Origin of the sequence: Paenibacillus cookii (genome assembly GCF_018333375.1) — a bacterium.
Lineage (GTDB): Bacteria > Bacillota > Bacilli > Paenibacillales > Paenibacillaceae > Paenibacillus_AQ > Paenibacillus_AQ cookii.
The window spans coordinates 115,344-346,029 of the sequence record NZ_BORW01000002.1 but is presented as its reverse complement, the minus strand read 5'-3'; the positions used below and the strand labels follow the sequence as shown (position 1 = coordinate 346,029).

General features: G+C 54.2%; 189 protein-coding genes, 4 pseudogenes and 1 riboswitch (1 of these 194 running past the window's edge). Of the genes and pseudogenes, 144 read left to right on the top strand and 49 right to left on the bottom strand.

The features are described 5' to 3' along the window. Positions 1-653, bottom strand: the 5' portion of a protein-coding gene (locus KI367_RS04355; protein ID WP_246536594.1) for a protein-glutamine gamma-glutamyltransferase. The gene continues 178 nt to the left of window position 1, outside the view; 653 of the gene's 831 nt are visible here — the first part of the coding sequence; it begins with the start codon at positions 651-653; its stop codon lies beyond the left edge, outside the window. A 214-nt stretch (positions 654-867) separates the two neighbouring features. On the opposite strand from KI367_RS04355, the gene KI367_RS04350 reads away from it, so the two are divergent. After that, entirely contained in the window at positions 868-1,782 is a 915-nt protein-coding gene (locus KI367_RS04350; RefSeq protein ID WP_212947834.1) for a radical SAM/SPASM domain-containing protein, read from the top strand. 247 nt (positions 1,783-2,029) lie between these two features. After that, positions 2,030-3,472: an MFS transporter gene (locus KI367_RS04345; protein ID WP_081992382.1), complete on the top strand. Its 1,443-nt coding sequence runs from the start codon at positions 2,030-2,032 to the stop codon at positions 3,470-3,472. 186 nt (positions 3,473-3,658) lie between these two features. Here KI367_RS04345 and KI367_RS04340 read toward each other — a convergent pair whose 3' ends face one another. Continuing rightward, the gene (locus KI367_RS04340; protein WP_036710372.1) at positions 3,659-4,498 is read right to left on the bottom strand and encodes an AraC family transcriptional regulator; all 840 of its coding nucleotides are present in this window, start codon (positions 4,496-4,498) and stop codon (positions 3,659-3,661) included. Between the two features lie 291 nt (positions 4,499-4,789). Between KI367_RS04340 and KI367_RS04335 the strand changes: the two genes are divergently transcribed. From KI367_RS04335 to KI367_RS04310, 6 genes and pseudogenes are all read left to right on the top strand, one after another. After that, positions 4,790-6,973 (top strand): alpha-galactosidase, encoded by a 2,184-nt coding sequence (locus KI367_RS04335; RefSeq protein WP_212947832.1) that lies wholly within the window; start codon positions 4,790-4,792, stop codon positions 6,971-6,973. Positions 6,974-7,090: 117 nt separating this feature from the next. Continuing rightward, complete coding sequence (locus tag KI367_RS04330) at positions 7,091-8,875, top strand: sensor histidine kinase (protein WP_212947824.1); 1,785 nt, start codon at positions 7,091-7,093, stop codon at positions 8,873-8,875. Then, positions 8,869-10,419 carry a response regulator transcription factor gene (locus KI367_RS04325; protein ID WP_212947822.1) on the top strand — a complete coding sequence of 517 codons (1,551 nt, stop codon included), beginning with the start codon at positions 8,869-8,871 and terminating at the stop codon, positions 10,417-10,419. The genes KI367_RS04330 and KI367_RS04325 overlap by 7 nt, the downstream gene beginning before the upstream one ends. 89 nt (positions 10,420-10,508) lie before the next feature. Further along, complete coding sequence (locus KI367_RS04320) at positions 10,509-11,474, top strand: ABC transporter permease (protein WP_212947820.1); 966 nt, start codon at positions 10,509-10,511, stop codon at positions 11,472-11,474. A gap of 10 nt (positions 11,475-11,484) precedes the next feature. Continuing rightward, positions 11,485-12,422: pseudogene (locus tag KI367_RS04315) on the top strand (carbohydrate ABC transporter permease). A gap of 86 nt (positions 12,423-12,508) precedes the next feature. After that, on the top strand, positions 12,509-14,215 hold the full coding sequence (locus KI367_RS04310) for an ABC transporter substrate-binding protein (protein WP_212947818.1): 1,707 nt from the start codon (positions 12,509-12,511) through the stop codon (positions 14,213-14,215). 89 nt (positions 14,216-14,304) lie between these two features. Here the strand turns inward: KI367_RS04310 and KI367_RS04305 are convergent, their stop codons facing one another. Both KI367_RS04305 and KI367_RS04300 read right to left on the bottom strand, forming a co-directional pair. Next, on the bottom strand, positions 14,305-15,537 hold the full coding sequence (locus tag KI367_RS04305) for an MFS transporter (protein WP_212947816.1): 1,233 nt from the start codon (positions 15,535-15,537) through the stop codon (positions 14,305-14,307). 16 nt (positions 15,538-15,553) lie between these two features. Continuing rightward, positions 15,554-16,360 (bottom strand): MerR family transcriptional regulator, encoded by an 807-nt coding sequence (locus KI367_RS04300; protein ID WP_036711506.1) that lies wholly within the window; start codon positions 16,358-16,360, stop codon positions 15,554-15,556. 173 nt (positions 16,361-16,533) lie between these two features. Here KI367_RS04300 and KI367_RS04295 point away from each other — a divergent pair, with 173 nt between their 5' ends. Next, positions 16,534-17,298 carry a MerR family transcriptional regulator gene (locus KI367_RS04295; protein ID WP_212947814.1) on the top strand — a complete coding sequence of 255 codons (765 nt, stop codon included), beginning with the start codon at positions 16,534-16,536 and terminating at the stop codon, positions 17,296-17,298. Positions 17,299-17,467: 169 nt separating this feature from the next. On the opposite strand, the gene KI367_RS04290 is transcribed toward KI367_RS04295, so the two are convergent. Further along, a complete protein-coding gene (locus KI367_RS04290; RefSeq protein ID WP_212947812.1) occupies positions 17,468-19,003 on the bottom strand; it encodes a sulfatase family protein in 1,536 nt (511 codons plus the stop codon). Between the two features lie 120 nt (positions 19,004-19,123). Between KI367_RS04290 and KI367_RS04285 the strand changes: the two genes are divergently transcribed. Then, complete coding sequence (locus tag KI367_RS04285) at positions 19,124-19,993, top strand: AraC family transcriptional regulator (protein WP_212947810.1); 870 nt, start codon at positions 19,124-19,126, stop codon at positions 19,991-19,993. A 97-nt stretch (positions 19,994-20,090) separates the two neighbouring features. Here the strand turns inward: KI367_RS04285 and KI367_RS04280 are convergent, their stop codons facing one another. Next, entirely contained in the window at positions 20,091-20,957 is an 867-nt protein-coding gene (locus tag KI367_RS04280) for an AraC family transcriptional regulator (RefSeq protein WP_212947809.1), read from the bottom strand. A 131-nt stretch (positions 20,958-21,088) separates the two neighbouring features. Here KI367_RS04280 and KI367_RS04275 point away from each other — a divergent pair, with 131 nt between their 5' ends. The 5 genes from KI367_RS04275 to KI367_RS04255 all read left to right on the top strand — a co-directional run bounded on the left by KI367_RS04275 (position 21,089) and on the right by KI367_RS04255 (position 28,372). After that, positions 21,089-21,928, top strand: a complete 840-nt coding sequence (locus KI367_RS04275; RefSeq protein ID WP_036711507.1) for an amidohydrolase family protein — start codon at positions 21,089-21,091, stop codon at positions 21,926-21,928. 18 nt (positions 21,929-21,946) lie between these two features. Beyond that, positions 21,947-22,912 carry an aldo/keto reductase gene (locus KI367_RS04270; RefSeq protein ID WP_036711510.1) on the top strand — a complete coding sequence of 322 codons (966 nt, stop codon included), beginning with the start codon at positions 21,947-21,949 and terminating at the stop codon, positions 22,910-22,912. Then, positions 22,909-23,928 (top strand): zinc-binding alcohol dehydrogenase family protein, encoded by a 1,020-nt coding sequence (locus KI367_RS04265; protein ID WP_212947807.1) that lies wholly within the window; start codon positions 22,909-22,911, stop codon positions 23,926-23,928. Before KI367_RS04270 ends, KI367_RS04265 begins: the two co-directional genes overlap by 4 nt. A 207-nt stretch (positions 23,929-24,135) precedes the next feature. After that, positions 24,136-26,469 (top strand): glycoside hydrolase family 95 protein, encoded by a 2,334-nt coding sequence (locus KI367_RS04260; protein ID WP_212947805.1) that lies wholly within the window; start codon positions 24,136-24,138, stop codon positions 26,467-26,469. Between the two features lie 358 nt (positions 26,470-26,827). Beyond that, entirely contained in the window at positions 26,828-28,372 is a 1,545-nt protein-coding gene (locus KI367_RS04255; RefSeq protein WP_212947804.1) for a carboxylesterase/lipase family protein, read from the top strand. Between the two features lie 18 nt (positions 28,373-28,390). Here KI367_RS04255 and KI367_RS04250 read toward each other — a convergent pair whose 3' ends face one another. Then, on the bottom strand, positions 28,391-29,155 hold the full coding sequence (locus tag KI367_RS04250) for a helix-turn-helix transcriptional regulator (protein ID WP_036711512.1): 765 nt from the start codon (positions 29,153-29,155) through the stop codon (positions 28,391-28,393). A 213-nt stretch (positions 29,156-29,368) separates the two neighbouring features. Here KI367_RS04250 and KI367_RS04245 point away from each other — a divergent pair, with 213 nt between their 5' ends. Next, positions 29,369-30,670, top strand: a complete 1,302-nt coding sequence (locus KI367_RS04245) for an SGNH/GDSL hydrolase family protein (RefSeq protein WP_306433214.1) — start codon at positions 29,369-29,371, stop codon at positions 30,668-30,670. A 287-nt stretch (positions 30,671-30,957) separates the two neighbouring features. Beyond that, the gene (locus KI367_RS04240) at positions 30,958-32,331 is read left to right on the top strand and encodes an ABC transporter substrate-binding protein (protein WP_036711516.1); all 1,374 of its coding nucleotides are present in this window, start codon (positions 30,958-30,960) and stop codon (positions 32,329-32,331) included. A gap of 50 nt (positions 32,332-32,381) precedes the next feature. Here the strand turns inward: KI367_RS04240 and KI367_RS04235 are convergent, their stop codons facing one another. After that, entirely contained in the window at positions 32,382-33,188 is an 807-nt protein-coding gene (locus KI367_RS04235; RefSeq protein WP_212947801.1) for an AraC family transcriptional regulator, read from the bottom strand. 96 nt (positions 33,189-33,284) lie between these two features. Here KI367_RS04235 and KI367_RS04230 point away from each other — a divergent pair, with 96 nt between their 5' ends. The 11 genes from KI367_RS04230 (at position 33,285) to KI367_RS04180 (ending at position 51,638) form a co-directional block, all read left to right on the top strand. Then, entirely contained in the window at positions 33,285-34,109 is an 825-nt protein-coding gene (locus KI367_RS04230; protein WP_036711519.1) for a sugar phosphate isomerase/epimerase family protein, read from the top strand. Positions 34,110-34,250: 141 nt separating this feature from the next. Then, positions 34,251-35,918, top strand: coding sequence for a glucuronoarabinoxylan endo-1,4-beta-xylanase XynC (gene xynC / locus KI367_RS04225; protein WP_212947799.1), 1,668 nt, complete (start codon positions 34,251-34,253; stop codon positions 35,916-35,918). Between the two features lie 233 nt (positions 35,919-36,151). Beyond that, complete coding sequence (locus KI367_RS04220; protein ID WP_373316201.1) at positions 36,152-37,810, top strand: extracellular solute-binding protein; 1,659 nt, start codon at positions 36,152-36,154, stop codon at positions 37,808-37,810. Between the two features lie 75 nt (positions 37,811-37,885). Further along, complete coding sequence (locus KI367_RS04215) at positions 37,886-39,577, top strand: sensor histidine kinase (protein WP_212947967.1); 1,692 nt, start codon at positions 37,886-37,888, stop codon at positions 39,575-39,577. Next, complete coding sequence (locus KI367_RS04210; RefSeq protein WP_212947798.1) at positions 39,570-41,201, top strand: response regulator transcription factor; 1,632 nt, start codon at positions 39,570-39,572, stop codon at positions 41,199-41,201. The genes KI367_RS04215 and KI367_RS04210 overlap by 8 nt, the downstream gene beginning before the upstream one ends. Before the next feature lie 130 nt (positions 41,202-41,331). Continuing rightward, positions 41,332-42,765 (top strand): glycoside hydrolase family 43 protein, encoded by a 1,434-nt coding sequence (locus tag KI367_RS04205; RefSeq protein ID WP_212947797.1) that lies wholly within the window; start codon positions 41,332-41,334, stop codon positions 42,763-42,765. Positions 42,766-43,122: 357 nt separating this feature from the next. Further along, positions 43,123-43,845 (top strand): ABC transporter ATP-binding protein, encoded by a 723-nt coding sequence (locus tag KI367_RS04200; protein ID WP_246536615.1) that lies wholly within the window; start codon positions 43,123-43,125, stop codon positions 43,843-43,845. After that, on the top strand, positions 43,808-44,866 hold the full coding sequence (locus KI367_RS04195) for an efflux RND transporter periplasmic adaptor subunit (protein WP_246536586.1): 1,059 nt from the start codon (positions 43,808-43,810) through the stop codon (positions 44,864-44,866). The genes KI367_RS04200 and KI367_RS04195 overlap by 38 nt, the downstream gene beginning before the upstream one ends. 52 nt (positions 44,867-44,918) lie before the next feature. Beyond that, positions 44,919-47,792, top strand: coding sequence for an ABC transporter permease (locus KI367_RS04190; RefSeq protein WP_212947794.1), 2,874 nt, complete (start codon positions 44,919-44,921; stop codon positions 47,790-47,792). Positions 47,793-47,795: 3 nt separating this feature from the next. Next, positions 47,796-48,689 (top strand): ABC transporter ATP-binding protein, encoded by an 894-nt coding sequence (locus KI367_RS04185; RefSeq protein WP_212947793.1) that lies wholly within the window; start codon positions 47,796-47,798, stop codon positions 48,687-48,689. A gap of 222 nt (positions 48,690-48,911) precedes the next feature. Next, entirely contained in the window at positions 48,912-51,638 is a 2,727-nt protein-coding gene (locus tag KI367_RS04180; protein WP_212947785.1) for an endo-1,4-beta-xylanase, read from the top strand. A 109-nt stretch (positions 51,639-51,747) separates the two neighbouring features. On the opposite strand, the gene KI367_RS04175 is transcribed toward KI367_RS04180, so the two are convergent. Beyond that, a complete protein-coding gene (locus tag KI367_RS04175) occupies positions 51,748-52,515 on the bottom strand; it encodes a helix-turn-helix domain-containing protein (RefSeq protein ID WP_212947783.1) in 768 nt (255 codons plus the stop codon). A gap of 274 nt (positions 52,516-52,789) precedes the next feature. On the opposite strand from KI367_RS04175, the gene KI367_RS04170 reads away from it, so the two are divergent. From KI367_RS04170 to KI367_RS04130, 9 genes are all read left to right on the top strand, one after another. After that, on the top strand, positions 52,790-54,172 hold the full coding sequence (locus tag KI367_RS04170) for an ABC transporter substrate-binding protein (RefSeq protein ID WP_212947780.1): 1,383 nt from the start codon (positions 52,790-52,792) through the stop codon (positions 54,170-54,172). Positions 54,173-54,384: 212 nt separating this feature from the next. Beyond that, entirely contained in the window at positions 54,385-57,261 is a 2,877-nt protein-coding gene (locus tag KI367_RS04165; protein ID WP_212947778.1) for an extracellular solute-binding protein, read from the top strand. A 21-nt stretch (positions 57,262-57,282) separates the two neighbouring features. Next, positions 57,283-58,242 (top strand): carbohydrate ABC transporter permease, encoded by a 960-nt coding sequence (locus KI367_RS04160; RefSeq protein ID WP_036711537.1) that lies wholly within the window; start codon positions 57,283-57,285, stop codon positions 58,240-58,242. A 13-nt stretch (positions 58,243-58,255) separates the two neighbouring features. Beyond that, positions 58,256-59,119, top strand: a complete 864-nt coding sequence (locus tag KI367_RS04155; protein ID WP_036711630.1) for a carbohydrate ABC transporter permease — start codon at positions 58,256-58,258, stop codon at positions 59,117-59,119. A 16-nt stretch (positions 59,120-59,135) separates the two neighbouring features. Further along, positions 59,136-60,599, top strand: coding sequence for a hypothetical protein (locus KI367_RS04150; protein ID WP_036711540.1), 1,464 nt, complete (start codon positions 59,136-59,138; stop codon positions 60,597-60,599). Between the two features lie 25 nt (positions 60,600-60,624). Beyond that, positions 60,625-61,215: a Yip1 family protein gene (locus KI367_RS04145; RefSeq protein WP_373316200.1), complete on the top strand. Its 591-nt coding sequence runs from the start codon at positions 60,625-60,627 to the stop codon at positions 61,213-61,215. Positions 61,216-61,232: 17 nt separating this feature from the next. Next, positions 61,233-63,785 (top strand): DUF5696 domain-containing protein, encoded by a 2,553-nt coding sequence (locus KI367_RS04140; protein WP_212947769.1) that lies wholly within the window; start codon positions 61,233-61,235, stop codon positions 63,783-63,785. Next, a complete protein-coding gene (locus tag KI367_RS04135; RefSeq protein ID WP_036711547.1) occupies positions 63,782-64,690 on the top strand; it encodes a carbohydrate ABC transporter permease in 909 nt (302 codons plus the stop codon). The genes KI367_RS04140 and KI367_RS04135 overlap by 4 nt, the downstream gene beginning before the upstream one ends. 17 nt (positions 64,691-64,707) lie before the next feature. After that, the gene (locus tag KI367_RS04130; RefSeq protein WP_212947768.1) at positions 64,708-65,655 is read left to right on the top strand and encodes a carbohydrate ABC transporter permease; all 948 of its coding nucleotides are present in this window, start codon (positions 64,708-64,710) and stop codon (positions 65,653-65,655) included. Between the two features lie 92 nt (positions 65,656-65,747). Here KI367_RS04130 and KI367_RS04125 read toward each other — a convergent pair whose 3' ends face one another. Then, positions 65,748-66,524: a helix-turn-helix domain-containing protein gene (locus KI367_RS04125; RefSeq protein WP_036711550.1), complete on the bottom strand. Its 777-nt coding sequence runs from the start codon at positions 66,522-66,524 to the stop codon at positions 65,748-65,750. 182 nt (positions 66,525-66,706) lie between these two features. Between KI367_RS04125 and KI367_RS04120 the strand changes: the two genes are divergently transcribed. The 4 genes from KI367_RS04120 to KI367_RS04105 all read left to right on the top strand — a co-directional run bounded on the left by KI367_RS04120 (position 66,707) and on the right by KI367_RS04105 (position 72,250). Further along, positions 66,707-68,527 (top strand): family 43 glycosylhydrolase, encoded by a 1,821-nt coding sequence (locus KI367_RS04120; protein ID WP_212947766.1) that lies wholly within the window; start codon positions 66,707-66,709, stop codon positions 68,525-68,527. Between the two features lie 17 nt (positions 68,528-68,544). After that, the gene (locus tag KI367_RS04115; RefSeq protein WP_036711557.1) at positions 68,545-70,080 is read left to right on the top strand and encodes a glycoside hydrolase family 43 protein; all 1,536 of its coding nucleotides are present in this window, start codon (positions 68,545-68,547) and stop codon (positions 70,078-70,080) included. Positions 70,081-70,342: 262 nt separating this feature from the next. Then, positions 70,343-71,326, top strand: a complete 984-nt coding sequence (locus tag KI367_RS04110; protein WP_212947764.1) for an endo-1,4-beta-xylanase — start codon at positions 70,343-70,345, stop codon at positions 71,324-71,326. A gap of 129 nt (positions 71,327-71,455) precedes the next feature. Continuing rightward, positions 71,456-72,250: an alpha/beta hydrolase gene (locus KI367_RS04105; protein ID WP_246536584.1), complete on the top strand. Its 795-nt coding sequence runs from the start codon at positions 71,456-71,458 to the stop codon at positions 72,248-72,250. A gap of 130 nt (positions 72,251-72,380) precedes the next feature. Here KI367_RS04105 and KI367_RS04100 read toward each other — a convergent pair whose 3' ends face one another. Together KI367_RS04100 and KI367_RS04095 are read right to left on the bottom strand one after the other, a co-directional pair. Beyond that, positions 72,381-74,306: a PAS domain S-box protein gene (locus tag KI367_RS04100; protein ID WP_212947762.1), complete on the bottom strand. Its 1,926-nt coding sequence runs from the start codon at positions 74,304-74,306 to the stop codon at positions 72,381-72,383. Between the two features lie 296 nt (positions 74,307-74,602). Continuing rightward, positions 74,603-75,091, bottom strand: coding sequence for a glutathione peroxidase (locus KI367_RS04095; RefSeq protein ID WP_036711561.1), 489 nt, complete (start codon positions 75,089-75,091; stop codon positions 74,603-74,605). 162 nt (positions 75,092-75,253) lie between these two features. On the opposite strand from KI367_RS04095, the gene KI367_RS04090 reads away from it, so the two are divergent. The 9 genes from KI367_RS04090 to KI367_RS04050 all read left to right on the top strand — a co-directional run bounded on the left by KI367_RS04090 (position 75,254) and on the right by KI367_RS04050 (position 83,432). Then, the gene (locus KI367_RS04090) at positions 75,254-75,715 is read left to right on the top strand and encodes a MarR family winged helix-turn-helix transcriptional regulator (protein ID WP_212947760.1); all 462 of its coding nucleotides are present in this window, start codon (positions 75,254-75,256) and stop codon (positions 75,713-75,715) included. Positions 75,716-75,876: 161 nt separating this feature from the next. After that, the gene (locus KI367_RS04085) at positions 75,877-76,059 is read left to right on the top strand and encodes a hypothetical protein (RefSeq protein WP_036711568.1); all 183 of its coding nucleotides are present in this window, start codon (positions 75,877-75,879) and stop codon (positions 76,057-76,059) included. 162 nt (positions 76,060-76,221) lie between these two features. Next, positions 76,222-76,527, top strand: coding sequence for a DUF3889 domain-containing protein (locus KI367_RS04080; RefSeq protein WP_212947758.1), 306 nt, complete (start codon positions 76,222-76,224; stop codon positions 76,525-76,527). A 242-nt stretch (positions 76,528-76,769) separates the two neighbouring features. After that, entirely contained in the window at positions 76,770-77,654 is an 885-nt protein-coding gene (locus KI367_RS04075; RefSeq protein WP_212947757.1) for an AraC family transcriptional regulator, read from the top strand. 116 nt (positions 77,655-77,770) lie between these two features. Further along, positions 77,771-79,051, top strand: coding sequence for a glycoside hydrolase family 27 protein (locus KI367_RS04070; protein WP_212947755.1), 1,281 nt, complete (start codon positions 77,771-77,773; stop codon positions 79,049-79,051). Positions 79,052-79,280: 229 nt separating this feature from the next. Continuing rightward, positions 79,281-80,228 (top strand): VanW family protein, encoded by a 948-nt coding sequence (locus KI367_RS04065; RefSeq protein ID WP_212947753.1) that lies wholly within the window; start codon positions 79,281-79,283, stop codon positions 80,226-80,228. Positions 80,229-80,372: 144 nt separating this feature from the next. Then, entirely contained in the window at positions 80,373-80,873 is a 501-nt protein-coding gene (locus KI367_RS04060) for an OsmC family protein (RefSeq protein WP_212947752.1), read from the top strand. A gap of 157 nt (positions 80,874-81,030) precedes the next feature. Next, positions 81,031-82,485 (top strand): aminotransferase-like domain-containing protein, encoded by a 1,455-nt coding sequence (locus KI367_RS04055; protein WP_212947751.1) that lies wholly within the window; start codon positions 81,031-81,033, stop codon positions 82,483-82,485. Beyond that, the gene (locus KI367_RS04050; protein WP_036711579.1) at positions 82,482-83,432 is read left to right on the top strand and encodes a D-alanine--D-alanine ligase; all 951 of its coding nucleotides are present in this window, start codon (positions 82,482-82,484) and stop codon (positions 83,430-83,432) included. Before KI367_RS04055 ends, KI367_RS04050 begins: the two co-directional genes overlap by 4 nt. A gap of 108 nt (positions 83,433-83,540) precedes the next feature. Here the strand turns inward: KI367_RS04050 and KI367_RS04045 are convergent, their stop codons facing one another. Continuing rightward, a complete protein-coding gene (locus KI367_RS04045; protein WP_212947750.1) occupies positions 83,541-85,688 on the bottom strand; it encodes an acyltransferase family protein in 2,148 nt (715 codons plus the stop codon). Positions 85,689-86,058: 370 nt separating this feature from the next. On the opposite strand from KI367_RS04045, the gene KI367_RS04040 reads away from it, so the two are divergent. From KI367_RS04040 to KI367_RS04025, 4 genes are all read left to right on the top strand, one after another. Continuing rightward, positions 86,059-86,862, top strand: a complete 804-nt coding sequence (locus KI367_RS04040; RefSeq protein WP_212947749.1) for an AAC(3) family N-acetyltransferase — start codon at positions 86,059-86,061, stop codon at positions 86,860-86,862. A gap of 151 nt (positions 86,863-87,013) precedes the next feature. Next, on the top strand, positions 87,014-87,904 hold the full coding sequence (locus KI367_RS04035) for a GNAT family N-acetyltransferase (RefSeq protein ID WP_212947748.1): 891 nt from the start codon (positions 87,014-87,016) through the stop codon (positions 87,902-87,904). 189 nt (positions 87,905-88,093) lie between these two features. Then, on the top strand, positions 88,094-88,597 hold the full coding sequence (locus KI367_RS04030) for a hypothetical protein (RefSeq protein ID WP_212947747.1): 504 nt from the start codon (positions 88,094-88,096) through the stop codon (positions 88,595-88,597). 142 nt (positions 88,598-88,739) lie between these two features. Further along, positions 88,740-90,143 carry an NAD-dependent malic enzyme gene (locus KI367_RS04025; protein WP_212947739.1) on the top strand — a complete coding sequence of 468 codons (1,404 nt, stop codon included), beginning with the start codon at positions 88,740-88,742 and terminating at the stop codon, positions 90,141-90,143. Between the two features lie 61 nt (positions 90,144-90,204). Here KI367_RS04025 and KI367_RS04020 read toward each other — a convergent pair whose 3' ends face one another. Together KI367_RS04020 and KI367_RS04015 are read right to left on the bottom strand one after the other, a co-directional pair. Further along, complete coding sequence (locus KI367_RS04020; protein ID WP_212947737.1) at positions 90,205-91,053, bottom strand: 1,4-dihydroxy-6-naphtoate synthase; 849 nt, start codon at positions 91,051-91,053, stop codon at positions 90,205-90,207. Beyond that, a complete protein-coding gene (locus KI367_RS04015; RefSeq protein WP_246536582.1) occupies positions 91,050-91,757 on the bottom strand; it encodes a futalosine hydrolase in 708 nt (235 codons plus the stop codon). The genes KI367_RS04020 and KI367_RS04015 overlap by 4 nt, the downstream gene beginning before the upstream one ends. Positions 91,758-91,931: 174 nt before the next feature. On the opposite strand from KI367_RS04015, the gene KI367_RS04010 reads away from it, so the two are divergent. The 3 genes from KI367_RS04010 (at position 91,932) to KI367_RS04000 (ending at position 94,634) form a co-directional block, all read left to right on the top strand. Further along, on the top strand, positions 91,932-92,309 hold the full coding sequence (locus tag KI367_RS04010) for a nuclear transport factor 2 family protein (RefSeq protein WP_212947735.1): 378 nt from the start codon (positions 91,932-91,934) through the stop codon (positions 92,307-92,309). A gap of 544 nt (positions 92,310-92,853) precedes the next feature. Further along, positions 92,854-93,873 (top strand): UDP-N-acetylmuramate dehydrogenase, encoded by a 1,020-nt coding sequence (gene murB, locus KI367_RS04005; RefSeq protein ID WP_036711602.1) that lies wholly within the window; start codon positions 92,854-92,856, stop codon positions 93,871-93,873. A 164-nt stretch (positions 93,874-94,037) separates the two neighbouring features. Then, positions 94,038-94,634, top strand: a complete 597-nt coding sequence (locus KI367_RS04000) for a nitroreductase family protein (protein ID WP_036711604.1) — start codon at positions 94,038-94,040, stop codon at positions 94,632-94,634. Between the two features lie 181 nt (positions 94,635-94,815). On the opposite strand, the gene KI367_RS03995 is transcribed toward KI367_RS04000, so the two are convergent. Continuing rightward, entirely contained in the window at positions 94,816-95,256 is a 441-nt protein-coding gene (locus KI367_RS03995) for a MarR family winged helix-turn-helix transcriptional regulator (protein WP_052147081.1), read from the bottom strand. 175 nt (positions 95,257-95,431) lie between these two features. On the opposite strand from KI367_RS03995, the gene KI367_RS03990 reads away from it, so the two are divergent. The 5 genes from KI367_RS03990 to map all read left to right on the top strand — a co-directional run bounded on the left by KI367_RS03990 (position 95,432) and on the right by map (position 101,665). Beyond that, entirely contained in the window at positions 95,432-96,955 is a 1,524-nt protein-coding gene (locus tag KI367_RS03990) for an MDR family MFS transporter (RefSeq protein ID WP_212947733.1), read from the top strand. Between the two features lie 172 nt (positions 96,956-97,127). After that, a complete protein-coding gene (ymzB, locus tag KI367_RS03985) occupies positions 97,128-97,466 on the top strand; it encodes a protein YmzB (protein ID WP_036711608.1) in 339 nt (112 codons plus the stop codon). A 190-nt stretch (positions 97,467-97,656) separates the two neighbouring features. Continuing rightward, positions 97,657-98,238, top strand: a complete 582-nt coding sequence (locus KI367_RS03980) for a TetR/AcrR family transcriptional regulator (RefSeq protein ID WP_036711610.1) — start codon at positions 97,657-97,659, stop codon at positions 98,236-98,238. 192 nt (positions 98,239-98,430) lie between these two features. Continuing rightward, complete coding sequence (locus KI367_RS03975; protein WP_212947732.1) at positions 98,431-100,689, top strand: YhgE/Pip family protein; 2,259 nt, start codon at positions 98,431-98,433, stop codon at positions 100,687-100,689. 229 nt (positions 100,690-100,918) lie between these two features. After that, positions 100,919-101,665, top strand: a complete 747-nt coding sequence (gene map, locus KI367_RS03970; RefSeq protein WP_212947730.1) for a type I methionyl aminopeptidase — start codon at positions 100,919-100,921, stop codon at positions 101,663-101,665. A gap of 51 nt (positions 101,666-101,716) precedes the next feature. Here the strand turns inward: map and KI367_RS03965 are convergent, their stop codons facing one another. The 5 genes from KI367_RS03965 to fabV all read right to left on the bottom strand — a co-directional run bounded on the left by KI367_RS03965 (position 101,717) and on the right by fabV (position 108,592). Then, positions 101,717-102,862 carry a Ger(x)C family spore germination protein gene (locus tag KI367_RS03965; protein WP_212947727.1) on the bottom strand — a complete coding sequence of 382 codons (1,146 nt, stop codon included), beginning with the start codon at positions 102,860-102,862 and terminating at the stop codon, positions 101,717-101,719. After that, positions 102,859-104,346, bottom strand: a complete 1,488-nt coding sequence (locus KI367_RS03960; protein ID WP_212947725.1) for a spore germination protein — start codon at positions 104,344-104,346, stop codon at positions 102,859-102,861. The genes KI367_RS03965 and KI367_RS03960 overlap by 4 nt, the downstream gene beginning before the upstream one ends. After that, on the bottom strand, positions 104,343-105,434 hold the full coding sequence (locus tag KI367_RS03955; RefSeq protein ID WP_212947723.1) for an endospore germination permease: 1,092 nt from the start codon (positions 105,432-105,434) through the stop codon (positions 104,343-104,345). The genes KI367_RS03960 and KI367_RS03955 overlap by 4 nt, the downstream gene beginning before the upstream one ends. Before the next feature lie 303 nt (positions 105,435-105,737). Continuing rightward, positions 105,738-107,147, bottom strand: coding sequence for an aspartate ammonia-lyase (gene aspA, locus KI367_RS03950; protein ID WP_212947722.1), 1,410 nt, complete (start codon positions 107,145-107,147; stop codon positions 105,738-105,740). A 254-nt stretch (positions 107,148-107,401) separates the two neighbouring features. Continuing rightward, the gene (gene fabV / locus KI367_RS03945; RefSeq protein WP_212947720.1) at positions 107,402-108,592 is read right to left on the bottom strand and encodes an enoyl-ACP reductase FabV; all 1,191 of its coding nucleotides are present in this window, start codon (positions 108,590-108,592) and stop codon (positions 107,402-107,404) included. A gap of 262 nt (positions 108,593-108,854) precedes the next feature. Here fabV and KI367_RS03940 point away from each other — a divergent pair, with 262 nt between their 5' ends. Beyond that, positions 108,855-109,187: an antibiotic biosynthesis monooxygenase gene (locus KI367_RS03940; protein ID WP_036714704.1), complete on the top strand. Its 333-nt coding sequence runs from the start codon at positions 108,855-108,857 to the stop codon at positions 109,185-109,187. A 207-nt stretch (positions 109,188-109,394) separates the two neighbouring features. Here the strand turns inward: KI367_RS03940 and KI367_RS03935 are convergent, their stop codons facing one another. Then, a complete protein-coding gene (locus tag KI367_RS03935) occupies positions 109,395-110,561 on the bottom strand; it encodes an MFS transporter (protein ID WP_036714706.1) in 1,167 nt (388 codons plus the stop codon). A gap of 218 nt (positions 110,562-110,779) precedes the next feature. Between KI367_RS03935 and KI367_RS03930 the strand changes: the two genes are divergently transcribed. The 3 genes from KI367_RS03930 to KI367_RS03920 all read left to right on the top strand — a co-directional run bounded on the left by KI367_RS03930 (position 110,780) and on the right by KI367_RS03920 (position 113,656). Further along, positions 110,780-111,574: an exodeoxyribonuclease III gene (locus KI367_RS03930; RefSeq protein ID WP_212947718.1), complete on the top strand. Its 795-nt coding sequence runs from the start codon at positions 110,780-110,782 to the stop codon at positions 111,572-111,574. Between the two features lie 198 nt (positions 111,575-111,772). Continuing rightward, the gene (locus KI367_RS03925; RefSeq protein WP_052147345.1) at positions 111,773-112,237 is read left to right on the top strand and encodes a MarR family winged helix-turn-helix transcriptional regulator; all 465 of its coding nucleotides are present in this window, start codon (positions 111,773-111,775) and stop codon (positions 112,235-112,237) included. A gap of 126 nt (positions 112,238-112,363) precedes the next feature. Then, positions 112,364-113,656 (top strand): MFS transporter, encoded by a 1,293-nt coding sequence (locus tag KI367_RS03920; RefSeq protein WP_246536580.1) that lies wholly within the window; start codon positions 112,364-112,366, stop codon positions 113,654-113,656. Positions 113,657-113,743: 87 nt separating this feature from the next. Here KI367_RS03920 and KI367_RS03915 read toward each other — a convergent pair whose 3' ends face one another. Then, on the bottom strand, positions 113,744-114,976 hold the full coding sequence (locus tag KI367_RS03915; protein ID WP_036714710.1) for an aminopeptidase: 1,233 nt from the start codon (positions 114,974-114,976) through the stop codon (positions 113,744-113,746). A gap of 187 nt (positions 114,977-115,163) precedes the next feature. Here KI367_RS03915 and KI367_RS03910 point away from each other — a divergent pair, with 187 nt between their 5' ends. From KI367_RS03910 to KI367_RS27435, 6 genes are all read left to right on the top strand, one after another. Continuing rightward, a complete protein-coding gene (locus KI367_RS03910) occupies positions 115,164-116,603 on the top strand; it encodes a serine hydrolase domain-containing protein (RefSeq protein WP_212947715.1) in 1,440 nt (479 codons plus the stop codon). A 152-nt stretch (positions 116,604-116,755) separates the two neighbouring features. Further along, positions 116,756-117,226 (top strand): LytA/YqiH family protein, encoded by a 471-nt coding sequence (locus KI367_RS03905; protein ID WP_212947713.1) that lies wholly within the window; start codon positions 116,756-116,758, stop codon positions 117,224-117,226. Between the two features lie 239 nt (positions 117,227-117,465). Beyond that, positions 117,466-118,716, top strand: coding sequence for an ABC transporter substrate-binding protein (locus KI367_RS03900; protein ID WP_212947952.1), 1,251 nt, complete (start codon positions 117,466-117,468; stop codon positions 118,714-118,716). A gap of 38 nt (positions 118,717-118,754) precedes the next feature. After that, positions 118,755-119,717 (top strand): carbohydrate ABC transporter permease, encoded by a 963-nt coding sequence (locus tag KI367_RS03895; RefSeq protein WP_373316196.1) that lies wholly within the window; start codon positions 118,755-118,757, stop codon positions 119,715-119,717. Positions 119,718-119,732: 15 nt separating this feature from the next. Further along, positions 119,733-120,554: a carbohydrate ABC transporter permease gene (locus KI367_RS03890; protein WP_036714714.1), complete on the top strand. Its 822-nt coding sequence runs from the start codon at positions 119,733-119,735 to the stop codon at positions 120,552-120,554. 14 nt (positions 120,555-120,568) lie between these two features. Next, the gene (locus KI367_RS27435; RefSeq protein WP_281422484.1) at positions 120,569-120,694 is read left to right on the top strand and encodes a hypothetical protein; all 126 of its coding nucleotides are present in this window, start codon (positions 120,569-120,571) and stop codon (positions 120,692-120,694) included. Between the two features lie 408 nt (positions 120,695-121,102). Here KI367_RS27435 and KI367_RS03885 read toward each other — a convergent pair whose 3' ends face one another. Continuing rightward, a complete protein-coding gene (locus KI367_RS03885) occupies positions 121,103-121,330 on the bottom strand; it encodes a sulfurtransferase TusA family protein (protein ID WP_036714716.1) in 228 nt (75 codons plus the stop codon). Positions 121,331-121,344: 14 nt separating this feature from the next. Further along, the gene (locus tag KI367_RS03880; RefSeq protein ID WP_036714719.1) at positions 121,345-122,319 is read right to left on the bottom strand and encodes a YeeE/YedE family protein; all 975 of its coding nucleotides are present in this window, start codon (positions 122,317-122,319) and stop codon (positions 121,345-121,347) included. 15 nt (positions 122,320-122,334) lie between these two features. On the opposite strand from KI367_RS03880, the gene KI367_RS03875 reads away from it, so the two are divergent. The 5 genes from KI367_RS03875 (at position 122,335) to KI367_RS03855 (ending at position 126,810) form a co-directional block, all read left to right on the top strand. Next, positions 122,335-122,772: an amidohydrolase family protein gene (locus tag KI367_RS03875; protein ID WP_212947711.1), complete on the top strand. Its 438-nt coding sequence runs from the start codon at positions 122,335-122,337 to the stop codon at positions 122,770-122,772. Further along, positions 122,769-123,137, top strand: coding sequence for a Rieske (2Fe-2S) protein (locus KI367_RS03870; protein WP_212947710.1), 369 nt, complete (start codon positions 122,769-122,771; stop codon positions 123,135-123,137). The genes KI367_RS03875 and KI367_RS03870 overlap by 4 nt, the downstream gene beginning before the upstream one ends. Positions 123,138-123,356: 219 nt before the next feature. Further along, positions 123,357-124,907 (top strand): efflux RND transporter periplasmic adaptor subunit, encoded by a 1,551-nt coding sequence (locus KI367_RS03865; protein ID WP_081992747.1) that lies wholly within the window; start codon positions 123,357-123,359, stop codon positions 124,905-124,907. Beyond that, positions 124,904-125,596 (top strand): ABC transporter ATP-binding protein, encoded by a 693-nt coding sequence (locus tag KI367_RS03860; protein WP_212947707.1) that lies wholly within the window; start codon positions 124,904-124,906, stop codon positions 125,594-125,596. Before KI367_RS03865 ends, KI367_RS03860 begins: the two co-directional genes overlap by 4 nt. After that, a complete protein-coding gene (locus KI367_RS03855; RefSeq protein ID WP_036714726.1) occupies positions 125,593-126,810 on the top strand; it encodes an ABC transporter permease in 1,218 nt (405 codons plus the stop codon). The genes KI367_RS03860 and KI367_RS03855 overlap by 4 nt, the downstream gene beginning before the upstream one ends. Positions 126,811-126,828: 18 nt before the next feature. Here KI367_RS03855 and KI367_RS03850 read toward each other — a convergent pair whose 3' ends face one another. Continuing rightward, a complete protein-coding gene (locus tag KI367_RS03850; RefSeq protein WP_036714727.1) occupies positions 126,829-127,950 on the bottom strand; it encodes a VanZ family protein in 1,122 nt (373 codons plus the stop codon). A 212-nt stretch (positions 127,951-128,162) separates the two neighbouring features. Here KI367_RS03850 and KI367_RS03845 point away from each other — a divergent pair, with 212 nt between their 5' ends. Together KI367_RS03845 and KI367_RS03840 are read left to right on the top strand one after the other, a co-directional pair. Next, on the top strand, positions 128,163-129,521 hold the full coding sequence (locus KI367_RS03845) for an amino acid permease (RefSeq protein WP_156124703.1): 1,359 nt from the start codon (positions 128,163-128,165) through the stop codon (positions 129,519-129,521). 183 nt (positions 129,522-129,704) lie between these two features. Then, positions 129,705-130,142: pseudogene (locus KI367_RS03840) on the top strand (right-handed parallel beta-helix repeat-containing protein); the annotation flags it as partial. Between the two features lie 156 nt (positions 130,143-130,298). Here the strand turns inward: KI367_RS03840 and KI367_RS03835 are convergent. After that, the gene (locus KI367_RS03835; RefSeq protein ID WP_212947704.1) at positions 130,299-130,694 is read right to left on the bottom strand and encodes a VOC family protein; all 396 of its coding nucleotides are present in this window, start codon (positions 130,692-130,694) and stop codon (positions 130,299-130,301) included. A gap of 236 nt (positions 130,695-130,930) precedes the next feature. On the opposite strand from KI367_RS03835, the gene KI367_RS03830 reads away from it, so the two are divergent. Continuing rightward, entirely contained in the window at positions 130,931-131,146 is a 216-nt protein-coding gene (locus KI367_RS03830; protein WP_036714101.1) for a hypothetical protein, read from the top strand. Between the two features lie 158 nt (positions 131,147-131,304). Here the strand turns inward: KI367_RS03830 and KI367_RS03825 are convergent, their stop codons facing one another. Continuing rightward, positions 131,305-131,967: a TetR/AcrR family transcriptional regulator gene (locus tag KI367_RS03825; protein WP_246536610.1), complete on the bottom strand. Its 663-nt coding sequence runs from the start codon at positions 131,965-131,967 to the stop codon at positions 131,305-131,307. Between the two features lie 225 nt (positions 131,968-132,192). On the opposite strand from KI367_RS03825, the gene KI367_RS03820 reads away from it, so the two are divergent. The 3 genes from KI367_RS03820 to KI367_RS03810 all read left to right on the top strand — a co-directional run bounded on the left by KI367_RS03820 (position 132,193) and on the right by KI367_RS03810 (position 135,112). Continuing rightward, entirely contained in the window at positions 132,193-132,951 is a 759-nt protein-coding gene (locus KI367_RS03820; RefSeq protein WP_212947701.1) for an SDR family NAD(P)-dependent oxidoreductase, read from the top strand. A gap of 160 nt (positions 132,952-133,111) precedes the next feature. Then, on the top strand, positions 133,112-133,699 hold the full coding sequence (locus KI367_RS03815) for a TetR/AcrR family transcriptional regulator (protein WP_036714095.1): 588 nt from the start codon (positions 133,112-133,114) through the stop codon (positions 133,697-133,699). Positions 133,700-133,933: 234 nt separating this feature from the next. Further along, positions 133,934-135,112, top strand: a complete 1,179-nt coding sequence (locus KI367_RS03810; RefSeq protein WP_212947699.1) for an MFS transporter — start codon at positions 133,934-133,936, stop codon at positions 135,110-135,112. A 53-nt stretch (positions 135,113-135,165) separates the two neighbouring features. Here the strand turns inward: KI367_RS03810 and KI367_RS03805 are convergent, their stop codons facing one another. Then, entirely contained in the window at positions 135,166-136,044 is an 879-nt protein-coding gene (locus tag KI367_RS03805; protein WP_212947697.1) for a LysR family transcriptional regulator, read from the bottom strand. Between the two features lie 111 nt (positions 136,045-136,155). Here KI367_RS03805 and dapA point away from each other — a divergent pair, with 111 nt between their 5' ends. The 5 genes from dapA (at position 136,156) to KI367_RS03780 (ending at position 141,264) form a co-directional block, all read left to right on the top strand. Continuing rightward, positions 136,156-137,040, top strand: a complete 885-nt coding sequence (gene dapA / locus KI367_RS03800; RefSeq protein WP_212947695.1) for a 4-hydroxy-tetrahydrodipicolinate synthase — start codon at positions 136,156-136,158, stop codon at positions 137,038-137,040. Positions 137,041-137,125: 85 nt separating this feature from the next. Then, positions 137,126-138,316 (top strand): phosphoenolpyruvate hydrolase family protein, encoded by a 1,191-nt coding sequence (locus KI367_RS03795; RefSeq protein ID WP_212947693.1) that lies wholly within the window; start codon positions 137,126-137,128, stop codon positions 138,314-138,316. A 134-nt stretch (positions 138,317-138,450) separates the two neighbouring features. Continuing rightward, a complete protein-coding gene (locus KI367_RS03790; protein ID WP_212947691.1) occupies positions 138,451-139,653 on the top strand; it encodes a Tm-1-like ATP-binding domain-containing protein in 1,203 nt (400 codons plus the stop codon). Positions 139,654-139,699: 46 nt separating this feature from the next. Beyond that, on the top strand, positions 139,700-140,521 hold the full coding sequence (locus KI367_RS03785; RefSeq protein ID WP_212947689.1) for a phosphoenolpyruvate hydrolase family protein: 822 nt from the start codon (positions 139,700-139,702) through the stop codon (positions 140,519-140,521). Positions 140,522-140,793: 272 nt separating this feature from the next. Further along, positions 140,794-141,264 (top strand): DinB family protein, encoded by a 471-nt coding sequence (locus tag KI367_RS03780; protein ID WP_212947687.1) that lies wholly within the window; start codon positions 140,794-140,796, stop codon positions 141,262-141,264. A gap of 94 nt (positions 141,265-141,358) precedes the next feature. On the opposite strand, the gene KI367_RS27430 is transcribed toward KI367_RS03780, so the two are convergent. From KI367_RS27430 to KI367_RS03760, 4 genes are all read right to left on the bottom strand, one after another. After that, positions 141,359-146,368, bottom strand: a complete 5,010-nt coding sequence (locus tag KI367_RS27430; protein WP_281422483.1) for a rhamnogalacturonan lyase family protein — start codon at positions 146,366-146,368, stop codon at positions 141,359-141,361. A 537-nt stretch (positions 146,369-146,905) separates the two neighbouring features. After that, positions 146,906-147,136 (bottom strand): VOC family protein, encoded by a 231-nt coding sequence (locus KI367_RS03770; RefSeq protein ID WP_212947685.1) that lies wholly within the window; start codon positions 147,134-147,136, stop codon positions 146,906-146,908. A gap of 1 nt (position 147,137) precedes the next feature. Then, positions 147,138-147,626 carry a VOC family protein gene (locus KI367_RS03765; RefSeq protein ID WP_052147298.1) on the bottom strand — a complete coding sequence of 163 codons (489 nt, stop codon included), beginning with the start codon at positions 147,624-147,626 and terminating at the stop codon, positions 147,138-147,140. 64 nt (positions 147,627-147,690) lie between these two features. Next, on the bottom strand, positions 147,691-148,140 hold the full coding sequence (locus KI367_RS03760; protein ID WP_373316195.1) for a MarR family winged helix-turn-helix transcriptional regulator: 450 nt from the start codon (positions 148,138-148,140) through the stop codon (positions 147,691-147,693). 301 nt (positions 148,141-148,441) lie between these two features. Between KI367_RS03760 and KI367_RS03755 the strand changes: the two genes are divergently transcribed. The 4 genes from KI367_RS03755 (at position 148,442) to KI367_RS03740 (ending at position 152,927) form a co-directional block, all read left to right on the top strand. Next, entirely contained in the window at positions 148,442-150,010 is a 1,569-nt protein-coding gene (locus tag KI367_RS03755; RefSeq protein WP_373316199.1) for a catalase, read from the top strand. Between the two features lie 271 nt (positions 150,011-150,281). After that, positions 150,282-151,667 (top strand): carotenoid oxygenase family protein, encoded by a 1,386-nt coding sequence (locus KI367_RS03750; protein WP_036714080.1) that lies wholly within the window; start codon positions 150,282-150,284, stop codon positions 151,665-151,667. A 2-nt stretch (positions 151,668-151,669) separates the two neighbouring features. Further along, entirely contained in the window at positions 151,670-152,287 is a 618-nt protein-coding gene (locus KI367_RS03745) for a VC0807 family protein (protein WP_036714078.1), read from the top strand. 19 nt (positions 152,288-152,306) lie between these two features. Next, the gene (locus KI367_RS03740; protein ID WP_052147297.1) at positions 152,307-152,927 is read left to right on the top strand and encodes a TetR/AcrR family transcriptional regulator; all 621 of its coding nucleotides are present in this window, start codon (positions 152,307-152,309) and stop codon (positions 152,925-152,927) included. A gap of 58 nt (positions 152,928-152,985) precedes the next feature. On the opposite strand, the gene KI367_RS03735 is transcribed toward KI367_RS03740, so the two are convergent. Further along, complete coding sequence (locus KI367_RS03735) at positions 152,986-153,531, bottom strand: DUF2812 domain-containing protein (protein ID WP_212947683.1); 546 nt, start codon at positions 153,529-153,531, stop codon at positions 152,986-152,988. A 7-nt stretch (positions 153,532-153,538) separates the two neighbouring features. Then, on the bottom strand, positions 153,539-153,877 hold the full coding sequence (locus tag KI367_RS03730; protein ID WP_306433213.1) for a PadR family transcriptional regulator: 339 nt from the start codon (positions 153,875-153,877) through the stop codon (positions 153,539-153,541). Between the two features lie 484 nt (positions 153,878-154,361). Between KI367_RS03730 and KI367_RS03725 the strand changes: the two genes are divergently transcribed. The 11 genes from KI367_RS03725 to KI367_RS03675 all read left to right on the top strand — a co-directional run bounded on the left by KI367_RS03725 (position 154,362) and on the right by KI367_RS03675 (position 167,208). Beyond that, on the top strand, positions 154,362-156,905 hold the full coding sequence (locus KI367_RS03725; protein WP_212947682.1) for a LamG-like jellyroll fold domain-containing protein: 2,544 nt from the start codon (positions 154,362-154,364) through the stop codon (positions 156,903-156,905). Between the two features lie 235 nt (positions 156,906-157,140). Continuing rightward, complete coding sequence (locus KI367_RS03720) at positions 157,141-158,100, top strand: AAA family ATPase (RefSeq protein ID WP_036714068.1); 960 nt, start codon at positions 157,141-157,143, stop codon at positions 158,098-158,100. A gap of 62 nt (positions 158,101-158,162) precedes the next feature. Continuing rightward, a complete protein-coding gene (locus tag KI367_RS03715; protein ID WP_212947681.1) occupies positions 158,163-158,801 on the top strand; it encodes an RNA ligase family protein in 639 nt (212 codons plus the stop codon). A 529-nt stretch (positions 158,802-159,330) separates the two neighbouring features. Then, positions 159,331-160,128 carry a hypothetical protein gene (locus tag KI367_RS03710; RefSeq protein ID WP_212947680.1) on the top strand — a complete coding sequence of 266 codons (798 nt, stop codon included), beginning with the start codon at positions 159,331-159,333 and terminating at the stop codon, positions 160,126-160,128. Between the two features lie 47 nt (positions 160,129-160,175). Beyond that, positions 160,176-161,423, top strand: coding sequence for an MFS transporter (locus KI367_RS03705; RefSeq protein WP_212947679.1), 1,248 nt, complete (start codon positions 160,176-160,178; stop codon positions 161,421-161,423). 57 nt (positions 161,424-161,480) lie between these two features. Further along, a complete protein-coding gene (locus tag KI367_RS03700) occupies positions 161,481-162,542 on the top strand; it encodes a suppressor of fused domain protein (RefSeq protein ID WP_212947678.1) in 1,062 nt (353 codons plus the stop codon). Positions 162,543-162,592: 50 nt separating this feature from the next. Then, on the top strand, positions 162,593-162,730 hold the full coding sequence (locus tag KI367_RS03695; protein ID WP_212947676.1) for a hypothetical protein: 138 nt from the start codon (positions 162,593-162,595) through the stop codon (positions 162,728-162,730). Positions 162,731-162,732: 2 nt separating this feature from the next. Beyond that, positions 162,733-164,397, top strand: coding sequence for a DUF6138 family protein (locus KI367_RS03690; protein WP_212947675.1), 1,665 nt, complete (start codon positions 162,733-162,735; stop codon positions 164,395-164,397). Between the two features lie 83 nt (positions 164,398-164,480). Beyond that, positions 164,481-165,212 (top strand): DUF4274 domain-containing protein, encoded by a 732-nt coding sequence (locus KI367_RS03685; RefSeq protein WP_246536578.1) that lies wholly within the window; start codon positions 164,481-164,483, stop codon positions 165,210-165,212. 320 nt (positions 165,213-165,532) lie between these two features. Then, positions 165,533-165,754, top strand: coding sequence for a hypothetical protein (locus KI367_RS03680; protein WP_212947673.1), 222 nt, complete (start codon positions 165,533-165,535; stop codon positions 165,752-165,754). A gap of 65 nt (positions 165,755-165,819) precedes the next feature. Continuing rightward, positions 165,820-167,208, top strand: coding sequence for an SMI1/KNR4 family protein (locus KI367_RS03675; RefSeq protein WP_212947671.1), 1,389 nt, complete (start codon positions 165,820-165,822; stop codon positions 167,206-167,208). 211 nt (positions 167,209-167,419) lie between these two features. Here KI367_RS03675 and KI367_RS03670 read toward each other — a convergent pair whose 3' ends face one another. From KI367_RS03670 to KI367_RS03660, 3 genes are all read right to left on the bottom strand, one after another. Further along, positions 167,420-168,274: a manganese catalase family protein gene (locus KI367_RS03670; RefSeq protein WP_212947669.1), complete on the bottom strand. Its 855-nt coding sequence runs from the start codon at positions 168,272-168,274 to the stop codon at positions 167,420-167,422. Between the two features lie 265 nt (positions 168,275-168,539). Further along, complete coding sequence (locus KI367_RS03665) at positions 168,540-168,890, bottom strand: DUF2512 family protein (protein ID WP_036714106.1); 351 nt, start codon at positions 168,888-168,890, stop codon at positions 168,540-168,542. Between the two features lie 227 nt (positions 168,891-169,117). Continuing rightward, a complete protein-coding gene (locus KI367_RS03660; RefSeq protein WP_212947667.1) occupies positions 169,118-169,852 on the bottom strand; it encodes an MORN repeat-containing protein in 735 nt (244 codons plus the stop codon). A gap of 308 nt (positions 169,853-170,160) precedes the next feature. Here KI367_RS03660 and KI367_RS03655 point away from each other — a divergent pair, with 308 nt between their 5' ends. The 13 genes from KI367_RS03655 (at position 170,161) to KI367_RS03595 (ending at position 187,852) form a co-directional block, all read left to right on the top strand. Beyond that, complete coding sequence (locus KI367_RS03655) at positions 170,161-170,487, top strand: hypothetical protein (RefSeq protein ID WP_212947665.1); 327 nt, start codon at positions 170,161-170,163, stop codon at positions 170,485-170,487. A gap of 112 nt (positions 170,488-170,599) precedes the next feature. Then, complete coding sequence (locus KI367_RS03650) at positions 170,600-171,451, top strand: Hsp33 family molecular chaperone HslO (protein ID WP_212947663.1); 852 nt, start codon at positions 170,600-170,602, stop codon at positions 171,449-171,451. Between the two features lie 9 nt (positions 171,452-171,460). Next, entirely contained in the window at positions 171,461-172,285 is an 825-nt protein-coding gene (locus KI367_RS03645; RefSeq protein ID WP_212947662.1) for a MerR family transcriptional regulator, read from the top strand. A gap of 123 nt (positions 172,286-172,408) precedes the next feature. Beyond that, positions 172,409-173,527, top strand: coding sequence for an ABC transporter ATP-binding protein (locus KI367_RS03640; RefSeq protein WP_036715643.1), 1,119 nt, complete (start codon positions 172,409-172,411; stop codon positions 173,525-173,527). 13 nt (positions 173,528-173,540) lie between these two features. Then, positions 173,541-176,525, top strand: coding sequence for an extracellular solute-binding protein (locus tag KI367_RS03635; protein WP_246536576.1), 2,985 nt, complete (start codon positions 173,541-173,543; stop codon positions 176,523-176,525). Between the two features lie 67 nt (positions 176,526-176,592). Continuing rightward, positions 176,593-177,504 carry a carbohydrate ABC transporter permease gene (locus KI367_RS03630; protein WP_373316198.1) on the top strand — a complete coding sequence of 304 codons (912 nt, stop codon included), beginning with the start codon at positions 176,593-176,595 and terminating at the stop codon, positions 177,502-177,504. Position 177,505: 1 nt separating this feature from the next. Then, positions 177,506-178,414 carry a carbohydrate ABC transporter permease gene (locus tag KI367_RS03625; protein ID WP_212947658.1) on the top strand — a complete coding sequence of 303 codons (909 nt, stop codon included), beginning with the start codon at positions 177,506-177,508 and terminating at the stop codon, positions 178,412-178,414. Positions 178,415-178,537: 123 nt separating this feature from the next. Continuing rightward, positions 178,538-180,586, top strand: a complete 2,049-nt coding sequence (locus KI367_RS03620; protein WP_246536569.1) for a YIP1 family protein — start codon at positions 178,538-178,540, stop codon at positions 180,584-180,586. Beyond that, positions 180,586-183,042 carry a DUF5696 domain-containing protein gene (locus KI367_RS03615; RefSeq protein WP_212947936.1) on the top strand — a complete coding sequence of 819 codons (2,457 nt, stop codon included), beginning with the start codon at positions 180,586-180,588 and terminating at the stop codon, positions 183,040-183,042. The genes KI367_RS03620 and KI367_RS03615 overlap by 1 nt, the downstream gene beginning before the upstream one ends. Continuing rightward, complete coding sequence (locus tag KI367_RS03610) at positions 183,039-183,902, top strand: carbohydrate ABC transporter permease (RefSeq protein ID WP_212947656.1); 864 nt, start codon at positions 183,039-183,041, stop codon at positions 183,900-183,902. Before KI367_RS03615 ends, KI367_RS03610 begins: the two co-directional genes overlap by 4 nt. A 30-nt stretch (positions 183,903-183,932) precedes the next feature. Then, the gene (locus KI367_RS03605) at positions 183,933-184,910 is read left to right on the top strand and encodes a carbohydrate ABC transporter permease (RefSeq protein WP_212947653.1); all 978 of its coding nucleotides are present in this window, start codon (positions 183,933-183,935) and stop codon (positions 184,908-184,910) included. Between the two features lie 177 nt (positions 184,911-185,087). Further along, positions 185,088-186,446 carry an ABC transporter substrate-binding protein gene (locus KI367_RS03600; protein ID WP_212947651.1) on the top strand — a complete coding sequence of 453 codons (1,359 nt, stop codon included), beginning with the start codon at positions 185,088-185,090 and terminating at the stop codon, positions 186,444-186,446. A gap of 50 nt (positions 186,447-186,496) precedes the next feature. Next, the gene (locus tag KI367_RS03595; protein WP_212947649.1) at positions 186,497-187,852 is read left to right on the top strand and encodes an ABC transporter substrate-binding protein; all 1,356 of its coding nucleotides are present in this window, start codon (positions 186,497-186,499) and stop codon (positions 187,850-187,852) included. 121 nt (positions 187,853-187,973) lie between these two features. Here the strand turns inward: KI367_RS03595 and KI367_RS03590 are convergent, their stop codons facing one another. The 3 genes from KI367_RS03590 to KI367_RS03580 are packed head-to-tail and all read right to left on the bottom strand — an operon-like array spanning position 187,974 to position 190,838. Further along, positions 187,974-188,699 (bottom strand): hypothetical protein, encoded by a 726-nt coding sequence (locus KI367_RS03590; RefSeq protein WP_212947647.1) that lies wholly within the window; start codon positions 188,697-188,699, stop codon positions 187,974-187,976. 55 nt (positions 188,700-188,754) lie between these two features. Then, positions 188,755-190,143, bottom strand: a complete 1,389-nt coding sequence (locus tag KI367_RS03585; RefSeq protein WP_212947645.1) for a sensor histidine kinase — start codon at positions 190,141-190,143, stop codon at positions 188,755-188,757. Then, on the bottom strand, positions 190,140-190,838 hold the full coding sequence (locus tag KI367_RS03580) for a response regulator transcription factor (RefSeq protein WP_036715464.1): 699 nt from the start codon (positions 190,836-190,838) through the stop codon (positions 190,140-190,142). The genes KI367_RS03585 and KI367_RS03580 overlap by 4 nt, the downstream gene beginning before the upstream one ends. A gap of 354 nt (positions 190,839-191,192) precedes the next feature. Between KI367_RS03580 and KI367_RS03575 the strand changes: the two are divergent. Beyond that, positions 191,193-191,452, top strand: a pseudogene (locus tag KI367_RS03575) (YdeI/OmpD-associated family protein); the annotation flags it as partial. Positions 191,453-191,508: 56 nt separating this feature from the next. Here the strand turns inward: KI367_RS03575 and KI367_RS03570 are convergent. From KI367_RS03570 to KI367_RS03545, 6 genes are all read right to left on the bottom strand, one after another. Continuing rightward, a complete protein-coding gene (locus KI367_RS03570; protein ID WP_212947643.1) occupies positions 191,509-192,222 on the bottom strand; it encodes a hypothetical protein in 714 nt (237 codons plus the stop codon). Positions 192,223-192,392: 170 nt separating this feature from the next. Beyond that, complete coding sequence (locus KI367_RS03565; RefSeq protein WP_212947641.1) at positions 192,393-193,271, bottom strand: alpha/beta fold hydrolase; 879 nt, start codon at positions 193,269-193,271, stop codon at positions 192,393-192,395. Between the two features lie 68 nt (positions 193,272-193,339). Beyond that, positions 193,340-193,927, bottom strand: a complete 588-nt coding sequence (locus KI367_RS03560; protein ID WP_212947640.1) for a TetR/AcrR family transcriptional regulator — start codon at positions 193,925-193,927, stop codon at positions 193,340-193,342. Positions 193,928-194,019: 92 nt separating this feature from the next. Continuing rightward, positions 194,020-194,454 (bottom strand): DoxX family protein, encoded by a 435-nt coding sequence (locus KI367_RS03555; RefSeq protein ID WP_036709227.1) that lies wholly within the window; start codon positions 194,452-194,454, stop codon positions 194,020-194,022. 36 nt (positions 194,455-194,490) lie between these two features. After that, the gene (locus KI367_RS03550) at positions 194,491-194,952 is read right to left on the bottom strand and encodes a DUF2269 family protein (protein WP_036709230.1); all 462 of its coding nucleotides are present in this window, start codon (positions 194,950-194,952) and stop codon (positions 194,491-194,493) included. 21 nt (positions 194,953-194,973) lie between these two features. After that, positions 194,974-195,570 (bottom strand): TetR/AcrR family transcriptional regulator, encoded by a 597-nt coding sequence (locus tag KI367_RS03545; RefSeq protein WP_036709232.1) that lies wholly within the window; start codon positions 195,568-195,570, stop codon positions 194,974-194,976. 281 nt (positions 195,571-195,851) lie between these two features. On the opposite strand from KI367_RS03545, the gene KI367_RS03540 reads away from it, so the two are divergent. After that, positions 195,852-196,253, top strand: a complete 402-nt coding sequence (locus KI367_RS03540) for a MerR family transcriptional regulator (RefSeq protein ID WP_212947639.1) — start codon at positions 195,852-195,854, stop codon at positions 196,251-196,253. Next, positions 196,250-197,011: an SDR family oxidoreductase gene (locus KI367_RS03535; protein WP_036709383.1), complete on the top strand. Its 762-nt coding sequence runs from the start codon at positions 196,250-196,252 to the stop codon at positions 197,009-197,011. Before KI367_RS03540 ends, KI367_RS03535 begins: the two co-directional genes overlap by 4 nt. Before the next feature lie 176 nt (positions 197,012-197,187). Here KI367_RS03535 and KI367_RS03530 read toward each other — a convergent pair whose 3' ends face one another. Next, positions 197,188-198,024 carry a sulfurtransferase gene (locus KI367_RS03530; RefSeq protein WP_212947638.1) on the bottom strand — a complete coding sequence of 279 codons (837 nt, stop codon included), beginning with the start codon at positions 198,022-198,024 and terminating at the stop codon, positions 197,188-197,190. A 285-nt stretch (positions 198,025-198,309) separates the two neighbouring features. Between KI367_RS03530 and KI367_RS03525 the strand changes: the two genes are divergently transcribed. The 12 genes and pseudogenes from KI367_RS03525 to nagZ all read left to right on the top strand — a co-directional run bounded on the left by KI367_RS03525 (position 198,310) and on the right by nagZ (position 213,078). Continuing rightward, complete coding sequence (locus tag KI367_RS03525) at positions 198,310-198,633, top strand: rhodanese-like domain-containing protein (protein ID WP_036709235.1); 324 nt, start codon at positions 198,310-198,312, stop codon at positions 198,631-198,633. 46 nt (positions 198,634-198,679) lie between these two features. Then, a complete protein-coding gene (locus KI367_RS03520; RefSeq protein WP_212947637.1) occupies positions 198,680-199,075 on the top strand; it encodes a DsrE/DsrF/DrsH-like family protein in 396 nt (131 codons plus the stop codon). A 51-nt stretch (positions 199,076-199,126) separates the two neighbouring features. Beyond that, positions 199,127-200,239, top strand: a pseudogene (locus KI367_RS03515) (MBL fold metallo-hydrolase). A 66-nt stretch (positions 200,240-200,305) separates the two neighbouring features. Further along, the gene (locus tag KI367_RS03510; RefSeq protein WP_212947636.1) at positions 200,306-200,533 is read left to right on the top strand and encodes a sulfurtransferase TusA family protein; all 228 of its coding nucleotides are present in this window, start codon (positions 200,306-200,308) and stop codon (positions 200,531-200,533) included. Positions 200,534-200,755: 222 nt separating this feature from the next. Continuing rightward, positions 200,756-201,943, top strand: a complete 1,188-nt coding sequence (locus tag KI367_RS03505; protein WP_212947635.1) for a glycoside hydrolase family 88 protein — start codon at positions 200,756-200,758, stop codon at positions 201,941-201,943. 18 nt (positions 201,944-201,961) lie between these two features. Continuing rightward, the gene (locus KI367_RS03500; RefSeq protein WP_212947634.1) at positions 201,962-203,725 is read left to right on the top strand and encodes an alpha-L-fucosidase; all 1,764 of its coding nucleotides are present in this window, start codon (positions 201,962-201,964) and stop codon (positions 203,723-203,725) included. Between the two features lie 244 nt (positions 203,726-203,969). Further along, the gene (locus KI367_RS03495) at positions 203,970-205,592 is read left to right on the top strand and encodes an ABC transporter substrate-binding protein (RefSeq protein ID WP_212947632.1); all 1,623 of its coding nucleotides are present in this window, start codon (positions 203,970-203,972) and stop codon (positions 205,590-205,592) included. A 165-nt stretch (positions 205,593-205,757) separates the two neighbouring features. Further along, positions 205,758-206,702 carry an ABC transporter permease gene (locus KI367_RS03490; protein WP_246536603.1) on the top strand — a complete coding sequence of 315 codons (945 nt, stop codon included), beginning with the start codon at positions 205,758-205,760 and terminating at the stop codon, positions 206,700-206,702. Between the two features lie 12 nt (positions 206,703-206,714). After that, complete coding sequence (locus tag KI367_RS03485; protein ID WP_036709253.1) at positions 206,715-207,593, top strand: carbohydrate ABC transporter permease; 879 nt, start codon at positions 206,715-206,717, stop codon at positions 207,591-207,593. Positions 207,594-207,690: 97 nt separating this feature from the next. Next, positions 207,691-210,078, top strand: a complete 2,388-nt coding sequence (locus KI367_RS03480; RefSeq protein ID WP_246536568.1) for a helix-turn-helix domain-containing protein — start codon at positions 207,691-207,693, stop codon at positions 210,076-210,078. A gap of 93 nt (positions 210,079-210,171) precedes the next feature. Continuing rightward, a riboswitch (Fluoride riboswitch) is annotated at positions 210,172-210,233 on the top strand. A 102-nt stretch (positions 210,234-210,335) separates the two neighbouring features. Beyond that, entirely contained in the window at positions 210,336-211,721 is a 1,386-nt protein-coding gene (locus KI367_RS03475; protein ID WP_373316197.1) for a voltage-gated chloride channel family protein, read from the top strand. Between the two features lie 25 nt (positions 211,722-211,746). Continuing rightward, a complete protein-coding gene (gene nagZ / locus KI367_RS03470; protein WP_212947628.1) occupies positions 211,747-213,078 on the top strand; it encodes a beta-N-acetylhexosaminidase in 1,332 nt (443 codons plus the stop codon). Positions 213,079-213,280: 202 nt separating this feature from the next. Here nagZ and KI367_RS03465 read toward each other — a convergent pair whose 3' ends face one another. Next, positions 213,281-214,183, bottom strand: a complete 903-nt coding sequence (locus KI367_RS03465) for a DMT family transporter (RefSeq protein ID WP_212947627.1) — start codon at positions 214,181-214,183, stop codon at positions 213,281-213,283. Positions 214,184-214,379: 196 nt separating this feature from the next. Here KI367_RS03465 and KI367_RS03460 point away from each other — a divergent pair, with 196 nt between their 5' ends. The 13 genes from KI367_RS03460 (at position 214,380) to KI367_RS03400 (ending at position 230,579) form a co-directional block, all read left to right on the top strand. Beyond that, a complete protein-coding gene (locus KI367_RS03460; protein WP_212947625.1) occupies positions 214,380-215,291 on the top strand; it encodes a LysR family transcriptional regulator in 912 nt (303 codons plus the stop codon). A 167-nt stretch (positions 215,292-215,458) separates the two neighbouring features. After that, positions 215,459-216,160, top strand: a complete 702-nt coding sequence (locus tag KI367_RS03455) for a response regulator transcription factor (RefSeq protein ID WP_212947623.1) — start codon at positions 215,459-215,461, stop codon at positions 216,158-216,160. Positions 216,161-216,162: 2 nt separating this feature from the next. Further along, the gene (locus KI367_RS03450; protein ID WP_212947621.1) at positions 216,163-217,152 is read left to right on the top strand and encodes a sensor histidine kinase; all 990 of its coding nucleotides are present in this window, start codon (positions 216,163-216,165) and stop codon (positions 217,150-217,152) included. A gap of 172 nt (positions 217,153-217,324) precedes the next feature. After that, positions 217,325-218,098 carry an ABC transporter ATP-binding protein gene (locus KI367_RS03445; RefSeq protein ID WP_246536567.1) on the top strand — a complete coding sequence of 258 codons (774 nt, stop codon included), beginning with the start codon at positions 217,325-217,327 and terminating at the stop codon, positions 218,096-218,098. Continuing rightward, complete coding sequence (locus KI367_RS03440) at positions 218,073-220,001, top strand: FtsX-like permease family protein (protein WP_212947617.1); 1,929 nt, start codon at positions 218,073-218,075, stop codon at positions 219,999-220,001. The genes KI367_RS03445 and KI367_RS03440 overlap by 26 nt, the downstream gene beginning before the upstream one ends. Before the next feature lie 275 nt (positions 220,002-220,276). Continuing rightward, entirely contained in the window at positions 220,277-220,996 is a 720-nt protein-coding gene (locus KI367_RS03435) for a DUF418 domain-containing protein (RefSeq protein WP_246536566.1), read from the top strand. Positions 220,997-221,128: 132 nt separating this feature from the next. Next, on the top strand, positions 221,129-222,595 hold the full coding sequence (locus KI367_RS03430) for a sensor histidine kinase (RefSeq protein ID WP_212947615.1): 1,467 nt from the start codon (positions 221,129-221,131) through the stop codon (positions 222,593-222,595). Between the two features lie 158 nt (positions 222,596-222,753). Further along, on the top strand, positions 222,754-223,866 hold the full coding sequence (locus tag KI367_RS03425; RefSeq protein WP_212947613.1) for a TolB family protein: 1,113 nt from the start codon (positions 222,754-222,756) through the stop codon (positions 223,864-223,866). A 28-nt stretch (positions 223,867-223,894) separates the two neighbouring features. After that, positions 223,895-224,884, top strand: coding sequence for a hypothetical protein (locus tag KI367_RS03420; protein ID WP_212947611.1), 990 nt, complete (start codon positions 223,895-223,897; stop codon positions 224,882-224,884). Positions 224,885-225,036: 152 nt separating this feature from the next. Next, positions 225,037-226,800 (top strand): ABC transporter ATP-binding protein, encoded by a 1,764-nt coding sequence (locus KI367_RS03415; RefSeq protein WP_212947609.1) that lies wholly within the window; start codon positions 225,037-225,039, stop codon positions 226,798-226,800. 180 nt (positions 226,801-226,980) lie between these two features. Beyond that, positions 226,981-227,370 (top strand): rhodanese-like domain-containing protein, encoded by a 390-nt coding sequence (locus KI367_RS03410; RefSeq protein WP_052146935.1) that lies wholly within the window; start codon positions 226,981-226,983, stop codon positions 227,368-227,370. A 111-nt stretch (positions 227,371-227,481) separates the two neighbouring features. Beyond that, positions 227,482-228,168: a hypothetical protein gene (locus KI367_RS03405; RefSeq protein WP_212947605.1), complete on the top strand. Its 687-nt coding sequence runs from the start codon at positions 227,482-227,484 to the stop codon at positions 228,166-228,168. Between the two features lie 185 nt (positions 228,169-228,353). Continuing rightward, entirely contained in the window at positions 228,354-230,579 is a 2,226-nt protein-coding gene (locus tag KI367_RS03400) for a heavy metal translocating P-type ATPase (protein WP_212947603.1), read from the top strand. The last annotated feature ends 107 nt before the right edge of the window (positions 230,580-230,686 follow it).

The window sequence follows — 230,686 nt, the reverse complement described above, 5'->3', positions numbered from 1 at the left end:
TTTCGGTGCCTGTTTAGCTTGGCGATGATCGCGCGGGACGATTCGATCCCGATGCCGTGCCCGTAATAAAGGTCTTCTTCCAGCTTGACGGTATTTTCTCCCTGCCATTCGATTTGCCTCGGGTTGACGTCCGGATTTTTGAAATAGAGGACATCGCCAGGGAACGCTTCGGAAGCGCCTTGCTTTTCGATGAGACGCAGGTCGGCGTCGTAATGCCAGTCGTATAACAGCAGGTCCGCGAACATCCGGTTGAAATCCTTTTCCCGTATGCAATCCAGCAGGCCTTTATACAGGACGATCACAATGGCGGTCGCACATTCGAAGCCGTAAAGCGGTCCGTTGGCGAAAATATCCCGAATCCCTTCGGCCGGGGTCACATCGGACCGGAGCTCGAACCCTCCCCGGTTGTTCAAATGCCAGAACCGCTCGTTGCAATGGGAATGTTCGAAATCTTCGAATTGCACGCCGCTTCGCCTCAGCGCCTTGGCTGCTTCGACGATGCCCGTTCTTAGTTTCAGCTCAAACTGCAAATGAGCAAGCGATGCATAACGGTATACGGAGGCGCTATTTTTTTTGGCGCGAACAATTTTTTGCCATAACGGCGGCCAATTTTCGGTTTCCAGCACGGGCTCTTCATTGCCGATTCGAATCACTGTTTATCCCGCTCCTTTCCTTAACCTAAGTAGAGCATATGTCGCGGCCAAGCCAAGAAATGTCAAAAGTACGGATGAAAAGACGGCATGCGGGCCGTTTTAGTGAGTTATGGTTGCGATTGCGGGGGTTCTCATATAAACTTTTGTGAGAGCTGCACTATATTTTGACGAAAATTCATCGATTCTGATAGAGGAACGGACTGGAGTAACGAGAATGAAGAAATTCAAAAAGTTTTACGTCGAGCTGACGAGCCGCTGCAATTTGGCCTGCACGTTTTGCCCGCCTACGCACAGAGCAACCCAATATATTACGCTGGATCAATTCCGGCATACGCTGGACGAAGTCAAGCCGTACACGGATTACATTTATTTTCACGTCAAAGGCGAACCGCTGCTCCACCCGCACATCGACCAATTGCTGGATATCGCCCATGAGAAAGGTTTTAAAGTGAACATCACGTCCAACGGGACGCTGCTGCATAAAGCGGGGCCTAAGCTGATGAACAAGCCGGCGCTTCGCCAGATGAACTTCTCGCTGCATAGCTTCGACGGGCATGTCGGCTCCAAAGACAAAGACGCCTACATCGCCAAGGTGCTGAATTTCGTCAAGGAAGCGACCGCGAATTCGAACCTGATCGTGTCGCTTCGATTGTGGAACCTGGACATGGATAACGCCACGAACCTGGAGAAGCAGCGGAACCGCGAAATGCTGGCCTACATCGAAAAGGAATTCGGACTGGATTATAACATCGAAGAAAAGGTCCAGCCCGGCAAAGGCGTCAAAATCGCCGACCGGATCTACATCAACATGGATCATGAATTCGAGTGGCCGGATTTGAACGCGGAAGAGGATTTCGGACCGGGCTTTTGCCACGGTTTGCGCAACCAGGCCGGCGTCTTGGCCGACGGCACCGTCATCCCGTGCTGTTTGGACGGGGAAGGCGTCATCAATCTCGGCAATATCTACAAAACGCCTTTCAAAGACATCATCGAAGGGGAACGCGCGACCAACATCGTCGACGGCTTCTCCCGCCGCGAAGTGGTGGAGGAGCTGTGCCGGAAATGCGGGTACCGCAAGCGGTTTAACTACAAGGCGAACGGGTTTGCGGAGGAAGCTGCCGCGAAGTGATCATCAAAAATTTATAAGGCGGGATATAAACGTGATGGAATGTTGAGGCCATCGTTTGGAGGCGTTTCTTGAACGTCATGCGCAAAGCCTGAATCCTTGGTGGATCAGGCTTTTTTTAGTGCTTTAAATGGGCATGCAGCGCGAGGAGGCGCATAATTTTGTAAAGTTGGTTGACATTTCAAATATTTTTGAAATATAATGATCCCGAACATTTCAAATAAAATTGAAATATAGGGGTGATACGTTCATGTCTACCGATCAACAAACGCGCCTAAGCGGCTCTGCCACTCAACCGGCTGCCGTCAAGCAGGGGGCCATGGGATGGAGTTTGGCGCTACTTGCTTTGGCGCAGCTTATCTACGGGCTCGATATCAATATCGTTTTCGTAGCTTTGCCCGAGATCGGCCATGGTCTTGGCTTCTCGGAACAGTCGCTGCAATGGGTCGTCAGCGCCTACACGGTTTTCTGCGGGGGCTTTCTGCTTCTTGGAGGCCGTGCCGCCGATTTGCTCGGACAAAAACGAATGTTTGTTTTCGCATTGGTCCTCTACGCGCTTTCGTCGCTATTGGGAGGTTTGGCCTGGGATCCGCTTGTGATCATTATCGCCCGGGCCATCCAAGGGATAGGAGCGGCGTTTCTGTTTCCGTCCACGTTATCGCTGCTCAACCGGTTGTTCGAGGAAGGCCCGCGCCGCAACCGCGCCCTTGCCGTATGGGGCGGCGCCGGCGCCAGCGGACTGACGATCGGCTCGATCTTGGGGGGAATATTGACGAATGCATTCGGGTGGGAAGCGGTCTTTTTGGTTAATGTTCCTTTGGCGGGAATCGTTGCCCTGGCTGCGCTGTTTGTCATTCCCCGCGACGAGAAACGGAGGCAAAAGCGCCATTTCGACGTACCCGGCGCCGCCACCGTAACCGCAGGCGCTACCCTTCTCGTCTATGTACTTGTACAGGGGCCCGAATTGGGCTGGGCCTCCGGTGAAACGATCGTCAGCGCAGTACTTTCCCTGGTCTTCCTGTCGATCTTTGCCCTGATCGAAAGACGAAGCGCCGCTCCGCTCATGTCGATGCATCTTCTGCGTAACCGCAGCTTGGTAGCCAGCCTGGTCATCACATTCATCTACATGGGAACGTTCGGTGCTTTGCCATACTTCCTGACAACCTTTTTTCAGAACGTGCACGGATACAGCGCGCTGCAAACCGGGTTTGCCTTCATCATTCCTTCGTTGGCGATTGCGGCAGGCACGCAGCTCGGCGAACGCCTGGCGACCCGCTTGGAAGCGCGAAGCACGCTGCTGGTCGGCATGGCGATCGGAATCGTCGGGACGTTGCTGATTCCGCTTGGCGCTTACACCGGCAGCAGCTATCTGATGATCGTTCCGGGGCTCGTCATTTCCGGCATCGGCCAGGGCATCACATGGACCGGCATGTGGATCGCCGCTTCCAGCGGCGTAGCCCCGGAGGACCAAGGCGTAGCGTCCGGGATCGCATCGACCACGTTAAACATCGGGAACGCCATCGGGATGGCCATCTTGATTGCGGTCGCCAACGCGGGCATACAGGAACAGTCGGGGGGAGCTCTCCGCGATGCCTTAGCCCAGGGGAACCGGACGGCGATTTATCTCGCGGCGCTCGGCATCCTTCTCGGCGCGGTTGTCGCCTTGTTTTTGCCCCGAAAACGAAAAGTGTGACGGAAGGCTGTCGCCATCCAGGCAAAACCGGCCAAAACCGCGCAATAGGTTGGAACGTGGTCTTGGCCGGCATGTACCGCAGGGATAAATAAATTAAAATCGTATGAGCAGCCTGTACCCGGAGGGGACGGGCTTTTTTCATGATTGAACCCGCTGAAGACATGGGAACCAGCCGCCGGGATTCAATCATGAGGTCGAATGCGAAGTTATTTTTCCTTCCGTCCGGTACCGTTTTGGGGAGACCCCCTTTACCTTTTTAAAAACTTTGGAGAAGAGCAAAGGGTCGTTATAGCCGACAGACCGGGAGATATCGCCGATCGAAAGCTCCGCGTTTTCCATCATTTCGCAAGCTTTGCGGATCCTGTATTGAATCAAATAATGCTGGATGCTCGTCTTCGTCCGTTGTTTGAATAACGAGCACAAATAGCTTCGGTTGAGTCCGATATATTGCGCGATGTCCTCAACGGTGATTTTCTGGGCATAATTGAGCTCGATAAAATCCTTCACTTTTTCCGCATAAATTTCCGCCTGGCTTTCTTGGGGGTTGGGGAGCGTTAGCGGACCGGACTCTGCAAGGGACGATAACATCAAATACAGCAGCCCGGTCAGCCGCGTTTCCCGGGATTTAGGGAATTCCCTCGACTCGATCATCAACTGCAGATACTGATCGATCATATCGTCCCGATCGTAATGAAGGATCGGAGATGCCATGGTTAAGCCGGCCTGCTTAAGGAGGAATTCCGCCAGCGTCCCGTTAAAGCCAAACCAGCAATAAGACCAAGGGTTTACCGCATCGGCTTGATAATGCGTCACGACATCGGGGATGATGAGAAATCCTTGTCCTTTCCCCAGCCTGTACCTTTTGCCTCCCACCTCGAAAATTCCTTCTCCGCCCAATATGTAGTGAAGCAGATAGTGGTTTCTTACGGCGGGCCCAAAATAATGGCCGGGAGTGCAATCCTCCCTGCCAAATTGAGTAAGATGCAGCTCTGCGTGATGTTTGCTTCGTGGCAAATATTCGATCACCGTCAATCTCCTTGTGCAAAATTTCTAGCATTATAACATATTTTATGAGGGTCATGCCATGTACTCGATATTTGAATTTAATATATTATTTCTGTAGCCGAAGGGCGTTTTAAAGCAAATGGATCAAGCTTTAAACCATGTCGGCTTCATATTACTCATCGATCAATATACTCTGTTGGGCAAGGCGAAACGAATGTTCCAATGTGTGTGGCAAAGGGGGTTTTTCCATAGCGCCTCTTTTTTTGGCATGGGTTTCCGAGGAGTATGATCTGGAAGGGAGTTATTTTTTTCATGGGCGTAATGGTTCAAGAGCAAACGGGGCTGTTTCATTTGCAGTCGACCGACATGAGCTATCTTATCCAAATCGTGGATGGATATCCTGTGCATGTATATTGGGGGAGCAGACTGAAGCACCGGGAATCGATGCCCGATCTGCTGATTCACACCCCGGCGGGGGCGGGATTGGACCGGCTGCCCCAAGAATATCCGCAGTATGGCAGCGGAGACTTTCGTAACCCGGCCTACCAGGTCGAACTTGAAGACGGAACGCGGATTACGGAACTGAAGTACGACGGTTACCGGATCAGCAAGGGCAAGCCGCCACTGCCCGGACTGCCGGCGGTTTACGCGGAGGATGAATCCGAGGCGGATACGCTCGAGCTGATATTGAAAGATGCCTATTCGGGACTACAGGTAGTTCTCCTCTACACGATTTTCGCGGATCGAAACGTGATCGTGCGCTCGGCCCGTTTGTCGAACGAGGGGAAAGGAGGGCTTCGCATTCGTCGCGCTCTGAGCGCAAGCGTCGATATTACCGGCAAACAAGAGATGGAGATGGTCTACCTTTCCGGAGCCTGGGCTCGGGAAGGCAACATCACCCGCAGGCCGCTTCTTCAGGGCGAAACCCGCATCGACAGCAAAAGGGGCATCAGCAGCCATCAGTTCAACCCTTTCGCTGCGCTGGTCGCGAAGGAAACGACGGAATACCATGGCGAGGCCTTCGGCTTCAGCCTTGTGTACAGCGGCAGCTTTGAGGCGGGGGCCGAAGTGGATTCGTTCGGTTCCACGCGGTTTGGAATCGGCATCAATTCCTTTGACTTTGCATGGCTGCTAAGTCCCGGGGAGAGCTTCCAAACGCCGGAGGCCGTCATGGTTTACTCCGGACAAGGGCTGGGCGACATGTCGCGGACCTATCACCGTTTATATCGAACCCGGCTGTGCCGAGGGAAGTATCGGGACGAAGAACGGCCGATACTGGTCAATAACTGGGAAGCGACCTATTTTAACTTCAATGCGGATAAGCTGGTCGCGATCGCCGAGGAAGGGGCTAAATTAGGCATCGAATTGTTCGTCCTGGATGACGGTTGGTTCGGGAAACGGGATGCCGACAATTCATCCTTGGGCGATTGGTACGAGGATCGCCGGAAGCTGCCGGGCGGACTTGCGGACGTCGCGGAACGCATCAATCGGCTGGGGTTGAAATTCGGACTATGGTTCGAGCCCGAAATGATCTCGCCGGACAGCGAACTGTACCGGAAGCATCCGGATTGGTGCCTGCATGTTCCAGAGCGGCGGCGGACCGAAGCCCGGTGGCAGTTAGTGCTGGACTATACCCGCAAGGAAGTGCGCGATTATATCTATGATTCGTTGTCCGCGATATTCTCCAGCGTGCCGGTCGCTTACGTCAAATGGGACATGAACCGCGGCTTGACGGAAATCGGCTCCGCCGATCTGCCGCCGGAGCGCCAGGCGGAAACGGCACACCGTTATGTGCTTGGGTTGTACGAGTTGCTCGAGCGAATTACCGCCGATTTCCCGCATATTTTGTTCGAAAGCTGCTCCAGCGGCGGCGGACGTTTCGATCCCGGCATGCTGCATTACATGCCCCAAACCTGGACAAGCGACAACACCGACGCGGTGGAACGTCTCAAGATTCAATACGGCACCAGCCTCGTTTATCCCGTAAGCGCCATCGGAGCGCATGTATCGGCCGTTCCGAACCATCAGGTCGGACGGATGACGCCCCTCGATTTTCGTGGCGATGTCGCGATGTCCGGCAATTTCGGATACGAGCTGGATCTTACGAAATTCACCGAGGAGGAAAAAGAGACCGTCAAGCACCAGGTCGCATTCTACAAGCAGATTCGCGGTTTGGTGCAAAAAGGCGACTTGTACCGGCTGAAGAGTCCGTTTGAAGGAAACGAGTCGGCTTGGATGTTCGTTTCGGAAGACAAAGGTGAGGCTCTCGTCTTCTGCTTCCAAGTGATGGCCGTGCCGAACCCGCCTCGGCGCACCTTGCGGCTCGACGGACTGGACCCGGAACTGGAATACGAGGTGCAGTCGGGACATCGCGGAGAAAAGTCGATCATCGGAGGAGACAGACTCATGAAATTGGGGCTGCCCCTCGCTTACGAACAAAAAGACTACGAAAGCAGATGGTTCAGGCTTCAAGCCTTAAAGCCCGGGAAGAGCTGACGTAAAGCATTCAGCCAACGCCCGAAGGAAATACAATCCATGGATAGCGGTGCCCCTTTTTGAGAGAAAAGGGGCATTTTGCGCGCAGCGGCCAAATTGGCCCGGGAGGTTAAAACCATGTTTTTTATCCGATTCATGAACGACATGAACATGAAGAAGAAGCTGGCGATTACGTTCATCTCGGCAGCCGTTCTTCCCTTGCTGCTGTGCGGCCTGTTTCTGACCGGGAAGCTTCGGGAAATCGCCGTCAATAACGCCTTTGCCCAAGCGTCCAACAACGTTGAACGGGTCCGAAAGCGCACGGAAGAACTGATTAAGGTGCCGCTGGACATTTCGAACCGGCTAATGAATGACAACCGGATGAAGAAGGCGGCCGGCCAAAAATACGACAGTTACGTTGATGTCATTCGGACTTACCGGGAGTACACGGATATTCGCGACTACCTCCAGCTGTATAAAGAGATATCGGGCATCCGCGTCTATGCGGTCAATCCCGGAGCGCTCAACAATTGGGAGTTTATCCAGCCGGACGCCAGCGTCATGGCCCAGGATTGGTACAGGGAGGCCCTGGACCAGAAAGGCATGGCGGGCTGGAACTTCATTAGAGACGAACGGAAAGATGCCGATGACCTGAGTCTGATTCGTTCCTTTCCGTTGGACTCTTCGGGGCGAAAAGGGGTCCTGGTCATCAATGTGGACAGGCAGCGATTAAGCTCCATCCTGGATCAAGAGTCGTTTCCTACGTTGATCGTGGACGACCGGAATCGGATCGTCGCGTCCAACGAAGCGGGAGTCACAGGAAAGGACCTCTCGGCAATCCATGCCGATGAAGATATACGATCCCTTCAAGCGGGAAGTTATGACCTGTCCGTGAACGGCAAATCGTCCAAAGTGGTTATCGCCGGCATACATCCGCAGGACAGTTGGAACGGGCTGCGGGTCATTTCCATTTTTTCCGTAGCCGAGATTACCCATGACGCCAACCAAGTGATCCGCCTCGGCGTGGTCGTGATGACGGCCAGCCTGATTTTTGCCGCTTTGCTTATCTATGCTTCGGCTTCGTTGTTATCCGGAAGGCTCCTCCGCTTAAGCAAGCATATGTCCAGGGTCCGGTCAGGATCTTGGGATACCTTTCTGGATATCGACGGCAAAGACGAAATTGGTTTGCTGTCCAGGCAATTTAATGCGTTAGTGAGGGAAGTGAACGAATTGGTCCATGAAGTCCAGGAAACGAATCGCCAAAAATACCTGGTAGAGCAAAGGCAAAACGAGATGAAGTTCAAGATGCTGGCCAGCCAGATTCATCCCCATTTTCTGTTCAACTCGCTGGAGTCGATCCGGATGGAGGCCCATATCCGGAAGCAGGACGATATCGCGGAGGTGGTATGGTTGCTCAGCACGCTGCTGCGGAGCAGCCTCGAGACCGGGAACGGCAAGATATCGCTCGGCCAAGAGCTGGAGCGGGTACGCTGCTATCTTGACATTCAAAAGTTCAGGTATGAAGACCGCTTGAGGTACCAATTGACGGTGAATGCGGGCTTGGAGGGGATGCAGGTACCGCCGTTGATCATCCAACCTTTGGTCGAAAATGCCGTCGTTCATGGCTTGGATAGCCGGGCGGAAGCCGTATGCATCGAGGTGGAAGCCAAAGCCGTTCCAGGGGGAGTTCGGGTCAAGGTGAGCGACGACGGCGCGGGCTTTGCGCCTGATCGTCTCGCCCTGGTACGGGAAAAGCTTGCTTCGGACATGATGGACGAGGAGGAGCAGCGGATCGGTTTGCGCAACGTCAACGATCGGCTTGTTTTGCTGTACGGGGCGTCAAGCGCCTTGCAGATCGAAAGCGAACCGGAATTCGGAACATGCATCACGTTTTTTATACCGGGAGGTGATTCCCGGTGTTGAAGGTAATGATCGTGGATGACGAACCGAAGCTCCGCCAAGGCCTTCAAACGTTGATTCCGTGGGAAAGCCTGGATCTCACCGTGACGGCCGCGGCGGCCAATGGAAAAGAAGCGTTGGAAATGATGGAAAAAGAACCTCCGGACATCGCGCTCGTCGATATCCGCATGCCGCTTATGGATGGGTTGCAATTGATCCGGCGGCTGGCAACGAGCGGCCATCAAGTGCAATGCATCATCCTTAGCGGGTATGCCGATTTCGAATATGCCAAGCAAGCCATCAAATACGGGGTTGCCGGGTATCTTCTCAAACCGGTGGATATCAAAGAAATGACGAATACATTAAAGCGGGTGCGCGAGCGAATCGAAGCGGAGCGGATGAAACGGGGGCAACGGCAGCTCGGGGTCGAGAACCGGGAGCGGGTCCTGCACCGCCTTCTCATACCGCAGGATCAGCACGAAACCCCCGCCGGATTGAGAAACTTCGCAACCGAAGCCGGCTTGTTGTGGAGCAGCTATGAAGTCGTTTGCGTGCTTCCGCGCGACGTTGAAGCGGGCCGTCCCGACGTGCTGCAGCAGTGCGCGGATGCAATACAACCCTTGATTGAAGGCAGGGGCCTGGGAGTGGTGACCGTGAATCCCCCATACGTGGTTTTGCTCCTCCGCAAGCCGCTGCGCGGCATCCGGCAGCGGGAGCATTTGCATCAGGAACTCCGGAACGGTTTGGGCGATTTACGTTTCGTCGCTGCAACCGGGGGAGCCGTCTGCGAGCCCGAAGAGATTTGCCGCTCCTATGCGAAAGCCCGGCATTGGATCAAGCAGGCTTTTTTTAGCGAAAAAGGACAGCTGCTGGGGCCGGGCGCTCCATCTTGCCCTTTTTCAGAATCCCCCGGACAATTCAACGAAAACGCCGAAGAGATGATGGAGGAGTTCATCCTCCGCCTATATTACAGTTTGGATGCCGGAAATGAACCGATGATCCTCCCGTTGTTGCAAGAAGCGGCAGCGTATTTTCTCATGCAGGAGCAGGATGAACATTCCGTCAAAGAATCGTTCTTTTTCCTATCCAACGCCGTCATTCATAAGCTGGCCGCGGGTTCCCGCAAGGAATGGAAACGAACGGAGGAGGTATCGAGATTTTTGAAGGGGATTTTCGAATATGAGTATCTGAGCGATCTGCTGGAAGAGACCCGCCGTTTTTTTCTCGCTTTGGCGGAGGAATCCGAACCGGAGGGGAAGGAAAAGGAATTGAAGATCATGATCAACATCATCCACAGGCATTACGCCGACCATTTGAAACTGGAAACATTGGCCGGCATGCTGAACTACAGCACCGCCTATTTGGGACAGCTTTTCAAAAGCAAGACGGGAGAGTATTTTAACACATACCTCGACAAGGTCCGGATCCGAAAGGCAAAGGAGCTGCTGGAACAAGGAATGAAGGTGTACGAAGCGGCGGAGCGCGTCGGCTACACAAACGTCAATTACTTCTACAGCAAGTTCAAAAAATACGAAGGACGTTCGCCGTCGGATTTTAAAAATCCATAATTCGTGGATGATTTTTACCGAAATCCGTTGTATGGGCCGTTTCTCTCCCCTGATTTATGATGGAAAGCAAGGAGAGGGGGGGAGGAAAAATGAAAACGATATCATCCAATGTGGAAAACGTTTACGAACCGGCGGAGCAGACAAAAAAAAGCGCCTGGAAGGTGCTGAAAAACCAGAAGTATCTCTACTACATGTCCATCCCGTTCGTTCTTTGGGTCTTCGTCTTCCAGTACCTGCCTCTGTGGGGCTGGACGATGGCCTTCCAAAAATACAGGCCCGGCGTCGGTTTTTTTGAACAGAAGTGGGTGGGCTTGGAGCATTTCCGGACATTGTTCCAGGATGACCATTTTTACCAAGTGCTTCGGAATACGCTGGCCATGAGCTTGATGGGCCTGATCGCGGGTTTCATCGTACCCGTCGTTTTTGCCCTGATGCTTAACGAGGTTCGATTGCAGGTGATGAAACGTTTTGTGCAAACCGTATCTTACCTGCCGCATTTTGTTTCGTGGGTGGTTGCCGCAGGCATCGTCACCAAAATGCTCTCGACGGACGGCGGCGTGGTGAACAGCCTGCTCATAAGCCTCCATATCATCGATCAGCCGATCCAGTTCATGGCCCAGGGGCACTGGTTTTGGGGGATTGTAACGGGCGCGGACATTTGGAAGGAAACGGGCTGGAACGCCATTATCTACCTGGCGGCCATCTCCGGCATCGGGCCCGAGTTGTACGAAGCGGCGCGGGTAGACGGCGCAAGCCGGCTGCGGCAAATGTGGCATATCACGCTGCCCGGGATCAGGCCGACGATCATCGTGCTCCTGATCATGTCCATCGGCCATTTGCTCGGTACCGGCTTCGAGAAGCAGTTTTTGCTGGGCAATCACCTCGTCATCGATTACTCTGAAGTGCTTGACTTGTATGCGCTTAATTACGGTCTGGCCATGGGACGTTATTCCTTCGGGACGGCAATCAATATTTTCAATTCGGTCATCAGCCTGATCCTGTTGTTTGCGGCTAACGGAATTTTTAAGCGCTTTACCAACGAAAGCATTATGTAAGGAGGAAGACATGGGGACTGTCAATCGTACGGCACCGGTCGGCCGGGGATCAAGCAAACTGAAGTCGAAATCGCCGCAGGACCGGATTTTGGAAGCGGTCGTTTATCTGTCCATGATCGGGGTCACCGTTTTGACGATTTATCCGTTCTTAAACGTGCTGGCGATCTCCCTTAACGATTCGGTGGATACCGTCAGAGGGGGATTACGATCTGGCCAAGGCAATTCACGTTAAAAAATTACGATTTGATCTTTACTTACAGCGGCTTGATCACCGGATTCAAAATCTCGGTTCTGAGGACGGTCATTGGTACCGCGGCGGGTTTGATCAGCGGTTCCATGCTGGCTTACACGCTTGCGCGCAGCGATTTCCAGGCCAGAAAATTCATTTCCGCCTTTCTCGCCGTAACCATGTACGTATCAGGGGGGCTGATTCCGGGATTTATCCTGATGAAGGATCTGCATTTGATCAATACGTTTGCCGTTTACATTTTGCCGGGTCTCGTAAGCGCTTTTAACGTCTTCGTGATTCGTTCCTTCATCGACGGGCTGCCCTATGCGCTGCAAGAGTCGGCCAAACTGGACGGGGCCAACGATTTTACGATCTACTGGCGCGTGATCCTGCCCCTGTGCAAACCGGCATTGGCGACCGTGGCCCTTTTCTTGGCGGTAGGGCAATGGAACTCCTGGTTCGATACGTATCTGTTTAACGGGTCCAACGAATCGTTGACAACCCTGCAATACGAGTTGATGAAAATTTTGCAGAGCACGACGACAAGCGCAACCAATGCCCAGGACGCCGCCAACATGGCCCAGCGTATGGCGCAGGTGTCGCCGGAATCGGTCAAAATGGCGATCACCATCATCGTAACGGTGCCGATTCTGATCGTCTATCCTTTCCTGCAAAAATATTTCGTGAAAGGCATGACGCTCGGGGCGGTCAAAAGTTAAAAACAGATCCAGGTGTGTCCAGGCTTACGCCTGTTTCTTACAGCACTGTCGTTGTTCATTACATTTTTTTGGGGGGGTTGAGCTTCATGAAGTCAGGTAAAAAAAGATGGGCGGCGTCTTTGCTGGCGCTGACTTTGACGGCAACGCTCGTTGCGTGCGGCGGAAACGGCGGCTCGCCGGCTGCCGGGACAGAGGGGGATGCTGCATCCGGAACGAAGGGCGACGACTTAAAGCCCATCACGTTCACGTATTTTTCGGAAGACTCCAGCACGAACTGGAATAACATGAAAGACGAGGTCGGCAAGGTCATCACGGAAAAAACCGGGGTTACGCTGGATGCGGAGTTCGCCGTCGGCGATCCGGTACAAAAAATTTCACTGATTGCGGCCACCGGCAACTATCCCGACTTGATCGCGGCCAAAGCGGACGTCGGCAAACTCGTCGACGCAGGCGCCGTCATCGATTTGACGGAGTTGATCGACAAGCACGCGCCGAACATCAAAAAAATGCTTGGAGACAAACTTGTCCGAACGAAGTACAGTTTGGACGACCAGGCGATCTACGCGATCCCGACCTGGTCGGCCGTCGAGGAGAAGAAGATCAAAGCCGACGGAGGTTTTGAACTTCAGCATCGCGTCGTCAAGGAAGCGGGATATCCGGAAATTCGCACGGTGAAGGATTTTGAGAAGGTCATTCAGGACTATATTACGAAGCATCCGACCGACGAAAACGGCAACAAAAATATCGGCTTGTCCCTGAATGCGGACGACTGGCATATGTACCAGGTGACCAACCTGGGATTCCAGACGACCGGCGGGCCGGACGACGGCGAATATTACATCGATCAAGAAACGCATCAAGCCACCTACCATTTCCGCCGTCCCGAAGAAAAGGAATTTTTCCGCTGGCTGAATCACATGAATGCCATTGGCCTGCTTGATCCGGAAAGTTTCGTACAGAAGACCGACCAGTTTAAAGCAAAGGTGGCTTCGGGGCGGGTTCTTGGCCTTGCCGATCCGGAATGGGACTACGGCGACGGACAAAATGCGCTCAAAGCGGCGGGCAAATTCGACCAGACGTACGGTCATTATCCGGTCACGATGAGCAAGGAATACAAGGATACGAGCTTCTGGCCCGCCGGTTTTGACGGAGGGTACGGCATCTCGATCTCCAGCAAATGCAAGGATCCGGTGCGTGCGATCAAGTTCCTCGACTTTTTGGCATCGGAAGAAGGGCAGATTCTGAACAACTGGGGCATCGAAGGCAAACATTACACGGTTGAAAACGGCAAGCGGACGCTTATTCCGGAGGTGCAGGAACGGGCGAACAATGACGGCGCGGCGTTCCAAAAAGAATCCGGCCTGGGGCTGTACTGGAACCTGATGGTCCACTACGGCGACGGCATCAAGGATTCGACCGGCAACTACTTCACCCGTAACTACCCGGAACTGCTGACGGCCAATTACAGCGAGGCGGAAAAAGAGACCCTGAAAGCGTATAACGCGGAGCATTGGAAAGACCTTTTCCCGAAGGAAGAAGAATTCAAACCGAGAGCCTATGGAGCGGCGTATACGATGTCGCTGCCTAACGACGATCCTGCGGTGATCCTGGGCGCCAAAATGAAGGATATCACCTGGAAACGCATCCCGGAAGCGGTCATGTCCAAGCCGGAAGACTTCGACAACATCTGGGACGCCTACATGGCGGAACTGGAGAAGGCCGGAGTCAAGGAAATGGAAGAAGCCTACACCAAGCATATCAAAGACCGGATTGAGCTTTGGTCCACCCAATAATTAGAACGAGGCATATCGATTGACGGGCATGTAAACTCTTCAGCCCTTTCGCTTCCTACAGGAAGCCGGAAGGGCTGAAGAGTGCTTTTTTATGCGGTCCGGTTTTCGACCGGACATTCAGGGACTCGATCGCATTTCTTGTTTCTCTCCGAAATTACGCTCCATGCAGCCAATGCTATGCCAAGCAATGTGACGATGGAGGCAACCCATGGCACGGCTGCTAGTCCCATCGTACTATCGATCACCAGTCCGCCTATGAATGCGCCGATGGCGTTGCCCAGATTAAAAGCCGATATATTGAGCGTCGAGGCCAACTCTTGCGCGTCTCCGGCTTTTTGCAGCACGAACATGTTGAGGGAGGGAATGATGCTGTATGCTGCCACTCCCCAGATGAAAACAGTCATGACGGCAGCGGCTTTGCCATGGCTCGACCAAGTAAATATCGCCATGGATGCGGCTAAGAGGATTAATCCGCCAAACAAGGTCGGCACGAGCCGTTTATCGGCAAGGCTGCCCCCCGCGATGTTGCCAAGTAACGAACCTGCTCCGAAAACAAGCAAAATGATAGTCACCGAATCGCTAGAAAAGCCCGTTATTCGTTCTAGGATTGGAGTAATGTACGTAAACCCGGCAAACGTCCCGCCGGTTCCGAATATGGTGATCAGCAGAACCAGGAGGAAGCCGGGACGGCTGACGATACGCAGCTGCCCTTTGATAGAGCCCCCTTTCGATCGCGGCAATGGGGGAATCTGTTTCATGATGCCCAGCAGGGCCGCAGCAGAAAGAAGGGATATGACCAGAAAAGGAAACCGCCAGCCCAAATGTTGGCCAAGAAGGGTTCCGAGGGGAGCGCCAAGGATGACGGATACGGTCAGTCCGGATCCGACCAGTGCGATATTTCTTCCTTCCTTGCCTGGTTGGGCCAAATTTTTGGCAGTGACAACGATCATGCCGAACAGGGTTCCGTGTGCCAGGGAGCTTATGACCCGCCCTGCCAGCAGCACACCGTACGAGGGAGCGGCGGTGCAAACGATACTGCCTAGAATAAATACGAACAGGAATGAACTTAATAAGGTTTTTCGCGGTAATCTTCCGGTCAACGCCGACAATACGGGTCCCCCAATGACGACGCCAAGAGCGTATCCTGTCACAAGCATGCCTGCGGCAGAAATCGAAACCTGGGTCTCGGTTGCAATAGGCAATAAGAGTCCCATGGGGAGAAGCTCGGCAGTGCCAACGGCAAATATCGTGAGGGTTAAAAGAATGAGCGCGGTCATTCTTTTTCGGTTGGAAAGATTACTGAAGTCTCGCGAGTTCGTCATGGTATATGCTCTCCTTTCAACATGCTGCGATCGGCATCTGGCTTTCGGTGATATAACATAACTCACTGCCCTCTTGCCTGGATAAATAACATTCTCTACTCGGCATTTCAGAGCTTATCCGGTAATGATTTCTTTCAATCCAGGAGCCTAGGTCGATACTCACCGGTGTATCTCTGTCGGGACGGCTGACGTGCTTGACCGACGCGACGGTCATTTCGGGGAGCACTTTCGTCTTGAATCGATCTGAGTCCGGGAGCGGAAGTTGAATTGGGCAGGCAATCTCCAGGCTGATGTTATCTTCGCACTCCGCGCAGCTGTGCCACAGAACCATATGCGAAGTGGGGAGCGACACGCCGTTCCACTTTAAATATTCGTCAATTTCTTCAAATAAATAAGGGATGTTCACCCTGCTCGTGGTTTCTCTGACCGAAATGACCCTTAGCGGATCCACCTTCTTCACCAAAACCTCGAAACGCGGAGTTCCACCGCGTTCGATCTGCTCCAGCCTCGCTTCAATTCGCCTCAAACGCTCGATTTCCGACTGAATCAACGACTGGACTTCTGCCTTCTTCAGCCGGAACATCCCTCGCATTTCATCTGGTGATACGTCATCATGAAGGAGCTGCCTAATCTGTTCCAGCGTAAATCCCAGATCTTTAAAAACGAGAATCCGATGCAGGACAAGCAATTGATCGCTAGTATAGTATCGGTAACCGCTTTGCGGGTCCGTATATGCTGGTTTGAGCAGTTCAAGTTGATCATAGAAGCGCAGCGTTTTGGCAGGAACTTGACTCAGTTTGGAAAACTCGCTGATCTTAAACATCATCCCTCTCCCTTTCTTGGATATGTTGGAGTTACCGTGGCCTTATTATAAACTTTCCATACAAGGGGAAAGTCAAGGTCTAAAAATGATTTCAAAATGAAGAATTTTTCATTCATTGTGTTGACCTTCACGTTACGTTAAGGTGTACAGTTTAGACGTCAGGAGGTGAAATCATGGAATACACCATACAGAAGCTCGGACGGCTGGCTGGAATCAGCACCCGGACGCTTCGATATTACGATGAGATTGGCATTCTGAAGCCGGCCAGAATCAACTCGTCGGGTTACCGGATTTACGGTGGGGATGAGGTGAACCGGCTGCAGCAGATTTTGTTCTACCGCGAGCTGGGGTTCCAGCTGGAAGATATTAAGGCCATCATGGACTCGCCATCCTTTGACCGGACCCGGGCGCTGAGGGCGCACCATGCGCAGCTTCTTGACAGGAGACGGCAGCTCGACCTGCTGATTACGAATGTGGAGAAAACGATTGCCTCCGCTGAAGGGAGAATCACAATGAGCGATCAGGAGAAATTTGAAGGGTTTAAACAAAAATGCATCGAGGACAACGAGAAACAATACGGCAAGGAAGCCCGCGAAAAATACGGTGATGAGGCCGTGGATAAGTCCAATGCGAAATGGATGAGCATGACGAAGGAGCAGCATGAGGAGGTGACCCGTCTCGCTGACGAGTTGTATGAGACGTTGGCTGAAGCGTTCAAGCAGGGGGATCCGGCCGGAGAGCTTGCCCAGCGCGCAGCGGATTTGCATAAACGGTGGCTGACGTATTTTTGGAACGATTACAGCAAGGAGGCCCATGCGGGACTTGCCCGAATGTACGTGGATGATGAGCGGTTTACGGCACATTATGATGCGAAGCAGCCGGGAACCGCGGCATTTCTCCGGGATGCGATTTTGATTTATACGGGCATGAAATCCTAAGCAGGCTTAGCCTGACCCAATAAAGTCATATGGATTTGGAGTTTTTGGAGTCACCCCTCTGCTTGCGTATCCCACGCGGCAGAGGGGGTTTATTGTGCGAACGTGCCCAAGGAGCCGTGAGCACAGCCTTCCTGCCCCGGATGAGGAACGGCTGTCGTTGGCTTCGCTTTTAAGCTCCGGAAATTCTCGGCATCGGCATCGGTTCCTTCCCCAGCTCGGCCCATACATATTTCAGCAACAGTTCGGTTTTGAGCGAGGCGTACGCCGGGTCGTCCCAGACATTGTTCAACTCGCCGGGATCCTCCTGAAGATCGAAGATTTCGCCGTAGGTTTGATTGTAATACACCGTGATTTTGTAACGCTCGTCGACATAGGTCTTTTGATGGATCGTCGTCGGTTCGTGCCTGAACTCGCAGATGGCGTGCGTGCGCGCCTGCGCCGCTTCGCCGAGCCATACTTTTGTCTGGTCGACGCCCGTCATGGCGTTAGGAACCGGGAGTCCGCACAGGGACAAAAAGGTCGGAGCCAAATCCACCAAGGATTGGATCGCGCTGCTCCGCTTGCCTGCCGGCACCCGTCCGGGATAACGCACGATAAACGGCAGCTTGATCAAGTCTTCGTAATGAAACCCGCCTTTGGCCTGCAGGCCGTGCTGCCCGAAGAAATGGCCGTGGTCCGTCGTAAAGACGACGATCGTGTTGTCGGCCATCCCCAGTTCGTCCAGCTTATCGAGGATCCGCCCGATGTATTTGTCCATCATGCTGATCATGCCGTAATAGACGGCGACCAGCTTTTTCTTGTCGTCGTCCGTCAGCCGCGGCCTGCTGCCATATTCGTAATAATGATGCGACCGGTAACCGTGGATGCCGTACCCCGTTTCCTGCAGATCGGAGAAGTCGGGGTGCTCTTCCTGGGTTTTGGCAAAATGCGGCGGATTGCGGTCATGCTCGCCCGGCACCATCCGCGGAACGGTGAGCTGCTGGGGATCGTACATCGTATCCCATGGCTCGGGCACGAGATATTCCGGGTGCGGGTCGAAGAAGCTGGACCACAGGAAAAAGCTCTCGCCATTTTCGTGATATTGTTCCAGTAAAGCATTCGTTCGTTCGGCAATCCAGGTATTGTAGTGGTACTCTTCGGGGATCGGCCAGGTATACGTCCGGTTCGGGTCCATGGTGCCGGTCGGCGGCAGAAAATAGTCCCTCCAGTTCCGGCAGCCTTTTTCCTCCATCCACAGCGCATAATGCTGCCCGACGTGGGCTTCGTTCGTGTGATTCCGGGCCAGCTCCACATGGTCGAAGCCGTAAAACTCGCCGTTATAATGTTTCCAAAATTCCAGATCCTGCAAAATGGGGTATGCTTCAAGCGACGGAAACGCTTCGGTCGACCGGAGCGGCTGAAAATGGGCTTTGCCGATGAGCCCGGTCCGGTAACCGGCCTGCCTGAAATCTTCGCCTACCGTGTGCCTGTCTTCCAGCAATTTGGTGCCAAGCGTCCACGCGCCGTGCTGGCTCGGGTACATGCCGGTAATGATCGAAGCGCGGCTGGGCGTGCAGGTCGGATTGGGGCAATACGCCCGGTTAAACGCCGTTCCTTCCCGGACAAGCCGGTCCAGGTTCGGGGTCTGTATTTCGGGATTCCACGCGCCAATCGTGTTCCAATGCTGCTGATCGCTGGTGATCAACAAAATGTTCGGTTTTTTCATCCGTCACCCTCCTTGCCCTGATTATAGGAAAAAAGGATATGCGAACGGAATGGCGTATTGTATGCTAAATTTATCATTTTGTCTGTTTGTGTCTTAAAAGAAGTTCAGGAGGCGAAAAACGTGCTGCAGGAATATGACCATGAATTTGCCGAGTTTTTGTACTACACCCCGGCCGAAATCGATAAGGGCAGCCCCTTTTGGTTGGTCAGGGCGGGCCGGAACATCGCGAAGCCGGGATACCGGATCGGTCCGCGCAGAATCGAATGCAGCAGCATTCATTTTGTCACGGAAGGCAGCCTGATGGTTGAATATAAGGGACAGTCCTGCAGGCTGCAGGCGGGGGACGCGTTCTGCATGTATCCGAATGAAACGTATTTGTATTATAAGCCGGACGACGAACCGTCCCTGCAGTTGACGTGGCTGGCCATGGACGGGCCCGGGATGGAAAAGATGCTGAGGCTGGCCGGATTCGATTTAGAGAAGCCCTGGTCCAGAGGACGGTGGACCCCGGAGCTGGAGGACCGGATCGGGCGGCTGTTTGCGGAGTGGAGAAAAGGGAAAGCCGATGAGCTAGCCGTCTCCCTGGGTTTGAAAGGGCTGCTGTACCAAACGTTATCCCTTTTAGCCTCGACCGCCGGCATGGGGGAAGGGCTTCGGAGCCCCGCAAAGAAAAGCAAAGCTTCGCAATGGACAGAATATATCGAATGGCATGCGGCTGAAGGGATCACGGTTCAGCAGGTCGCCGAATATGCCGGGTTGAACCGGACCTATTTTTCTGCGCAGTTCACCAAGGCCGTGGGTTTGACGCCCGCCCGGTATATTGCCAAGGTCAAAATGGACAAAGCCCAACAAATGCTGCGCGGGACGTCGGCCGCCGTTACGGAAATCGCCTATTCGCTGGGGTATCCGACGCTTTATGCCTTTACCCGGGCTTTCACCCATTATTGTTCGATGTCCCCGTCGCAGTACCGGAAGCAATATCAAACTTAGAGGGGCCCTTTTGGCATGGGTCCGTACGGCCTGCGCCGCTTCCATTCATTCGGATTTGGCAATTTGTCGGGTTGATGCATTTCCGTCATAAACGGCGCTACCTGTTGCGTTTCCGGTACGAGGCCGGAGTCATACCGGCATACCTTTTGAAGGTACGGTAAAAATGAGGCATGCTCTTGAAGCCGCAGGCGATGGCGATGTGCTCGATATTGTCGCTGGATTGCAGCAAGAGATCTTTGGCCGCGAAAATGCGCTTCGTCGCTATGTAATCGGTAACGTTCATGCCGACCCGCTGCTTGAAGACGCGGCTGAGATGGGCCGGAGAAACGGCCGTCCGTCTGGCAAGCCCGCCCAGCTCGAGGGGCTGATCGAGATGTTCGTTGATATAAGCAAGAACGTCCCTGAACCAGTCGGGACCCATGGGATCATGGGGAACGGCCGTCCCGGAGGATTGCTGCAGGCAATGCCGGTTTAAATGCAGCAGCGTCAGATGGAGCAATAACGCCATGGCATGAGTGCTGTCGGGACTTTGCTGCTCCCCTTCGCGCCGGATGGCGTCGATGTCGTCCTCCAGCTTTTTTCGATGCGAGGGAGAGAGGCTGTATTTGTACTGCTTGCTTTTTTTGGCCGAGTCAAACAATTTCAAATAAGGGTAAGCATCGCCGAAAGCCAAGTTTTGGATCAGCTGCGGGCTGAAAAAAACGGCGGAGGACGTCACCGGATCCTCTTTGTCGGGAAATGCGCGGTGCACCGTGTTGCCGGGAATGACGATGACGTCGCCCGGGTTCATCTCGTAAAAGGTCCGGTCGATAAAAAACGTGCCTTTCCCGCGGTAAACGTACACGAACTCGTACCATTCATGCAAATGGTCGGGAAGCTCGCGCTGCGGGCTTTTCGTTTCTTTGTAATGGAGAAGAAGAGGGAACGAACACTCGTTTTCCAGATGTTTGCGCATGGGTTTCATTGCGCCGCCGCCTTTCATGAACGGATGGAATGTACGATTATCTTATCAAAAAAAGGTATATATTTGTCTGTTCAGGCAATTTTTATTCTTTGATCGGATGTTTACAATAAGGTGGAATGGAGGCGGCTTACATGCGTATTGACGCTCATCAGCATTTCTGGAAGATCGATCGAAACGATTACGGCTGGATCACGCCGGAGTATCCGGTGCTTTTTCGCGACTATTTGCCTTCCGACCTTGAGCCGCATTTGCAAAAACACGGCATAAGCAAGACGGTTCTGGTGCAGGCGGCGCCAACCATAGAGGAAACCGAATTTATTCTCGGATTAAGCGAAAATGCTGATTTCGTCGCCGGTGTGGTCGGCTGGCTGGATCTGGATGATCCGTTTTTTATGGAACAGTACCTTCGTTTTTGGAAGCATCCGAAATTCATCGGGTTTCGCGTCATGATCCAGGATATGGAGGACCCCAACAAAATGTTGTCGCCTGCTTATTTAGAAGCGCTTTCCTATTTTGCGGAAGAGGCCGTGCCGGTTGATCTGCTGGTATTGTCGCATCAGCTGCCGCAGCTTGTCCGATTGCTGGAACGGATTCCGCATCTACGGGGCGTCGTCGACCATTTGGCGAAACCGCCGATCGCTTCGGGAGGGATGGAGCCGTGGAGAAGCCACATGGCCGAAATGGCCCGATATCCGAACATATACTGCAAGCTGTCGGGGATGGTGACGGAGGCGAACCGCCGGGAATGGAAAATGGAAGATTTCACGGCTTACGTCCATGAAACGCTTGATTTGTTCGGGCCGGAAAGGGTGATGTTCGGCAGCGATTGGCCCGTGTGCCTTCTGGCTGCAACCTATGATGAAGTCGTGGACGTGTTGCGGCAAGCGCTGCAGGACCGGCTGCCCGCGGAAGCGATCGAAGCGGTCTTCGGCGCCAACGCCGCGAGGTTTTATAAGCTGAATCAGCCTTAAAAACGGGGGAGCGAAACGATGAAATACAGAAAGTTGGGGAACACCGGTCTGAATGTATCGGCATTAAGTTTCGGAGCGTCTTCGCTCGGAGGGGTGTTCCGGGACGTTCAAAGGGAGGAAGGGATCCGCACGGTTCATACCGCCATCGACATGGGCATCAACCTGATCGACGTATCGCCCTACTACGGCCTGACGAAAGCGGAAGCCGTGCTGGGCGAAGCGCTGCGGACGATTCCGCGGGACCGCTGCGTTTTGTCCACGAAAGCGGGACGTTACGGGCAGGACGAATTCGATTTTTCGGCGGAACGCGTCATTCGCAGCGCGGAGGAAAGCATGCGGCGCCTGGGGACGGATTATCTCGACATTTTGCTGTTGCACGACATTGAATTCGGCACACCGGAGCAGGTTTTGGAGGAAGGGATCCCCGCTCTCGAACAGTTGAAAACATCCGGGAAAATCCGGTTTTTCGGCGTATCGGGCCTGCCGTTAAACATGATGGAAGCGGTATTGTCCCGTACCTCCCCGGATGTCATCTTATCGTATTGCCACTATTCCCTGAACGACACGACGCTGCTTGGTCTTCTTCCGTCGCTGGAACGGCAAGGGACCGGCCTGATCAACGCGTCGCCGCTGTCCATGGGATTGCTGGGCAACCGGGACGTGCCGGAGTGGCATCCCGCGGACGAGGACATCCGGGCCGTTTGCCGGCGGGCCGCCGAACATTGCCGGCGCCAAGGAGCGGACATTGCGAAGCTGGCGATCCAGTTCTCCACGTCAAATGAACGCATTCCGACGACGCTGGTCAGCACGGCAACCCCGGAACATATTCGCAACAATATTTTGTGGACGGAAGAACCCCTCGATGAACCATTGCTGCGGGAAGTGCTGGAGATCCTGAAGCCGATCGATGGCGCAACATGGCCGAGCGGACGGCCGGAATGGGGCGAACAGCCGAACCGGCAGAGCGGGGAGCGCAGATCATGAAGGGGATCATCTGCGAGGAGGTCGGACGATTCGAGTTTCGGAAGGATTTGCCGGAGCCGCAAATGCGAGAGGGCGAAGCGATCGTAAGGATTCGGAGGATCGGCATCTGCGGAACCGACCTGCACGCGTACCGGGGCCATCAGCCTTATTTTGCATACCCGCGCGTGCTCGGCCACGAACTTGCCGGGACGATCGAGCAAATCGGCCGTAACCGGGAAGGGCTCCGGGCAGGCGATCAGGTCAGCCTGATCCCGTACGTTCATTGCGGCCGTTGCCGGGCCTGCCGCAGCGGGAAAACGAATTGCTGCCAACATATGGAGGTGCTCGGCGTCCATGTGGACGGCGGGATGCGTGAGAGAATTGCGGTGCCCGTGCATTGTCTCATCAAGACGGAAGGACTGACGCTGGATCAGGCGGCGATGCTGGAGCCGCTGGCGATCGGCGCGCATGCCGTCCGCCGTTCGGGGGTGGGCGCCGGCGACCAGGTGCTCGTCATCGGCGCCGGACCGATCGGACTTGGCGTGATGGCGATGGCACGTTTCGCCGGCGCGGGGATCATCGCGATGGACGTGAACGACGATCGTCTTGCTTTTTGCAAGGTCTGGGCCAAGGCCGAGCATACGGTAAACGCGCTCCGGGAGCCGAAGGAGCGGCTGGCCGAGCTAACGGACGGCAGCTTCCCGGCATACGTTATCGACGCCACCGGAAATGCCTCTTCGATGGAAAGCGCCTTTGGGCTCGTCGGCCACGGCGGCTCCCTGACCTACGTCGGGTTGGTGAAAGGCGCCATCACCTTTAGCGACCCCGAATTCCATGCACGCGAAATGACGCTGCAGGGCAGCAGAAACGCTACGCGGGAGGATTTTGAACGGGTGCTTGCGGCGATATCGGCGGGAGATATCGATGTCGGCCGTTACATTACCCACCGCTGCGGATTCGAAGACATGATCGGTCAGTTCGATGCCTGGCTCAAACCGGAGTCGAAGGTAATCAAGGCTTTGGTGGAACTGGACTGATCGCTCAGCATACCGCCATGTTGGCGGACTGGAGAAGCGGCGTGGCTAATATCGAACCGATAAAAAGTAAAAATCGGGCGGGCATGTAAAATGATGCGAATGGTGCCCATCCGTCCGTCGCAGGGATAATGAATTTGTTACGCTGGATGATCAAGAGTCAAGCTGGCAACGGCGACTCTAAATTAAAGAGATGGAGAGTGAAGCTTCGTGAAGGAACGACCCACGCGCCCGAAATGCTCGCTGCTGTTCGAGGAACCTGCCAACGCATGGGAGGAGGCGCTGCCGATCGGCAACGGACGGCTGGGGGCCATGGTATACGGCCAGCCTCGGCAGGAGCGGCTCCAGCTCAACGAGGATTCCGTGTGGTACGGCGGACCGCGAGACCGCAACAACCCGGACGCCAAAGAGAATCTGCCGGAAATCCGGAGGCTTATCTTCGAGGGAAAACCGAAGGAAGCGGAGCGCCTGGCAGGGCTTGCGCTGTCCGGCCTGCCGGAAACGCAGCGGCACTACCTTCCGCTAGGGCATCTGCTGCTGGATTTTGCGCTTCCGGCCGGCAAGCCGGAAGGCTACTCCCGGATGCTGGATTTGGACCATGCTGCCGTAACCGTCAGCTTCAAGCAAGGGGGCGTTACGTTCCAGCGTGAATGGTTCGCCAGCTATCCCGATCAGGTCATCGTCATCCGACTGACCGCAGACCAGCCGGGATCCATCGGCTTTTCTGCGCGACTGGAGCGGGGACGATGGCGGTATGCGGACAGAACCGGAAGAACCGGAGACGATGCCATCTGGATGAGCGGCAGCTGCGGCGGCGAAGGCGGCAGCCTGTTCGGCACGGTATTGAAGGCGGCGGCGGAAGGCGGAACGCTGAAGGCTGTAGGCGAGCATCTCCTGGTGGAGAAGGCGGATCACGTTACATTAGTGCTGGCTGCGGCAACAACGTTCAGGACCCGGGATCCGCTTCGGGATGCCATGAAAAGGGCGGAACGCGCCCTGTCGCTAAGCTACGGGGACCTGTATCAGCGCCACGCCGACGATTACCGCGCATTGTTTGGCCGGGTTTCGCTCTCCCTCGGTCCGACTGACGCTGAACTTGAACGCATGAGCCTCCCGGACCGCATGGAGCGCATGCGCCGCGGCGGAGCGGATCCGGGACTGCTTGCGCTGTATTTTCAATATGGACGCTACCTGTTGATTGCAAGCAGCCGTCCCGGCTCGCTTCCCGCCAATCTGCAAGGCATTTGGAATGAGCACTTCCTCCCGCCGTGGGACAGCAAGTATACGATCAACATCAACGCCCAAATGAACTATTGGCCGGCGGAATCATGCCATCTTGCGGAGTGCCATGGGCCGCTGTTCGATCTGCTGGAACGGATGCGTGAGACGGGCAGGCGTACGGCGGGCGTCATGTATGGCTGCAGGGGATTTGCGGCTCATCATAATACGGACATTTGGGCCGATACGGCTCCTCAGGATTCATACCTCCCCGCTTCCTACTGGCCGATGGGCGCGGCGTGGCTTTCGCTGCATTTGTGGGAGCATTACCGTTTTTCGATGAACGCGGAGTTTCTGAGGCAGGCGTATCCCACGCTTCGGGAAGCGGCGGAGTTTCTGGTCGATTACGTGGTCGAAACGCCGGGGGGCGAAATGGTGACCTGCCCGTCGGTATCCCCGGAGAACACCTATATTCTTCCGAACGGAGAATCGGGCGTTCTGTGCGCAGGGCCATCGATGGACACCCAAATCATCCGCGAGTTGTTTGCGGCGGTCCTTGAAGCGGAGGCGATCCTTGGCGTTGCCGGGAACGAAGCCGTTGGAGGGGAGCTGAAACGCGTGATGGACAAACTGCCGCAGCCAAAGATCGGCAGGTACGGCCAACTGCAGGAATGGTACGAGGATTATGAGGAAGCCGAACCCGGCCATCGCCATATTTCGCATTTGTTTGCCCTGTATCCCGGCAGCCAAATCACGCCGGAGGGAACGCCGGAGCTGGCCAAGGCGGCGAGAAGCACGCTGGAACGGCGCCTTGCGAACGGCGGCGGCCATACGGGCTGGAGCCGGGCGTGGATCATCAATTTCTGGGCGAGGCTCAGGGACGCGGAAGCGGCGGCAGATCATCTCGCTGCGCTTTTGATGCATTCCACGCTGCCAAACTTCCTGGATAACCACCCGCCGTTCCAGATTGACGGAAATTTCGGCGGGACGGCCGCGGTAGCCGAGATGCTGCTGCAGAGCCATGCCGGTCGGCTTGAGCTGCTGCCGGCTCTGCCCGCTTCCTGGTCGGAGGGGGCCGTCAAGGGGCTTCGCGCCAGGGGCGGCTTTACCGTCGACATGGCGTGGAAAGCAGGGAAGTTGACGCACGCGACGATTGTATCCACCGTTGGGGGCCCGTGCACGGTTCGTTACCGGCAGCCCGTCGTGGTGAAGAGGGATGGAAACAAGATATCCCAAGGAAACAACCGGGAAGGTTTCATCCGTTTTTATACGGAACCGGGAGCAGCCTACCGGATCGAAACGGAGAATTTGCTCCCATCCATATAACAAAGAGAAAGGGAAATTTCATAAGAAGGAAACCGGTCCGCTTGCGGATCGGCTTCCTTTTGTTACGGCGGCCGCACTGAAAAATTCCCGTCTCACGATATATCAATTGGATATTCGTATATATCATTGTTTAAATCCAAGTCGTCATTTACAATTTTTTTTGATTTATATGAATGAGGAAGTTATGTATACCAGGCGTTGAATGCCAAAGGTTGACAAGGCCAGGGTTCCTTTGCGCGCTCATGAAAGCGCTTGTTTGGAACGGTCCGGGCCGAAGCGCCGCGGAATCCAAACGAATCCGAATGGGATTCACGGAGCGACATGCCGGGAATCCGCAAAACGAAGGGAGACGATAAACATGCTTCGAATCGTGCAAGTGGAAAACGGGTTGGTTCAGGGACTGCCGGCAGCCGACCCCAGAATCACAAGTTTCAAGGGCATCCCATTCGCCGCCCCTCCCGTAGGCGACAACCGGTGGCGTGCCCCACAGCCCGCCCAGGACTGGGATGGCGTGCTTAAGGCGTACGAATTCGCGCCGATCTCGATGCAGGTAAGGCAGGAGATCGACGAAAACAATATCTATACCCGGGAATGGGCCGTGGAACCGGACATCGCCATGGACGAGGACTGTCTCTACCTGAACGTATGGACACCGGCCAAACGTACCGATGAGAAGCTGCCGGTCTATGTATGGTATTTTGGCGGAGGTCTTCAGGTCGGCCATACGGCTGAAATGGAGTTCGACGGTGAACGCATTGCCAGAAGAGGGATCGTGGTCGTCACGATCAATTATCGCCTCAATGTGTTCGGTTTTTTATGCCATCCGGAAATTACGGCGGAAGCGCCCGAAGCACCGGCTAACTTCGGCCATCTCGACCAACAGGCGGCCACAAGATGGGTCAAGCGTAATATCGCGGCTTTCGGCGGCGACCCGGACAACATCACGATCGGCGGTCAGTCCGCCGGCGGCGGCAGCGTGATGACCCAGCTGACTTCGCCTCAGAATGAGGGGCTTTTTCAGAAAGCGATCATTCAAAGCGGAATCTATACGAAGCTGTATCCGGGGACTCGCGTGCCCCCGCTTCGAAATCAATTGGCTGAGGCCGAACAGGATGGCGTAAAATTTTTTGAATACCTTGGCGTATCTTCGCTTGCGGAAGCCCGGCAGCTGGATGCCGTCACTCTCCGCGACAAGGCTGTGCAGTACAAGGGATTCTGGGGCACCGTCGCTGACCAGGTGTTTAGCGTAGGCAGCCCGTTTGAATTGTTCCTTGAGAACAAGCGCTGGAACGTGCCGGTCATGTTTGGCCACACGTCCTCCGAATTTTTCAGCGTTCCGGATGTCCATACACCTGAAGAATTCAAGCAGCTGGCCGAAGACATGTTCGGAGACGACGCAGAGGCGTTCCTGAAGCTGTGTGGCGCACCATCGGCCAACGTGGAGGAGAGCCGGCAGAAGGCCTCGGTGAGCAGCATCGAATATGCGATCCGGATCGCCGCGCAGGCCAATGCCGAGAACGGTTCCGGCACTCCGTTGTATTATTACAATTTTGATGCCGAAATCCCGGGCTGGGATCATCCGGGCACCTTCCACTCGGTGGATCTCTGGTTTTTCTTCGAAACGCTGGCGAAATGCTGGCGGCCGTTTGTCGGCAAACATTACGATTTGGCCCGCCAGATGTGCAATTACTGGGCCAACTTCATCCGTACCGGAGACCCGAACGGGCTGGATTCGACGGGAGAGGAGCTGCCGAGATGGGAGCCTTATACCCCCGAAGCCCCGTATGGCATGCTTTTTGCCGATCGGGCCGAATTTTGCAAAGAACCCCCAAGCGAGATCATGAAATTTCTGGTGCACCAATATTTCAAGAAAAACGGGTCCGCTCTGCAACCGGAGGTATAGCAAGGGGAAAGCCGAATGTTAACCCTTTGCCTGCTGTTGGAATTTTCTTGGCGTATAGCCTGTCATCTGTTTGAACTGCCTGCAGAAGTGCTCGACATTTTGATAACCGCATCGGGAAGCGATATCGGCAATGCTTTGGGTGCTGTGAATTAAATATTCTTTGGCCAACCGGATTCGGCTGTTGATGACGTCTTCCATGCAGGTGACTTTAAATGTTTTTTTGTAGATGCTTTGCAGATAGCCCGGGCTGATTCCGAGATCATCCGCCATTTTCGCAATCGTCCAGTAATCGCCCGGATCGTTCTGGATCGCGGTACGAAGTTTCAACAAGTTATAGTACTGAGGCGTGACGGGTTCATGGAAATAAGATTCGAGCAGCTTGTTGAACAGCGTTCGCAGCAAACAGTCGATGGAGGATGCCTTGTAATCCCGGTGAAAGTTGTGTTCGATGGTCAACAGTTCAAGCAGCTTGTGGCAATAGTCCGGATCATCCAGGGCAAAAGGGACTCCGAGCGGCAGCGGCGATTCGGTAATATAGGGTTCGTTGGATTCGAAGCGGATCCAGTCGTTGATGAATTGATCGGCGCATGCCCGATAATAAACCTTCTGCTGCGGGCGGTAGAGAATAGCGCTATGCGAAGGATATTCCTTCAGATCTCCATTGACCCAGAACAGCGCGGGAGTTTTGGTGATGACAAGGAGCCAGTGATAACCCATAGGAACATCGATCACAAAGTTGCCCGGGTGCGTCGTGTTGCACTCGACAAAATGAATATGGGCCAATCCTTATCCCCCCTGTGGAATGATGTCTCTACTATACCATATCGAGGAAAATAGGAACGATAGAGGTGCGCATGGCCCCAAAACCGGCAAAGAGTAAACATCGGGCGAGGATGTAAAGAGATGCGAATTGCGTTTGGGCTTCACGGCCCGTCATAATATCATATCGAAATGCAGAATCTGCTCCCATTGAATAACAAAGAAGGGAGAATTCCTATGACCGACCATTCAGCCATATCCATGAACGACTCGGGAGGTCCGGCGGCACCGCGGGACCCTGAATACTTGCATGAGGGTGATCCAACTCCTGAAGCCGTGATCGATCCCCCGGTTGACTTTGCATCGCAGTCCTACCGTGACATGATCGCCAAATCTCTGCTGAATCGGGGCAACAATAAGCGATTGAAAGCGGCCATCGAAAAAGCGAAGAGAGGCGAGCCGGTGACCATCGCCTATATCGGCGGTTCCATAACCCATGGCGCCGGGGCCGTCCCGCTTCCCGTAAATTGTTATGCTTACAGGTCGTACGAGCTCTTTAGGAAGCGGTTCGCCTCCTCCTCCGAGGGACGTTCGGTCCGTTTCATCAAAGCGGGGGTAGGCGGCACGCCGTCGGAGCTGGGGATCGTCCGTTACGATCGGGATGTGCTCCGGGACGGCAAGGAGAATCCGGATATCGTGGTCGTGGAGTTTGCCGTCAATGACGCCGGCGACGAAACGCGGGGGAATTGCTACGAAAGCTTGGTGCTCAAGGCGCTTGACGGCCCCGGCCAGCCTGCCGTAATTTTGCTGTTCAGCGTGTTTCTGAACGACTGGAATCTTCAGGATCGGCTGGCTCCGGTCGGGTGGCATTACGACCTTCCCATGGTCAGCATCAAGGATGCCGTCGTGGAGCAGTTCCGTTTGACCAGGGACCAAGGAGGCGTCATCTCCAAAAGGCAGTTTTTTTATGATATCTATCATCCGACGAATAGCGGGCATCAAATCATGGCGGATTGCCTGGACTGGCTGTTCGAAGTCACGGACCGGTCTGTTCCGGACGCGGAGGATATCGCGACCGATAAGCCGCCGTTGATCGGCCGTGATTACGTTCACACCCGGCTGCTCGATCGCCTGAACGGTAATAGCGTCGCCCGGATCGATCCCGGCGGTTTCCGGGAGACCGATACGGATCTGCAGCTCGCCGAAATGGACGACCATGATGACGGCACGCCCCAGTTTCCCTATAACTGGATGCATACGGCCGAATCGGGAGACGGCCATTTCAGCATGACCCTCCGGAGCAAGCGCCTCATTCTCGTATTCAAAGACTCGGGAAGCAGCGAATTCGGAACCGCCGAGATTCGGGTGGACGGGCAGCATAAGATGTTCGCCGATCCGCATGAAATAAACTGGACCCACTGTAACGCGGTGATTTTGGTTGATGAGCAGGAATCAAAGGAGCATACGGTGGAGATTGGCATGGCCGAGGGCAGCGAACATCAACGTTTTACCATTTTGGGGTTTGGTTACGTGCCGTAAGATCAGTCACGGAGAAGGAAGCCTCTCCTTTGATGGATAGGCTTCTTTTTTATTTGGGGCACCGTCGCTGCAGCCCGAAATCATGTTTAAAACTTACAAATGCCATTTAGATTCTCTATGGTTGTTTTCCGGAAATCCATTTAACATGATCCATGGGCTTGCAGTTTCATCAGGAACCGCCGGCTTCGGAACCGATTGTTGCATTCATCGTTTTGGCATGCGCGTGCAAGCTCATTTTTTGAAAGCGCTGTACTTTGAAGTGCAGCGAGATCCAAAGGGGGGTATTTATGAGGAAGCGTAAGTCGATGGTGCTGGTATGGTGTTTGATTCTAGTCCTGATGGCCTCTTGCAGCAGCGGTTCGGGAGGAGGCGCGGCCAACCCGGATGCAAGCGGCGGGAATTCCGCCGGGGGAAGCACGGATGCGCCCGCGAAGCCGGATGATAAAGAAGAAAGCAACACGTCGGAAATGGATTTCGACATGGGCGGCCGGACGATCAAATGGGTATCCTGGTACGACGAATCGATCAAGGAAGATAATCCGGACAACATCAAGAAGAAGCAAAACCTGGACGAACTCATGAAAAAGCACAACTTTAAAATGGAATACGTCATGATCGACTACAGCGAGTACGTGAATAAAGTGACGTCATCCCTGCTGGCGGGAGAGCCGATCGGCGACATCATCCGGATGGCCAGACCTTGGATGATTCCGACGCTCGTGAAGCAGGATTTATTTTCGCCGGTGGATGAATATACAAAAAATCAGAACGTGTTTATTCAGCAGTACACGAACGATTATTCACAGTTTGAGGGCAGGGGCTACGGCTTCAGGGCAGGCATCAACGGCGCTTCATCGGGCATTTTTTATAACCGGACCTTGATGGGGAAACTCGGCCTCAAGCCGCTGCAGGAATACGTGAACGAAAATAACTGGAATTGGGAGACGTTCATCCAAGCCGCAAAAGAGGCGAACAAAGACACAAACAATGACGGCAAGCTGGACATATGGGGGCTCGCTTCCGCTTCGATCTTAGTGCAGGCTTTGGCGGCCAACGACGCGAATCTCGTTTCAGAGGGCAAACAAAATCTTGAAGATCCCAAAACGAAAGAAACCTTAGACTTCATCTCCCGCCTCGCAACGGAACATATCGCCAGGCCTACGGAAGGGGGAGATTGGACCGAACCCGGCCAATTTTTCCGCCAAGGAAACACGCTGATGTATGCCGGAAGCGATTACGAAATGGATGGGTTTAAAAAGGATATGCCCGATTTGGATATCGGATTTCTGCCTTTTCCTAAGGGACCGAGCGCCACGGAATACCGCTCCCATCTTACGATTCCCAATTACTTGACGATTCCGAAGGCGGTCGAACATCCCGAGCAACTGGTTTATATCTATGAAAAAATCAACGATATCGAGTCCATCTACGATTACCCGAAACAGTCAACGCTCGAAACGTTGTTCAAAAACGAAGACGATATCCACAATGCCAAAATAGCAGGGGAAGTCATCAACGTCGTCGACGGCAAAGACGGGTATCCTTCCATGCCTTATTACGAACTTGTCGGAGAAATCCTGGAAGGAAATTCCGTTTCCACGGTCATCGGGAAATATAAAGAGCCGTTCCAGGCTTCGATCGATGAAGTTTGGAAAAAGTAGCGATTATGCATACCGTCTCCACATAAGAAAATAACTGAGGCGGGGGCTCCTCATTCAAGGAGGTGCTTCTGCCCCGCCTGTTTCCTGGCCGCGGATGGAGGATAGCCCTTCATTTCCTTGAACAACTTGCTGAAATAATAAATATCGTCAATTCCGCACATCTCCGCCGCGTTTTTTACCGTAAAATCGCCGGATGACAGCATCATTTCGGCATTGTTGATGCGAATGCGTTTGACATACTCCTTGATCGTCGTACCGGTACTCTGCTTAAAGAGCCTGCCCAAATATACGGGGTGCAGCTGCAGCCATTCCGCCAATTCGGCGATCGAGAGATTTTCCGAGTAGTGCTCTGAAATGTATTCGGTTAATTTTTTGATCCGCGGATCCATCGGCATGGGCGCTTGGCGGTAATGGTTGCTGAGCAGACGGTGGAGGATGAGTTCGAACAAGGCGCGCGCTTGGATATGGTAAAACGGCTGCTTGCTCATCCATACATGGTTGAATTCACGTATATACCCCAGAATCTCCTTGGTGATCACTTTTTTTGTGACGCCTTTGAACGGGAGATGAACATGATTATACGGTTCGGCCCAAAAAAAGTTGAACGGATACGAATGCATGGGGAACTCCTTGAACGTATGGGCTTCCCTGATGCTTCCTTCCGGGACGTACACAAGGTCGCCTGCTTCCGCAGTGAATTTTTCTCCATTAATATAGTAATTCGCCATGCCGTCTACCACGAACGTCAGATCATGAAAATCGATTTTCGCTTTTTGGATCGTCCACTCGGGAAAGCATCTGCGGTCAATGAACAGAAAAATATTCGGAACAAGATGGGGATGATGCTCGATTTCCAAGGACACCGCCTCCTATAAGCTAATCATAGATTCCGCTCCAAAAATTTCAAGAGAAAAAAGCAATTCATTGCGCTCTCAATAAAGGGGGTTTTTTGCATGGTTACCTTAACCGGATTCGCGGACGAGATTTCTTCCGATTTGGAAGAGCAGCTGGACGTGCTCGAATCGGAACATATCCGTTACCTGGAGCTGCGAGGGGTCTGGGGAAAAAACGTAATGAACTTAACCGAAGAGGAAGCGGCAAAGATCAAAGAACGTCTGAACCGGCGGGGATTCGGCGTTTCCTCGATCGGCTCTCCCTTAGGAAAAATCAAAATTACCGACGATTTTGATTCTCATTTTGCGGATGCCGCGCATGCCATACGGTTGGCAAAGTTTTTTCAAGCCAAGTTTGTCCGCATATTTTCCTTCTATATTCCGGACGGAGAACATGAAACATTCCGCGAGGAAGTATTCGGCCGCATGAAACGGCTCGTTCGGCTGGCGAATGACGCCGGAATCGTTTTGCTCCATGAGAATGAAAGCCATATTTACGGCGATACGGGGGAACGCTGCCGGGACATCTTGGAGGCGGTTTCATCGCCCGGCTTGAGGGCGGCTTTCGATCCCGCGAATTTCGTGCAGTGCAAGGTAAAACCCGTGTCCGAGGCCTACCCGCTGCTGGCCGATTATATTTCGTATATTCATGTCAAGGATGCACTCATGGACAAGGGCACGGTTGTCCCTGCCGGCGAGGGAGACGGTCAAATGCATTTGCTTCTCCAAGAACTGAAGCGGACGGGATATTCCGGATTCATGTCTTTGGAACCGCACCTGCAGGCAACCGGAAGATATGCGGGACTTGGCAAACCCGAATTGTTCGTGGTAGCCGCCAAAGCCATCAAACGGCTGCTGGCTGAACAAGAAATGAAGTGGAACTAGAACGTCGCATAAAACGTTGCATGACTAGGAGAGACGAACGGATCCGTCAAGGACCGGGGTGGTCGCAGGGCTTCCCATGAAATCATGTTCGCGCAGTGATCGTATTAGCGAGACGACGATGTATAAGGAGATGATAACAAGATGTCACGGTTTAAGAAACCCGTCTGCGCATGGTTGGCATGCTGCACGATGTTGTCACTTATATTTAGCGTTTCGGTGTCGGTACCTAACAAAGCTTTGGCGGCAAGCGATGCAACGATCAATTTGGCCGCCGAGAAGCAAGTGATCCGCGGGTTCGGAGGAATCAACCATCCGGTATGGGCGGGAGACTTGACGGCAGCGCAACGGGAAACCGCATTTGGCAACGGGGACAACCAATTGGGCTTCTCCGTTTTACGAATTCATGTGGATGAAGATCGGAATCAGTGGAGCAAGGAAGTCGAAACGGCCAAAAGCGCGATCGCGCGCGGAGCCATCGTTTTTGCTTCACCTTGGAATCCCCCAAGCGATATGACCGAGACCTTCAATCGTAACGGAGATACATCGGCCAAACGGCTCAGATACGATAAATACGCTGCCTATGCGCAGTATCTCAACGATTTTGTTACGTATATGAAAAATAACGGCGTCGATTTGTATGCGATTTCGGTCCAAAACGAACCTGACTATGCGCATACCTGGACGTGGTGGACGCCGGCAGAAATGCTTCGCTTTATGAAAGAAAATGCCGGGTCCATCCAATGCCGGGTAATCGCTCCCGAGTCATTTTCTTATCTGAAAAACATGTCGGACCCGATTCTGAATGATCCCCAGGCCCTTGCCAACATGGATATTCTGGGCGCCCATCTGTACGGCACTCCGTTCGACAACTTTTCTTATCCTCTATTCAAAGAAAAAGGAGCGGGGAAGGATCTCTGGATGACGGAGGTCTATTACCCCAATAGCGATAATAATTCGGCGGATCGTTGGCCGGAAGCGCTGGATGTTTCCTATCATATTCACAAAGCGATGGCCAAGGGGGATTTTCAGGCTTACGTATGGTGGTATATCCGCAGGCAGTACGGTCCGATCAAGGAGGATGGTTCGATAAGCAAGCGGGGTTACAACATGGCTCATTTCTCCAAGTTCGTTCGCCCTGGTTACGTGAGGATCGATGCAACGGAGAATCCGGATACCGACGTATATACATCCGCCTATAAAGGCGACAACAAGGTTGTGGTCGTGGCGATCAACAGGGGCACTTCGGCCAAAAGCCAACATTTCGTCCTGCAAAACGGAACGGCATCCAAGGTATCTTCATGGGTGACGGACGCCGGCCGCAATCTGGCCCCCGGGTCTGTTCATACGTCCGGAGATTCATTTACGGCGCAGCTTCCAGCCCAGAGCGTGACCACGTTTGTGGTTGACTTGGGCAGCAACGGCAGCACTTACGAAGCAGAAAGCGGCACGACATTGACAGAGGCGGTCGTTGAAACCGTCAATCCCGGATATCACGGCACCGGATACGTTAACTTTAATGCCTCATCCGGCGCAGCCGTTCAGTGGAACGGTATTTATTGCGCAGTGGCCGGAACCAAAAACGTGAATTTTCGTTACGCGCTGGAATCCGGTTCAAGAAAAGTGGATGTTTACGTCAACGGGACAAAAGCGATCAGCAATGCTGAGTTTACAGCGACCGGCAGCTGGTCCACCTGGAGAAATCAAACGATTCAAGTATCCATGAACAGCGGAATCAACACGTTAAAAGTCGTTACAACCGGGACGGAAGGGCCGAATATGGACAGCGTTACCGTTTCGCCAGGTTCGTAACGCGGCAGGCAGCGGATTCAATGTTTTATAAGCTTATAAGGGAAGGCCCATCCGCAGAAGCGGGGAGCCTTCCCTTATAAAATGCCGTAAAACCCAAAAAAAGTAAAAATACGGCATGCAAGTAAAGAGATGCGGATTGTTTTGTCAATGAAATCCATGAATAATAGAAATGATACGCTTCTAACACTATGAAACGAAATGGGGTTGCACGCTTGCGTATTTCCAGAATAAGCATGGTCACGCTTCTTCTTACGATCACGTTCCCGTTGTCTATGCTGGCGTCTTGCGACGGGAAAGGCTTAACGAATCAGAGCGGTTTGCCGTTGAAGAGTGATGGAGAATATACCTATACAGAGCCTGGATTAAGGAAGTACAACCCGCCGATCGAGCTGACCTTCGTGCGGGAGACGAGCGATGATTTGGACAATCTCATCAAAACGCTACCGGGGGAAACGCTGGAGGATAACCGATGGACCCGCTTGTACGAACAAGTGCTGGGCATCCGAATCAAATATGATTGGACGGCGAAAGGCACCCTCTACAATCAGAAGCTGGGCGTCGCGCTGGCCGCGGGCGATTTGCCGGATGTCGTGAGAGTCAATGCGGAGCAGCTCCGCCAACTGAGCAATGCAGGCCTGATTCAGGATTTGTCCCAAGCCTATGAGAAATATGCGGCGCCGTTTACGAAAGAAATTTTGGGCCAAGAAGGGACCGGGCCGTTCGAAGCCGCTACGGTGGACGGAAAATTGATGGGCATTCCCGAGACCAGCTCATCGATTGAGGGCGCCCAATATATTTGGATTCGGACCGATTGGCTGGAGCGCCTCGGTTTGCAGCCGCCGCAAACGATGAATGACGTGTTGGAGATTTCGAAAGCGTTTACAGAAAGGGACCCGGACCGTAACGGGAAAAACGATACATTGGGGCTTCCGGTGACCCAATATTTGTGGGATCCCGTGATGGGCTTGTCGGCATTCATGGCCGGTTACGACGCCTTTCCGAATATGTGGATTCGGAATTCATCCGGCAAACTCGTCTTCGGCGCCGTTCAGCCGGAGGTCAAGACCGCACTGAAGGTCCTGCAGGACATGTATCGGAACGGCCAAATCGATGAGGAATTTATGTTTAAGGACGGCATCAAAGTAAAAGAACAAATTACCGCAGGAAAATATGGCATGATGTACGGCGAACAGTGGGGGTCGTTTGTCGTGCAAGGAAATCATGAGCGGGACCCGGAAGCAAGGTGGCAGGCATTTCCCATCGTATCGGCGACGGGGAATGCGGCGAAAGTGCCGCTCCGCTTCGCAACCCATCAATTTCTTGCCGTCCGCAAGGGGGTGGCTCATCCCGAAGCGGTTGTCAAGCTGTTCAATTTGCATCTGGAAAAGAACTGGGGAGCGACGGCCGAATACGAAACCTATTACAGCACCCCTTATCCGGCGTGGCAGCTTTCTCCCGTCACCCCTTATCCGGCGCTGAAAAATCTGAATGCCTATTACCAAATCGAAGAAGCTCGGCGAACCGGGGACTCTTCCGTGCTTAAGGATGAGGCAAGGGCGATTCAAAAAAACATCGAGGCCTACCTTACCCGGAACGATCCGTCCGGTTGGGGCTGGGAACGAACCTACGGCCCGTCGGGGGCTTTTTCCATCCTTGACCGTTACAAAAGGAACAACCAGTTATTGTATGAAAGCTTTGTGGGTGCTCCAACCGACACGATGATCGAGAAACAATCCATTCTCGACTCCCTGGCGATGGATACGTTCACCAATATTATCCTTGGTCGTCCCATCGAAGAATTCGATCATTTCGTCGAGGAGTGGCATCGATTGGGCGGTGACCAAATGACGGCCGAGGTCAACGAGTGGTATTCGGACAGACAGAAAGACTAGTGCATCGGAGGCGTTAAATTGATAAGGATTCCCGTGAATTCATTGCGTCATACCATTCTGGCCAGGCTTGTCCTGATGTATGTGGTGGTGATCCTCCCGATCATTCTGCTCGGCGTTTATTTGTACAATTGGAGCTATAAAAACGCAAGCGAAGAAATATCCAGAAATGCGCTGGCGCAGCTGTCGTCCTATCTCGAGGGGCTGAACCGGGAAATCGAATGGCTGGAAATTCAGCAGTTCGATATTTTGCAGGAAAGCGAGCTTCATAAAATCGCCGTCACGTGGGAGAAGATGGACAGCGCGGAGAAAAGGTCCAGCGTTAATTATTTGCTCCATCGTCTGACCTCCATAAAAAACAGCAGCCCGTATATTAAAGATATTTATGTCCATATTCATTCGATCGATAAAACGATTTCGGCAAGCAACGCCGTTCGCGCCCTGGACAGGCAAAGATATGAAGAAATACGATCCATCGGCGAACGAAGCGGCAGCCGGCTGGTCCGGCAGGGCGATTCGCTTCAGCTGACGGCGTCGAAGTACGGCGGAAAAAATGACGAGGATCCGCTGTATCTCGTTCAAATCGAATTGGATAACGACAAGCTGAAGGATTCCATGGGACCGCTCGGCGCGTATCCCGAAAGCGGATCAATTCTGATCGCGGAGGCGGCGGGATTCACTTTATCCAGCACGGGCACGCCGCAGGGATTGCCGGAGGAATGGATCAAGGCGGCCAAGGACTTGGATGACAGCACGATGCTGCTCGATATCGGCGGAAGGGAATACCATTTCAACATCGCCCATTCCGACAAGCTGGGCCTCTCCCTCGTATCGTACTTACCGGAAGGAACGGTGAGGAGGCCGCTGATCAAATTCAATTTATGGGCATGGGTATTCGCGGTAACTTCGGTTTTTGCAATCGTCGTGTATGCCTTTTCCACTTACCGTTACGTTCATCGCCCGCTCCTTTCGCTCGTCCAAAGCTTTCGCAGAATGGAGGGCGGGACTCTTGATATTCCGATCCGCCATGAGCAAAAGGATGAATTCGGCTATTTATATGACCGGTTTAATCAGATGCTCGTCAAACTTCAGACCTTGATCGACCAAGATTTCAAACAGAAATTGATGATGCAGAAGGCGGAACTGAAGCAGCTGCAGTCGCAAATCAAACCGCATTTTCTGTATAACAGCTTTTTTATCCTGAACTCGCTGGCCAAGACGGGCGACACCGACCGGATCGAGCAGTTCACGATCATGCTCGGCGAATATTACCGGTTCATCGCCCGCAACGGCGAGGACCACGTCACGCTGTCGGAAGAAATCAAGCATGCGAGAATGTATACGGAAATCCAGCAGCTCCGGTTCTCCCGGCGCATCCGCGTCCAATTCGACGAATTGCCGGAGGCCATGCGGCGCATCAAGGTGCCGAGATTGATCGTCCAACCGATGATCGAAAACGCCTATGAACACAGTCTGGAGAACATGCCGAACGAAGGGTTCCTTCGCGTCACGTTTGAACATACCGACGCGGAATGTCTCATCAAGGTGGAGGATAACGGGGACAGCATCGACGATGCCGGGCTCGAAGCCCTTCAGCATCGGGTATCAGGTCCTGCCGAATCCCATGAAATGACGGGGATCATGAACATCCACCGGCGAATCCTGCTCACTTACGGAGAAGGCAGCGGACTGTTTTTGTCGAGAAGCAAGCTTGGCGGGCTTGAGGCCGCCATACGAATCAAATTCAGGGAGGAGAGCGGGGATGTATAGACTGCTGATCGTTGACGATGAAGACATCATTACGGACGGACTGTATGAAGTGTTCAATCGATATCATCCGGAGCGGCTCGACGTGTGCAAAGCTTATTCCGCCAAAGAAGCGCTGGGCTGGATGTCGCGTACGAGAATCGATATCGTCTTGACGGATATTGCCATGCCCGGCATGAACGGCCTGGAATTATCCGAAGAAATTCAGAAGTACTGGCCGAGATGCAGGGTGGTGTTCTTGACCGGGCACAGCGAATTCGAATATGCGTACCGTGCCATCCAAATGACGAATGTCCGTTATGTGTTGAAGACGGAAGGGTACGGCAAGGTGATCGACACCGTGCAGGCGGTCCTGGACGAAATGGACCGTGCTCGTCATGACAGCCTGCTGCTGGAACAATCCCGCGAGCAGCTGCTTGCGTACCGGTTCATGGCGCAGGGCGACTATATGAGGCATCTTCTTCAGAACAGCCGTGTTTTGTGCAGGGATGCGGGGGTGATGGTCCGCGAATTCGGCAAGCTGGACATCGGACTCGACCCTGCCCAGCCGGTCGTGCTGGTCCTTGGCCGCATTTCGTACCCGGAGGGCAGGACGTATACCGAAAGATCCGAAATCCTGTCCTCCGTCAGAATGGCCTGGGACACCTATTTTTCGGATAGGGCCCGAAGCATGGGGATCATCGATAAGCACGGCGACCTTTTTTGGTTCCTTCAACCGTCTGGGCGGGCCGAAGGCAGGCTTGACAGCCATTTTATCCGTTTCGTGGAGGGGACGCTGGAGATGATTCAGGAATCATGTCTCGGTTCTCTTGGGTTGACCATCGGATGGACGCTGAGCTGCGAAGCATGCAGATGGGAATGCTTGACGAGGCAGTACGAAAGGCTGCGGGAGCTGCAGCAGCTAAGGATCGGCAGCGGGGGCGCCATCATTGTGCGCGACGGCTTCGAGCCGCTCGATGGATTGGCCGGCAAAGAAAGCTTTGCGGACAGTCAAAAGGCGGAAGTGCTGAGGGCTTATCTGGAATCGGGCAGAAACGAGGAGTTTCTTCAGGAGCTTGAAGAGGTGGCGGGCAACGCGCTGAAAATGAGCGGAAATGTACAGTTAACGATTGAAACGTATTATACGGTCGCGTTGATGCTTCATTCCTGCATAGGCCGTATGGGAATGCACGGCCGAATCGACGATGCCGGGCAATTGATGCGGCTAAACGATCATCCCACGATGGAAGCGGCGTTCGGTTACCTCAAGCGCGTCGCGGAATCCATTTTTCAAAGCAAACAAACGCAGGAGAGGGACAGGGCCTCGCTGATCGTCGACCGGATTTGCGAGTACGTCGAGGAACACTTGAGCGAAGATTTGTCTCTGGTGCGCCTCGCGGAAATCCATTATTTCAACCCGTCGTATTTGTCACGGTTTTTCAAGCAGGAAAAAGGAATCAATTTATCCGATTTTATCGACAAATGCCGCGTGAAGAAAGCCAAGGAGATGCTGCGGGACAACGATTTGAAAGTGCGGGAGGTGGCATTATCCGTCGGTTACGAGGCGGCCCATTCGTTCACCCGCTTTTTCAAAAAGGCGACGGGGCTTACGCCGCAGGAATACCGGGATACGCTGTCTTTGAATTGACGGTCTGACTAGAGTTTGGGGGGTAATCCGGACGGATTAGACGGGTTGTTCCCGCGGAGCGCAAGCTTTACGCTTTTAAGAGAGTTGGGTTAAAGACTAAAAATGCTGAATAACGGGAGTTGACGCAAAAATGAATGAAGTCGTTCATGCACCGATCGGCAAACTGCCGCAAAACGGAAATCCGCTTGTCGCCCATAAGTTCGGGGCCGACCCCTATGTGCTTGTGTTCAACGGGCGCGTATACCTCTATAATACGGACGACGTATTGGAGTACGACGAGCAAGGAGAGGTCAAGGAGAACAGCTACAGCACCATAAACCGCATATCGGTGATTTCCTCGGATGATCTCGCGAACTGGACGGACCATGGCGTCATTCAAGTCGCAGGTCCGGAAGGAGCGGCCAAATGGGCGACGCAATCCTGGGCGCCGGCTGCGGCCCACAAAAGAATAGACGGCAAAGACCGTTTCTTCCTGTACTTTGCCAACAACGCCAGCGGCATCGGCGTGCTGACGAGCGACAGTCCGACCGGGCCGTGGGTCGATCCGATCGGGAGGCCGCTGATCGCAAGGGATACGCCGGGCGTTCAAGGCGTCGTATGGCTCTTCGACCCGGCCGTCCTGGTGGACGAAGACGGCAAGGGATATATATACTTCGGCGGCGGCGTGCCGGAAGGAGAGCATGAGAGCCCGGGGACCGCCCGCGTGATGCGGCTGGGTGACGACATGATCAGCGTGGTCGGCGAAGCCGAGCCGATCCCGGCTCCGTTTATGTTCGAGGATGCCGGCATACATAAGAAGGACGGCACGTATTACTTTTCGTATTGCTCCAACTTCTACGATGGGATACGGCCGGAAGGGAGCCCCCCGGCGGGAGAGATTGCCTATATGACCAGCACCGGCCCGATGGGACCCTGGACGTACCAGGGATCGATCCTTAAAAATCCCGGCCATTTTTTCGGTGTCAGCGGGAATAACCATCATGCCATTTTCCAATTTCATGAAAATTGGTATATTGCTTATCACGCGCAGACCTTATCGAAGGCCATGGGCGTGCAGAAGGGATATCGGTCCACTCATCTGAACCAAGTGTTCATGGACGAAGAGGGAGCGATTCTCCCCATCGAAGCGGACATGGTCGGCGCTAAGCAGATCAAGCCGCTGAATCCGTATGCCCGCGTCGGGGCGGAGACGATTGCTTGGTGCGCGGGTGTGAACGTGCGGCCATTCCAGCCTGATGGAGGGGGACAGGACGGGCCGCTTATGGTCTTGGCGGATATCCATCATGGCGATTGGACGGCCGTGTCCGGCGTTGATTTCGGCGCCGGGGCCTCCGCGTTTGCCGCATCCGTGTCGTGCATGAATGACGGGGGAGTCATTGAGCTTCGCTTGGACAGTCCTGAAGGCCCACGGATTGGTACGCTTCAGGTGCCTTCGACCGGCGGACAGTGGAGCGAGGTGACGACGCCCGTCAGCGGTGCGGAGGGCGTTCATGATTTGTTCCTGATCTTCAAAGGAAAGCCGGACACCGAGTTGTTCCGGTTAGGGGATTGGCAATTTAGGTAAGCAAGCCGGGATGAACGTTTGTCATGTTGTGCCATGGAAAGAATGCCGTCCGATTTAACGGGCTGCATTCTTTTTTTATTGGACCTTCGCTGCCTCGCGGTCGGAAAGATCATTCCAGGAGCCGGTATCCGATCCTTGCAATAGAAGCCGCTAAGCCTGCAACCAGCATAATTCTAGGTTTTCTCAGGTAAACGAACGGGAATCAACGGGTATTTCGTTCGAAATGAAAGCGCTAAAATGGGGTTGTGAAGGCGCCTGCGCTTTGTATTGGTTCGCATACAATCCATCCGGCTGCGGCTTTGACGCTGAAATATATCGAATCGGGCCATATCGAAGGAGGCGAGTGCAATGAACACGATGGAGACGGTAATGAATGATTCGGGCACCGGACCGATTCTGCGGGCATGCGGGATCAAACGGATCTTTGGCAGGGGGAATACGGCCGTGACCGCTTTGGAGAATATCGATCTGAATATTCCGCCTGGAACGATCGTGGCTTTGAGGGGGCGCTCGGGTTCCGGAAAGACGACGTTATTGAACATCCTGAGCGCATTGGACGATCCGACGGAGGGGCAGGTGTATTTCAAAGGAAGGGAAATCACCGGATTATCCGGCTCCGAACGCAGCCAGATCCGGCGCAGGGAGATCGGCCTTGTGTTCCAGTCCTATGGTTTGATGCCGCTGATGTCGGCTTACGAGAACGTCGAATTCGGGCTGCGTATCGCGGGACTGAAGGGGAAACGGGATGCGGTGGAGGATGCGCTTGACCGCGTCGGCATGCGGGAGCGGATGAAGCACCGGCCGTCCGAGCTGTCAGGCGGCGAACAGCAGCGCGTAGCCATTGCCCGCGCGATCGTCCACCAGCCCGTCCTGCTGATTGCGGATGAGCCGACCGCCGAGCTGGACAGCAAGATGGGGCTGCAGGTCGTCCGCATTTTTCGCGAGCTGGTGAAAGAGTCGGGGATGACGGTCGTTCTCACGACGCATGACCCCGGCATGATGGAGCTTGTCGATCACGTTATCGCATTGGAGGATGGAACTATTGTATCGCAGACAACGAACGAATCTCCCCTTATCTAACAAAGACCGTCGCTTGCGCCGAATCGCCGCGCTGCTGACGGCGCTGATGCTGCTTTCGGGCTGTTCGCTCCTGCCGGTCGAACCGGAAACGCTGCAGCCGCCTTTGGTCGAGCCGGCCAAAGAACAGTTTAACGTCGTGCAGGCCAGCCGCGGAAAAATTCAGACCTTCCTGAAGGGGACGGCTTATTTCGTGTCGGCCCAATCCGAAGCGCTGTCCTTCAAGGATCTGGGCGGGAGACTGAAATCGATTCAGGTGACGTTGGGCCAGTCCGTGAAGGCGGGCGATCTGCTGGCCGAGCTGGAGACGGGCGACCTGGATTTTCAGGTTCGCCTGCAGCAGCTGAATGTAGAGCGCGCCCAGCTGCTGTACGACCAGGCGCGCGAGGCTGGCGCCGGCGCCGTCGACCTGCGGCTCAAGGAAATCGACCTGGAGCGCGAGCGGATGTCGCTGCAGGAGATGAAGGCCAGGCTGGGGCAATCGCGCTTGTACGCTCCCGTTTCGGGAACGGTGACGTTCGTCGAGAAGCTGAATGCGGGAGACAACGTGAACGCTTATCAAGCGATCATCACCGTCTCCGACCCGAACAAAGTGCAGCTGACGTACGTTGCGGCGGACAGCAAGGATCTGAACCCGGTCAAGGCCGGGATGCCCGTCAGCCTTAAGTATAAAGGCAAGGACTATAAAGGGAAGGTCCTCCAGTCCCCTTCGAATTTGCCGGCTGCCGCAGACAGTACGAAGGCCGAAAAGAACGGGGTAACGATCTTCATGAGTATGGACAACGCCCCGGGCGACGTCAAGGTCGGCGACAGCGCCGAGCTGACGATTGAGCTACAAAAGCGGGATAACGCGATCATTGTGCCCCGCTCTGCCATCCGCTCCTATATGGGGCGTTCCTATGTTCAGATCGCCGAAGGAGACCGCCGCAAGGAGGTTGACATCGAGATCGGATTGACGACGCCGACGGAAGTCGAGATCGTCAAAGGACTGGAGGAAGGCCAGAAGGTCATCCTGAACAATTAACGTAAAGAGCTACAGCCCGGTCCGGCCGGGCATGAGGGATGAGGTGTATGATTTGGCTTTATGGACGATGATCCTGCGCAAGATGGCCAACAACAAGTGGCTGCAGCTGAATTTGTGGATCGGCCTTACCGTATGCGTGGCCCTGTTCAGCTCCATGCCGCTCTACTCGCAGGCCATCCTGGAGCGGACGTTACTGAAGGAGCTGCAGTCCGTGCAGACCGCAAACGGGGTGTATCCGGGCTATCTCCGAATAAGCACCACGGTCTCGGCACCCTCCATGGACGCAAAGACGACGGAAGCCGTCGAAAGCGCCGACCGGTTCGTGAAGACGATTCCGGAGCGCACGGGGCTGGAGGCGATGTCGTTCTATCAGCAGCGGTTCACGCAGAAGATGAAGGTGTACGGCGCAGATGCTTCCGCCCAAGAGAAGCAATCGCAAAGGACGTTAGGAAGCTTTATGTCGCTGTCCGACCTGGAGAAGCGGGTCCGGCTGATCGAGGGGCGGATGCCTGCGGATCGTTCGGACGGGATCATCGAGGCGCTGGTCACGCAGAAGTTTCAGTTGGCGACCAAGCGGAAGCTTGGTGAAGAACTGACCGTAGAGCCCCAGGATGGCGGAAGTACCCGCTTTCGGGTCATCCCGGTCGGCATTGCAGAGACGGATCCGGAGGCGGACCGGTATTTGCCGTTTCTGACCACGGAGAACGAGGACGGATTCCTGATCCCTTTCCAGCAGTTCGAGCGCGAATTTACGCAGGGCGGCAAAGCCAGGGTCTCCAGCATGGAATGGCGGCTCGCGCTCAATTACGAACAGCTGTCGCTGGGCAAGGTCGATGCGTTCACCCAGGCGGACCGGGAGGTCCGGCGTTATTTCAAAGGCAAGCTTGGGGTAGCCGAAATCAAAATTCCGGCGAGCCCGACCATCGCATCGTACCAGGGCAAACAGGATAAGCTCGATACGATGACGCTTTCGCTGTATACCCCTGTCATGCTGATGCTGGCGTTCTATTTATACATGACCGCCAATCTGATCATCGACCGGCAAAAAACGGAGATTTCCGTGCTCCGCAGCCGGGGAGCAAGCCGTCTGCAGATTATGGCGGCCTATCTGCTGGAGAGCCTGCTGCTGGGTCTGAGCGCGCTGGCCGCCGGACCGTTTCTCGGCGTATGGTTTACGAAACTGCTTGGCGCTTCCAATGGTTTTCTGGAGTTCGTGCAGCGCTCCGCGCTGAAGGTGAGCATGACGAGCGGCGCCTACCAGGTGGCTGCGGCCGCCGTGGCGGGGGCGATCATCCTGATCCTGATCCCGGCCTTCCTCGCAACGCGGGTGAGCATCGTAAGCCATAAGCAGCAGACGGCGCGCCTGACCCGGCTGTCGATCTGGCATAGGACCGGTCTCGATGTGGTGCTCGTCAGCCTGGCAGTTTATCTGCTGTACAATTTCAACCAGCGTCAGGAGGATTTGCGGAGGCTTGCGCTGGGATCTGCCGACCTGCAGGTCGATCCCCTGCTGTTCCTGACGCCGGCCCTCTTTGCGCTTGGAGGCGGCCTGCTGGTGCTTCGGGTATACCCTTGGTTCGTCCGGCTCGTTTATTGGCTGGGCCGAAACGGATGGCCGCCGGCGCTATACCATACGCTCGTTCAGATCAGCCGCTCGTCCGGGCAGTATTTGACCATCCAGGTGTTTCTGATCATGACGGTGGCGACGGGCCTATTCAGCGCGAACGCGGCCAGGACCATCAACGACAACATGGACAGCAAGGTTCGGTATGCGGTCGGCACGGACATCGCGTTGACGACAAAGTGGGAAAGCGATGCCCCTCCACCGGTATCCCCGGGGGCGGGAGGGCAGCCTCCGTCTGAGCCGGCAATGACAACCGTGCAGAAACGGGTTCAATATACGGAGCCGCCCTTCGAGCCCTTTGAGGAGCTGGACGGTGTGCAAGCGACAGCAAAGGTGTTCAAGAAGCAGGAGGCCAGGTTCAGTGCCGGCACCAATGAAAAAAACGGCAAAACGGCTCTTTTTGGCATCGACACGAAGGATTTCGGAAGTACCGCTTGGATGAAGGAGGGGCTGCTGCAGCATCCGATCAACAGCTACTTGAATCTGATCGCCCCGAATCCGGAGGCCGTGCTCATTTCGCGTTCGCTTGCGGAGGATGCCAAGCTGAAGCCCGGCGATCCGATCCGGGTGTATTGGGACGGTCTGGACGGGGCGACGTTTACCGTGTACGGCATTATCGATTATTGGCCGAGCTGGAGTCCGCTGCCGTCCGATCAAGGAAGCGGCAAACCGGAGCAGCCGCATCTCGTTGTCGGACATCTGGGCACGATTCAGAACCGCCTGGCAGTCGAGCCGTACGAAGTATGGCTGAAGCTGGCGGACGGCACAAGCAGCGAAGATATCTACGGGCAGCTGCAGGAGAAGAAGCTGCAGGTGACGAGCCTCCGGGACGCGACCCAGAAGGTGGTCCAATCCAGGAACGATCCGTTCCGTTTGGCAATGAACGGCGTAATGACGCTCGGATTTGCCATCTCCATGCTGGTCAGCTTCATCGGTTTCCTGCTGTTCTGGGTCTTGACCTTATCCGGCAGAACGCTTCAATACGGGGTTTTGCGGGCGATGGGCATCTCTTTCCCGCAAATGATCGGCATGCTCGTCAGCGAACAGCTGCTCACGTCGGGGGCCGCGGTCCTCATCGGCGTGTTCATCGGCAACGTCACCAGCATGAAATTCGTGCCGCTCTTCGAAATGTCGTTTGCGTCCAAAGAACAAGTCCCTCCATTCACGATTACATATCAGCTCAGCGACTATTTGCAGCTGTACGGCATCATTGGGTTCACGCTGGCGACCGGGCTGCTCATTCTGGGGTACCGGCTGAGACGAATCCGCATCGCGCAGGCGCTGAAGCTCGGGGAGGAATAGTTCATGATTCAATGCGAAGGGCTCGTCAAAATTTATAAATCGGCGGACCTGGAAGTCGTCGCCCTTCAAGGGCTGGATCTTCAGGTAGAGAACGGCGAATTCATGGCGATCATCGGCAATTCCGGCAGCGGCAAATCGACGCTGCTCAACATGCTGGGCGGCCTCGACAAACCATCGGCCGGCAAGCTGTACGTGGACGGCAAGGACCTGCTCGCGTTCAGCGAACGCGACCTCGTGAAATATAAGCGGGAGTCGGTCGGGTTCGTCTGGCAAAATAACGCGCGCAACCTGATTCCCTATTTGACCGCGCTCGAAAACGTGGAACTCCCGATTCTCCTGCGGGGCCGAAGACGCCGGGCCCGCGCGCTCGAGCTCCTGGAAGCGGTCGGCCTGAGCCACAGGGTGAAAAACAAGCTCAGCGAATTGTCCGGCGGAGAGCAGCAGCGGGTGGCCATCGCCATCGCGCTGGCGAACGAACCGCGGCTGCTGCTCGCCGATGAGCCGACGGGCTCGCTGGATACGGCTACATCCAATCAGGTTCTCGATTTGTTCCGGACATTGAACCGGACGATCGGCATTACGATTGTGATCGTGACCCATGATCCGGAGCTGGCCCGGAAGGTGGACCGGGTTGTTCAGATCCGCGACGGCAAGACGTCCGCCGAGATGCTCCGCAGAATCTCTTATTCCGACGTGTTGACGCAAATGGATGCCGACAGCGCCCGGCGGGAAGCCGAGAGCCATATAGAGTATGCGGTGCTCGACAAGGCCGGCCGGCTGCAAATCCCTGCCGGTTATCTGGGCACGGGGAGCTTCAAGGACAGCAACAAAGTGCGCGTCGAACTCGAGGACGGACGAATCGTCCTGTACCCGGCGAACGAAAGGCAGACGGTCTAATTCGGGTGTTCTTCGGGCCTAACCCTTGGTATATATAAGGCAAAGCCTTAACAAGCCGGAATGAACCAAAGTCTTTTTTGTCATTTGTTGATCCGGAGCGGACATCCGTGTCATTAAAGTACTTTCGTTCATTCGATATCGTTTTAGCGATCCGATACATGGCCATGGAATGCCGTAAAGAGGCGTTTTAATGGAATAGATAACTTAAGGAGAGGTGGATTCATGAAGAAGCATCGAATGAAACGTTCCATCCTGTTGATGATTGCGCTTGTTCTCGTGCTGGCCCCTTTATCGCTCGGTACACGCCCGAGCCCGGCCAGTGCCCAGCAGGAATCGCAAGCGCTTTCTGAAGGCCGCGCGGGAACATCCGAGACGGGCGATGGGGCAGCAAGCGTGCGGATCTCCAAGGATTTCGAGGATGGGACGCTCCAAGGCTGGTTCGGGCGGGGAGGCAACGAAGTCCTGACGGTTTCCCCTTTAGCGGCCCATACGGGATCTTACGGCATGCAGGTCACCGGCAGAACCCAGGGCTGGAACGGTCCGCAGCTCGACGTGACGCCGATCATGGAAACGGGAAAGACGTACCGTTTATCGGCTTGGGTCAAGCTGCCTGCCGGAACGCCGGGCTCGCCGGTATCGATGGTGATCCAGCGCACGACGGGCGGAACCAATGCGTATGAAGTCGTCAAATCGGTTCAGGCGGGCGACAGCGGATGGGTCAAGCTCAGCGGAGAATATACCCTGCAGCAGCCGATTGAAAGCTTGGCCGTTTATTTCGAATCCTTCGATCATCCGACGCTGGACTTTTACGTGGACGATGTCGTGATCGAGCGCGCTCCGGATCCGGTTCCGATCGAGATTCAGAAGGACATTCCGAGCCTGAAGGACGTGTTTGCCGGCCAATTCAAGCTGGGGACGGCTGTGCTGGTCAATGAAATCCAGAATCCGAACAGCCCTGATGCGGAGCTGGTCCGGAAGCATTTCAACAGCCTGACGGCCGGCAACGAGCTGAAATGGGACGCCACCGAGCCGGCGGAGGGTCAGTTCAATTTTACGGCAGCCGATAAAATCGTAAACTTCGCCATGGATAACGGGATCGCGATGCGGGGCCACACGCTGGTCTGGCATTCCCAGACGCCGAAATGGGTGTTTTACGACAGAGGCGGCAACCTCGCCAGCAAGGAGCTTCTATATGCCCGGATGAAAAAGCATATCGATACCGTCGTTGGCCGGTACAAGGGAAAAATTTACGCTTGGGACGTTGTAAACGAGGTCATTGAGCCCGGCGACCAGAAGCCGGGGGGCCTCCGCAACAGCTTATGGTATCAAATTGCAGGCGAAGAATTTATTGAAAAGGCGTTCCTTTTTGCGCATGAGGCCGATCCGGACGCCAAGCTGTTCATCAACGATTACAACACGAATGATCCCGTGAAACGGCAGTTTCTGCATGATCTGATCAAGCGTTTGAAGGCCAAAGGGATTCCGGTCGACGGAGTCGGCCACCAGACGCATATCGGGATCGAATATCCCCGGGTGCAGGAGTTAGATGATATGATTCAGGCGTTCCGGGATCTTGACATCGATCAGCAAGTCACCGAGCTGGACATGAGCATCTATACGAATGACACGGACGCCTATGAGACGTTCCCAACGGAGCTGCAAATCAAGCAGGCCAACCGGTACAGGGAGATTTTCGACGTATTCAGGAAGCATTCGGATCAGCTCAGCGCCGTCATATTCTGGGGCAAGGACGACCTGAACACCTGGCTGCGCACGTTCCCGGTCGTTCGCAACAATTGGCCGCTGCTGTTCGATGAACGGCTGCAAGCCAAATACGCATACTGGGCGCTCGTCGATCCGGCGAAGGTTCCGGTTGAAACGAAGCGCACGAAAGCCCTTGAGGCCAGCGTAAAGATTGACGGCCAGGCGGAAGCGGTATGGAATGTGGCGCAGGCCGTGCCGATCCAGGCAGGCGGCAAAGCGGCAGCGACTTATAAAACGTTATGGGATGCAGGCCATCTGTACGTATGGGTCGATGTCGATGATGCCACGGTGAACGGCAATGATGCCGTCGAGGTGTATATTGACGAAAACAACGGCAAAACGAATGCTTACGAAGCGGACGACAAAAAGTACACGTTCCGGCGCAGCGGCGCCAATCCGCATAAGCCGGCCGAGTATAAGGCGGTGAAGACGGAGAAGGGATACCGGATCGAAGCTTCGATCCCGGTCGACGGCGCGCAAACCGGAAAGGAAATCGGCTTTGACGTCCGCATTCGCGACCGGTCCGGTTCGGCGGAAGAACTGGCGTCCTGGAACGATATTCATCACAGACAGGATACCGATACGTCCGGGTATGGCGTATTGACGATGGCGGAAGGTCCGCGAACCGCCAAGGCTGCAAAAGGAACGGCGGTCATCGACGGGGACATCGACGACATTTGGAACAAGGCGGAGCAGATCGTAACCGACCGCTGGGTCAGCGGATCTTCGGGCTCAACGGCGAAGGTACGAACGCTCTGGGACGACAACCGTTTGTACGTGCTGGCCGAGGTGACCGACTCGCTGGTGACCAAGCGGAGCGCCAATGTATGGGAGCAGGATTCCGTCGAAATCTTCATCGATCAGAACAATGCCCGAACCGGTTCTTATGACGGCGACGACGGGCAGTATCGCGTGAACTTCGATAACGAAACGTCGGTCAACCCCGGATCGCTCAGCGCCAATTTGACGTCGGCCGCGAAGCGGACACCGACAGGCTATATCATCGAGGCCGCTGTCGATTGGGTCGGAACGCCGCCTAAGGCGGGCAGTATCATCGGGTTTGACGTACAGGTCAACAATGACGAGAATGACGACGGGACACGCGACAGCGTGGCGATCTGGAACGATACGTCGGACAGAACGTGGCAGAACCTGACGAACATCGGACTGTTAACATTGGAATAACCCCAGCGAGTGGGGGAATGAATAAAGGCCGCTCCCGGATGGTCAACCGGGAAGCGGCCTTTGATATGTGATGGTTGGTTACATAGTGTGTACGTTGATAGACGTTTTGTTACGCCGTAATGTTCAGGGTTTTTCTATACTTGTTAGCGCTTACACCTGTATACGTTTTGAACTTTTTGTAGAACCAGTCCATCTCGGTATATCCGACTTCGTTCGCGATTTCATACACCTTCATGTCGGTATTCTCGAGCAGAAATTTCGCCTTCTCCATGCGCTGCTGAAGCAGATATTCCTTGAAGGTCATCTTCTCTTGAACCTTGAATTTCTGGCCCAGGTAAGAATAGTTGAAATGGAAAATATGGGAGATTTCCTTCAGCGTGATGTTCTGATGCAGGGCCTCGTCCACATAAGCCTTCACCTTATCGATAATGTCGGCCGAAGAGACGGCCGCGGCTTGCCGAACGGCTTCTGACCATGGGTCCGCTTGGTTTCCGGAAAACAGCGCTACGTCCAGCTCCCGTTTCACGTTCTCCAGGCTCGCGGAGAATTCCTCCGGCGTGACAGGGTCGGGCAGATAGTCGTTCACCTGATAATACAAAGCCTTCCTGGCAAGCTGGAACTCATTGCGCCCGCCGATCAGCACGATCGGGACGCGGCTTTTCTCGCGAATGCGGCCGCACAGCCGAAGCCCTTCTTCCTCCGATGCCCTCATGCTGATCAGCACCAGCTGATGATTCTGGGCGGAAAGCATCGACAACGCCTCGGCAGCCGCAGCGGCATGGCACTCCAATTCAAATTCCGCTTGATGTCTGTCCAGCATACGCTTCATCCGTTCCTTCGCATGATGATCGGAATCAACAAGCAGCACCTTATACACGATATTCCCCCCTATTTCTTTCTCGTTAAAACGTTGTCTCGGTGAAGTTGCTTATTTCTCATTATGAAAAAAAACCGTCACGCAAACAATGTGCTTTTCTTTATATTGCTAACCGTTGTTTACTTATTGGCCATTTGCAATGTAAGGGGTTGCAAGCAATCTATATTTTGACGGGTAGAATACCTAATTTACCACGGGTTGTTGCTCTTTCAATGTAAGCGCTACACTTTGAATGTGATTCGAATGCAACTCATTTCATGGGGGGATTGGAAAAATGCGTAATCGAAAAATGATGATGCTGCTTTGCACGCTGTTGCTTGTGCTTTCGGCATGCAGCAACGGCGGTTCCAAGGGCGGGCCAAGCACTACCGGCGCGACGGAGACGAAGACCGAGACTGCGGCAAACGACACGGAAAACAAGGGCGCGGAGAAAGAAACGGAGCAAACGTACAAAACGCCGGACATGGATTTCGACTTGGGGGGCCGAACGATCAAAGTCGTATCGTGGTGGGATATGACGATTCCGGAGGATAACCCGGATAACATCCAGCGCAAAAAAAACCTGGAGGAGCTGCAAAAGAAGCATAATTTCAAAATGGAATACGTCGCGATCGACTACGGCGAATACCAGCAAAAAGTGACGGCATCCCTGCTGGCCGGCGAGCCGCTCGGCGACATCGTCAGACTGGGCAAAAACTATACGATTCCAACGCTTGTGAAACAGGATCTGCTGGCACCCGTCGATGAGTATACGAAGAATCCGGCAGCTTTTAACCAGAACGTGACCAATCAATACATGCAATATAACGGAAGAGGGTACGGCTTCACGGAAAACCAAGCCAACCTGGTTCAGGGCATTTTTTACAACCGGACCCTCATGAGCAAGCTCGGCTTGAAGCCGCTTCAAGACTACGTCAATGAGGACAGCTGGAATTGGGATACGTTCCTGCAAGTGGCCAAAGAAGCCAACAAGGATACGAATAACGACGGCAAGCTGGATTCCTGGGGACTCGCCAATCCGTCGCCGCTTGAATTTGCGCTTGCTTCCAACGAAACAAGTTTGACGAAAGAAAACAAGCAGAACCTGGAAGATCCTAAAACGACCGAAGCGCTTAATTTCATTTCCCGAATCGCGACTGAAAAAATAGCCAGACCGACGGAAGGCGGAGACTGGACCGAACCGGGCCAATTTTTCCGTCAGGGCAATACGCTGATGTATGCAGGGGCCCTTCATGAGCTTAGCGGCATCAAAAAGGATATGCCTGATGTGGATATCGGATTCGTTCCGTTCCCTAAAGGCCCGAGCGCAAGCGCGTACCATTCCTACGAAGGCCTGTATCAATCTTTGTTCATCCCTAAGGCCGCTAAGGACCCGGATAAGCTGCTTTATATTTGGGAGAAAATCAACGACATCGATTCAATGTATGACTATCCGGACCAGGCCACTTATGAAACCCTGTTTACGAACGAAGAGGATATCAACAATGCGAAGGAAGTCGCCGCCAATTTGGCCGTCCTCGACCACGGCACGTTCCCGAACCTGAAGTTTTACGATTTTCTCGGCGAGATCGTCGGCGGAACCTCGGTATCTACCGTCGTAGAGAAATACAAGGCGCCGTTCCAAGCAGCGATTGATGAAGTATACGGATCGAAATAAATGAGGATTTTGCAAAAATCCAAAAAGCGACTTTCAGTCAGCAATATACAGGGCGAAACGGTCTAGTTCGTCTATATATTGTACCCGGGAGCGGCAGGAATCGAATTTTGCAAAATCCTGAAATCCAAACGTTGAACCGACAGTCCCCATTAGAACATGTCTAATCGGGACTGTTATTAAAATGATAAGTCTCTTGCTTCAGGAGGGAGAAGATGATCAACCGAAAGAAGAGCTACGTCGCTGTTTTGCTCGTCCTTGTCATAGTAACGTCCGTCTGGGCCTTCTACCCTTCCGGTTCATCCGAAGTCCGAAACGTTCGGGCCATGGCCGATTTCGCGGCTGTTACGGGATCGGGCGGAGATGACGGCGGCTACGACGCGTATTTAAAAGCCCATTCAGCTGCGAAACGTCCGGATCAGGTCATTCGGGTTGAGGGCGAGAGCTTTACCAAAACCGATGGGCCGGGATTCGAGGTCATTCATCCGTCGGGGGAAACCGCCGTCCTCACGCCGGAGTCGGGTTCCATCAGCTGGAACATCCCCATCGAACAGCCGGGTCTCTACAACGTGAGAGTCCGATATTTGCCCGTCGAGGGGAAAAGTTCCGCGATCGAACGCGAGTTGACGATCAATCGACAGATACCCTTTAAGGGAGCCGATCTGGTTACCTTTGACCGGGTATGGGGCAACCGGGACGACAAGATCAGGCGGGACGACAGGGGCAACGATCTGCGTCCGAGCCAGGTCGAGAAGCCCGTCTGGCAAATCGAATCCATTACCGACCGCAGCGGTTATTATGACGAACCCTACTTGTTTTATTTTGACAAAGGCCTTCAAAGCATGACCTTAACGGCATTGCGCGAGCCAATGGCCATCGATTATATCGAGTTGTATCAGGAAGAAACGTTAAAGACGTACGAAGAAATCAAGGGCGATTATTCAGCCAAAGGATTGCAGCCCGCCAAAGGCCAATACATCGTGATTCAAGCAGAGGACGCGGTGTATAAATCCTCTCCGACCTTATATCCCGTTTCCGACAGGTCCAGCCCGACGGTGATTCCGTACGACGTGTCCAAAATCCGGATCAACACGATCGGAGGGTTGAACTGGAAACTGCCGGGACAGTGGATCGAGTGGGAGTTCGAAGCGCCGGAGGACGGCTTGTACCAAATCGCTTTAAAAGAGAAGCAGGATCAGCTGCGAGGCGTCTTCGCCACGCGTAGCCTGACGATTGACGGCAAGGTTCCGTTCAAGGAGATGAAACGGATTCCTTTCGAATTCGGCAGGGACTGGGACATGTACGTGCTGGGAGGGGATGAGCCGTATCTGTTCCACTTGACCCAAGGCAAGCACCGCATTCGCATGGCCGTTTCCCTTGGCGAGCTGGCTCCGCTGATTCAGACGATCGAGTCCAGCGTGCTGCAGCTGAACGAAATGTACCGCAAAATATTGATGATCACGTCCAATTCCCCCGATCCGTACCGGGACTACCAGTTGGAGAAGCGGATCCCGGAAATGGCGGAGGTATTCCGCAAACAAGCCGAAACGATCCAAAGCGTGGCCGATTACCTGGAACAAACGACAGGAGAACAGAGCGACAAGGTCGCCATTTTGCACACGATGGCCAAGCAACTGGAGGAAATGGCCAAGCGGCCGGATACGGTTGCGAACCGTTTGGAGGCCTTCAAGACCAACGTCGGCGGCCTGGGTACGTGGATTCTGACCGTCCGGGAACAGCCGCTTACGCTGGATTATTTGATCGTCTCCTCGCCGGATCATAAACTGCCGAAAGCGGACGCGACGTTTCCGCAAGTGGTGAAGCATGAAGCCGGGGCGCTGGCAGCGTCTTATACCGAGGATTACGACAGCATCGGCAATACCGGCAAGCAGAAGCGATCGACGACGGTTTGGATTACGACGGGGCGGGATCAGGCCCAGGTGTTGAAAAACCTGATCGATGATTCGTTTACCCCGAACTCGAACGTTTCGGTCAATCTGAAGCTCGTGCCGGCCAACATCCTTCTGCCCGCGACGCTCGCCGGCGAAGGACCGGACGTGGCCATGCAGATCGGCGAAGACGTGCCCGTGAACTATGCCATGCGGGGGGCGGCCGTCGACCTGTCGAAGTTTGCCGATTATGACGAAGTGGCATCCCGCTTTCGAGACAGCGGATTGGTGCCTTACCAATATGACGGGGGCGTTTACGCGCTGCCGGAGCAGCAGTCGTTCCCGATGCTCTTTTACCGCAAGGATATCTTGAAGGAACTGAACCTGGAGCCTCCCCAAACGTGGCAGGATATCTATAACATGATTTCGGTTCTGCAGAAGCACAACATGCAATTTTACTTGCCGATCGAGGCCGCCAACGCGAGCCTGGTGCCTAACCCGACGTTCTCCATGCTGCTGTATCAAGGCGGCGGCGAGTTTTATAGGGACGGCGGCAGAAAAAGCGCGCTGGACTCCGAGATCGCCATGGATGCCTTCAAGAAATGGACGCAGTTTTATACAAGCTACAAGTTCCCGCTGCTGGCCGATTTCCCGAACCGGTTCCGGACCGGCGAAATGCCGATCGGCATCGCGGATTATACGACGTACAACATGCTGACCGTATTGGCGCCGGAAATCAAAGGACTCTGGGAATTCACCATGGTTCCCGGCACGGAGAAAAACGGCACGGTCCATCACGAGGTGGCCAGCCACACGACCGGCGTCATGATGCTGGCCGGGGCAAAGGATCAAGAGGCCGCTTGGGAATTTATGAAATGGTGGACGGATAAGGACACCCAAATCGCTTACGGCCGCGAGATGGAAGGGCTGATGGGCGAGGCGGCCCGTTATCCGACAGCCAACGTCGAGGCGCTGGAGGAGCTGCCTTGGCCGGTCAAAGATTATCGCAATTTGGAGAATCAGTGGAAATGGGTCAGGGGAATCCCGCAGGTTCCGGGCGGCTACTTTACCGGACGGCACTTGGACAACGCATTCCGCAAAGTCGTCAACGCCAGCGAAAATCCCCGCGAGGCTTTGTCGGATTACCTCTTGTACATCGATGACGAAATTGCGGTCAAGCGGAAGGAATTCAATTTACCTTAACAGTCAGGGGGTGGAAATCGGATGCAAGCCGAAACAACCAGTCCGTCCGCCGTTTCAAGCCTCGTGCAGCCGAAAAAGCAGTCGCGGCTGGCCAACTTATGGAGAGAACTGAAGAAAAACAAGCATTATTACATTTTGATGAGTCCGTATATGCTGATCTTTTTTGCCTTTACGGTCGTCCCGGTCGTGTTTTCGATCGTCCTCAGCTTCTTTTATTTCAACATGTTGGAGTTCCCCCGGTTTGTCGGGTGGCAGAACTACTCCAGATTGTTTTTGAACGACGACGTCTTTATGATCGCATTGAAAAATACGCTGCTGTTCGCGGTCATTTGCGGACCGATCAGCTACCTGGCCTGCTTCCTGTTTGCATGGATTATCAATGAGCTGTCCCCGAAAGTCCGCGCGTTGATGACGCTTGTGTTCTACGCGCCGTCGATTTCCGGCAACGTTTTCTTTATTTGGCTCATCATTTTTTCAGGCGACAGATACGGCTACTTGAACGGCTTTTTAATTAAATTCGGCTTTATATTGGAACCGATTCAATGGCTGACGAACGAGAAGTACATTTTGCCGATCATCATGATCGTCCAGCTGTGGCTCAGTTTGGGCACGAGCTTCCTGGCCTTTATCGCGGGATTGCAGACGATCGACAAGTCCCTGATTGAAGCCGGGGCGATCGACGGCATCCGCAACCGCTGGCAGGAGCTGTGGTTCATTACGCTGCCTTCCATGCGGCCGCAGCTGATGTTCGGGGCGGTCATGCAGATTACGAGCTCGTTTGCCGTGGCCGATATTTCGGTGGCGCTCGCGGGTTTTCCAAGCGTCAACTATGCGGGGCATACGATCGTCACCCATTTGATGGATTACGGAACGATTCGCTTTGAAATGGGGTATGCGTCCGCGATCGCAACGGTGCTGTTCGCCATGATGCTTGGCGCCAACAAGCTGACGCAGCGAATGCTCAGAAAGGTAGGGGAGTGATTTGGTGACGAGAATGATGGGCGCCATTCGCATGCCGCGGAGGCTAAACCGCTCTTTTGCCGTCAGCTTTGTGCTGTTCGCGTTCCTGGCCGTCTTCGGCGCATTTATGGCGCTGCCGCTGATCTATGCCGTAAACAACGCCTTTAAACCGCTGAACGAACTGTTCCTGTTTCCGCCGCGTTTCTTCGTCAACAATCCGACGATGGACAATTTTTACGATCTGGTGGCGTTAATGGGGAATTCCTGGGTGCCGCTTTCCCGATACATCGTGAATACGCTTTTCATTACGATCGTCGGGACCGTCGGCCATATCCTGCTGTCGTCCGCCGCGGCTTACCCGCTGGCGAAATACCGCTTTCCCGGGTCCAGGGTCCTGTTCTCCATCGTCGTCATGGCCTTGATGTTTTCCGGGCACGTGACGGCGATTCCCAACTATATGGTGATGTCGTGGCTGGGCTGGATCAATACGCACGCATCCATTATCGTCCCGTCGCTCGCTTTCCCGCTCGGGTTGTTTCTAATGAAACAGTTCATGGAACAAATTCCGGACGCCCTGCTGGAAGCGGCCAAAATCGACGGGGCGAACGAATACCGGATTTATTGGACGATCGTCATGCCCAACGTAAAACCTGCTTGGTTGACGCTGATGATTTTGCAATTTCCGATGCTGTGGGGCTCGGACGGGGGCAATTTCATTTACAGCGAGAACCTCAAAACGCTTCACTACGCCTTGGGCCAAATTACCGCGGGGGGGATCGCCCGTGCCGGCGTGGGGGCCGCCGTCGCGCTGATCCTGATGATCGTGCCGATTACACTCTTTATCATTTCGCAGAGCAACGTCCTTCAGACGATGGCGACCTCCGGAATGAAAGAATAGGGGGAGACTTAGCACGATGCAAAAGAGCATAACGAAAGTGAAATGGTTCCTCCTGGCTGCCCTCTGCTGCCTGCTGGGGACGAGTACCGGCGTAAACGCGGTCCATGCCGAAGGCAGCGCCTCTTACAACTATTCCTTCTGGAACGACACCGTGGCAGCGCCTGCCGCGTATGAGGCCGCGTCTTTGCTCAGCGGCGCTCAGCTTGGCGTCGGTCCCTTCAAAAACCCGAGCGACATCCACGTCACGGCTGACAAGCGGATCTATGTGCTCGATTCCGGCAACAATCGCATCGTCGTCCTTGATGAGCAATTCAAGCCGGTAAAGGTGGTGAGTTCCTTTGACCACGGGGGAAAGAAGGATACGTTCAACAACCCGCAAGGGATCTTCGTGACCGAACGGAAAGAGCTGTTTGTCGCCGATACGGGCAATAAACGGGTGGTTCACCTGGATGCCGACCTAAGGCTCTTGGGAGTGCTCGAAGCGCCGAAGTCCGACCTGCTGCAGGCCAATTTCGATTTCCAGCCGGTTCGGGTGGTCGTGGACAAGGCGCAGCGGATCTACGTCATGTCGACCGGCGTATTCGACGGCTTTATGGAGTTCAATTCCGACGGAGCGTTCACCTCGTTCATCGGTGCCAACCGGGTGACGGTCGATCCGGTGGAACTGTTTTGGAAAAGGATGTCCACGCAGGCGCAGCGGAGCCAGATGGTCATGTTCACGCCTACCGAATTCACCAATCTGGACATCGATGATGAAGGCTTCATTTACGCAACGAGCGGAGACTACTCGAACAACCCGATCAAGAAATTGAACGCTCAGGGCAATGATATTCTCCGGCGGACGGGATATCTCAGCCTGGTGGGAGATACCCGGTATTCAACCGATGTCGGTCCTTCGCGGCTCATCGATATCGATGTCGCCGACAGCGAAATGTATTCGGTCCTCGATTCCAAGCGGGGCAGAATCTTCACTTACAGCGGGGATGGCCATCTGATGTATATCTTCGGCGGCCTGGGCAACCAGTTGGGCCAATTCAACACCCCTGCGGCGATTGAACGGGTCGGGGACGACTTTCTTGTCCTCGATAAGGCATTCGGCGAGATTACGGTGTTTCGGACGACGGCGTACGGCCGGCTGTTGAACGAAGCGGTCCGGAGCTACTACAGAGGCGACGAGGAAAAAGCGTTTGATCTCTATCAACAGGCGATCAACATGAATGCGAACCTGGAATTTGCCTATTCCGGCGTGGGCAAGGCCCTCCTTCGGAAAGGGGACTACAAAGGGGCGATGCATTATTTCAAGGAAAGCTACGACCAAGCCAATTATTCCAAGGCTTACTTGCTTTACCGCAAGCAGGTGCTGCGAGAATATTTCCCGGCCGTCATGACGGGGTTGATCGTGCTCGCCGCAGTTCTCCTGCTCTTCAAAAAGCTCCGTAAGCGGATGAGGAGACAAGGAGGTGTTACGATTGAATCGTGAGCTCGTGAAATACCCCCTTTATCTTATGGTTCATCCTTTTAACGCGTATTGGGATCTGAAATATGAACGGAACAAGCGGCATACCTTGATCACCGCTTTTATCATTTTGTTTTTGATGATCATCACGAATGTATTGGGCAACCAGTACAGCGGATTTCTGGTCCGCCTGTCCAACCCGGACGATATAAACAGCCTGATGGAAGTGGTGTACGTCGTTGTCCCGGTCTTGTTCTGGTGCGTAGCCAACTGGTCGCTGACGACGCTCATGGACGGCGAAGGGAAGTTCGTTGAAATCTTTACGTCGACGTGTTTTGCCCTCGTTCCGATGATGATCATCAACTTTCCGTGGATTTGGCTCAGCAATGTCATATCGCTGCAGGAAACCGCGTTTTATTACTTCTGCAACAGCGCGGCCGTCCTCTGGTCGGCGTATCTCTTGTTCGTCGGCAACATGACGGTGCATCAATATTCGCCGTCGAAGACCGTCGGGACGATCCTGCTGACGGTCGTGGCGATGGGATTCATGGCTTTTATCTGCCTGCTGTTTTTCGGACTGATTCAGCAGATGATTTCGTTCGTTCATGTCATCTACCAGGAAATCATGCTGAGAAACTAAAGAAAGGAGGAGAAACCATGCGTAAAGCCAGAAACGCCTTGTGGCTCCCGGTACTGCTCGCGGGGGTCGCGCTGGCCGGCTGCAGCGGTTCGAACGCGGTCCATTCCGGTGCAGGCGATGCGCCGGCTGCCATTGAATTCACCAAGGGCCAGCCCGTGAAGGCCGCCTTCACCGATGCCCGGGCAGCAGGCATGAAAGGCGTGGCCGAAAATGAACGGCTGCGGTTGTTCGTGGATGAGCAAACGGGCGTCATCGCCGTTATGAATAAACAATCCGGCGAGATGTGGTATAGCAACCCGCCGGAACGCGATAAGGATGCCCTTGCGTCCGGGGTGAATAAAGGCATCCTTTCGTCCCAGCTGAAAATCGATTATTACAACAATTTCGGGCAGGTGAATTCCATCAACACGTTCACCGACAGCGTCTCGCATAAGCAGATCAAATTCGAGCCGATCCCAAGCGGGGTAAGGGTCACGTACCAGTTCGGAACGGCCGTGAAATCGGCGGCCGATTTGCCGATGATGCTCAGCAGCGAACGAATCGAGGCGATGCTGGGCAAGCTGGACAAAACGGGCCAGCGGGCGCTGAAAATCGCCTACAAAGAGGATCCGGACAAAAAAGTGTATGTCCGCAACGACAGCGCCTTAAACGGGCTGCAGCTCGATCGTGCCTTTAAGGCATTCGAAGATGCAGGATATACCGAAGAGGACCTGATGAAAGACATGGAGGAGCTGCAATTCACGCAGGAAAAGCCTGAACCGCGGATTTTCCTGGCATCGATCGAATACGCCCTGGACGGCGGCAGCCTAATCGCCAAAATTCCGGCATCCGGCATTCAATACCCGAGCGCCTATCCGATCGGGAACATTTCCTTCCTCAGCTTTTTTGGAGCCGGCAGTTCCAAGGAGCAGGGGGCGATCTTCGTGCCGGACGGCTCCGGCGCGCTCATCCATTTCAACAACGGGAAGAAGCAGTATCCCGCTTACCAGCAACCGGTGTACGGGGAAGATCTGACGATGAAGACGATCGAGGATGCCAAGAACGAGCAAGCGGTTCGTCTGCCGGTGTTCGGGATCATTCGCGAAAGCGGCGCGATGCTCGGCATCATCGAGGAAGGCGCCTCGGCTGCGACGATCCATGCCGATATCAGCGGAAAGCTGAACAGCTATAACTATGTGTATCCAAGTTTCAATGTCGTCAACAAGGGCGATGTGTCGCTGCAGGCAAACGGTCAGGAACGCACGCTGCCCAGGTTCCAGGAACGTCCGACGAAATCGGATTTTACGGTCCGGTACGCTTTTTTGAACAAAGAAGAGGCGTCCTATCAAGGATTGGCGCGGTACTATCGGCAGTATCTCGAAGATCGCGGCGGATTGCCCAAGCCGAAGCCGGCTGCGGAAGCGGAAAATATGCCGTTTTACCTGCAATTGGTCGGCGGCATTGCCAAACAGAAGCATGTCGCCGGCATCCCTTACCGGACGATTGAACCGCTCACGACGTTCGAACAGTCGCAGGACATCATCAACCAGATGAAAAACCGGGGCATATCCAACATTAAGCTGAAATTTTCCGGCTGGTTCAACGGCGGGATGGATCATGAGGTTCCGGATCATGTTTCGGTCGACAAGGCTGTCGGCGGCAGCAAAGGTTTGCGAAACTTCATCTCCTTCACCCGGGAACAAGGGGTTTCTTTCTATCCTGACGTTGCGGTCCTGACCGCAAATACGGGGAAGGGATTCAACGAGAACGCGAATGCCGCCAGAACGTTGAGAGGCGTTCCTGCCGCTCTTTACCCGCTGGATCAGGCGCTCAACCGGAGGGACCGGGATAAGCCTCCGTCATACGTTGTTTCCCCGCGGCTGACCTTATCCTATGCCGAGTCGGTGCTGAAGGGCTTGAAAGAGTACCAGCCGGGCGGCATTTCGCTGCGGGATCTCGCCGACCGGCTCAACAGCGATTACCGGAAGCACGCTCAGCTGGATCGAACCGAATCCGAGAGCATATCGATTCAGGCGCTGGGCAGCTTCTCGCAGGCGAATCCGAAGGTCATGGCGGACGGCGGCAACGTTTATGCGCTTCCATTTTTGTCGGATATTACGAACGCGCCGATGTCAGGCAGCCATTTCAAGATCGAGGACGAGGAGATCCCGTTCTACCAAATGGTCATTCGCGGGTACGTCGACTACACGGGCAGTCCGTTTAACCTGTCGACCTATACGGATGAGCGGCAGTATATCCTGAAATGCCTCGAATACGGAGCGGGCGTATATTTCGAATGGATCCATGAACCGAACGACAAAGTGAAGGATACGGAGTACAACGACCTGTATGCCGTCCATTACAAGCAGTGGATCGATCAGGCCGCCGCAATGTACCGCGAGGTAAACGACGTGCTGAAGAAGGTCCGGAATGAACCGATTACGGGCCATGAGAAGCTTGGCGAAGGCGTATTCAAAACCGTGTACGGAAACGGCACGTACGTCATTGTCAACTATAACCGCACGGATGTGACGGTGGACGGCCGAACGGTGAAAGCCGAGAGCTATTTGACGGGTGGTGTGCAATCATGAAGTCCATACTGAAATTCGGCATGAAGCGGCGGACGTACGCCGAACAGAAGGCACTCTGGGGCTTTATCTACGTGCTGCCGTGGCTGCTGGGATTTCTCCTTTTTTTCCTGATCCCGCTGGTCTCTTCGTTAAGGTACAGCTTCAGCTCCATCGAAGCCAATGCAAACGGCATGAAAATCAGCTTCATCGGCATTTCCAATTACGTGGAAGCCCTTACGGTCAATACGAGCTTTAACCGGACGCTGACGACCTCGATCGTCAACATGGTCATCAACGTGCCGCTCATCGTGATTTTCAGCTTGTTTTTGGCTGTGTTGCTGAACCAGAAGTTTGTCGGCAGAGCCATTGCCAGATCGATCTTTTTCCTTCCGGTCATTTTGGCTTCCGGGGTGATCGCGAATTTGGAGACGACCAGCCTGGTTCAAGCCATCAACGAGCAGAACGCCGGCGGCGCAGTGAGCGGCCTGGGGACCAGCGAGCTGACGCGGATCATGCTCAATTCCGGCGTCAGCGAAAACGTCGTCGCGTACCTGACCAGCGCCGTGGATCGCATCTACCAGATCGTCAGCCAGTCGGGCGTGCAAATTTTGATCTTCCTGGCGGGGATCCAATCGGTATCCCCCCAGCTTTACGAGGCATCCAAGATCGAAGGAGCGACCGGTTACGAAGCGTTCTGGAAAATCACGCTGCCCATGGTCAGCCCGCTCATCCTGGTCAACGTGATTTATACGATCATCGACTCGTTTTCCCGGAGCGAAATGACGACGCTGATCCGGGAAACGGGGTTCACGAATTTCAACTTCGGCCTCAGCTCGGCGATGGCCTGGATCTATTTCCTGGCGATCATGGTCATTTTGTCCATCATTACGTTTTTCATTTCCAAAAGAATTTTCTATCAAGAATAGAAGGAGCGTGAGCAGCGTTGATCATAGCCCGTTTGTTGTCGCTCGAAAGCTGGAAGCGCTGGCTGTGGACCGTCGTGCGGCTGGTCCTGATGGCAGGACTGTCGTTTGTCATTCTGTACCCCATTCTTCAAAAGATTTCGACGGCCATCAAGGACAAAAGCGACCTGTATTCGCCGATCGTCATCTTTATCCCGGAGCATTATTCGCTGGACAATTTCAAAAAAGCCATCTCGATCATGGACTACTGGCATACGCTGTTCAATACGTTTACCTTATCGGCCATGACGACGATCCTGACGGCCGTGTCCTGCGCGTTTGCAGGTTACGCCTTTGCGCGGCTTAAATTCAAAGGCAGCAACTTGCTTTTTGGAGGCGTCATTTTGACCATTCTGGTGCCGCCGACGACCATTTTGATCCCGATCTACATGAATTTGAAGGATTTCAGCCTCATGGGACTGATTCCGCTGCTGACCGGGAAGTCCGTGAACCTGTTGGATTCGTACTGGCCGTTCATTTTGACCTCGGTCACCGCAAACTCGCTGAAGGCGGGGCTCTACATTTTTATTTTCAGGCAGTTCTTCCGGGGCATTCCGAAAGAAGTGGAGGAAGCGGCTTACATCGATGGGGCGGGCGTAGGCAAAACCTTTCTGCGCATCATGCTGCCGAATGCCGTTCCGGCCATCGTTACCGTGCTGTTGTTTTCGTTCGTATGGCAGTGGAATGACAGCTTCTTTACGACCACGTATTTAACGTCGGGCAAAGTGATGTCCACCCAGCTGGCATCGCTGCCGCACAACCTCTCCATCATGCTCGAGGGCGGGGTCGCGACCAACAAGGATCCTTTCTATATGAGCATGGTTCAGGATACCGGCATCCTGCTGGCCATCCTGCCGCTGATCATTATTTATTTGTTCGTGCAGCGTTACTTTGTGGAAAGCATCGAGCGGACCGGCATCGTCGGGTAACGTTGATACATTCAGGGCGTCTTTCGGAACCAAGCTGTAAATGCTTGGTACCTGAAAGACGCTTCTTTATGCCATGCCATGCCGGCAGCGTCTCATGGCCGCAAATGAGCCGATTGCCGGTATTCACGGGGCGTGCAGCCCACGATGCGCCGAAATTGTCTGGAGAAATGCTCGACGTTTTTGTATCCGCACAGCTCGCTGATATCGGCGATTCGGAGCGACCCGTGGCTCAGCCTTTCCTTGGCGAGACGGATTCTGCACTGGATCACGTCCTCCATGCAGGAAATCCCGAAGGTCGCCTTATACAGCGCTTGCAGGTACCCGGGGCTCAAGTGAACGTCATCGGCCATGGAAGGGACGCTCCATTCGCCGCCGGGACGGTTATGGATCGCTTTGCGCAAATCCAATAGTTTCTGGTAATGCGGCGAATGCTCCTTGGATTGAAAAGCTTCGAGCAGCTTGTTGAACAAGAGCCGAAACAGGTAGTCGATGGAGAGTTCCCGGTAATCGCAGCTGAAAAAATTTTCGGTGGCGAGAAGCTGGAACAGTTGGCGGCAGTATCCGGGATCCGGAACCGGAATCGGAATGCCCCGCGGAAACGGCGTCTCCAGAACGTAGGCTTCGTCCGTTTCGAACCGCACCCAGTCATTCACAAAGGGGCCTGAACAGGCGCGGTACATGATCTTTTGGCGAGGGGGAAAGAGAACGGCGCAGTTGGCCGGGTATTCCCTGATTTCTCCTTGGACCCAGAACTCGGCCGGCGTTTGCGTCAGGATCAGCAGCCAAAAGTCATGCCCTTCCGGAATGTCGTAAATAAAGTCCCCAGGATGGGCGGCATCATATCCGACATAGTAAATGGATGTGGTCATCGCAATCTCCAATCGTAGAATAGATCAAGTTTCTGTCAGCATAGATCATTCATTTGATGAGGTATCCTATTTTATAATTTCATAGTAAACGCAATATAAAGTCAATAGAATCACAAGAAATGGAGAAAGTCTCTCTTTTCGTAGTTGTATTGAAATGATCAATTAAAGGTGAGGTCCATGCCATGATACCAAAAAAGAAAAGCGAATTTATCGAGGTGCTATGCTACACGCGCATCCCGCAGGAGGATCGGATTTATGCGCCCAGGCTGGCATTCAGCATGCATCTTGCCTATCGCGAGGACGGCAAGCCTTTCCAGGCTTTGAACCATAATTCAGGCGTCTTGTTCGCCAAGGCCACCCAAAATGAGAACGGAACGCTCCGAGCCAAAAGCTTGAAAAATCCGTATCTCTTCCGCATGGCCGACGGAACATTCGGCGTCGTTGCCGTACGGACGGAGGCGGATGGCCAGCAGGATGAGGAGAGCCGAGGGGCAGTGCTGTTTTTTACTTCCGAAGATTTGCTGCAGTACCAAGAAATCGGGCTGATCGATCTGCAAAGCGATGCTCACGTAAGCGATGTCGCTTGCGAATACGATGAATCGAGCCAAGCCTACATCATCCGCTGGAGCAATGAAAACGGGGGACATTACCGAAACAGGGTCCAGGATCTTTTTGACCTTACCTGTGCAGGTGTCCCGGAAACGGCGGAGGCGTTTACGCTGGAAGCCGTATCGGCTGACATCGAAGGCATGCAGCACCGAAACGTGATCCGCGTTCCGCGGGAAACGGCGGACCGTCTCATAGGCCGGCTTACGGTTCCCGAGAATGTCGCCATTAAAGTTCCGGATCGGATCGCGGCTAACTCGGCCGAGGATTTGAAGACGCTCAAAGCGACCGCGGTATATAGCGACGGCACCACGGCTCCCAAGTCCGTGGACTGGGACACGGCGGCGGTTCGCTGGGATCAGGCCGGGACTTATCGGGTGAACGGAACCGTTCGTCAGGAGCATTATGCCTTTCCGATCGCGGCGAACCGGGCGGACCCATGCATCGCGAAGTGGAACGGCAAGTATTATTTCATCGCGACCAACGACGCCGACGGCAATCAAACCTTATCTATCAGGGAAGCGGATACGATATCGGGTTTGATTCAGGCCAGCGAGTCCTTAATTCTGGATACTAAGACCTATGATCACATTAAAGGGCTGTTGTGGGCTCCCGAGCTCCATATCATCGGGGGCGAGCTGTACATTTTTCATGCGGCAACGACGGGGGAGTTTTTCTATGAAGAGTGTCACGTGATGAAGCTCCGCGAGGGAGGGGACCCTGCCTGCGCGGCAGACTGGTCGATGCCCCGGCGCGTCGTCAAGAGAGACGGAACCGATTTATGCGAGGCAGGCAAGGTGATCTCCCTGGACATGACGGTCATCCAGGTGAACGGGGAATGTTACGCGGCTTGGTCGGAGCGGCAGTTCGTGCCCGTCGATCTTGGAGCCTGGATTTATATCGCGAAATTGGATCCGAAAGAGCCGTGGAGGCTGGCGAGCGACCCGGTGCTGCTGACCAGGCCGGACTTTGGCTGGGCCAATAACCATACCTTCGTCGATGAGGGGCCGTTTGCCCTGATCCGGGACGGCAGGATCTTTTTAACCTTTTCAAGCGCGGCGATCGACGCGACGTATTGCGTAGGCCTGTTGACCGCCGATGCGAATGCGGATCTGCTGAATCCCGGCAGCTGGACGAAGGGCAACTATCCGCTGCTGACGTCGAGAAGCGTTCCCGGCGAATACGGCCCCGGCCATAATTCCTACGTGACCGATGATGAAGGCGTCACTTGGAACGTCTACCACGCCAGACCGGGAGTAGAGGAACCCAGAGGTTCCGGAATCCGCCGCGTGCATTTCGGCATGGACGGATATCCGGTGCTTGATTTAACGGAAGAGCGGGATTTGAACCCGGCTTTGGCCGAGGTGTCGATCGAAGTCATTGTAAAACGCGACTAGGAAGGGGCAGAAAGAACATGTATCCAAATCCGATGATATGGGCCGATTTTCCGGATCTTGACGTGATCCGGGTAGAGGACACGTACTATATGGTCAGCACGACGATGCACATGATGCCGGGCTGCGTCATCCTGCGCTCGTACGACCTCATTCACTGGGAAGTGGCTTCTTATGTGTACGACGTATTGGACAATACGCCGGCACAGCGGCTCGAAGACGGCCAGCATATTTACGGGCAAGGCATGTGGGCGCCGACTCTGCGTTACCACAAGGGGAAATTTTATGTGATCTTCGTGGCGAACGATACCCGCCGAACCTATCTGTACACGGCAGATTCCGTATCCGGTCCATGGGCGAAACAATACATCGAAGGATTTTATCATGACTGCTCCCTCTTGTTTGACGATGACGGCCGGACGTATTTGATTTACGGCAATGCCGAAATTCACCTGACCGAATTGAAGGAGGATCTATCCGGGCCCAAGCCCGGCGGGCTGAACCGCATCATCGTCAAAGAAAGCGAGCCGTATCATCTCGGATATGAGGGAGCCCACTTTTATAAGATCGACGGCAGGTATTACGCCTTCTTTATCCATATTTCGAAGGCGGCGGGACGCCGAACGCAGGCCTGCTTTGCGGCGGATTCCCTGGAAGGGGAGTTTACGGGCGGAGAGGTCTTTAACGACGACATGGGGTATTTTAATTCGGGCGTTGCGCAGGGAGGCATCGTGGATACGCCGGACGGGAAATGGGTGGCCGTGCTGTTTCAGGATCATGGCGCCGTCGGCCGGATTCCGGTGCTCGTTCCGCTGCGTTTTGAGAACGGTTTTCCGGTATTCCCCAAGGAAGCGCCTAAAATGATCGAATTGCCGAGCACAAGACCCGGTTATTCCTACCGGCCATTGGTTGGAAGCGATGACTTTCATTACACGCCGGACGAGCGCGGCAAGGTGCGCCTGAAGGATGTTTGGCAGTGGAATCATACGCCAGACGATGCATTATGGTCCGTAACGGACAAGCCGGGAGTCTACCGGATCCGATCCGGAAAGCTCAGCCCCAATTTGACGTTTGCGGTCAACACGTTGACGCAGCGCGCCATGGGGCCGGCATGCGAAGCGACGGTCACGCTGGACGGCAGCGGACTGAAGGATGGCGATTACGCAGGACTGTGTTTCCTGATCGGTACGTACGGCCTGATTGCCCTGACCAAGGAAGCCGGCCGGTCGTATCTGGTCATGTTGGCGAGAGAGCCGCAGGATCGTTCCATATTCGGCAATTTGGTAGACGAGAAGCCCGGCACCGAATTCGCCCGAATTCCCGTCTTCGGAGACGTCGTCACGCTCAAGGCGGCCGGCAATTTCGTGAATAACGCGGACGAGTGCATGTTTTATTACCGGGATGGGGCGGATTGGAAGCAGCTTGGGATTACGCACAAGATGATATACAAGCTGGACCATTTTATGGGTTGCCGCATCGGTCTGTTTTTGTTTTCAACCCGCGAGATCGGGGGAACGGCCGACTTTTCCGATTTTCAATACCAAGTGCTCTCTTAACGAGCCCTAGTGGCTTATATTATTCGAATCGTGCAAGAAATCGTTAGGGACGTTCCCGCGGGAATGTCCTTGTTTGCACATGATGTTCTTTCGGAAGCCGCCGTCTGCGGCCGCAGGGAACCATATTTTCCCGGGTAAGGACACGGTCGACGGCAGGTTGTTTCGCGGCGAGGCGACGGCTAGACTTTGGGATGAAGGTGTGTGCCGCAAGTCGCTTGCCTACTAGTTGGGAATTTCCGCTAAGGAGGGGGATTGGTTTTATATGAGGTTGCGTGAAGCGTTTAAAGAGCATTTCTTGGTGGGGGCCGCCGTAAATCCGGTCACATTGGACACGCAGCGGGATTTGCTGATCGAGCATTTCAACAGCGTGACTGCCGAAAATGAAATGAAGTTCGAAAGGCTGCATCCGTCGCAAGATCAATATACGTTTGAAGCGGCGGATCGCCTGGTGTCTCTGGCCAAAGCCAATGGCATGGGGGTCAGGGGCCACACGTTGGTCTGGCACAATCAGACGCCGAAATGGGTGTTTGAACATCAGGACGGCAGCCCGGTTGACCGGGAGACGCTGCTGGCCCGCATGAAATCTCACATCGACACGGTTTTGTCCCGCTACAGGGGAGATATCTATGCCTGGGACGTGGTGAACGAAGCGGTGTCCGACAGCGGCAGCGAACTGCTGCGGCCTTCAAAGTGGCTGGACATCATCGGCGACGATTTCATCGCCAAAGCGTTTGAGTATGCCCATGAAGCGGACCCGGGGGCGCTGCTCTTCTATAACGATTACAACGAAGCCGTACCGGAGAAAAGGGAGAAAATTTACGCGCTCGTCAAATCGTTGCTCGAGCAGGGAGTCCCCATTCACGGCATCGGGCTTCAAGCGCATTGGAGCCTGCATCATCCGTCCGTGGACGATATCCGCCAAGCGATCGAACGGTATGCCAGCCTCGGCTTGAAGCTGCACATTACGGAGCTGGATGTCTCCATGTTTGCGTTCGATGACCGGCGGACCGATCTCGCGGCTCCGACCGAAGAGATGCTTGCCCTTCAAGCGGAACGTTACGGGCAATTTTTCCGGTTGTTTCAGGAATACAGCGAATATATCACGTCCGTCACTTTTTGGGGGGCTGCCGACGATTATACCTGGCTGGACCATTTCCCTGTGCGCGGCCGGAAAAACTGGCCCTTCCTGTTCGATATCAAGCATCAGCCCAAGCCGTCTTATTGGAAGGTGCTTGAAACCATATGAAAAGTCGCCTAAAGGCAAAACCAACGTCGCTTTCACGGTTTTCGATCCCGGGGTTCGAATAGGTGCGGAATCTCATGCTCCTTTGTAAGGCATTTCAATGAAAACGCTTTTCGGAAAGGGTTGATCGGGATGATGATAGAAAAGGCTCCGGTCGGATTCGACCGGCCTAGGGAAAACGTAACGCGCGGGAACATGAATACGGTGGAATATTTCTCCTCGACGGTCGGGAATTCCCGTAAAACGATGGTTTACACCCCGCCAGGGTTTTCCGATGCGAAGAGATATAACGTGCTTTATCTTCTGCACGGCATAGGAGGGGATGAAGCGGAGTGGTTTAACCACGGGCATCCGGAGGTCATTTTTGACAACCTTTATGCCGACGGCAAGCTGGCGCCCATGATCGTCGTATTACCCAACGGCCGCGCCATGCCCGACGACCGGGCGACGGGGGATATTTTCAGCGCCGAAAAGGTTAGGGCATTCGAGACGTTCGAATCGGATTTGCTTCACGATCTGATCCCTTTTATCGAATCGAATTACCCGGTGTTCACGGACCGCGGGAACCGGGCGCTTGCAGGGTTATCGATGGGCGGGGGTCAGTCCTTGAATATCGGGCTGCATCATCTGGACCGTTTCGCATGGATTGGAGCTTTTTCTCCTGCCCCCAATACGAAGGCACCCGAACTGCTCGTCCCAAGCCCGAAGGAAACGTCGGCGAGTCTCAAGCTGTTATGGCTTTCATGCGGCGACCGGGACGAACTCCTATCGATCAGCACCCGGACGCACGACTATTTGGCGCGGCACGAAGTTCCCCACGCGTGGTACATTACCAAGGACGGCGGTCACGATTGGCCGGTTTGGAAAAACGATCTGTATTATTTTAGCCGGCTCCTTTTCCATGACGTTTCGAGCGGGGACGAATGAAACCATCAAACCATCATCCATATAGGAAGCCGACAAAAAAAGGCCGGCCATGGGTTTTCACCCATGACCGGCCTTTCCGGCTTTACGCTCAGTTGATGATCCGCTCGCGCCAGTTTCGAGCCCGGGACATTTATCGGTTCGAAACTTTCCGCTCGCGGAGGACGTGCTCCAGCACGGCAAGCACCGGTTTGCTTTTGATCGGCTTGCTGATATAGTCGTCCATTCCCGCCGCAAGGCAGATTTCCCGGTCATCCTTCAGGGCGTTGGCGGTAACCGCCACGATCATCGGGCATTGATCCTTCGGCACGGTGGCCCTAAGCTTCCGGGTGGCCTCCAGTCCGTTCAGTCCCGGCATTTGCACGTCCATGAACACGATGTCGTAGGATGCCTGTTCCACGGCCCGCAGGACGTCATGTCCGTTGGTCACGACGGTGACCGCATGCCCCTGCTTCTCTAAAATTTTCCTCAATACGATTTGGTTGATTTCATTATCTTCGGCAATCAGGATCTGAAGCGGGTCCGGCAGCGATTCCAGCTGATCGTCGCATGCGTTTGGTTTGGGGGGCTGATGATATTTCTTCAGCAGCACCGTAAATACGAACGTCGTGCCGGGGCCTTCTTTTTTCTCAACCCATATGTTGCCGCCCATCACGTTGACCAGCTTTTTGCTGATGGCCAGTCCCAGGCCCGTGCCTTCGTAGTTGCGGGTCATGAAGTTGTCTACCTGGGAAAACGGCTCGAAGATCGCTTCCAGCTTGTTGTCCGGTATGCCGATCCCCGTGTCGGAAACCTTGAACTCCAGGTCGATCAGGTCTCCTTCCTGATAGAGCTTTCTCGCGCTGACCGAAATCCCTCCATGCAGGGTAAACTTGACGGCGTTGCCGACCAGATTCATCAACACCTGCTTCAGCCGTTTGGAGTCGCCATACAGCAGGTCCGGGATGTCGTCGTCCACGGCGAAGGTCATTTCCAGCTGCTTCGCGCTGGCTTTGGCGGACAACACATCCAAAGTTTCTTGAATGCACTGCTTCACGTCTAGCGCATCTTCTTGAAGCTCGGTCATCCCGGCTTCGATTTTGGAGAAATCGAGAATGTCGTTGATGATCGACAGCAAGGTTTCGCCGCTTTTGCGGATAATCTCGATATATTCCTTTTGCTCGTCATCCAGCTCCGTCGTCGTCTCCAACAGATCCGTCATTCCGATGACCCCGTTCATCGGCGTGCGGATTTCATGGCTCATCATCGCCAAAAATTCGCTTTTGGCTTTGTTCGTGTTTTCGGCAAGTTCTTTGGCAATGATCAGCTGTCTTTGCTCGGTGAAATCCTTGGCGATGATATAGAAGCCTACGTTTTTGTTGTTGATGATGATCGGAGCGATCGTCGTAATGACTTCGACCAAATGGCCGTCCTTATGCCGGATCGTCTTGATCTCCTGCTCGACGGTAGGATTGTTCAGCGCCTCCCGCAAAACCCGCCGCAGGTTATACTCCCCGATGAAACGGGCGATGCTTTTGCCGGCCATTTCGCTGACAGGGCAGCCCGTCATTTGCTCCGCCCGGGTGTTGGCGTTCAAAATGTTGCCGCTTAGGTCGAGTGAAATGATCGCATCGTGGTTATATCTTTTTAAGGAGGTATACCGTTCAACCGTTTCCTGCAGTTTTTGCTCGGCCGCTTTATTTTTGGATATATCATTCAGCGTCACGATGTAATAGAGAGGAGTCCCCTCCGTATCAGGCATGATGGATATATGTACGGATGCCCAGACAATCTGCCCGTTCTTCTGCACATACCTGCCTTCGACGTCGATTTCGTTCTGCTCGGGATAATTCTCGAACAGCGTCCTGATTTGGCGGATGTTTCGCTCCAGGTCGTCAGGGTAAATCAGCTTGTCAAAACGTTGTTTGTTCAATTCCTCCAAGGAATACCCCAGGATACGGGTGAGTGCCGGATTTGCTTTGACGAGCACCCCCCGGAGCGTAAACATGGCTATGCCAAAAGGAGCATTGTGGTATACATGCTGCAAATAGGAGTACTCCTCCATCGGTATTTTTTCCATTTTGCGCCTCCATCCCCCGATATGTAACTCCGCTTAGGGTTTCCGCCTAAGGGATAGCGATTTGGTGTTTGATTTGCCATTAAGACCATAGACCTAGCGTATATGGCCCAAAGATCATAATTCCGCTTATAAAGTAGATATAAACAAAAACATAAAATTTGAACCTCTCCATTTCCGATTATACAGGATTGCGACAAAAATTATAGACTTGCTCCATCATATCGGGGGCGAAGAAAAAAAGAAACCCCGAAAGGCCGGCAGGCAATCAGGATTTCTTCAGTCTTCTTCCTATATAATTATGCTCTGGTCCCCAGCAGCTGGAGAATATGCGGTTCGATTTTTTCCGGCTCTTCCGTCGGTCCAAACCGTTTCACGACCTTTCCGCTGCCGTCGACCAGAAACTTCGTAAAGTTCCATTTGATCGCTTTGGAGCCAAGGAGGCCCGGGGCTTCCGAGGTCAGGTGCCGGAACAGCGGATGGGCGTTATGGCCGTTGACGTCGATTTTGGCGAACAGCGGGAAGGACACCCCGAAATTCAGCTCGCAAGCCTGGGCGACCTCCGCGTCCGTTCCCGGCTCCTGGTTGGCGAATTGGCCGCAAGGAAAACCGAGAACGGCAAACCCCCTCTCCTTGTAAGCATCGTGCAGCTTCTGCAGCCCTTTGAACTGCGGAGCGAACCCGCATTTGGTCGCCGTATTGACGATGAGCAGCACTTGGCCGCGGTACGGTTCCAACGTTTGTACTTCTCCTTTAATCGTTTTAACCTCGATATCGTAGATTGACATGATACCCTCTCCTCCTGAGTCCGTTATAATTTTGTGCAATTAGATTGTATACAATTTAAATGACGAATTCAAGCTGTTTTTCGATCTTTGACGTGTCCAAGTTCCAAATGCTATAATATTTCGAATAATAAATTGCATACAATTTAATGGCAGGTGAGATAGATGCAGCCTAACGAATATATGAAACTGGAACATCAGCTTTGCTTTGCTTTTTATACATGCTCCCGCGAGATGATGAAGCTGTACCGCCCGCTGCTGTCGCCGCTTGGACTGACGTATACGCAATACATTACGCTGCTTTCCTTGTGGGAACAGGACGGGGTGACCGTCAAAGAGCTCGGGGCAAAGCTGTTTTTGGATTCCGGAACGCTGACGCCGCTTTTGAAGAAGCTGGAAGCGATGGGTCTGATTACGCGAACCCGCGATAAGGCGGACGAGCGCAGCGTGATCATCGAATTGACCGCCAAAGGACAGGACTTGCGTGAACAAGCCGCGGAAGTTCCGACCAAGCTGTACGCCGGTACGAATGTTCGGATCGAAGACATTCAAGCGATGCATGAACATATTCAATCCTTCCTGCGGAAGATAGGCGAAGTTACCGGGGGAAGGGAAGCGGAACGATGAAAGGGTTAGCCCGCCGGATACCGCACGATCTCCCTACTTCGAAAAATCATGCTTAAGTGGCAGTTGAGGCGGGGTGACCCGCCATGCCTTTCGACTGAATAAACTCGTCCGAATCCTCCATAATAGGGAAGTACACCCAAGAAAAAATGGAGGAATGAGGCATGCTGGACAACCTTGAAAGCAGCTACGACTGTTCCCGTGCAGGGGATGACCTGCATCAACTCAAGCAGGAACTCGCTTCGCTCCGCGGTCTGGGCAGGGAAGACCAAGAGACTCAGGAGCAAATCAATCGGCTTGAAAACCAAATTGCGTTTATTATGAATAAATGCGACATCAACCATTAAATATGCACAAGTACCCGTTTTCAGGCGTTTTTAACCCGAGCTTGAAAGCGGGTGTTTGTTTTTTTCGTGCCCCGCTCCATCTCCGATCATGGAAAAAGCCTTGAATGAATGCGCGATAAGCGAAAAGCCGGAAGTAAAACGTTTCAGGCAGGTGGTCTTTGAATGAAAACATGGTTGATTTCCCTGATGACGGTGTTCGTTATGTTGGCTGCCCCAGTCCAAGCAAACCCTGAATACGAAAAATGGGGCGCAATAGCGGTAAAGGAAGCACAAAAAAGGTACCGGGCAGACATCATCGACTATCGGCATTTGGGGAGGATTGAACGGACGCCAAACGAATCGGAGGAGCGATTCAAACTTTGGGTCAGAAACAAGGAAGGCCGCGAGTTCGGAGTGTACGTGTTTATCCGTTTCGATCCGTCCACCGACGCCATCCATTCGATTCGGTTTTCCGAATCCGAACGGTGAGCGGGCAAGTCCTGCATATCCAATGAACAAAACTGGATTGCCATGACCAAAGGCTGCCGCGGAAACGGCAGCTTTTTTAAATGAGCTCCCCCGCATTGACGCTTGGCCATGATCGTCGTAACCTTGACTTGAGCGATTGCCGAAAGTTCGTTCATAGCCATGTTTTCGAATGGCGGCGAATCTCGCCATGGGGAACGCGGCAGCGATTCTGCGGGCAAAAACGATGTAAAAGGAGAGGGCATATGGGAACCGGCAACAGGATAGGCACATACGGCTTTCGATTTTCGGCTCCGGACCATTTGGCGCTGTGCAGCTTGTTTGCGGTTGGGAGGGACGCGGTGCAGAGTCCGGCTTACCGGTGGGACGGGTACACGCGGAAGGACGGACCGCTGTTGTTATTCCAGTATACGATCGAAGGCGAAGGCGTTTTCGAATCGGGCGCCGAAGCGTACCGGATTGATGCGGAACGGGCGTTTATGTCCGAAATTCCGGGGGATCACCGGTATTATTTCCCGGAGGGCGGACCCGAGTGGAGCTTCATGTTCATCCTGATGCGGCCGTCGCTGATTTTGCCGAATTGGCAGGAAGCGAAAAGCAGGATGGGGCAAGCGCCGCATCTGCCTGCGACCAGCCGGCCAATCCGCCTGCTGCAGGACATATGGGAGCAAGCGAACGACGGCCGGATCACGGATCCTTTTACAGCTTCCTCTTATGTGTACCAGTTCGTGTCCGAACTGTGCCGTTTTGCGATCGCGCCGCAAGGCGAACGCCGGCATTGGCCGGAAAAGGTGCGTCAGGCTGCCCGCTATATCGACACGCATTACGGCAGCATGATCAGCCTGGATCAGCTGTCGGAGAGGCTCGGAGTGTCGAAGTACCATCTGCTCCGCACGTTTGCGGCCGCGACCGGCGAAACGCCAAGCGAATATTTGAACCGGGTTCGCATCGAGCAGGCGATGAGGCTGCTCCGGCAAACGGACCTCGGCATCGAACGGATTGCCGAAGAGGTGGGGTATTCCGGAGGGAGTTATTTTATCAAAGTGTTTCGGAAAATGACCGGCCGGACGCCCGGAAGCTTCCGGTCGGAACAGGGGCAGCTGACGCTCAGCCGGTTGTATTTTGATTAGTCTCCGGAACCGCAATATTTTGCTATTTTCCACGAAAGATTACTATAGAAACGTGATTCCTCCGAACCTTATGATAGGGACATACAGCAAATGAATGCTATTTAAGGAGGAACGACATGCAGCATCATTCCTATGCACCGACGCCCCCGATGGGGTGGAACAGTTGGGATTGTTACGGCGCCGCCGTTACGGAGGAGGAAGTTCGCGGCAACGCCGAATATATGGCGAAGCACTTGAAGGATTATGGATGGGAGTACGTCGTCGTCGACATTCAATGGTATGAGCCGGGGGCGAACTCGGATCTCTACAGACCCTTTGTCCGGCTGGAAACCGACGGTTATTCGCGGCTTGTTCCCGCGGTCAACCGTTTTCCTTCCGCGGCAGGCGGCAAAGGGTTCAAACCGCTGGCGGACTATGTGCATGGCCTCGGGCTGAAGTTCGGGATCCATATCATGCGCGGCATTCCGCGGCAGGCGGTCCATGACAATACGCCGATCAAGGGAACGGAGGCGACCGCCCGGGACATAGCCCATCCCTGTTCCTTCTGCGGCTGGAACACCGACATGTACGGCGTCGATGCTTCCAAGCAAGGCGCGCAGGAATATTACAATTCGCTGTTCGAGCTTTATGCCGAATGGGGCGTCGATTACGTCAAGGTTGACGACATCGCGGCTTCATGGCTGCACGGAGGACCGCATTTGGCGGAGATCGAGCTGATCCGCAAGGCGATCGACCACGCCGGACGTCCGATGGTGCTGAGCCTTTCGCCCGGGCCAGCGCCCGTAGAGCACGCCGATTTTTTTGAAGCGAATGCCAATATGTGGCGGATGACCGACGACTTCTGGGATCGGTGGCCGCTTCTTTTGGACATGTTCGACCGTTGCGAGGCATGGCAGGGACGGCCGAAACCCGGCTGCTGGCCGGATTGCGACATGCTCCCGCTGGGGCGCATCGGCGTCCGCGCCAGCCACCCCGACCGGATGACGAACTTTACGCGGGACGAACAGCTCACGATGATGACGCTGTGGACGATTTTCCGCTCGCCGCTGATGTTCGGGGGAGAGATGCGCGACAATGACGAGTGGACCTTATCCCTCCTGACAAACCGCGACGTGTTATACATGCATAAGCATAGCTTCGGTGCCCGGCAAGTGAGCCGCGCGGACGGCAAAGCGGTGTGGACGGCCGAAGGTCCTGACGGGGAACGTTACGCGGCACTGTTCAACACCGGCGAAACCGCCGCGGAAGTCTCCGTTTCGCTTTCCGAGTTGGGGATCGACGGAGGCGCGGATGCCAAAAACCTGTGGACCGGAGAAGGATGCGGCCATTTGGAAGACGTGCTGCAATGGTCGATTCCGCCGCATGGAGCGGCTTTGTTTCAATTGACGGCCGGATGATAACGAAGTCCGGAGCCTATATGGCGCCCTCGGCAATTACGAATGCCGAGGGCGTTTTTGTATGGAGGGATATCTGTTGGAATTGTTATTTCTTGCATGAATACCAAGCGATGTAATCATAATAGCAGGAAGAGAGATCGCTGAATAACGCCGGGTTCATCGCAAAAATACATCGTTTTTCAAGGCGAAACCAACGATGGAACCACAATGTCGAAACGAGTGATGAGGTTTGAAGTGGACAATAGCGGCATATCTCCTGTATCTCCTGCTGCAGGATCACGCTCCAGATCAGCATAACGGCGGGTTAACCGTCACCCATGAAGGGAAACCCGTATCGAGCCTGAGCTTGAATGCGCACAGGTTACCCGTGTTTCCTTTGCTGGATATGGAAAAATATAACCGATGGGTAAATGAATTGGACCGGAAAACGTATACGGAACCCGTCAACGCCCGCATCGGTGGAAACGGGCAAATCGTGCCCGGTCAAAACGGGCATAAGCTCGACCGCAGAGAATTCATGAAACGTTATTATGATGTACTCTACGGCGGCGGCCCGGCTTCGATAGAGGTTCCGGTGTACCCGGTCTATCCCAAGGTAGACACGGAGCTGCTTGCTTCGCTGCGGGCCCAGCAGATCGGATATTATGTAACGTACTACAATGCGGGCAACATCGACCGCTCCCACAATATCGCGTTGGCCGCCAAAGCGATCGACGGCACCGTCGTGTTCCCCGGAGAAACGTTTTCTTTTAATCGCGTGGTCGGCATTCGAACGACAGGCAAAGGGTATAGGCAAGCGACCGTCATCGTCAGGGGCGAATTGTCCGAAGGCATTGGCGGAGGGATTTGCCAGGTATCCTCGACGCTGTTCAACGCGGCCGACCGGGCAGGGCTGAGCATCGTCCAGCGTTACTCCCACAGCCGCCACGTGCCCTATGTTCCGCCGGGCAGGGATGCGACGGTCAGTTGGGGCGGCCCGGACTTCGTCTTTAAAAACGCCTACAACCAGCCCGTTTTGATCCGGGCGTTTGCGGGCGGAGGCCGCGTCGGCGTGTCCGTTCATTCATCGGACGTCATCGAATACATGCCGAGAAAGGTGCCGAGCATGTCCCATCGGCTGCCCGAAGAAATAAGGGAAGCGCCTACGTTGCCGATCCCGGCGAACGGGAAAAAGTGACGTGTGTCCGCTCCTGGCTCAAGTGAAATCTTTTAGGGATCCTAAGCGAACCAGCGGCATGCTGCGGCATGGAAAAAAAACGATGCCGGTTATGTTATGATATGAATAAAACAACCGAACATCATGCATGGGGGGGATGGCGTCATGAATCATTCGTTTATTTTGAAAGCCGTATGGGACGGAGGCCGCAACAGCCAGGGAACGATCGAAGCGGGCCAGCTGAAAACGGCCATTTCGATTCCGAAGGAAATGGGCGGGCCGGGAGTCGGCACCAATCCCGACGAAATGCTGCTCGGGGCCGCGGCGACGTGTTATTTGATCACGCTGGCGGCGATGATGGAGCGGGGCGGGTTGCCGGTCGAAAAGCTGACGCTGGAGTCGGAAGGCATCGTGGACGTCACGAACAACGTCTTCACGTACGTCAGCATCACGCATAAGCCGCATATCGTGCTGAAGGCCGAAGCTGCGGATCACGATTTGGAGCATGCCCGCAGGCTTGCCGAAAAAGCGGAAAGCTCCTGCATGATTTCCCGCGCGGTAGCCGGTAATGTGGCATTGTCCACGGTTCCGCGCATCGAAAGAAATTGCCGTAAAAACCTTGGGGGAAAGGAACCCCCCTCCTTGCGGCATATGCAGCAGGTTTGAAATCAAGGGCGCCAGAGAGGTCCATCCCTTATGGACTTGTCGGCCGCCCTTTTTTCGTATCTTCCATGCCATACCACGACCGGCGGCAAAACGCATCCCGGTGGTTCTTTCATCCGCTCCTGCTTTATGCCAAGATAGTATACGGAGGGATTGCCATATGTTTACCGACTTTAAAATTGTGGAAGGCCGGCCGTTAACGGTGCAGGTTAAAGAATATTTGAAACAGTGGATTACGAAAGGAAAAGGAAGGGTCGATCAGAAGCTGCCGTCGACAAGGGAGCTGAGTACGATGCTCGGCATCAGCCGAAATACGCTGGTCACCGTGTATTCCGAGCTGGAAGAAGAAGGATTCATCTATACGGTGCATTCCAAAGGAAGCTTCGTTTCCCGCGTCGGGATCGCCTCCGTCCCGTCCTGGTCGCTCGATTGGCAGCAGCGGCTGAACGATACGGCAAAACAGGCCGTCGACCTTGACCTGATGAAACGCGATCTGCGGGGCGAAAAAGGCATGATCAACTTCGCCAGCATCGCGCCGGACGAAAAGCTGTTCGATCTTACCAACGTGAAGCGCGCCTTTTTGGACCGAATGGCTCTGGAAGGGGAAATTTTGCTGAATTACGGCTATGCCAAAGGGTATAAACCGCTGATCCAATATTTGACGGGATACATGGAAACGAAAGGCGTCGACATGGAAGGAAAGGACATTTTGATCACGAACGGCTTTACCGAAGCGTACGATATCATTTTATCCTCGCTTAAGGTGCCTTGCAGGCACATTCTGTGCGAGAACCCGACCCACCACACGGCGATCAAAATATCGAAATTGCACGGCTACGACATCACCGGGATTCCGATGGATCAGGACGGCGTCAGGCTGGATTTGTTCGAGCAGGCGTTAAAAGAGAACGACTTCGGGCTGGCGTATTTGACGCCTTCGTACCATAATCCGACCGGAATCGTCATGTCCGCGGAAAAAAGGGTCGAGGTGCTGCGTTTGCTCGCGGAACACCGGATACCGCTGATCGAGGACGGTTTTAACGAGGAGCTGCGTTATTCGGGCTCCCACATGGCACCGCTTGCCGCTTTCGGCGGGGAGGGGAACAGCATCATCTACCTCGGCAGCTTTTCCAAAATCCTGTTTCCGGGCATCCGGATCGGCTGGATTGCGGCGGACCGGGAATTGATCGATGCGCTGGTCAGCGTGAAGCGTTCGCGGAACATCCATACTTCGACGCTCGACCAGGCGGTGCTGTTCCAATATTTCCATAACGGCAACTTTGAAAAATACTTGAAAAGGGCCAAATCGGAGTATAAAAGAAAACACGAGCTTGCCGTCCGCTGCTGCACCGAACACATCCCCTGCGAGCGGATAACCGGTTCAGGCGGATTGCACCTGTTTATCGAGCTGTCCCAGGGGCTGAACGCGAGGGAAATTCTCGCCGATTGCTACAGGCAAGGCGTGGTGTATACCGCAGGGGACGTGTTTTTTACGGATGGAGGCGGCGCAAATACGCTCCGGCTCGGCTTTTCGCGGGTGAGCGACGACGAGCTTCGCCGCGGAATCGAAATCATCGGAAAAGAAGTGACCAAAAGATTGGAGGCGCAACGATGAAGGTAGGCATCATTATGGGCGGGGTTTCTTCCGAGAGGGAAGTGTCGCTGGCGACCGGGAAAGAAATGATGGCTCATCTGGACCGGACGAAATACGAGGCGGTCCCGATCGAGATTCGGTATAAACAGGATTTGCTTGCGCAGGCGCAAGGGATCGATCTGGCGTTGCTCGCCCTCCATGGAAGCTTCGGCGAGGACGGCACGATTCAAGGCACGCTTGAAACGATGGGGATCCCCTATACGGGATGTTCGCTGCTGTCCAGCGCATTGTGCATGGATAAAGATGTAAGCAAAAAACTGCTGCGTTGCGAAGGCCTGCGTACGCCGGATTGGGTGCTTCTCCGCCGGTTGGACGATATCCGGAGTCCGCAGGTCGCCGCGCTCGGGTATCCGCTCGTAGTCAAACCGAATGCCGGGGGTTCCAGCATCGGGGTTACCTTGGTCAGGGACGAACCAAGTCTGCGGCAGGCGGCGGAGACCGCCTTTTCCTATGGCGAAGAGGTGCTCGTGGAAGCTTATATCGACGGCGAGGAGATCACGTGCGGGATGCTGAACGGGGAGCTGTTGCCGATCTTGTCGATTAAACCAAGCGCCGAATTTTTCGATTATACGTCCAAATACGAGCCGGGGCAAAGCGACGAGCGTGTCGCGGCGTTCGAACCGGAGCTTGAACAACGCATCCGCGATGCGGCCGTCAAAAGCTTCCGGGCGATGAAGTGTTCGGTGTATGCCCGAGTCGATATGATGCTGAAGGACGGCATTCCGTATATTCTCGAAGTCAACACGCTGCCCGGCATGACCCGGACCAGCCTGCTGCCGCAAAGCGCGCTTGCGGCGGGAATCTCTTTCGCGAAGCTGCTGGATGCCATCATCGAAGGATCCTTGGCGGCAAGGCCGAATACGGAAAATGGCGTCATTGGCAGCAGTCGCCGGCAGCAGGCAGGGTGACTGCATCCATGGGAAAAGGACCTCTTCGAATGAAGAGGTCCTTTTTTGGGCATCGGAAAGTTTAAGATAGCCATCGATCCGCGGGATCAGGGATCATGGCAACAACGTTTACGATTTGCCGTATCCGACCGCTTGGGCGATCAGCTCCGCCAGCGTTTCTCCGCCTTCCGGCTTCAAATGGACGCCGTCGGGTTCGAAATACGATTGGCCTTCGCTGGCCCCGTGCCAATCGAGCAGCACCGCATTCGGATAAGCGGAAGCCGTTTTTTTGATCGAGGCGTTGACGACGCTCTCCCAGCTGCGCGGAACCCTCGCATTCACCAGCACGACCTTGCGCACGTCCTGCATGGAATCCAGAAGCGACATCAGCTGTTTGCTGCTGAACGGGCCGTTCGTGCCCAGCTCGATCACGACCTGATCGCCCAGCTTGCCTTCTTCCCGGAGACGGGCGACCAGTTCCGGCGCCTCGGCCATTTGCCTTCCGATTTTGCCGTCGATCACCGCACCGGGGATCAGCTGCTGCAAATAAGGCTCCGCATCCAGCATGATCGAGTCGCCGATGGCCGTCACCGGAACGCTTTTGCCGCTTTTCGGAGCGCCAGGAACCTGCGTTTTGCCGCCGGCCGATGCACGCGGAGGTTTCGTTTTGCCAGGTTGGCTTGCGGAATCCTTAGGTTCGTCGGTTGCAGCTGAACCACCATTGGCTGTACCCGCTTTGGCTGAACCTTCTTTGGATGAGCCCTCTTCGGGTGCGCCCTCCTTGCCCGCCGGCTGCCGGCCGCTGCCCGAATTCGCCGGTGCCTCCGCGTCCGCTGCCGGTTTTTTCGCCGGATCATCCGCGGGTTCGTCGGTGCCTCCGATCGGCTGATCCGGCCGGCCGGCTTCCCCGCCATCGTATTTGGCCGCCGTGCTTTCCGGCGCCCCTTTCACCGGCGGCACGTCCCCGCCTACTTCTCCCGCCGGACCCGCAGCCGGTTCTGCCGGGGTTTCGGACGGGGCCCATACTTGCGCGGCCGCCGCCTCCTGGTGCAGCTTTGACGCGCTCACCGGCGCCCGCATGGCGAATCCGGCAAAGGACACGACGACCATCAGCAGCACGGAGGCTAACGTGACCCAGCCTTTCATCGGCACGAGGGACAAGTTTACGCTGCCTTTGCGGAGTTTGCGCCACGACCTGTCGACGAGGCCTCCCCGGACCGGCTCTTCGATGTATTTATAGGACAGGCAGGCCAGCGCGACGCTTAAAGCCGTTTGCAGCAGGGCGCGCCATACGTTCGGTTCGGCATTCGCGCCGCCCGAAAGCAGAATGACCGGATAATGCCATAAATATATCCCATAGGTTCGCACCCCGATCCAACGCAGCGGCTTCATGCCGAGCAGCCTGCCTACGAAGCTTGCCGGATGCGCGGCGGAGGCAATCACGATGGCGGTGAGCAGCGACAGGAGCAGGAATCCGTACGGATATAAAAAGGGGTCGTATTCGTTGGTTTTCCATACCATCCTAAAAATCGAACCCAACCCAACCGCCCCGATCAGGTTAAGCGTAACGCGTGTTCCGGGCCCGGCTGCGGCGGACATGTTCCGGCTGGGCCAAACGATGCTGAGAGCAGCCCCGATCAGCAGCGAAAACGCGCGCGTGTCGGTGCCGTAATAGACCCGGCTTGGATCCGTGTCGGGATTGTATAGCAAAAGCATGGCAAGGGCCGACAAAACCGCCAAAGCCAGGGCAAGCAAAAAGACCGGCCCGCGTTTTTTCATCTGTTTCATGCCAATGAGCAGCAATATGGGCCACAAGAGGTAAAACTGTTCCTCGACCGCCAGCGACCACATATGCCCGAACGGGGATTGGGGTCCGAATTTTTCGAAATAGGATACCTCATGGAAAATCGAATACCAATTGTTTATGTATAAAAGCGAAGAAACAACGTCGCCGCGCAAGACGGATATCAAGGAACGGTCAAAAAGGGTGACCCACGCCACGACGGCCGCCATCATGACGAGCATGGCAGGGAGCAGCCTGCGGCATCGCCTGATCCAAAACGATTTCAGGTCGATCGACCGGCTGCGGCTCCATTCCGCGGTGAGCAAATCCGTGATCAAATATCCGGATAAAACAAAAAAGATGCTGACGCCGAGCAGTCCTCCCGGGGCCCATTCGACGTTCAGATGGTACAAAACGACAAAAAACAACGCCAGCGTCCGCAGACCGTCAAGACCCGGCATGTAACGTTTGCTGTTGGATAACTGATTAGACATATGGACTAACCCTGCTTTCCAAACCGGATCGGTCCCTTAAAAAGCGGGATATGTATGCGGAAAAGATCGATTCGCTTATGTTCATGATCTGGATGCCTCCGTACGGATGATGATGTCAATGAAGGGGTTCACAGGTACTTACTTTATCATAAGCGTTTCCGTTTAAAGTTACAAAAAGATTGCTTTCCATTCACATTTTGTTCATGAGGTAGGCTGCAGCTACGAATACGACCGCGCACCCGGTCCGGATAAACATCATTCCTCACGGGCTTGGCAGCGAAATAAAGCCTAAAGGGCGGGTTGTTATTGCGGCTGACTGCGGTATACTGGGGACAAATGGTCCATAGGATGAATTTTTAGGAGGCATACCATGCATACGCGTCGTAGTTTAATCGATCAGCTGGAAGCGGCCGGAATCGACCGGAAGGGGACGCTGCTCGTTCATTCTTCCATGAAAAGCGTCGGGGAAGTGGAAGGAGGAGCGGATACGGTTTTGGATGCGCTGAGCGAATACATGCGGGAGGGCCTGCTCGTTCTGCCAACCCATACATGGTCATACATTCAGGCCGATAATCCCAAATTTTATGTCGAATCGTCGCCTTCGTGCGTCGGCATTTTGCCGGAATTGTTCCGCAAACGCAAGGGAGTGGTTCGTTCGTATCATCCGACGCACTCCGTCGCCGCTTTAGGCAGGGATGCCGGGGATTTTGTTGCCGGGGCGGAGCGGTATGACACGCCGTGCCACAGGGAATCCCCGTGGGGGAAACTGCTGGACCGCAAAGCGACCATCCTGCTTGTCGGGGTGGATTTAAGGCGCAACACGTTTATTCACGGAATCGAGGAATGGGCGGATGTTCCCGGCAGACTGACCGACGGCCATGAAAACCTGATCGTCGTGCTTGGCGATGGCACGGAAATTCCGGTTCCGTCCCGGCGCCATTGCGGACTTCCGTGGTCGGAACATTTCTGGAAGGTGGAGGGAATTCTTGAGCGGACAGGGGCGATCCGCCGGACGAAATTGGGGGAGGCGGATTGCTGGGCATGCGATGCCGTCCGAATGACGGAGGTCATAAGCGGAATGTTGCAGGACCACCCCGATTTATTTTCGGATCAAGATCCTCTTTCCGAAAGCGCGGTTCAAGAAGCCGAAGCGAAATTCTTAAGGCAAGCGTGATGTTGTTGCCGAAGAGGATACGAATGGATTGTCCGGGGCGTGCTTGCTCCGGGGCGCGAATCAAGAGATAATCATGGCAGGCGTCTGAACGCTGGCCGCTTTTCGGGCCCGCCTATCGATGAAAATGTTGAGCAGGGGAGAACGATGGGACATGGAAATTGTGAAGTTTAGCGAATTTTCGGCGAGTGAGCTTACCCGGTTGTGGAACGAAGGCTTCAAAGGATACGCATTCGACATGACGATGAGCGTCGACGCGTTCATCAAACGGATTCCGGAGAACCAGCTCTCCATGGAGGCGTCGATCGCGATCTGCGATCAAGGCAAGCCGGTAGGTTTCGTCATGAACGGTTTTCGCACCGTCGACGGACGGTTGACGGCCTGGAACGGGGGCACGGGGATCATTCCGGAATACAGGGGCCGGGGGCTCGGCAAACAGCTGATCGGGGCGGCGCTTGACGTCTGCAGGGAAAAAGGCGCCGAGGTGGCCCTGCTGGAGGCGCTGAGCGAAAATGAACCGGCGATCAAGCTGTATGCGAAGATGGGATACCGATGGATCGGGGATTTAAGATTTTACGAGCAAAAGGAAGGATTGAAACCCGATGCTTTGGCGTCGGAGGGGGAGGATGCCTACCAATTCCGGTTCGGCCTGCCCCGGGATGTTCAGCGGTTCAACCTTCCGGTCGGAGACCTGCCGTGGCAAACCCATTGGGAAAACATCGCCGGCGGCGAATCGGTCATCGCAACGGACGCAAATGGGGAACTTGCGGGTTATGCGCTGTTTAGAAAAACGATGGACGCGGGCGGAGAACATCAGGCGACGATTCTGTACCAGTGCCGGACCGTAGAAGATACGGGAGAGCGAGCCCCGGAGCTCCTCAAAGCGCTGTTGTCCCGGGCATATGCCCCGCTGGATGCCAATATAACGCGCCGCGCCGTCAATCTGCGGGTATCCAAGGAGCGCCTCATACGAGTTCTGGAGGAAGCCGGCTTCAAAGCCACGGTTCATCAGGTACATATGAAATGCGAGCTGAACCAGGCCTAGCGTATAGAAAAAATGCCTAAAATAGTATAAAATTGTCTTGTCGTTTGCCGTGATGTTAACGGAGGCTTGAAAACCGAAAATATGCAGCGTTTGCATGAACATAAGCCATGGATCGTGTCATTTTGTCCATGGCTTTCTTACTCCGTGAACGGTGAACGAAGAATTCGTCTTTGAAAGAAGGTGCCGATCTTGGAGCTGTACTTTAGAGATAATTTCTTTAATGCGGGCCGTACGGATATCGTCAACGCCAGGCGGGAGCCTGCAGGGACATTGGATTTGAAAAGCGCGTTCGGCTCGTCGCTCGACGTGCTGGATGCCGGCGGGAACCTGGTTTGCAGCGGAAAGTTCCGGTTCATGTCAAACAAATGGGAGGTGACGGGGGCGGACGGAAGCCTGCTGGGCGTGCTGAAACACCGTCTCAGTTTCATGTCGAAAAAATTCATTTACGAATCAGAGGGGAGAGGAATTTACGAAATTTTTTCGCCCGCGTTCTTCAAGGAATATTCGATCACCGACGAGCGCGGGATCGCGGTTGCCCAATTCGAAAAGGTGAACGGCTGGTTCGAATCCGGAGCTTTTTGCCTGCGGAACGAATCCGAACGTTTGGGGAGCCACGAATTGATCGCCGTCGTTATGGGAGTGCATGAAACGAACAAAAGGACGTCGAATGCGCACCACGCCAACATTCCTTGAGTTTTGTCCTCCGTCCGGAGACGAAAATGGAAGCAGAATGATTCGAAGGAGGCTTGTATTGGAGCCCTTCGGCTGTTATGATATGTGCGTGCTGAAATCGATTACATGAGGATGACTACATATATTTTTGGGAGGAAGCATCATGGCAAACACGAGTATCATTCTGCGCGTTGAACTTGATCATGCGAAGGTCACCTTTGGGGATGTTGCTGCCGCAATCAGCAAATCCGGGGGAGATATCACGTCCATCGACGTGATCAGGCCGGGAAAAGATTCTTCGGTCAGGGACATTACCGTCGAAGTCGTGGACACCGAAGAGGACAACGTCGTCGAATCGCTTAGGAAACAGGATGGCATCAACCTGATCAACGTTTCGGACCGGACCTTCCTCGTTCATTTGGGCGGCAAAATCAAAATTCAGCCGACGCTGCCGATCAAAAACCGGGACGACCTGTCCCGGGTGTATACGCCAGGCGTGGCGAAGGTTTGCACGGCAATCCACGAAAATCCGGAAAAGGCTTACTCGTTGACGATCAAACGCAATACGGTGGCCGTCGTCAGCGACGGCACGGCGGTGCTCGGACTCGGGGACGTTGGCCCTTACGCGGCGGCTCCCGTGATGGAAGGGAAAGCGATGCTGTTCAAGCAGCTGGCCGGGGTCGATGCGTTCCCGATCTGTTTGGATACCCGCGACACGGAGGAGATCATCCGCACCATTAAGGCGATGAGCCCGATTTTCGGCGGCATCAACCTGGAGGACATCAGCTCCCCGCGCTGCTTCGAAATCGAAAGAAGATTGTCCGAGGAGCTGGAAATTCCGGTCTTCCACGATGATCAGCACGGTACGGCCGTCGTGGTCATCGCGGGGCTGCTCAACGCCTTAAAGGTCGTCAACAAACGGATCGAAAACATCCGGGTCGTCGTCAACGGCATCGGCGCCGCAGGGGTTTCCATCTGCAAAATGCTGCTCAGCGCCGGCGTGACCAAATTGGTGCCCGTGGACCGCGAAGGCGCGATCGTCAGAGGCGGAACGTACGAACACGAGATGTGGCAGTGGCTGGCGGACCAGCCTCAGGTCGAGGCGACGGGAGGAACGCTGAAGGAAGTCATTAAAGGCGCCGACGTCTTTATCGGCGTATCCCGCGGGAACTTGCTGAACGGCGAGGATATCCGGGGAATGGGACCCGATCCGATCGTTTTCGCCATGGCCAATCCGGTGCCCGAAGTGTCGCCCGAAGAGGCGCTTCCCCATGCACGGGTATACGCTACCGGCCGGAGCGATTTCCCGAACCAGATCAACAACGTGCTCGTATTCCCCGGATTGTTCCGCGGGGCGCTCGACTGCAGGGCGCGCTGCATCAACGAACCGATGAAGCTGGCCGCCGCGCGCGCCATCGCATCGGTCGTGACCGGCGGCGAGCTGAACGAGCTGTACATCATCCCGAGCATTTTTAACGACCAGGTCGTCATCGAAGTCCGCAAAGCGGTCGTGCAGACAGCGATTTTGACCGGCGTGGCCCGCAGAATTCCGAAAGATTTCCGCTAAGATCACCTGCGATATAGAAAAACCCGCGTTTCTAAGCCAATAGAAACGCGGGTTTTTCCGTTTAAGGCAGCAGGAGCGCCTTGGGATCGATCGGCGGGACAAGACCTTCATCGGCCGCGCGCGTGAGCAGGGAAGAGATCGCGGCGTAACCGTCTTCGCCCAAATTCGCGGTAAAGGAATTGACGTACAAATCGATGTGAGCGTCGGCCACCTTCGGATCCATTTCCTGGGCATGGCTGAGGACGTACTCGCGGGAAGCTTCCGGATGCGCCCATGCATATTCCACCGATGCGCGCGCCCAATCGGAAATGGCCTTGAGATCCAAATTCCGTTTGGCGATGATGGCGCCGAGCGGGATCGGCAGCCCGGTATCCTGTTCCCACCAGTTGCCCAGGTCCGCCATCAACGTCAGGCCGTAATTGGGATACGTAAATCTGGCTTCGTGGATGACAAGCCCGGCGTCGATGTTTCCGTCGCGAACGGCTGGCATGATTTGATCGAACGGCATGACGACGATCTCCCCGATGCCTCTCGGGACGTTTTGGGCAGCCCATAAGCGGAACAGCAGGTACGCGGTGGAACGTTCGCTTGGAACGGCTACGCGCCGCCCGGACAAGCCTTCGGCGTTTGTAGGCGCATCCGGTCCGCCCGACGCGAGCACCAGCGGCCCGCAGCCTCTGCCGAGAGCGCCGCCGCATGGCAGAAGCGCGTAGCGGTCCAGCACCCAAGGCAATGCCGCATAGGAAATTTTGAGCACGTCGTAATCGCTTTGTTCCTGGGCGGCCAGATGGTTCGTAATGTCGATATCCGCATAGGTAACTTCCAGCTGCGGTGCGCCCGGAATAAGGCCATGCGCCCATGCATGGAAGACAAAGGTATCGTTTGGACATGGTGAAAAAGCAATCTTCATTCGGTAAATACCCTCCTTAAAATGTCGCCTGCCGCTTCGAGCGCGGCAAAGGCTTCGCCGAGGCGCCAGGCCGCACGGTCCCTTGGGCCGACGACGTTCGAAATCGTGCGGATTTCGAGCACGGGCAGATTCCACAGCTTGGCGGCGGTCGCCACGCCGAAGCCCTCCATCCCTTCGGCAGCCGCATCGCCGTACCGCGCGGTTAACTTGGCGGTCGTTTCGGCGGAACCCGTTCCCGTCGTGACCGTCAGGATGGTGCCGCGGGTAACGGGAATCCCCTCGGATGCCATGGCATCGGAGAGGGTTTGCACAAGCTTTGAATCAGGCAGGATGACGGAGCTGCCGAAACCAAGCTCGTCCACGCTGAGAAAGCCGTCAGGGGTTTCGGCTCCCAAATCGGCGGCCGCGATCCGGTCGGCGATGACGGTGGAGCCGATCTCCGCCCGTCCCTTGAAGCCTCCGGCGATCCCTGCGCTGATGACCAGGCTGTAGCTGCCCTTCGCAAGCTCTGCGGCCGTCCGTGCCGCCGCCGAGGCCGGCCCGAAACCGGCGAGTTGAACATTAAACCGCTTTGAATCGCGGGTTCCGCGCGTGACGGCCTGCCGCTCTGCTTCGACCGCCGTCATGATCAGGATTCGTCCGTCCGAATCCGCATTTCGGAAGATATCCCCGTCATGCATCACGGTCTCCAAGTCTGATTTCATGCAGAATCCTCCAGTACAATTCATTTGACCTCAACATAATAACCTTATAACTAACGGAACGCCGTGTAAAGCGCGGCTCGGCCGGGGAGATTGCCAACCTTGTTTTTACAAACGCTTTCCCGGAAGGTATAATAGATTTATTGGACATGATGTCAATTAAAGGAGGAATCAGCCATGCTTGCCGAACAGCATATCAAAACGGCCATGCAAAACTACATCGATTGTTTTAACCGGGACGATTTGGAAGGAATCCTTTCATTATATGCGGAGGATGCGGTCGTAGAGGATCCCGCGGGGTCCGAGCCGGTGCGGGGCAAGGCCGCGATCGCGGAATTTTACCGTAAGGTCGTGAACGGAAGCACCCGGATCCGCCGCGAGGAACCGATTCGGGGGTCGCACGAACATTCGGGAGCCATGGCCGTTCATATCGAAACGACAGTCGAAGGCGCAACGATCGTCATTCATGTGATCGAGTTGATGACGTTTAACGAGGAAGGGCTCATTACCGGCATGAAGGCATATTGGGGACAGTCGGATATAGAGACGAAATGATTTTGCGGCCGTTCGCATGTTGCATGTTGTATGTGTTGAAAGAAGTTTTTTAACGTCAACGCGTAGCATTACGGACGGCAGCGGCATGGAGCAGCGAACCTTCGCTGCTTCTTTTTTATTCGGGGGAAATGAGACCGTTAGCCCGATTCCTCGATGCCGTACTGTTCGCTGTAATATAACGCGGTGAAGGACGCCGACGAGACGGCAGAAATGCTATTTCCGCCCGGTTTGCCGCATTAAATAACGTATAGAAACATATGGAAAACAAGAAAATACGGATAAGCGCCTGAAAAACGGAGGCCGCAGCCGTTCCGCAGACCGCCGGCATTGCGCCGAACATGCTGCCGGATACTTTGCCGCGCGGGCCTTCGCCGTTTCCTTTCCCCAAAAAATCGGATATAATTCCTGGATGCGGGTATGAATTGACACATGGCGTAATGACTGGCGATATATTAGAATAGATAGGTCTACGTTTACGTGGCGAAAAGGAATCATTCATTGATTTTGAACATTAATAATGAAGTTGAAAGCGAGAAGGAACCTAATGCTGAATAACCGGATGACTTTTGAAAGCCTGTGCCTGCGGAACGAACCGCTGGCCAACCATTCATCGTACCAAATCGGGGGCGAAGCGAACTTTTTTGCCATGCCCGAAACGGTGGAGGAGCTTCTGACACTGCTGCGGGGCTGCAAAACGCACGGATTGGATTATTTTATTTGCGGGATGGGTTCGAACCTGCTGTTTCCGGACCGTCCGCAGGAGGATACGCTGTACATCTCATTGAAAAAATTCGTCTATTGGGACATCCAGCCGACCAAATGGTTCATATCCTCCGGAACGCCGATGTCCATGCTGGCGATCAGCGGCAGGATGTTCGGCATTCCCGGCTACGAATTCACCTACTTGCTGCCCGGGGGACTTGGCGCGGGAATTTATATGAACGCCAAATACAATCACCATCAGATCAGCGACATCATTAAAACCGTTTATTACGTCGACTTGTCCGACCCGTCCTTGGCCGTTCGGTCGATCGACGTGTCGCAGTGCCAATACGGCTACAAACAATCCATCTTCCAGATGAACCCATGGCTGGTGCTCGGGGCGGATATGCTTGCCGTGCCGGACGAGAAGCAGATCGCTGCCGGCAATGAGCTGCTTGCGCGGTGGAAGGCGAAGGAAGGCATGTCGACGCTGGCTTCTTTTTATTCGTACATGGATGGGGAAGCCGAAGCGCTTAAGAAACAGGGCATCGTCATCCCGGCCGAAATGACCGACATCGCCAATTACCGTAACGGAAAACGACATTTCGAGTTCCCTTCCTGCGGTTCGGTGTTCAAAAACAATTACGACTACGGCGTTCCGGTGGGCGCCCTTGTGGACCGGTTGAACATGAAGGGCAAGGAGCATGGCGGCGCAATGATCTCGCCGTATCACGGGAACATGATCATCAATCACCGGCATGCCACCGCCGAAGACGTGAAATATTTGATGAACGTGATCATCGAAGGGGTCAATAATGCATTCGGCTTTGAACCGGAACCCGAAGTGGTCGTCGTGAAATAAATAAAATAACATACAAGGCTGCGGCCGCGTATAAACCTTTCCGTTTTAGGAAAGGTTTTTTGTATACGTGCAGGCGAGTTTAGAAAAACAAAGTATTGCAAGTAAGTTAATGGGGTTATATAATAAAAAAGTAAGTAAATAAAATATTGGAGGCTACTATACTTATGTCGAATTTCATCGATGCGCTCAAAAACAGACGTTCCATTTATGCCATTAGCAAGGATGTATCCGTTTCGGACGAAAAGATCGTCGAAATCGTCAACGAAGCGGTCAAACATACGCCATCGTCCTTTAACTCCCAAAGCGCCCGCGTCGTCGTTCTGTTGGGCGAACAGCATGACAAGCTGTGGAACCTGACGGAAGAAACGCTCAGAGGCGTCGTTCCAGCCGAAAATTTTGCTCCGACGGCCGAGAAAATGGCCGGATTCCGCAATGGATACGGCACGGTCCTGTTCTTTGAAGACAATGCCGTCATCGAAGGTCTTCAAGCCCAATTCGAAGCTTACAAGGATAATTTCCCTGTATGGTCCAATCAATCCAACGGCATGCTTCAGCTCGTCGTATGGACGGCTTTGGAAGAGGAAGGGCTGGGCGCAAGCTTGCAGCACTACAACCCGCTGATCGACCAAAAGGTCGCTCACGAATGGAACCTGCCTGCAAGCTGGAAGCTGATTGCCCAAATGCCGTTCGGCAAAGTGGTGGCTCCTGCCGGCGAGAAACAATTCCAGCCGCTTGAAGAGCGCGTCAAAGTATTCAACTAATCCAGATCCAACCTGGCATACAGCTACGAATAAAAAGAAAAGGGACGGTTATTCCGAGTTTGTCGGAAAAACCGTCCCTTCTTTTTTAAAACTTGCACGATTAAACGCTTCACGCTGATCACCAGGCTAATGATGCCGTGTGCAAGGCGTAAGCACCGCCTGCCAAGGACGGCGGAGCCGTTTAAGGCTCAGGAGAGGTTTTCCCGCGGGAGGTGCTGAGATGATGGATTTGCTCCTCCAAAATGTTGCTCGTTTTGCCGATGAACTGCATGATGAGCCGGAGCTCGTCCGCCGAATACTGGGAGGCAAGCTCCAGCATCGCCGAATGAAGAGGCGAATACGTGTTTTTGATTGCTTCGTTGTGCTCGTATACCGGAACGATAATGACTCTGCGCCGGTCGGCCGGATCGTTTTCCCTGCGCACGTAACCGCATTTTTCAAGCCGGTCGATCAACGCGGTGATCGTTCCGGTCGCCAGCCCCGTAATTTTGGATAGCTCGCCTGCCGTAATCGGCCCGGTTTCGCGCAAAATGTCAACCGATTTCAGATCGTTATTGTACAAACCGTGGGAGGCGGCGACAAACTGCTGGTACAATACGGTTCGGGTGCCCAACCCCCGCATCAGCAGCGCAAGCTGTTCCCGGAGATCTGCAGGCTGTTCCTGCCGTTCGCTTGACAAACGAGACACCTCCTCTTAATATTTACATATCTCGATGAACGAGATATTCGATAAATGAGATATTAATATGATTTTATCGAACTTGTTCATACTTTGCAAAGGGGAAAGGGGTTTGCGAATGGAAGCTGCCAAAAACAACATAAAGCTGGTTGTGGCAGGCTTGTTGCTTGCCATTTTTATGTCGGCTATCGATAATACCATCGTTGCCACGGCCATGGGGACGATCGTGTCCGATCTTGGCGGGATGGACAAGTTTGTCTGGGTCACGTCCGCGTATATGGTGACCACCATGGCGGGCATGCCGATTTTCGGCAAATTGTCGGACATGTACGGCAGAAAGAGATTTTTTATTTTCGGTTTGGCCGTGTTTTTGATCGGTTCCGCGTTATGCGGGCTGGCTCAAACGATCGAGCAGCTCAGCATCTACCGCGCGATCCAGGGGATCGGCGGGGGAGCGCTTATGCCGATCGCGTTTACGATTATTTTTGACATTTTTCCGCCGGAAAAACGGGGCAAAATGACAGGCCTTCTCGGAGCGGTATTCGGAGCCGCAAGCGTGGTCGGTCCGCTGCTCGGGGCCTATATTACCGATTACATGGGATGGGAATGGGTGTTTTATATCAACGTTCCGATCGGGATCGTTTCGTTTGCGCTGATCATGAAAAACTATAAGGAATCGCCTTCCCATTCGAAGCAAAAGATCGACTGGTGGGGCGCCGCGACGCTCGTTATTGCGGTCATCAGCCTGATGTTCGCGCTGGAGCTCGGAGGCAAGGAGTATGCCTGGAGTTCGGCGCCGATCATTTCGCTGTTTGCGCTCTTCGCCGTTTTTTTCGTCGCGTTCTTTTTCGTGGAGCTCCGGGCGAAGGAGCCGATTTTGCCGTTTTTCCTCTTTAAACGCCGTTTGTTTGCTTCATCGCAAATATTAGCGTTTTTATATGGCGGCACGTTTATTATATTGACGGTGTACATTCCGATCTTCGTCCAGGCGGTCTATGGCGGCTCGGCGACCAATGCAGGACTGATCCTGACGCCGATGATGCTTGGTTCGGTGGCGGGCAGCTCGATCGGCGGCATATTTTCGACGAAGACAAGCTATCGCAATCTGATGGGGATTTCGGTTGTGTTTTATCTTGCAGGCATGTACCTTCTCAGCACGCTCCAGCCGGATTCCGCGCGTTACTTGCTGACATTGTTCATGATCGTCGTCGGCTTTGGCATGGGCTTTTCGTTTTCGTTGCTGCCTACGGCCTCCCAGCATAATTTGGAGCCGCGCTACCGCGGAACCGCGAACTCGACCAACCAGTTTCTTCGTTCGCTGGGGATGACGATGGGGATTACGATTTTCGGCACGATCCAAAATAACCTGTTTACGAGCAAGCTGACGGAGAACTTCAAAGGCATGGGCGGGAATGCCGATTCCGCCATGTCCAGCCTGGGAGATCCCAAGCAAATCTTCGAGCCTAGCGTACGGACGAAGATTCCGGAGGCTGTCCTTTCCAAAATCATCGACGCCATGTCCGGTTCGATCACCCATGTGTTCCTGATTGCTCTCGTCCCGATTGCCATCGCCGTCATTTTCGTCATTGCGATGGGGAAGGCAAGGGTCGAACTCCCTCAGAAGCGGCAGGAGAAAGCCTAAAGGCATTGAAATGCTATAAAACGATAAAACGTCCGAGGTGTCGGGCGTTTTTTCTTTGGGGCAGGAAAGGGAGCTTTTCTGACCGCACGATGTTTTGCGCCCCGCCGGAATGGTTAGACTCATATTAGGAAAAAAGGGTTTCATAACATTCCAAGGAAGAAGGGGTAAACCAATGAGTGACCAACTGAACGCCGCAAAGGCATGGCTGGAGCAAAAAACCGGAGAAACGCTGCTGATCCGCAAAGAGGAGCGGGACGATATCGACGAAACCCGGGTACGCCTGGTGAGCGTGGAATATGACGAAACGGTGCCGACCTTCGACGAATACGCGGAAGGAAGCTCCCTCATTTTGCACGGGGCGGGAAACGTCGTCAGCGGGGACGGCGAATTGCCGCTGCCTAGGGACGAATACCAGATCTACGTGGACGGACAGTTCGACTGCAGCCCCGACGGCAACGGCTTAAGCTTGACGACGGGACGGGCCAAATACCGCATTTCCGTCATTTCTTGACGGTCTTGCCGGCTCGTGCCGACCATGCATCCTTGAAAAGCGGTCGGTGGTTTTTTGGTTTTTTTACAGAAAATCTGTATTAAACATTTGTCATATCCTTCAAAACGTGATAAAGTTAACATTGACCTTATGACTGGAATTGTTTTTCGGTCAATCATAGGATGTAGAGCGAATTCGGGAGGGGAAAATCATAGGAACGGTGGATCGTAAAAAGCAGGTGCTTGAAGCGGCTTCTCGGTCCTTCGCATTGTTCGGCTACAAAGCGACCACGATGGACCAGGTGGCCAAAATCGCCAATGTGGGGAAAGGGACCATCTATACGTTTTTTGATACCAAGGAGCAGCTTTTCGACGAAATCGTCAATGGCGTCATTTCCGAAATGAAATCGATCATTTTGCGGGAAGTGGACCATGACAGGAAGTTTTTTGACAATTTGTTCCGCGTTTTGGATTCTTTTCTGGAATTCCGCAGCGAGCACGAACTCCTCATCAAGCTGTCCCAGGAGCTTCGGGACGTCGGCACGCCTCAATCGCAAGAAGCGATGGCCCAGGTGGAAAACGTCATTCTGGGGTATATCGAAAAAGAAATCGAGCGGGCGATTGCCCGGGGCGAGCTGAGGGATTGCGACCCCAAAATCGTATCTTTCCTGATGGTAAAGATGTACATCGCCTTGACTTCGGAGTGGAACAAAAACCACGAGCCGTTATCCAAGGAGCAGATCAAGGAGCATATCCGGCTTTTTTTGGAGAACGGGCTCGCTGCGAACGCGTAACGCATTCCGGAACCATGGAAGTAGCACCGCCAAACCAAGCTCATACATCGGGAGCAGCTCAGCTCGGGCATGCGAACCGGCGACGGATACCCGGAGCCTGCTTTCGCATGCGCATGATTGACCGGATGATGAAAACAGTCAGAATGTTTTTGGCATCATCGATATTTGGATAAGGAGGGGCTACCGCCAGACATGAATGCATTATCCGTGTTTTTTAAAGACTTAGCTGCGGCCGTCAAAAACCCGAAAGTGCTGATCCCGATCATTGCCGTCATGTTTATCCCGATCATGTACAGCGGCGTGTATCTGGCAGCCTTCTGGGACCCGTACGGCCATTTGGACAATTTGCCGGTCGCCGTGGTGAACCAGGATAAAGGCGCCGAGTTCAAAGGCAAAGAGCTGCATATCGGCTCGGACCTGGTGGATGAACTCAAAAAAGGCAAAGATTTCGACTGGAAGTTTGTCAGCGCAGAGGAAGCGGAGAAGGGGATCAAGGAAAACCGCTATTATATGAAAATTACCATCCCCGAAAACTTCTCCGAACAAGCCACGACGCTGCTGGACGATCATCCGCAGCCGGCAAAAATTTTGTATGAACCGAACGGGGATTACAACTTTATCGCCTCCCAGATCGGAAATACGGCGATCAAGGACATTAAAGCGAAAGTGTCCGCCAAAGTCACCGAATCGTATACCGAAAGCCTGCTCGACAACTTCACGGAAGTTTCGGACGGACTTGCGGAAGCGGGCGACGGGGCGGACAAAATCCATGACGGCAGCGTCGATCTTGACGAAGGAGCCGTCAAGCTGAAGGAAAACCTGAAAAAGCTGGCGGACGGCACGCTGGAAGCCAAAGACGGCATGGGGCCGCTGGCCAAAGGCGTAAGCGATCTTCATCAGGGCGCGGGTCAGCTGAACCAGGGCGCGGGCAAACTCGCCAGCGGGCTGGGTCAGCTGAACGCCGCGGGAGGCCAGCTGCTGAGCGGAGCGAAGCAGGCGCAGCAGGGCGGTTCGCAGCTGCATGCCGGGCTGCAAAGCTCCTTGGAAGGCGCGAAAAAGCTGAACGCAGGCCTTCAAGGTTCGGAGCAGGGCGCAGGCAAGCTTGAAGCGGGGCTTCAAGCCGCCGAAAAGGGCAGCGCGGATCTATCTTCCGGACTCAAGTCTTCCCTTGACGGGGCATCCAAGGTTTCCGAAGGCGCGAAGGGCGTTGCCGACGGACTGCAGCAGCTTGCCTCCTCCAGCCCGGAACTGGCCAAAAACCCGCAATTCCAGAAGCTGCTTGCCGCCAGCCAATCCGTGGCGGAAGGAAGCGCCAAGGTGGCGGCTGGCCAGGAACAGCTGTCCAAAGGCGCCGATTCCCTGCATGACGCGCAGCAGCAGCTGCTGACCGGCGCAACGGCGCTTCATAGCGGGCAGAAACAGCTGCTTGAAGGCAGCGGCCAGCTTGTGAAAGGCCAGGAACAACTCGTGCAGGGCGCCGCGAAGCTGAATGAAGGGCAGTCCGCGTTGACCGCCGGACTTTCAACGTTTAACCAGAAGCTCGGAGAAGCGGCAAACGGCAGCCAAGCGCTTGTCGCCGGCTCGAAGCAGCTCGTGGACGGCACGTCCCAGCTGAAAGGCGGCGTGAACAAATTGTCGGGCGGCCTGGTGACGCTTGCCGACGGGTCGCAGCAGCTGCATAAAGGCGCGGGCGAGCTCGCCAATGGCATCACGAAGCTTGACGACGGTTCGAAGGAGCTGGCAACCAAGCTGAACGATGCGGCCGAAAAAACTTCCGAGCTGAAAAAGACCGACGATCTCGTGAAAATGTTCGCCCAGCCGATCGACTCCGAGGAAAACGACAGCCGCAAAGTGCCGAATTACGGCACGGGCTTGACGCCGTATTTCATGTCCCTCGGTTTGTTCGTCGGGGCGCTCATCTCGACGCTCGTGATTTCGCTCAAAGGCACGACCGTGGAAGGAGCGACAGGCTTCGGCCGTTTCGTCAGCCGCACGCTTTCTTTTGCGGGCATGGGCTTGTTCCAGTCCGTCGTGGCGGCGACCATCATTTTGTACGGACTTGGACTCAAGGTGCAGAGCGTGCCGTATTTCTTCCTCTTCACCTTTATCACGAGTTTGACGTTTATGTTTATCGTGCAGGCGGTCGTCACGTGGTTTGATATGCCGGGACGTTTCCTCATTATCATTCTGCTCATTTTGCAGCTGACGACCAGCGCAGGCACGTTCCCGCTCGAACTGATTCCGGATTGGCTCAAACCGATCAATCCTTGGCTTCCGATGTCGCACAGCGTGCTTGGATATAAAGCCATCATATCCAGCGGGGATTACGACCTGATGTGGAAACAGGCCGGCGTGCTCGGCATCGTCGCCGTCATCTTCCTGGTTTTCAGCCTGATTTATTTCCTGTGGAAAGGAAGCAAAAAGCAGCAGCCTGCCGAGGCGGCGGCTTAAGCAGCAGGAACTTCAGGGCATTCCACAAAAAAACGAAGTCCTGATCCGCAAGGGTCAGGACTTTTTTTCGAATGCAAAAGAGAGTATCATGTTTATGCGCAAGCGATCCTTTTCTCTGCTAGAAACATTTCCGCACTGACATGGCCGGCCATCGGTGAAAGCACGCCGGATGGACGTTTTTCTGAGGTTCAGGGTATAATAAAGAGATCAGACAGGAATGAGGGATTACATGATTACGATTAAAACCAGATCACAAATCGAACAGATGAAGGAAGCCGGAGCCATCCTCGCGGCTTGCCACCGGGAGATCCGAAAGCTGATCGAACCGGGAATCACGACGATCGAAATCGACCGTTTCGCGGAAAAATTCATCCGGGCAGCAGGAGCGACGGCCGAACAGAAAGGGTATAACGGATTTCCTTACGCGACTTGCACATCCGTCAACGACGTTATCTGCCACGGGTTCCCGGGCAGCTACGCCCTCAAGGACGGCGACATCGTGACCGTGGACATGGTCGTGAACTTGAACGGATGGCTGGCGGATTCGGCCTGGTCCTATGCGGTCGGCAACGTGTCCGAAGAAGCGCAGCGCCTGCTGGACGTGACGAAAGAATCGCTCTACAAAGGCATCGAAAAGGCGGTGATCGGTAACCGGATCGGCGATATTTCGAATGCGATCCAGGTGTACGCGGAATCCGAAGGTTTCTCCGTCGTCCGCGAGTTCATCGGCCATGGCATCGGCCGGGAAATGCATGAAGAACCGCAGGTGCCGCATTACGGACCGCCAAAACTCGGCCCCCGTTTGAAGGAAGGCATGGTCATTACCATCGAACCGATGCTGAACACGGGAACGTACCGCAGCAAAATCGACAGCGACGGCTGGACGGCACGAACGCTTGACGGCGGATTGTCGGCCCAATACGAGCACACGATCGCGATTACCGCGGACGGACCGGAAATTCTCACGCTGCAATAACATACAAAAAGGAGCCTAAACGGGCTCCTTTTGCGTTTTGATCGGCGAACTCTAATTCACCCTTTGCTTATATTTCCCCGAGCTTTCGATGCTGACCCGAATATCGATGGTCTTGATGGAGTCCGCGTCCAAGAGATACGGGCTGGCGCGATGAAACTCATGCCACTTTTTCGGATTTTTGCGATAAAGCTTTTCATCAAGCATGAAGACGTCGGCTTTTTTCTCCAATCCCTTTTTGAAGCTCATTTTGATTTCGTCCCGGATGGCATCGCCTGCCATTTCCTCCATCTTTTTATGCGGCGTGTCTTTGATCAGCTCATCGATATACGCATCGACGGAGACCCGGATGTTGAATCGGGCTTTGCCGTTTTCGATGACGGGTTTCACATACAGATGGGGTTTTTGGAGAACGATCGCTGCGACGGGAGGACCTTTATCCGGGATGTTCATGGGGGAGCGGACCAATTGCCGTTGAATCCATCTTGTTCCCTTGAGATCATCCTCGCTGAGATGGCCCCGGAATTCCTTGTTTTGAAAAAAATACGCCCCGTTGATCCGGAACATCGAACGCTTATCCTGATCCTCGTACCAGCCGGTCCGGTCAAGCGTGAGGCACGGGATCATGGCAAGTCCGCTCGGCTCGTTCATTTGCGCGATGATTTTGTAGCCGTATTCGGGGAGGATAAACGACCTTTGCGAATAGATCTGGTACGGTAAATCCATAAGGGTGTCCAGAGGCGAAAAATTCAGGATGGACTTTTGGATCAGGATCTCGTGCAGCGGTTCGTTCGTGCCGTACATCAAAATGTTGTATCGCACCTCGCGATAGCGGTTCAGCATGTCGTAGATTTCCTTCATTCCATGTTTCATGGCATTTTCGGACAGGACCAGCGCCTTCAAATGCCCCCAAAAAACCCTGATCTGCGAAGTGGCGTACATGGTCGTGAGCGATTCGGTCAACGTTTTTCCTTCGCCGACTCCAACCCAGATCGGGACCGGTTTTCCCACTTCCCCGGTATCGGATTTGGCGATATTGGTAAAATTCAGCATCTGCGCGTAACTTTTGAAGCGGCCGTTTTCATAATCGACGCCAAGAGCCGTAACGTAAGCCATATTCTGGATGTCCTTGGAATTCCAGCAGCCGGAAACGAGCATCAGGATGAGAAGCGATAAGGCGATTTTTTTTGCGTTCCTCATTGCGGGTTCTCCCCAAAATGATCCGAATCCATGGTGCCGAGCGACGTCGGCTTTTTACGCATCAGCTTCCAAGGCCCCCGCAAAATGGCGAGGAAAAAATCCTTCGCGTGAAAAGGCGATACGGGCGTCAAGTAAGGAACGCCGAAGGACCGGAGTCTTGACGCATAGGCCAGCAAAAGAATCAAGCCGAGGATCATCCCGTACATGCCCAGAATGGACGAAGCAAAAAACAGCCCGAATCGGATCACGCTCACGGCGGTGCTTAGCGTCTGATTGACGAGCGTGGCGCTTGCAACCGCAGTGATGGCTCCGACGACGACCGAGGAAGGAGAGACGAGCCCCGCGCGGATGGCAGCATCGCCGATAATCAAGCCGCCGATGACCGTTAAGGTCTGCCCGATGGTGCTTGGAAGCCTGATTCCCGCCTCGCGGAAGATTTCAAGAAGGATCAGCATCAGGAAAAGCTCCATTTGGGCGGATAAAGGAAGCCCCAATCTTGCGGTCGAAATGGTAGCCATGAGCCGGAAAGGGATCTGGTCCTGATGGAAAGCGGCCAAAGCTACCCAGAAGGAGGGCAGGCCGATGGAGATGAGCAGGCTGAGGATCCGGATGAGCCGCGCAAAAGAAACATAAATATAGTTGAAATGAACGTCCTCCGGAGACTTCATCTGCAGCGACAAGGTGCCTGGCCCAATCAACGCCATGGGAATGCCGTCAATAATGATGACGAAACGGCCGTTGATCAGGCTGGCAACCGCGTAATCCGGCCGGCCGGTAAAATCAAGCAGGGGGAAGAGGGCATATCTGGAGTCGGACAACAGCTCCTCCAGCTGATTGATCGAATAGATCGCATCGATATCGATCCGGTCCAGGCGTTGCCTGACTTCCGTCAGGATACTCTTTGAGATGATGTCGTCGAAGTACATTAAAGCAATCCTTGTTCTGGACCTGCGTCCCAAAATCAGATTTTCGCAGCAAAGGGACTTGCTGCGGATGCGCTTGCGGATCAAGGCGATATTGGTGACAAAATCCTCGGTAAAACCGTCTTTCGGCCCTTTGATCGAGATTTCGACGTTGGACTCTTCGGGTGTTCGTTTGGGAGCGTTGCAAATATCCAAAGAATACATTTGATTGGTGAGCGGGATCAAAATGACAAGACCCCCTTGGAATACGATATCCTCGATTTGCTGTTCGGTGATGGGCTCCTTCATTTCGTCCAGCGCCAATTTGGAATACAGGTCGCCGTTTTGCTGCAGGAAAAAGCCGGATTCCCGGTACATGTCCTGGAGCTCGGGAAGTACGACCAGGCTGATTTGCGCGGAGTCCGCGAGTCCGCTTGCGTATATGAGCACGACGTCGGACGAAGCGGAGTTTTTTTCCAAACGGTACGTTCGGATGACGACATCGAAGCTCTTGGAAAAGACGGATCGGATTTTTGGCAGCGTCCATACCGCGTTTTCGTTTGGTGATTCGGACGGGGTCACGATGCTTCCTCCTTTCTTTTCGCCGGCAAAAACGTTATAGCGGTCCAGATGACGGATAGTAACAGGTTTACGCAAAGCGAGATCGGAAAGTAATATCGATACAAACCTTGATAGAACGCGTCTTGGCTGACAGGAAACATGGCAAACAGGACATAACTGAAGGAGACGGCGAGCAGAAAGCGGTTCGCCATCACCCTGCTTTTAAATGGGAGTATTTCGACAAGGAGATATTGGGCAAGCGCAATCCGCATGAATGCGCCGGCCAGCCATTGATAAACCGATAAAAAGTCGACATGCTCCACATATTTCCCGATTTTTACGAGCCTCCACTGTTCATAGGGGGATTCCATTTGCTTTGCGGCCTCCTGCGGCCCAAACTCCGATATGGCGCCGAGGATAGGGCCGAGGGTGATGTAGGAGATGATCAGGCCGTAGACGGCCATGTGCCATGGTTTGACCCGGTTTGTGATCCGGTGCTGCATGGACAAAATAACGAAGATTTCCACAAAACCCCCGCCAACATATATCATTCCATTCACCGGCGGCATTATTCCGTGCTCCAGAATCGGGGCGAGCAAATTGAAATTTTTTTCCATTACATTGGAAATCGACACGAAAAAGCCGAGTATGACGACGATGGGTAGCAATATACCCGCGCTGACGGCGATCGAACGGATGCCCAGCTTGGCCATATAGAAACATACGAACATCAAGGTGCCGACCAAAACGATTTTGGGCGTCGCCGGCAAATAGTTGCTGATCGTCCAGCCGGAAGTATGATAAAGGGTAACGCCGCCGATCAGGTACAAATGAATAATCAATGGAGCAACCAAAATCCAGGACAGGACGGGAGTTGTTTTTTCCGCCAGCCACGGCTGAATTTTCTGCTGGCCGGTCCGTTTCATGAAAACGGCAAGCATCAGGGTCCAAGGCACCAGCAGCACGGTCGCGAAAATAACGGAAAGCCACGCGTCCCTGCCAGCCGCATCGAGCACGAGCGGATTGATGATGACATGGCTCGTCAGGCCGTTCATTAGCATAAGGGACATCAAAATTGGCACGATATGCACGGATGCTGATTTTTTCATTTGAGGCTTGTTCCCTCTTCCTGAATGGAATCGTTGATTATCGTATTTTGGCTAAAATCACTCCTGAATATTCCATATTTTGAAACAAGCGGATGACATGAGGCTTCCACACCCAAAAAAGCGGGCTTATCCTCCAAAAATTCCAACTATTTAAAGTGATAATTTCATTATATGAAAAATTCACAATAACAAAACAAGCTTGCGCCTAGTTACTATACCGAACGTCTGCCACGCCCCACGGACTTTGACCGAGAAAAAGAGGACAAAAAAAGCAGCGCGTGAAGCGCTGCTTGGCCGTTTGGATTACTCCTTGTTCAGCAGTTCCGCGCCGGCGATGCCCGGATTCGTCATCTGATAAGGATCCAGAATGATATTCAGTTCTTCCTCGGTCAACACATTATAAAGGAGGCACAATTCGCGGACCGGTTTGCCGGTCAGGATCGCTTCGCGGGCAATGCGCGAAACGACCTCGTATCCGAGATGCGGGTTCAGCGCAGTGATGATGCCGACGCTGTTTTCGACGTATTCGCGGCAGCGTTCCACGTTGGCCTGGATGCCTTCGATGCAATGCTCGCGGAATACGCGGAAGCCGTTGTTCATGATCTCAAGGGATTGGAGCAGGTTATATACCAGCACCGGTTCCATCACGTTCAGTTCCAGTTGTCCGGCTTCGGAGGCGAGGCAGATCGTATGGTCGTTGCCGATGACCTGGAAGGCGATTTGGTTGATGACTTCGCACATGACCGGATTGACCTTGCCCGGCATGATGGAAGAACCCGGCTGCCTTGCCGGGAGCGACAGTTCGCCAAGTCCGGCTCTCGGTCCGGAGGCCATCAAGCGGATATCGTTCGCGACCTTGGACATGTTCATCATGCAAATTTTCAGCGCGGCCGAAACTTCGGTGTACGCGTCGGTGTTTTGGGTGGCGTCAACCAGATGGTCCGCCGGCTCGATCGGGAAACCGCTCAGCTCGGCGAGCACTTTGGCGACATATTCGATGTAGCGGACGTCGGCATTCAGGCCCGTACCGACGGCGGTTGCGCCCATATTGATGTGGAGCAGGTTTTTCTTGGTCGCCGCCAGGCGGTCGATGTCCCGCCCAAGCACGCGCGCGTATGCCTGGAATTCTTGCCCCAGACGGATCGGAACGGCATCCTGCAGATGGGTTCGTCCCATTTTGATGACGGAGTCGAATTCTTCGGCTTTGCGTTCGAAGGCCTGCTTCAATTCCTGCATCGTTTTCAGCAGCTTCTCGATCATCGTCAGGGTAGCCAAATGCACCGCCGTCGGGAAGGAATCGTTGGTCGACTGGGCCATGTTGACGTGGTTGTTCGGGCTGATGTCGGCGTAGCTGCCTTTTTCTTTGCCGATCAGCTCAAGCGCGCGGTTGGCGATGACTTCGTTCGTGTTCATATTAATAGACGTGCCTGCTCCGCCTTGGATCGGATCGACGATAAAATGATCGAACCATTTCCCGCCGATGATCTCGTCTGCCGCTTTGACGATGGCTTCGCCTTTGGACGGGAGCAGCCGTTTAATCTCCATGTTTGCGATCGCGGCCCCTTTTTTGACCATGGCCATCGCCCGGATCAGCTCCGGATGAATCCGCTGGCCTGTGATCGGGAAGTTTTCTGCCGCACGCATCGTTTGAATGCCGTAGTATGCGTCTTCGGGAACTTCTTTGGTGCCGAGAAAGTCTTTTTCTAGTCTCATGAATACATTCCTCCGAGTTTGGTAACTGGATATTAGAGTCAGATGAGAACGCTTTATTTTATCGGACCCGCTATCATTATACGGTTTAAATGCAGGAACTGCCAGTCCTATGTCATTAAGGAATGAAAAAAAGGCGGAAATGTCCGCCATGAACGCACAACTGTATATTCGGACGCGTTGGAGACCAGGGGAACGGGGAAAGCGGACATGAAAAAAGCCCGCCGTGCAGCGGGCTTTCGGTGCAACTTTTGACCTTAAATCGAATTCGGAACTTTGACGTCGGGATTCACGTCGGCATCATAATCCACGCCTTCGGTTTCAAACCCGAACAGCTGGAAAAATTCCTTGCGGTATCCTTCCAGGTCCGTCAGATCATAAATATTGTCGCTTGTGACTTGATCCCAAATGTTCACCACTTCGGCCTGCACGTCCTCGCGCAGCTCCCAATCGTCGATGCGGATGCGTCCGGCTTCGTCGACCTGCGGCTCTCCTCCGGCATACAGGCGATCCTTGAACAGGCGATAGGTTTGCTCGATGCAGCCTTCATGGATGCCCTTTTCCTTCATGATTTTGTACAGGGAGGAAATGTACAGCGGAACGATCGGAATCGCGGAGCTGGATTGCGTCACGAGGCCTTTGCTCACTACGACGTAAGCCCGTCCGCCGTTCGTTTTGAGCTGATCGTTTAGCTTCAGGGCCGTCGCCTCCAGATGGTCCTTGGCCCGACCGATCGAACCGTCGCGATAGACGGCTTTCGTGATCTCGGAGCCGATGTAGGAGAACGAAATGGTCGTTACGTCTTCGCTCAACACTTCCGCGGCGCGAAGCGCCTCGATCCATGCTTCCCAGTCGTCGCCGCCCATGACGGCTACCGTTTCTTGGATTTCCTTTTCGGTTGCCGGTTCAATCGTGATGTCCGTCACTTCGCCCGTATGGAAATTGACGGTTTTATTCGAGAATGGCTTGCCGATCGGCTTGAGCACGGAGTTGAACGTTTCTCCCGTTTCCGGGTCCGTCTTGCGGGCGGAAGCCACGCTATAAATGACGAGGTCGACCTTGCCGATTTTTTCCTTGATGAGCTCAATCGTTTTATCCTTCGTTTCTTTGGCGAAAGCGTCGCCGGTTACGCTGTATGACTTCAAGCCTGCGTCCTGGGCTGCTTGCTCGAAGGCGGCGGAATTATACCAGCCTGCAGAAGCGGTGCGTTTTTCGGAGCCGCTGCTCGGACGATAGACGCCGACCGTGTTCGCTTGCGCGCCGAAAGCCGCCGTAATCCGGGCCGCCAGGCCGTAGCCCGTGGACGCGCCGATGACCAGCACGTTTTTCGGCCCTTCGATCGCAGGTTTCGACTGGACGTAATCGATTTGTTTTTGAACCTGTGCCGCGCAGCCTGCCGGATGTGAAGTGGTGCAGATGAATCCGCGTGTTCTCGGTTTAATGATCATGTTAGGCTTTTCCTCTCTTCCAAATGAAAATACAACGAATGTTGAGACGTTTTGGACATACTCCATCCTATTGTATCAATTTTTGAGGAAACGACCAACCAGGATCGCAAGCAAAAGGGAATTAATTAACGTTTAGCAAAATATATTTGACGATGATAATCATTATCAACTAAAATAGGAAAGAAGGTTCAACCGGTTATTGCAGCATACATATGCAGGTTTTGCGGAAATCACCGATATCTAATCTTAGGAGGCGGCTTATATGTTCATTCAGGTTCGGAGAATCACGGTCAAGGCGGGAAACGCCGATCAGGTCGTGGCCCGGTTCAGCAAGGAAAGCCCGATCGACGCCATGGAAGGGTTGATCGATAAAACGGTTATGACGACCAAAATCAGCAGGGAAGAGGAGGAAGTCGCCGTCATGATCCGTTGGCGTTCCCGCGACGATTGGAAAAACTGGGAGAAAAGCGACGCGCATCTTCAGGGGCACCGCGAGAAAAAAGGGCAGGAACCCCCGGAATACGTCATCAGCACGAAGGTCAACATGTACGAGGTCCAAAGCATAACCCAAGGAAAAGCCTCCCAGAGCGTATAGATCATGGCATAAAAAACATTTCGAACAACGCCGTTTTTATGTTGCGGAAAGACTTAATGAAAAAACAGCCGACCGGGATTCGATTCCAGGGCGGCTGTTTTCGCTTTAACGTTGCCTTGTTATGAACGGATTGGACCATTTTCATAGTGTTTAGATATGGGAAGACGCTTCAGGCACGATCGTTATCGTTTCAGGATGACGCCGTTGTCATGAGGCTGCATCGCCCTCGCCCGACTTTTTCCGCCCGTACATGCGGTACAGCACAATTCCGAACAGCATGCCGATGAAGGACATGCAAGATATCGTCAAATACATCGTGCGGCCGCCGAAAGCCTGGTATAACGCGCCGCCCGCAAAGGACGACAAAATGCCGGAGACCCCAAAGAACAACAGCGCCAGCACGGTTTGTCCGGTGGCTCTCCATTCCACGGGCACGATGTTGTACAAATACTGGATCGCAGCCGTGTAGAATACCGGAAACGTCAGCAGCTGCAAAAGCTGGATGTAGGCGAGCCAGTTCGGGTCCTCGATCCAGGCCGAAATAAAAAACCGCAAAAAGTAAAACGCTCCGGCAAAAGAGATGATGGCAAGCTCCTTGTTTTTGCGAAGCCACCAAAAGCTCAGGGAAAACACGAGAATTTCGCTGCCGGCGGCCAGAAACCATGCAAGGCCGAGCAAATCCGGCTTCCCGCCCAGATCCTTGATATACAGGCCCAAAAAGGTATCGTTCATTCGGGCCGGAATCGAGCTGATAAACACGAGGATCAGGAACAGCAGCGTTTCCTTGTTGCTCAAAAAGTTTTTCAGGCTTTTCATGGTCACGGGTTTCCCGGAGACGGGCGCATCCGGCATGAGATAGGTCACGACCAGACTGATTGCGCCAAGTCCGGCGAACGTATACCCCAGGCTGCGGGAGCCGAACTGGGTCATCAAGTACCCGGCCGCCAACGACATGACCGCATACCCGAGCGCGCCGTATGTCCGCAAGGACCCGTAGCTGATCCCCGCCGATTCCGCCACGCGGAAATTGAGGCTTTCCGTTAACGGATCGACTGGCATCAGGAAAAAGTAGGTCAGCATGACGAACAGCAAAATCAAGGCATAGCGGTCGGTGCTATATAACAGGAATCCCGTCGCCGTCGAACAAAGCACCAAAATCAGGAGAACCTTGCGGATGGTCCGCGTCCGGTCGCTGATCATGCCCCAAAGCGGCTGCGCAATGAGCGTAATGAACCCGCCGATGCCGATGATCGAGCCGATTTGCGTCTCGTTTAACCCCTGCTCGCTGAAATAGAGGGGCAAAAACGGAATAAACATCGATAACAGCGCAAAGAAAAGAAAATTGAACGATTTAACCGTAAACGAAGATCTCATGTTTTTCTGTCCTTTTCCACAAAATGAAGTTTTTTCTGCAACCGATCGTCGAACGAATCGGCAGTTCTGCTATTTTAACACAAGTGGCGGACATGGGGCAGACCAAATTGCGCATGTTTTTTATACGGCAGGTGTCGCGGGAAAGTCCCACGTCATTTTCCTTTTATGGTACACTATCAAATGATGTCGATAGATTGATAGCCATAAGGAGAACGACGATGAAACTGGTATCTTGGAATGTGAACGGCCTGCGGGCCTGCGTCAATAAAGGATTCAACGATTATTTTGCGGCAAGCGACGCCGATTTGTTTTGCGTGCAGGAAACGAAGCTCCAGGAAGGGCAGATCTGCCTGGATTACGGCGAGGAATATGGGCAGTACTGGAACTATGCCGAGAAAAAGGGGTATTCCGGAACCGCGGTGTTTTCGAAATTAAAACCATTGTCCGTCTATTACGGCATGGAAGAAAACGCGGAAGCGGAAGGGCGTCTCGTCACGCTCGAGTTCGATCATTTTTATCTGGTCAACGTATATACGCCAAATGCCAGAAGGGACCTGTCGCGGCTGCCGCTGCGCCTGGAATGGGAGGAGCGTTTCCGCAGCTACGTGTCGGCGTTGGATGCCAAGAAGCCGGTCATCATCTGCGGCGACCTGAACGTTGCCCATCAGGAGATCGATCTGAAAAATTGGAAGTCGAACATGGGCAATTCGGGATTTACGGACGAAGAACGCGGCAAAATGACCGAACTGCTGGCGGCCGGCTTTGTGGACAGCTTCCGGCATTTTTATCCTGACCGGGATGACGCCTTTACGTGGTGGTCTTTTATGCCGAAGGTCAGGGAGCGGAATATCGGCTGGCGGATCGATTATTTCCTCGTATCGGACAGGCTTGTCCCGGCGTTGACGGATGCGCGGATCGACGCGGAAGTAACGGGCAGCGATCACTGCCCGATCATTCTGGAGCTTGACGAGGCAAAACTGGCCAAAATCGGTTCCGAAAGCCAAACGGACTAGACCCGGAACAGGCGAAAATAGGATGGAAAAACAGGCAGTCTGCCGCGTATGCGGCGGGACTGCTTTTTGGTTTAGGGGGAGACGTGAGCCGGGCAATGGTAAAAAAACGCTTGACATAATCATCCTGACCCCTTACTTTTGTTGTACATACAAAATTGATTTGATGATGCCGATCCGATCAAGGAAGGATGAACGATCATGCCGAATGAACCCAACAATAAAACAGAGCCATCCTCTGAACAAGACGGAACGTTTTTGCATACCTGCATGTACTTCACCACCAACCGGTTAAGCCGGGCGATTACGCGCCTTGCCGACGAGGCGTTTGCGATGACGGGGCTGGCCCCGGCCTACGGTTATCTGGTTCGGCTGGTTATCGCCAATCCGGGCATTACCCAAAAGGAGCTTTCCGAGAAGCTGTACATCACGCCCTCCACACTGACGCGTTTCATCGATAAGCTCGAGGGGAAACAGCTCGTGGAGCGTCAGGTTCAGGGGAAAACCGTGCTGGTGTATCCGACCGTAAAAGGGACGGCCATGAAGGAAACGCTCCACGAAGCTTCCAAAAAGCTGAAAGCCGCCTACGAGGCGAAACTCGGCAAGGAGCTGGCCGATGCGCTGACCCGGATGCAGGAGTCCGCAAGCGAGCTGTTGGAGCAATAACGCAAGAGCTTGATCCTGTTGAACCGAAGCGCAAATTTCGTCCTTCTGGCGGAAAACTTCGCTGCGCTTGGTCGTTATTGTTTTGTATGTACAAACAAAATACAAATATAGAGGGTGAACCATACGATGAGCATGAGGGACGAACAAGTTCAAATCAGGCCTAAATCGCGTTTTTATTATGGTTGGATTATCGTTTTGCTTACCTTTGCCACGCTGCTCGTGTCGGCGGGCATTCGTTCGCTGCCCAGCGTTCTGATCGTTCCGTTCCAGGAAGATTTCGGCTGGAGCCGCGCCAGCATTTCGAGCGTCATTTCGGTCGGCATCTTTCTTTACGGCTTGGTCGGCCCGTTTTCGGCGGCGCTGCTTCTGAAATTCGGCTTCCGCAAAGTGATCGTCGCTTCCCTTGCCGTGTTGGGGCTGAGCCTGGCCGTGACGCCGTGGATCCGTTCCTTGTGGCAATTCGAACTGCTCTGGGGCATCGTCTCGGGGCTGGCGACAGGGATGATGGCGAACGTGCTCGGCGTGACCGTCAGCAATCAGTGGTTCGCGAAGCGCAAAGGACTTGTCGTCGGGCTGCTGACGGCCAACGCCGCGACCGGCCAGCTTCTTTTTTTGCCGCTGTATGCCAAACTGACGTCCGATTTCGGCTGGAAATACGCCGTTTATATCGCCGTCATCAGCATCGTCCTTGTGCTTGCGGCCGTTGCGATCTGGATGCGCAACCACCCGCATGACGTCGGCGCGGCGCCGTACGGTTCCGACGAAATGGTCAAACCGACGCCTTTCGAAGGGAATATATTTCTGGCTCCGCTGCAAAACTTGCGGCAGGCGTTAAGCAGCGCCACCTTTTGGCTGCTGGCCGGGACCTTCTTTTTTTGCGGTTTGTCCACGAACGGCCTCATCGGCACCCACCTTATCGCGGCTTGCGGGGATCACGGCATCATGGAGGTGGCGGCCGCCGGGCTGCTTGCGATGATGGGGGTATTCGATTTGTTCGGCACGACGATTTCCGGCTGGTTGTCGGATCGTTTCGACAGCCGCAAGCTGCTGTTCGTATATTACGGGTTCCGCGGCTTGTCCTTGCTGTTTCTGCCCTATGCGCTGAGCAGCGCTTCCCCGTACATGCTTGTCGCTTTCTCCGTGTTTTACGGCCTGGACTGGATCGCCACTGTACCGCCTACCGCCAAGCTGGCGGGAGAAGCGTTCGGGAAGGAGAAATCCGGCATGATTTTCGGGTGGATCGTCGTCGCCCACCAAATCGGCGCTTCGGCGGCGGCTTACGGCGCAGGCGCGCTGCGCGACTGGCTAGGCAGCTATTCGCAGGCTTTCGTGGTCGCCGGCTTCCTATGCTTTATCGCATCGGTGATGGCGATGCAAATCCGCAAAAGCCGGGCAGGGAGAGCCGGCGCGGCGATCTAACGCCAACAACCACCCTTCGGCACGCGGCCGGAGGGTGGTTGTTTTTTTTAACGTTTCTTCAGCTATTTAATGGGAGGGCGTGCCGGGTTACACCCAGACCCCGTTCCGGAATACCGGCTCGGTCGTCCCGTCCGGCAGCACGCCGTCGATTTCTAGCTTTTCGGAGCCGACCATGAAATCGACGTGCGTCAGGCTGACGTTGGCGCCCCGGGCAAGCAGTTCCTCCTTGCTCAGCTTCGTGCCGCCTTCGATGTTCACGGGATAGGAGCTGCCGAGAGCGAAATGGCAGGAGGCGTTTTCGTCGATCCCGGTGTTGAAGAAGACCCGCTTCATCTTCGAAATCGGCGAGTCGTTCGGCACGAGGGCCATTTCGCCGAGGTAGGACGCGCCTTCATCCGTTTCGAACAGCGACGTCAAATGCTCGCGGCCGGAAACCGCGTCGTATTCCACGACTTTGCCGTCCTTGAACGTCAGCTTGATGCCTTCGACCAGGCGGCCGTTCAGGTTTAGCGGAAGGGTGCTTGAGACGGTGCCGTTAACGCCGGTCCGATGCGGCATCGTATAAATTTCCTCCGTCGGCATGTTGGCGACGAAATAATGGCCGGCCTCGTTGTAATCGCCTCCGCCCAGCCACAGGTAGCCTTCGGGCATCTCGACGCGCAGATCCGTCCCCGGCGCGCGGTAATGCAGCGCTTTGTACCGCTTGTTGTTCATGTACTCCTGTTTTTCCTTCAGCGTCCGGATATGGTCCTTCCAGGCGGCGATCGGATCGTTGTCTTCGGTGACGCGGTTCATTTGGAACACGGCTTCCCACATGGCGGGCACGCGCTTTTCCTCCGGAAGGTCGGCGAACACTTTGTCCGCCCAGGCCTTCGTCGGGGCTTTGATCAGCGACCAGGTTACTTTATTGCTGCGTACATAAGCCTGATATTTCTCGCGGGCGACGGCGGCGGCTTTGACGGCCGTGGCTACCTTGGAGCCGTCGATGCCTCGGAACAGCTCGGGGTCGGGAACTTTGATATGTAATACGGCTCCGCCGCCTTCGGCAAGCTGCTCCATCATGTCGGCCGTCCATTTCGGATAATAGCCGAACGAATCGTCCGGAGCTTTTTCATAACGGATGCGCGTTGTTTTTTCGTCGTCCCAATCCACCTGCACGTATTTGGCGCCGGCTTCGTAAGCTTTGGATACGACATGGCGGGCAAACTCGGCCGTCTCCAGAGGGGCCTGCACGAGCAGCACCTGGCCGGGCTGAATGTTCACCCCTACTTTAATGACCAGTTCCGCGTATTTTTCCAGCATGCGATTGAAGTCTTTCATGGCGATTTGTCCTCCGGTTCGTTGAAAATCTCATTCCTTGGAATGATTCGGTGAAGATGCAATCCCTATTATAACCCGAAAATCGGCCATTCGCTTTGGTTTCGCCAAAAGCGTCTCCCCATTGGTGTATAATGGAAGCGGGAAGACCCCAAGCAATGCCACTTCAATAATAAGGGAGAGTGGATGTATGCAGAAAACGGTAACGCCGCTGCCAAGAAAAAGCCCGGAGGAACTCGGGATATCCCCGCAAAAGGTGATCGGATTCCTCGATGGCTTAAAGGAACGGGGACTTGAAATTCACAGCCTGATGATTCTCCGGCACGGCCATGTGGCCGCCGAGGGCTGGTGGGCTCCTTATGCGCCGGAGCTTCCGCACATGCTGTTTTCGCTCAGCAAAAGCTTTACTTCGACGGCCATCGGCATGGCGGTTCAGGAGGGCATCCTAACGCTTGACGATCCGGTCGTCTCGTTTTTTCCGGAAGATTTGCCTGCCGAAGTATCGGAACATCTTGCAGCCATGCAAATCCGTCATCTGCTGATGATGGGGACGGGCCACGACAAGGACACGATGGATGCGCTCCATCAGGCGGAGGACGGCAACTGGGTTAAAGCGTTTCTTGCGCTGCCGGTTCCGCATGAACCGGGCACTCATTTCCTGTACAACACCGGCGCGACTTATATGCTTTCCGCGATTCTGCAGAAGGCCTCGGGACAGCGCTTGCTGGATTATTTGCAAAGCCGGCTGTTCGAGCCGCTGGGCATCCTGAGCCCCACCTGGCAAACCTGTCCGCGCGGCATACATACCGGGGGCTTCGGCTTGAACGTAACCACCGAAGATATCGCGAAGTTCGGGCAGATGTACTTGCAAAAAGGAGTGTGGCAAGGAAAAAGGCTCATCGAAGAAGCTTGGATCGAGGAGGCCACAGGCAAGCGGATTTCCAACGGGGACGGCGGAGACAGCGACTGGGCGCAGGGTTACGGGTACCAATTCTGGCGCTGCCGCCATGGCGTTTACCGCGGAGACGGGGCTTTCGGGCAATTCTGCATCGTCATGCCGGAGCAGGATGGGGTGATCGCGATCACGGCCGGAACGGGGGACCTTCAAGGCGTCCTGCAATGCGTATGGGACCATCTGCTCGAAGCATTTTTGCCGGAACCGGCGGAGGCTGTCGAACGGTCTTCCGAGCTGAAGGAAAGACTCGCGAAGCTGAGCCTGGACCTTCCCCGGTTCGAACCCCGTTCGCAGCTGGAGGCCCAAATCGGGGGCAGAAGATACGATCTGGAGGAAAACGGATTGTCGCTGCAAGGCTTCCGCATCGATTTTGACGAAGACTCCGCCTGCCTGACGCTCATAAAAGAAGAAGGCGACGAAACGCTCTCATTGGGCCGCCATGAGTGGAGCTTCGGACAAACCTCGGTATTCGGGGGAGCGGACACCCGCATGGCATCGAGTTTTACGTGGAGATCGCCGGATGAGCTTTTGTTGACGATCCGGGGCATCGAAACCCCGTTCTGCATCACGATGGGGGTGCGGTTCACCGAAGAGGCCCTTGAGATCCGCCACAGGTTCAATGTGTCGTTTGGCGGGGACGAGGAGCATCCGATCCGAGGAAAAGCCGCCCGATAAAAAGGATCATCGCCCGCCGGTATCCTTGATGGCTGCCGTCCGGGCTTTTTTGTTTTTGATCCCGGCTTGTTGGGTAAAGCATAGATAAGCTTGACCATGAAACATGGACAAGCGGTTTTCCGTCAAACGGATCAGGAGGTGGAATTTCTGCCATGTACTTGAAACCCATGAAATATAGTCTGGTTTCGTTCGTCGCGCTGTTGGCGTTCGGGCTGCCGCTCGCCGCGTGCGGAGGGCAACCGGAGGCGGAGGGACAGGACCGTCCCGCTGCCGAACAGCCCCAAACCCCCATGGAAAAACCGGAGGAGCAGCACCATAATCACCAAAAACATCAGGAATCTCAAAAACCCCAAAATTCTCAAGATTCCGCGCAAGAAGAAAAGCCGTCCGTTAAACAGGGGAAAGGCAGCTTGACCGGACTCGCGGATTCGCACACGGTTGAAATCATCGTGGACGGCAAACCGATGGCTTTCCAATTCGATGAAACATTGAAACCGGACGTGGAAGCGATGAAGCCGGATCAGCAGGTGGAATTCAAATACGAGGAAAAAGCGATCGAAGGGGATGCATCCCTGAAACAGCTCGTGTTGACCGAAATTGCGAAAGCGGGCTCCGCCAAGTGAAACGCGGGGATGACGGAGGGGCAGCAAACTTGGCCGTGAGGAGGGGCTTTTTGTCCCTCCGCCGTCCGGCCGGGAGAACGGATCCGGGGGTTAGATTTTTTTACCAATCCGTTTCAAAAATGATATTAATTGTTTATAATGGTTCATACATAAGAAGTCATTATTCGTTGTCCAGAAGAGTGACGGCAAAAACGGCAGTACCATAAGCTAACGGTGGGAGGCTGAAGCGATTGAAAAAAATGCGCATGGCGTTTACGTGTTTATTGCTTGTCGTTCTCATGATTAGCGGGTGTTCAAGCGGATCTTCTTCCAACGAAAATGTGAAAACGCTTACTTTGTGGTACTGGAACCGAAGCATCGACGACAACCTGATTCAATCGGTCCAGAAGCAGTTTCCCGGAATCCGCATCAATGCCCAAAAGATCGGCGGCGATTTCAAATCCAAATTGAAAACGACGCTGGCTGCGGGCTCCGGCGGACCGGACATCGTAGCCTTTAACGACTGGGTGACGGAGCTGTTCCCGAGCGCCGACCGTTTCTACGATTTGTACGATCTTGGCGCGGGAGACATCGAGCAGGATTACCTCGACTGGAAATGGAAGCTGGGCGTAACGCCGGAAGGAAAAATGATCGCGCTGCCGATGGATACCGGACCTACCGCCTTGTTTTACCGGGCGGACTTGTTCGAGCAGGCCGGGCTTCCGAGCGATCCGGAAGAGGTCCATAAGCTGATGGGGACCTGGGACGACTATTTCGCCGCAGGCCAAAAGCTGCAGGAAGCGTTAGGCGGCAAGGTCAAGCTCACGGACAACATCGGCAACATATACACCCAAGTGAACGCCCAGTCGGACAAAATCTATTTTGACAAAAACGAAAATTTTATAGGGGAAGATCCTTCTTCTTCCATGAAAAAAGCGTGGGATCTCGCCGTCAAGGCCTCCCAAATGGGGCTGTTGGCCAATGCGAGCACGTTTTCCTCCGAGTGGAACGCCGCGGCGAACAACGGAAAAATCGCGTCCTTCGTCGGCGCGGTCTGGTGCAAGGAAATTCTGATGCAGGCGGCGCCCGACACTTCAGGGAAGTGGCGCGTTGCAAGGGCGCCGGGCGGGGACGGCAACAACGGCGGATCGTTCCTGGCGATCATGAAAACGAGCAAACATCCGCAGGAAGCGTTCGACGTCATCAAGTGGCTGCAAAATCCGGAAAACCAGGTAACCAGCTTTAAAGAAATCAATCTGTTCCCGTCCGCGAAAAAGGCGCTCGATTCCGACGTCATGAAGCAAAAAGAAGCGTTTTTCGGCGGCCAGGTCACGGGCGAAATCTTTTCGGAGTCTGCCCGCAACGTAAAACCGGCCTATTACGGCACGAAATATGCCAATTTGAACGGCATCGTCGGCCGGGAGCTGTCATCGGTCGCCATTCAAGGCAAAAATCCGGAAAAGGCTTGGGAAGACGCGCTCTCCAGGGTCAAAAAGGAGCTGCTGCGGTAAAACGGTTAGACCATCATCGACAATGGAGGTTGATTCTTATGGGAGCACCCTTGCAGAAGCGAACTCATTTCGATCCGGGCAGTTCCGTGCCGCCGGCGGGGCGAAAGGCGGGATTGGCGTCCGAAATCTGGAAGCACCGGAAAGAGTACCTTGCGATATCTCCGTTTTATATTTTGTTTGCCGTTTTCGGCCTGTTCCCGATCCTGTTTTCGATGTATCTTTCCTTCCAGAAATGGGACGGCATCGGCGAAATGACCTTTAACGGCCTGAACAACTATCAGTTCATGGTCACCGATCCGGAATTTTGGAAAGCGGTGGGCAACACGCTGCTGATCTGGATCTATTCCACGATTCCGATGCTGTTTTTCGCGCTGATCGTCGCTTTTTTGCTGAACGCGTCTTTCGTCAAATTCCGGACCTTCTTCCGGATCGGCTATTTCCTTCCGAACGTCACTTCGCTCGTCGCCGTAGCCATCGTGTTCAGCACGCTGTTTTCCAACAACTACGGTTTGCTGAACTATTTGCTCTCGCTGCTGGGCATTTCGCCCGTCGAATGGCTGAACAAAACCTGGGGCATCCAGCTGGCCGTCTCCGTCATGGTCATCTGGCGCTGGGTCGGCTACAACGCGATCATTTACCTTGCCGGGCTGCAAAGCATTCCAACCGTATTGTACGAAGCGGCCAAAATCGACGGCGCCACGGGCGTTCAGGCTTTTTTCCGCATCACGATCCCGAATTTGCGGCCGATCATTTTGTTTACGGTCATCACGTCGACGATCGGCGGCATGCAGATTTTCACCGAATCCCAGGTGCTGGTCGGCAATGACGGCGGCGTCAGCGGAGGCGGTTTGACCATCGTCCTCTATCTGTACCGCGAAGCTTTCGTGAACAACTATTTTGGTTACGGCTCGGCCGTCGGCTGGGGCATGTTCATCCTGATCGCTTTGTTTTCGATCTTCAATTGGCGGGTCGTTCAGGGCGGCGGCGCCAAAGACGAATAAACGGGGGTGCATCGAATGGCTATCCGAAAATCGATCCTGCTTTATTTCGGTCTGATCGTTGGACTGATCCTATCCGTCTTTCCGTTTTACTGGCTGGTGGTCATGGCTACGCGCACGACCGCGGAGATTTACAGCTTCCCGCCCAAGTTCTGGTTCGGAACCCACCTGATCGACAACATTTCCCGGGTGCTGCAAAACATCGATTTTTTCGGGGCGTTCCTGAACACGTTGTTTGTGGCCTCCTGCAGCACCGTGCTCGTGTTGTTCTTCGATTCGCTGGCAGGCTACACGTTTGCGAAATTCAAGTTTCCGGGCAAAAAATGGCTGTTCGTTCTGCTCCTGGCAACGATGATGGCCCCGGCGCAGCTTTCGCTCGTGCCGTCCTTCGTCATCATGGCCAAATTCGGCTGGGTCGGCACCTTCAAGGCGCTGATTATTCCGGGCATGGCGAACGCGTTCGGCATTTTCTGGATTCGGCAGTATGCCGAGGAATCCGTGCCCTCCGAGCTCCTGGACGCGGGGCGGATCGACGGCTGCGGCTTTTTCCGGCTTTATTGGAACGTGGCGCTGCCGATTTTGCGGCCGGCCCTGTCCTTTTTGGGGGCGTTTACGTTCATCGGCGCGTGGAACGATTACCTGTGGCCGCTCATCATTTTGAACGACGAAAGCAAATTTACGCTGCAGGTGGCCTTGTCTTCGCTTAACGGCATCTACACCACGGACTACTCGATGGTCATCGCCGGAACGCTGCTCGCGGTCGTGCCGCTCATCATCTTGTTCCTGTTCGTCAGCAAGCAGTTCATTTCGGACATCGCCGCGGGCGCGATCAAGAGCTGAAGGTTGGATCGTGTTTGGGCCGCATTTGCGGGCGGCCGTTCCGGACGCTGACTGGGACGATGCTGGACCGCGGCTTTGTCGAAACGTATTTGAAGGAAATGGAAGCCGGAATCGATTATTGCGAAGGCAGGCGGTACTAAAATCCGGTCCCGGATTCTATGATTTCATGGAAGAAAAGCATGTCTATTTTGGCGTCGTAAAGTTTCCCTTGCGTCTCATCCTGCTTGATGGGGAACAAGCAACTGGAGCGGATGAAGGGGATGAACCGGATGATCACGCGGCGGGCCTTCCGCCTCTCTGATTCAATATGAAGAAGGCCAATTTTATTGCATCGAGCAAAAAGAAATGTTAGCCGCATGAAAACGCCGCAAAATAAATGCGTACCCGACCATCATCGTGTTAAAGGAAACGGCGGATTATCAAAGGTTTAAGAAGCATTATGGAAACGTGTTGTTTTTTTATCGATCATGCGTGATTTGGCGATATTTTCAAAAAAAGGGCCGTCCAGCAATGGACGGCACCTCTGTTTACAGGGCATATCAATACGTTTATTTCTTCTGAACGGTAATCGTCCAGGACGCATCATCGATTTGTTCGAAGTTCGTGACGGAGTGGCCGGCTTCGGCAGCCCAGCGCGGAATGGCTTCCGTCGCCTGGGTGCAGTCAAAATCGATCACCAGCTCATCGCCGCTGTCCAGCGCTTCGATGGCCTGCTTGGCTTCAATTAGCGGGAACGGGCATACCATTCCGAGGACTTCCAGCTTTTGTTGTTTCATGATCTGATCCTCCCTTATGTCGTTGATGTGCGCAGCGCCGCACTCGGATTCGCTTTGGTTTTGGCACGCGGACGGACATAGACGAAGTATGACGCCGTCCAGGTACCCAGAATCATAAAGGCAAGGGAAACCCAGCCCTGCCAGGTCATCATCGCGGTCATCACCAGCCCGTTGCCGATCGAGCAGCCGCCGGCCCAGCTGGCGCCAAAGCCCATGAGAATGCCGCCGATGAAGCTGGAGACTGCCGTTTTGGCGTCCGGAGCTCTGAAACGGAATTCGCGGCTGCCTTTCGCTGCGATAAAAGATCCCACGAAAATGCCGAGCACGAGAAACATGCCCCAGTTTACGAATTTATCGCTGTCCCCCGTAACGAGATACTGCAAAAGATTCGCGGAAGGCGTGGTAATGCCCAGTCCGGACATCCGGCCCGTCGCTTCGCTGAGCGGCCAAGCCAGAAGCGCGATCAATCCGACCAAGACGGCCGTGAAAAACGGATGCCACCGCTTTTCGAACAACAGGTGGTTCAGACCGGAACGTTTTGCTTTCATGGCCGGAATGGCCACCTTCGGTTTGCGCAGCTGGCGGATGGCCAAAAATGCCGTAAGGATCGCAAGAGTAGCAATGAATGGCCATACGGAAAGACCGAACGTTTCCGGAATCGAATTGACCGGTGCGTCCAATTTCTTGATTTCGTTGTTGACCGGGGCCAGCGCACCGGTCTTCATGGTCGCGCTCATGGCCATATATCCAAAAAGGGCGATCCAGCTGCCGATCAGACCTTCGCCGGCCCGGTACCATGTTCCCGTCGCACAGCCGCCGGCAAGGATAATGCCGATCCCGAATATAAAAGAGCCGAGGATCGTGGCAACCCATGGAAATGCGCCTGCGCTGAATTCGATCAGACCCGCCTGAATGAGGGCAAAGACGCCGATGCTTTGAATCGAGATGGCGATCAGCAGGGCGTAGAACATGCGGTTATCTTTGGTCATTTACCGGCGAATTTCATGACCCATATCAACAGCCTCGTATGCGAAGGGGTGTTCGAAAAATATCCGCAGCTCAAATTCGTAGCGATCGAAGGCGGCATAGGCTGGCTGCCCCATTTGATGTGGCGCATGGACAAAAACTACAAAGCGCTGCGCGATACCGCGCCGTGGCTCAAGCGGCTGCCTTCGGAGTATATCGTGGAGCATGTGCGGCTCACGACGCAGCCGATCGAGGAACCGCGGATGCCGGAGCATCTGCTGCAAATCTTCCAGATGATGCATGCCGAACAGATCGCCATGTTTTCGTCCGACTACCCGCATTGGGACTTCGACAATCCGAAGGTCGTGTTCCGGGGCCTTCCCCAGAATCTCAAAGAGCGTATTCTCGGTTATAACGCCGCGGAGTTGTACGGCATTCCGGTCCCGGCGGAGCATAAGGGGGCGGATCCCGCATGAGAGTAAAAGTGGCGGAGCCGGATGCGCTCCCTAGCGGGGGCAAGCTGATCGTAAACGTGAAAGGGATGGAAATCGGCTTGTTTCGGATCGGAGACGGCTACTATGCGTGGCTTAACGTTTGCCCGCATGCGGCGGCGCCGGTCTGCGCGGGTCCGATTCGGGGAACCCGTCTCCCTTCCGGCGTATACGATTACCGTTACGGGATGGAGGAACAAGTGCTGCGCTGCCCGTGGCACGGCTGGGAGTTCGACCTGAAAAGCGGCCGCCACCTGGCGGCCGGCAGCGATGCCAAACTGCGGGGTTATCCGGTGGAAACCGACGATTCCGGAGTGTACATTGTGTTGGGCGACCGGAAAAAAAGCTAGGTTCGCGGCTGCGCCTGCCCCATCAACCCGCAAAGGTTCTGATAAAGGGGACGATGCAGACGAAGTTGTGATGGCAGGCAAAACGGCTAAGGGGATGTCCCTGAAGCCGTTTTTTTGTTTTTAGCCGGTACGCATCCGCTGCCAGGAGCCGCAGTTAAGTTTTCTTTAAGCTGGCCGTGCTACCATCATGTTCATTCAAGGGAAGGGAGAAGAGAAGGCATGAACAAGGTGGCTAGGAATGTATTGATCATCTGCGGCTGCGTCGTCGTGATCGGAGCGGGAGGGACTTATGCTGTCCAGAAAAGCGCGGCCACGCCGAAGACGGAAACGGCGACGATTACATACGAAGTCAAGAAAGGGGATCTTTCCAAGACGGTGACCTCTTCGGGCAATGTGGAAGCCTCGGATTCGGTCAATCTGGCCTTCAGCGGAAAATCCAAAGTGACCAAAGTGCACGTGAGCCCCGGCGATAAGGTGTCAAAGGGCCAGCTGCTTGCCGAGATGGATGCCACGGCGCTGCAAAACGCGCTGCTGTCCGCGCAGGCGAATTACGAAAGCGCGGCCGCCAAGCTGAAAAGCCTGCAGGAAGGAACGGACGCGGATACGATCGCGAACCAGAAATACGAGGTTTCCAAAGCCAAGGCGGATTGGGAAAATGCGCAGAGCGAGCTGGCGGAGGCCAAAAAGCAAGCCGATCCGACGTATATCCAGCAGCAGCTGGACAAGGCAAAAAAGACGGTGGAGATTGCCCAGGCGAAGCTGGATCTGGCGAAACAGGGAACGGATCAGTCGCAGGTCCTGTTCGCCCAAGTGGCGCTGGAGAACGCCCAAAACGCGTACAAGCAGGCGGCTTCGCGGCAAAGCGGAGCGGATGCTTCCCAGTCGTCGGTAAAAACGGCGGAGAGCAAAGTCGAAAGCGCCAAACGGGCCTACGATCAGGCCGTGCAGCAGTTGAACAACCTGCAAAAAGGGCCGGAGGAAAGCGAGCTGGCCATGGCCAAAGCGAGCGTGGCGCAGGCGGAGGCGAACGTAAACGACGCTAAGGCGAATCTGACGGGCGCCAAAATTTTCGCTCCGTTTAACGGAGTCGTGTCCGCGGTCAATATCAAAGCGGGCGAGTATCCTTCCGGGGATGCGGCTGCGGCGATTTCGATGTTTTCGACCGAAGGCAATTACAAAATTTCGGCATCCATCGACGATACCGACATAACCGACGTAAAAGTCGGGCAAGAGGTTCGAATTACGTTCGACGCGTTGACGGGCGTGGCGTTAAAGGGGAAGGTCACGAACAAGGCCGTTCTAGGCGAAGTCCAAAGCAGCGGGCTGGTCACGTTCCCGGTAACCGTCGAAATCACCCCGGGCCAGGACAACGCCGATAAGCTTATTCCCGGTCTCAGCGCTACGGTGGCGATCGTTACCGACGGGAAAAAGGACGTGCTGACCGTTCCGGATGCGGCGATCAAGTCGTTCGGCGGCAAAAAAATCGTCATGGTTGAAACGAACGGCAAAACGGAACAAAAGGAAATCACGACCGGGCTGGACGACGGCGCAAGCTCGGAGGTCATCTCCGGCCTCTCGGAAGGCGACAAGGTAACGATGACGATGACGACGTCTTCCTCTGCCAAAACCAACGCTTCGATGATGCAAGGCGGGTTCGGCGGTTTTGGCGGGTTCGGCGGCGAAACGGGCGGGGGAAGGCAGCCTTTTCAGCCGTCGGGCCGGAGCGGAGGCTCGCGTTCAGCCGGTTCCGGCGGAGGTGGCGGCCAATGATCACGTTTGAGCATGTCGAGAAAATCTACGCCTCCGGCGAGATGAAAGTCCATGCGTTAAAAGGCGTGTCGCTGCAGATCAAGCCGCGCGAATTCGTGTCCATCATGGGCCCGTCGGGGTCGGGGAAATCCACGATGATGAATGTTATCGGCTGTTTGGACAAACCGAGCTCCGGCACGTATACGTTGGACGGCGTCGATATCGGTTCGGCTTCGGCCAAGCAGCTGGCGGCGGTCCGCAATCAAAAAATCGGCTTCGTTTTTCAAAATTTCAACCTGCTCAAGCGGACCTCGGCGGTCGAAAACGTGGAACTGCCGCTGTTGTACGCCGGGAAAAACAAAAAGGAGCGGCGCGAACGGGCGGAATATTGTCTGGAGCTGGTGGGCCTGAAGGACCGGATGCACCATAAGCCGAACGAGCTGTCCGGCGGGCAGCAGCAGCGGGTTGCCATCGCCCGGGCGTTGGCGAACGAACCTGCCATTATTTTGGCCGACGAACCGACGGGCAATCTGGATACGGCATCCTCCGAGGAGATCATGGACATATTCAAGCGGTTGAACGACGGCGGCAACACGATCGTCCTCGTAACGCACGAGCCGGAAATCGCGGCGCATACGAAACGAATCATCTGGTTCCGGGACGGGCGAATCGAATCCGACCGGCTGAACGTGGAGCGTGTGTCCGGATGAAAATGGGAGAATTGTTCAAGCTTTCTTTTCGAAGTTTGCAAAGCAACCTGCTCCGTTCCTTTTTGACGATGCTCGGCATCATGATCGGGGTTGCGACCGTCATCGCCATGATTTCGATCGGGCAGGGGACCAACGAACAGGTGGCGAGCCAAATCCAAAGCTTGGGCTCCAACCTGATCACGATAACCGCCTCCTCGGCCGGATCATCCGGCAGCGGGGGATCGGGGAGCGGCATGCTGAAGCTGACGGACGCCGACCCGCTCTCCCGAATCGATACCGTCCGGTACGTAGCGCCAGTCACGCAGGCAAACGCTCAGTTCAAAAACGGAAAAAATGTTACGTCAACCAGCGTGACCGGAACGACCCCGAGCTACGCGGACATCAAATCCTGGGAAACGGATATCGGCCGCTTTTTTACGGAGGATGAAGTTACGGATAAAGCCAAGGTGGTCGTTTTGGGGGCCACGACGGCCGAAAACCTGTTCGGGAAGGCGGGGTTTGACGCGATCGGCAGCATCGTCAACATCAACAACGTCCCGTTTCGCGTCATCGGCGTGCTGAAAGCGAAAGGTTCGTCCGGCTCCCTGGACCAGGACGATACGGCCATCGCGCCGATTTCGACCGTGCAGTCCCGCTTGATGTCCGGCAGTTCCAGAAACGGCCTTCGTCATATTCTGGTGGAAGCCAAATCTCCGGATGCGATGCAAAGCACGATCGCGCTGATCGAATACACGATGCGCCAGAGCCATAAGCTGGGAAGCGCGGAAGATGACTTCAAGGTTCAGAGCCAGGAAGACGTCTTGTCCTCGGCCGAAAGCGTGACGAAAACGCTGACGCTGTTTCTGGGCGGCATCGCGGCCATCTCGCTGCTTGTCGGCGGGATCGGCATCATGAACATCATGCTGGTGTCCGTTACGGAGCGTACCCGGGAGATCGGAACCCGCAAAGCGATCGGGGCGCGGGAAGGCGCGATTTTGTCCCAGTTTCTCGTCGAATCCGTCACGCTTGCCGTTCTCGGCGGCATCGCCGGCGTTTTGCTCGGCTTCGGCGGTTCCAAGCTGGTCGGCCATTTCATGAGCATCCAAACCGCGGTATCGCTGAACTCCGTGCTGCTGGCGGTCATTTTTTCGGGCTGCATCGGCATGGTCTTCGGGGTGTTCCCGGCAAGAAAAGCGGCCAGGCTGGACCCGATCGAAGCGCTGAGATACGAATGAATACGGAAAAAGAGCCCGTTAATCGGGCTCTTTTTCTTCTTTGACCGTTACCGCAGGTTGGTTCCACAGGATGACATGTTTCGTCTTGCTGAGTTTCTCGTAAAAAAGCTGGGGATCTTTTCGAAACAGGCGGATGAGGACGTGGATAAAAAACCAGGCGTCCATGACGAAGACGACCATGCCGAGGATGAGCCGGCCGACGTCCGGCACGTTGTCGAGCGATCCCGCCAACAGGCGGTTAAGCCCGAAAAATACCCAGTAAAGCAGACCGTAACGTTTGAGGAGCGCCGCGAGCGTAATGGGTTCTCCCATGTTCGTCAGCTTGATGCGGACCAGCCATTTTCCCGGAGTCACGCCATGCGTCAGCCACGGAATCAAAATGAAATAAATCCCCGTGGCCACCCAAAACGCGGCTTTGACATGAAGAATGAAACAGATCGCCATCAATATCGGCCAGATGACCGAATCGATCAAAAACGCGACGGCCCGGCGGGTGTATGTGACTCTTTTGGCGGACAAATCCACGTTTTCATCGAGTTTTTCGATCCTTGGCAGGAGCCCGGACAACCATTCGGCCGCCACATACCCGCAAATGCCGCCAAGGGTGTTCATGATGAGATCATCGACGTCGAATACGCGGTATGCATGGTCATATATTCCGTAAATGCCCGTCAGCTGGGTCACCTCGAAAAAGAGGGAGAGCAGGAACGAAAACAGGATGGACCGGATCCAGCCCGTACGGAAGTAATAACGGAGCACCATCCCGAAAGGCACCGTCAGAATGATGTTGAAGATGACCTGGAGAAACGCCCGTTCCTTCAGCAAATGCCAGTAAGTGGACGGAGCCGATCCGACGACCGACGTCTCTTTTAGAATATCGAAAATGAAGTTCAGCGGCACCAGCTGCATGGCCCCGGACGCCAGCGCGGCGTTATGCCGCGACGACGGCAGCGGAAGGATCACAAGATACAACGCATTCATTAAGTAAAGCAAAAACAGGTACAATACAAACGCCCGTACTTTATTGATATAACCGTATTTGCGGTATTGCACGATCAGGAACGGAAGCGTGAACAACAACGCCGCAAACGGAAAAGACATAAAGGCGTAAGAAATGGGAAACAGATAGGAATGAAGCACACGATCACCGCCAATGTTTAATCAAGGCCGCCGTGGAAAGACAGCCGGTAATGATCATAACATAATCGAGCCTTATTCTCGATTAAATTAAGTTTAAATTTTCCTATTGCCGTCTTAAATATTGTTCACAAAAACGCAAAATCGTTTATACTGGACTATACGTTTAATTAAATTCATCGTCATTCATGTATGAGTGCATCAGGAGGATATGGATGGGACAACCAGAAGGATCGTTGCAGAAAAAACTAAAGCCTAGACATATCAGTTTTATGGCTATGGGCGGCGTCATCGGAACAGGCATTTTTAAAGGCAGCGCGGAAACGGTCGGGCTTGCGGGACCGGGCGTCATCGTCACGTACGTGTTTGCGGGGCTGCTGCTGCTGGTTGTGATGGCGGCGATGGCCGAAATGGCCACGGTATACAAGGGCAGGAATATGAAGGATTTCGTGAGGGAAGCATTCGGCGAAAAGGTGTCCTTCATTTTGGGATGGATGTACTGCTTTATGTGGCTTTCGGTATGCGTCATCGAAATCATTGCCGCGGGCAGTTTCTTGCAGTATTGGCTGCCGGGGGTGCCGTTATGGGTGCTGAGCCTGGCTTCCGCGGCATTGATCATCCTGATCAATTTGCTGAGCGTAGGGACGCTCGGGGAATTCGAATTTTGGCTGGCGGGCATCAAAATCGCCATGATCATCGTATTTATCGTCCTGGGCACTTGCCTCATTTTCGGGATCATTCCAAGCGGCAATACGCCGTATCTGAGCAATTTTGCCGGTGCCGGCGGCTTTTTCCCCGGGGGCTGGACATCCGTTTTTTCGGCGATGCTGGTCGTCATGTTCTCCTACGGCGGCTCCGAGCTGATCGGCTTGACGCTCACCGAGACGGAAAATGCCGAGCGCATATTGCCCAAGGTCGTCGGCAATTTCATTTTAAGGATCATTTTGTTTTTTACGCTGCCGATCCTCGTCATTTGCGGCTTGATTCCGTGGCACGAGGTCGGGCAGGAAAGCAGTCCGTTCGTGCAGGTGCTGTCGGCGACGGGGCTTGCGGGCGCAGCTCACATTATGAATTTCATTCTGGTTACGGCGGTGCTGTCGGCTGCGAACTCCGGCATTTACGGCGCGTCGCGGATGCTGTATTCGATGGCTGCGGCCGGGGAGGCGCCGAAGGCGTTGTCCAAAACGAACCGCAAGGGAAGTCCGGTCAACACGCTGCTGTTATGCGCGGTCATCCTGCTTGCGGGCGCCATGCTTGGCTTTTTCGCGCAGGATCAGCTGTTCAGGGTGCTCATGGCCGTGCCGGGATTCGTCGTATTGCTGGTATGGATTTGCATTGCGCTGTCGCAAATGAAGCTGCGCAAAAGGTATCCGGTGAAACCGTCGTTTAAGGTGTGGGGATACCCGTATGTTACCGGAATCGCCGCGTTATGTTTGGCGGTCATCGCCGTATTTTTTGTGGTGGACCGGCAAAACCGTTTAAGCATCGGGATTTGTCTTGCCGTTCTGCTGCTGCTGATCGTTTGGTCCTTTGCCAAGTTTCGCGGAAAACGGCCAGGCGGGAAAGCGAACTAGGCAACCCGGACAACACAAGCAAGACCGACCGTTCCTTGGAGAGGAAACGGCCGGTCTTTTTTTCGTTGGAATGCGATGTCTTCCATCTTGGCGATCAGGCTGGGAATCAAAAAATACTAAGAAAATGAAAAAATGATTATATCTGTAATTCCTATGTGGGATTAAAGTTAAATATGTAATCCGCTGGGCGGCGAAAAAATCAAGGTGGATCACATCGTCAAAAACAGCATCGCCTTCCAAAATAAAAAGCACGGCTTCACCTACAACAGCAATCCCGGTTCCATAACGCTGACCAACAACACTTCCTGGAACAACGGGCAAAGCAATTTTGCCTTTGACCCCGGAACGCATCGATTCACGAACAATCTCTCGTTTGCAGGAGGGTCGAGCGACAAAACAAGCGGAACGGATGTGGAAAACACCAACGTATGGTGGAAAAACAACGCCTCCGTGAACGGCAAAGGACTGGCAGCCGGCCCGGCCGATTTCGCGTCGCTCACGCCTTCGGTCATCCGAAACGCCGACGGCTCGCCTAACCTGGGCTATTTCTTGAAGCTTGCTCCGGGGAGCGACCTGATCGGCTCCGGAAGTCCGGCAGGAACCAACATCGGAGCCCGATGAAAGAGGGGATTAAACGGGCCCGACTTTTCGCATGGCCGGTTTGAGCCCGGATATCTGAAAGCGATTCCATGCCGGGATTGCAAAAAACGGTTGGCCGTTGGTGAACGGTCAACCGTTTCTTTTTCCGGGCTGCAAGCTTCCGCGCGCGAAGTCCCCTTAATTTAAGCTCAATTGCCAAGAAACCCCGAAACGGTCCTGAACCCAAGCGGATTTTTTGGCAAACGGATAGGCCGCAAGCGGCATCAGGACGGCACCGCCTTCGGATAGCTTGGCGAAGGTTTCGTCGATTTCCTCTTCGGACTCGCAGTCGACGAACAGCGAAATCGCGGGCGTAAACGTAAAGGCGTGATGGACGCTGCTGTCGATGCACAGGATGGTTTGTCCTTTAACGGAAAAGGCCGCCTGCATGACCGACCCTTCCGTCCCCGATTCGTTGGGCCCGTAACGCGTTACGCGCAGGATTTCGGCCGGGCTGAATACCGAGACGTAAAAATTCATCGCCTCTTCGGCCTGCCCTTCAAACATTAAAAACGGCGTTACTTTCGGTTCCATCGTTTTTCGCTCCTTTAAAGTATGTTACAATCACTTACGAGACGATCCTGGCATTGCCGGGCAAGCTGGACTGATATTCTTTTAGGCTACATTCTACCGGATTGGACCCCGGAGGGACAAGCTGCCGCCAAAGCGGGACATTCGAGCGATAGAACAGCAGCCCCTGCAGGATCGATAACTCACTGAAACCCGGATGCCTTGATCCAAAACATAAAAACAAAGGAGGCTGCCGTGTTATGGCGACAGTCCGCGAGCTGTTGACGGAAGCGGATTTTCGGGAGGCCGAAGAACAAAGGCTGCCGATCCGCGTATTCCGCGACGACCATTTGATCGACTCCTTGACGTATATCATCCGATTTACCGAAAGCACCGTCATTACCCAGTCGGATGTCAGCGACCTGACATACCATTCCCGCGGGGAATGCCAATTTTTTGAGATCCGCAAATCATGAACCGAAAGCAAAAGCATGGAAACGCATGGAAAGGGCGCTCACGCGATTCGTTTCCGTGCGTTTTATGTTTTTCGGCCCGGTCTACGGGGGAAAACGGCAAAAAAGAGCTTCAGACGAAGTCTGAGGCTCTTTTTTTATTTTATCGCAACGCGTTGCGTTCAAGTCGCTTTTAAATAATCGAGAATCATGGCTTTCAGGATTTCGAGCTGCTTTACCGGTTCGATATTCGATTCGAGCATCGGAATGCTGCTCTGCAGCGACAATTTTTTGGCAAACTGGCCAAACGCGTTCGTAACGGTCGCAATCGTCTCCTCCAAAGGCACGTCTGCCCGGAGGGAACCGTCGTTGATGCCGTCCTTTAAAATTTGGGACAACGACGTTTGAATGCGGCCGACGGCGGCATGGTACGCAGGCAAATCCTCGAGCGGCTCGCGGGATTGGGCGGCGTAGCTTTCGAACGCTTCGATCAATTTGGTGTTTTCGCTATGTTCTTCGCCGATAAACCCGATGAATACGTCGAGCATTTGCTCCAGGCGCTCATAGCAAGTGCCGGGCCGGCGGAGGATTTCCTCGAACGTTTCGGTCTGCGATTCGATGATTTTGATTGCAACTGCGACGATCAGTTTGTCTTTTTTCGGAAAATGACGGAACACCGTCGCGACCCCCATATGGGCTTCCGTTGCGACATCCTGCATCGTCGCTTTGTCGAGGCCTTTCCGGTTGAACACCTTTTGGGCTGCTTCCAGCATGAGCGCTACCCGCTGCTGCTTGGCTTCCGTACGTTCCCGGTCCCATCTGGTTTTTGAATTCAAATTGTCCACGTTCCTTCCAAACGGTTCGTTTTTTTGTTTCGTGATCATAACAAATGGCCGGAGGGCTGTCAACCGGATAAAGCGGGGAAAGTCCGCGCCGCCTGCAGGATGAAACGGTTGTCATTCGCCTGCGGCAGGCGTATAATGATCGGTGTAATGATAGTTGCACTATCACACAGATATTTTAACTATCATTAGCTGATTTTATTCTAAATCCTAAAGGAGTCAATCCTTATGTCTGAAAACCATCAAGTTGTTGTCATTACCGGTGCGGGAAGCGGAATAGGCCGCGCGACAAGTTTGAAATTCGCCGCAGGCGGCGCCAAGGTCGTGCTCGTCGACTTTAACCGGCAAACGGGCGAAGAAACGTTGAAGCTCGTGAAAGAGCAAGGCGGAGAAGGCATCTTCGTGCAGGCTAACGTCGCAAACAGCGAGGACGTCCAAAACTATGTGAACAAAGCCGTGGAGACCTACGGACGCGTCGACGTCTTTTTTAACAATGCCGGCGTCCTGCAAAAATTCTCCATGTTTGCGGATATCGAGGACTCCGAGTTTGACCGGATTTTCTCCGTCAATGTCAAAGGGGTTTTCCTCGGCATGAAATATATGCTGAAAGTGATGGAAAAGCAGGGACACGGCGTCATCATCAACACCGCTTCGACCGCGGGACTGCGGAGCGAGCACAGTCTTGCGGTATATTCGGCAAGCAAGCATGCCGTCGTTGCGCTTACGAAATCCGCGGCGCTTGAATACGTGAAAAAAGGAATCCGCGTAAACGCGATTTGCCCCGGCAGCGTGGATACGTCCTTGACCCAAGCCGTTCCGTCCATGATGCAGGAATCCGGATACGTTCCTGAGGAACTGCCGAACATGCGCATCGGACGTTACGCCAATCCGGAGGAGCTGGCGGAAGTGGTTACGTTCCTCGCTTCGCCGAAAAACAGCTACATGACCGGCTCGATCGTTCCGGTCGATGGCGGATTGACGCTGTAATAACAACCGTTTTGAGGGCCTGTGCGAGGATGTTCGCACGGGCCTGTTTTGCGTTTGGGGGCGTAATCAAACCGGAGGGATGCCCAAATAATATTTGACAGATCAGTACAAAATAAGTATGCTAATACCACCATTATTTTCCGAAAGGAGTTTAGGCCAGATGAGCAAAAGCGGAAGACCGCGCGAGTTTAAGGATAACGCCGTGATCGACGCCGCGATGGAAGTGTTCTGGGACAACGGCTATGAATCATGCTCGACCGAAGCGCTGTGCAATAAAACCGGCCTCGGCCGGGGAAGCCTGTACAATGCATTCGGCAGCAAACACGAGCTGTATGAACAGGCCCTTCGGAGATATCATGAGCTGGGAATCCAGGAGCAGATGGAAATTCTGGAGAGGGAGGTTCCGGTAAAAGATCGCTTGAGGGCATTATTGGAGTGGCAAATTCGGGGGGATTCCAGGGCGAACAACAGGGGATGCCTTTTGATTAATGCCGCTGCGGAGCGGGCCAAAACCGATCCGGCCGTCGAACGCATTTTCAAAGAACACGTCGACCTGCTGGAACACGCGATCGAAAAAGCGATCATCCAAGGTCAGGAGGCGGGGGAAATTACGCAGGACCGCAAGGCTTCCGAACTGGCTGACATGTTTCTCAGCAGCCTATACGGTCTCGGCGTCATCTATCCCGCGACGTTGAACCGAAGCTTGGCGGAACGCATCATTGAAGGAACGTTATCGTCGCTAGATTAGGCACGGCATGCGCTTTCCGGGTTTGGGAAGCGCGAACGCCGGCCTCGGCTGCGATGGATCGGGCAAGAGACGGATAGGGTGCTTCCCGAGGAATCTTTTTTTGATTAATTTTGTACTGGGTTGTACAAAATCGTCTTCTGATTTTGCAGAACATCCCTTTTGAACGAAGGGATGCTTTTTTAACCTTAATTTTGTACTGTTCATTACAATATTGAAAATCCGGGAGTGATGTTTATGCCACTGGCTATTTACGTACTGGGACTGATGATTTTTTCCATGACGACGTCCGAATTTATGGTCGCGGGGATTATGCCCTCGCTTGCTTCGGATTTCGGGGTATCGATCGCGGCGATCGGTTATCTGATTTCCGCTTATGCCGCCGGGATGATCGTCGGGGGACCGCTGCTGACGATCGGGCTTCTCAAGCTTCCGCGAAAAACCGCCTTCATGAGCTTGGCGTTCATTTTTCTTGCCGGCCAGACCTTGGGCGCATTGGCTCCGAACTATGAGCTGATGATGGCGGCAAGGATCATCACGGGCATTGCCTCTTCGGCCTGCTTCGGGGTTGCCATCGAAATTGCTTTGACGCTTGTCCGGCCGGAATCCAGCGGCCGCGCGGCTTCGATCGTGCTCGGCGGATTGATGGTCGCCACGGCCGTGGGCCTGCCGATCGCGATGCTGTTCGATCAATATTTCGGCTGGCGCTCCAGCTTCTGGGCCGTCGCCATACTCGTATTGCTGTCCGGTATCATGGCGCAGCGTCTCATTCCGGCATCGCCTGCGGTCGGGTCGGTGAGCCTCCGCGGCGAGATGGCCGCCTTTAAAAACCGGCACCTGTGGGCCGCTTATTTGACGAGCATGCTGATTATCGGCGCCACTTTTGCCGCATTCAGTTATTTTTCGCCGATCCTGACCGACGTGACCGGTTTCGACGCGAAGCTCGTTCCGCTTCTTCTCGGCATTTACGGCGTGGCGACGGTGGTCGGCAACCTGATCACGGGGCGGCTGGCTGACCGCTTCATGATGCCGATCCTGACGATCGGACTTACGGTCCTTGCCGCGGCGCTGATCATCTTCGGCTTGTTTGCGGGCAATCCGGTCGTCGCGATGGCAGCCGTGATCGTCATCGGCCTTGCCGGAGTGCCCATGAACCCTGCCATGGTGACGCGGGTATCGCGGACGTCCAACAGCGGCTCCTTGGTGAGCACGGTCCACGTTTCCATCGTCAACTTCGGCATCGTGGTCGGATCGACGTTCGGCGGACTCGCCATTGACCAAGGTTTCGGCCTGTCTTCTCCGCTCTGGGTAGGGGTCGTATTGGGGATTCTCGGCCTCTTGTCCCTTGTGCCGTATCTCTTGAAGGAACGCGAACCGAACACCCGGATGCAAAAAAGCGGGCAAACCTGCGCATAAGGCATCCATGGAATCAAAATCGGCAGGCCGGGCATGAAAACCCCGGCCTGTTTTTAATTGACCGCACTCCCGATCCGTTCGATGAAACCGCGAAGCGGGGTCGAAATCCACTTTTTGGGATGCAAGGCCAGCAGCAAAGTTAACCGGAGATCGGGATGCGCAAACGGGAGGCTGACCAGTTCCCCGCGGCCGATTTCGGCTGCGGCAGCCATCCGCGGCAGGAGCGATATGCCTGAGCCGCTCATCACGCACCGTTTGATGGCCTCGGGATTGCCGAGTTCAAGGCCGATCGCATAAGGGATGCCGTTTTTCTTTAAAATGTTTTCGAGCATGATCCGGTAATTGCAGCTCTCTTCGGGCATGATCCACTCGGCGCCCGCCACATGCTCCAACTCGATTTTCTTCATCCTGCAAAGGGGATGCTCCGGGCTTGCCAGCAGCACGAGGGGTTCGTCGCGGATCGTTTGCCATGCCAATGACGGATCGGAAGGCTCGCCGTCCAGGATCAGGCCGAGATCCAGTTCGCCTTCTTTGACTTGCTTGAGAATATGCGTCTCGCGACCGGTCTGCAGCCGGACGGACAGCCCTTCGTAGCGCTCCCGGATTTCCTGCAGGAAAGGGGGAAGGAAATAAGCGGCCAGCGAATCGATGGTGCCGATCGAAAGCGTGCCCCCGCTTTGCCTGCCAAGCCTTTCCTTGGACTGCTGGTGGAGGTCCAGCATTTGGACCGTGAACCGGAGCAGTTCTTCCCCCGCGGAAGTCAGGCGCAAACCTTTGCCGAACCGCTCGAACAGCTGGACGCCGTAGGCTTTCTCCAGTTTTTGGATCTGCGTGGTGACGCTGGACTGCGCGTATCCAAGCTCCTCGGCCGCCCGGGTAAAGCTTTGGCGGAGGGCGACCTCGCGAAACGTGTTCAGGTAAGTGAGATCCATCCAGTTTCAACTCCATCAATAATATTGATCATGCTCATCGATTATTATAGATAACACCGATGGCATTTCCTATGGTAAATTGAAGGCACAAACCGATAGGAGGTCATCCCAATGTTGAAAAGAGAAGATTTGCGGGGCGTTTTCGTGCCCGTCGTTACGCCGTTTACGAAAGGCGGCGAGCTTGATTTGGCTTCTTACCAAAACTATGCCGGGCAGCTGGCAGAGCAGGATATTGCGGGTCTGATCGTGAACGGAACGACGGGGGAAGCCCCGACCGTCCGGTGGGAAGAGGTGCGGCAGCTGGCGGAAGCGACGCAGTCTCTTTTGAAAAATAAAAAAAGGGCGGTGCCCGTCGTCATCGGAACCGGAACCAACGATACGGCATCGACCGTCGAACGAACCGAAAGCGCGGCGAACATGGGAGCCGATGCGGTTCTCGTTGTCGTTCCTTACTACAGCAAACCGTCGCAGCAAGGGATCCTGGAGCATTTTCGGACCGTGGCCCGGGTCGGGGTGCCGGTCATTGCCTACGAAATTCCTTCCCGTACGGGGATCCGCCTCAGCATGGATACGGCCAGGGCCATCATGGAATTGGACGGGGTCATCGGCATCAAGGACAGTTCCGACAGCCTGGAGCTGATCGGGGAACTGACGAGGCATAACGCCGGCCCGGTCCTTTGCGGGGACGACCTGCATTATGTCGCCAAACTGGCACTCGGGGCAGTCGGGGGAATATTGGCCTCCGCGAACGTAAACACGCAGCGTTTCATCGATGTATATAACCTGGTGCAAAAGGGGGAGATCCTTGCGGCCAAACAAACCTTCGACGCCCTGATTCCATTGGTCCAAGGCCTTTTCCGGGAACCGAACCCCGCTCCGCTTAAGTGGTTGTTGGCGAGCTTGGGCCAAATCGCCACGGATCGCCTCCGGCTGCCGCTGATGCCGATTTCCGAGCAGCTGAAAAAAGAACTTGAGCCATGGCTGCATTACCTATAATCCGAACATTCCCTTATAATATATAGATAAGACACCGCAGGAAAAAACAAGGCCGGCGGGCGATGCGAACGAAGGGGATTTGGAATTGGCGGCACAAAGAGAGGAAATATTGCAGCGGTTATACAAGCAAATCCAGGCGGATGAGCATATCATCGGCGTGGCGGCAGGGGCCGGCATCTCGGCCAAATACGCCGTCAAAGGCGGAGCGGATCTCATTTTGGCGCTGAATTCGGGGCGTTTCAGACAGATGGGGCTCGGCTCCGTCGCCGGCTTTTTGCCATTCGCAAACAGCAATGACATGGTCATGGAATTCGGGTCGCGGGAAATTTTATCCGTGGTGGGAGAAACGCCGGTCATTTTCGGCCTGTGCGCGACGGACCCGACGATGGAACCGGAAGCTTTTTTGAAACGGATTCGGGAAAGCGGCTTTGCGGGCATCATCAACTACCCGACCGTGGGATTGATCGACGGGAAGTTCCGAGAAGCGCTGGAGGAAGAGGGCATGACGTATCTGCAGGAGGTGGAAGCCGTCAGGCTGGCGCACGAGCTGGGGCTTTTTACGATGGCTTTCGTTTTTGACGCGGAGCAGGCATCGCTGATGCTGAAGGCGGGCGCCGATTGCATCTGCGCTCATTTGGGCGTCACCGGAGGCGGGAGGATGGGCACGAAAAGAGTGCTGTCCCTGGAAAAAGGGGCGGAGCTCGCCCGGCAAATTTTCGCCGTTTGCGACGCTTCGGGCAAGCAGCCGGTCAAGCTTGTCTACGGCGGCCCTGTGCATGCTCCCATCGATGTGCAATATATGTACGACAATACGTCGGCGATGGGGTATGTCGGCGGGTCCAGCTTCGAGCGGATTCCGACGGAAGAGGCGATCGTGGAAACGACGCACCGTTTTAAGCTGACCGGGCATCTGGAGCAGGACAAGCAGCTGATGGACCGGCTGTCGCATGCGAACGAACCGTACGATTATGTCGCTTTTGTCAAAGAATACGTCGCTGAGCATTACATGCACAATGTTTCGCTCACCGAACTGGCGGAACGGATTCACGTATCGCGGACCCATTTGAGCGCTTTGTTCAACAAAGAGGTCGGCTGCAGCTTTCCGGAATACATCGCGAAATACCGCATCCATAAAGCGCAGGAAGTGATCAAGCACACCAGGCTGCCGCTGGCGCGGATCGCCGAAACGGTCGGTTATCCGGACTACGTCCATTTCAGCAAAACGTTCAAAAAATATACGGGCATGACCCCGCAAGCCTACCGCCGACAAACATAAGACAAATATACATAAAGATCGTACATGAATACGATCCTTTTTTGATGAAAGCGCTGTATCCTTAACTTGTAACGGGATGAACGGCAGCCCGATCCGGGAGGCCGCACGAGGCTCAAGTGAAGGAGGTTGTTTTCATGAAAACGATTGCGATTGCCGGAACGTTCGATTCCAAGGGCGAAGAGTTTTTGTACGTGAAATCGGTCATTGAAAACCTTGGCTTAAAAACGTTTACGATCCACTGCGGCGTATTCGAGCCCATGTTTACGCCCGACGTGTCGAACAACGAAGTGGCGCAGGCGGCAGGAGGGGACATCCGGGAAATTGCCGCAAGGAAGGACCGGTCCGCAGGAACGGAAGCGCTCGCCAGGGGAATGGAACGGATCGTTCCGAAACTGTACGCGGAAGGGAAATTCGACGGCATCCTGTCATTCGGCGGCACGTCCATCGTTACCGCAGGCATGCGAGGTTTGCCGATCGGCGTTCCGAAGCTGATGGTTTCGACCGTCGCGTCCGGCCAGACCGAACCGTATGTGGGCACCAGCGACATTGTTATGTTCCCGTCGATCGTGGACGTATCCGGGCTGAACTCTTTTTCGACCACGATCTTTACGAACGCGGCGCATGCCATCGCAGGCATGGTGCAGTTCGAATCGGCTCCGCCGCCGGATAAGAAGCAGCTGGTCGCCGCGACGATGTTCGGGGTGACGACTCCGTGCGTGAACTATGCCAGGGAATATTTGGAGCAGCAGGGCTTCGAGGTGCTTGTATTCCACGCGACAGGCACCGGCGGTAAAACGATGGAAAGCCTGATCGAAGGCGGCTTCGTCGACGGCGTCCTGGATCTGACCACGACCGAATGGTGCGACGAGCTTGTCGGCGGGGTGCTTGCCGCCGGACCGCATCGCCTTGAGGCGGCAGGCCGTTGCAAGGTGCCTCAGGTCGTATCGACGGGTGCTCTCGACATGGTCAATTTCGGGCCTTACGATACCGTGCCGGCTGCGTTCAAAAACCGCAATTTGTACAAACATAATCCGTCGGTCACGTTAATGCGGACGACCGTAGAGGAAAACCGGAAGCTTGGCGAAGTGATCGCGGATAAACTAAACCGGGCGCAGGGGCCGACGGCGCTCATGCTTCCGCTGAAGGGCGTGTCCATGCTTGACGTGGAAGGCCAGCCGTTCCATGGAACGAAAGAAGACGAAATGCTGTTCAACACGTTAAGACAACGGATTGACCGCCATACGGTGGAATTGATCGAGCTCGACTCCGACATCAACGACAAAGCTTTTGCCGTGGCGGCGGCGAAAAAATTGATCGAACTGATGAAAAAAAGCTAACTGGAGACAACCTCAAACAAACGCGATATGGAGGAGGAAACATACGATGAAAACCAGAACTGAAATTTTGAAAAAATTAAAAGCGGAGGTTGCTGCAGGCAACGTGCTGCTGGGCGCAGGAGCGGGAACGGGCATTTCGGCCAAAAGCGCCGAAGCCGGCGGCGTGGATCTCATTATCATTTATAACTCCGGCCGGTACCGGATGGCGGGACGGGGGTCGCTTGCCGGACTGATGGCGTACGGGGATGCGAACCAAATCGTCGTGGACATGGGGAACGAAGTGCTGCCGGTCGTCAAAGAAACGCCGGTGCTGGCCGGCGTCTGCGGGACCGATCCGTTCCGGATCATGGATATTTTCTTGAAACAGCTGAAGGAGCAAGGTTTTGCAGGCGTCCAAAACTTCCCGACGGTAGGCTTGATCGACGGCGTGTTCCGGGCGAATCTTGAGGAAACGGGTATGGGGTATGACCTGGAGGTCGACATGATCCGCAAAGCGCATGAGCTTGATCTGCTGACTACGCCATACGTGTTTGACGAGGAACAAGCGAAAAAAATGGCCGAAGCCGGGGCCGATATTTTGGTTGCGCATATGGGATTGACGACCAAAGGAACCATCGGCGCAAAAACGGCGCTTACTTTGGACGATTGCGTAGAAAAAATCCAGGCGATTTGCGACGCGGGCAAAGCGGTTAATCCGGACATCATGGTTCTGTGCCATGGCGGACCGATTGCCGAACCGGAAGATGCGGAATACGTACTGTCCAGAACGAAAGGCGTCGAAGGATTTTTCGGAGCTTCCAGCATCGAACGTTTTGCGACAGAGGTGGGCATCAAGCAGCAAACCGAAGCGTTTAAGAACATTTTGTAATAGAACGCTCGGACTGAATCCCTCACAGAAAAATACATCAGATTTAGCCTTGCCGTTACCATGCTAAAAGGAATCGATCCTTGAGGCATGGAATGGCCGAGGCTTTTTTTATTTCACACTGCGTAAAAAAAGAAATGCCTGCAAAGATCTTGCGCGCATGATTTTGGTTTGTCGCCGCATTGCAGACGGACAGGATTATGGGAGCGTAACGTCGAATATGATCAATACAATGACCATGATGCAACAACTAAAATGTAGGAGGCGAATGGATCGTGAAAAAGGTAGAGGAGTATATTCAGGAATGGCTCCGGCATCGATTGGTGCTGCAGGACATGGTTGCATTGATTCCCGATGAACACATCGGATTTAAACCTTGGGAGAATGCAATGCCAATGGGAACTTTAATAACCCATATCGTCACATCAACGGATATGTTCGTAAAAACGGTAAAAAACGGCATGTTTACACCTCCGGCAAAAATAAATCCATGCGAAACGATGGAGGAAATCGGAAATGTCGTCCGGCAATTGACGGAGGAGACACGTGAAAATTTGAATTCGATTAACGATGAACAGTTGGAAAAAGAAATTGAGTTTAACGGCTTTATAGGTACGGGCAGATTATGGTTGGCTTCAGCAAAGGACCACGAAATCCACCATAAAGGCCAATTGTTTACGTATGCAAGAATGGTTGGAGTTGAAAATCTGCCATTTATGATGAAACAACCTCCAAAAAAACAATAAATGATTTTAAAGAGAGAGGCTGCAGCCGGAAATCCGGCTGCAGCCCTGTTTTTTGATCGAAGTCTCTTGTTTTATGAAAAACCGCTTCACCATCCTATTTGACGGTCACTTTTAGAATGTCGCTTTTGGTAACCCCGCTGCCGTTCTCCAGCTCAACCTGGTATTTGTACACGCCCGGGGTTCGGCCTTCCACCTTGGTGGCGGCCGTTTGCGCCCGCGGCGTTGCGGCAGTCAGCGTCTGCGTGTCGATGAGAACGCCGTTTTCGTATAGCCGATAAACGTTTCCGTTGGTGCCCCACCACAGATTCATCGTGACCTGGTAGTTCCCGTCGCCATCCCAGTTGTCATCCGACAGGACCGGTTTGCCGGGAGCGGCGTGCTTGACGGTAACCGTATGCGGTTCGCAAGCGGTCGTTCCGAAAGCGTTCGCGAGCTCGCAGGTATATTGATAGATGCCGTCCGCCCGCCCCGAAATCGGCGTTGCCGCCGTCTGGGCGGCAGGGGAGTCGTCCGTCAGCCTCTGCGTATCGATCAGCTTTCCGTTTTCGTACAGCTTATATTCCGTACCGTTATTCCCCCACCACATGTTCATGGTGATCGTGTAGTCGCCGTCCAGAAGGCCGGTATCATAACCGTTATCGTCGGACAGGACCGGCTTGCCGGGCAGGCCTTCCGCCTTCGCAGGATCTTCCGGCCCGCCGACGTAGCGAATCAGCGGCGCCGCAGGCTCCTTCATGCCCGCTCCGAGGTAAAAGCTTGGATGGGGCGGCTGGTTGTAGCCGACGTTCTGCCAGGCCACGCCAAGCCGGTACACCGGATCGTGCATCAACGTGCGCAGACGGTGTTCCGTCGGATCGACCGTCGTGTAAATCCGCAGCTCGGTGCTGTCGGCGGAGCGCCAAACGGCTTCTTCGCGCCAATCGCCGAACAGGTCGGCCTGGATCATCGGATTGCCTTTCGTGAAATTGTTGGAGAGCGTGCCTTCCGCCGTCAGGAGATTGACCGTTTTTTTGTTCTCGTAATCCCATTTGTCGATCGTTCCCGGACCGGCGCCAAGCTCGCTTTTCCAATCGTGGTTCAGCAGTTCGCGCAGCAGGTCGCCGTCCCACCAGATCGCGAAATTCGCGGAAGAAGGAAGGGTTTCGCCGATGAGTTCTCCTTTGGCGCTGTAGAGCCCCGAAATCGGAACATGCTGTTCATTCGTGATGGTGGAAGCCCAAGCTTCCTCGCCCGGATAACGGGGATCGATATCCGCCGTCAGACCCCGGCCCGTGTCCAGGCCGGTATACACGCCCCAAAGGATTTCCCCGGTAGCGGCATCATGCATTTCCAACCCGTATTTCGAGTCCTTATGTTCATGTACGCCAAACACCTCAAGTCCCGGACGTTCCGGATCGAGATCGCCGAAATGCATCGCATCGCCGTGTCCCAGCCGGGTGCTGTACAACGGTTTCCCGTTATCGTCGATTGCAAGGGCGCCGAAGAGCACCTCATCCTTGCCGTCTTGATCGACGTCTCCGATCGACAGATTATGATTGCCTTGCCCGACATAGCTTTCGTTGCCTTTGTCGTTGGTGTCGAACCGCCATTGCTGCGTCAGATTGCCGTTCTGGAAGCGGTAGGCGGCCAGGACGGTGCGCGTATAATAACCGCGGCTGAAAATGACGCTCGGATGCTCGCCGTCCAAATAGGCGACGCCGGCCAAGAAGCGGTCGACGCGGTTTCCGTATCCGTCGCCCCAAGACCCGACGTCTCCCCGGGGCGGATCGTACGGGATCGTCGAAAGCGCTTTGCCCGTCGGCCCGTCAAACACCGTCAAAAATTCGTCGCCGAGCAGCACGTATCCGGAGCTGTTCCGGTGATCCGCTTTCGGATCTCCGATGACCGTGCCTTGGCCGTCCACCGTGCCGTCGGCGGTTTTCAGCGCCACTTCGGCTTTCCCGTCGCCGTCCAGATCATAGACGAGAAACGGGGAATAATGCGCTCCCGCGCGGATGTTCGGCCCGAGATTGATTCTCCACAGCCGCGTGCCGTCCAGTTTATAGGCGTCCATGTAAACGATGCCGGTATAACCGCTCTGCGAATTGTCCTTCGCATTGGACGGCGACCATAACATTACGATTTCGTAGGCGCCGTCCCCGTCGAGGTCGCCGACGCTAGCGTCGCCGGCCGCATACGTGTACGGCTGGCCGTCTTTCGTATAAGCGTCGGCCGGCTTTTGCAGCGGAACCGAAAGGTATTGCTGCTGCCATACGCCGAATTCGGCACTTGCAGCCTGTTCCTTGCCTTGGATGACCGTCGTCAGCTTGTAAACCGAGTCCGCTTTGCCTTTGGCATCGATCATATTCGTGCGGTCTTTGATCGGCTGTTTGTTCAGCTTCACGCCGTCCCGGTAGACGTTAAAGGCGATGCCGTCCGGATCCAGCCCAAGCATCCGCCAGCCGATGTAGTTGCCCTTGCCGGTGCGCACGGCAACGGGGGCGCGGTCCAGATATTCCATATCCCGATGGAGCGTCGTGACCGCTTCGGTCTTCAACGGTTCCGACATCGGCGAGATGCCGCCCGCGTTGACCGACGCCACCTGATAATAATAAGGAATGGTGGTCAGCACGGTTGCGTCCGTGTAGGCGTTCGTTTTGGTCTGGCCGACAAAAGCGTATGCGCCGTCGGCTTTGTCGGCACGGTACACGTTGTACAACCGGGCGCCGTCTACTTTCGTCCAGACAAGCGTGACGTCGTTTTTATGAATGGCTTCGACTTTCAGCCCTTTCGGCGGGGCTGCCGTCGGCACGTCCGGGTCGATCGTCGCGACCTTTAGCGTGGCGGACGGAACGGATTCGAAGCCCGCGCCGTCAACGGAAGTGACTGTGTAAACATACGTTTGCCCGACATCGGCCGTCGCGTCGGCAAAAGCCGTATCAGACGTTTCGCCGATCAGCGCGGGAGACGCGGAACCCTCCGTCTGCCGGTAAATGCGGTATTTGGCTGCATCTTCCGAGGCCTGCCAAGACAGCTTTACCTTCACCGGATCGTTTGCCAGATCGACTTCGTCGGCCTTCAACGACGCGGGCGCAAGCAGGATCGGGGTAATCTCCAGCCCGTTCAAATGGGCGGTTTGGCCGCTGAAAACGAGATTCATCTGGCCGTCGGTCACCGCGATTTGGTTAAACACTTTTTCGGCGATGTTTTCTTTCCCGGAGGAGACCGTACCGTAGTCTTTGCCCTCGATGTTCACGTTCGTTTTCGTTGACCCGATCCAATCCCCGGTATAGGTTTTGACGGCGTAGGAGCCGTTCGGGAGATCGACTTTGAATTCGTAGCTGCCGCCGAAATAAATGACAAAATCCCTCCGGAGGGCATCCGTCACGCTGCCGCGGTCGCGGTCGGCCATGCCGGCGCTTGAAGTCAATCCGTATCCGCGTTCCGGAGTATACAAAACGTTGCGGTTGACCTCGGTATAACCTTCGGCGACCGGGGAGCCGACAGGTCCGAAATCAAACCGGTATTCGGCCGATTTCGTCCCGATCCGCACTTCGTCCGAGGCCGGTGATTCGCCGCGTCCGTTGACGGCCGTTACGCGGATGGTGTATGCCGCGCCTTCCGCCATGCCTCCGATCGTCATCGTCGGAACCGTCGTCGTGCCGATCATGGCGTAGGACGTTTCCGGCTCGGATGCGAGTTTGCGGTAGACTTTATACATTTCCGCCGCGTCCACCGGATTCCATTTGAGCACGGCCCCGGCATTGCTGATGCTCCCAGCCGTCAGCCCTTCCGGTTTGGCGGGAACGGTTTCCGGCATGTCGGTCTCTTTGACGTACCCGGACAGAGGCAAACCCAGCTCCTTCACGCCCGCTGCAACAAGCCGGGCGATTTGGATGGCACCGTATTTCTGAAAATGGGTATTGTCCGTCACGCCGTTCGGGAACGCCTGGTACACGCCCGGTTCGGCGAACAGGAACACCGATTTGGCGGCTTCCGGACCGATGGAATCGTAATAGGCGACGCTGAGCGAGCTGAGATCGACCAGCTTGACGTCGAGCTCTTGCGCGACTTCCTTCATCGCCTGCACGTATTCCGGAAAGCTGACGTTGAATTTGCCCGTATCGGCGTTAAAATCCCTGCGGCCGACCGGCGTGATCAGGATCGGCGTTGCGCCGCGTTCCCTCGTGCCAAGCACGTAGGTTTTTAAATACCCCTTGTAATCCTCCGGAGACGCGTAACGGTCCGGGCGGCTGATCGTCGCGTCGTTGTGCCCGAATTGGATCAGCAAATAGTCTCCGGGGACGATGCTCCGCAAAATGTCGTCAAGCCGCCCCTCCGTAATAAACGTTTTGGAGCTGCGGCCGCCGATGGCCCGGTTATCAAAGCGGACATCCCCCGTGAAATATCGGTCGATCATTTGCCCCCATCCCGCTTGAGGATCCCAATACGGATCATAGGTTTGAGCCGTGGAGTCGCTGGCGATGTATGCGGTCGGCACGCCGTCCGGCTGCCGGTCGGGCAACTTGCGGATCACGAGGGCGTTGATTTTCGGGGCTGACCCCGAAAACTCCAGATTCAACCGGCCGTCCACAAGCGCGATCTCGAAATTCATTTCCAAATATTGGCCGGCAGGCTTCGTGGTCTGCTGCACTTTTTGCATGAGTTCGGCCTTGATTGCAATATCCGTCGATTCAACTTCGTCCCCGGCGATCAGCGACACCGTATAATCGCCGCTCGGCAAATCCACGAGAAACGACGTGTCCTGCGGCATCGCAAAATCGGATCGGACCGGATCCGGGGTTCCCCTGTCGGCGCCGGAAACTTTGGCCGGTTCTGCAAAGCCGTATTTGAGCTCCGCGGAGTAAGCCGTGGATGCCTGAACTGGTATGTATCCGTCCGCGACAGCCCCGGGACCGAAGTCAAAGCGCCACTCGCCATCGCCGGCAAGCGGGGGAGGGGAGGAGGGACCGTAGACGGAATTAGTGACGGTCGCTTCCGGCACGTGCTGCGGGCTTGGTTCTTCCGCATGGGCGCGCCCGGTGCCCGAAGGAAGCATAGGGGCGAGGATCAAGGCGGTGCTTAGGAGCGTCAAAAAAGGACGCTTGAAAAACAAAGTTCGCATATTACGGTCATACCCTCTTTCTTACTAGAGTTTGCGACAGCACGATATCGATGGAAAGCGTTTGCAAAACAAAATGCGGTTCCATGGCGCATCAACAAAACCCAAACGTCACGTATTCCGGACCGGACATCCCCCCCATGCAAAAATTGGCAAAAGCGAATCCCAATCACATAATAGGACGTTCGCCGCCGGATTCACATGCAAAAAACCGTCCATTTTCGTTAAAAATCAGACATTCCATCTTCTTAGGAAAAACAAAAACCAACAAAAAGAAGACCGCTTTCGGGCATCTTGCTCGATCCCGCTACGGCCTTCCCCGCTTTCAACGCCGGCCGCTCGGCCGTACAACAGAATAGTGAACCTTCCCCAAAGATGTTACTTCTCCAGTCCTTGCTTCCGCTCAAAACAGGTCACCTCGAACATGACTCCTCCCAAGGCCGTAAAATACAGCGTATACCCGCCCCGGATATTGCGCGGCTGCGGCAGGGTCCCGTCATGCCAGCGAGAAGCGGCCAACCGGTCGCAGAAACGGTCCACTTATTCGGGCGTGTCGACGATGAATCCCAGGTGGAATCCTTCCGGGTAGGCCGGCGCCTCGCCTCCAAATGCTTGCGGATTGCTTGCGACGAGCGTGAAGCCGCAGCGGTCGTTCATGACCAGCATGGCGTCTCCTTTTTGCTGCTCCAATTCGAAATCGAACAGGTTTTGAAATAGCTCTTTGGCTTCGGCCAGGTCGCCGACGCATAGATTCAAATGGTTTAAACGCATGTTATTCTACCTCCCACGCGGCTTCGATTTGTACGCCGTTCTGATCGACGAATATAAAATTGCGGATGGCGCCTTGCCCGTAAATGTCCGTCATAACGGTGCCTTGCTGCTGCAGCGTTTGGCGCAGTGTCATGGCCTCTTGCTCGGAAGCCAACGCAAACGCGATATGCTGCAGCGCTCCCGGCACGAATCGGTACAAGTCCGCAGAACCCGGATCGTCCATCAGCCGGCGGATCGCATCGGCGCTTGAGGTTATTTCGGCATCGGGGTATTCAAAAAAATGGAGCCCCCATGCATCGGTGTCGCCCGGCTTGATAAAGCAATGCCTGCCGCGCTGTTTCATCGCCGGGTAAATGTTGCCGGCTTTCATGCCGAGAACATCCTCATAAAAGCGAATCGTTGCATCCAAATCCGGGGTTACCAAGGCGGTATGATGGAAGCCGAGCCAATGAAAGCGCGGTTGTTTCCCATGTTGATCCAATACATCCATTTCAAATGCTCTCCTTTCAACAAACTAATTAGAATTCTAACTACTTGGGCGAAAAAAGCGGATTTTACCGCTTCTCGAATATTCCGACCATTTTGACCAACAGCTTCTTCAACGAGTCGAACTCCTCGGGCGTTAAGCCAGCCTTGACCTTGTTTTCGACGTCCGCGGCAAACCGCTCCGTTTCATCGGCCGTCCGCACGCCTTCGTCGGTCAAGAAGATCAGCTTGAACCGGCCGTCTTCAGGGTGATCCTTGCGCACGATGAGCCCTTTTTTCTCCAGGCCGTTCATCAGGCTCGTCACGCTGGGACGTTCGATCATCAGGATCGGCTCGATTTGGGAGGAAGTGATGCCCGGAAATTGCCGGATGATGCGCAGCGCGCTCCACTGCGTATGCGTCAGCCCCAAGGGTTTCAACATTTCCTCGACATCCTTGCGAAGCGTAATGTACCCCATCTTCATCAACCGCCCGATGGGACCGTTCTGCCATTTCCACTCGGATTTTCGCTCCGACACGTTCATGCACCCCAAACTAGTTAGAATTCTAACTAGATCATAACGATGCAGATCCTCATTTGTCAATAAGCAAATTCCAAGGCCGGCCGAAGCCCCACAGACTTCATAAACTTGGCGGAGAACGGGGAGACGGCATTCCATCCGTATAAAAAGAAATCCCTTTGGCAAATCTACCTTGAGACGAGAGTATACAAGGCAAAATTTTGCTTTTATGGAGGGCGACGACCTAATGGCGAACGAACAAAAACCATCAGAACACGGAACTTCGGTCACGGGCACGGGCGATGCGCTGGACCGGCGGATGGGCACTGGGGAAGACGACATGACGCTGACTACGCGTCAGGGCCATCCGGTTACCAACAATCAAAGCATCCGGACCGTGGGCAACCGCGGGCCTGCGACGCTGGAAAATTATCAATTCATCGAAAAAATCACCCATTTCGACCGGGAACGCGTGCCGGAGCGGGTGGTGCATGCCCGTGGCGCGGGCGCGCACGGCTATTTCGAATCCTACGGGAAGGTGGGAGACGAGCCGGTTTCAAAATATACCCGGGCCAAGCTATTTCAGGGGGAAGGCAAAAGAACTCCCGTTTTTGTCCGTTTCTCAAGCGTTATACATGGCGGGCATTCCCCGGAAACGCTGCGCGACCCGAGAGGATTTGCCGTCAAATTCTATACGGAAGACGGCAACTGGGATTTGGTGGGCAACAACCTGAAAATCTTCTTTATCCGCGATGCCATCAAATTCCCCGATATGATCCATGCCTTCAAACCCGATCCGGTGACGAACATTCAGGACAACGAACGCTTTTTCGACTTTTGCTCCAACTCGCCGGAAACGCTGCACATGGTGACGTTCGTGCAATCCCCATGGGGGATTCCGGCCAACTACCGGCAAATGCAGGGTTCCGGGGTGAATACCTACAAATGGGTGAACGACAAGGGGGAAGCGGTGCTCGTCAAATACCATTGGGAGCCGAAGCAGGGCATCAAAAATTTGACCCAGAAGGAAGCCGAAGCGATTCAGGCGAAAAATTTCAACCATGCGACGCAGGATTTGTACGAGGCGATCGAACGCGGCGACTATCCGGAATGGGAGCTGTTCGTGCAGATTTTGAGCGACGACGAACACCCGGAACTGGATTTTGACCCGCTGGACGATACGAAGCTGTGGCCGAAAGAGCAAATTCCGTGGCTTCCGGTCGGGCGGATGGTGCTGAACAAAAATCCGGAGAACTATTTCGCGGAGGTCGAGCAAGCGGCGTTCGGAACCGGCGTTCTCGTGGACGGTCTGGATTTTTCCGATGACAAAATGCTGCAAGGCCGCACGTTGTCCTATTCCGACACCCAACGATACCGCGTCGGCGCGAACTACTTGCAGCTGCCGATCAATGCGCCGAAAAAGCGCGTAGCGACCAACCAGCGCGACGGGCAAATGACGTACCATGTGGACCTGGCTCCCGGCCAAAACCCGCACGTCAATTACGAGCCATCTTCGTTAAACGGGCTGCAGGAGGCAGCCCGAACGAGCGCCGACTATACGCCTCACGTCGAAGGAAAGCTGGTGCGCGAGAGCATCGACCGGACGAATGATTACAAGCAGGCAGGGGAAACGTACCGGGCGTTCAGCGATTTCGAAAAAGACGAGCTGATCAGCAATCTGGTGAACGGTCTCTCTTCCTGCAAACCGGTCATTCAGAACAAGATGATCGAGCATTTGACGAAATGCGACCCGGATTACGGGCGCCGCGTTGCCGAAGGACTCAAGCGGCATGGGGCTAGCAATGACCACGGCCCGCTAGGTGCGACCGGAACACACGAGGCGGTGAAGGAAGCGGAGCGTAAAGGCCACGAGAGTGATTCCTATTAAGCAATTTGACGTGAACGAAAAATAGAACGGCAGCAAAACTGAAGCTAACCAGCGCAAACGTTCCCCCGGAATCCCCGCGCCTGGTTAGCTTGTTTTTTTGAAGCGATCCAAATGCGGATTGCAAAAAAAATTTCCAAAACCTGTTGACATACCTTCGGTAGGTATGTAAAATTTGAGATACCTACCGAAGGTATGTTGAAGCTTTTGCCGAATAATTACGATCAGCAAACAAGTATGACGTTTAAAAATCAATGGGAGAGGATGATCCAGGTTGAGCAACGGATCGAAATGGCTGTTTACCGATTTGAAACAAGAGCTTGAACGGGAGCCGCTTCATATTCAAGGGATCTTCCCGGAATGGCTGTCGGGAACTTTATTCCGGAACGGACCGGCCAAGTTTATGGAAAGCCATCTGTTCGATGGACTCGCAATGATTCATAAATTTGCGATTGACCACGGCTGCGTGACGTACTCGAATCGTTTTCTGCGTACGCCGGCCTACGATCGGGCCATGACAAACGGGCAGACGTTATCGGGATTCGCCTCCCCTTCGTCTTCCGGGGCCAAAGGCTATAACGCCAATGTCAGCGTCACCCGGATTGACCATCACTTTGCAGCCCTGACCGAATCGCCCGACATCGTCGCCTTCGATCCTTGCTCACTGGGAACGATCGGCGTTCTCCCTTACGAGGACGACCTGCCCGCACATTACACAACGGCTCATCCTCATTACGATTTTCGCCGCAAAAGCTTGTTTAATTTCACGGTCCAGTTCGGCCGAACTTGTTCCTACCATGTGTACGGGATGCCTGATGGGACCCGCCGCCGCAAGCTGATCGGCACGGTGGAGACGACAGCGCCTGCGTATATGCACAGTTTTGCCATGACGGAAAACTATATCGTCCTCGTGGAATTTCCGCTGATCTTCAATCCACTCGAATTGATGCAAGGCGAGAAATCGATCGCGGACAGCATGCACTGGATGCCTGAAAGAGGAACCCGTTTTCTCGTGGTCGGCAAGAACAGCGGCAAGCTTGAACGTGTTTTCGAAAGCGATTCTTGCTTTTCGTTCCATCTGATCAATGCATACGAAAAGCAAGGCGACATTTTTATTGATGCGTGTGCGATGAAAAAAATCTCCATGGGCTCGATCAATCCCGGGCATTTGAGCGAATCGGCGTATAACCCCTCCAATCAGCCGGCGATGCTGCGGTTCAGATTGTCGCCCGGGAAAACCGTGGCGGCCGTTGAACGCTTATCCGAGGAAACGATGGAATTTCCAGGGATTCATTATCGCTGGTCGAACGCAGCGGAATACCGATACGCCTATGGTACCAGCACCAACCGGAATCGTCCCGAAAGCATAGAGAATCAGTTGGTCAAGGTGGATACGCACTTCGGAACGGCAAAAACCTGGTTTCAGGAAGGTCATTATCCGGGGGAGCCCGTGTTTGTGGCCACGCCCCATGCTTCAAGCGAAGACGATGGCGTCATTTTGTCCGTCGTATTGGACGGCGATGGCGGAAGCTCCTACCTGCTTGCGCTTGATGCGGTTACGTTTGAAGAGCTTGGCAGGGCAGTCGTCCCGCATCATATTCCGTATGGGTTTCACGGTTTGTACACGAATGAATTATTTAATGAAGAGGAAGGGGGATAACTATGAAAACTCGTCGAGCCATCATCGTTACTCTGGTTTTGAATATCGTGCTGCCTTACTTGATTTACACCATGCTTATCCCGCATACTAGCAGCATTGTCGCTTTGTCCGTCGCTTCCGTCGTTCCGCTTTTCGATTCCGTTTACAGCCTGATCAAGTCGCGCAAAGTGGATGCATTCTCCAGCTTTATCTTTTTGGGCCTTATTCTTGGGGGCATTGCCGTTCTCGTTGGCGGCGACGAACGTTTCATCCTGCTGCGCGAATCCTATGTGACCGGGATCATGGGGATTTTGTTTTTAGGTTCGCTCTGTTTTGCCCGGCCGCTCATTTATTATTTTGCCGACAGATTTACGGGGCATGATCCGAACATGGAGCAGAAGTGGAACCAATCTCCGGTTTATCGGCGCAGGTTCCGTTTGATGACCGGAGTCTGGGGCGTTTGCTTGCTGCTGGAGGCAGGCGTCAAAGTGGTGCTTGTTTACAGTTTGTCGGTGCCGGCTTTCCTTGCGATTTCGCCTTTTTTCACTTATGGCATCATCGCGTTGGCGATTTGGTGGAATATCGCCTATGTCAGAAAAATAAAAAAACAGGCTGCGCGCAATACCGGCGTGACACCGTAATAGGGAGGTTAACCATATCATGTCCATAGACAAACCAATGAATGAAAGCTTAAAACTGCTGCTAGACACTGCGGAAGAGATGATATTGGAAAAGGGGTGCCGGGCGACGACGCTTCAGGATATCGCGGACCGGGCCGGATTGACCAAAGGAGCGATCTATCACTACGTCAAAAGCAAAGATGAGCTTTTCGGCATGATTTTGGAGGCGGGATTGGAAAAAACGAACCAGCGTTTTTATGAATCCGTCGAAAAATCCCCAGGCGGCGACGAAGGGCTTCAAGGCCCGATGAACGCGCTGTCGCAGCGGATCGGGAGGGTCGGGGCGGCCGACAACGCAACCACCCTGATCTTCATGTATTTGCTGAGCAACAAAGATAAACCCGCCGTGGCGGATATTTTGAAACGGCATTACGAAGCTTCCATCGAGTCTTCCACGAAATGGATCGAGGTCGGGCAACAGCATGGAGGCATTCCTGCCACGATCGATGCGAGAAAGGCTTCACGCATGTTGGCGTTGTTCAAGAATGGACTGCAGATTCAGCGCATTATCGGCGCGGACGACCATATCGACGAAGCGGAAGTATACAAGTTTTTGATGAGCGCGCTCACGCATGATGATGCTAAAACGGATGAAGCCTAGTGTTTCATTCGTTTTTTTGCTTTACAAGAATTTTGCAAAAACGCGGCGACGATAGTCGTTAGGAGGTTATTTTTTTGATCTTTTTCCCTGTTTTCACATAACCGTACCCCAACAAACCGAATAAAAGCACGTAAATGCAGGCTACAGGAAGGATGATTCCCCACACCCCGCTGTAATGGTTCAATACATTGACCATATTGGTTGAGAAAATGATGACATTCGTAAGCATCAATATTCCGATGACGCGCTGAATTTTTTTGTAATGCTCGGTCAAAGATTCGGTATCCGTATACAGCTTCGGGAGGTCACCCGATTCCCATTCCGTGCGGAAATAATGCCACGCGCCTTTGTAAGAAGATACATATTCCCATCCGGCGTCTTCATACAAATCCTTGTATTCCTGCAGGCGTTCCGTCCCGAGTCCGGGCTGATAATCCAAACGGTAGGTGTACCGTACCGAAGGATTGCGCGTGAATAAGCTATGGAATGTCCCCGCTTTCTTAAGGTGGAGCCCCTGAGCGGACAATTCATTTAACCATTCTTCTTCTTTCTCATAGTTCCAGCTTGTCGTGAAGCGGAATCTTTTCTCCAAATGCTCACCCATGCATTCGTCACTCCTTCGTTTCATTTACTACCTGTTCGCCTGCCGCCAGAAGCTCCTTCAGCCGAACGATTTCCGCAGCGACAACGTTTTTTCCGTCAGGTGTAATTTGGTACATTTTACGCCGGGGGTCCGAGCCTTCAGGCATAGGATAATGATCGATCAGTCCTTTTTTCAGCAACGTATTCAGCGCTGTGTACAGCGTTCCCGCGCCGATTTTCACTCTGCCGCCGCTCATTTTTTCCGTATCCTGCATGATCCCGTAACCATGCGCGGGCTCTTTGTACAAGGCAATCAATATATAATAAAAAGCTTCGGTCAGCGGCAGCATCTGTTGAGGTGATTTCAACGGTGTTTTCCTCCGAAATATAATGAGTTTCGATATATCATCTAACGATATATTAAGATCTGTTATATCGAATGTCAATATAAAATCTGCGGTATGTGATGTGTTGGTCCTCCTTAAACGGGGTGATGCGGCATCTTCCATTTTTTGTTTTAGTTATTTGTTAAATGAAAAACGAACGTCACTTTCGGCGTGCAAAAATATAATGCCAAGGCGATCATGAATTTTATTCTTTTTCGGCTTATAGTAGCTTGATTTTTAACCAAAGGTCGTAAAAATATATTTGCTACAGTATTGAATTTTAAATTGATTTAATATACCATTATCTAAAATGTTTTAATTAGTTTCAAATAAAATACAACTTTAGTTGTAAGCGTTTCATTATTCGAAGGGATGCAAGAAAGGGGATGCAGCCGGGGTACATAAAGGAAATGCGGTGCAGAAAGGAATCGTTCAGTTACGGAAGGACAAGAGAGGAGAGGCATAAATGAAAAGAAAAAGCGTATCGGCGCTCGCCGCGTTGATGCTGTTTGCATCGTTAACGGGGCCGGCGTTTGGACAAAATGGGGCAGGAGCTGCCGCCGGCAGCGGCAAAGCGGGGAAACCGGAAAACCAGGGAGGAAGCAAACCCGTGTTTACGAACGTATCCGTGCACGACCCATCGATCGTGAAGGACGGGGACACCTATTATGTATTCGGTTCGCACATCGAGGCGGCCAAATCGAAGGATTTGCAGAACTGGACCCGCTTTACGAACGGCTACACGACGCCGGGGAATGCGCTGTACGGGGATCTGTCCAAAAATCTCGCGGAGCCGTTCGCCTGGGCGGGAGAAAACGATTCGGACAGCAAAGGGGGATTTGCGGTCTGGGCGCCCGAAGTGTTCTGGAACGAAAACTACATCAACGCCGACGGCTCCAAAGGCGCTTACATGCTCTATTACTGCACGTCCTCGACGTATATCCGGTCCGCGATCGGTTTTGCAGTGTCGCAAAACATCGAAGGCCCGTACACCGATGCAGGCACCCTCGTCTACTCCGGATTCACCCGGAACGATGCCAAGGACAAAGACAGCCAGGTCAACAAAAAATGGACGAATACGAACATCCAAAAGCTGATCGAAGGCGGTACGTTGTCCGGAGCGAATGAACACTGGTTTAACCCGGACGGATCTTACGCCAACGGCACCTATCCGAACGCGATCGATCCGAACCTGTTCCGCGACAAGGACGGCAAGCTTTGGATGAGTTACGGCTCGTGGTCCGGCGGCATCTTCGTGCTGGAGATCGACGAGAAAACCGGCAAAGCGATGTATCCGGGAAAAGACGGCAAAACGGCTGACGGACGCCTCGTCGACCGGTATTTCGGAACGAAAATCGCCGGCGGATTCGGCAAATCCGGCGAAGGACCTTACGTCATTTACGACAAGGAGACCGGATACTATTACCTGTATATGACCTACGGATGGCTGGGCGCCGACGGCGGGTACAACATGCGCGTATTCCGTTCGAAAAATCCCGACGGATCTTACGTGGATGCCGGCGGACAAAGCGCCGTTCTGCCGGGCGATACCGACAACGCGCTGTACGGGAACAAACTGATGGGGAACTACCTGTTCCAGCGCGACATAGGCGATCCGGGGACGGGCATCGGCGTGGGGTACGTTTCTCCCGGACACAACTCCGTCATGATCGACGAAAAAACCGGCAAGCGCTTTCTGGTATTCCATACCCGTTTCCCGAACATGGGCGAGGCGCATGAGCTGCGGGTGCATCAGATTTTCACGAATGCGGACGGCTGGCCGGTCGTCGCTCCATACCGGTATACGGGCGAATCCTTGGAGAAGGTTGACCGTCAGGAGCTGATCGGCGAATACAAATTCATCAACCACGGCAAAGAAACGAACCCGGCGATTGAGCGGGCGAAATATATCAAGCTGGAGAAAAACAATACCGTCTCCGGCGACGCAACCGGCACATGGAAAAAGACGGGGCATAACGCGGCCGAGCTTACGATTGGCGGCAAGACTTATACGGGCGTATTCGTCGGGGAATGGGATCCGGTGTCCGAACGCCGGGTCATGACGTTTACGGCGACCTCAAGCGAAGGCGTAGCCGTATGGGGAAGCAAGCTGGAAGAGCAAACCGACAAACAAATCATCCAGGCCGTTTATCAAGATTTGAACCTCGGGGATACGTCGAAGGTCGTTTCCGATTTGGCCCTGCCTGCCGAAGGTACGCGGCATACGGCCATTTCCTGGGAGAGCTCCGACCCGTCCGTCGTGTCCTCCAAAGGGGAAGTGCACCGTCCGGAAGAGGGCTCCGCGGTTTCGGCGGTTCTAACCGCAACGATCGCGCGCGGGAAAGAGAAGCTGACGAAGCGTTTTGACGTTACCGTCCTTCCGTACGTCAAGGCGGAGCTAAGCGCCCGTTACGGGTTTGACGGAAACCTGTCCGAAGAAGCCGGACGCTTTGAAGCGGGCGCCGTTTCCGGGGACCGGATCGACAAGACCGGAGGCAGCATCACGTTTGCCGAAGGCAAAAACGGTCAAGCGGCGCGTTTTGACGGCAAATCCGGAATCCGGCTGCCGAAAGGGCTCATTGCAAGCAACACGTATTCCGTCTCCCTCTGGGTGAAACCGGAGGAGCTGACGACGTATACCCCGACCTTCTTCGGCGCCAAAGACAGCGAGCATTGGGTAAGCCTGGTGCCGCGCGGTCCGGTGAAGGACAACACGATGGTATGGTCGGGCAGCGCGAGCTGGTACGACGGACCGGCGGGAATGACGGTTCCGGCCGGGGAATGGACCCATCTGGCATTTTCCGTGGACCGCGGCACGTTAACGCTTTACGTGAACGGGGTTCAGAAATTTAAAGGAACGAATTTCCCTGACATTTTCGGCGGCGGGGATGCGGTGTTCAGCCTGGGAGTCAACTGGTGGGATGCGCCGTTCAAAGGGCTGATCGACGACCTTCGCATTTATGACGGGGCCCTGACGCCTGCACAGGCCGGCGAGCTGCCGAAGATGTAACGTGAACAACGGAAACACGGTTCAATAAGATACAAGACGGCTTTCATAACCGGGGCGTAAGCAGAGGTGAAAAACTGCTTCGCCCCGCTTGCTTTTTCGGGGGGCATAACGGCTTTAGGCCCGGTCTTCCGGCAGCGCGCATGTGAAAAGTTTGGAATCCGCATGAAACAAAATCGCCGAAGACCGCGTATAAAAGAAAGCACCGGAAAAAGGTGCGCGAAAGGAGGTGATAACGATGAGCACGATTCATATGCTGGTCGGCCTCCCGGGCAGCGGAAAAAGCCATTACGCGAAAGAATTGAGCAAACGCCAGCGCGCCGCAGTGGTTGCGACGGACGCCATCCGCGAAAGGTTGTTCGGCAGCGATACGATTCAAAAAAACGCATACTTGGTCTTTGATGAAGCTTATTCGGAGATCGGGAAGGCGCTCGAATCCGGACGAAACGTCATTTTTGACGCCACGAACGTGAGCCGCGACCGCAGGTTGAAATTTTTGAAACGATTCAGGGACGTGCCGGTGGAATGCCATGTGCTGACGACGCCGCATGAAGTGACCGCGCAGCGCGATCAGGCAAGGAAACGCCGGGTCGGCGAGCGGATATTGGAGAAATACGCCAAAAGTTTCGAATTCCCCGCCGCAGGCGAAGGTTTCGAGAAACTGCATTTGGTGCATTTTCCGTCGGCAACGGGACTTCGGCGCGGGACGCTGGAGCAGCTGCTGGCCAGCCGGCCGGATCATGGCACGCTTTTTGCGTATTTGTCGGCGTATCCGCATTTTCGCACGATGCTTGGCTTCGACCAGGAAAATCCGCATCATTCCAAGACGCTGTCGGAACATACGTATGCCGTCCTGGAATATTTGAACGCCTGCTACGAAGGGGAGCATTTGCTTGCCATGCAGTTGGCCGCATTGTTCCATGACATAGGCAAGCCGTTCAGCAAAGTATGGAAAGCATCCCGCGGCTATTACTCGTATTACGGGCATGAGCATGTATCTGCGGCTATCGCCGCCCATGTGCTGCAGGAGCTCGGATATGACGAAGGATTCGTTTTGCATGTCGTCCATTTGGTCAGCTTCCATATGGATATTTTGCATGGCGGCGATGCCGGAGCGTCGAGGATTTACCACCTGCTCGGCGAGGACCTGCTGGCAGAGCTTTATTTTTTCGCCGAAGCCGACACGTTTGCCAAATAAGCGTGCGCCGCGATCTTGAAGCGCATCCGCTTGGCGTGATCACATCACGGGAGGTGAAGGACATGAAAATAAAATACCCGCGCACGATGCATTTGCCATGGTCAAGAAGCTATACCGACGACGACAGAATTTTGCGGACCACCGATCATTTTGCGGGCCGCGAAGTGGTCATTACCGAAAAAATGGATGGGGAAAACACGACGATGTACCCCGACGACATCCATGCCAGATCCCTTGACAGCAAGGATCATCCGTCCCGGCACTTTGTCAAAACGCTGCATGGCGGGATCCGGTATTTGATACCGGAGGGCTACCGGTTATGCGGGGAAAACGTATATGCCAAGCATTCGATTGAATATGTATCATTGCCTTCGTATTTCATGCTGTTTTCGGTATGGAACGAGCGCAACGTATGCCTTTCCTGGGACGAAACGGAAAGTTGGGCGGCGCGTCTTGGGCTGTCGACCGTTCCGGTATTGTACAGGGGGATATGGAGCGAAGAAGCGGCTAAAGCTTGTTACACGAAGCTGTCCCGCTGCGGCGGAGAGCAGGAAGGGTACGTCGTAAGGCTGGCGTCCGCGTTCCGATACGAGGATTTTCAGCAAAGCGCGGCCAAATTCGTCCGCAAAAACCACGTGCAAACCGACGAGCATTGGTTAAGCAAGCCGGTCGAACCCAATCGGTTAGCCCCATCGCCGTAAAAATAGCAGCTAGGTCAAGCAACGGGATAAGCGGTTCACAATTCAAGAAAAGAAAGGCGTGTTGATCATGTAATTCGTCCGACAGATTTTCCGAGTTGAAGAAAAACCCGGCGGTACTATACATACGATGGGAGCAATCCTTAAAATTCCGTGCCTAAAGACGTTTATTCGGTTATCGTCATCATGCACAGGGAAAATCGAATGTTAGGAGAAATCTACTAAACATTCCAGTTCAAAAGCACTGTTTAAAGCCGTTTCACGTCCGGGAAATTGATGCAGCAGCGCAAAGGTTATATACTAATACATAATCAGGCTATGGAACCCCCTTCCTTCTATTCATCTTCCAATGGGCAATAGGGATTCCGATTTCCTGATTTTTTAGTTTCATAGCTTCATAACCTTACGGGGTACCCAAAAAATGCGACATTCACCCAAGAGCACCAAGTATCGAAACGTTTCTTTCGATTGAAGCTGCAACATACATAGGAAATTCAAAGAATCGCAACTCTCTTGGAAAGGAGATGGGCTCATGTGCACGGGAGCGGCTTTTTATCATACGGGCCGTATTGGTCCGTCGGAAGCCCTGGAGATCGGCTGCGCTTTTTTCGAATCGACGGGCATTCGGATTACGAGCGCAGGTTATTATGAATATCTCGAGAACGGCGATCATGAAGGAGACCATGACATCAAGGAAGTATCCTTTGACAAGTTGAAAGCGTTGCTTGACGAAGGGAAAGCTTCCGCCTTCTGGCTCTACAACCAGCAAGGTTTAGCCCCTTGGAACGCCGCATTTGAATACCAAACGGGTGGATTCGGAAGTTTTCCGCATATGGCCGCGTTTTGCGATATCGGGATCGACCGGATTTACGGGAGGCTGACGGGTTGGATGCGGCAAACCGCCGAGCGGGTTCGTTTTCCGTACGGCATTCTGTATACGGCCGAAAACATGACGGCTGCCTTTTATTATGCGGCGGGATATAACTTCACTACGATGTTTACAACCGAGAACGGCTTTGCGTTCAACCGCGAAACGCCGGGCTTGTATAACGGGCAGGCGCGTTATGTCGACAAAATGCTGCGGATGGCATACCCGTGCAATCTGTTGAATGCGGAGCACTTAAAAATCGATCTTGGCGGAATCGCGCTTGGGGACTGGATTCAGGCTGATCGGAAACATGGCGTATTTAGCCGGGTCCGCGAAGATTTGTGGATGTGGGAAGTCGAAGCCGGGCAGCTAGAAGAGGTAAACCGGATTTTGGGAGAAGCGGGCGTTCTGGTGGCATGGAGGCCGCCGCAGCCGAAGAAGCCCAGAAGAAAATTGCCCTGATCAGCATACCAAAGGAATGGGTACCATCAAAGATTCGGAGGAAATGTATGTCGCGCCGACGGTTCAGCCGCTTGCAGGGGAACAGCAGGGGATGCCTTGCGTTCGAGCCCTTTTTTCTTATTCCTTACAGCATGTTTGGTACATATGCAACGCTTTATATGCATAACCTTGGCATTTCCGAGACGAACATCGGATGGATTACCACCATCGGTCTCGTCGTCCAAGTGTTTTCTTCCTTCATCAGCGGGTACTTGACCGACCGAATGGGGCGGAAATCCGCGATTTTGTATTTCGATCTGCTGAGCTGGAGCCTGGCGACCATTTTATGGGCCGTATCGCAAAACGTGTGGTTTTTCCTGGCCGCGGCGATCATCAACGGCTTTCAGCGCGTTCCTCATGTCGCGTTTTATTGCCTGGTCGTGGAGGATACGAAACCTTCCGATCGAACCTACGTGTTTACGCTGCTGCAGATTATAAGCGTCATCGGCGGACTGTTTGCCCCGCTTGGCGGCTTGCTCGTCGACCGGTTTGGGCTTGTGCCCGGCGTAAGGATCATGTACGTGCTGGCGTTCCTGATGATGACCTTTCAGTTCGTCGGCCGCCACCTGACGACGCGCGAAACGGAAATCGGCCTGCGCAAGATGCGGGAAACGCGGGAGCTCGGCCTGAAAGAAAGCCTGATCGATTACGGCGGGGCGATCCGCGATATTTTTGCCAGCAAACCGCTTTTGCTCATTTTTGGCATTTATATTTTGTTCAATTTCCAAGCGACGATGAAAACGACGTATCTCTCGCTGTATTTGGCCGATTATTTGCATGTCGACAGCGGGCTGATATCCCTGTTTCCGGCGGTGTCGTCGGTCATCATGCTGCTGACGTTATGGCTGCTCATGCCCAAAATTCCGGAACAGGCCGCAAACCGGGCCATGATGGCCGGTTTTGCTTTATCCGTCCTGTCGAACGTCATGCTGGTCATTCTGCCGACTTCCAACCTGGCATGGATCGGTTTAAGCACCGTTTTGGCAGCCGTCGGATTGATGATCAGCTCCCCTTATTTGGAGGCGGCCGTGCAAAATGCGATCGACGACGAAAAACGGGCCAAAGTTTTTTCCATGCTGTCGGTGCTCATCCTGTTGCTGACTTCCCCGGCAGGCATCATCGGAGGTTGGGCTTACGAGCTGGATCCGCGCATTCCGATTTGGATCGTGTCGGCGGCGTTTGCCGCTTCCGTCCTGCTGATGCTGATGCACCATCGAGGAGATCGCGTTCGCAAGGAACGAACACTCGAACAATAAACGAAACTAAAAAGAAAATGGCACGATAACCAAAAAAGGACATGGAGGGTACCACCTATGAGCGAAGAAAACAATACATCCGGCTGGGATGCCATCGAACAGCAATTGACGAACATTTACGGGGAGCAGGAGCCAAAACATTATGGAACGCTTCTTCCGTTCATGCTCGGCGGGCAGGATCCTCTGGACGGCATTAGCGCCTATAAGAGCGAGACGCCCGTTCCTCATTGGCATGTTGTCACGTACGGATTTTCGGAGCTGTACGAAAAAGAAACCGAAGACGCGGAAATAAGCGGCTACGGGTTCGAATTAACGTTTCGCCTTGCGCGGAGCCCGGAAGAGGAAGAACCGCCGGCCTGGGCCCTGAACCTGCTGCAAAACATGGGACGATACGTATTTAAAAGCGGCAACGTATTCCGGTCCGGGGATTATTTGGACGCTAACGGGCCGATTTGCCTCGGTTCCGACACGTTGCTGACGGCGCTCGCTTTCGTGCACGATCCGGAGCTTCCCGCCATTGAGACGCCGAACGGCCGTGTGGAATTCATTCAGATGGTAGGCATCACGAAAGATGAGCTCGAGTCCATGCAAACCTGGAACACGCTGGGGGTGCTTGCCGCCGGACTTCCGTACATGCCGCAGTACATCACCGATTTGGGGCGCGAGTCGCTCCTCAAGATGCCTGCCGTTGCGGAAGCGGTGGAGAAAGGCATGGAGGAAGATGGGTCCAATACGGGGTTCCTGTACGTCGACCAGTTGTCCTGGACTCCGGGCAAAAAAGGGCTGTTCAGGACGGCTCCGGCGGTTCTCGGCCTCGGTGCCAAGCAGGCCGGCATCGTCGGCAAGCTGCTGCGCGGCCGGATTTTGAAAGGGAAAAGCTTAACCTTGGTGGGGCCTGAAGTCAGGGTCGTGCTTGAACCGGGGGAACAAGCGGCCGCCGCGTTCGAAGACGGGGAGCTCCGCATTTCCTTGAACGAGCAAACCGTGACGGAGCTTAGCCGGAATTTGCTTCCTAAAGAAAATATGATCGAGCTTCCGGCGTTAAAAAACATCGCGATTCAAATCTTAAAAACGCACATTAAGGATCAGGACGGGAACGTCGTGGAGACGATCGGGTGACGAAGTCCCCGGCAAGCGGAAAATAAGCGTGTTCCGGAGAAGGCAAACCGATGGCGGTGGATGATCCGACGGCTTTTTCCACGAAGCTAACGGAGCGTCGCGATCCTTCTGAAGTCGCGGTCTTCGGAACGCCGCGACCGCTCGCCCAGCCAGAAAAAACCGCGGTCATCGCAAGGGAGGGTTATTGACGTTGAACCAGGCAGCCGAAGCTTTTTTGCAGGATGTATGGCATCGAATGACGGAAATTTATGAACGGGAAAACCGGAGAATCGGAGAGCTTCCCAAACCAAGGAGCCTGCAGGCCGGCATGAAGGACTACCTGAGGGTCGCCTGGAGAAAACCGAAGGGTGGCGGCGGATACGGACGCACCCATATCGATGTCTTTGAACCGTTCGATTGGAGCGACGACGCGTATAAATCCGAGGCCGGCTCTTACGTTCAAGAGCTAACGGACGAGGTTCTTGCGGACGAGGTTTTCCCTGCTTTCATTGAGCGGATGAACCGGATTTTTTTGGATGGCCCTTATGATCCGCAATTTTTTGATTACCGTCTGGAGCTGGTGTTGGAATTTGACCGGGACGACCATGTGCTGCGGCTTTCGCAGGTGTTGGTGAACGAGGCGAAGCGTCTTCGGCTCCGGCAGCGTCTGGATGCGTTCATCCAAACGAAAATCCTGTCCGATCTCCCGGTGCGGCCGGCGAAGGAGGATGAATTCTTTTTTGCGCGCCTGCTTCTGAACCCGGATCTGTTCGAGCAGAAGCGGGAAAACGTCGAGCCGCTGATCCGGCGCCTCGGGGACAAATTGCGGGAAAACCCCGGGCGGGCGGCCGGATGGGAAGCCGAATGCGTGTCGGCGTTCAAAGCATGGGCGCAGGAACGGTTTTTGCCCCGTTATTTTCAGCGGACCGGCGACTTTGGCATGCCGTGGGTTCTTCAGGAGGCGGACGGGCGCGGGGAGCCTGCTCCCGACGAATTGGAGTTTTTTCTGTATGCCGCTCAGGAGATCGGAACCTTGGAGCCGGATACCCGGCAGCAGTATCTCGAACTTGCCGTGCAGCTCGGGTCGGAGCAGGCGGCAGCGTTTTTGGCGCATGGCAGCGGACGATTCGAGAGCATGCGCCGGAGCGGGCGGTTCCAAGGGAAAGCCAACGACGTGCTGCAGACGATCGAAATCCGCATCTTGTCCGAAGAGGAAGAAGCCTATGCCGAAGCGCTGGAATATCTCATCGACCTGTTGAAGAATGGTTTTCCGAAAGGATATCGATTCGGGCTCAAAAGCAAGGAAAAACATTTCCTGCCGCTTCCCAAACTGGCCAAGTCCCGGCTGCACCAATTTTTCGGAAATGCGCTTCGTTATCCTGCGCTATATCCGAAGCTGGCGGAATACGCCGGGCTGGCGATGGAGGAGTTCGCTTGGTACCGGGACGTGGAGCCGGGAGAAAAATCCGTCATGCCGGGCACTTATGCGGTGTTCGGGCTTGGTTTATGCAGCGATGCCTATTTTGAATTGGTGCAACAATATATGAAGCTTGTCGACACCGAGCATCAATCCATGCAGGACGGTTATGCGGACGCTTTTATCGAAGCCCATGGGCTCTCGGTCGAAACGATGCCGGTATGGGTATCGATCCTGCTCGGGGGAAGCGAATCCGCAAAGCCGGTCAAATCCGCCCCGATCGACAGCCCGGAGCAGGCGGACGCGCTGTTGGCCGAGCTAGAAAACATAAAAAGCTATCCGCGCGAAGCGGTGTTGTACCGGATATTCGGCAGCCCGGGCAAACTCGCGCAGGTTGCCAAAAAAGCTTCGCCGCCGCTAAAGGACAAACTTTTGCGGATATCGGAGTGGATGGCCTAAAAGCGGTCGCGGAAGAGGGGCCGCAGATAATTTTAAACGTTTCCTGCCTGGAACAGGATCGCATCCATACGGAAGAAAACGAAATGAGGAACGAGGAAATGGACTGGACGGAAATCAGCAAAACGAAGGAACTTGACACCATCCGCAGCGCCGTGGATCTGCTTGATCCGAACGAACGGGACGCCCGCGGAAGAACCCCGCTGATGCTTTGCATCACGAACCGGATGCCCGTCGAGGGAATCCGGATTTTGCTGGAAAAAGGGGTGGACTTGGAGGCGGAAGACAAGCTGGGCGATACCGCCTTAAAAAAAGCAGTGAAATTTAAGCAGGCGGAGACCGTCAAACTGCTGCTCGAATTCGGAGCGAGTCTGGATTCTCCGTACGGCATTTTGGGGACGGCGTGGAATGCGGCAAGAAGGAACAAAACGATGGCGGACCTGCTCCTGGGCACCAACGGTGCGGTGCGGCTAACTTTGGATCCGCGGGAACAGGAGATCGTGGACGGCATTTTGTATGAAGAGTCGATCGACGACATGTGCAGCCGGATCCGGGAGCTGTCTTCGCCGGAATTGATCCATGCCGTCGTGGACGGCTACAACTGGGATGACGGTCCGGAGCCGATGATTGCGGCTTACGAAAATCCGGCTTGCGCCGAGATTACGCTGCTGGATATGTACGAACTGATGGAAGCCGACTATTGGCTCGACATGGACGAAGAGGAATGGTCTCACAACGAGGAATACCGGCTTTGGCGGCGGCTTGCCGAAGGGCTGCAGAAAAAAGGGGCATCCGCGGACGCCATGGAAGATCGCTGAGCCAGCGACAACACCGGCTCTATGGTTGCCCGGCCAGACTGCGGGATGTTTTTAATGGGGGCCGGGAACGCGGGAGCGTCATGCGTCAGCGGTTCAGCTTACCTGTGAATGAAGGGGAGATTTGCGTTGAGCACGATCCGGCCGGAACTAAAGGAAAAATTGGGGCAACTGAAGGCTGTGGGCGATGCGATAAGCGAGTATGTCCATTTTGAATTGTTTGGCCCCGAGAGTTTGGCTGCCGAGCAAGTCGGATACGCCGTCGATGCGGAAGGCCGGTCGCTGGTTTCCGGCGATGAGGGCGCACGGGCAAGCTTCCACCGTTGGGGGTCACCTGCGCCGGATTGGATGCCGAGGTTCAAGCGATGGCGGACGGGGACGCTTATTCGGATCTGGACACCTGGAACATGCTGCTGGATCCCGCTTACCGTTTTGCGCAAACGCAAGAAGCCGCGCTGATCGGCCGCATTCAAGCGATGAGCGAACAGGGGATGGGCATCCAGGCGATCGCCGCGGCGCTTCAAGTCCCTTTAAAAACGGCGTAAGGCTTTTGGAAGAAAGCGAAAGAGCCGCGAGCCGGTTTTTAAGAGTCGGGAAAAGGAGGAGGAACATGGCCATGGAACAACTGGCCCGCATCCGCCTAAAACTGAGGAAGGCTGCGGCGGCCGATGCGGAATGCAGCGTATTTGGCGCGCGCGTTCATAAGTATAGGCTCCAGGAGCCGCTCGGACGAGAAGCATTGGAACGGTTCGAAAACACGCATGGCGTCAAGCTGCCGGAAGAATATGCGGCTTTTTTGACGGAAATCGGAAACGGCGGGGCAGGGCCGTATTACGGCATACACCCCTTGGGCGCCAGGCAGTCGATCGACCTGGACGGCATCGGGCTGCCTTCGCCGCTCCGCCCCAAGACGCGCGAAGAAGCTTCGGCCGAACCGAAAAAGCATCAGCGTGGCGATAATGATCCGCCAGAGGCGTTGGAGGACGAGTGCGGCGACGATTCGTATTTCTGCCGCGGCCTGTTGAATATCGGCGAACAGGGCTGTTCGTACGAAACGATGCTGGTCGTTACCGGAGAGTTCCGGGGGAAGGTCGTCTATTTGGATCTGGACCACCCGAGCTCTTCCTTTTTTACATATGAAGCGAATTTTCTGGATTGGTACGAGCGCTGGCTCGACGAAGTCATCGCCGGATACGACAGCGCATGGTTCGGCATGCGCCGGAGCGGGGATGAATGGGCATTGACCGAATTATACCGGTCGGCCGCATCGCCTGCCGCCAAAATCGAAGCCCTCGAAGGCATGCTGAAGCTGCGGGACATCACGGACGAAACGGCCGGCTTTTTATGCGGCGTGCATGCCGAGGAACCGGGGGAAGTCGGGCGCTCTGCGCTTCAAATTTTGGCCAAGTTCAAATTCGGGCAGGCCAAGACGCTTTTGCGGGAGATGCTTCGCAGCGGCGATATGGCAGGCCAATTGGCGGCGCTCGAGTCGATCCAGTGGTATAGGCCGAAAGGGGACGCAAGCTTTGTTGAAGAGCTGGCCGCCTTGTTGCCGGACGTGGCGGACGAGCGGTCCTTTCGCTTAGTCACCATGATTTTACACGACTCCGGAGCGGACATGCTGCCTATGCTGCTGCCTTTTTTTGGCCACCCGCACAAGGAGTTTCGCGTTCAGGCATTGTATCTGGCAGGCAAGTCAGAGGCTAAGGCCGGCTGCGTAGAAGCCTTCCTGGCTGCCCTGGAAGACCCCGATCCGCGAGTGCAGCATACGGCGCTGCAGGCCCTTGGAGGGGTGCCGGATCTGAGGCTGCTTCCCGTTTTTGAGAAGCTATTGCAGCAGCATAAAACGAACAAGGATTATATCCGCTCAAACATTAGAGGGCTGCTGGAAGGGTTCCCTTTTGCTTCGATGGAGCAGGTCGAAAAAGAGCTCCCCTCTTCCATGAGGCAAGTGAAAGGGATGCTGAGAAAAATACTGGAGCCTTACCGCAGGAATTGATCTCCGGGGTTGAAACAAGCAGCAAGGCGCGGATTTCCGTGCAAGAAGCCTGGCGGGCCGGGAGTGATATTTGACCAAAAATGAGGGGACATGCGGATAAACAGCAAAAAAAGCTGTGCCTATGATGGCACGGCTTTTTGTATGCCTCTGATGAATACGGCAGCAGGTTGCTTCATCCGTAGCGATTCCGGCTCCTGTTCCCCGAACCGGCTTAGGCGTTCAGATCGCGAATTCCGGGGCTGTGCTCGTTAGGAAGCTCCGGCAAATTCGGAACCGGAAAGCCTTCGGGCGGCTGAACGACTTGGAGACTGCCGCCGTTTCGGCTTGGGGTTTGGCCGCTGAAAATTTCGCCGATCCTCGTTGCGTCCAGCCGGAAATTGAATTGGGCGTTATGGAAGCCCATATCCACGTATTTTTTGCATTCCGGATATTTATGGATATCGTAATTCGGGACCGGGAAGAGCTTGCCCCACTCCACTCCAAGCGTTTCGAGCGCTTTGGCGAATGCGTTTTGATGGGCATTGTCGCGGACGATCAGGAAAGCCAGCGTTTCCCGGAACGTTTTGTTCGAGCTCATTTCATAGATCCTTGATTTTTGCAGCACGCCCGTCGATTCCAGCACGAGATTGTCGAGCAGATTCGCTACCAGGTTGCCATGGTCGTATACATAATTGCCCATCCATGGATTTCCCGCCGCATCGACCGGCAGCGAGCTTTGAGCCCCCATGATAAAATGGTGCGGGTTCGCATGTTTGATCGCCTCGTCCAGCGGCGCTTCGTCGATGCCGGCATTGCCCGGTCCGGGAGCTCCGGCCCCTGTCAGCAGCTGGTTGATCGTATGCTGCACAAGCTCGACATGGCTGATTTCCTCCAAAAACACGCCCCGGATCAAATCCCGGTATCGGGTGTCTTTTCCCCGGAAGTTGTTGCTCTGGAAAAAGAACTGCATCATGGTCCGCATCTCGCCGAAACGGCCGCCGAGCGTTTCTTGCAGGACCTTAGCGGCAGCAGGATCCGGTTTATCCGGTACGATCAGGTTGATCAAATCTTCCTTGTAAAAATACATGGCGATGCCCCGCTTTCCTGAAATGTTGTATGCCTTCAGTTTCATTCAAGGCGGCCGGTTTCATGCAGCTAAAGGGGCAGGTAATCCTTTCCTTTGTCCTCACCTGGAAAAAATTTAAGACGAGCCAGGTCTCTACAAAAAACTAAGGCCAACCCATTGCAAAAAATAAAACAAGAAGCGAAAAGACCCTTTAGCACAAAGCCAGAGAGTCTTTTCGCTATTGTTGTATTGAACGTGTTAGGGCTCCGTCAGCCCTCGCCACAGGTTAGGCCCGCTGTCTGCGAACCGGGGTATGGTCCCGCAGCAGCCACATATGGAAGAAGTACTCAAAAACTCCTGCCAAAACGGTGATCACCAATATTTCCGTGAGGTTCAGCGTCCAATCGGCCGCATCGGCGATGATCCACAGCATGGCAAAAACCAATACTGCATCCGCGATAGTTGCGACGATGTTGCTGGTTCTTGGAAGAATCAGGAGATCTCCCAGCAGGTAAGCAACGATGCCTATGCCAAGCGCGGCCAGCAGCGCCGACATCAGGGTCGCGTTCGACATCAGGTAAATCAGAGCCGTAATCATGACGCCGTGAACGACCAGTTTCACCAACAGCTTTTCCATCAATATCACTCCTTTTGAAAATTAGGTTACCCAACTGATACATTTATAACCCGTTGAATCGACTTGAAACAGCGTTGTCGGTTTGTGGTACTCCGCTTTAGAGGAACGGAAGGCCCGAATGAACGGTTTGTCATCCGGGGGCATGCCGCCCCGCCCGTAATGCAAAAAGCCGTGCCAATGTTAGGCACAGCTTTTTTAGCGTTTTATAAAAGGTTATCCTGTTTCGATTATTTCAGCGGCAGCTGCTTGGACAACCGCTCAAATTCGTCCAAAATTGGATTGAATTTGGATGTATGGCTTTGGAAATATTTTAGGGCCGCATCGTATTTGCGCTGCTCCGCTTTGGTATCCACAGGGAATATGCTATAGGCGTGGTGAATGGAGCCGCTACGGTAATCGACGCTAAACATCTGTCCTTTTTTAAAGAAAGCTTTCATGTTGACGTTGCTGTCAAGAATGTTCAGCGTTTCATTCGGGCTTTTGTAGGTGAAGCTGTAATCCGGGTCCGCCAGCGCATGGATGACGTTGTAGCCGGTTTGGAGAACGCCGCCGCTGAACGTGCCGGTTTGGATTTCGTTCCAGCGGACCGAGCCGTCTTCCTGGGTTACTTTGTGGGTCAACGTCCCTTTGCCGCTCATTTTGTCCTGCTTCCACGAGCCCGAGTACACGACTTTATGTTTCTCGCCGTTTTCGTCGACATATTCGTTGATGTATTTTCCCGAGCCTTCCCGTTTGCCGTTGACGAATGCGCCGGAATACTGCTTGCCTTCGCCCCATTGAATGGCTCCGCGTCCGTTCGGAATTCCGTTTTTGACCTCGCCGTAATAAGAGGCTTGATTCGGTAATTTCACCCATTCTTTGGCGGCCTCGGCCTTCGCCGGGATGGAGCCTGCAGCGAGGGAGGCGGTTGTCAATGATGCGCACAGCGCCAAAGATAGGGATAAAGCCGTCCATTTTTTCATGTAAAGCATCCTTTCGAGTATGAAATTTATGTATGTCGAGACACCTGGAAACGTTTTGCGCGATGGCTGGATGGAACGTTCCCGTCCGTCGACTATCCCCATTATATACGATTTTCGACAGGAAGAAGTTGCCCCTTCTGGGGATTTTTTATCCTAAGTTCAGCGAATGCAAAAACAGCCCGAGACGACCCAACGCCTTCTTTTAAATATAGCGGTTGATCTCCGACGCCAGAAGGATTTTATTCGCCGTTTTCTAGTTGAATATTAAAACCGCACACCAGATGAATCCGGCAGGGAGTACCTGATAAATGAAGAATATTTGCAGTGTAACGCGAAATGGTGGAGTTTTGCCTAGCAATTTCGTGTTTGATGGACGGAATGGAATTAGTAAAGTAGGGGCGTTGCTGGACTTAATCCGGTTCGGCTGGAGATCGCAGGGACATCACAGGGAACTTCAGCGATTATCGCGGCAGTTATATGACGAATGCGAATTTCCGGTGCGTTACGAGGAAGGTCAATCCGTGCTGTACCGGGTGTTGCAGGAGGATCGTTATCCGCGAAAATTCTATTATCATACGGTGTTTGAGCAGCGGCTTAAAAAACACTGGATCACGCCCGGACAGCATTTTAGCTGAAAGTGCAGATCCGCACGAGTTTCGGGCTTTTTTAGCGATTTGATTCCATGCTCTTGAATCTGACGTAACGTTAGGTTGTATGATGGTGCGAAAGAGGAAAGGAGCACCAGAGATGAAAGCGACAATTGCAAAATTGATGACTACGGACAAACAAGCCAGAATTTTGTATATGGACAACACGTTCATGATGCGCGAGCTGATCGGCGAGCGTCCCATACATCCCCTATGCGCGGAAGCGTTGGCTGCGAGTTTTACGCTATCGAGTCTGGTTTGTGGTTTACTGAAGGATGGTCAGCGGCTAAGCATCCGCATCGACACGTCGGTGCCTTCCGCATATATTCATTGCGATGTTGATTCGGAGGGCAATGTCAGGGGTTACGCCAGCGATACATTCATCAAGCAAAAACCCGTGACGATCCCGGAACTGATCGGGGACAAAGGCGTGATCCGGATCACGAAAGATATCGGAATGGGGGCGATGTATACCAGTGCCGTCGATATGCCGCACGCCAACATTACGGACGATTTCTCCCATTTTTTCTTGCAAAGCGAACAAGTGGAAACTTTTTTTCGTTATGATTATGGCACGGACAAAAACGGTAACGTCGCTTTTAGCCGCGGCATGCTGTTTCAACTGCTGCCGTTTGCAGGAAACGGGTTGTTCGAAAAGTGGGCAAGTCGGATGGATGAAAGCCGGGAGAAATTCAAGGCTGCGTCCTTGCCGATGGATCCACAGACATTAAACACGTTGTTCCCGGACGCCGATGTCATGGAATTTGGCACCGTGCGGCTTTTTTGCGGATGTTCCAAAGATGCTTTGATCGGCTTGCTGTTCGGATTGGGCATGGAAGAACTGAATCAGGCGATCGACAAGAACCAGGAAATCGAGATCTCATGCAGCACTTGCGGCAAAACATACGTATATAACAGCAGGGACTTGCTTGCTCTCATGGGGAAAGGATAAGATGTGCACATGGAACAAGAGTACATGAAAATCGGCGATTTGGCTAAAATGGTCGGCGTTTCGGTCCGAACGCTGCATCACTACCATCAGATCGGGTTGCTGATTCCCGGCCATATGACGGAAGGCGGACACCGGTTATACGACGAAGAAGACCTCAAGAAGTTATACCACATTATAGCGTTAAAAGATTTCGGATTCAGTCTCGAAGAGATTCGGGACCTGATGCATCCGGTTTCCGTGAACCCGCTTTTTTTGATTGATTTGCAATTGAAAAAGGCGACGAAAATGCTGCAATGGCAGCAAAAGCTTTGCGATTCGCTGAAAGAAGTCCAAACCATGCTGCGAGCACAAAAATCCCCGTCCGTAAGCGATCTTGTCGAAATTGTCGTCATGACTCAGATGAACACGAGGTTTTATCTGACGGATGAACAAATCGCGCAAATCAAAGAAGTTTATCGATCGATTCCGCCCGAAGAGGAACGGGATTTAAAGGAAGGATGGCGGAGCTTCATATCCCGGTTGGAGAAATGCCGAAGCAACAAGCTGCCGGTAGAAGATCCCGAAGTAAAGGCGCTGACGGACTACTGGCAACGTTTTGTGAAAACCGTAACCGGCAATGATCCGGATATCATTGATGCCGCATATACGTTCCATGCCGATCATGCCGGAAGCAAACAAAATGTTCTTCAATACGGGCTAACCCCGGAGTTGTTTCAATATTTACAACGGGCGATGCAAGCAAGGGACGCGAATGAAAAAGGGGAAGACAGGGCCGACGTGATCCGCGGCATGTCTAACGATGAAGACGGCGATCGGCAGTTAACAAGTGAATAAGCCAAATTGGGGAGCCGAAAACGGCCCCCTTTTTATGTTCCAAAATAAAATCGCTTAAACCTTTATTAACACCAAATTAACAGCCTCCCCTTTATAATGGGCAGTAATCGGGAGGGATCGCCAGTGGCCAACATTCTATTCAATCAGGTTTACAAGCGGTTTGGAAAATACAAAGAGATTGCTGTAAGCGATTTCAATTTGACCGTGGAGGATACGGAATTCATCGTCCTGGTAGGACCGTCAGGGTGCGGAAAGTCCACGACGCTGCGCATGCTGGCAGGCCTGGAAGACGTGTCCGACGGCGAAATTTATATCGGCGACAAGCTGGTCAACGATATTCCCCCAAAGGACCGCGACATCTCCATGGTATTTCAAAACTATGCGCTGTACCCGAATATGAGCGTGTATGAAAACATCGCCTTCGGCCTTCGCTTGCGGAAGCTGCCCAAACATGAAATCGACCTTGCCGTCAAACGGGCGGCCCGCGTGCTTGAAATCGAAAATTTTTTGAACCGGAAGCCGAGGGAACTGTCCGGCGGACAGCGTCAGCGCGTGGCGTTAGGCCGGGCCATCGTGCGGACGCCGCAGGTGTTTCTTATGGATGAGCCGCTTTCGAATTTGGATGCGAAGCTGCGCGTGCAGATGCGGTCGGAGATCATCAATTTGCACCGCAAAATCGAAGTAACGACGATCTACGTCACCCATGACCAGATCGAGGCGATGACGATGGGGGATCGGGTCGTCGTCATGAACCGGGGGATCATTCAGCAGGTGGACTCGCCCGAAATGATCTATAACAAACCCGTGAATATGTTCGTGGCCAACTTTATCGGGAATCCCCCGATGAATTTCATCAAAGGCAAGCTCCAGGAGCGGGATGGGGAGTTGCAATTTTATACGAACCGCTTTGATTTGACCATACCGCCCGCGCAGGCGAGCACATTGCGGTCGCTCCATATGATCGACCGGGAGATTATCCTGGGGATACGCCCGGAGCATATCAGCTTTGAACCGCACCGGATCGAAGCTTCCTCGAAATCCCTGGTCACCGGCGTCCTGCAGTTCAACGAATTCGTCGGCTCCGACCGTTATTACCATATTGACATCAAACAGGATCGCAGGCTCGTCATCCGCGCGAACGAAGGCATCCGCTGCGATGACGGGAGTTTGGTTACCGCGGCGATCAATATGGATAAGGCATTGTTTTTCCACAAAGATACGGAAATGCTCCTGACGAAATAAGGGGGTTGCAGACGTGAAGCTCAACAAGCACAGGTGGAGAAAACGCTCCATCATCGCCGTTTTATTGCTGGCAGCGGTGGTCAGCCTCATCAAGCCGCAGCCATACAGCCATCCGCCTTCCGCATTTGCCGAACCGCAGCAAGGCAAGAAAACGTCCGACCATGCCATGCCGGGCGAAGAGGAGACGATCGAACCCTATTATCTGGAACGGCTTCAAGCCTGGCAAAAAGCGGGCGTATCGAAGGGGACATCCGAGCAAACGCTGCCCGCTTCGGCATTCACCGCCAAATCCGATGACGCCGACCTTCGCGTCGAAACTTTCGAAGGAAAATCCGATGCGCTTGTCTGGCCGAACCAACGCGGTTGGGTGGAATACGAAGTCGATGTGGCCCGGGAAGGGCTGTATGAGATTTGGGCCGACTATTATCCGCTGCCCGTGAGCGACGGAGGCAACCGTCAACCGGTTCTGCTATCGGTTTTCGTCAACGGCGAGTACCCGTTCAACGAAGCCAGATCGATCGTGCTGGAACGTTACTACCGCGAAGTCGGCAGAGAGCGGTACGACGAGTCCGGAAACCAGCTGCGCGCCCAAGTGGAAGAAGTGTCCGGGTGGAAAAAGACGGCGTTTCGGGAATCGAACGGAGCTTACGCCCTTCCGCTTGAATGGCATTTGAAACAGGGGAAAAACACGATCCGCCTGCAAGTGCTGCAGCAGCCCGTTGCGCTCCACGGGATCACGATCAAGCCGGCGGAGGAACTGCCTTCGTATGCGGATGCGAAAGCGTCGTATCCTGCGGATGGGGTTCGGTCGGGAGCTCCTATCGTCGTCGAGGCGGAGCTTTACGACCAGAAAAACTCAACCTCCATTCAAAACGTGTATGACCGCGATCCCGCGTCGCATCCCAAATCGATCGGCTCCATCGCTTATAACACGTTGGGAGGCTCAAGGTGGATGGAGGGCGGACAGTCGGTCGCCTGGACGATCGACGTGCCGGAGACCGGGCTGTATAAGCTGGCCATGCGGGCCAATCAGAACAGCATGAAAAACATGGCTGTATTCCGCAGTTTATACATTGACGGCAAAATTCCCTTTCAGGAAATGAAAACCGTTCGTTTTCCCTATGATTCCGGTTGGAAGGGGATAACGTTAGCGGATTCGGACGGGGCTCCGTTCGTTTTTTACCTAACCAAGGGCACGCATACGCTGGCCATGGAAGCCCATTATGAGCCCTACATGCCCATGATGATCGAGATGGACCGTATATCCAAGGAGCTGCGCTCCATTTTGCTGGAGCTCCGGATGGCGACCGGCAACCGGGAGGACAAATACCGGGTGTGGAACGTCGAAAAGGATATTCCGGGGTTAATCGAACGGCTGGAGCGGATCCGCGAACAATTCGTTTCCCTGCAAAACCAAATGAAAAGCATCAATCCGAAAACCGATAACGTGACGCAAATGTTGAAAAACGGGGCGGCCGATCTCAAAAGCATCCTGAGTAAGCCCAACCAGATTCCTTACGCCAAGGAGCGCATCGCATCGGTGCAGGAATCGCTCGAATCGAACCGTTCCCTCCTGATGGATAGCCCGTTGCAGCTGGATCAGCTGTTCGTCGCTCCTCTGGACGCGAAACTGCCCGGCATGACGTCTAATTTTTGGCAGAAAACGGGCGGTATGCTCCAATCCTTGTTTTATTCGTTCGGAAAAGGTTCGACGACGAAAGCCCAAGACGAAGACGTGCTCGAAGTCTGGATGGTCTGGGGACGGGATTACGTGGATGAGCTGCAGCGTCTGGTCAATGACCGGTTTACGCCGGAGACGGGGATCAAGGTGCATATCAACATGATCCAAAATCCGCAAATGCTGACCTTGGCGAATGCGTCCGGCATGATGCCCGACGTGGCTTTGGGAGTTCCGGCCAACGTTCCGTTCGACATGGCGCTGCGCAACGCGGCGCTTGATTTAAGCAAGCTTCCCGGCGCGGACGAGTTTTTCTCTGCGTATAATCCGGGGATGCTGCAGCCGCTGTATTATGACGGCGGTTATTACGGAGTGCCGGAAACGGTCCGGTTCAAAGTGTTGTTTTACCGCAAAGACATTTTGGATCAGTTGGACTTGAAAGTGCCGCAAACGTGGGACGACGTCTATGCGATCTTGCCGACGCTGCTGCAGAACCATTACAACTTCTATATGGATCCCGCGGATTATACGCCGATCCTGTTCCAGAACAACGTCGATCTGTATACGGCGAACGGGTTGAAAACGGGGCTGGATACGCCCGACGCATTCAAATCGTACAAAATGTGGACCGATTTCTACAACGTCCAAGGGCTGGAGCGCGTCGTGCAGAGCTTCTACAACCAGTTTAGGCGAGGAGACATTCCGATCGGCATATCCGATTTCAATATGTACATCCAGCTGCTCGTGGCCGCGCCGGAAATCGCCAACGATTGGACGATCGCCCCGATTCCGGGGACGAAGCGGGAGGACGGAAGCGTGGTACGCTGGTCGGGAGGCGCCAATCCGACCAATGCGATGCTGTTCAAGAGCAGTGCTCCGGAAAAGCAGCAGAAAGCCTGGAAGTTCCTCCAGTGGTATATGTCCACCGAAATCCAGACGGAGTTTGGGCTCAATCTCGAGCAGTATTACGGGGAAACGTTCCGCTGGAACACGGCCAACGTGCAGGCTTTCGCGCAGATGCCGTGGAAACCGCAGGATTTGAACGTCATTTTGGAGCAGTGGAAGTGGACCAAGGAAGTCCCTCAAGTGCCGGGCGGGTATATGACGGATCGCGAGATCGGGTTCGCCTGGAACCGGACGGTCGTCGACGCGGAGAATCCCCGCATTTCGCTCGAAAAAGCGATCAAGGAAATCAACCGCGAGCTCGCACGGAAGCAGCAGGAATTCGGGATTGCGGGGCCGAACGGCGAAGCGCTGAAGTCGCTGGATCTTCCGCGGATGGATCAACCTTGGGAAGGAGTGGATCAGCTTGTCGAATGAAGCGACCCGGGTCGTACGGCAGCCGGCAGCTGCGCGGAGCCCGAAGCTGAAGGGCAGTCTCGGCCGGATGCTGCAGGACAAGATGAGAGAAATATGGAGATTCCGGCTTTCCTATCTCTTTATCGCGCCTTTCCTCGTCGTGTTCAGTTTGTTTATTATCATTCCTGTTTTTACGGGGGTCGCCCTCAGCTTTACGTATTTCAACTCGATCGAATTCCCGAAATGGGCCGGGTGGATGAATTACCAAAACTTATTTTCGCAGGACGTCATTTTCCTGCAGCATGTCATACCGAACTCCTTCAAGTTTGCATTGTTCGTAGGCCCGATCGGATACGTCCTGGCCTTCGTCCTGGCCTGGCTGATCGCCCAGCTTCCGGGCACCCTCCGCGTTTGGTACGCGCTTGCGATGTACGCGCCATCCCTGACGGGAGGGATCGCCATGGTCGTCGTATGGCAGGTCATGTTTACGGGGGACCGCACCGGATATATCAACAGCTTCCTTTTGAAATGGGGTTTGATCGACCAGCCCATGCTTTTAACGATCGATAAGGACTATTTGCTCGGAATCATGATCGTCGTCTCGATCTGGTCCAGCATGGGCCTCGGGTTCCTGGCCATCCTGGCCGGCATTCTGAACGTCGACCGGACGCTGTACGAAGCGGGAAGGATCGACGGCATCTCCAGCCGGTTGCAGGAAATCTGGTATATTACGATTCCGATGATGAAACCGCAGATGCTGTTCGCCGCGGTCATGGCGATCGTCGGGACGTTAAAATCAGGCGGTATCGGAACGCAGCTGTCCGGGATGAACCCGACGCCGGATTATTCGGGACAGCTTTTCATGAACCATATCGAGGATTTCGGGTTCACGAGGCTCGAGCTTGGTTATGCGAGCGCCATCTCGATCGTGCTGCTCATTCTTACGATTCTGCTCAGCCGGTTCCTGTGGATGCTGCTCGGGCCGAAGGAGGATGAATAACATGGCGGTACTGAACAAAATGCGGCAGTCCATGGCCCGGTCCTGGTCCCTGTACCGGAGCGATTTCCGGAGCATGGACAAAACTCAAATCTTTTTGCTTTTGCTGCTGACGCTGCTTGCCGTATTCATGCTTTTGCCTCTTGTCTTTATTTTTAACCATGCGTTCAAGCCGCTGCACGAGCTGTTCCTGTTTCCGCCGACGTTTTTCGTGCGCCAGCCGACGCTGCAGAACTTTACCGACCTGCTCCAGGCGACGCAGGACACGTTTCTGCCGGTGACCCGGTTCATTTTCAACAGCATCGTCGTCACGTTGTTATCCACGGTCGGCATGGTCATTCTGGGCGCCTTGTGCGCCTATCCGCTGGCAAAACATCCGTTTCCCGGGCGCAAAATCGTGTTCGGCGTCATTCTCCTGTCGATCATGATCTCCGTGGAGACGATGGGGATTCCGCGTTATATCGTCGTGAAGTCCTTGGGCATCATGAATACCTATTGGGGGCATGTGCTGCCGATCCTGGCCCTACCCGTCGGCGTGTTTTTGCTGAAGCAGTTTATGGATCAGGTGCCGGATGAGCTGCTTGAAGCGGCGAAGCTTGACGGAGCCACCGAGTGGCAGCTTCTCGTCCGGATCATCCTTCCGATCGTCACGCCGGCGATGGCGACGATAACGATTTTGTCGTTCCAAACCGCTTGGAGCAATTCGGAGACATCCGCGCTGTTTATGCAGGACGACGCGATGAAGACGCTGCCGTTTTATGTGGAATCGCTTACATCGAACCTGGCGAATACGGTGGCGCGGCAAGGGGTTGCGGCCGCTGCGTCTTTAATCATTTTTATGCCGAATCTGATCATCTTCCTGCTGTCGCAGCGGAAAGTCATTCAGACGATGGCCCATTCGGGCATCAAGTAGGGTAACGGAGGTTCAATCATGGAAAAGCGAAGGGCCTGACGACGGCTGATCTATATGTTGACGATTATCTGTATTTTGACCGCCGCCTTATTGCCGGAATCTGCCGCGGCGGAACCGCCCTACATGACTTTCAGCAAGGACGGTTACGACCGGAGGATCCCCAGCCAGGCAGCCTATTACCCATCCACCGTCGTGGGGGACAACATCTATAAAAAGAAGGTTCAAAACGGCGCGGAGCGCCTGGAATATTCGCCGCTCAAACGGCCGCAGGACCTGTTCATCGACCGCAAGGACGAAATCTATATCGCGGATACGGACAATAACCGGATCGTCCACCTGAACCGGGACGGAGAATTTCTGCGCGAAATTACCGCAAAAGGCATGAAGTCGCCTCAAGGCGTGTTCGTCGCTTCGTATGGGACGATCTACGTCGCCGATACGGGAAACAAACGGATTTTGAAGCTTTCCGCCAGCGGCGAGCTGCTTGCCGAGTACGGGCATCCCGAGTCGCGTTTCATCGACGAATCCTTTCACTACGAACCGACGAACCTTGTCGTGGATGCCCGGGGTTTCATGTACGTCATCAGCAACGGCAGTTATCAAGGGATCATCCAATTGGATCCCGAAGGCCGATTTTACGGCTTTTACGGCACGAACATGACCGAAGTATCGCTGATGGACATCGTACGCAAGCTGTTTTACACGGAAGAGCAGCTCAGCCGCCAGGTCCGGACGCTGCCTTCGACCATCCGCAATATTCACATCGACGCACAGGGGTTCATTTATACGGTGTCCGCGACGGATAAGGAGCAGGTCAAGAAGCTGAATATCCGCGGCGAAAACCAATGGAAGGACAAAAAGTTCGGGATCGAGCCCCGGTTCAGGAGGCGGAGCCAGGCGGCGGAAACGCAGCAAACCGATTCGAAGCAGGAGGTGCAGAAGTCCGGTTTGACCGACATCACGGTGGACCGCAACGGAAATTTGGTCGCGATCGATAAAGTGTCCAATGCGGTGACGCAATACGGCCCGAACGGGGAACTGCTGTTTTTCTGGACGGGACCGGTGACGATCGGGTCTCCGCAGCTCGGCATCAGCCAAAGCCCGGTCGCGGTGGACACCAATTCCAACAACGAACTGTTCGTGCTGGACGATTCCCAAAACCTGATCCACGTACTGAAGCCCACGGAGTTCGGGATGCTGCTGCATAAGGCGACGAGCTTATCCCAGGAAGGAAAATATGCCGAAAGCGAACCCGTCTGGCGGGAGGTGCTGAGGTTAAACGCGTTGTATTCGCCGGCTTACCAGGGACTCGCGGAAGCAGCGTATTACAAGGAAGATTACAAAGAAGCGCTTCGCCTGTTCAAGCTGTCGGGGGACGTCGGCGGATATTCCGACTCGTATTGGCAGCTGCGCCTGCAGTGGTTCCAGCGCCAATTCTCCGTCATGGCCAATACCGTTTTCGCTGCGGCCATCCTGATCTGGATCTTTTACCGCAGCAAGAAAAGGATGCGTTTTTTAACGCAGGGAAGCCAAAGATTGCGGGGGTTTTTGGGCAAAAACAAGCTGCTGGTCCAGCTGAGGCATGCATTTACCATTTTAAGGCACCCGATCGACGGGTTCACGGATCTCAGGTACAGGCAAAAAGGAAGTTACCTGAGCGCTTTCCTTCTGCTTCTGTTCGTAACGCTGGTGCTTCTGGCGAAGGAATATTACACGAGTTTCACCTTCATGCCCGTTCCCAGCAACGAACGCAGCGGCAGCTTCCTGATGACCGGGGCGGTGACTTGGCTCACCTGGGTCGTCTGCAATTATTTGATCGGCAGCATCAGGCAGGGGGAGGCGCGCTTTAAGGACGTGTTTGTCGGCAGCTCCTATGCGCTGTTCCCGATCGTCATTCTCGGGCTGCCGCTGGCCGCCGTGTCCAACATCATGACGCTCAGCGAATCGTCGATCTACGGCTTTTTCCAGACCGGGATGCTCATCTGGTGCGGATGTTTGTTTTTCTGGAAGATCCAGTCGCTTCAAAATTACGGCGTCGGCGAGACGGTAGGGAACATCCTGTTGACCGCGTTTGCGATGATCATCGCCTGGGTGTTGATTTCGATCATCGCCGGGCTGTCTTCCGAGCTGCAGAACTTCTTCTATACCATATATCAGGAGGTGTCGATGTGATGCGGATGCCGGCGAAGTGGAAACGGCTTTTCGTTCTGACGCTCCTAGCGGCCATGACAAGCGCAAGCATCGTCACGTACACCATCGCCGCGGAGACGAGGACGCCGAACGGGGCGGAAGCGGGCAAAACGGATTCGGAGCAAAATGCGAAGCGGGAAAACAGCGCCGAAAGCGCTCGGGGATCCGAACCGGGGACGATAGTCGATCCTTCCCAAACGAAAGATGCAAAAGCAGGGGGAGGGGCCGACGGAAAAACAGTGACGGGCCGCAGCGGCCAAACGGCCAGCAACAGCTACCGCTCCCTGTTCCCGGACGACGATGCCTTTCGGCTCGCAAGCGAAAATGCCTATCTTGGGCTGTACGTCGACCCGAAAACGGGGCATTTCCTCGTCAAGGACAAACACAGCGGCCAAGAGTGGAGGTCCTTTCCGGATGCTAACGGTTGGAACGACAAGGATAACACGAACACCTGGAAAAAGCATATGCAATCGCCGGTGTTCATCAAATACGTCGAGTTTAACGTGCGGAAAGACCAAATCAAGGAAACGAACGTCAAGGATCAGAAAGCGGCGATCGAGCGGTTCGAGATCACGGATTCGGGTTTCCGGCTTACGTTCGACATGCCCGACATCGGGTTCGCCATTCCGATCGAAGTGAGCCTTAAGGATGACAGCGTCGAAACGAAAATCATCGAAGAAGGCTTTAAGGACGGGAAAAGCAGCGAGGAGATGGCCGAATACGAGTCACGCACGAAAAAAAAGGATAAAAACGCGCGCATTGCGGCGCTTCGCTTATATCCCTTCCTCGGCGCTTATACGTCGGACCGGGAGGATGGCTATCTCCTGATACCGGATGGTCCGGGGACGCTGATCCAGTTTCGGAAGGACCGGCCGCCAAACAACAATTTTTATTTCGAAGGGGTGTACGGGGAGGATTACGCCTTCAGCAACAACAACCAATCCCTTTCCATTCGCCAGCCCGTTCGCATGCCCGTTTTCGGCATCAAGGCCGGCGGTCAGGGGCTGTTGGCCGTCATTCGCGACGGGGCGGAATACGCCAATGTGCTTGCGGCCCCGTCCAAATCGATGAACCAGTACAACTGGGCGACGGCCGAGTTTACGTACAGGCAGCGTTTTTTTCAGCCGACCGATAAACGCAAGCAAAACGGATTCCAGACCTTCAACAAGGAACGCGCACATGGCGACCGGTCGATCCGGTATTATTTCCTGGACGCAGGCTCCCCCGATTACGTCGGGATGGCAGCGCGTTACCGCCAGGTTTTGACGGAAGAAGACGGACTGAAACGGGCGACGCCGGATGACGGTTCCATCCGTTTGCCGATTTATTTGCTCGGGGCCGATTCCAAAAAAGGGTTCCTGTGGGATTCTTACGAGGCTCTGACGACGACGTCGGAAGCCGAAGAAATCGTCAACGAGCTGACGGCGATCGGAGTCAAAAAAATGGCCGTCACCTACGCCGGCTGGCAAAAAGGCGGCATCAGCGATTTCGGAGGTCATTTCCCGGTCGACAAAGGCATCGGAGGCAATGAGGGAATGCGGCATTTCATCGAATATGCCCATGTCAAAGGCCATGACGTGACGCTGGACGCCTCCTCGTACACGTTCAACAACACGGGGCGCGACGGCTTCCGTTCCAGCCGGGACGGGCTGCAGGACCTGGGATCCGTCGTCATCAAGTATGGAGGAAGGAACGAAACGTCAAAGACGCTCGTGAGCCCCCGTTTTATGGAAAAGGTGCTGCGGAGAGACTTGGACAAATTCAAACCGCTCGGGGCCGACGGATTAACGTTTGGCGAAGGGCTGGGTTCGCTGTTGAACAGCGATTTTAATGAACGTCACAAAGCGACGCGGGAAGAAGTGAAAGGAATCCAGCAGCAGCTGTTCGATCAAGCGGTTCAAACGCTCGGCTCCGTCAGGGCGGAAGGCGCCAATTCTTACGCATGGAAATACGTCGATGCTTTGGATGGTTTGCCGATCGAAAATTCCTTCGATCTGTTCGTCGACGAGACGGTGCCTTTTATGCAAATCGCGCTGCATGGGTTAATCCCGTATTCATCGACGTTTGCCAATACCGCCGACAACTACACGACATATTTGCTGAAAAACCTGGAATACGGCTCTATCCCGAGTTTCATGCTGACCTATGCGGCTGCGCAGGACCTGATCGGGACGCGTTCGCTTTACAACTATTACAGCACGCATTATAAGGACTGGTCGGAAGAAATCGCCAAGCAGTACGGCCGGTTCAACGAAGCGCTTGGAGACGTGCAGGACCGGATGATCGTCGGCCATCGTTCCCTTGCCGCAGGCGTGTACGAGACGACGTACGACAACGGGAAACGGATCGTCGTGAACTACAACGAATCGCCATATCACGGGAGCGGTTATGAGGTCGAAGCCCGCGATTTTGCCGTCGTTCATGGGGGGAGATCATGATGGGCAAATTCAAAATCAAAGCTCGTACTTCACGGCATTTGGAAGCGCTGATGTTCGTCGCTCCCTGGGTCCTCGGCTTCCTGTTGTTCATGGCCTTTCCGCTTGTTTTCTCCCTGTATATGAGCCTGCATAAAGTGACGGTGCTGCCGACGGGCCTCAAATACGATTTTCAAGGGTTGAAATATTATCAGGAAATTTTGTTCGGGAGCTCGGCCTTTTACGATAACCTCATCCCGTTTTTTCAGGAAATCGTCATCATGGTGCCCGTCATCATCGTCTTTTCATTATTTATCGCCATCATGCTCAATCAGAATTTTCCGGGACGGATTTTGTTTCGGGTCGTGTTCTTCCTGCCGATCATTTTTACCTCGGGATATGTGTTGACGGAATTCGTGAATCAGGGCGAAGGAACGCTGGGCTTTTTGGAGCGGTTTTCGATCGGGGAATACCTGCTCGATTTTTTGGGGGACAGTTCCTGGACGAAGCCGGTCATGGACGTGCTGAATCGGTTCGTGCTCGTGTTATGGTACTCCGGGGTGCAGATCCTGATTTTCCTGGCGGGAAGGCAGACCATCTCGAAATCGAGCTACGAATCGGCGCGGATCGACGGCGCTTCCCCATGGGAGGTGTTCTGGAAAATTACGCTGCCGGCCATGTCGCCGTTCATTTTGCTGAACCTGATTTATACGGTGGTCGACATGTTCACGTTCCCGTACAACCCGATCATCGAGCTGATCAATACGGGGAACTACGGCTACAACAGCGCTTTGGCCTGGAACTATTTCGTCGTGATAGCTTGCTTCCTGAGCCTGATCATGCTCCTGTTTTTGAGAATGAACCGCAGCCGCCGCTACCGGTAATGCAGATCCCGCTAGAGAGGAGGGGCCGAAATGATTGGAAAAATCAACGCGATCAAGTCCAAAACGTCTGCGCTTAAAAAAAGGATCGCCCGCGACAAGCTGAACACGGTCCGATACGTCATCCTCGGCCGGGAAGTGAACCGGGGACTATTGTTCAAGCTGTTTATTTACTGGATCCTGATCGTGACCTCTTACATTTATTTGAACCCCATTTTGAAAATGCTCGTGAAGATGGTGATGAACGAGAAGGACCTGAACGATCCGACGGTGACCTGGGTGCCCCACGAAGTTTATTTAGGCCACTTAAAAACGGCTTGGCAGGCGCTTCATTACGTGGAGTCCTTATTGGTTAGCGTCGGCATTTCCACGGTCGTTGCCCTATTTCATGTCATCGCGTGCGGATTGATGGGTTACGCGCTCGCCCGGATGCAGTTCCCTTTCAAAAAGCTGCTGACGGTGCTGCTCGTCGTCACGTTTATCATTCCGCCGCAAGTCATCGTGCTGCCCATGATCATCATGTACACGAAGCTGGGGCTGCAGGGGCATCCGTTTTCGCTGGTGCTGACTTCCTTATTCGGTTTCGGGATCAAAGGCGCGTTGTTTGTCATCATTTTCAGGCAGTTTTATACGACGCAGCCGAAAGAGCTGGAGGAGGCGGGCAAAATCGACGGGGCCAGCAGCTTCAAATTTTATTGGAAAGTCATGTTTCCGCTGGCCAAACCTGCGATCCTCGTGGTTTCCCTGTTCTCCTTCGTATGGACGTGGAACGACACCTATTACCCGCGGATGTTTCTCGGCCAATCTCCGCTGGTGCCGCTTTCGACCCAGATGTCCCGGGTGGATGCAAGCATTGCGAGCATGCTCGGGAACGAAGAAACCGCGCTGGTGCTGGTGGAAGCGATCAAAATGTCGGCCAGCTTCCTTGCGCTTTTGCCGCCGCTTCTGATCTTCTTTTTTGCGCAGCGTTATTTCGTCGAAAGCGTCGAGCGTACGGGGCTTGTCGAATAACGTGCATGCTGCAAATGCCTTCGGGCCCGCACGGAAACGTTGGGCATTGCAGGAATCGGGGACAGAAGAAGGGGGGATGCGGGCCAAAAAATGCTGCAAAGTTCCAAAGCGATTTCCATAAGTTCATGAAATGCCAAAGGGTATAAGATGAATCCATGTTGAAGGGATGAATCGGTCATGAAAAAGCGGATGAATGTTTTTTTCTTGATACTTGCAGCATTTGCGCTCATTATTACGGGATGCGGCTCCGGAGGTTCGGGGACCGACACGGCGGCGAAGGAGCAGGCCCCGTCGGATGCAAAGCAAGCCCCCAGTCAACCGGCGGAGCAAAAGCCGGAGGAGAAAAAAGAAAATCATGAGCCGATCAAGCTGATTTTCATGGCGCCTTGGAGCAAGGAGCAGGTCGAAAGCCGCATTCTTGCGGGGACGAAGGAGAAATTCCCCAATATCGACATTGAGCCGACGGGCAAATTCGCGGATGCGGCGTCCTTTGACGAACTGTTCGCCCAAAATGTGATGCCGGATTTGATTCTGACGACGGACGGCTTCGACATTTTGAAGGAAAGAGACATGCTGCTGCCGCTCGACGACATGCTGAAAGAACGGAACTTCGACTTCAACAAAATCAGGCCGGGAATCATGGATGCGCTTCGGGCCCGGGATCCGGAAGGCCAAGGAAGGCTGCTTGGCGTGCCGATCGAGGACGTGACGGTGGCGCTGCATTACAACAAAGCCGTTTTCGATAAATTCGGCGTGGACTATCCGGTCGACGGGATGACGTGGGACGAGGTGATCGACCTTGCCGGCAAAGTTACCGGGGAAAGGGACGGCGTGAAATACCGGGGATTGGCGACCAACTCTTTGTCCCAAGCGATGACGCAGCTATCCGCCAATGGCACGGATCCGCAAACAGGCGAACCCCAATTTTCGAAAAATCCGGCATTCGGGAAATTTCTGAACTTAACGAAGCGGATCGCAAGCATCCCGGGGAACTGGGAGCCAGACATCGAATACGACTTTAAAAAAGGCGACGTGGCGATGAGTCTGGGACTGATTGCAAACACCATCCCTTATTATCCGGAAGAACTCGATTATGACGTGGTGAGCTTCCCGAGCTGGCCGGATCTGCCGGGCGTCGGACCGTCCACGCTGCCGCTGACGATCGCCATCAACAAGCACAGCAAACATATTGACGAAGCGATGGATCTCTTGGAATTCCTGCTGACGGATGAGCAGCAAATCCGCATGACCCGCGCGGGCATCCCTTCGGTTTCTTCGGATCAGGGCATATTGGAGCAGTTTGCCGCCGATACGCTGAACGGCCGGGAATTCAACATCAAAGGCATCTATTCGCTGCAGCAGGCCAAACCGGCGCTTTACAGCCCATTCGGGCCGGACATTTTGCTCTACGGAACCAACTATGTCGGCTCGCAGGTGAAACCGTTCCTGACTTCGGGCAACGACGTTCAAACGTTCCTGCGGAAGATGGAAGAGGATTATGCCACCATCGTGAAGGAGAAAAAGCAGCAGAATTGATGCGCGGTAATTGTCTTTCCCAAAATAATCGCGGATGAGGGGGAATACGAGTGGGCAATAAGCGATCTTGGATTCACGGAGCGCTCGGTTTGCTGTTGTTGTTATGGATCACCGCTTGCACCGGCGGTACGGCGCAGGAAGCCGTGCCCGAGCCGAAGCCGCAGACGCAGACGGAAGAGCAGTCGGAGCCCAAGGAGGAGGCGCCCGTGAAGACGTTTCCTGAGGATCCGGTTGAACTGCTTGTAGCCACGCCTTGGGGCGAAGATTACTTTAATTCCCGCATTGGAAATTATATGAAGGAAAAGCTGCCTCATATCCAGGTGAAGCATGTCGATTGGAACGGTACGGTAGAAAACATGCAGGAGCTCAACGCTTCGCAGATCGTTCCGGATATCGTGCTTGCTTTTTCGGGCCAAGAGCCGCTTGAAGAACTCGAAATGGTTTATCCCCTGGACGACATGGTGAAAGATTACGGCGTTGATTTGAGCCAAATCGATCCGGCGATACTGGCCCAAGTGCGATCGCGGGACCAACAGGGCCGGTTGGTCGGCATTCCGCAGGAGATGGGCGTCATCGGCCTTCATTACAACAAGGAAATTTTCGATCTGTTCGGGGTTGAATATCCTTCGGATCATATGACATGGGATGAAGCGATCGAGATGGCGAAAAAAATGACCGCTGAACGGAACGGGGTGCATTACAGGGGATTGGAATTTGGAAGCTATACGTTCCCCCTGAAGCAGCTATCCGTCACTTTAACCGATCCCGATACAGGCGAAGTGCTGTTATCTAAACATCCGGAATTCACGCAGTATATGGAATTGTTGAAAAAAATATATAGCATACCGGGCATGTACGATGAAAACGTCAGCGGATTCAGCGATAAAACGGTCGCGATGCATGTGGATTGGCACGGATATCTCACATGGTTCGGGGGGAACGACGAAGAAGCGAAGGAGTTCCAGCAGGACATGGACATCGTCCCCGTACCCACGTTTCCCGGCCAGGAAAATACGGCGCCGACGCCCAATACGCAGATTTTCGCGATCAATGCGTTCAGCAAGCACAAGGAATTTCAATGGATCCTTGAAAGCATTTCGCCGGAGTATCAGGCGACGCTTGCCCGGGCGGGAACGCCATCCGTCATCACGGGGGACAAAACGATCAATGAGCAATTCGCTCAGGACAATATAAGGTACGAAGGCAAAAACATTAACGCGTTTTTCCAATATCCTTTTACGGCGCCGCCGGCCAAAAGCAGCCCTTGGGATCCGTACGTGAAGCTGGATGACGCGGTCAAGGAGTTTTTGCAGTCGGACATGGACATTCAGCAGTTCCTGAGAACGCAGACGGAAAAAGCGGAAAAGGCGATCCAGGAGGCAAAATCCTCGAAAGGGGAGTCATAAAGCCGCATGAATCTTTAAAAATTCCAAGGGCTGGCCGAAAATAAGCAACCGCAGAAAATCCCGCATCCGGAAAACGGAAGCGGGATTTTCGGTTTTACCGCCACAAAAACGGCTGCGGCGCTTATCCTTCATATCTCCGGGCTTCGCGAAAGGTTAGCATCAGCGCCAGCAGGAGCACGGTCATGACCGCATCGTACACGATGAGGATCAGCATAAGCGGTATCGGCTTCGTCAACAGGTTGGCGGCCAGGCTTGCCAAACCCGAAACGGCCAAAATCGCAACGCCCATCCCGACGGAGGCCGGCCCATGCTGCTTCAGGGTCCGAAAAGCCCGGCGGAAGGCGGCGTCGAAAGGGACGCGATCGGTGACAATGGTAAATTCCAAATAGACGAACAAAATCCGAAAGACGATCAAAAACAGCAGGGCGGCCCCCGAGCCGATCGCCCCAAACATGACGATCAGCAGGGTGGACGCCGCCGAAGCCGCAAGCATAATCGCGGCCCGCAGCAGCAGAAAGGGGAGTCCGTAACGCAAGTTCGCCCGCATCATCTGCGAAACCGGAAGTTTCGAACCTCGGCATGCCGCAGCGAGCGTACGGATGTATCCTCCCTGCGCGAATGACCATAACAGGGCCGCGACCAGCATAAACCAGGTGAACGGCAGGGAAAACAGCTGAAAAACGGACGGGATTCCCATGCCCAGCATGACCCGGGAACTCCATTGGGATTTGATCTGCGACGTTTGAGAGCCGTATAGAACGACCAGCAAAATGGCGTCGATCAGGAAGGGCTGCAGGACAATATAGGGATGCTTTCTGAACGTTCGGCAAGCTTCCAGGATCGGCATAGCAACCTCCTTTGGGTTGGGTACGATAAGTTTTTGCGGAATATCAGCCTGCGGTTTAGGCAGGCTTGGACGAATCGAGCTGAAACGATTGCTGCACCGGCAGCCTGATCCAGAAGATCGAACCTTTGCCGATTTGGCTTTCTGCCCATATGTTGCCTTGATGGGCCTCGACCAGCGCTTTGGCAATGCTCAAACCGACCCCTAGTCCGCCGCTGTCCCTGGATCGGGATTTATCCGCCCGGTAAAAGCGGTCGAAAATCCGGCCGAGCTCCTCTTCGGGAATGCCCATGCCCGTATCTTTGCAGAAGACGAGGATCGAGTCCTCTTCATGAACGACGCCCACCTCGATTTTCCCGCCGCTTGGCGTATATTTGATGGCATTGTACATGACGTTGGACAGAATTTGCGCGATCCGGTCCGGATCGGCTTGCAGGTAGCACGGCGTTTTGGACGGCACGTAATCGAAGCGGATGTTTTTTTCCCGGGTCAGGAATAAAAAACCTTCGTAAATGCCTTGCACGATCCGCGACAAATTGACCTCCTGCTTATTCAGTTCGAATTGCGCTCCTTCGGCTTCCGACAGCTTCTCCATGTCTTCCACGAGACGGTACAGCCGTTCAATGTCGACAAGGATACGCTGAATTTGATCGGCCGTAAGCGGGTAAATGCCGTCAATGATCGCGTCCAGTTGCGACAAAACGGCGGTCAGCGGCGTTCTGAGCTCATGCGTGAGATCCTGCATCAGCTGATTGCGCCACGATTCATGGCGTTCGAACCGGTCGATGAGATGATTGATCGTCGTCATCAGAACCCGGATCTCCTTCGTGCCGCGGACGCGAATCGGCGAAAGCTGGTTGCTCGTTACGATGGTCTCCGCCGCGTCGGAAGATGCGGATATGTTTCGGCTCCAGCGCCAAGAGGCCAAGAGGGACACCGCGAAAGCGGCGCTAAGAAACAAGATGAGCACCGTCCGGCCCCTCCGCTCGAGCTGCTCTTCCAGCTGCCGGATGGCAGGCGAATACGCGCCTTCGGCCGTATCGTAAAAGGAAGTGAGATAACCGTCGATTTTTCCGTCCAAGACGAGCGGAGCTTCTACGGAAAAAAGGCCGGGGCGCGACAGCCATGCCGGGTCCACCAAATCCAGGATCATCGTTTGGCGGTCTTCGCCGACATATCGGATCGGGACCGCGAAATGGCGCGACGCATCTTCGAGTATTTTGATGCTTTCGCTGCGATCCGCGGCGTTTTTCATCCGTTCGCGCAGCGTATAAAGCAGATGGTGGCTTTGCTCGGCGGCGTATTTTTGTTTGAACGAAGCAAGCTGCTTGCTCCAAATTTGCGTCAGGGCCATATAGGAGCCGATGGAAGCGGCCGCCGTCAGGGAGAGGATCGCCAAAAACAGCCATGTACGGGTGGTTATCGTCCAGGATGCCGTTTTTTTCATGTTTCGTCCGGCTGGAAAGTAAATTTGTATCCGGAGCCGATCTTGGTGACGATGTACTGCGGGTTTTTGGGATCCTCTTCGATTTTTCTGCGGATATTGCGGATATGTACGTCCATGACGCGCCCGTCGCCAATAAAACGGTAACCCTGCACCTCGTAGGACAAATCATGCCTGCTGAATACCTTCCCGGGTTTTTTGACGAGAATGCTCAGCGTGCGGAATTCGGTCGCGGTCAGGTTCGCGGGTTTTCCGTCGATATACACGTCCTCGAATTCGAAATTGACCATCAGCCGGCGGCGGTTAAAATAGAGCACGTTAGGTCCGCTTTTGTTCAGCTGGGTGATTCTTCGCTGCAAGGCATAGATTCTGGCAATCACTTCTTTCATGCGGAACGGCTTCGTGATGTAGTCGTCCGCCCCCAGGTTCAGGCCGTTGATCATATCGGCTTCGCGGGCTTTCGACGTAATCATGATGAGCGGAATGTTCGATACCTGCCGAATGCTTCGGCACACTTCTTCGCCGGGAAGCCCTTGAATCATCAGGTCCAGCACGACCAAGTCCAGTTTCAAAAGCTGGATTCGCTTCAAGGCCTCCCGGCCGTCGCCCGTAATGTGCACGTTCCAGCCTTCATTGAGAAAATACGATTGCAAGATGTCCCGGACGGAAGCTTCGTCTTCTACAATCAAGATGTTCATCCTGTAACCTCCTAGAACTCTTTTTCATTTGAGCGGAATCAAACATACTCGAAAAAGGGTAAACCCGGACCGCCAAGAGGGCGTCATATGCTAAAAGCAGGGGATGAATCTATGGAACATGTCCTTTAAAAGATATATCTAATCCTTCGTTTATATGTATTGGTAAACGCTTTCATTCATGCGTGGTTATATTTTACAATAAAACCAAACGAAGTGGTAGCGATTTGTTATATTAACTTGAGAAGGGGAGCGAAAGAAGAAGGTTTTTATAACAATAATAAAAGCTGCCGGAAAATGCCCGGCAGTTATTTTGTATCTATAGGAGTTTTGCGGAATTTGAATCATATTTTTCTTAATGAAGCCATTGAAGTTGAAAAAGCCGGTTTGAAGGTGAATATTCCCATAAAGGATACGGACTTCGTCATTCCTCAAGAATTTCAAGAGAAATTAGATGAACATCCTGCGTTGAAAAATGCTTTTGACGCGTTGATGCCAGGACGTCAAAAAGGATACCTCATCTATTTTTCGGCGCCTAAACAATCCAAAACCCGGGAATCAAGGGTTGAAAAATGTGAGCAGCAATTCTCGATGGGAAGGGATTAAATGATCGATAAATCAGATGGGAATCCCTCTTTCGGTTCATAACCATAAAAACGCAGATTGTGTAATGTTAATGAATCTTCCATTCTAATTGTTTAAAAGTTTTCGTATTCCATTCTTTCACATTTTCAAATGAAATGTCGTCAATGTTTGCAACCTTGGCTATTAAAGTGTCATCATTCCACTCGATCATCGAAATTGGATATTCAAAGGAACTTAAGATTTTCAAATTTTCGGGAGGTGAAATTTCCTGAAAATTTTTCATATTAACGATTACGACTTGATTTCTAAGAACCTCTGAACCTTCATTTCTACCAAAGAGAAAGGCCACCTTTTCACCATTCTGCTTTGAGACTTGAAGAAAACTTGACTCTGAAATCTGCAAGGACAGCCATTCTCCATCCTTATGTTCCAACAGAAGTTGATTACAAAGTTTCGTCCCACAACTGTAATTCAAAAGGATGTAGTCCTTCTGATTGTTTGTGAACAAATAATTAATCCGCATTCGATTTAATTCATTTTTTTTGTCCTCAAATTGTTCTAAGTACTGATTTAAAATCGGAATTTTGTCGACGGAGATGTTGAGAGGGTTTTGGTTAGGAATTTTCATTTGAAGCATCAGCTCTTTTTCCCGATTTGCACTAGTATTATCTTTAGATATATTTTGGAATTTTGTGTCATGCGTTTCTTCTTCTTGATCCCCAAGTATTATGTTACTTCCCTTTGATTGGCAAGAAACGCATAAACAGATTATTAAAAACATGATCGGCAAGTATCTTTTCATCATATCCTCCGAACGATTTATAAGTTATTTTACCCTGCTTTCAATAACTCCCATAATTATACATGTCAAGCCTAACAAATTAAATGACAAAACCTATCATTTCGGCCGGTTGCGTCCCGTACTTCTTCCGCGCTGGAAAGCAGCTCGTGATGGACTGCGTGTGCAATTTTTCAGCTGCACTCGAGATGAATGGTGTTATCCAAAAAAGATAACAGCTGTTCGTACATGACATCGGCACCGGCTCCCAGGTGGATCAGGTGCCCCCATGTATCCAGCTCGCAAAGCCGGGCGTTTGGAATGGTCCGATGGGCATGCCGGGCGTGTTCCACGGGAACGGAAGCATCGTGAATGCTGTGCATGATCAGGGTGGGGCTCTGAATCGAAGCAAGCTCCGAAGTCAGGTCATGCCTTGTTTGCTCCAAATCGATCAAAAAGCCGCGTCCAGACCGCTGACGGTTGATCATATGTTTGAAATGTCTCCGATCCTCGCCGCTGATTTGCAGCAGCGCCTTTTCTTTTGGCAGCGAGCTGAAGGAGGGGATCATACCGTTAAACAGAACGCGAGGAAAAAGCTTGTTCATGAGACGTAACGATGCCCACATATATTTTTCGGCGGATGGGCGAAACATGGTACGCGCCAAACGATGCAGTTTGTCGCCTGGAGACAGCCAGGTATGTGAGATTGCGGATTGCAGGATAAGACTTTTTACACGATTCGGGTATCGTGAAGCCAAATAAATGCCGCTCGGGCCTCCGGCGGACATGGCAAGGATATGCGCTTTAGGCACCTGCAGCTCATTCAACAGTTCAATATAAGCTTCGCATGCAGTCATGATCGACTGGCCCAGTTCTGCCGACGTGTTGCCGTAACCTGGGCGGGAAGGCGTAATAACCCGAAAACCATGCGCCACGAGATGGGCATAACCCAACTCTTCGTGGCAGTTCGAATGGCCACCATGCAAAATGAGGACCGGTTCTCCCGATCCGACAAGGCTGTATTCCAGCTTGTAGCCTTTTCTGGTCAAGTGTTGATGGATGGATCTTTCCATAGAACATGCGCCTCCCAAAAGCGAATTATGATTCATTATTGAATCCCAAAAAAACGCGTGCTCCCTTTTCACAGAAACGCCCGCAGGCCTTGATACCAAAAAGAGACATATTGGCGAACCACTTGTTTGCAGTCTTCCGGATCCTGATGGCGGCGGATGATCTCGAAGTATCCCTGCATAAAAGCGACCGCGATCGGCCAAGCCGTCTGCAGATCGAACGCTGCCTGACCCTGCTTGCGGTTATAGGCTGCCAGATGATCCGCGACGTTCTCTGCCATCGCCTGGTGAAAATCCGCGGCGGCGTTTTCGAACCGGGTCCCCTTGGAGCCATCGATCAAAATAAGGAGCGGCACCCGATACTCCCCGACGACCGCCGTCAGCGCCTGGACGACAAGTTCAAAAATGCCGGTATGTTCATCATAAGCGTATTTTTCGTGATTGTAGATCAGCGTCTCCAGTTCATGCTGAACCGGGGATACGACCGTTTCGAACAACGCCTCCTTCCCCGGAAAATACCGGTACAAGTTACCGACCGAAATGCCGGCATTCGCCGCGATTCTTTTGATCGAGGCATTTGCATATCCATGCTGCGCAAACTCGTCTTGCGCATGCCTCACGATCGCCTGTCGCAGTTCTTCCTTCAATACTTGAACCATAAATGAACCTCCATTCGCTTTTAGAGTATATAAAAAAGGGCCGTTGTTTTCAAGCATCAAAACAAGGCCATCCCGGTCGAAGGGCCGGACTTTTATCCGGCCAGAAGGACCGCCACAATAAAAACAAGCTGCAGCGCGGTTCGGAGTAACAGCTTGGGTACGGGCCGCCCGCCGATCGTTAATTTTTCCTTGGCCGCGCGCACGTTGGCGGGGAACATGGCCATAAACAGCACCGCCAATCCGATCGAAGCCGCCTTGGAGACGGCAGGGATCAAGATGCCGACGGCTCCGGCGATTTCCAGCAGTCCGGTGGCCGTCACGATCCAATCCGGTCTGGGAAATGCCTGCGGAACCATGCGGATCAGGTCCGGCCTGCGGGTCCCCCAATGCGCGGAAGCCGTGAGGAGCAGCATGACGGCCACCGCCGCCTGAAGGGAAGCATGCCAGCCTTCAAAATAGGCCAAGCCGATCAGGCCGAGACCCTTGAACAACAGAAAAGCCGCAACCAGCACATAAAAAGGCAGCATTCGTACAACCTCCTTAGGAACGTGATCAATCCCAACTTAGAACCCTTTCATGACCATGAGATATAAAATGACGATCGGAAGCAGCGTAGCCGCAATGCCGAATACGGCCCAGGTACGGGACGCTTTCCTGTACGCTTGGGAAATCTCTCCTTTTTCGATGCACCCGGCGCTGGTTCGGATCATTTTGCGCTGCAGGGGAATGAGGATCGCCGCCCAGAGGATGCCGGTCAGGGCAAACAAGGCGAGAGATAACGTGAGCCAGTTAAATCCTGCCAGGGAAAATCCCGCGCGGGCGGCCATGATGCTGCCGGAAAGGATCACGAGGAACAGACCCGGAATCGTAAAGATATAATCGGCAAGCATGACGTTTTGCACGGCATGATGGATGGCTGCGGGGTTCTTCGTCAAATCCGCCCGAACCTTCCAAAAAGCCGCCGTAATGATGTTTCCCGCGAATAACACGACTCCGAGCAGGTGAAGCGTTAACCATAGATTCATGATGGTTCCACCTTTCGCTTTTTATTTTCGAGACTGCAACATATCCGAAATCATGGACGTGAAATCATGTCCTTTGAAAGAAGCGGCCGTCAACGGGATGGAGGAGCGCACCCGCAAGCCGAGCGTAAGAAGGACGAACATATCCGCCGTTTTGTCCGGATCGACCGATGCCGGAATGACGCCGTACCTCTGGCCGGTCACGATCCACTGCCTGGATAATTCCATGGATCTCTCATAGTATTGTTGGAGGGCTTCCGCGATGACGGGCTGATCCTCCTTGCCGAGCAAGTAGAGCAGGACTTTGTTCGTCACGTCCTGGGCGTTTTCGTATTGCAGGATGCTTTCCGCGATTTTCCGCATCGGCTCCTCGAAAGACCGGCGGCCTAGTTCCACTTCGTTCATAAATTGCGTATTCGTTTCTTCCAGCCGCTCCTGAAGCACCCATACAAAAATTTCATCCTTGCTTTTTACATAGTGGAAGATCGCCCCTTTGGACAAGCCCGATCGATCCATAATATCCTTCATGGTCATCGCATGGCATCCTTTTTCCCGGATCAGCTCTTTGACAGTATCCAGCAGAAGTCTTGTTGTTTGCTGTCTGCGCTCTTCTTGTTTCAACGTCTTTCCCTCCGTGAGTGGTAATCGTTTTTTGCGTCTCTGATTTTCGATGTATGCTTATTATAAAAACCGACCGTTGGTTTGTAAATAGTTTTTTGACATCTCGAGTTTTTTCTTCGATAGCTGTCTGCGGCGAGGTCGCGACCATAAGCGATATTTTTTGCGTGCATGAGGATAAACCGCCTGTTGGCCCAACATAATTTTGTGTTGACTTAAACCATGGTTTAAGTCGTATCCTATTCCTGTCGACAGAATCAAGATAAAAATTTGGAGGACTCCAAATGAAGTATTATTCCATTAGCGAAGCTGCAGCCAAATTCGATATTCCGGAATCCACGATCCGCTATTACGAGAAAAAAGGACTATTGCCATTAATCGAGCGTGATGCGGCCGGGAGGCGGTTATTTTCGGAAGATTCCATGACGCTCCTTAAAGTCGTGATTTATTTGAAAAACACGCACATGCCAATCAAAAAAATCAAGCAATATGTGGATTGGGTCGTCGAGGGGGATCACACTACCCAACTCCGGCTTGACATGATGAAGGAACATAAAAAAGCCGTGCTGGCCGAAATTTCATTGATGGAAACATCGCTCCACGAAATCGATCTGAAAATTGCAAGGTATACCAACCGTATCCAGGCGGAAAAGCAAAAAAATAATGGAAAAGAGGAAGCAAGATGAAACTATCGGGAAACACCATACTTATTACCGGCGGAAGTACCGGAATCGGGCTCGCTTTTGCGGAACGTTTTATTAAAGCGGGAAACCAAGTGATCGTTTGCGGACGCCGCGAACACGCGCTTCAAGCTGCGAAAGAAAAACTCCCCGGCCTTATTACTCGCGTGTGCGACATAGGGATCGAGTCCGAGCGGGCATCGTTGTTTGATTGGGTCACCGCGAATTATCCGGAAGTGAACGTGCTCGTGAACAACGCAGGCATTCAGCAACGGTTTAACGTGCTCAAAGCGGATGCGAAAAACGATTGGAGTTATTTCAGCCAAGAAATCACGACCAACACCGATGCGCCATTCCATCTCTCCATGCTGTTCGCTCCGTTTTTTGCGGCAAAAGAATATGCGGCCATCGTAAACGTCACATCGGGGCTCGCTTTTACTCCGTTTGCGATTGCTCCGATTTATTCGGCCACCAAAGCGGCGCTGCATTCGTTTACGATGAGCCTGAGACATCAGCTTTCCGAAACGCCGGTCGAAGTCATTGAAATCGCTCCTCCGGCCGTGAATACGGATTTGGGCGGGGCGGGTCTGCATGTCCACGGGGAACCATTGGACGCCTTTGCAGACGGCATTTTTGAAGGATTGAAAGAGGGGAAAACGGAAATCGGATACGGCACTTCCGCAGATCGCTTGCGCATGTCGCGGGACGAAATCGACCGGTACACGGAAAATATGTATCAGGCCACGAAAAATATGATTGAATAACGTTCAACAGATACGATCCATGCAACAGTTGCTTCGGCTGCGCACGGGCATAAAAAAAGAAAAACTCGCGGATATTCCGGCGAGTTTTTCCTTTTTTGTCCGAAAGGGCTGCGCTCCCCGGCCCCCACGGCGACTTGGCGCTGCGCCGGCCTGCATCCGATGAGGGTTTATGATTCTTACTCTTCCCCAGTCGCCACGGGGTTTTCGCTGTACGAGATCCAGTCGCTCCAGCTTCCCGCATACAGCTTTACATTTTCGTATCCCGCCTCTTTCAGCCCGATGAAGTTCGGGCAGGCGGATACGCCGGAACCGCAATAGACAATGATCTCCTTGTCCCGCGGAAATGCTTTGTAATGCTCCTGCAGCCGCGAAACATCGATCCGCTTGCCGTGTTCGTCCAAGAGAAGCTTCCAAAATTTATTTTTGGCGCCCGGGACGTGTCCGGCCACGGGATCCATCGTTTCATCGAAACCTTGGTAGCGCCGGGGATCACGGGAGTCGATGACGATGGCGTCATCCCGGCCTGCCGCGCGGCGCACGTCTTCCATGCTCGCAAGCAGCTCAGGATGCAGCGTGTAGCTGTAGCTTGCGGGCACGCGGATCGGCTGATCGGCCGTCACCGGATAACCCGCAGCCTTCCAGGCGCTGAAACCTTCGTTCATGACAAAAGCTTGCCCATGTCCCAAATATTTCAGCAGCCACCACAACCGCGAGGCGTACATGCCGCCTTGATCGTCGTACGCGATGATCCGCGTTTCGGGCGTGATCCCGTTTTTGGCCAAAGTACGGCTGAGCTCTTCCGGGTCGGGTAAGGGATGGCGGCCGCCATGCTCGCGCACGGGGGAAGAAAGATCTTTCTCCAAATCGAGGTAAATAGCCCCGGGGATATGCTCTCGTTCATAAGCTTCTTTTCCGGCTTCGGGTTTTCCGAGTTCGAATCTGCAATCCACGATGGTCACATCCGGTTCGTACATGCGGGCGAGCACCCAAGGTTTGCTTACGATTGCGTTCATGGTTATTACACCGCCTTAGTTAAAATAGGGATCGGGTCCAATGGTTCAACTCCAATGAATATCCTCATTATATCGAGTTCCGGTCCGTTTTCACCAGCAAAAAGTCGGATCTCTTTCCTTCGTTCGGGCTTGACAAAGGATAGAAAGACTGGTTAGGCTTATACCCATGGGGGTATACAAAGCATGAGTTGTTAAAAGAGGACCCTGATAAAGACGTCGCATGACGTTTTTCTTTATCATCACTTTATACCCATAGGGGTATTTGAAAGAAAGGAGGTTCGCCGAATGTCAAACCAAACTTGGATGGAGATTATGCCCGAAAAAGTGGAAGAGCTGATCCGAAGCGGCCGCGGAGACGTCCAGCTGATTGACGTCCGGGAGTTGGATGAGTACAAGGAAGGCCACATTCCAGGCGTGAAGCTGATCCCGCTGAGCCAGCTCGAAGTTCGGCATGACGAAATCGAGCGCGGCAAAGACGCGATCCTGATCTGCCGCAGCGGCGGACGAAGCCGGCAAGCCTGCGAATTTCTGGCCTCTCGCGGACACCGGAAACTGCAAAATATGTCCGGCGGCATGCTGAGCTGGAAAGGCGAAGTCGTCCGAGATTAAATGGCGCACGATGCGCACTACAAACCAGTATTGGGAGGAACAAAACATGGGAAACAAAGTAGCGATCATCGCGGCAAACGGCGGCATGTTCGACGCTTACAAAGTTTTTAATATCGCAACCGCGGCCGCCGCTAGCGACGCCGAAGTCGGCATCTTTTTTACCTTTGAAGGGTTGAACCTGATTCATCAAAAGGCGCTGCGGCAGCTGCCGATGCCGGCCGGAACCGAACATTTCGCCGACGGCTTCGCCAAAGCGAACGTCCCCCCGATTCCCGAACTCGTGAATATGGCGCGGGAGCTCGGCGTCAAAATCATCGCCTGCCAAATGACGATGGACGTCATGGGCTTGAAGCTCGAGGACTTGATCGAAGGAACCGAGGTTGGCGGGGCGGCGAGCTTTATCGATTTTGCCAAAGACGCGAACATCAGCCTGTCGTTCTAACCATTGGAGGGAGATGCGATGGATAACAATCCACAAACTTTACCGGTCAACATGACTCCTGAAGAGTTGGGCCGCATCATCACCCGGCAGGAGAAGCTGTTCGTGCTGGATGTGCGCAACGAAACCGAATTCAAGGATTGGAAAATCGAAGGACAAGCGTTGGAAATCATCAACATTCCGTATTTCGACCTGCTGGATAGCGTCGAGCCTGCGCTCAAGCGGATCCCTGAAGGCGAGCGGCTGCTGGTCGTGTGCGCCAAGGAAGGCTCCTCCAGGTTTATCGCGTAACGGATCGCGGAAGCGGGACGAAGCGAGGTGCATTACCTGGAAGGCGGGATGAAGCGGTGGGGCGAACTTCTGGTGCCGGTGAAGGCCGGGGACCTGAAAAGCGGCGGAGAAATATACCAGTTTAACCGCCTCGGAAAAGGATGCCTGTCGTACATGATCGTTTCCGATGGAGAAGCCGTCGTGGTGGATGCGGCCCGCATGGTGCAACCTTATATCGATTTTGCAAGGGAACGGGGCATTCGCATTCAACACATCGTAGATACCCATCTGCATGCCGACCATATTTCGGGCGGGCGTGAACTTGCGGGGCGAACCGGCGCATCCTATTTCCTTCCGCCGCAGGATGCGGACGAAGTCGTATTTTCATACCTTCCGCTTACCGAAGGACGAGACATAAGAATCGGCCATACGGATATCCGACCGATGTATTCGCCCGGGCATACGCTCGGCAGCACGACGCTCCTGGTGGATGATCGATATCTGTTGACGGGAGACATTTTGTTCGTCGCTTCCATCGGCCGTCCCGATCTCGCCGGGAAAGCGGAAGATTGGGTCGGGGATTTGCGGAACACACTATACGGTCTGTATAGCGGCCTGCCGGAGGAACTGATCGTCCTGCCCGCCCATTTCGGCACGGTTGCGGAGATGGACCGGACGGGGGCGGTTTCGGCCAAGCTGGGCGATTTGTATCGGCAAAACCCCGGGCTCAAGCTAGAAGACGAGCAAACCTTCCGGCAGACGGTAACGGAACAGTTGCCGCCGCAGCCGCATGCTTACCGGGAAATCCGCCAGACCAACATGGGGAAAATCAGCCCCGACGAAGAGACGCAGCGCGAGATGGAGACCGGACCGAACCGCTGTGCCGTCCATGATTGATCGTTGAACCTGCATGATCGTTAAGGCCGATATATTTTCAGTTCCATTTATTAAGGAGGAAAACCGATGAACGCGGATAAACAGCTGGATGCCAAAGGCTTAGCCTGCCCGATGCCGATCGTCAGAACGAAACAAGCGATCGACGAGCTTGCGCCGGGACAAATTCTCGAAGTGCAGGCAACCGACAAAGGGGCCCGAAACGACCTTTCGGCTTGGGCCAACTCCACGGGGCATAAACTGCTGGAGAGCCGGGAAGAGAACGGAATTTTGACTTTTTGGATTCAGAAAAAATAAAACGTTCGGACGTCACACGTAAGGCCGGCGCTTGATTCGCAAGCGGCCGGCCTTACGTTTTTTTTGTGCCGACGATTTTTAAGCTGCATCGACTTTTTTTCAACCCCCGCCCGCATGGAATAAAAACGGCAGTGCATCCAAAAAGATAAAGATTGCCCGTTTCGCTCGTACTGGCTACAATTTGATCCGAACACCAATTGAATGTTTGGGAGGAGTGCACGTATGAAGCAAGTCATTGACGAAGGAATCCTGGCCGCCGGCAGGTATGACGACGCGCCCCGCTTGATGAAAAAACGGTGCGAAGAGGCATTGTCTTTTATTTTGGGTCAAATCGACCGCAATCTTGAAACGTTCATCGGCACCTTTCCGTCCGAAGCCAGCACGGGCAACGTTTACCGGCAGGTCGGGAATACGGAGTGGACACCGGCTTTTTGGACGGGAATGCTGTGGCTTGCTTACGAGACCACCGGAAACGAAAAATATCGGCAAGCGGCGGAAAAACAGCTGTCCAGCTACAAGCAGCGGATCGAAGAACGGCGATATACGAATACGCATGACCTCGGTTTTCTGTATACGCTTTCCTGCGTATCGGCGTATAAGCTGACCGGCAACGAAGAAGCGAAGCAGATAGCTTTGGACGCCGCCGAACTTCTTTATATCCGTTATCTGGACCAAGCGGGCATCATCCAGGCCTGGGGCAATTTGGACGATCCGAGGCAGCGCGGCCGGATGATCATCGACTGCTTGATGAATTTGCCGCTGCTTTATTGGGCCAGCGAAGAATCCGGGGACCGGAAATTTTACGATGCCGCCCATTCCCATGTCCGCATGTCGGCCAAATATCTCATTCGGGAGGATGCCTCCAGCTATCACACCTATTATATGGACGCCGAAACGGGCGACCCGAAATACGGGAAGACCGCCCAAGGCTATTCCGACGATTCATGCTGGTCGCGGGGGCAGGCCTGGGGGATTTACGGCTTTCCGCTGTCTTACCGCTACACCGGGGAAACGGAACTCCTCGATTTGACGACGAAAATCGCGAATTATTTCCTGAACCGGCTTCCGGAGGATTTTGTCTGCTACTGGGATTTGATTTTTACCGAAGGGCCGGAAGAAAGGGACAGCTCTGCCGCTGCCATTGCCGTCTGCGGGCTGCTGGAAGCCGCGGCGCATCTCCCGTTGACCGAACCGCTGAAGCGGAAGTACGAAAATGCCGCGCTAAAGATTCTGGAATCCTTGATCGAAAATTACATGACGACGGACGTGCCGGAGTCGAACGGGATATTGCTCCATGCGGTATACAGCAAACCGGGGAACAACGGCGTGGACGAATGCTGCATTTGGGGCGATTATTACATGCACGAAGCGCTTGTCCGGGTCACGAGAGACTGGAAGCCGTACTGGTAGGAAAGGAGCGTGAACATCATGGGCATAAGCAAAGCAGGCAGCACAGGCCAGGAAGAACAAAACCGAACGGCGGAACGCGACCCGCGAACGGCATGGTGGACGGCGGCCCGGTTCGGCATGTTCATCCACTGGGGATTGTATGCGCTTCCCGCGCAGGGCGAATGGATCATGTATGCGCAAAAAACGCCCGTCCGCGAATACGAGAAGCTGGCGCAAAGGTTCAACCCGACCGAATTCGACGCGAAAGCGTGGGTGGCGTTGGCAAAGGAAGCGGGCATGCGTTACATCGTCATTACCGCCAAACACCACGACGGCTTCGCCATGTACGGCTCGAAAGCCGATCCGTTTAACATCGTGGACGCCACGCCGTTCGGCCGCGACCCTTTGAAGGAATTGGCCGAAGCCTGCGCAGAAGCTGGAATCGTCTTGTGCTTTTATTATTCGCATGTCATCGACTGGCATCACCCGCATGCGCTGCATAAAGAGCATAACAATACTTGGGATTACAAGCTGGAGGAGAAGCGTTTTGCGGAATATTTCGAAGGCAAAGCGAAACCCCAGCTGAAGGAGCTGCTGACGGAATACGGCAGGGTGGGGCTGCTTTGGTTCGACACCGCCGGAGGGTTGTCCGAAGAAGACAGCAAGGACATCGTCCGCCATGTGCGCAGCCTCCAGCCCGATTGCCTGATCAACTCCCGGGTGTCCCATTTCATGGGCATGGGAGACTTCGTATCCAAGGGCGACAACGAAATCGGCATGAGCGGGGAGGATACCCGGCCGTGGGAAACGCCGATGACGCTGAACCAGTCCTGGGGATATACCACCAAGGATCAGGTGTGGAAAACGGCGGATTCGCTCATCAAAAAGCTCGTGAACGTCATCGGCAAAGGCGGAAACCTGCTGCTGAATGTCGGCCCGACGCCGCAAGGCACGATTCCCGAGCTCTCCGCGGAACGTCTGCGCGAAGTTGGGGAATGGACCGGCCGAAATGCCGAGGCCGTCTACGGAACGGACGGGAGCCCTTTTCCCGTGGAGCTTGAATGGGGGGCGTTGACCACCCTGCCGGGGCGGGTCTATCTTCACGTCCACAACGATAAATGGCCGGCAAACGGCCTGCGGCTCGGCGGAATCCGGAACCGGGTGCTGCGCGCCTACTGCTTGGCGGATCAGAGCCGTACCGAGCTTGAATTCGAGCAGGCTTACGATGAGGAGCTGGAGCTTCATACGCTCGAAATCCGGTTGCCTGACGAGCCCGCGGATCAATATGTATCCGTCGTCGCCTTGGAACTCGAAGGGGAAAACGACTTCGACCGCACCCTGACGCAGATGCCGGGCGGCGTATTCCAGCTGGAAGTGCCGCATGCCAAAATCAGCCTGGTCCGGGAAGCCGACGAAGAAGCGGGCATTCCCGTCATCCGGGGCGCGGAATGGACGTTTAAGCTGGTAAAGCCGGGAACCTACGAACTGCTGCTGGTCAGCTTCAAACGCCATGATCAGGCATGGAACGGACTGTATCCGGAACCGATTTTGCTGGAATCGGCAGGTCAAGTGATCGCCGTGGATCCCCGGGAAGATTTGGCGGATTCCGATTCGCCTTCGTGCCAGCATCCGTATACGGCCGTGCTGTCGCGAATGGGACAATTTACCTGGGATCAGGCGGGCGTCCATACGTTGACGTTGCTCTCGTCGAGGCTGAAGGATCCGGCGCCGAAATTCACGGAAATTTGGCACGCCGATGCGGTCAAGCTGCGGGCGTTGAGGCTGGTGCGGGTGGACGGCTGACGAATTTCACGATCCTCAAAAACGCCATCCCGACAAGGGTTTGACGCGATTCTGTACAATTTTAATATTAAAAAAAGGCTGAAAAAAATAAGAATCGTCAGTCCTCAATCTTACGAAAATATAAGGTTTATGAAAAACTTCCAGTATCTTGCCGGCGGGGGCGTTCCCTATACTTTGGATACCGGCTGGACGAAATGAACCAAGCTCCGGATAGTTTAGAAACGATCAAAAGGGAGGCGCTTACATGGTAAAAAGAGGCAAAAAAATCGGGATTGCGCTTTTGGCGGCCACATTGGTTTTATCGCTTGCGGCATGCGGAAGCAGTTCCGGAGGAGATCAAGCAAAAGGGGGAACTTCCGCGGAAGGCAAATCGGGCGAACCCGAAAAGCTCACGCATCTGACGTATTGGGTAAGCATGCACTCTGCGGCTGCGGCCCAAATGAAAACGTACGCCGAAATGGGCATGTACAAAGAGCTAGAAAACATTACAGGCGTCAAAGTCGATTTCCAGCACCCGCCGACGGACTCCGCGCAAGCGGCCGAGCAGTTTAACCTGATGATGGTATCCGATAAGCTGCCCGACGTCATCGAGACGTCCTGGATCGGCTATCCGGGCGGACCGGAAAAAGCGATCCAGGACAACAAAATCATTAAATTAAACGATCTGATCGATCAATATGCGCCGAATTTGAAGAAGTTGCTGGAAGAGCATCCGGATTGGAAAAAGCAAGTGACGACGGATGACGGCAGCTTGTACATGTTCCCGTTTTTCCGCGGCGGCGAAAAAGTCCGGGTATTCTACGGGCCTGCCATCCGGCAGGACTGGCTGGATAAGCTCGGGCTGCAAAAGCCGACGACGATCGACGAATGGTATACGGTGCTGAAGGCATTCAAAGAAAAAGACCCGAACGGCAACGGCAAGGCGGACGAAATCCCGCTGTATTTCACGAAAGACGACGTGGGCATCGACGCGCCATTCCTGGGCGCCTGGGGGATCAACTACGGGTTCTACCAAGTCGACAACCAGGTGAAATACGGTCCGATCCAGCCGGAATACAAAGAATTTTTGACGACGATGAACAAATGGTACAAGGAAGGTTTGCTCGACAAGGACTTTGCGGCGCCGAACGACAAGCTGTTCGATGCCAAAATGACGGGCAACCAGCTCGGCGCGGCGCCGACCTACAACGGAGGCGGCATCGGCAAATACGCCAACCTGATGAAGGATAAAGACCCGACGTTTAATCTGGTGGCGGCTCCTTATCCGGTGTTGAACAAAGGGGATAAAGCGATCTGGGGCCAAAAGGACTTTGCGACGAACGGCATCGGCGCGGCGATTTCGACCAGCAACCCGAACCCGATCGAAACCGTGAAATGGCTGGATTACGCGTACGGCGAAAAAGGAAACTTGCTGTTTAACTACGGCAAGGAAGGCGAAGCTTACAAAATGGAAAACGGCAAGCCGGTCTTTTTGCCGGAGGTCCTGAACCCGCCAAGCGGCGTAAGTTTGCAGCAATCCTTCGCGAAGCATAACCGCTCGACGTGGAGCGCGCCGTTCGTGCTCAGCGACGATTTCCAGATGCAGTACCTGGCGCTGCCGAACCAGCGCGAAGCGCTTGAAATTTGGTCCCAGCCTACCGGGGAGCGCAAAATGCCGCTCGTGACGCCGACGAAAGACGAAAGCTCGCAATACGCTTCGATCATGACGGACATCAACACGTATCGGGACGAAATGTTCCTGAAATTCATCATGGGCGCCGAGCCGCTCGATAATTTCGATAAATACGTGAAGAAAATCGAGGCTATGGGCATCGAAGACGCGATCAAGATCCAGCAGGCAGCCCTTGACCGGTTCAACAAACGCTAATGGCATTGAACGCGATTCAGGGTCGGGGGATGAACGCTCATCCCCCGGCTTTTCTAAAAATAGGGGAAGGCAATTCGTTTCGCACTTACCATCAGGCTCCTATTTCATCCGGAATCCTACAGAAAGGCAGGGATAAGCATGTGGCAGATAAGCAAAAACAAGCCGATGAACAAGCGTTCCGCCAAGCCCAAAAACGATCTCTCCACCGCCCAAACGATCCGAAAGGATCTGCGCCGCAACTGGGTCATCTATTTGATGGCGCTCCCGGTCATCGCTTATTACGTCATTTTTCATTACGGTCCGATGTACGGCCTGCAAATCGCTTTTAAGGATTATTCGCCGGCCACCGGCATTTGGGGCAGCCCTTGGGTCGGGTTCAAGCACTTCGACAGCTTTTTTAACGGCGTGTATTTCTGGAGACTGATCCGAAACACGCTGCTCCTGAACGTGTACGACCTGATTTTCGGGTTTCCGGCCGGCATTATTTTGGCGCTGCTGTTAAACGAAATCCGCAAAATGCTGTTCAAGCGGTTCGTCCAGACGATTTCCTATCTGCCCCACTTCATTTCGATCGTCGTGGTGGCAGGGATGATGTTCGACTTTTTGAGCCGCGACGGGCTCATCAATCAACTGCTTGGGTTTATCGGCGTCGAGCCGATCGATTTCCTGAAGGAAGCGGGCTGGTTCCGGTTTATTTTCGTATCCTCCGGCATCTGGCAGGGCGTGGGCTGGGGTTCGATCATCTATTTGGCGGCGATCGCCAACATCGACCCGACGCTCTACGAAGCGGCCAAAATCGACGGCGCGAGCCGGTGGAAGCAGATTTTCCATATTACGATCCCGGGCATCATGCCGACGATCGTCATCATGCTTATTCTGAACATGGGCCATCTGCTTTCGGTCGGCAGCGAAAAGGTGCTGCTTCTTTACAATCCGCTCACCTACGAAACGGCCGATGTCATTTCCACTTACGTGTACCGCAAAGGGGTACTGGAGGCGAGCTACAGCTTCACGACGGCCGTCGGCTTGTTCAACTCGGTCATCAGCTTGATTCTGATCGTTTCGGCAAACGCCGTCAGCAAACGCGTATCCGAAAACAAATTGTGGTAAGGAGGCCAAACGATGGGCGCACAAACAACCGGCGAAAAAATATTCGGGGTCGTCAACACGATCCTGATGCTGCTGCTTTGCTTCGTCACGTTATACCCGTTTTTGTATGTTCTGTTTGCCTCCCTCAGCGAGGCGTCCGCTTTCATCCAACACCGGGGCATGCTGCTGAAGCCGCTTGGGTTCAATCTGGACGCATACAAAGCTGTTTTTGATAACCCTATGATCACGAGCGGCTACAGGAACACGCTATTTTATGTCGCGGCCGGGACGGCGATCAACCTGTTCATGACGGCGCTCGGAGCGTACGTCCTCTCCCGCCGGAACCTGTACTTCAAAAATATTCTCATGTTCGGCATCGTCATCACGATGGTGTTCAGCGGCGGCTTGATTCCGAACTATATTCTGGTCAATAAGCTGGGCATGATGAACACGCCGTGGGCGCTGCTCATTCCCGGAGCGATATCTACGTTTAACCTGATCATTATGAGAACCGCGTTCCAGGGCGTGCCCGTTTCCCTCGAGGAATCCGCCAAAATCGACGGGGCGGGGGAGATGACCATCCTGTTCCGGATCGTGATCCCGTTATCCATGCCGGTTATCGCGGTCATGATTTTATGGTATGCGGTAGGGCATTGGAATTCGTATTTTTCGGCACTGGTGTATTTGCGCGACCGTACCATGTATCCTCTTCAGCTTGTCCTGCGGGAAATTTTGATCGCAAACTCCACGGATTCGATGTCGACCGGGGTGGCGGCGGACGATAAATACGCCATCGGCGAGACGATCAAATACGCGACGATCATCGTGTCGACGCTGCCGATCATCTGCCTGTACCCGTTCCTGCAGAAGTATTTCGTCAAAGGGGTTTTGATTGGTGCCATTAAAGAATAAAACGGGTGACCGGCCCTTACTGCTTGCATTATAATGTACGTAATCGTTCATTTTTGCGTAAGCTGCATAATGCAAATTAAGGTAGGGGTGATGCTTGTTGAAATGGCTGCTTCGTCCGCTGGGGATATCCAATCTGAGAAGCGTTTGGATGACGATGTTGATCTCGAATCTCGTTCTTTTGCTTATACCCGTTTCAATGGGCGCCTTTCTGTACACCAAGGTCGAAGCCAGCCTCGAAAACGGGGCCAACCGGTCCAATAAGGCGATGCTGGAGCAGCTGAAGCTGTCCCTTGACGGTAAATTGAACGAAGTGGAAAAATTGGCGCAGCAAATCATTTTTGATCCGAAGCTGGAATATTTGCTGAAACTCAGCGGGGATCCGTCCAGCCCGGACCGCTACAAGTTTATCGAATTCATGCAAAATACGATGTCCCGCCCCGGGAACATCACGAATTTCATTTTGGATTATTACGTTTATTTCGAAAATAGCGATCTCGTTCTAAAGTCCGGCCTCATGACGGATTCGCGAAAGTTTTACGACATGTATTACAGCTATCAAGGCATGCCCTACGAGCAGTGGCGGGAAGAGATGCTGGGAAGCTTCCATACGATGGCATATCTTCCTACCGCGACGCTGCTCCGCCGGGCGGAATACGATCCGATGGAAAGCCTGGACAAAAGTCCGCTGAACGTCGTGACGTTCGCCCAATCCCTTCCCGGACGCGACCGGAAAGACATTAAAGGCAGTTTTGTCGCCTTGATCGACGAAAGCCAGATCAAAGAAATGTTCGCGCAGATCGAGTCCGCGAGCGACAGTTCGATCTATGTCGTGGACGGCGACAGCAGGACGATCATGGCGACGGACCGGGAGCCTCTCCCGTCCCAGCTGTTGTCCCGGATCGAAGGCGGCGGGGGGTTGTTCAACCAGACCTTGAACGGGGAACAAAAGATGGTTTCGTATACCGCCTCCAAAAAGGAAGGCTGGAAATACGTCCTGGTCACGCCGAGAAGCGTGTTCATGCAGCAGGTCATTTTGATCAAGCAATGGGCCGTCATCCTGTTCGCCTTGTGCCTGGCCGTCGGCATGTCCGCCGCGTTCATGATTACATACCGCAATTACAGCCCGCTGCGGAGAGCGGTCAATGCGATCCTGCGCGGGAAAAACTGGAGCGGCAAGCCGTCCGTCAACGAATACGATTTTATTTTGCAGACGATCGAAGGTTCCCTGCACGAGGAAAAAAACCTGCGCAGCCTGTTGGCCCGCCAAACTCCCGTGATCCGTTCCAACTACCTGTCGCGCCTCCTTCGCGGACAGATGGACGTGGATACGTCGGAGAAAGGCGGACAGTCGCTGCGGTTTATGGACATCGAATTTGTAAGCGATTACTTTTCGGCCATCGTCGTGCAGCTTGACAGCATCGCCGGGTTTAATGCGGAGCAAAGCGAGGAACAATGGGCGCTTGCGCGCTTTATCGTCTCGAATATCGGAACGGATATGATCCCAAGTCCGCATAAGTCTTTTGCCGTCGAACTCGACCGCGATCGGGTGGCTTTCCTGAACAACTTCGATCCGGGGCTGTCCGGGGAAGCGGGACGCGTGATCGCGGAGATGTGCGAGTCCCTCAAAACGGTCATCGAGCAGCGCTTCAAGATGGATATTACCGTGGCCGCCGGGCTTCCCCACTCGGGAGCGAAAAGCATCGGGGAAAGCTATGCGGAGGCGATGGCGGCCTTCGAATACCGCATCATCCGGGGCGGCGGCACGATCATCTATTTTCAGGACATCAAAAACGTGCATGCCCACTATTATTACCCGATCGACATCGAGGTGCAGCTGATCAACTTCGTCCGCAGCGGAGACACGGAAAACGTCCTAAAGCTGCTGGATACGATCTACGCGATGAATTTCGAGTCGGGCAGCATTACGCCGGAGATCGGCCGATGCCTGTTCTTTAACATTACGAGCACGTTCCTGAAAATCATCAACGCGACGGGGACGAATCAGCATGACATTTTGGGGCCGGACATCGATCTGGTCAAGGATATTTTTTCGTACGAAACGGCGGAAGGCATGCACAAGCGGACGAAAAAGCTTTACGAATTGCTGGCCGAGTCGCTCGTCACCGAGCGGACCGACCACAGCTCCCATCTCCTGCAGGAGATGGAGGAGTTCGTGGAGCAGAATTTTACCGACCCGAACATGGGGCTCGGCATGGTGGCCGACCGTTTCGGCATGACGCCGCAATACGTTTCGACCTTTTATAAGAAGCAGAGCGGGAAAAATCTCAGCGACACGATCGTCCGAAAAAGAATCGAGCTTGCCAAGCAGCATATGGGCGACAAGGACCTGACCAATGCCCAAATCGCGCAGATGGTCGGCTATACGAGCGACGTCGTTTTTATCCGGGCCTTTAAGAAGCTGGAAGGCGTCACCCCGGGCAAGTACCGGGAAAACATGCTTCCGTACGCCGATGACGCAGGGTAACCGAAGCCAACTTTTCAGAGTCTTAAAAAGGCAGCGGACGGAAGCAGGCTTTCTGTTGACTGAAAACGATCCGTTCGTATACAATAAAACAAGCGAATAAAAGGCGATGGAGTTCGCCATAACCGCCTGAAAAGGCTGATGACTCCTACCGGTGATGAACGTGCGCACTGGTAGGAGTCTGTTTATTTTCATGCTCCTGCCCGGCGCGCCAGGAAAAATTATACATATTGTTGAACAAAAGGGGCATAACAGAAATGATGGATAAGATGATGCATCCGAACGGGCGCCGCGGTCCGAAATTTTTGCACGCGGCATTGTTCCGGAGTTTTATCAAATGGATTTGGCTCGGAGGGGCGGTCGGCCTCCTAAGCGGATCGGCTTCGGCCCTTTTCCTGCTGGCGCTCGAATACGCGACCGACACCCGCGAAGCGCACCCTTGGCTTTTATATTTGCTGCCTGCCGGCGGCGCTTTGGTCAGCTATTTGTACATGAAAATCGGAAAAAACAGCGCCAAAGGCAACAACCTTATTCTCGAGCAAATCCATGACGGCAAAGAAACCATCCCGCTGCGGATGGCGCCGCTCGTGTTGTTCGGCACCGTCGTGACGCATTTGTTCGGCGGCTCGGCCGGCCGGGAAGGAACGGCGGTGCAGATGGGCGGAAGCCTGGCCGAAGCATTCGGCAAGTGGACCCGGGTCGGACCGGTCGACCGGAAAATTCTGCTTATGTGCGGGATCAGCGGCGGATTCGGCTCGGTGTTCGGCACGCCGCTTTCCGGAACGGTCTTCGGCCTGGAAGTCATCGCGATCGGGCTGATCCGGTACGAAGCGCTCATCCCTTGTTTTACGGCCAGCTTCGTCGGCCACCTGGTCACCACCCGTCTATGGGGAGTGGAGCATGTCCAGTACCCGCACATGGTCGCGCCCGAGCTTAGTTTGATCGTACTTCTTAAAGTCGCGGCAGCTTCGCTGCTGTTTGCCCTCGCCAGCATCTGTTTCAGCGAGCTGACGCATGCGCTGAAAAAGCTGTTCGCCAAAGCGTTTTCGAACCCTGTGCTCAAAAGCGCCGCCGGCGGGTTGATCGTCATCGGCCTTGCGTATATTGCCGGTTCCCGCGCCTATTTGGGCCTCAGTATCCCGCTGATTACGGATTCGGTTGGCGGGGACGTACCTGTTTTTGCGTTTTTGTGGAAATTGATCTTTACGTCGGTGACGCTGGGCGCCGGATTTCAGGGGGGCGAAGTGACGCCGCTGTTTGCGATCGGGGCTACGCTGGGCCATACGCTGGCCGACGTCTTCCAGATGTACGGGCCGTTTTTGGCCGGGTTAGGTTTTATCGCGGTGTTTTGCGGCGCGACTCACACGCCGATCGCCTGCTTTTTGATGGGCATCGAGCTCTTTGGGGCGGACGGGGCGATCTACATGTTTATCGCTTGTCTGATCAGCTATTTGTTTGCAGGATACAGCGGGATTTACACCTCGCAGCGCATCGGGACCGCCAAATGCCACTGGATTGCCGTGCCGCCGGGAACGACGCTGGCATCGCGGAAAAACCTGCTGTTCCAGGGGCGCCAACAAAAAGGCGGAAAAGAGGATATGCCGAACGGAAACGAGAAGGATGATACGGGGAAAGATCGACGATGATATCTGCTTTAGAAAGGAGCCTTGAATGTTGAAAAACATAGGGAAGACCGGTTTGGCTTTGCTGCTGGCCGTCATGCTGCTGGCCGGATGCGGCGGGAACCGGAATGAGGTGCAGCCGGCCAAACCGGGGGAAGGCACATCGAACCAACAAGCACAGCAAGGGAGCGGCGGCGCTTCGGAAGACACCGGCGCTTCGAAAGGAAACGGCCAGGACGGCGGGAACGATCAGGGGGACGTTCATCAAATCCCGAGCGATCCGGCGCTTGAGCTGCTGGGGAAAATGAATACGGACGAAAAGATCGGGCAGCTGGTCCTTGTAGGCATGGACGGCACGGCAACAAACGATACAACCCGCGAGCTGATCGAATCCTATCATGTCGGCGGCTTCATTTTTTATAAAAACAACATCGAAAACGCCAAGCAGGCGCTGAAATTGTTTAATGACCTGAAGGCGGCCAACCAATCGAATCCGGTGCCGCTTTGGATGAGCGTCGACGAAGAGGGCGGACGCGTGACGCGCATGCCGAAGGAGTTCGCAAAGGTGCCGACCGCCAAAGCGATCGGATCGAAGAACAGCGAGGCGTTGTCCCAAGGGATCGGCGCCGTGCTCGGGCGCGAGTTGTCCGGCTTCGGGCTGAACATGGATTTCGCTCCCGTGCTGGACATAAACAGCAATCCGAATAACCCGGTCATCGGGGACCGCTCGTTCGGGAACAAGGCGGACGTGGTCAGCCGGCTCGGCATCGCCACGATGGAGGGCATTCGGAAGGAAGGCGTCGTTCCCGTCGTCAAGCACTTTCCCGGGCATGGGGACACCTCGGTCGACTCCCACATCGGACTGCCTGTCGTCAACCATGATTTGAGCCGCCTCCGGAAGCTGGAGCTAATCCCCTTCAAGGAAGCCGTCGAAAACAAGGCCGATGTGGTCATGATCGCGCATCTGCTCATGCCGAAGCTTGATCCCGATCACCCGGCTTCGTTTTCCAAAAAAGTGATCACGGATCTTTTGCGCAACGAGCTCGGGTTTCAAGGGGTGGTCATCTCCGACGACATGACGATGGGCGCGATCGAAAAAAACTACGAAATCGGCAAAGCGTCGGTAGAGGCGATTTTGGCCGGCGGCAACATCGTTTTGGTCGGGCATGATGCCGAGAAAGAAAAAACAGCGATCCGCGCCCTGAAAAAAGCGGTAGCCGACGGAACGATTCCGGAGGACGTGCTGAACAACCGGGTTTACGCGATTCTCAAACTGAAGCAGGCGTACGGATTGACCGACCGCCCGGCATCCGGCCCGGATGTGCAGAGCATCAACAAGGATTTGACGGCTCTGCTTCAAACATACGGTTTGCGGAAATAATCGCGGACGCATAATAATCGACGTTAAGTCAAAAAGCGGCCGCTGCGGTTTGCGTACGCGATTGCCGTCCGCCCGCGGCCGAACGACATAAAAGCCCTGACCGGTGCTGATTGCACCCGGCAGGGCTTGTTTGCTTCCGCTAATATGTGCTCGGGACAAGGAATCGTCGTGACGGTTTGCATGACCGAGCCGAACGATATCCTTAAGCCGCCCGATGATACGACGACTTCCCAGTCCTTTTGCGCCCGACGAGCAACTTCCGAATGTCCAGTTCGCATACGGCCACGCCGGCGAGGACAAGCCCGGCTCCGATGTAGCCCTGCATGGTCAACGTCTCTTTCAGGAAGCAGATCCCGAAAAAGGCGGTGACGACGGGCTCCAGCGCAAATATGAGGCCGGTATGCGTCGGCGACGTATATTTTTGGGCGATCGCTTGCAGGACAAAACCCACCGCGCTGCACAAAATGCCGAGCGCAAGGATCGAAAGCCAGCTAGCGGCGGTGTTCGGAAGTTCGGGCTGCTCGAAAAGAAACGAAAACAAGCCGCCCCAAAGCGCGGCAAATCCCAGCTGCAGGACGCCGACGGTCACCGAATCCGCTTTTTTCCCCGCGCGGCCGGTGACGATGATATGTACGGCAAAAAACAATGCGCCAAAAATGCACAGCGCATCCCCGGATTGGAGTGCGGCATGCGGCCTTAACGTCAGCAGCCCGATGCCCGCCACCGCAACCGCGATGCCGGCGATCAGCCTCTTGTCCGGTTTGATTTTCAGGAACAGCGCCGTCAGCACGGGGACGAATATGACCGTCATGCTCATCAGGAAACCGGCGTTCGATGTCGATGTATTCCGCAGTCCGAAGATGATGCAGACGAATACGGCAAAAAGGAGCGTTCCGAGCAGCAGCGCGTATTGAACGGCCTTGCGGTCCGCGCGCCGGAGTTTTTTGTGGAACAAAACGCCTGCCGCGATGAAAGCGACGCCGAACCGCAGCGCGATCAAGTTGAACGGAGCCAGCGTATCGAGCCCGATTTTCATGAACGAATAGGAAGTTCCCCAAAAAAACGTCACCAGTAAAATGATCAAATCCGCTTTGTATTGTTTCATGTTCCCATTTCTCTGCCTTTACGTCAAAAATGAAGGTTGTCGGCCGGCACGAAAGCCGTTTCCCGATCGGTTTCCCTTGTGCCTGAATCAGTATAAATGGTATCGTAAAATAAGAAAATTGAATGTTTATCATTCTAAACATGAGGAAAATTCATGTAAAATTTCAGCCTTATTTTGCTGGGAACAGGTGAGTGCGATGAGTCTCGTAAAATACGAAATATTGAAGCAGGTCGTGGATCTGGGAAGCTTGACGAAAGCCGCGGAGGCGCTCGGTTTGACGCAGTCGGGCGTGAGCCACGCGGTCCAGAGCCTCGAGACGGAATTCGGATTTTCTTTGCTGAGCAGGAGCCGGTCCGGGGTGAAGCTGACGGACAACGGGGAGCGGGTGCTGACCTATATCCGGGACATGCTCCGGGTGCAGGAGCTGTTGAAGCAGGAGGTGGCCCTGATTAACGGGATCGAAACCGGGACGATCCGAATCGGTACGTTTACGAGCATTTCGGTGCAATGGCTGCCGGGGATCATCAGAAGGTTTTTAAGCCAGCATCCTAATATCGAGGTCAAACTGTTCGAAGGCGATTACCATGAAATCGAAGAGTGGCTGCTGCAAGGGGAAATCGACTTCGGATTCGTTTCGCTGCCGACGATGGACTCCTTCCGCATCATCCCGCTGCGGCAGGATCGGATGCTGTGCGTCATGCCGCCGGACCATCCGCTGGCGAACCAGCCGTTTGTCCGCTACGGCCAGATCGCGAACGAACCGTTTATTATGCCGAAGGAGGGCAGCGATTATGACGTGCGCCGCGTGTTGCGGAAAGGGCGGATCAAGCCGCCCGTCCCGTTTCAAGCCTCGGACGACTATGCCATTATCGCGATGGTGGAGAACGGGCTGGGCATCAGCATTTTGCCGGAAATGATTTTGCAGGGACGAACCAACCGGATCGTCGCGCTCGAGCTGGAGGACCAAAGCTTCCGTTCGCTCGGGATCGCCCTGAACTCGGCCAAAAACACGGCCCCGGCAACGAAAAAGCTGATCCGCTGCGCCAAAGAGTGGCTGACCGGGTGGCAGCCGTCGCCCCAGACCGGCATCTTGCGATCGGAGGGGTGATGCTTTGAATGCAACCCGGCGATATGCCGGGCATCGATCCTGTCCGGTTTTGCGATCCCGCCGGGTTGGATTTTTTCCGATCCTTGTATATGATAGGAAGCGTTAACGGTTCAGCGTACGCATGAATCGAAAAGCGGCGGGAAACGGCTTGAAACGGAGATGAAACGGTGGATCAAGTAAACATTCTCATTATTGAAGACGATGCGAAAATCGCGTCATTATTGAAAACGCATATCCAAAAATACGGCTATACGGCTTTTACGGTCGAAGATTTCGCCAAGGTGATGGACGATTTCCGGGACGTGCGGCCGCACCTGGTCCTGATCGACGTCAACCTGCCGATGTTCGACGGCTTTTATTGGTGCCGCCAAATCCGCACGCTGTCGACGTGCCCGATTTTGTTCATATCAGCCAGGGAAAGCGAAATGGATCAGGTGATGGCGCTTGAAAACGGAGCGGACGACTACATTACGAAGCCGTTCCATTATGAGGTCGTCGTGGCCAAAATCCGCAGCCATTTGCGGAGGGCATACGGCTCTTATTCGGCGAAATCCGAGGAACGGACGGTGGAAGCGTCGGGATTGGTATTATACCCTGAGCGGTTCATGTTAACTTACGAGGGGCAGTCGGTAGAGCTTACGCAAAAGGAATCGGTCCTGGTGGAGGCGCTTATGAAGAAATCGGATCGCGTCGTCAGCCGCGGACGCCTGCTGGATCTCATGTGGGAAGACCGGCATTTTATCGACGACAATACCCTGAACGTCTATATTACGAGAATCCGCAAAAAGCTGAAGGAGCTTGGGTTTGATGATCCCGTGGAGACGGTTCGCGGGGCAGGATACATGCTGAGGCTGGAAGGAAAGGGATGACGATGAGGCTTTTTTTTCGGGAACAGCTGCCTTTAATCCTTTTTTATGCCGGGCAAATGTTGATCGTCGGATTGTGGTATTGGTTGGCGGTCGAGGACCATTCTGGGTTCACCGTGTTTTATGGGGCGCTGCTCGGCTTCGTCGTGCTGGCGCTATATTTGGCTTACCGCTACTATACCCATCGGAAGCTGTACGAACGGCTGGAGTCTCCGCTGCAGTCCATGGACCAATCGCTGACCCGGCTGGGCGAAGCGCCGATGGCCGAGGCGGTGAGCGATATGCTTCGCCATCAGTTCCAGCTGTACAAAGACGAGCTCTACGGCACGCAGCAGCGGCTCGATAACCATACCGCGTTCATCAACCGCTGGATTCACCAGATGAAAACGCCCGTTTCCGTCATTCAGCTCACGCTGCAGGATCTGGATCTCGACGATGAAATCGCTGACGGACTGCAGGAGGAAATCGACCGGCTGAAAAAGGGGCTGGAGATGGCGTTATACACGGCGAGGCTGGACAAGTTCGAGCAGGACTTCAAGGTGGAGGGCATGCCGCTTGCGGAAGCGGTCGAAAAAGCCGTCGCCGAAAACAGGCAGTGGTTTATCCGGAAAAAGGTTTACCCGGCGATCGAAATCCCGCCTGGCCTTGCCGTGATCAGCGACGCCAAGTGGCTGGCGTTCGTGCTCGGGCAAGTCATCGTCAATGCCGTCAATTATTCGGAAGGCGAAGGCAAGAAGGTTGCGTTTCATGCCTTTAAACAGGGAGCGCATGCCGTCCTTGAAATTCGCGACGAAGGCATCGGCATCGCCAAAGAGGATTTGGGACGGGTGTTCGATCCCTATTTTACGGGTAATCAAGGCAGGCAATACCATGAATCGACGGGCATGGGACTGTTTCTCGTCCGGGAAGTGTGCCGCAAGCTCGATCACCAGGTGGAGTTGGAGACGGAACCCGGCCAAGGAACGACCGTTAGGTTTACGTTTAAAACCGCTTGAGCCATCAGGGCGCTGCATCCGTGCAGCGTTCTTTTTTTTGCCGCCTTCGGCCGGTTCGAACAAAACCTTACAAAGGTTTAAGGTTCGGGTAAGGAGAATCCATGGTTTTGAAGCCGGTCATGCTATAAAGTGAGATACATAGAGAGAAGAGAACCCAGAAGGAGAGATGTTTGTGACGGAAATATTAAAAGTGACGGGACTCAGCAAAGTATATCCGGGCAAAGTAACGACCCGCGCCTTGACGGACGTGAACTTAAGCATCCAAAAAGGGGAGTTCGTCGGCGTGATGGGGCCTTCGGGAAGCGGGAAAACGACGCTGCTGAACATGGTTTCGACCATCGACGCGCCAAGCTCCGGAACCGTGCTGATCAACGGCAGCAACCCGCATGCCTTAAAGAAAAAGGAGCTGGCTTTGTTCCGCAGGCGGGAGCTCGGATTCGTGTTTCAGGATTTTAACCTGCTGGATACGCTGACCGTGGCGGAGAACATCGTCCTTCCGCTGACGCTTGACAAACAAAGCCTGAAATCGATGGAAGCCCGGCTTGAAGCGATCGCCGACAGGCTTGGCATCAAAGAGATTTTGAATAAAAGGGTGTATGAAATTTCGGGCGGGCAAAGGCAGCGCGCCGCGATCGCCCGCGCCATCATTCCGGAACCCTCGCTTTTGCTGGCGGACGAACCGACGGGTGCGCTGGATTCGAATTCTTCGCAGATCGTCATGCAGACGCTGGAGAAACTTAACGAGGACGACGGCGTCACGATGATGCTTGTCACGCATGACCCTCAGGCAGCCAGCTACTGCCACCGCGTCGTGTTCATCAAGGACGGAACGATTTCCGGGGAAATTCGCAGGGGCGAAAGCCGGCAAGCCTTTTTCCAGAAAATCATCGACATGCTTTCGTATTTGGGAGGTCAGGCTCATGAGCTTTCCTCAATTCGCGTTTAACAACGTCAAGCGGAATGCGCGCGCGTATTTTGCCTATTTCCTGAGCAGCTGCTTCATGGTCATGGTGTTTTTTACGTATGCGCTGTTCATCTTCCATCCGGATATCGATAAAACCGAGCTTGGCTCCAACGTGCAGATGGTCATGCTCATCATGGAATACGTCATTTATATTTTTGCGTTCCTGTTCGTGCTGTATTCGATCGGCTCCTTTTTGAAAGCCAGGAACAAGGAATTCGGCCTGCTGACCATTTTGGGAGCGACCCAGGGCCAGCTCAGCAAACTCGTTTTCGTCGAAAACATGATCATCGGGGCATTGTCGATCGTTACCGGGATGTTGGCGGGGCTGCTTTTGTCGAAGCTGTTTTTGACGCTCAGCGCCCGCATGATCGGGATCGAGGAGCTCGGGCTGTATTTTCCGGCCAAAGCGCTTCTGTTGACGGTCGGCGCTTTTTTGCTGCTGTTTCTGGTCATCTCGGCTTTTACGCTGCTGTTTATCAACCAGAGCCGCGTGCTCGAACTGTTGAAGGGCGGAAGCAAACCGAAAAAAGAGCCGAAGGTTTCGGTTTGGATTTCCCTGTTCGGGGTATTGCTGCTCGCGGCCGGGTATGTCACGGTCGACAATAACCTGGCCGTCGCGGCGGCAACGGGGATTGCGGGTACGTATTTCTTTTTCACGCAAATTACCGTCCTTGTGTTCCGAATGCTCAAAAAAAGCCGGCGCTTGACCTGGCGGGGCACGAACCTGATCTGGATTTCGGAAATGGCCTATAAAATCAAGGACAACGCGGTGATTTTGTTCATGGTGACCGTCGTCACCGCCATTTGCTGCATGGCCGTGGCATTTGTCATGTCCGTCAATGTCCGCACGCAAAACATGTACCACGAAGATCCTTATCCGTTCCGGTATTATGTCAGCGACCCTGCGCAAGGCGAAAGCGGATTGAAAACCGTCGAGCAAAAACTGAAAGAAAAAGGCATCACGTACGAAAAATTCAAAACCGAGTCCTATGTTGCGACAGCCTCCGGAAGAAAAGGCACCGTTACCGTCATGTCGGAGGAAGTGTATAAAAGCATTGCGGATGCGCTGGGGCTGGCAAAGATCGATGCGCTCGAAGGGAAACAAGCCGTCCTGGTGCAGTCCGACAAGGAAGCGCGGAATAACCCGGATTGGTCCGCAGGCTCGTCGATCGAGCTGAAAAATCCGTCTTCCGGGCTGGAAGTCGTCAAGGAAATCCGTACGCAAAAAGAGGTTTCGCCGGTGAACGGCACCAATCTTCTCGTCGTGAGTTCCGCCCTCTATGACGGATTGGTCAAGCAAATCCCGGCCGATCGAAGCTATTGGATCTATACCATTTACATTTATATGGTTCCCGATTGGTCCGGCCAAACGCCTCCGGGCAGAAACGATAAGGAATACAAGGTCGGGCTGGAGCTCGAACAATGGGCCCATGAACGGAACGTAAGCGGCGAATCGGCGGACCTGCTGTCTTCCCGCGGGGGAATGTACGCCCAGCACGAACAGGCGACGGCCATGATGAGCTTCGTCGGCGTTTTTATCGCCTCATTGTTGTCGGTATGTTCGGCTAGCTTCCTGTATTTCAAGCTGCATTCCGAGCTGAGGCAGGACCAGCAAATCTATAACGCCATGTCCAAAATCGGCCTGCAGTCCGGCGAGATGGGCAAATCTTCGACCGTGCAAATTGCGGTGCTGTTTTTCACGCCGATCTTCGTATCGGCGGTCCAAACCTTGGTCGTGCTCAACCGGGTGCGCGAAGGCTTCGATTTGGATGACGTGAACCAGCCCGTGCTGCTGGCTTCGGCCGCTTTCCTGGTCGTGCAAGCCGTATATTTCGTTTTGGTGAGCTCGCGGTACATTCAAAAGCTGAAAAGGGTGATGGTGTAAGGAAAGGAGCTTCATGTTCGTGAAAAGAATCGACATGCTGGATTATTTGCGCGGATTCGCGCTTGTCGGCATCATATTCATCAACATTTATCAGATGGTTCCCTATGTCCCGGTTCCGCCGGAATACGGGTTTTGGAGCCGTCTCGACCAAGGGCTGCTGACGTTTGTGAACGATGCGGTGCACGGCCGTTTTTATACGATTTTCAGCTTTTTGATCGGGCTCGGGTTTTTATCTGTTCGTTTCCCGGGCCCGGGCCAGAGGGGAGAAGGCGAACGTGCTGTTCGTGCGCAGGCTGCTGGTTTTGCTCGTGTTCGGCCTTGTGCATCATCAGTTTCAACCGGGCGAAGCTTTGCTGATTTACGCGCTTTTAGGATTTTTGCTGCTTCCGCTTTACCGGCTGAAACCGGGCGTCAATTTGTCGATCGGCGTGCTTTTCCTGCTTTCGGCCTGCTGGCTCGGACCGATCGGGATCAGCCTGGGGATGTTCCTGTTCGGGTTGTGGGCAGGGCAAAACAAAATTTTTGAAGACGTGCGGCAGCACAAAAAACGATGGATCGTCGCCATGATCCTCTCGCTTGTCCTGATTCCTCTCGGATTATGGGCGGAATCCCGGATCGTCGATGCAACGGGTTTGGTCGACATCGCGATGGTGGCCGGAGGATTGCCCGAGGACGTGTTTTACGTCACGGCGCTGACGCTCCTGCTGGAGCTGCCGTTCATGAAGTTGTGGCTTATGCCGCTGAACCGGCTTGGCCGGATGGCGTTAACCAATTACATCATGCAAACCGTCCTGATTTTGACGTTGGATGCGGTGCTGAACCTGAGCGGCCAGGCCTACTATTTGATATTGGCCATGATTGCCATCGAAATTTTGGTCATCCAAGCCATTTTCAGCACGCTGTGGCTCAGCCGTTTTTCCATGGGACCGCTGGAGTGGGTGTGGCGGATCGGCACTTACGGAAAAATTCCGCCGCATTTTTCCAAGCAAGCTTGATTGAACCCCGGGTGCCAAGGGCCCGGTTCCTGCCATTGAAATTATGCCGCTTCTCCGCTAATCTTAGATCAACTGTCGCCTTTGCATCGTTTTAGGATGCGGGGAACCGAAGAGAATAGCGGAGGATTTGGAATGCGCTTCAGCTTAAAGTGGAAATTAACGGGGTTTTTGGCCGTTTTGCTCGTGTTTGCGATCGGTTTGCTAAGCTTTCTGGTTTTGCAGGGCATCTCCAATAACCAGCGCCGGGAGATGGAACATGCGATGGAACAGCAGGCGGCTGTAGCGGAGGACCGGATCTTGCAAATGTACGTCACGGGAACGCAGGTGGACAAAGAGGCGTTCATGCGTTTGCAGGGGCCGGCTTTGGCGCGCGAGCTGGGCAACGTCAGCGGGATGCGGGTCATTTTGTATGACGCCAAAGGCAAGGCGACCGGAGATTCGCTGATTATGGCCGAAAAACCGGATGTGCGGCGTACGCTGCCGTTTGCCTTGCAAAATAAAATCGCCTATGAAATTCAAGGGGATGTGCTGGATTATTTGGCGCCGGTCGTCAGCGATCAACAGCAGCTTGGCGTCGTCCATTTTCAGACCTCGGTCGGCAGCCAGCATCTTTTTTACCGCAGCATGTTGAGGCTGTTTTTGTTCGCCGGAGCGGCGGTGCTCATCGTTTCGTTTATGTTCGGATGGATCTACATGAACAGGCAGGCCAATGCCATTCACGCGCTGAAAAATGCGACCGAGCGGATCCGGCGCGGGGATTACCTGGCGGAACCGACCCTCAAGCGCAAAGACGAGCTCGGGGACCTCAGCGGCGGCATTTTCGAGATGAACCGGGCCATCCAAGCGAACGTGCAGTCCTTGCAAGCGGAGCAGGAAAAGCTGATGGAAACGCTGGAAACGCTGCGCCAGCTCGAAAAGCGGCAGAAGGATTTTATCCATAACATCAGCCATGAATTCAAAACGCCGCTGACATCGATCCGCGCGTATGCCGACCTGCTGCATCTGTACCCGGACGATCCGGCATTAATCCAGGATGCCTATGCATCGATCACAAAGGAAACGGGGCGGCTGTACGACCTGGTGGAACGGGTTCTCCATCTGGCTGCCGCGGAAAAATATGCGTTTGACCATCATCCGGAGGAGGTTGATCTCAAGGAACTGCTGACGGATGTGTGCGCACGAATGAAAGGTAAAGCCGAACAGTTCGGCATCACGATCCGGCAGCGGCTTGAACCCGCCGTCATTGTCGGCGACCGCAACAACCTCACGCATATTTTCGTCAATTTGCTGGATAATGCCATTAAATATAACGTCGCCCAAGGAGAGGTGACGGTCTCGAATGCAGCCGGGGAGGAAGACGCGGTGGTGCGCATTCGCGATACCGGAGTCGGCATTCCGGAAGAACAGCGGGAGCTGGTCTTCGAACCGTTTTACACCGTCAATCACGACCGTGCGCGAAAATCGGGAGGCAGCGGCCTCGGACTGGCCCTGGTCAAGCAGCTGACGCTGCAAAACGACGGGCGGATCGGGATCGAAACGCCTGCCGACGGTCCAGGGACGGCGTTTATCGTCACGTTTCCGCTGGCCCGAAGGCACTGACCCGGATGATTCCGGCGGGATTGAAGCAGGCTATAAAAGTTCAAAAACGGATACAAGTTTGAAACATTTGATTATATTTTCGAAACGATTGTTCGGTATACTCGAAACAGATCGAAGCTCGGGCGATCCGGCAGAGAACGCGAAAGGAGGGGGCAGCAATGAAAAAAAACGCCGAGCGGAAGCTTGCCAAGGTCGTTGCGGCCATGGCCGCTTCCCTAGCGATCCTGGCCGGATGCAGCGAAAACGGCGGCGCGCGCGTCACCGTCAAAAACCCTCCGATCCGCGAGGAAACCGGCAAGATCGAGCTCGGGCAAATCGTCCGCCTCGAAGATGCTTACGGCTTCGCGTGGCTGTCGGATACGGAAATCATCGCCTCGAAAAAACCGAAGTGGATGGAAGAACCGCTATATGTCCATTCGCTCGTCAAGGAGAAGGACCCGGACAGGGCTCTGGGGGTTCAAGACGCTTTGACGGTCAATCCTTCGCCGGGGGGCGGCATGTTGTTCGTCAGCAATCAGATGAAAGCTTCGTTCGTTTATGCGGATGGCCTAAAAAAGATCCCGCTGCAAGCTTCAAGCGGAAACGAGACCAGCCTGAACGGCAACGTACGCGGCGCCTGGCTGGGCGATCGGGCGTACCTGTTCGCGGAGGTCGACGGGCTTGCCGTCGCCGGTCTGGACGGTCATGTCGCCTCCGTGATGAAGCTGAAAGACGGCCAGGACGTCATCAAAGTGGAAGCGGTCCCCGACCCGAAAGATCCCAACCGGTTCACGGGGTATTTCATCGACAGGGACAGCAGCGTTTACAAGCTGCGGATCGTGATCAAAGAGTCGCGGTTTCCGAAAGCGGAAGGGAAACCCGAGCTGATTCGGACCCGTGCGGCCGATTTTTCGGTATCGCCGGACGGTTCCCGGCTTGCCGTCGCCGAAGAAACCGGGGACCATGCCAATACGCTTGAGCTTGTCGGGACGGGCGCAACCGAAAAGCCGACCCGGCTGACGGAAGGACGGCTCATCAGGCAAATCTCCTGGTCGCCGGACGGCTCCAAGCTGGCCTATTCGATGTTCAACCTGGAGCGGGGCGGCTCGGGCCTTTATGTGATGGACGCGAAGACGGGCCATACGACCCTCGTGTCGTTATACCCGAACCTGCAGAGCATCCTGGTTTGGAGCCCTGACGGGGATCGGCTGATGATGAGCCAGGAACATCCCGAGATGAACCTGACGACGGAAAGAACCAAACTGATGACAGAGATATATCGGTTTAAGTGACTAGAGATATGGAAAGGGGCGAAGGGGGTTGAAACGGAAAAGCGTTCACATGCTGCTGGGGATATCCTTGATGATTGCCGTCAGCGGCTGCGGCAGTCCCCAAAAGGTTACGGTTCAAACGCCTGCCGGGCAGCATGAACAACAGCAGCCTCCCGCCGGGGAGCCGGCCGAAACGAAAGAAGACGTGCTGGAACAATTCAAACTGCTGGCATCGCAGGCGAAGGATGCGGAAGAGACGATTCGATTTTTGGACGACAACATGCCGCAAACGACGCCCGAGCAGGCGGATCGGCTCATTTTGGAGCTCGAGCATTTTTATGACCGGTACCTGCCGAGCTTGAACGACAACTTCGATACGATGCTGTCAAAGCCCGAAACGGCGCAAAAAATGAACGAAATCGGTTACCCGATGAACGTAGACAACATCAAAGGCGACGATACGCTTAAGCAATGGCTTTTGGACCAAATGGCGGGAGGGCTGGCCCTCGGCAATACCGAAGGCATGTTTTACTGGAAGGTCGATTACAAAAAGCTGCAACGATACAGCCGTTATGTCTCCGGTGATATCCGAAGCTACCTGGCGTTGAAAGCCATGGACTCGGAGAAAAACTATATCGAAGACGGGGCGATCGCGGTCTCGAGGGAAGAGCTCGGCAACCGGATCCTCAAAGCGGAATATTATTTGGTCGAGCACCCGCAAGGGCTCCGGGCGAAAGAAGTTTTGCAGATGTACAAATCCTATCTGGATACGTATCTGACCGACTTCCGCTATGACGCCGTCGATGACCGGACGTTAAAGCTGCTCCCGGACGTGAAAAAAAGCTACCGAACCTTCGTCAGCGACCATCCCGAGTCCAAGACGGCGATTATCGTGGAAAAGTACCTCGACGCCATAAACCGGAACAACGACGTGATTTACGAACAAGGAACCGGCGGCATGCAGGGACCGCTCAAAAAAGACATCCAGTCCTTCTGGGATTCCATCGATTTGAAAGTCAACAGCTTGTTCGTATCCTGAAACGAAGGCGCGGAAAATGGTCCGCGCCTTTTTGCTTTTGCCTGAAAACCCGCAATTCGACACGCGCCCCGAAATATGACTTCATCAGGAAATATATGTATAATCGGATTGGGATCATAAAAAGAAAATACACGGATAGGGGAAATCGTCCTATGAAAGAAGGTTATCAAAAGGGAAACTGGAAAGCGTTCGTCCGTTTGGTCCGTGAAACCAAACCTTCCGTTTGGATGCTTTACGTGGCGGTGCTGCTTAGCGTCATTTCGACTTTGGTCAGCCTCGTGGTTCCGCTGTTTACGAAAGGGCTTGTGGACAGTTTTACGGCCGACAGCATTAAACCGTCCCAGATCGCCATGCTGATCGCCAGCTTCGTCGCTTCCGCCATCTCGGGCGGGATATCGATTTATTTGTTGAACCGCCTTGGACAGGAGGTCGTCGCCAAACTGCGGGAGCGGCTGTGGAAAAAGCTGCTGAAGCTGACGATTCCCTATTACGACAATCACCGCACGGGCGATACGATCAGCCGGATGACCAACGATACGGCCGTGCTCAAAGGGCTGGTGTCCGAGCATGTCACGGGATTTTTTAACGGGGTCATTTCGATGGTCGGGGCGATCGTCATTTTGCTCCTTCTCGATTGGAAAATGACGCTGATCATCCTGGCGGCGATTCCCGTGACCGCGGCCGTGCTCGTGCCGCTTGGACGGGTCATGCTCAATATTTCGCGCCGGCTGCAGGACGAAACGGCCGATTTTACGACGATTCTGAATCAGGTGTTGTCCGAAATCCGCCTTGTCAAAGCTTCGAACGCCGAGGAACGGGAAAACGCCATGGGAGCGAAGGCGATTGCGGGCTTGCTGAAACTCGGGATCCGCGAAGGGAAAATCCAGGCTTTCATCGGGCCGATCATTTCGTTCGTCATGATGGGCCTGATGGTGCTCATCATCGGATACGGGGGAATGAGGGTTTCCAGCGGCGCCCTTTCCGCGGGCGACCTGGTGGCGTTTATTCTGTACCTGGTGCAGATCATCATGCCGATGAACCAGATTACGATGTTTTTCACGCAGCTCCAAAAATCGGTCGGGGCGACGGAACGCATCGTCGGCATTCTCGAAGACCGCCAGGAAAACGTCAAGGTCGGCAAGGCGTTGACCGGCCCGATCCAAACGATTCAGCTGGAGCATGTTTATTTTTCGTACGAAAAAGGCGACACCGTCCTTCATGATATCAGCTTCACGCTGGAGCCGGGGAAGGTGACGGCCGTCGTCGGCCCGAGCGGAGGCGGCAAAACGACGCTGTTTTCGATCATCGAGCGTTTTTATCTCCCGGACAGCGGCATGATCCGCGTCGGCGGGCAGGATGTCAGCGAATTTTCGCTGGAGTCCTGGCGCAAACAGATCGGATACGTTCCCCAGGAAAGTCCGATCGTCGCGGGGACGATCCGCGATAACATATGTTACGGCATGGACCGGGACGTGAGCGATGAGGAGCTTAAACAAGCAGCCCATATGGCTTACGCCGATATTTTTATCGACGAGCTGCCCGAAGGGTACGAAACGGAAGTCGGGGAACGCGGGATCAAATTGTCCGGCGGCCAACGCCAGCGGATTTCCATCGCCCGGGCGCTTTTGCGGAACCCGCAGATTTTGATGCTGGACGAGGCGACGTCAAGCCTGGACAGCCAGTCGGAGGTATTCGTGCAAAAAGCGCTGCAAAACCTGATGAAAGGACGCACGACGCTGGTCATTGCCCACCGGCTGTCGACGGTCGTGGATGCGGACCAGATCCTTTTTATCGAAAAAGGACGCATTACGGGCAGGGGAACGCATCAGGAACTCGTCGAAAGCCATCCGATGTACAGGGAGTTTGCCAACCAGCAGCTCCGGATCGCGGAAACGGTCCTTCAGGAAGAGGTTTGATCATGATTGACTTTTGCCAAGATGGATTTTATAATCGGTCTATACCCCAAAGGGTATGGTTAACGAGCTGAAATATTTCCGCGCAAATGCGGTCTTTCTGCATAAATCGGGCCACCACAGGGACGGCGCCCGGTTTATTTTGACGATGAACATATACGTTAAAAGGAGGAACATGTATCGATGCTGTGGGTAGTGTTCGCTGTTCTTGCCGCAGCGTTTGGCTTATGGGCCTTAAGAGAGCTGCGGCCGGTGAACGGATTGACCTTCATCAGTCCCGAAGAACTGCAGGCGCAACGAGAGAACCGGCAGGACCTGCAAATGCTTGACGTGAGAGACGCGGCCGATTATATCAAGCACCATGTTCCCGGATCGATCAACATTTCCATCGGAAGATTGCCTTACGTTCACCATTCGCAATTAACGTCCGATGAACCGGTGCTGATTTTGGCGGAAAACAGCCGCCAGATCAAAAAAGCGGCGCGCATGCTAAAGCGGTACGGCTTTTTGCGGATCTATGCGCCGAGCAACGACAAAGCCGTTTGGAACTGCGGCGTTTGCTGCCGCTCGTAAGGCCGATGCAGATGACCTGGCGTCTCCGCCGGGTTTTTTCTTTGACGTGCCGGACAAGTCGATGCCTTCTGCACGCCCGGTTTTATTTTCCGTACGGGAGGGAGCATTCCATTGCAAGTTGTCATGATCGGCCCCTTCATGCTGAAATTTTCGCTGCTCTTGCTGGCAGCCTCCGCCGTTTTAGGCTATTTGGCGCCTTTTCTGCTCGCCAGACGCGTGGATCCTGCCGTTCGCAAGCCCGTGATGGACGATCTTACGACGGCCCTCCTGATCGGCATCCTGGTCTGGAAGTTCAGCGTCATCGTGTTTGATATCCAAAGCGTCATTCGTTCGCCGTTGTCTCTCCTGTATTACACGGGCGGGACGGAAGGGATGGCGTTGGCCACGGCGGTCGCCTTCCTCATTCCGGCGTACAAATGCCTGAAATACCGCAGGCCATGGGCGGTTTACGCCAATACCGCATTGGCTTGGCTAGCCGCGGGAGACGGGATATGGAACTTGCTCCGTGTCTTTTCCGGCCGGGGCGGAGCGGTAGACATCGTTTCGGCGGCCGTTGCCGCCGCCATCGTCGCCTACCAGTTCCGGCAGCGGGAACGGTTGTTCAGCGGATATCATTTCATCGTTTCGGTCCTGTGGCTGGCGATCGGCATGTTTGCCGCTTCGCTGCTTGGCGCCGCCCGGGATGAAGCTTTTTGGCTGGGTTTTACCGGTTGGCAGCTGTCGCTGATGTTCATCATGGTCCTTTCCCTTGCCGTTAAAATCATGTTTGACTTCAAAAGCAAATCGAATCGCACTTAAACCCGGATATGATTCTATTTTTCTGCATGAGCCGCGTATGAACGCGGCTTTTTTGGTTCATGCTAGCTATTTTAGGTTCGATTTCATTGACATCGTCCCGGCGGAGTGAATATAATGTGCTTAACAAGTTTAATACATGAACATATGCTCATATTATATTTACAGATTGGATCGGAGGCATTGCGATGGCTGAAGCAACCGGAAGAGTGAAAAGGGAACTCGTGCTGGACGGCTTGGATTGCGCGAACTGTGCCATGAAAATCGAAGACGGCGTGAAAAAGATGGAGGGAATTGCCTCCTGCTCCGTTAATTTCGTCAAGCAAACGCTGACCTATGAAGCCGACGGCGAAGACGATGAGCTGGCGTCCAAGGTGAAACATAAGATCAAAAAGCTTGAGCCGCACATCAACGTCTTGGATCCCCAAACGAAGCAGGGCGCATCTTCAGGCGTCAGCCGCGGACACGGTCATCCTCACGAACACGGGCACCATCACGCACATGGGCATGACCATGCGGAAGCGCACGGGGAGGAAGGACATTCCCACGGTCACGACCATGGCCGCGGCGGAACCAAGGTCATGGCTGCGCGGTTGCTCGTCGGTGCGGCGCTGACGGCTGCCGGGATGCTGCTGCAGACGAATGCTTATATCGAACTGGCGATTTTTTTGGTCGCCTATGTCGTTGCCGGCGGGGACATCGTCCTTCAAGCGGTGAAAAATATGTTACGGGGACAGGTATTCGACGAATATTTTCTCATGTCGCTTGCGACGATCGGCGCTTTTGGCGTCGGGCAATATCCCGAAGGCGTCGCCGTCATGCTGTTCTACCAGCTGGGCGAGATGTTCCAAGGGATTGCGGTAAACCGTTCCCGGAAATCGATCAGCGCCATGATGGACCTGCGGCCTGATTATGCGAACGTAAAAACGGGCGGCGATACGAGACGCGTGTCTCCCGAGGAAGTGCAGGTCGGAGATCATATCGTGGTGAAGCCCGGAGAGAAGGTTCCGCTGGACGGGATCGTTATCGAAGGCAGCTCGATGGTGGATACGTCGGCATTAACCGGGGAATCGGTTCCGCGCGGCGTTGGGGCCGGCCAGGAGGTGCTGAGCGGGTTCATCAACAAAAACGGCGTATTGACGATTGAAGTCTCCAAGGATTTCGGGGAATCGACGGTTTCGAAAATTTTGGATCTCGTCCAAAACGCGAGCAGCAAAAAGGCGGCTACCGAAAAGTTCATCACCAAATTCGCCAGATATTATACGCCCGTGGTCGTCATCGTAGCGCTGCTGCTGGCGCTGGTTCCGCCGCTTTTCATCCAGGGGGCGAGCTTTGCCGAATGGATCTACCGGGCGCTGATCTTCCTGGTCATCTCCTGTCCGTGCGCGCTGGTGGTATCGATTCCCCTCGGCTTTTTCGGCGGCATCGGGGCGGCATCGAAATCCGGCATTTTGGTGAAAGGAAGCAACTATCTCGAAGCGTTGAACGACGTCAAATATGTCGTATTCGATAAAACCGGAACGCTGACCAAAGGGGCGTTCAAGGTAACGAACATCCATCCGGCGCTCGAAGGGCTGGACGAAGCGGCGCTGCTGGAAATAGCGGCGCATGCCGAATACCATTCCACCCATCCGATCGCGGAATCGATCCGTGCGGCGTACGGAAAGGAATTGGACGAGACGCGGATTGAAGGCTACGACGAAATTTCCGGCCATGGCGTTCAAGTGAAGGTCGGCGGCAAGGAAGTATGGGCAGGGAATGCGAAGCTTATGGAGCGGGAAGCCCTTCCCTATGAAAAGCCGGAAACGGCGGGCACGATCGTTCATATCGGCCTAGACGGGCAATATGCCGGGTATATCACGATTTCGGACGAGGTGAAGGAGGACGCGGCGGAGGCGGTCCGTACCTTGAAGGAGATGGGAAAAACGACCGTGATGCTGACGGGAGATGCCCGATCCGTCGGCGATGCCGTCGGCCGTTCGCTTGGCTTGGACGAAATCCATGCCGAACTTCTGCCGCAGCATAAGGTCGAGGAGATCGAAAAGCTGGACGCCCGGAAATCCCCGAAAGAAAAAATCGTGTTCGTCGGCGACGGCATCAACGATACGCCGGTGCTCGCCCGCGCGGATATCGGCGTGGCCATGGGCGGCCTCGGCTCGGATGCGGCGATCGAAGCGGCGGACGTCGTAATCATGACGGATGAGCCTTCCAAGGTGGCAGCCGCCATCCGGATTGCCAAACGCACGCGCGCCATCGTATGGCAAAACATCATTTTTGCGTTAGGCGTAAAAGCGATCTTCCTGCTGCTCGGCGCCTTCGGAATCGCAACGATGTGGGAAGCCGTATTTTCCGACGTCGGGGTTACGCTCCTGGCGGTGCTGAACGCGATGCGGGTGCTGAAAGCAAAAGCTTAATAGTCAAACAAGGCCGTTTTTAAATCATTCGAAGATCGCCGAAAGGACGCTTCGTCTCTCCAAGGGAGACCGGCGTTCTTTTTTTATTGTTGCCAAATGCCCCCTTT

Bases quoted from the DNA above. Each gene is read 5' to 3' on its own strand.
- KI367_RS04350 (WP_212947834.1), top strand. From the start codon at position 868: ATGAAGAAATTCAAAAAGTTTTACGTCGAGCTGACGAGCCGCTGCAAT.
- KI367_RS04345 (WP_081992382.1), top strand. From the start codon at position 2,030: ATGTCTACCGATCAACAAACGCGCCTAAGCGGCTCTGCCACTCAACCG.
- KI367_RS04335 (WP_212947832.1), top strand. From the start codon at position 4,790: ATGGGCGTAATGGTTCAAGAGCAAACGGGGCTGTTTCATTTGCAGTCG.
- KI367_RS04330 (WP_212947824.1), top strand. From the start codon at position 7,091: ATGTTTTTTATCCGATTCATGAACGACATGAACATGAAGAAGAAGCTG.
- KI367_RS04320 (WP_212947820.1), top strand. From the start codon at position 10,509: ATGAAAACGATATCATCCAATGTGGAAAACGTTTACGAACCGGCGGAG.
- KI367_RS04310 (WP_212947818.1), top strand. From the start codon at position 12,509: ATGAAGTCAGGTAAAAAAAGATGGGCGGCGTCTTTGCTGGCGCTGACT.
- KI367_RS04305 (WP_212947816.1), bottom strand. From the start codon at position 15,537: ATGACGAACTCGCGAGACTTCAGTAATCTTTCCAACCGAAAAAGAATG.
- KI367_RS04300 (WP_036711506.1), bottom strand. From the start codon at position 16,360: ATGTTTAAGATCAGCGAGTTTTCCAAACTGAGTCAAGTTCCTGCCAAA.
- KI367_RS04295 (WP_212947814.1), top strand. From the start codon at position 16,534: ATGGAATACACCATACAGAAGCTCGGACGGCTGGCTGGAATCAGCACC.
- KI367_RS04290 (WP_212947812.1), bottom strand. From the start codon at position 19,003: ATGAAAAAACCGAACATTTTGTTGATCACCAGCGATCAGCAGCATTGG.
- KI367_RS04280 (WP_212947809.1), bottom strand. From the start codon at position 20,957: ATGAAACCCATGCGCAAACATCTGGAAAACGAGTGTTCGTTCCCTCTT.
- KI367_RS04275 (WP_036711507.1), top strand. From the start codon at position 21,089: ATGCGTATTGACGCTCATCAGCATTTCTGGAAGATCGATCGAAACGAT.
- KI367_RS04270 (WP_036711510.1), top strand. From the start codon at position 21,947: ATGAAATACAGAAAGTTGGGGAACACCGGTCTGAATGTATCGGCATTA.
- KI367_RS04265 (WP_212947807.1), top strand. From the start codon at position 22,909: ATGAAGGGGATCATCTGCGAGGAGGTCGGACGATTCGAGTTTCGGAAG.
- KI367_RS04255 (WP_212947804.1), top strand. From the start codon at position 26,828: ATGCTTCGAATCGTGCAAGTGGAAAACGGGTTGGTTCAGGGACTGCCG.
- KI367_RS04245 (WP_306433214.1), top strand. From the start codon at position 29,369: ATGACCGACCATTCAGCCATATCCATGAACGACTCGGGAGGTCCGGCG.
- KI367_RS04240 (WP_036711516.1), top strand. From the start codon at position 30,958: ATGAGGAAGCGTAAGTCGATGGTGCTGGTATGGTGTTTGATTCTAGTC.
- KI367_RS04230 (WP_036711519.1), top strand. From the start codon at position 33,285: ATGGTTACCTTAACCGGATTCGCGGACGAGATTTCTTCCGATTTGGAA.
- xynC (WP_212947799.1), top strand. From the start codon at position 34,251: ATGTCACGGTTTAAGAAACCCGTCTGCGCATGGTTGGCATGCTGCACG.
- KI367_RS04220 (WP_373316201.1), top strand. From the start codon at position 36,152: ATGGTCACGCTTCTTCTTACGATCACGTTCCCGTTGTCTATGCTGGCG.
- KI367_RS04215 (WP_212947967.1), top strand. From the start codon at position 37,886: ATGTATGTGGTGGTGATCCTCCCGATCATTCTGCTCGGCGTTTATTTG.
- KI367_RS04210 (WP_212947798.1), top strand. From the start codon at position 39,570: ATGTATAGACTGCTGATCGTTGACGATGAAGACATCATTACGGACGGA.
- KI367_RS04205 (WP_212947797.1), top strand. From the start codon at position 41,332: ATGAATGAAGTCGTTCATGCACCGATCGGCAAACTGCCGCAAAACGGA.
- KI367_RS04200 (WP_246536615.1), top strand. From the start codon at position 43,123: ATGGAGACGGTAATGAATGATTCGGGCACCGGACCGATTCTGCGGGCA.
- KI367_RS04185 (WP_212947793.1), top strand. From the start codon at position 47,796: ATGATTCAATGCGAAGGGCTCGTCAAAATTTATAAATCGGCGGACCTG.
- KI367_RS04180 (WP_212947785.1), top strand. From the start codon at position 48,912: ATGAAGAAGCATCGAATGAAACGTTCCATCCTGTTGATGATTGCGCTT.
- KI367_RS04170 (WP_212947780.1), top strand. From the start codon at position 52,790: ATGCGTAATCGAAAAATGATGATGCTGCTTTGCACGCTGTTGCTTGTG.
- KI367_RS04165 (WP_212947778.1), top strand. From the start codon at position 54,385: ATGATCAACCGAAAGAAGAGCTACGTCGCTGTTTTGCTCGTCCTTGTC.
- KI367_RS04160 (WP_036711537.1), top strand. From the start codon at position 57,283: ATGCAAGCCGAAACAACCAGTCCGTCCGCCGTTTCAAGCCTCGTGCAG.
- KI367_RS04155 (WP_036711630.1), top strand. From the start codon at position 58,256: ATGATGGGCGCCATTCGCATGCCGCGGAGGCTAAACCGCTCTTTTGCC.
- KI367_RS04150 (WP_036711540.1), top strand. From the start codon at position 59,136: ATGCAAAAGAGCATAACGAAAGTGAAATGGTTCCTCCTGGCTGCCCTC.
- KI367_RS04145 (WP_373316200.1), top strand. From the start codon at position 60,625: ATGGTTCATCCTTTTAACGCGTATTGGGATCTGAAATATGAACGGAAC.
- KI367_RS04140 (WP_212947769.1), top strand. From the start codon at position 61,233: ATGCGTAAAGCCAGAAACGCCTTGTGGCTCCCGGTACTGCTCGCGGGG.
- KI367_RS04135 (WP_036711547.1), top strand. From the start codon at position 63,782: ATGAAGTCCATACTGAAATTCGGCATGAAGCGGCGGACGTACGCCGAA.
- KI367_RS04125 (WP_036711550.1), bottom strand. From the start codon at position 66,524: ATGACCACATCCATTTACTATGTCGGATATGATGCCGCCCATCCTGGG.
- KI367_RS04120 (WP_212947766.1), top strand. From the start codon at position 66,707: ATGATACCAAAAAAGAAAAGCGAATTTATCGAGGTGCTATGCTACACG.
- KI367_RS04115 (WP_036711557.1), top strand. From the start codon at position 68,545: ATGTATCCAAATCCGATGATATGGGCCGATTTTCCGGATCTTGACGTG.
- KI367_RS04110 (WP_212947764.1), top strand. From the start codon at position 70,343: ATGAGGTTGCGTGAAGCGTTTAAAGAGCATTTCTTGGTGGGGGCCGCC.
- KI367_RS04105 (WP_246536584.1), top strand. From the start codon at position 71,456: ATGATGATAGAAAAGGCTCCGGTCGGATTCGACCGGCCTAGGGAAAAC.
- KI367_RS04100 (WP_212947762.1), bottom strand. From the start codon at position 74,306: ATGGAAAAAATACCGATGGAGGAGTACTCCTATTTGCAGCATGTATAC.
- KI367_RS04095 (WP_036711561.1), bottom strand. From the start codon at position 75,091: ATGTCAATCTACGATATCGAGGTTAAAACGATTAAAGGAGAAGTACAA.
- KI367_RS04090 (WP_212947760.1), top strand. From the start codon at position 75,254: ATGCAGCCTAACGAATATATGAAACTGGAACATCAGCTTTGCTTTGCT.
- KI367_RS04085 (WP_036711568.1), top strand. From the start codon at position 75,877: ATGCTGGACAACCTTGAAAGCAGCTACGACTGTTCCCGTGCAGGGGAT.
- KI367_RS04080 (WP_212947758.1), top strand. From the start codon at position 76,222: ATGAAAACATGGTTGATTTCCCTGATGACGGTGTTCGTTATGTTGGCT.
- KI367_RS04075 (WP_212947757.1), top strand. From the start codon at position 76,770: ATGGGAACCGGCAACAGGATAGGCACATACGGCTTTCGATTTTCGGCT.
- KI367_RS04070 (WP_212947755.1), top strand. From the start codon at position 77,771: ATGCAGCATCATTCCTATGCACCGACGCCCCCGATGGGGTGGAACAGT.
- KI367_RS04060 (WP_212947752.1), top strand. From the start codon at position 80,373: ATGAATCATTCGTTTATTTTGAAAGCCGTATGGGACGGAGGCCGCAAC.
- KI367_RS04055 (WP_212947751.1), top strand. From the start codon at position 81,031: ATGTTTACCGACTTTAAAATTGTGGAAGGCCGGCCGTTAACGGTGCAG.
- KI367_RS04050 (WP_036711579.1), top strand. From the start codon at position 82,482: ATGAAGGTAGGCATCATTATGGGCGGGGTTTCTTCCGAGAGGGAAGTG.
- KI367_RS04045 (WP_212947750.1), bottom strand. From the start codon at position 85,688: ATGTCTAATCAGTTATCCAACAGCAAACGTTACATGCCGGGTCTTGAC.
- KI367_RS04040 (WP_212947749.1), top strand. From the start codon at position 86,059: ATGCATACGCGTCGTAGTTTAATCGATCAGCTGGAAGCGGCCGGAATC.
- KI367_RS04035 (WP_212947748.1), top strand. From the start codon at position 87,014: ATGGAAATTGTGAAGTTTAGCGAATTTTCGGCGAGTGAGCTTACCCGG.
- KI367_RS04025 (WP_212947739.1), top strand. From the start codon at position 88,740: ATGGCAAACACGAGTATCATTCTGCGCGTTGAACTTGATCATGCGAAG.
- KI367_RS04020 (WP_212947737.1), bottom strand. From the start codon at position 91,053: ATGAAGATTGCTTTTTCACCATGTCCAAACGATACCTTTGTCTTCCAT.
- KI367_RS04015 (WP_246536582.1), bottom strand. From the start codon at position 91,757: ATGAAATCAGACTTGGAGACCGTGATGCATGACGGGGATATCTTCCGA.
- KI367_RS04010 (WP_212947735.1), top strand. From the start codon at position 91,932: ATGCTTGCCGAACAGCATATCAAAACGGCCATGCAAAACTACATCGAT.
- murB (WP_036711602.1), top strand. From the start codon at position 92,854: ATGCTGAATAACCGGATGACTTTTGAAAGCCTGTGCCTGCGGAACGAA.
- KI367_RS04000 (WP_036711604.1), top strand. From the start codon at position 94,038: ATGTCGAATTTCATCGATGCGCTCAAAAACAGACGTTCCATTTATGCC.
- KI367_RS03995 (WP_052147081.1), bottom strand. From the start codon at position 95,256: ATGCGGGGGTTGGGCACCCGAACCGTATTGTACCAGCAGTTTGTCGCC.
- KI367_RS03990 (WP_212947733.1), top strand. From the start codon at position 95,432: ATGGAAGCTGCCAAAAACAACATAAAGCTGGTTGTGGCAGGCTTGTTG.
- ymzB (WP_036711608.1), top strand. From the start codon at position 97,128: ATGAGTGACCAACTGAACGCCGCAAAGGCATGGCTGGAGCAAAAAACC.
- KI367_RS03975 (WP_212947732.1), top strand. From the start codon at position 98,431: ATGAATGCATTATCCGTGTTTTTTAAAGACTTAGCTGCGGCCGTCAAA.
- map (WP_212947730.1), top strand. From the start codon at position 100,919: ATGATTACGATTAAAACCAGATCACAAATCGAACAGATGAAGGAAGCC.
- KI367_RS03965 (WP_212947727.1), bottom strand. From the start codon at position 102,862: ATGAGGAACGCAAAAAAAATCGCCTTATCGCTTCTCATCCTGATGCTC.
- KI367_RS03955 (WP_212947723.1), bottom strand. From the start codon at position 105,434: ATGAAAAAATCAGCATCCGTGCATATCGTGCCAATTTTGATGTCCCTT.
- aspA (WP_212947722.1), bottom strand. From the start codon at position 107,147: ATGAGACTAGAAAAAGACTTTCTCGGCACCAAAGAAGTTCCCGAAGAC.
- fabV (WP_212947720.1), bottom strand. From the start codon at position 108,592: ATGATCATTAAACCGAGAACACGCGGATTCATCTGCACCACTTCACAT.
- KI367_RS03940 (WP_036714704.1), top strand. From the start codon at position 108,855: ATGTTCATTCAGGTTCGGAGAATCACGGTCAAGGCGGGAAACGCCGAT.
- KI367_RS03935 (WP_036714706.1), bottom strand. From the start codon at position 110,561: ATGAGATCTTCGTTTACGGTTAAATCGTTCAATTTTCTTTTCTTTGCG.
- KI367_RS03930 (WP_212947718.1), top strand. From the start codon at position 110,780: ATGAAACTGGTATCTTGGAATGTGAACGGCCTGCGGGCCTGCGTCAAT.
- KI367_RS03925 (WP_052147345.1), top strand. From the start codon at position 111,773: ATGCCGAATGAACCCAACAATAAAACAGAGCCATCCTCTGAACAAGAC.
- KI367_RS03920 (WP_246536580.1), top strand. From the start codon at position 112,364: ATGAGCATGAGGGACGAACAAGTTCAAATCAGGCCTAAATCGCGTTTT.
- KI367_RS03915 (WP_036714710.1), bottom strand. From the start codon at position 114,976: ATGAAAGACTTCAATCGCATGCTGGAAAAATACGCGGAACTGGTCATT.
- KI367_RS03910 (WP_212947715.1), top strand. From the start codon at position 115,164: ATGCAGAAAACGGTAACGCCGCTGCCAAGAAAAAGCCCGGAGGAACTC.
- KI367_RS03905 (WP_212947713.1), top strand. From the start codon at position 116,756: ATGTACTTGAAACCCATGAAATATAGTCTGGTTTCGTTCGTCGCGCTG.
- KI367_RS03900 (WP_212947952.1), top strand. From the start codon at position 117,466: ATGCGCATGGCGTTTACGTGTTTATTGCTTGTCGTTCTCATGATTAGC.
- KI367_RS03895 (WP_373316196.1), top strand. From the start codon at position 118,755: ATGGGAGCACCCTTGCAGAAGCGAACTCATTTCGATCCGGGCAGTTCC.
- KI367_RS03890 (WP_036714714.1), top strand. From the start codon at position 119,733: ATGGCTATCCGAAAATCGATCCTGCTTTATTTCGGTCTGATCGTTGGA.
- KI367_RS03885 (WP_036714716.1), bottom strand. From the start codon at position 121,330: ATGAAACAACAAAAGCTGGAAGTCCTCGGAATGGTATGCCCGTTCCCG.
- KI367_RS03880 (WP_036714719.1), bottom strand. From the start codon at position 122,319: ATGACCAAAGATAACCGCATGTTCTACGCCCTGCTGATCGCCATCTCG.
- KI367_RS03875 (WP_212947711.1), top strand. From the start codon at position 122,335: ATGACCCATATCAACAGCCTCGTATGCGAAGGGGTGTTCGAAAAATAT.
- KI367_RS03870 (WP_212947710.1), top strand. From the start codon at position 122,769: ATGAGAGTAAAAGTGGCGGAGCCGGATGCGCTCCCTAGCGGGGGCAAG.
- KI367_RS03865 (WP_081992747.1), top strand. From the start codon at position 123,357: ATGAACAAGGTGGCTAGGAATGTATTGATCATCTGCGGCTGCGTCGTC.
- KI367_RS03860 (WP_212947707.1), top strand. From the start codon at position 124,904: ATGATCACGTTTGAGCATGTCGAGAAAATCTACGCCTCCGGCGAGATG.
- KI367_RS03855 (WP_036714726.1), top strand. From the start codon at position 125,593: ATGAAAATGGGAGAATTGTTCAAGCTTTCTTTTCGAAGTTTGCAAAGC.
- KI367_RS03845 (WP_156124703.1), top strand. From the start codon at position 128,163: ATGGGACAACCAGAAGGATCGTTGCAGAAAAAACTAAAGCCTAGACAT.
- KI367_RS03835 (WP_212947704.1), bottom strand. From the start codon at position 130,694: ATGGAACCGAAAGTAACGCCGTTTTTAATGTTTGAAGGGCAGGCCGAA.
- KI367_RS03830 (WP_036714101.1), top strand. From the start codon at position 130,931: ATGGCGACAGTCCGCGAGCTGTTGACGGAAGCGGATTTTCGGGAGGCC.
- KI367_RS03820 (WP_212947701.1), top strand. From the start codon at position 132,193: ATGTCTGAAAACCATCAAGTTGTTGTCATTACCGGTGCGGGAAGCGGA.
- KI367_RS03815 (WP_036714095.1), top strand. From the start codon at position 133,112: ATGAGCAAAAGCGGAAGACCGCGCGAGTTTAAGGATAACGCCGTGATC.
- KI367_RS03810 (WP_212947699.1), top strand. From the start codon at position 133,934: ATGCCACTGGCTATTTACGTACTGGGACTGATGATTTTTTCCATGACG.
- KI367_RS03805 (WP_212947697.1), bottom strand. From the start codon at position 136,044: ATGGATCTCACTTACCTGAACACGTTTCGCGAGGTCGCCCTCCGCCAA.
- dapA (WP_212947695.1), top strand. From the start codon at position 136,156: ATGTTGAAAAGAGAAGATTTGCGGGGCGTTTTCGTGCCCGTCGTTACG.
- KI367_RS03790 (WP_212947691.1), top strand. From the start codon at position 138,451: ATGAAAACGATTGCGATTGCCGGAACGTTCGATTCCAAGGGCGAAGAG.
- KI367_RS03785 (WP_212947689.1), top strand. From the start codon at position 139,700: ATGAAAACCAGAACTGAAATTTTGAAAAAATTAAAAGCGGAGGTTGCT.
- KI367_RS27430 (WP_281422483.1), bottom strand. From the start codon at position 146,368: ATGCGAACTTTGTTTTTCAAGCGTCCTTTTTTGACGCTCCTAAGCACC.
- KI367_RS03770 (WP_212947685.1), bottom strand. From the start codon at position 147,136: ATGCGTTTAAACCATTTGAATCTATGCGTCGGCGACCTGGCCGAAGCC.
- KI367_RS03765 (WP_052147298.1), bottom strand. From the start codon at position 147,626: ATGGATGTATTGGATCAACATGGGAAACAACCGCGCTTTCATTGGCTC.
- KI367_RS03755 (WP_373316199.1), top strand. From the start codon at position 148,442: ATGGGCACTGGGGAAGACGACATGACGCTGACTACGCGTCAGGGCCAT.
- KI367_RS03745 (WP_036714078.1), top strand. From the start codon at position 151,670: ATGAAAACTCGTCGAGCCATCATCGTTACTCTGGTTTTGAATATCGTG.
- KI367_RS03740 (WP_052147297.1), top strand. From the start codon at position 152,307: ATGTCCATAGACAAACCAATGAATGAAAGCTTAAAACTGCTGCTAGAC.
- KI367_RS03735 (WP_212947683.1), bottom strand. From the start codon at position 153,531: ATGGGTGAGCATTTGGAGAAAAGATTCCGCTTCACGACAAGCTGGAAC.
- KI367_RS03725 (WP_212947682.1), top strand. From the start codon at position 154,362: ATGAAAAGAAAAAGCGTATCGGCGCTCGCCGCGTTGATGCTGTTTGCA.
- KI367_RS03720 (WP_036714068.1), top strand. From the start codon at position 157,141: ATGAGCACGATTCATATGCTGGTCGGCCTCCCGGGCAGCGGAAAAAGC.
- KI367_RS03715 (WP_212947681.1), top strand. From the start codon at position 158,163: ATGAAAATAAAATACCCGCGCACGATGCATTTGCCATGGTCAAGAAGC.
- KI367_RS03710 (WP_212947680.1), top strand. From the start codon at position 159,331: ATGTGCACGGGAGCGGCTTTTTATCATACGGGCCGTATTGGTCCGTCG.
- KI367_RS03705 (WP_212947679.1), top strand. From the start codon at position 160,176: ATGTCGCGCCGACGGTTCAGCCGCTTGCAGGGGAACAGCAGGGGATGC.
- KI367_RS03700 (WP_212947678.1), top strand. From the start codon at position 161,481: ATGAGCGAAGAAAACAATACATCCGGCTGGGATGCCATCGAACAGCAA.
- KI367_RS03695 (WP_212947676.1), top strand. From the start codon at position 162,593: ATGGCGGTGGATGATCCGACGGCTTTTTCCACGAAGCTAACGGAGCGT.
- KI367_RS03685 (WP_246536578.1), top strand. From the start codon at position 164,481: ATGAGGAACGAGGAAATGGACTGGACGGAAATCAGCAAAACGAAGGAA.
- KI367_RS03675 (WP_212947671.1), top strand. From the start codon at position 165,820: ATGGCCATGGAACAACTGGCCCGCATCCGCCTAAAACTGAGGAAGGCT.
- KI367_RS03670 (WP_212947669.1), bottom strand. From the start codon at position 168,274: ATGTATTTTTACAAGGAAGATTTGATCAACCTGATCGTACCGGATAAA.
- KI367_RS03665 (WP_036714106.1), bottom strand. From the start codon at position 168,890: ATGGAAAAGCTGTTGGTGAAACTGGTCGTTCACGGCGTCATGATTACG.
- KI367_RS03660 (WP_212947667.1), bottom strand. From the start codon at position 169,852: ATGAAAAAATGGACGGCTTTATCCCTATCTTTGGCGCTGTGCGCATCA.
- KI367_RS03655 (WP_212947665.1), top strand. From the start codon at position 170,161: ATGAAGAATATTTGCAGTGTAACGCGAAATGGTGGAGTTTTGCCTAGC.
- KI367_RS03650 (WP_212947663.1), top strand. From the start codon at position 170,600: ATGAAAGCGACAATTGCAAAATTGATGACTACGGACAAACAAGCCAGA.
- KI367_RS03645 (WP_212947662.1), top strand. From the start codon at position 171,461: ATGGAACAAGAGTACATGAAAATCGGCGATTTGGCTAAAATGGTCGGC.
- KI367_RS03630 (WP_373316198.1), top strand. From the start codon at position 176,593: ATGCTGCAGGACAAGATGAGAGAAATATGGAGATTCCGGCTTTCCTAT.
- KI367_RS03625 (WP_212947658.1), top strand. From the start codon at position 177,506: ATGGCGGTACTGAACAAAATGCGGCAGTCCATGGCCCGGTCCTGGTCC.
- KI367_RS03620 (WP_246536569.1), top strand. From the start codon at position 178,538: ATGACTTTCAGCAAGGACGGTTACGACCGGAGGATCCCCAGCCAGGCA.
- KI367_RS03615 (WP_212947936.1), top strand. From the start codon at position 180,586: ATGCGGATGCCGGCGAAGTGGAAACGGCTTTTCGTTCTGACGCTCCTA.
- KI367_RS03610 (WP_212947656.1), top strand. From the start codon at position 183,039: ATGATGGGCAAATTCAAAATCAAAGCTCGTACTTCACGGCATTTGGAA.
- KI367_RS03605 (WP_212947653.1), top strand. From the start codon at position 183,933: ATGATTGGAAAAATCAACGCGATCAAGTCCAAAACGTCTGCGCTTAAA.
- KI367_RS03600 (WP_212947651.1), top strand. From the start codon at position 185,088: ATGAAAAAGCGGATGAATGTTTTTTTCTTGATACTTGCAGCATTTGCG.
- KI367_RS03590 (WP_212947647.1), bottom strand. From the start codon at position 188,699: ATGCCGATCCTGGAAGCTTGCCGAACGTTCAGAAAGCATCCCTATATT.
- KI367_RS03585 (WP_212947645.1), bottom strand. From the start codon at position 190,143: ATGAAAAAAACGGCATCCTGGACGATAACCACCCGTACATGGCTGTTT.
- KI367_RS03580 (WP_036715464.1), bottom strand. From the start codon at position 190,838: ATGAACATCTTGATTGTAGAAGACGAAGCTTCCGTCCGGGACATCTTG.
- KI367_RS03570 (WP_212947643.1), bottom strand. From the start codon at position 192,222: ATGAAAAGATACTTGCCGATCATGTTTTTAATAATCTGTTTATGCGTT.
- KI367_RS03565 (WP_212947641.1), bottom strand. From the start codon at position 193,271: ATGGAAAGATCCATCCATCAACACTTGACCAGAAAAGGCTACAAGCTG.
- KI367_RS03560 (WP_212947640.1), bottom strand. From the start codon at position 193,927: ATGGTTCAAGTATTGAAGGAAGAACTGCGACAGGCGATCGTGAGGCAT.
- KI367_RS03555 (WP_036709227.1), bottom strand. From the start codon at position 194,454: ATGCTGCCTTTTTATGTGCTGGTTGCGGCTTTTCTGTTGTTCAAGGGT.
- KI367_RS03550 (WP_036709230.1), bottom strand. From the start codon at position 194,952: ATGAATCTATGGTTAACGCTTCACCTGCTCGGAGTCGTGTTATTCGCG.
- KI367_RS03540 (WP_212947639.1), top strand. From the start codon at position 195,852: ATGAAGTATTATTCCATTAGCGAAGCTGCAGCCAAATTCGATATTCCG.
- KI367_RS03535 (WP_036709383.1), top strand. From the start codon at position 196,250: ATGAAACTATCGGGAAACACCATACTTATTACCGGCGGAAGTACCGGA.
- KI367_RS03530 (WP_212947638.1), bottom strand. From the start codon at position 198,024: ATGAACGCAATCGTAAGCAAACCTTGGGTGCTCGCCCGCATGTACGAA.
- KI367_RS03525 (WP_036709235.1), top strand. From the start codon at position 198,310: ATGTCAAACCAAACTTGGATGGAGATTATGCCCGAAAAAGTGGAAGAG.
- KI367_RS03520 (WP_212947637.1), top strand. From the start codon at position 198,680: ATGGGAAACAAAGTAGCGATCATCGCGGCAAACGGCGGCATGTTCGAC.
- KI367_RS03510 (WP_212947636.1), top strand. From the start codon at position 200,306: ATGAACGCGGATAAACAGCTGGATGCCAAAGGCTTAGCCTGCCCGATG.
- KI367_RS03505 (WP_212947635.1), top strand. From the start codon at position 200,756: ATGAAGCAAGTCATTGACGAAGGAATCCTGGCCGCCGGCAGGTATGAC.
- KI367_RS03500 (WP_212947634.1), top strand. From the start codon at position 201,962: ATGGGCATAAGCAAAGCAGGCAGCACAGGCCAGGAAGAACAAAACCGA.
- KI367_RS03495 (WP_212947632.1), top strand. From the start codon at position 203,970: ATGGTAAAAAGAGGCAAAAAAATCGGGATTGCGCTTTTGGCGGCCACA.
- KI367_RS03490 (WP_246536603.1), top strand. From the start codon at position 205,758: ATGAACAAGCGTTCCGCCAAGCCCAAAAACGATCTCTCCACCGCCCAA.
- KI367_RS03485 (WP_036709253.1), top strand. From the start codon at position 206,715: ATGGGCGCACAAACAACCGGCGAAAAAATATTCGGGGTCGTCAACACG.
- KI367_RS03475 (WP_373316197.1), top strand. From the start codon at position 210,336: ATGGATAAGATGATGCATCCGAACGGGCGCCGCGGTCCGAAATTTTTG.
- nagZ (WP_212947628.1), top strand. From the start codon at position 211,747: ATGTTGAAAAACATAGGGAAGACCGGTTTGGCTTTGCTGCTGGCCGTC.
- KI367_RS03465 (WP_212947627.1), bottom strand. From the start codon at position 214,183: ATGAAACAATACAAAGCGGATTTGATCATTTTACTGGTGACGTTTTTT.
- KI367_RS03460 (WP_212947625.1), top strand. From the start codon at position 214,380: ATGAGTCTCGTAAAATACGAAATATTGAAGCAGGTCGTGGATCTGGGA.
- KI367_RS03450 (WP_212947621.1), top strand. From the start codon at position 216,163: ATGAGGCTTTTTTTTCGGGAACAGCTGCCTTTAATCCTTTTTTATGCC.
- KI367_RS03440 (WP_212947617.1), top strand. From the start codon at position 218,073: ATGAGCTTTCCTCAATTCGCGTTTAACAACGTCAAGCGGAATGCGCGC.
- KI367_RS03430 (WP_212947615.1), top strand. From the start codon at position 221,129: ATGCGCTTCAGCTTAAAGTGGAAATTAACGGGGTTTTTGGCCGTTTTG.
- KI367_RS03425 (WP_212947613.1), top strand. From the start codon at position 222,754: ATGAAAAAAAACGCCGAGCGGAAGCTTGCCAAGGTCGTTGCGGCCATG.
- KI367_RS03415 (WP_212947609.1), top strand. From the start codon at position 225,037: ATGAAAGAAGGTTATCAAAAGGGAAACTGGAAAGCGTTCGTCCGTTTG.
- KI367_RS03410 (WP_052146935.1), top strand. From the start codon at position 226,981: ATGCTGTGGGTAGTGTTCGCTGTTCTTGCCGCAGCGTTTGGCTTATGG.
- KI367_RS03400 (WP_212947603.1), top strand. From the start codon at position 228,354: ATGGCTGAAGCAACCGGAAGAGTGAAAAGGGAACTCGTGCTGGACGGC.